Below are 230,686 nucleotides of genomic sequence, written 5' to 3' on the forward strand. Positions count from 1 at the left end.
GAACTACTTCCATTAGGATCCTTGATCTTAACCATTATATCCACACTAGATGGATACATATCCAATTTATAAGTCAAAAACCCAAAAACACCTGTATCATTACTCCTTGGTTCATTAATAGTAATTGTTAATTTATCTAAATTTTCAATCTTACTACCGGGAGATAAAGATTGAAAAATAACACTTCCAAAATCACTGCCACTTGACAAATTCACATCAAAATCAATCTCATCATTTAAAAGAGAAATAATCGCATCTTTATAATAAAGACCAATATAATTTTTTACATATTTAACAGGGGGTTCTCCTTGCCCCTTGCTTACTAAAAATTGAAGATCAACTAAGCTTGAAATCTTCGTACCTGGAGATGGTTCCTGGCGGATTATTGTCCCCTTTGGAAGAGTACTCTCAATTTCAATGGGTTTTAACAAATGATAAAACATCCTGTTATTATTAATTGAATTGGCTTTTAAATTAATAAGCACATCATCAATATTTTTTCCAATAAAACTATCAACTTTATTGATCACAGCTCCTTTACTAATAAAGATCTTAACTTTACTATCAAGTCTTAAAACAGTACCTGCCTTAGGATTTTGATCTATTACCTTTCCCTTATCAAGAGAAGTCGATGAAAATTTAAGTTCAACATAAGGAATAAGTTCTTTATTTTGAAGCTCAGTAATTGCATCTTCAAGATAAAGTTCACTAAGATTTGGAACAACAACAATATCATTGCTTTCTAAAAAAATAAAAAATATTGCACACGAAATAATTAAGGAACCAAAAATAGTAAGTATTAAACCCTTAGCTACATGTTTGGGCAAAATGAGAACTTTGCTATCGAAATTTTCATTATATTCACACAAATTATTACTACTATTTAAATTTTTATTATCTAAAAAATTTTTATTATGTGGTGGTCTGTTATCACTCAATACTATATCATCTCCTTATATCCTTATACTTAAGATTTAAGAAAAAATTTTACCTATTAAATCTCTATTTCCATTATAAAAAGACTTATAATCTACAACCTTTCTCCCGGATCTTTGAAGTTCTAATAACAATAAAATTCCATCTTCTGTCTTCACCAAAATACCTTTACTAGGATCAAATGAAACAATTTTTCCTATTGCCTGATCACTATAATCAGTAGTCTTTATAAAGTCAGCTCTATGAAAAATAATTTCATCTTTATCAAGCTTAGCTCTTGCAAGTGGCCAAGGATTACAAGCATTAATCTTATTCTTAATTTCAAAGGCACTCAAATTAAAATTAAGCATTCTATGTTGCTTATTAAAAAAAGAACAATATGTTGCCTGGTTTGAATCTTGAACAATGCCAATATGTCCTTTGTTTAGTTTACTTAAAGCTTCCAAAACAAGATTAAAACTATTTAAAGAAACATATTTAAAGATATCAGCACTTGTATTAAAGCTCTTTATTTCAAACTGACTCTGTGCTAAAATATTGCCACTATCCATCTCTAAAGCCATTTTTTGAACAGTAATCCCTCCAATAGTATCACCATTTAAAATAGCGGTTTGAATGGGGGAAGGACCTCTATATTTTGGTAAAAGAGAAGGATGAACATTAATACAACCCATTGGGAAAATATCTAAAAATTCTTGCCTAAATATCTTTCCATAAGAGAAAACTAACATAAGATCGGGTTTTAATTTCTTAACCATTCCTATTACATCAGAATTAAGTACAACGGGATCTAAAACAGTAATATTCCTATTAATAGCCTCAACTTTAATGTCATTAACTTTTAAAAAGAGACCACGACCACTAGGTTTATCAGGAGCAGTTAGCACACCAACTACATTATAATGATCTGAAACTTTCCTTAAAACCTCTAAAGCAATACTGTCAGAACTTGCAAAAAAAATCCTCAAGTTTTAACAAACCTCCTTTTTTTCATATAAGACCTCAACAAATTATTCCTAAGTTTATCCTCATAATAATCAATAAAAAGCACACCTTTTAAATGATCCATTTCATGCTGAACAATTCTGGCTAACAAACCTGAACTTTCAATCTTAAAAAACTCACCATTTTCATCATAAGCTTCAACTATAATAGATTTTGGCCTCAAGAGATCATAATAAACTCCCGGAATACTTAAACAACCTTCTTTATAAAGAACCAGTTCAAAAGAAGTTTCCGTTATCAAAGGATTAATAAAAATTAAAGGTTTTGACATTGCATTTTCTCTGACCACAAAAATAGACAAATCAAGACCTACTTGAGATGCCGCCAGCCCAACACCATTCTTAACATCCATCAAATTTACCATTTTAAAAGCAGTATTTCTAAGCTCATTATCAATATTTAAAACCGTCTTTGTCTTTATTCGCAATAGATCATTAGGATAACAAACTATTTTCATAAAACCCTCAAAAAAAATTCAAATTATAACTTTATTTGTCCAAAAAGCTTCCATTCTTCATTTTCTGCTTCTGAGAAATAAATACTACCTTTCCTAGACTTAGGAAAAGCATAAAGCTTACCCTCATTTTCATCCTTAAATACTAAAAACTCCTTAAGCTCTATTTTTGAAGGAAGGAGTTTTTTGTCTTGACCATTCATTCTTAATCTCCAATGCCCGTCCAATGTTTTATAAAAAAAAACTTTGTCATCAAGAGTATTAATTTCATAGTTATTCTTTTTATGAATAATATCATCTAATTTAGAAACTCCCAAAGCATAATTTAAAAACTCTTGATTACACTGAACAGTATCCCTAATAGAACCAACATACGCGGCTTTAATTTGCTCACTCTGTGAATCAACAAAAAACAAAGTGGGACTTTTTTTTAAATTAATCTCACCAAAAATTTCATTATTCACATCAATAATTAAAAAAACATTATTTTTAGCAATAGCCTTAAGAAGGTTATCATCTTCAAACGACTTTAAAAAATCTCTTATCAAATTACCTTTAATATCTTTTCCAACCAATATTAAAACATTTTTATGTAAACTTCGGGCCTCATCCATAGCATCCTTATAAGAATCGTGAAAAATAATATCCGATGACAGCGAAAATAAATGCACAAAACCAAAAACAATAAATATTACAAATAAGCTTACAAATCTCATATCTTATTAGTTAATATCTCTAAAAATTTCAGCTCATCACCACTAAGATATTCTTTCAAACTAGAATATATAAATTCATGATAACTATTAATATAGTCTAATTCATCCTTTGAAAGCATTTCAGTAACTATTAATTCTTTTTCAAAAGGTACAAGAGTTAGATTCTCAAACTCCAAAAAAGTCCCAAATTCATTTGAATAACTTTGCTTCACAAAAACTAAATTTTCAGTTCTAATTCCATATTCAGAATCTCGATAGAGCCCAGGCTCAATTGAAGCAATTTCAGAACCTTTAAAAGAATAAGTAGACAAAGGACTAATAGAAACAGGAAGTTCGTGAACATTAAGAAAAAAGCCTACCCCATGACCCGTTCCATGAGCAAAATTCAATCCTTGCTTTAGCAAAGGAAATCGAGCAACACCATCAAGAGAAGAACCCAAAGTCCCAAATGGAAATTTTAAAGACGCAAGAGCAATAAAAGACTTAAGAACTAAAGTATAATCTTCCCTCTCTTTACAAGATGCTTCTCCAATTAAAATAGTTCTTGTAACGTCTGTTGTACCAAGTTCAAGGTAAGAACCTCCAGAATCTATTAAAAGCAATCCATTACCATCAAGATTTTTAGCTCCTTTTGTGGGTCGATAATGAGGCAAAGCCGCATTTTCTTTAAATCCAACTATCGAATCAAAACTGGAACTAAAAAATTCATCTCTTGCTGTCCTAAAATTTAACAACATATTTGCAACATCAACCTCATCTAACTTAGAAAGCTCATCTTTGTTTAAACTCTTAAATTTATACAAAAATTTAATCAAACTCACAGCATCAATAATATGAGCCTCTTTCATCTTACTAATCTCATAATCTGATTTTATTGCCTTAAGTTCATTAACAATACTCTCTCCAAGTATTGCATTTGGGTTGCCAATAGATTCCAATATTTTAACATTACTTTCAACTGGTATAAAAAATTTTCCTTCATGATTAATCTCTGCTAAAAACGAATAAAAATTACTATAATCTTCAATCTCAAAACCTTCGGCCTCAAACCTCTCGCTTAACTCAGAATCAAGTTTATCAATATTAACAAAAAGAACATTCTTATATCTCTCACTTCTAGCAATAAACAAAAAAGCATAAAATAAAGCTGATGATTCAACATCCAAACCTCTTAAATTTAAAAGCCAAGCTATTTCATCCAAAGAGCTTATAATACAAAAATCAATTGCCTTTTCTTCTAATTTTGCATTAACTTTATCAAGTTTATCCGTTCTTTTATCGATTTTTTGAGCTCCACTCAATTCAAATATCTTATTGCTTTCTAAACCGGGTCTATCCTGCCAAATCTTAGAAACTAAATCTTCATGTAAGATCTCAATATCTGTATATCTACAATTTTGAACCAAATCATTATAAAATTTTATATTAACATCTTCAGAATAAATCCCAAGCCTTAAGCCCTTAAGATTTGCATTTATGTAACCAAAAATATCCGGATACCCTTTAACTCCAAGCTTCATCAATTTAAACTCGGTTCCTTTAAGTTCACTCGATGCTTGTAAAAAATACCTACCATCTGTAAAAAGCACTGCCTCTGTTTCTGTAACAATTACTGTCCCAGCACTTCCTGTAAATCCTGTAATAAATTCACGAACATTAAATCTAACATGAGAATATTCACTCATATGTGGATCATAACTTGCTATTAAATACGCATCGATTTCACTCTTCATCATCAAATTTCTCAAAGAAAATATTTTTGTACTAATTTCCATAAAAGCAAGCTCCTTAGACTTTAAAAAGTAACTTTTATTTAATTATAACAAATAATTCAATTTTAAAAAATTTCTTTATTTGTTATAATTAAATCCAACGGTAAAATCAAAGGACAAAAGTATGAAAGATATTAAGGCTGTTATTTCTGATCTTGATGGCACACTTCTACTCTCAAATAGCCAGATAGGGGCTTTTAGTGAGATTGTAATAAAAAAACTAACAAAAGAAAACAAAAAGTTTATTATTGCAACAGGAAGAAGTAAAAATGAAATAATTTCTCTTACAGAACACCTAAACTCACATGTTTCATTTTTTATAACATTAAATGGAGCAAGAGTCTATAATAATCAATGGCAATTAATAAGTAGTTATGATTTGTCCTCTGAAATTGTAAATGAGATTTTAAATCTCAGAGAGAACAAATACAAAGATATACCCCATTTTTTACAGAAATCTGAAGATATAGATGAAAAGCTTTACGCTGATAACACAACTAAAAATGCTATCAATAATATATTTAAAAAACATGAATTGTTAAGGAAACACAAATATATAGAACATGAACTAAAAGATATAAGTATAAAATATCATGAAGTCAACAGTTTTAGAGAAATTAAAAATTTTAACAATATAGCAAAAATATTATTACTGCATGATGAAGAACCACAATTAATAAAATACGAAGCAATAATTTTAGAAAAATACAGAAAAGAAATAAACGCTTATTTATCAACACCACACTCACTTGAAATTGTTAATAACAGAGTTTCAAAGGGAAGTGCATTAAAAGACGTCCTTAAAAGCATTCATATTAATTTAAATGAAGCAATTGCATTCGGAGATGGGTTTAATGATGTTGACATGCTAGAAAATGTAAATAAAGGATTATTAATGGGTAATGCAAATTATAGATTAAAGAAAATGTTATCGTATTTAGAAATAATAGGCACTAATGACAATGAAGCTGTTGCACATTACATTAATGACAACATTTTAGAAGAACCTGTATAGCATAGGACATAATATGAAAACAGACTTAATAAAATATGCAGAGCTCATTATCTTAAAAGGAATTAACTTACAAAAAAATCAATGCGTACTTATTACAGGTTCAATTGAAAATTATGAATTTTTAAAAATTCTAGCACAAAAAGCTTATGAGTATGGGGCAAAATACGTAGAATTAAATATTGAAGACACTGACATTTTAAAAACCAGATTAAAATCATCACCAGAAGATCTCTTAGAGTTTATTCCAGATTTCAAGCATAAATTTTTTGAAGAAATGATAAATGAAAAATGGGCAAAAATACGAATTGATAACACAGAAAATTTAGACACATTGAAAGATAATGATAGTAAAAAAATATCAAAATACTTTAAAGCACTAAATATAGCATCAAGAAAAGTTTCAAGTGCAATAATGAATAACGAATTAGCATGGTGCATAATTTGTGCTCCAGGTCCAAAATGGGCTGCAAAAGTTTTAAATAAACCTGAGAGTCAAAAAACATTAGAAGAATTTTTTAAAATTCAAAAAAAAATCATGTTACTTGACTCAAAAGATCCAATAAAAGCTTGGGAAGACCATGGGAAAAAACTTCATCAAAGATGCAAAATCTTAAATAAATTCAAATTAGAAAAAATAATTTTTAAAAACCAGAAAACAAATCTAGAAATATATCTTCTAGAAAGTTCTATTTGGACAGGTGGAAGTGAAAAAATAAGAGGAACTAACATTGAATTTAATGCAAACATGCCTACTGAAGAGGTTTATACAACCCCCAATTACAAAAAAACAAATGGAATCATGTATGTAACCCGTCCAGTAACGGTACTTGGAAACTTAATAACCGGAATATGGCTAGAATTCAGAGAAGGAAAAGTAATTAACTTTGGATGTGACAATGAAAAATCAAGAAACATATTAAAAAGACATATGGAAACTGACATGCAAGCACAATATATAGGAGAAGTTGCATTAGTAGACTGTAACTCTCCAATATATCAAAGTGGTTTAACGTTTTGCAATATACTATACGATGAAAATGCAAGTTGCCACATTGCACTGGGCAATGCATATTCCTCTTGCTTAAGCAACGGACAAGAACTAAAGACTGATGCTGAAAAATTAGATTATGGCTGTAATGTCTCTTTAATTCATACAGACTTTATGATTGGTAGTAATGACATAAACGTTATTGGCATTGACAAATCAAGAAAAGAACATACAATAATACAAAATGGACAATTCGTAATATAAAACGGAGTAATCAAATCATGATAAAAGAGTTATTCACAAATGACCTTTTCTTGTCTTGTTTTGTTTCAGGCATTGTTGCACAAATGATTAAATATATTATTCAAGCAATGAAGACAAAAAAATTCAAAACAAATCCAAAATACCTTTTAAAAAGCATTTTCTTAGAAACAGGAGGAATGCCCAGCAGTCACTCTTCAACAGTAACAGCTCTTGCCACATCAGTATTAATAACAGAAGGAATAGATACTAACTTTATTATTGCTCTGGCTTTTGCTTTAATAACAATAAGAGATTCATTCGGAGTCAGATACATGGCAGGGGTTCAAGCAGAATATCTAAACGCTTTGTCAGAACAACTAAAAATGAAAATCAAAATTGAACCTTTAAAAATCAAAGTGGTTAAGGGACACAAAAAAAAGGAAGTATTTACAGGAATACTTATTGGCATAATTTCTGCATGGGTAATATGTAACAGAATAATATAAATAACAGATTATAAAGGAAAAAATGAAACTACCAAAATTTTTAAATATACTGTTAATACTATTATTAATTTCTTGCAATATGGCAAAATTTGGAGATTATAAACCAATATATTTCAAAGGAGAAGAAGATTTAAAAACCGCAAATGACTACATAAACTCATTAGGATATAAAACAATATCTGAATACACAACAAAAGTAAATATATTAGACTTCCCCAATTTCAAAGAGATAACAATAAATAAATTAATTCACCTTAATGACTATGATCTTCGAAAAGATCTATTTTTAAAAAAATTATCTAACCTCTTCAATATAGAAAAGAAAAAAATACTCTATGTCGAATCAGCATTCACCAGTAGCGATCTTAGAAAATTAAAGCAAGATCAAAAGATTGAAGCAGAAATGCACTCACTTAACTACAAAACTAAAATTAAATATTTCTCAAGCGTAACATTCATAACAATTATAATACTTTTATTACTATTAAACATCAAATATGCACCCTTTATAATCCTTTTTCTAATAAGTTCATGTACTATATTCATATTTAGCGATGAAATACTATATTTTTATCCTTTAACTATACTCTCTTACCTATTATTTACATTAATTGATAATTTTAATAAAAATTACAATAAAATATACCTAAGGGATATTAACTTTACAGTATTAATTAAGAAAATTAAAATTCCAATATTTTTATTTTTATTTATAGTATTTTACTTTATTGTTATCATTAATTTTCTCACAACCAACCTCGAAGCACTTCTGATTATTTTTGTATCAATATCAACACTTTGTATTTTTTTAATATTCACTTGGATAAAAACTGAAAGCAACCTCAAACACACATTTTTATCCTTAATTGAAATCAAAGAACAAAAACGAGAAACAAAAATCCTAAAATTCAAAATCCTCATACATATAATGTTATTCATAGCATCATTAATGCCATTTTTTTATGCACAAAACATACTTAATGCTTATAATAATTTTAATTATCTTTACAGTAAAAAATTGAACTATTTTGACTATTTAAACCCCAACAACATTTACTTAATGGTGGGACACAATGAAGAAATTCCAAATATTGTGGGTTATATGTATCACATATTTTACCAAAATGAGCTTAAATATAAAATCACATCTCAATATGGCAAAGTAAACACACATGTAAAAGAGGACTATTTTGAAATAGAAAACAACAAAATAACTATCAACCAAAAAACTGTATACAAAGTAGACAAAGAATTTATATCCAAAAACCTTAATAAAGAACTCCCAAAATTATTCTTAGATAATGGAAATCCAATCTTAATATATAAAGAAACACCCGCTAATATTGCAATCAATAAAGATAATTTTACAATTTTGTTCTCTCTCTCATTACCATTTTTCTTATTGCTATTCCTATTTAAAGCAATAAGATTTACAATTCTTTTAAATATGAGTGAAAAAAGCTATAGAAAATATATTAGAGGAAATATTTGATGTCTAACTCAAAAACGCTAAAAATAAAAAAACAGTATAAAGTAAATATAGATGAAATTCAAATGCCTGAATGTGTCTTAATTCCACTAGAAACAGAAAATGCAAAATCTACAATATATATCATTGAAAATCAAAGAATCACAGAAGGTCAAATATTATCAAAAAATAAAAATGCAGAGCTATACACATATTCCCCAATATCTGGAACAATAGAAAAAATATATACAGCCAATCTTCCAGGTGAACACCAATTAAAATCAGCATTAATAAGATTTCACGGAAGAATCAAAAACGAACAAGAACTCTCAGTTGAGGAAGAATCAAGAGAAAAAACACTAGAAAAGTTAATTCGACTAGGAATTCCCTGGTTTAATGAACATTCACTATTTCAATATGTAAGTAAATGCAAAAAAATAGATAAAATGCTTTTCTTAATAAATGGTAAAGATCCATTCACAAATATCTCAGAAATATTAATAAAAGAAAAATTAGATGAAATTATTTATGGTTTTGAAACAATCGACAAAATATTTAAATTCAAAGAAATATTAATAGTACTTAGCAACTATAACTTAAAAAAAAAACTTGAAAACTTAAATATCTTTCAAGATAAAAGATTAACGATCAAATTAATTCCCAATACTTCATATCCATATTCAAATCATGAAGTAATCATGCACTTTTTATACAATGAAGAGAGCATAAAAAACAATATAAATCCAAATAAAAACATACTTCTAGCTAATGTCGAAGACCTTTATAATGTATATAGTACGCTCAAAACAAACTCCCCATATAAAGAAAAGTTTATAACCATAAACGGCAACAAAAAAATACAAAGTAAAATAATCAAAGTAAAAATTGGAACATCTATCCAACAAATAATAAATGAAGATATTGATACAAAAAAATATGACATATTTGTAAACAATCCCGCAAATAAGATAAAAATAAACAATCTAAATATACCTATAACAAGGGATATATATAGCATTACAATATTAAAAAAAGAATCAATATTGAGTAAAATAAAACTCTTAAAAACACCTAGTTTTTCACCACGATATATGGAAGAGATTATTTTATCAAAGATTAAGGGCAAAAATAACATCTCTAATACACAATTACAATATCTGCAATATACTGAAACTGAAACAGAAGATGAAATAAACAAAGTAAAAAAAGAAATAAAGGAAAAGATTTTAAATCTGAGCCTCAACAATGAACCAATATACACTGAGAATAACTTAAAAGATATCTATTTAACTATTATCTTAGCCTTAATACCTAGTTTAATATTCTCTTTTACAAACAACATAAAATTTTTAATTGATACTTTAATATTAACAATGATAAGCTTGTGCTCATACATTACAATAATGCTAAAATCCAAACATAAATATCTCTCGTTCTTTATATATACTTCATTAATTATCAATATAATCTTACCTTTAAATTTCTCTATAATATTAAAAATAATATCATTACTTTTTACATTTTTAGTATTTTTTTATTTCTCAAAGCTTTCCAAATTTCTTGTAAACCCCATATTAATATCGTTTATGTTTTTATTACTAAACTTTCCATCAAGTTTTAAGCATACATATTCTAAAAAACTCTCAGAGCAAGAAGATATAATTCCTACCTGGAATAAAATAATGCAGCAAAGTTCAAACATTCAAAATTTAGAAAGCCTAAAAGAATTTAAAAGGTATGAAAACAAGCACATTGATATGATTGAAAAATTCATAAATGACAATATATTGTCTAATATAAATATAATGATACCAAGATTTCACATTGAAAACTTGTTAGGATTACAAAACGAAAAATATCTATCCCCCATTCTGATTTATATTGGTTTCTCATTTATTCTTGGAAAATTTATCATCAATAAATTAATACCACTATCTTTTTATATAAGTCTGCTACTAATTGCTTATATCCTCAAAAATCTTGGTCTTTACAGTCATATAAGTTTTGATATGCTAACTCTAATAATGTCACCAATTCCAATGATTTTAGTATTTACAATGAGCACAGAATTGCAAATAGCCCCTCCCTTTAAATTTGAACAAATACTTTATGGAATTACATTATCTTTAGTATATTTTATAACATTAAGCTATATTCCACTTGAAACTTTAGCAGCTGTAATATCCATTTTTATCCTACAGATAAGTTCAACATTAATAAAAAGATATAGCTTAACATTTCAGATAAAAAAAATATTGCATCATTTAAGCATAAATCAAGCAAAAACAATAAAATATAAAAATGACAATGGAGAAGAAATTATATAAATTATGAAAAATAGTTTAATAATGTATTTACTAGTAAATAATCTATTACTAATACACTTTATCGGAATTGAAGACATAAAAATCAAAGATAATAAGACATTATCAAAAAAGTATTTGATTGTTATAATAACTTCTTTATTAATTTATTCAAGTCTTTTTTACCTTTATAAATTATTCTCAGAACATAACTTATTATTTATAATACCAATTATATATATAACATTGATCTACATACTAACGATAATACTAAAAACATTAAACAATATCTTAATTGTTTACAACAACAAATCAAAATATTCTAACGACTTTCTGCTATCCAATAGCAGTTTAATTGCAATAACATTCTTTTCCTTAGATAAAAGTCATAACTTTTTAGAAGGCATCAAAATACTCATTTTGTCTTCACTCAGCGTCCTAATAGCCCTTATATTAATAACCCTAACAAAGAAAAGTTTTGAAAAAAAATTAACATCAAAAATATTAGCCAATGAAACAATGTATTTTTTTATAATGTTCATTTTATCTTTAATTCCAAATATAATTATGTTAATAAATAATATCGAGGGTCTATAATGAGAGAAAAAATAAATGAACTTTTGGAACAAATTGAAAATGTCTGGAGGAAGCTTTGACAGCAATAAGATCAAGGTAAAACTTAAAGAATATGAAAAACAAATAAATGATGAAAATTTCTGGAATGATAATAAAAAAGCACAAAAGATTCTTAAAAATCAAAATATTTTAAAAGCCAAAATTGAACCTTGGGAAGACTTGATATGTAAACTCAAAGACTTAAGAGAACTCTGCGAAATTGCAGAAAGCGAAGAAGACACAGCGCTACTTGATCAAGATATTAATAAACTAAGAGAACAGTATAAGCATCTCCTAACATTATCTTATTTTAAAGAAGATATTGATATAAATAATGCATTCTTGACAATACACTCAGGAGCAGGTGGCACAGAAGCTTGTGATTGGGTTAGCATGTTATATAGAATATACCTAAGATATTCTGAGAGACATGGATACAAAACAGAACTCATAGACTTACTTGAAGCTGAGGGAGGCATTAAATCTGTTACAATTGAAATAAAAGGAGAATATGCTTACGGATTTTTAAAAAGTGAAGTAGGAATACATCGTCTTGTAAGAATTTCTCCTTTTGATGCTGCAAAAAAGAGACACACATCTTTTGCATCTGTTTTCATTGATCCTGTAATTGATGATAAAATTGAAATAACAATTAAACCAGAAGATATTAGAGTTGATACATATAGAGCCTCGGGATCAGGAGGGCAACATGTCAATAAAACATCATCTGCTGTTAGAATTACTCACCTTCAAACGGGCATAGTAACTCAATCTCAAACTGATAGAAGCCAACATAGAAATAAAGATCTAGCAATGAGAGTATTAAAATCAAAACTTTATGAACACTACAAAATACTAGAGCAACAAAAAAGTAAATCTAAACAAGAGGAGAAAAAAGATATATCTTGGGGCAATCAAATAAGGTCTTACATCTTTCAACCCTATACTTTAGTAAAAGATCACAGGACAAAATTTGAAAATCCAAATATCATCTCTGTTATGGATGGAAACATTGATAACTTTATAGAAGAATATCTTAAATGGAAAAATCTAAGTTAATCATAATATTATTTTTAATCTTAACATTAAAACTAGCATATCCTCAAAATAACATTGAGTATGGCTTTTCTTATATCATCAACACACAAGATGAAAATAAAAATCTTCAAGAAGGCATTGAACAAACACTAGATAAAATTTATAAGACAATCAATGAACATATTGTCAATAACAATGATAAAGATTTCATCAGACGCATTTACATAAATCAAAATATAGTAAATAAAGAACAAGAGATCAGCAAACTAAAAGAAGATATGGACAAAAAAAAGCTACAGAATGCAATAAGTTCCAGAGAAGAAAATAAAATAGAAATCAAGATAAATGAGCTTAAAAAAGACATTGAAAATATTAAAATTAAACAAAAAGAATTTGAAGAGTACCTTATAAATTTAAAAAAAATGAAAACAAAATACATAAAACATAAAGAAAAAATACATCCATCAAATTTAAACACAGAATTTTTAATAAGCCAAAAACTATTTTTTATCAATTACATACATCTTAAAAAGATAGAAAAATATTATCTAGTTGAAATTAGCAATATCACTCCTCAAGGAGTCAAGGTTAAAAAAGAAATTTTTCACCTATCATCATCCGTTGATGATATTGCAAAAAAAATAGCAGAGCTTAGTTTTGAAGAAATATTAGGAAGAGAATTTATTAAGATTAAGATCAATGTCATCAATAATTTAGATGCCAAAATATATATAAATGAACAATTTGTATCAAAAGGAATATATAACAATGATATATGGGATATTTCTAAACTCCCTAACAAAGAAATTATCATTAACATCATAAGCACAACTTACAAACCCCATACAGTAAAGCAAAAGGTAAAAAGCGGAGATACAATTAACTTAAATATTAACTTACAAAAAGCAAATTATAGAAAAATACCAATTACAAGTAATGTAACATCCAAAGTATTTAAAAAAGGAATATTCATAGGAGAAACTCCAATTGAAATTGAAGAACCTGAGGGCATAGAATCTATTTTATTACAAGCTAAAGGATACAAAAACATGTTCAAAATGATAAGCAAAGAAGATAAAGAAATTAATATTGAAATGTTAAAAGACAATAAAAGCGAGCTTATCATAAAAAGAGATCAATTCTATATAAACCTCGGAATCTTCACATTAAGCTTAATAGGTACTGCCTTTGCCATAACAAAATATAATGAATCATCAGAACTTTATAATATCGCTTTAAAGAATATTATTAAACGTAAAATAACACCTCAAGATCTATACAACGTAAAATCAGAACAAATGATTACAACATTTTTACTTGGTACAGGAATCACACTTTCTGTTGGCAGTTTTATACCGTTAATAATTCATCTGGTAAAATATATTCAAGAAGCAAGCAGAGGTGAATAAATTATTGTAAAATTACTTAGTAAACAATAAAAAATAGGAGAATGAGAATTTTGGGTATTTTTGACAAGATAAAAAATTTATTTAAGAACAAAGAAAAAACACAAATATTTGAAAAATTAGAAGATATTCTCTTAGAAGCAGATATTAAAAATGATATAGTAATTGAAATAATAGAAAATATAAAAAAACTTAAGGTCAAAGATGAAGAAGAAACATTCTTAAAACTAAAAGACTTTCTTAAAAGTTACATAAACCAACAATCCCTCAACCTAGAGAATAAAAGATTAAACATCTTATTGATAATTGGGGTAAACGGAGTTGGCAAGACCTCCAGCATCATAAAGCTTGCAAATAAATTTAAAAATGAAGGTAAAAACGTATTAATAGCTGCAGCAGACACATTCCGAGCAGCAGCAATTGAACAAATTAAAATACAGAGCGAAAAAATAGGAATTAAAGTCATATCTCAAAATCAAGGAAGCGACGCAGCAGCAGTAATATTTGACAGCATTTCAAGTGCAAAGACCAAAAATTATGATATATTAATAATTGACACAGCGGGAAGACTTCAAAACAAAGAAAATCTAATCAAAGAACTCCAAAAAATGGATAATGTAATCAAAAAGCAAATGATCAAAACAGATGTTAACTATAAAAAGATACTAGTAATAGACTCTATCGCTGGAAAGAATATAAACAATCAAACAGAAATATTTAACAAAGCAATAGAAATTGATGGAATAATAGCCACAAAATTTGACTCATCATCTAGAGCAGGTGGAATAATAAATATTTCAAAATTATTTAAGAAACCAATATACTTTTTTACATTTGGAGAACAAGTAGAACATATTAAAGAATTCAACACTGATGACTACTTGAATAAATTATTATGACACCAAAGATAGTAATATTATTCTTAATATTTATAATACCAAGTACATATGGGCAAAATTACTTTATATCCGACGTATTTTTCAATAAGTATCAAGAAATATATGAAATTCCACAAACAGGATTCTACATTGAATACATGAAAATTAATGAAATTGAAAAATTTAGTCTCTTTAAAGACCTACAACTGATAAAATATAAAACACAGAAAACAATAAAAGATGATAAAAAAAAACTAACATTCTATAATGAAAAAGATATCAAAACAAAAGAAGAAATTTATGATAATTTGAATAATAAAATACAAGAAATAAAATATAGTCCTAAAGGAATAATTCTTGAATCTGTAAATTATTTTTACAAAAACAATGATTTAATTTATAAAGAAATCAAAATTTTAAATCAAAAGCCAAAAACACTACACTACATGAAAGATTCTAATGGTAAGCTTTTAAAAATAACGGGTTCAGATTTTCAAGTTTGGAATTACGGAATCAATGGAGAGATCAAGTCCACATACTTTGACATAAAAAAATCCAAAACAAAAGTAATTCAATATGATGATCAAAAAAGACATTTAGAAAGCATAATATTAGACAATAACAAAATCAAATCTAGAGAAAAAAATCAATATTTAGATGATAATGAAGTAATCAATACAGAAGAAAAAGAAGAAGGCAACATAAAAATTATATCAAAATATAAAGGTCCTAACTTAATCAAAAAAGAAATATACAAAAACAATGAAATAACAGAGATCAGTGATTTTGAATATAATGAATCTGGAAACGTTATAGTTGAAAATGTAATTGTAAAAGAAAACAAAAAAGAACATAACACTAAAACAAAATATGAATATAATTCTGATAATAGACTAACGTCAAAAACAATTTATGAGAATAACTTAATATTATTAAAAACTGACTATTTTAATGATCATGAATACGAACAAGAAATATACTACGATGGAAATCCTATCTTTAAAGTAAGATATAAAAATGACGAAATTATTGAAGAAATAAAAAGATATTAAGAGAGATAAAAATGGGATTAAATAAATTTTTATTGAAAAGATTGATTTTAGATGAAAAAAATAGTTTATCACTCACAATTGTAATAATTTTAAGCATAGTACTTGGACAAATCATTATCATTATCACAATATCAATAATGAATGGTTTTCAAAATGACTTTTTCACAAGCATATCTACTTTAGAGAGCGGTAATTTAAAAATTGAAAGCCAATTAAATGATCAAGAACTTAATGCTCTTAAAGAGATTAAAGAAATAATTCAAATAAATAAAATCTATGAAACACAAGGTATTGGAATCGAAAACTATTACTATCCAAGTATCTTGAATATAATTGCACTTGACACAAAAGACATCATAGAAGATAAAAATTTTATCCTACTAACAGGCCTTACACAATCTGAGCTTCAACTTAACGATGATGAAATCATAATAGGAGATGTACTCTCATACAACTTAGGCCTACTTGAAGGCGACATAATAGGATTAATATTAAGTGATGAAATAAAAAATTTACAAACATTAAAAAACGAAATAAAATACTTCAAAATAAAAGCCATTTTTAAGAGCAATTATGCCAAAATAAATGAATCCACAATATTTATGAACATTAATTACTTTTACAAAAAACAAATTATAAAAGATTCAGACATTAAATATCAAATCAAAACACAAAATTTATATCCTAGCAAAAGCTTAATAAACAAAATAAAAAATATTAATCCCAATATCCAATTTAAACCATGGAACGAATATAATAAAGAATTCTATAAAGCACTAAAAATAGAGAGGAATACAATGTTAATCATTTTAACAAGCATATTTCTTGTCATTGCCGTTAACACATATTATTTACAAAAAAGAATAATAATCAATAAAAGCAAATCAATTTCAATAATCTTATCTTTAGGGCTTAAATCGCAAAAAATCAGGAAGATTTTCTTAATTCATTCAGTAATAATCTGCATACTCGGGGGCATTATTGGATTAATTACAGGCATTATAATATCTTCAAATATCAATGAAATTTTAAATGTAATTGATATTTTAATAAATAGCCTGATTAATACTATAAATTATATATTAAAATTAAAACTAGAAAATATAGAAATAAAAATAGTTAAAAATACAATTACACCTAAAATATTTTTAAGTGATTTAATGTTCACACTATTTTTTGCTTGCTTGTTTACCATATGCTCAAGTCTAAAGGTAACAAAAAAGATCAAATATGTTGATAAAATAAACGGAGCCTCATAAATGAAAAATATTATATGTATAACGGAAATACATAAAACATATACTAAAAACAAAACAAAAATAAAAGTATTAGAAAATTTAAATTTAAATGTAAAAGATGGTGACTTTATTTCAATTCAAGGCAAAAGCGGATGTGGAAAATCTACACTTTTTAACATCATATCAGGAATTGATAAAATGGATTCAGGCGATATAATTTCATGCGGAATATCTTTAAAAGATGCAAATGAGAAAACCCTAAGTTTATATAAAAACAAAAAAATAGGTCTTGTATTTCAAAATCACAATTTAATTGATGAGTTTAGTGTATTTGAAAATATTATTTTACCTAAAATAATTGAAGGGAAAGATAACTTAGAAACAATAAATAGAAAAGCTCTACGCTTAATGAAAATATTAGAAATAGATAAAAGAGGGGATCACTACCCTTCAGAGCTCTCAGGAGGAGAAGCACAAAGAGCAGCAATTGCAAGGGCTTTAATAAATGAACCGAATATAATCTTATGCGATGAACCTACTGGTAATCTGGATATTAACACCGCAAAAACGGTAGAATCTTTATTAATAAACACAGCTAAAACATTTCACAAAACACTAATTTTAGTCAGTCACAATCCAGAATTTTCAAACAAAGCAGATATTAAATATGAATTTAAAGAAAAAACATTAAAGAGAATATGATGCGTCCAAATATCAAAGAACTCACAAAAATAGCATACATAATATTTATAAATTCAAAAAATAAAAAAGCCTTGATTGGTTCTGGAATGTCTTTAAGTTTAGTCATGATTCCTTTAATCATTGTCTACTACATGTCAAACAATATAATGAATTCTACAATAGAAAAATACATTGAAAATGAAGGATTTTCCGTACAAATTGAATATAATGAAATTCAAAAAGATACATATCTTGGATCTAAGCTAGAAAAATTAAAAAAAGAATACCAACATGATGAACTAAGATATTTTTTTGAAAGAAGAACCTACGGAATAATCGGAAATAATAAAAAACAAGGTGTATTAATAAGAGCAGTAGAGAACAAATTTATTGATGAAAATAAGCATATAAAATTAATAGACGGCAAAAAAAGCTTCAACAAAAATGAAATATTGATATCAAAACAAATTAAAGACAGACTTAATTTAAACATCAACGAATCTATTTATATAGTAATACCAAATAATAAGCATCAAAAGATATTCCCCAAAGCAAAAAAGTTTAATATATCCGGAATCATTGAAACGGGTTTAAGAGAAATTGATAAAAACTTAGTTCTCATTTCACTACAAGATTCAAATATCATGTCGGAAGAATTTTCAAAAAGTATAATTGGAATTTCTATCAAACCCAATACCAAAGAAAAAACTGATAATTTAAAGAAAAACATTAAAAAAGAATTCCAAGAATACAAAATAAAAACATTTTATGAGCTTTATTTAAACAAATATACAAACTTAGATATCAGCAAAAAACTCTTAATATTTATTATGGCATTTATTGTAATATTTGCAAGTATTAATATATCCTCATCCCTTTGTATGTTAATACTTGAAAATAAAAAGAAAATTGCAATATTTAAATCAATTGGAATGAATAATTCAAGTCTCAAACTAATATTTATATTAATAGCACTTGTTCTAAGCTCAATATCTTGTATAATAGGAATAATTATTGGAAATTATATAACCATTAATATCGAACATTTAATTAATATAATAGATATTATTATTAATACAATTTTAAAAATATTTGGAACTGATAACACAGAACTTTTAAACTCTGATTATTATATCTCTGAATTTAATATCAAAATAAGTTACAAATTTAGCTTAATTATTCTTTTATCTTACACACTAATCAGTATTACAACAACGCTTATTCCTCTAAATATTATTTCAAAGTTTAAAGAAAAAGAAATTCTATAGATAAATCAATATTTTTATACATAAAAATACTATCTTACAAATACATTCACAATCTTAATAGAGGACAACTCTTCTTTAATATCTGGATAAATCTCTTTTGGGAAAATAGTCTTTAACGAAAAACTTTGCCTAGAATAAGGCTTAAGAAAAGAATTGGATTCAGAAATTAACTTTCGTTGCAGCGACCTAATAATCTGACTATCCTTAGAAACATAAATCACTTCAATTTCCAAATCTTTAATATTATCCTTTGAATCATTGTAAACCTCTATTAAAGAATTAGCCTCATAAATTCCAAAAGATTCATTAAAATAACTTCCAAGATATTTAAAATTTAATATTGAAGAACTTGTTTCTAAATTAACACTAGACAAATTATCAACTTCACTAAAAAATTCAACTAAACGTATATCAAGAACCATTTTTTTAGGATGCCCATTAATCTCTTTAGAAATACTGTATATAAAATCAATTGGGGCATACACACCTTTACTCCATTTATTAGGAAAATCACTTGTCTTTTCAAAAACCTTATTTAAAATAGGCCTTCCCAAATCATCATAAACAGTAACACCATAATAAATCCTTTTAATAGGATCTTTAGCTGAAACAACTCCTGCTTTTAGCTGATAAGCATGTGCATCTTCAAAAACTAACACCTTAGCATCTTCAACTTCAACATGATATAAAACATAAGGACCTGCAGCAAGATTAACAGATTCAACCACTAAATCAGATGCCCTTGTAACTGAGGGTAACCCTTGAAAAGTAGTCCTATGCACATCTTTTACTTCATCAAGCTTTTCATAGCCAACAATAAAGGAATGCATTATTGTATATGTAATAAATGCAATAATAGCTATTAATACAAAACTTAACAATAATATTAATACTCGATGTTTTAACCTCTCAGCTTCATCATAATCTTTTAAGTTAATCCCACTCACTATTCCAAATTCTCGAGCCTGTAAACTTACATGTATCAATTTTTTATTTAAATTTTTACTATCTATTCTTTTTATAAGTCTCTTATAAAAATTAAAAAATGAAGCAAAAATAGATTTATTATGAAGAGAATACAAATATATAGTCTCAAGTTCTCTTAAAGAATCGCTTAGTTCCCCCATTTCCTCTAATCGCCGAGCTCTATCATATATCTTAGAAAAACGCATTTCAATATTTTCAATATCAGCATCAGAGATATCTGCTCGTTCAATAATATCCTTTATACTGTTTTCTTTTAAAATCTTATTTTTATACTTAGACAGCTTAGATAAATAAATCTTAATTCTTTCCTCAGAAGTTTTACTCATTATCTTCTAATTCATCAACTTTTTTTAAGAGCCAATAAGCAATATTTTTAGCAGTATCTTTTGTAATAGAAATCCCAACAAAAGAATTTATTAAAATTATCTTCTCTTTAGAACCCTTAAACTCTCCAGAAATCTCTTCCAAGACACCCTCTTTAGTCTTAGTATAAACAATTTCTTCAGGAATTTCTGTGGATTCAAAGACAAGATCACAAAAAATCTCTCCAGTATTAGTTACACTGCCATAAATATTATTAATAGGTACTAATTTATAATCCTCTGCTTTTTCAAATCTATAAATTATTTCTTTCATAAAACGAATTATAACATAAACATATCTTTAAAAGATAAAAGCTTAAAATTAAACATAATGATAAAATATAGACATCAGAACACAAATTAACTTAACAAAAAAATATAAGAAATTTTATATGTCAAAATAAAATAAAAAATAATGGTATAATTTTTAAAATAAAAATTCTTACATAAAAATAAAGAGTACTAAACAAATGAATCTTAATCTTATAAAAGACACAAATGAAACAGTCAAAATCCTAAGGAAAGACTTCCCTATTCTAAATAAAACTATTAATGATAAAAAAATCATTTATTTTGACAATGCCGCAACTTCTCAAAAACCACAAAGTGTGATTTCATCTATAGTTGAATACTACACAAATTATAATGCAAATGTGTACAGAAGCGGACATGAACTTGCAATACAATCCAGCTTAAAAGTAGCAAAAATAAGGAAAATTGTCAAAAATTTTATCAATGCAGAATCTTGTAAAAACATAATATTTAATTCTGGTACTACAGATGGAATAAACACAGTAGTAAACTCATTACTTTTTTCAAAACTTTTAAAAAAAAATGACGAAATCATTACAACAACGCTCGAACACAATAGTAATTTGCTTCCTTGGATAAATATTGCCAAATTTTTAAAATTAAAAATTAAACTTGCAAAATTTAATGAAATGGGAATCATTCAACCAGAACAAATAAAAAACTTAATTACAAATAAAACAAGAATCATTGCTATATCTAGCATAAACAATATACTAGGAACTATACAAGATTTAGAAACAATTGGAAAGCTTGCTAAAGATAATAAAATTATTTTATTCATAGATGCAGCTCAAATGGCACCACATATGAATATAGATGTAAAAAAAATAGACTGTGATTTTTTAGTATTCTCAGGACACAAAATGCTTGCTCCAACAGGCATTGGGGTCTTATATATATCAGATAAAATTATAGATAAACTCAACAGTTCCAAATTAGGAGGTAACACCATAGAAGATATTTTCATGAAAAATGGAGAGCTTAACTTCAAAACCCTTGAACCTCCAAATAAATTTGAATCGGGGACACCAAACATTGCAGGAATTATTGGTCTTGGCAAAGCAATAGAATATATTAATAACGTCTCAATGGAATTTATTCAAGAACATGACAGAACACTGATTGAATATTGTGTTGCAAAATTAAAAGAAATTGATGAAGTTGAATTCATTCTAAATAAAAATATCAAACGGAAATCAATAATATCATTTACAGTAAAAGATATTCACTCACACGACATCGAGACATATCTTGATACAATGGGAATTGCAATTAGATCTGGGAAAACTTGCGCTTACCTTGCATTTTTTTCAGAAAATATCAAAAAAGACCATCTACTAAGAATAAGCTTTTACTTATACAATACAAAAGAAGAAATTGATATTTTCATATCCTGCTTAAAGAGCACAATAAAAGCATTTTATTAAATTTATCTTTAAAAAAGCTCACAAAAGCTATTAATCATATTACATAAAGATTACAACACTCAATAATATCAAAGATAATGTGTACAAATTTTACTCATTACATAAAACTTAAATTAAATCAATATAAAAATATTATTGATTTAATCAAGCAAACCTCTTAAAATTGAAATATGTTTTCAGAAGAAACAAAAAAAGAACTAATACGATTTAGCAAAATAAAAAAGTATTATTTTAAAACAGATAGAAATCAAAGTTCAGTATATCATCAATCTAAGTGCGGTGACCAAATAACTTTTAAAATCAATGAAAGCAACAAAAAAATTAGATTAAAATACAACGCATATGGATGCATAATTTTTCTCTCAAGTGCTTATATCTTAACTAAGCTATGTGATAATAAACCTAGAAAAGAAATACTAGAAATCATAACAAAAACAATCAATAAAAATTTTGAAAATTTAGAAGAAATTGATAAAAGTCTTAAAAATTTTGAAAATTTCTTATATACAAATAGAAAAGATTGCTTCATGCTACCATACAAAGCTCTAAAAAAGATCTTGAATACCATTAAATAACTTTTAATTTAAGGAGAATTATATGAAAATATACTCTCACTCATCAATAGGATATGAAGGTGAACTCATTGAAATTGAAGTAGATATTAGAAAAGGAATATCAGGAATTGACATTGTTGGACTAGCTGGAAGTGAAATCAAAGAATCAAGAGAAAGGGTAAAATCAGCTATCAAAAATTCAGAATTTACTTTTCCAAAAGACAGGATATTAATCAATCTAGCACCAGCCGGTATCAAAAAAATCGGTACAGCAATTGATCTTTCAATCGCAACAAGCATTATAACTATAAAAGAAAATCAAAACAATAACTTAGAAGTTTTAATATTAGGTGAATTACAATTAGACGGACAAATAAGAGCAATTAAAGGAGTATTGCCTGCCATTTCACTTGCAAAGAAAAGAGGAATCAAATGTATAATCATACCTTTTGACAATTTAGAAGAATCTCTTTTAATAGAAAATCTAAACATCTGGGGAGTAAAAACTTTAAAAGAAGCCCTAGAAATAATAAGCAATCTTAACAACAATATATTTCCAGCAAAACACACAATTAACTTTAAAACAGAATACAATGAAGAAAAATTTGAATACGATTTTAAAAACATAAAAGGACAACATAGAACAAAAAGAGCACTCGAAATCGCAGTCGCTGGAGGTCATAACATCATGTTATTTGGTCCTCCTGGAAGTGGAAAAACTCTCAGCATCAAATGTGTACAGTCAATCTTACCTCCACTTACAAATAAAGAAATCATTGAAACAAACAGAATCTGGTCAGTCGCGGGTAAATTAATAGATACAAAAATCATAAGACAAAGACCATTTAGACAACCCCATCAAACTGCGAGTAAAGAAGGAATAATTGGTGGAGGCTCCAATGCACTTCCCGGTGAAGTATCACTTGCTCATAATGGAATTTTATTCTTAGATGAGGCTTTGGAATTCCAAAAATCAATACTACAATCACTTCGCGAACCAATAGAAGATAAGATGATCTCAATAGTAAGAGCAAGTTCAAAATCATTTAAATATCCTGCAAATTTTCAGTTAATGATTGCTACAAACCCCTGTCCTTGTGGCAACCTTGGAAAAAATGATACAGAATGTTTTTGTTCACAACAAGAGGTTTCAAACTACTGGAAAAAACTTGGAGCAGCAATGCTTGATAGAATTGATATTAGGGTACCAGTTAAACCAGTAGACAATGCAAAATTATTCCAAGAAGATAATGAAAGCTCGTGTGAAATCAGACAGAAAATAATAAAAACAAGGAACATACAAAGTAAAAGATACGCAAATATTGAAAATATTCACAAGAATTCTGATCTTAAACCAGAACATATTGCTATATTTTGTGAATTAGATAAAATACTTAGAGAAGAAATGATTTATATATTAAATAAACTCAATATATCATCAAGAGCAACTCATTCAATCTTAAAACTAGCAAGAACAATTGCGGATTTAAAAGAAGAAAACCATATTTCAAGGGAATCATTACTAGAAGCTATTGAACATAGAAAACATGGAGAAAGATTACTAGAAGAGTAAAAAAGCCCCAATTGGGGCAAAATTAAAACTCTATTTTATCAATATAACTCTTCAATTGACTAGCAGAAATTTTAAATTTTTCAAGCTCTCTATCACTTATTTTAAAATCAAGAACCTCTTTTATACCATCTTTACAAACAACAGAAGGTGCTCCAATATAAATATCCTTAACAAAATTACCATACTGCCCATTAATATATGAAGATATCGGCAAAATAAGGTTTTGGTCACTAATTATTGCATTAACAATTTTTTTAATACCAAGTCCAATAGCATAATAAGTTGCACCTTTAAGTTTAATTACCTCATAAGCAGCATTAACAACATTCTTGTGCATCTCATCAAGTTCTGCATCACTTACTTTTCCTTCAGCAAGATATTCTGATAAAGACTTCATAGCTATTTTAGTCTCATCCCAAGTAGCAAAAGAACTATCTCCATGCTCACCCATAATATATGAATGTATATTTTGAGTATTAACATTAAAACGCTCAGCTAAAAAATATCTAAGTCTTGAAGTATCAAGCGTTGTCCCTGTACCAATAACCTTATGAGTTGGAAAATTGGAATATTTCATTGTTACATAAGTCATAATATCAACAGGATTACTTGCAATTACAAAAATACCACTAAATCCACTTGAAACAACACTTGCTACAATTTCTTTAAAGATTTTAGTATTTTTGCCAACCAAGTCAAGTCTTGTCTCACCTGGTTTTTGATTAAGACCTGCAGTAATTACAACAATATCAGCATCAGAACAATCATCATAATTGCCAAATTCTATTTTAATATTTTTTTCTAAGAACATCTGACCATGGTTTAAATCCATGACTTCACCCTTAGCTTTGTCTTGAGCTAAATCAATAATTATAAGCTCATGAACAAGTGAGTTATCTATTGTCAAAGCATAAGCAAAGCTTGAGCCAACACCACCAGCTCCAACAAGAACAACCTTATTACGTTTAAGCATAAACTATCTCCATATAAAATTATTTTATTGGTATAAAATAATTTTATAACAGTTTATAACACTTTAAAACAATTTAATAATATTTTATAAAAATGAAATATCTTATAACTTGGTTATTAAATTGTACCAAACATCAACAATGAATATCGCTGCACTAAAAATTTAACTGTTTAAACATAAAATTAATTATCATCTGATTTAAGAATAGCAAGAAATGCACTTTGTGGTATCTCAATATTCCCTATCATCTTCAGTCGCTTCTTCCCTTCCTTTTGCTTTTCTAAAAGCTTTCTTTTTCGAGTAATATCGCCTCCATAACATTTAGCAGTAACATCTTTCCTAACAGGTGAAATTGTTTCACGCGCAATAATGTTTGAACCAATAGCTCCTTGAATCGCTATTTTAAATTGTTGTCTTGCAATCTCATCTTTTAATTTTTTACAAATACTTAAAGCCTTTGCTCTCGCACCATCCTTAAAGACTAACTGAGACAATGCATCAACTCTATCCCCATTAACTAAAATATCCAACTTAACTAAATCTGTTTCCTCATATCCTAATAGTACATAGTCAAAAGAAGCATATCCACGACTTACAGATTTAACCTTATCGTAAAAATCAAAAAGTATCTCAGCAAGTGGCATTTTATAAATAACTTCAACACGTTTTGTATCAAGATAAATCAAATTTTCTTGCACGCCTCTTTTAAGCAAACAAACACTCATAACATTCCCCAAAAATTCAGTGGGAACAATAATATTTGCTCTAATATAAGGCTCAAGAGCAACTTCAATGTTTTCATTTCCAGGAAATTGTTCAGGACTCTCAATAAAATAGAAATTCCCTTTTTTGGGAATAATTTTATAACGCACTGATGGTGATGTTAATATCACATTAAGATCAAATTCACGTTCAATTCTTTCCTGGATTACCTCTAAATGTAAAAGTCCCAAAAATCCACATTTAAATCCATGTCCAAGAGCAGCTGAGGTATCTTTTTCAAAAGTAAGCGATGCATCATTTAATTTAAGTCTATCCATTGCCTTTAAAAGATCATCATACTGATTAGCATCAACTGGATAAATAGAAGAAAACACAACGGGTTTAACTTCCTTAAACCCTTCAAGAGGTGCACTTGCTGGATTATCAACAAGAGTTACAGTGTCTCCTATCTTAACATCTGATATATTCTTTATGCCCGCAATAAAATAACCAACATCACCTGCTTCCAAAATCTCTTTTCTTTCAAGAATTATTCTAAAAATTCCAATCTCTTCCACTAAATATTCCCTATTTGCATGCATCAATTTAATCTTGTTGCCAGTTTTGATTTGTCCTTCAAAAATTCTAAAATGAACAATAACACCACGATAAGAATCATAATGTGAATCAAAAATTAAAGCCTTTAATGAACTCTTAACACTACCTTTGGGAGATGGAACATATTTACAAATAGCCTCAAGCAACTCATCAATTCCTATTCCATTCTTAGCCGATATGGGAACAGCAATATTTGAATCTAATCCTAAATCATGTTCTATTTGCTCTTTTACAAAATCAATATTAGCACTTGGTAGATCTATTTTGTTAATAACAGGAATAATTTCAAGATTATGTTCAAATGCCATATAAAAGTTTGAAACAGTTTGAGCCTCTATTCCCTGACTCGCATCAACAAGTAAAAGTGCTCCCTCACAAGATGAAATTGCTCTTGAAACTTCATAAGAAAAATCAACATGACCTGGGGTATCTACAAAATTAAGTTCATAAGTATTGCCATCACTACACTTATAATCAATAGTAACTGCTTGACTCTTAATTGTAATACCCCGTTCTCTTTCAATATCCATACTATCAAGAATTTGACTTTTAAATTCACGATCTGAGACTATTTTGGCTTTTTGTATAAATCTATCCGCTAAAGTTGATTTACCATGATCAATATGTGCAATAATACAAAAATTTTTTTTATAAGAACTAATTTTCAAACCTCCCCTAAATTAAAATAAAATATTTAGGAATATTATACTAATACACACTTTTATTAAGTAAAAAATTCCTGATATGAATTTTTGATTTTAAAACATAAGGCGAAAATTTAGGAGCAAGATCAACAATCAACTTCCAAGTATCTATAGCTCTTAACGTGTGTTTATGATCATCATAACTATAAGTAGCATAAGCAATGGTATACACTATTTCCCAAAAATCTGTAGACTCAAAACTAGTTTTAACATCAGTATATTCATTTATTTTTTGAACAAAAGACCTTAAATTTTTAAATTCATAAAGCGGTTCATAATAACTAACACAGTCATACATTTTAGTCAAAATACCAATTGCAGCTACAAGTCCATGAGTAATTGCAAGTTCATAAGCACCAATCTTTAAATATACTTTTGATAATGACTGATGGGTATCGATAATATTATATTTATTAAATCTATAAAGATTAAAAGTAAAATCTAAACCAGAAGTTCCCCTTACCTGTTTTAAATAAGAATGTAAATAAAACGACATATTAAATTTATTACCTGTACTACCTGTAGTATTCTCATATTTTTGAACGACATAGTGATAATTATAATAATCATCACTACTTGAGAATTTACTTAAAATTTCATTCAAGTAATCAATCATATCAACATAATTATCTTCAATCTCAGCAATCTTTGCCAAAGAAAAAAGTATATTTTTTTCAAAAGATTTATCTAATAAATAATCTTTATCTTCCAAAGCCTTTTGAAGATGTAATTTTTCAAACACAACATTGCCAATCATGCTATAAGCAATGGATAAATAATAATTAGCTTCTGGATATATTCCTTTTCTAAGCAAAGCTTCCTGCAAATAATTAATTGCACTAGTAAGATTAGATTTAATAAATCCTTCTTTAGAATAAATAAATTGTCGTCCCTTTTCAAGTAAAATCCAATACGGAAATTCTTTCACACCTGATGAACTTAAATTGAAGATAAAGCTGAAAATAAAAAGGAGCAAAAAAGGTCTTAGCATATCTATAAATATATTAAATTTTCTCACAAATTGCGAGAAAATTTAATGCATAATCCTTCATATTTAAACAAATTTAAATATCATCAAGAATACCATCACAAAAAGAGCCACAGATTCTATGAGACCTAAAACCAAAAGATTTGTCGCAAATCCCTTGCCAGTTTCAGCAAAAGCATCACAAGCACCTGCAGCCGTCCTACCCTGCGCAAAAGCAGAAATAGAAATTGCAAGACCACCACCAAAACCAGCTCCAAACAATAACCAAGGATCCGCCTGTGTCATTATCCCTGCTAAAGTATTCATCAATATATAACCATATATTATTTGTGTCAAAGGTGCTGATACAAAAACAATTAATAAGAAAGGAGCTGGCTTACCTTGCATATAACATCTCTTCCATGCCCCAATAGCAGCACTTCCGGCAGCTCCCATACCCAAAGCTGAACCTATTGCAGCTATTGCTAAAGCCGAATTAACTCCTATTAAACCTATATTCATAATTCTCTCCTTATCTAATCTTTAATTTTTAATTTTTCTAAAAGGCCTATAAGAATACCCATTCCATTCTTGCCCCAAATGGTTTGAAAATTCAAGCATATTAAGTCTTACCCCATGAACAACAACAGATAACAAAGATAACGTTATATTTAAAATATGTCCAAAAAGCATCACAATAATGCCACTTATTATAAGACCAATATTAGATGATTTTAATAAAGCTGCTGACATACTATTAAAACTATCAGAAATTGCAAGTCCAGCAAGTCCAACAGCAAAAAGTCTAATATAAGATATTATGTCTGCAAATCCTGAAACAGTAGCTAAAAATTGCTCTATTATTCCCCCAAAGCTCTTTAATACGCACATAAAGAAGTTTGAACCATCTTGTTTCTCAAAAATAAAGACAAGTATTACTCCACTATATATCATATTAAGAATAATGCTATGCATAGGAAACCTATCTTTGCCAAGTATTAAATTGAGAACAAGATAATAAAGCCCAGGCATTATAATAAGCCAACCAATTTGAGCAATTGAATGTATATGTGGCTTTTCCTTCACTTTTTGAATAAAATTCCATATATGAGCTAATGATATTTGCAAAACACCTATTGTAAAACATATAAACATAATATTCTGCATACCATTCGTACCCGTCAAATACCCAAGCTTTAAAGACTTTAAAATAGGAAATAACTCAAGAATAAAAGGATTACTGCCAAACCAAGTACCAGTCATCGAACCATATATTATTGCTGATGTACTTAAATAAAATATTAAAGCATGAATAGATGTTAAAGGCTTACCTTTTATAAAATTGCCTAAACTAAGGAAAATGCCTACTAGTAAGAATATTATTCCATAAGCCGCATCACCAATTATCATTCCAAAAAACATAAAGAAAAATAACATAAAAACACAACTAACATCTCTCTCTTTATAGCCAGGAATTGTATCTAAAACATCAAAAATAGGCTTGGCAAGCTTAGCAATTCCCCTTCTCTTTATATAAGTAGGAACAACATCATCATCCGGCTCTGCAAATTGTACCACAAATTTACCCTTAAGATTTTTAAGATCCTCCCGCTTATCTTCCGGAACGAATCCTGTAATATATACAAAATTATCACACGCTACATCCATGTCAGCCATAACTTGCTCAAACTCAACAATTTGATCATACTCTTTTATTTCATCTCTTAAAACATCCCTATATTTATTTAAAATCGATAATTGGGTCAACTTTTGATCTAAAATTTCATCAACAAATCTTAACTTATTCTCAATAAAATCAAGGTCAAACTCAAACTCATATTTTTCAGCTGTATCTATTGTTTGTTTAGAATAATTAATAGCTACAAAATAAGCCGTACCTTTATAATTATTAATAAGAGCAACTTTGGTTTCAGAGCATGCCAACAATTTTTTATATTCAGCAATCCCAGACTTAAAAAATTGTACGTAAATATTACTTTCTCTCAATTTATTAACTAGTTCAAGAGAAAAATATCCCCAAAAAGATATAATATCTCTCTTATGAAGTAATGACTGCTGCATCTCCCTTAAATCTTTAATTTCAGAACCTAAACTAATTATACTCTTTGCAACATCTAAAAAATTCTCATTTGAAGAGCTTAAAAGTTTTACTTCAGAATCATCCCCAAGTAAAGATAAAGCCTGAACCAAAATTCCCCTTTCCTCAATAACTTTTTCTAAAGATTCTGAAACTCTATTGCAAAAATTAATATGAACAACCCCCAATTCTCTTAACATTTCGAGTGACTCTTTTTTATATTTCAATAAAGTCAAAATCAAAACTTTGCTCATTTTTACAATCATAAACGCATCCCTATCTATTTTTAATCAAACTAGCTTTAGCCATTTTACCTCTTACAACAGCTGCTGTTTGCTGATCACCAAGATAAATATTAATCTTTTTTATATTAATTTTTGCAGCAGGTATCATAACTTTTTCAAATAAATTTACCCTTTGAGAAGTAGTATTAAGTTCGGATTCCAATAACCTAATCTGCTCATCTAAAACCCCAAGCTCTGCATTTATCTGAATCATACTCTTAATAACCTCTATTCCTCTATCTACCCAATAAGGAGTCAATAAAAAGTCATGTTTAATATCTTCATATTCAACAAAGTCAAATACAGGAATATTGATGCCTGCAATATTTGCAAAACTCCTTACTACCCTTTTAATTTGAATCCAATCTTGGAAAGTAAATTTTTCACCAAATAAAGCAATCCAAGATTTAATATCTCTCTTAAGCCTATCTTGCTCAAGCTTCCGAGCTCTTTTAAGAGCTTCAACTTTTCTAATTTCTAAATAAAGTTGTTGTTTCTTAAGCTGCAGGGTAGGCAAATATCTACCAAGCATTTTAAGGCTATCTTTTTGTTTTTTAAGCTCATTCTTAGTTAATTTAACTTTAGGCATTGCTAATCCTTTTTTTGAGGCCAATATTTCTCTACAAGTTCTGTTCTAATTCCAGTTTCTTTAGGTTCAAAACAACTAAAGAGAATTTCCCATCCCAAATCCAAGGCCTCCTCCAAAGGAATATTAACAGATAAGTCCATCAGCTTACTTTCAAACATATCACTGTACTTAATAAGCTTCTCATCCCACTCTGTCATATTAAATCCCATAGCTTTTTTCTCTATAGATTCCTTTGAAGATGCATAAAGCTTAATCATTGCATCCATAATCGTTCTATGATCATCTCTTGTTTTCCCGTTAACCATTTGCTTAAGTCTTGAAAGAGAACCAAAAGGTTCGATTCTGCCTCCCTTTAAATAATATTGCCCTTCAGTAATATAACCCGTATTATCAGGAACTGGATGAGTAATATCATCTCCAGGCATTGTAGTAACTGCAAGTATAGTAATTGAACCTGCCCCTTCAAAATCAATAGCTTTCTCATATCTAGATGCAAGCTGAGAATATAAATCACCAGGATAACCTCTATTAGATGGAACTTGCTCCATAGTAATAGCAATTTCTTTCATAGCATCTGCAAAATTGGTCATATCAGTCAAAAGTACCAAAACCTTTTTTCCTTGCAATGCAAATTTCTCGGCAACAGCAAGAGAAATATCAGGGACTGTTAAAGACTCAACAACAGGATCATTAGCTGTATTTACAAAAAAAATTGTCCTACTTAAAGCACCACCCTTTTCAAGATAATCTTTAAATGTCAAATAATCATCATTCTTAAGTCCCATTCCCCCAAGAATAATTAAATCAACTTCCGCCTGAAGAGCTATTCTTATAAGAAGTTCATTATAAGGTTCACCGGATACAGAAAATATTGGTAATTTTTGAGACTCAACAAGAGTATTAAAAACATCTATCATTGGAATTCCTGTTCTGATCATGTTCCTTGGAACAATACGCTTTGCAGGATTAGCTGATGGCCCGCCAATTTCAATCAAATCATCCTCAAGACGCGGTCCTCCATCTTTTGGATTACCAGCTCCATCAAAGATTCTACCAAGCAAATTTTCAGAAAATGTCACTTGCATTGGATGACCTAAAAACTTAACTTCGTCTGCAGTTGAAATACCTATAGTTCCGTTATAAACCTGAAGAGAAACTTTATCTCTATCCAACTTAATAACCTCTGCTAACGAACTTGAATCTTTTGACCTAACAATGGCAAGTTCTCCATATTTAACATTTTGTGCCATCACAGTTATTACATTTCCAACAATAGATTCTATCTTGCTATATACTCTCTTCATTTATGCACCTCAAAAATCCAACTTCTTAGAACGTACTAAATCCTTTAAAGTATTTTCTAATTTATTAAATTTTTCTTCCTTAAAGGGATTAAGATTCATATCCAAAATATTTTGCCTTAGTTCATTTACAAAACTTCTTGCTTCCAATTTATTCTCAAATTTAAAATCCGATTGTAAAATATCGTAAAGTATATCAAACATATAATTTTGACGCTCAGGACTTACAGCAGTATCAACACTATCGAACGAATTTTGTTGCAAATAACATGCATCTAAAAGCTCAGATTTCAAATAAACTAAAAAGTCACCAATACTTATACCTTCCTCACCAACAACTTTCATCATCTGATTTATTTCATTCCCTTTTGCCAAAAAAGACCTCGCATATCCTGTCTTTTCAGATTCAACAACCCCTCTATACTTACTCCACGACTCAAGAGGATTAATGGCTGGAAACTTTCTAGCATCTGATCTCTCTCTTGTAAGACCATGAAAAGCTCCTACAACCTTTAAAGTTGCCTGAGTTACTGGTTCTTCAAAATTACCTCCTGCAGGACTTACAGAACCACCCACAGTTACAGAACCAACATTACCATCATTTAAAACAACAATACCTGCTCTTTCATAAAACGATGCAATAACAGATTCAAGATAAGCAGGAAATGCCTCTTCTCCTGGTATTTCCTCAAGACGCCCTGACATCTCTCTCATAGCCTGAGCCCATCTTGAAGTTGAATCTGCCAGTAAAAGTATATCAAGACCCATTTGCCTATAATATTCACCAATAGTAATAGCTGTATACACTGATGCTTCACGAGCAGCAACTGGCATAGAAGAGGTATTGCAAATAATACATGTTCTATCCATTAATGATTTACCTGTCCTTGGATCTATAAGCTCAGGAAATTCTTTAAGGGTTTCTACTACTTCACCTGCCCGCTCACCACAAGCAGCAATAATTACAACATCAACATCAGCATTACGACTTGTAACTTGTTGAAGGACTGTTTTTCCAGCACCAAAAGGCCCAGGAATACAAAATGTACCACCCTTTGCAACTGGGAAGAATGTATCTATTATTCTTGTTTGAGTTACCATAGGCTCACTAGGAATAAGTCTATCTTTATAACTGGTAATTGGAACTTTAACAGGCCAATGAAATGACATAGTGATGACATGCCTACCCCCAGCATCATTTTCAATAACAGCAATTTTATCATCTACAGTATAATTGCCATCACTAACGATCTCCACAATTTTGTAAGAATCTTTTCTATAAAATGGAACCATAATTTTATGCTTAATTGTACCTTCAACAACAAATCCAAGATAATCTCCTGCAACAACAATATCCCCAACCTTTGCAGTTGCATTAAAACTCCATTTCTTACTCCTATCAAGTGCACTTAAGTACAAGCCTCTCTCCAAAAAAAAACCACATTGAGCAGCAAGTTCTGACAATGGATTTTGAAGACCATCATACACCTGACTTAAAAGACCAGGACCAAGTTCAACAGTTAAAAGCTTATCCGTAAACTCAATATCATCTCCAACGGCAATTCCCTTAGTCATTTCAAACACTTGAGCATCAACTTCCCCATCTCTAATACGAATTATCTCAGCTTTTAAACTGCGTCCACCGGTTTTAATAAAAACAATCTCATTCATGGAAACTGTACCAACTATCTCAATAGTAACCAAATTTCCAATAACCCCCACTACTTTTCCTCTAGCTTCCATTCAAATTCCCTCTAAAAATTTTTACTCATTTGCATACTTAATTTTTGACAAATATCATCAAAATTCTTCTCGCCTATCTCTTCTATAAAGAGACTTCTTCTTGAAACTAACATTAACTTTAACAAATAAATTACCAATTTTTCAAAGTTAAAATCATTTCCCACTTCAAGTTCTGTTAAAAACTGCCACTTTAACATATCAAGTCCCAATTCTACCTCAAAAGGATTTTCCTTAAGACAAAGAGGTTTTAAAATTCCTAAATAATAACTAGAAAAATAAGAAGATTCTAAATACACATCCCTTGAAAATCCTAACTTCTCAGCTCTAATAGTTGCCAAAGTATATCTCATCATTTCTTCAAATTCAAGAAATTGATCAATTACCTTCAAATTCCCCCTAGCAAATCTAGATTCTGACAAATCCTTTAGACAAAGAAAATCTTCCCTGCTTAAAGCAATCTCAATGTTATCAAAAAAACCTGATATACTCCCCCCTTTACCAATTTTTAAATCAAGATAAGGTAATGATGACATAACATAGTAATATGGACTTAACATACTACATCTCCTAAATCAACTTTATAACTTCTTTAAACCTTGGATTTAAATATTCAAAAAGAATATCAGCAACGGTTTCTGATGTAAAATCATAATACAAATTTCCATCTCTTTGTTGAATTGTAAAACCTTTACTTATGCCTTTAAAAGGTTTAATCTCAATTGCATCATCAAGCCTATTTCCTATCTTTGCTCTTAAAACAGATAATAAATTAGAAAAATCAGATTCATTAAGCATTATATCTATCTTATCGTTCTTACTCCAAATATCTACAACCTTAATAATAAGGTCCCTCAAAAAATTATCATCATAAACTCTAGAAACAGAATCCTTCAAAGCAGTCTTAAAAAGAGATTTAATATTTTTTTCAGTACCAATAATCAAATCCCTGACTGCTTGGCGAGATGCCTCAAGAGAATATCTTTTATACTCATTAGCTTCCGCTTCAGCTTGCATTTTTAAGTCCTTAGCATCACTCTCAGCTTTTAAAACAATAGCCTCAGCATCCCTCTTTGCATTAAGAATAATCTCGTTTGCTAATTTTTCAGCTTCCTCAAGTCCATCTTTTTTAATTTTATTTATCAGATCTTTAACTTCAAACTGCACTAAAACTCCTTAATATACAAAAAAAATAACTCAAAATACTTAATAAACAAATCTTTCAATAAAAAGTATAACAATAAATTTTCAATTATTAAAAGCCAAATTATTGAGAATTATACACCACTAAAAAAATCTCCTATAATTTTATAAACATTAATATCCTGAACTATAAAAAGTTTTTTTCCTGGAAATCTTTCTTTAAGCTTTTCACCAAAAACCTTAATACCCCTTTCTATAACCCTGTTACTAAATTCTATATCAACCATATCAAGAGTTATTATTTCAATAATGACTAAATACCCTCTTCCAAATTTAGAACCATATCCAAGGGTAAAAGAAGTAGTAACACGAAAAAGCCCATCCAAAAGTCCATTAGCTGCCTTCCCTCTAGAGAGCCTACTTGGATGCACTTTATAAGAATTACCAAATTCATCTTCAAGAACACAATCAACATCAAGACAAATCTTAAACAATGCATTCTCAAATTCCTCAAACCTTGATATACCCATTTAAAATTCTACTATTGTTTTTCCAACTCCTCCATCACTTGGATGAGCAAAATAATATTTTTTAACAAATTTTACATCTCTTAAGAATGCATGTACTCCTTCCATAAGAAGACCTTCTCCTTTGCCATGAATAATCTCAAATTTACAAACATTTCTCAGTAACATATTATCTATTTTCCTGTTTAAAAAGTCTATAGCCTCAACCACTCTCATCCCCCTAATATCAACAGTTAGACTCAATTCATCATCTTGATTTTCAAAAGAAAAACTAAAATTTTTATCACGATCATTTTTGGACTTCTTATCATCCAATATTTTCTCTAAATTAGAAGATGAAACCGTAATCTTAAAAACACCAGTATTTACAATAAACCCTTTTTTAGTAACACCTATTATTTCTCCTGAAGCATTTAACCCAGCAACTCTAACCTTATCACCCACTCTAAATTCAATCTTAGTGGCAATCTCTTGATTAAGCAATCTAATTTTAGTAGTTTTGGTAATTATATTATCCGTAATATTAGATATAAATTCCTTATTTTTAGTAGTACAAACACTGCCCTCTTTTATCTCTCTAACTAAATTTTCTAAAATTTTCCTTGAATTTTTTAAAAATTCTTTCTGCTCATTTATCAATCTCTCTTCCAAATCTTTTTCTTTCAAGATAATATTATTCCGAATATTATTAATCTCGATTTCCTTAAGTTCAATAAGCTTAAGCTTATCTTTTAATTCCTCTTCAAGTAAATGAATTTCCTGCTCCTTTTTTGTAAGTCTTTCCAATATTTCATTAACTCCCGTCTTATTAGATAAATGAATCTCTCTCGCTCTAAGTACTATATTAGCATCAATAGAAGACTTACTTGCAACACTAAAAGCAAAGCTTTCACCTGGAACAGAAAACATTAAATTATAATTAGGTTCCATTTTGTCTAAATCCATCTGCATAGAAGCATTAACAACAAATTCATGGGTGTATGCAAAATATTTAAGAGCATTGTAATGAGTTGAAATAATAACACAAGAATTAATATCAATTAAATGCTCAAGAAGAGCTACAGCTAATGCTTGTCCTTGTTCAATATCAGTACCTGAACAAAATTCATCAAATATTAACAGGCTATCTCTTGTTGCATACTTTAAAATATAAGCAATATTATTCATATGACTTGAAAAAGTTGAGAGTGAATTTGCAATTGATTGATCATCTCCAATATCAACTAAAATATTATCAAAAATCTTAAAAGTACTAGACTCATCAACTGGAACAGGAATTCCAAATTGGAACATAGCGCTCAAAAGAGCAACGGTTTTCAAAGTTGCCGTTTTACCACCAGCATTAGGACCTGTAATAACTACAACTTTATTGTTTAAAGGACAAAAATTTATAGATTTTGCATGCTGTATTAAAGGATGACGGGCATTGATAATATTAATATTACTATCAAATCTAGGAAATACTCCTTGATTTCTTATTCCATAAATTGCTCTGGCCTTTAGAGAATCATAATATAAAAATTTATTATAAAGGGATTTTAAAAGAACAATATGTCTGCGAATCTCATTTGAGAGTTCTTGAAGAATTTTTAAAACTATACGCGTTTTTTCAAAACCTAAAAACCCTAATCTGTTATTCTCACTCACTATATCATTTGGTTCAATATAAAATGTTTCACCAGATGATGAAATAGATATAATATTACCCTTGATTTTATTTTTAAAACTAGATTTAAGTGCAATAGTATATTTGCCTGATTTATAATAAATAAGCGTAGAGGTTAAATATTGCGAATTTAAGCTTATTATCTGCTTGAGCTGTTTTTCAATTTTTTTATCTAAATTTCTAATTTCAAAATCAATCTCATCATAATTTTTGACAACACCTCGTTTGATTTTAAGTTCATCAAGATCAATATACTTACATAAAGTCTCTAATAAATGCTTTAAACTTGGATCTACAAATAATAATTCTTTTAAAATTTCAACTTCATCTTGAATCTTAAATTCATTTCTATCTAAAAAAAGCATTATCCTTAAAACTTCTCTTAGAAAAAAAATAATATTCTTAATCTCCTCAATAGAAATTCTTGATTTTTCTTTAAGAAGTAAAATAATAGAATCACTTATACTCTCAAGACAAGAATTTGGATATTCGTCATAAATTTCAATAAGATTTTTGATCAATTTAACAAAACAACATACTCGATTAACTTCTTCCTCGGTTTTCAATATTTGTTGATCACCTAAAAGGTTAAGCGTATCTGAAATAGCTACGTAAGAAGCAACTGAAGATAATATTTGATAAAAATCAATTTTTTCCAAATATTTCTCTTGCATAACTCTTATATCTCTTAAGCTCATTTACAATCTTTAGATAACTATTGTATCTAACTTCTGAAATTCTAAATCCAATTTGATTCATTATAAAACAATTTGGCTCATTTGCATGCAAACAAGAATTAAATCTACAAAAATCATTTAAATCTTTAAATTCTCTAAAATAATATCTAAGCTTAAGAGGTTCTAAGCTTTCAATTCCAAATTCCTTTATTCCAGGAGTATCAATTACCACTCCATTATCAGAATGAAAAGCCATAGCATAAACTGTAGTATGTCTACCTCGTGAATATTTATAAGATATTTCATTTATAGCCTGCGCTGCATTTAAATCCACCTCATTTATAAGTGAAGATTTTCCAACACCAGACTGCCCGACAAAAGAAGCTCTTGAATTCTTAATAATTTCCTTTATTTCTTCAATTCCCTGCAAAGTGATAGCAGAGGTTTTAATAACCCTATAACCTAAATTTTCATAAATTTTAATTAGAGTATCAACTTTAGTGCTTATGCCCTCATCAACCTTATTTATCAAAATAATAGGAGTAATCCCTTGTTCCTCAGCAACTACTAATGCCCTATCAATAAATGAATTTTTAATCTCAGGAAGATTAGCAGAACTAACAATTAAAACATTATCTATATTTGAAACAATAACTTGCCTAAGAGCAGCCTTTTTATTATAACGCCAAAGAACACTTTTTCGTTTAAGTCTTTCTTTAATATATACCTTGCCCTCATCATAAATATCTCCACAAACAAAATCGCCAGGAACCAAAGGACTATATTCTTTATCCTGGGTATTTAAAATTTTCCCCTTAATAACTCCTTCATAAATTTCATTGGTATTAACATTAACAATAGAATAAATATTATTCACACCCCAGAGAATCTCAAATCTAAAGTCATTCAATTGATTATTCCTTTAAAATGCAAACCATATTTTTTACAAAAATTCTTATAGAAATACAAATTTTCATCTTGTGTTAAATAAAAATAACGTGTAAAACAATCATCACGACTCTCAATACTCTTTAATTCTTTAATAAGCTCATTAGTCACAAGTTCACGATTCTCATAAACAGGAATTCCTAAAAAATTTTCAATCATATCTTTAATGTGCAAATAATGTGTACATCCTAAAAAAACCATATCCCGCCTACTAGCTTTAACCTCTAATTTTAAGAAATTTAAATATTTAAGTGCATCTTCCTTAAATCTATCTCCATATTCTACAAAATTCACAAGCTCACTTGCGGATTTTAAAATTAAATCCCAATGACAATCTTTTTCTCTTTGAATAAATTTACTATTAATGGTAGCATGTGTCGCAACTAAAATAACCCTTTTATATGCAAGCTCTTCTACTAAACAAACTGAAGGCAAAGTATATATTACAGGAAAACTAAAATTTAATTTGTCATATACACTAATAGAAGCTGTATTACAAGCAATAACAATTGCAGCAACATTATACATTTGTTCCAATTTCAAAATTAGTTCTAAAATCTCTTTTAAAAGAAAGTCTGAACTCTTCTCACCATAAGGAAAGTTCTTGTTATCTGCAACATAGACATAATTTCTCTTAACAAACCTTTTGCTTATATACTCAAAATAAGAAAGTCCACCAACACCCGAATCAAAAATAACTATAACATTCTTTAAATTGCTCATAAGTCTTACTTAAATCTAAGTATAAAAATTAATTTATTCTCTTTCAATGACAATTGATAATATTTACAACCTAACAAACTTTCAAACTTATCATAGTTTAAATTATAATTATCATTAATACCAAATTATAGAAGGGGCAAATATGCATAAGAGCATCAAAGAAATTTTAAATAATCCTATACTAGATAGTATAATCACAGTGAAAGGATGGATTCGTACAAAACGCAGTAATGGTAAAATCTCATTTGTAGACATTAATGACGGCTCAAATATTAAAGGAATTCAAGCGATCATAAATGAAGAAGATCATCAATTTGAAAAAAAAGAATTAAAAAAGCTCACAACAGGTGCCAGTATATCATTAACCGGAATTTTAATCTTAAGCCCAGCAAAAGGACAAACCTATGAAATCAAAACAACAAATTTTAATATAATTGGAGAAGCGGATCAAGAAACATATCTTTTACAAAAGAAAAGGCACACCTTTGAATTTTTAAGAGAAATCCCTCATTTAAGAATTCGTACTAACACATTTGGGGCTGTGGCCAGAATTAGAAATCAAATTTCTTATAAAATTCATGAATATTTTCAAAAAAATGGATTTTTATACATACATACCCCAATTATTACATCAAATGATGGCGAAGGGGCCGGTGAAATATTTCGTGTATCTACCTTAGATTTCAATAACATCACAAACGAAAAAGAAGTTGACTTTAAAGATGATTTCTTTGGCAAACAAGCATTCCTTACAGTAACTGGACAACTGCACGGCGAAGCTTATGCAATGGCTTTATCAAAAATATATACATTTGGACCGACATTTAGAGCAGAAAACTCTAACACAACACGCCATGCCTCAGAATTTTGGATGATTGAACCTGAAATGGCATTCTTTACACTTGAAGACAATATCAATTTAGCAGAAAATTTTCTTAAGTATATTTTAAAAGAGACTTTAAATAATTGTAATCAAGATATGGAATTTTTTGATAATTTCATTGAAAAAGGCTTAATCAAAAAAATTGAAGATGTAATAAACTCTAACTTTGAAGTTATTACATATACCCAAGCAATTAAACAACTTGAAAATGCAACAAAAACATTTGAAATAAAACCTTACTGGGGAATGGATTTACAAACAGAACATGAAAGGTATTTAACAGAAGAAATCATCAAAAAACCTGCCATAGTTATTGATTATCCAAAAGAATTTAAAGCATTTTATATGAAGATGAATGAAGACGGCAAAACTGTTAAAGGAATGGATATTTTAGTTCCACGCATCGGAGAAATAATTGGGGGCAGTGAAAGAGAAGATAATTTGGATAAGTTGAATAAAAGAATAAAAGAGCTAAATTTAGAAATAGAAACTCTTAATTGGTACTTAGACTTAAGGAGATTTGGATCAACTCCTCATTCTGGATTTGGACTTGGACTTGAGAGATTAATACAATATATAACAGGAATGGCCAATATTAGAGATGTCATACCATTTCCAAGGACTCCTAAAACTCTTTATTTCTAATAAAAAGTTTTAGGAGGAAACAATTGAAAATAAAAATTTTATGTCAAATAACATTAACATTATCAGCATTGATGTTATTTTCAAATGTAGAAAAAGAAATTACAGGTAAAAAATCAAATTATCAATACAGTAAAGAAAAGCCCAGGATTAACAAATCCAATAAAATAAACTATCCACACAAAAAAGAAGACTATCATCATAACATTATAAAAAAAAAAGATACAAATCTACAAATTGATAAAACTAATAAAAAGCAAGACGTACAAAAACCCATAAACAATATCGTAAAAATAAGAAAATCTAACAAAATATATTATCCTCAAGACAAAAACAACATACAAACATCCAAATCAAAGAAAAATATATGGTATAACATCAAAGTTTATTCAACTCATACGAAAGATAGATTTAAAAAAATAAAAGCACTAAATAAAATAAATACACAAATAGAAAATAATTTTGCTTTAATTGGTCCAATCTTAGAAGATTATTTAGGAGAAATAACAAAAGCATTACACGTCATAGGGTATAGTGAACTGGAATATATCAAAGTCGAGCAAAACTAAAGTTTGCTCGACAAAAATTTTAAAATATCATTCAGTTCATCATCTAAATTAAAAAAACTTAACTTATACTCATCTTCTGATAAGCCTATTAATTCATGATTACTGTAATGTATCCAAGTGTTTAACTCATCTTCACTTGAATACTTATTAACATAATAATCGGGCTTATAATCCACATATCCACGTTCCTTATAATCATAAACAGCAATTTTAACATTTTGACTATCTATTCCTCTCTTTAGAACTTCTTCTCGCAAATGAATAATTGTACGGCCAGTATCAAAAATATCATCAACAAATAAAACATTATCCCCTGCTCTTAAATATTTTGGATCATAAGTCCATCCATCTATCATTATTTTTTTTTGCTTATTCGAAATATCATATGATCTTGCAACAACAGCAGCATAAAGAAGGGGTTTTTCTAGCTTAATAAATTTAAAGAATTCACTAATAATATTACCAAGATAAGCTCCTCCTCTTAAAGAGACATACATAATATCAGGAATAAATCCATTTTTATAAATTTTATAAGCAAGCTTAAAACCATTTATTCTTATCTCTTCATAAGAAACAAATTTTTTCATTAATATAACACCCCAAAACGCATAAAAATTAAGATTTATCTAAAATTTGACCATTTTTATTAAAATCAATATATTTGCTACTCTTGCAAGCGATCAACATTACAAAATAATTCATATTACTCATATGTAATTAAAAACAAAACTCATTAATATAAACAATACATCTTTTCCTAAAACATTTAAACATAAATTCTTAGTTAGAATCACTTCCATTTAAAACACTAACCTCATCACATAGATTTTGTCTTATTAAAATTGAGAAATTTTAATAAGACAAAATTAACAACTCTAAGCTCTAAATAGGCTTAAAGATATCCATTCTTTAAGCCTAAACTAAAAATAAAGTGTATTACTAAAAAGAGACTTTAAAAGTTTGACCATCTCTTAAAACAGTATAAGTATTCTTCCCATGTTCAACAGCATCATAAAAATCCCTTAAGCTTTTAATACTTTTTGAATTAACAACCATAATGATATCTCCTGTTGAAATTTTAGGATTTGTACCTAAAGTTGGATCAACACTATCTACCACAACTCCATTAGTCCAATTTCTTAAACCAAGTTGAGTCCTAACTTCCTTAGTTAAAGGATAAACAGTAAAACCTGGCATCAATTTTAGCTCTGAGATATATTCCTTTTCATTACTGATTTTGGGCTTAACATCAAGTTCTATTTCAACATTCTTTTTCTCTTTTCCTCTTAAAATTTCAACTTTAATCTTCTCTTTTGCATAAAAATCATTAATATACTGCTTAACATCGTAGAAAAAATTCATTGAAACATCATTGATCTTGCTAATTACATCACCTGCTTTAAGCCCTGCTCTAAAAGCAGATGTACCATCATAAACACCCGCAATAATTGCTAATGATTCAAAATTATCCTCATAACCTAAGCTTTTAAGAAGTTCTGGGTCCTTACTTCTTAAACGATGCAAATCAACTCCCATCCAAGCCGATTCACTCTTCTTACCACTCATCAAAACATCGAAAATACTTTTAGCGTTATTAATAGGAACAGCAAAACCAAGTCCAAGATTACCCCCAGAAGGAGAAGCCGATATCCAAGTATTGATCCCAATAACTTCTCCCTTAATATTTACAAGGGGTCCCCCAGAATTACCACGATTAATAGCTGCATCTGTTTGAATAAATGAATTTCGTGCTTTCAAATTAGGATTAACTGAACGATGAAGACCACTTATAATACCTGCTGTAACTGAAAAACTAAAGTTATGGGGACTCCCAACAGCTATAACCCAATCCCCTATCTCAAGCATATCACTATCACCAAGCTCAGCTATTTCAATAGCTGCATCATTAGCCTCAAAACTAACGAGTGCAATATCTTTCTTATCATCCTTACCTACTAGTTTTGCTTTATAAGTTTTATTGTCATAAGTTCCAACTTCAAATTCAATCGCATTATCTACAACATGACTATTTGTAAGAGCATAAAATAAATTTGTTTTCTTAGAATCTCTTCCAATAATTACCCCAGAACCACCCCATTGCGCCTTTTTTTCAAGGTTCAAACCTGGAATATCAAAAAAGAAGAATAAATGGAAAAGATCGCGTGTTTTAACTATTCCAGTAGCATAAATTTCCACAGTGGATGGTAAAATCTTTTTAGATACCTTCCTAAAAGAATCCTGAAGAGACTCGCCAGCATCACCTTTCTCCTGTGCAAAAACAATAGTATTTTTATCAGATCCTAAATAATGTATTCCAACAAAAAATCCAATAGTTAAAGCTAAAAAGCTTGCTAAAAATACGGAAATAAAATTTTTCTTCATTTTATACACCTCCATAATATAAAACCAAATCTTTTAAATAACACTTAATTAATATCTATCAAATCTTACTCAAAATCAAAGGCAAACCATCAACAACAGCAACAGTATGTTCAAAATGAGCAGAACAACTAAAATCAGATGCAAACACTGTCCAATCATCATTCTTAACAGAAACTTTATGTCCCCCTAAATTTACCATCGGTTCAATTGCTAAAACCATACCTTCCTGAATTCTAACATTTTTAAAAAAAGGCTCATAATAATTTGGAACACTTGGTTCTTCATGCAAAGCAAAACCAACACCATGTCCTGTATAATCCCTAACAATTCCAAAACCAAATGGTTTAATATAATTTTCTATAGCTTTTGAGATATCTAAAACTCGATTACCAGCCTTCATTTCATCAATTCCTCTATAAAGAGCAGCCTCTGTAACTTCTAATAATTTATTGACACTAGGGCTTACTTTACCCACCTTAAAAGTCTTAGCCATATCACTATAAAACCCATCTAAAATAACTCCACAATCAATACTAATAACATCGCCATCTTTAAGTTCTCTTGTTCCAGGAATTCCATGAATAACTTCTTCATTTATAGAAGCACAAATAGTTCCCTTAAATCCAGCATATCCCTTAAAAGCAGATTTAGCCCCATTCTTAGTAATAAAATCACTAGCAATCAAATCAAGCGTCTTGGTGTTAATTCCAGGAACAATATTTTTCTCAATTTCTAAAAAAGTCTGGGCCAAAAGTCTTGCAGATGCCCTAATTTTCTCAATCTCTGCTCTAGATTTTAATCTTAATTTCAAATAATTAATTCCTCTCTTTAAGTATTTCTATCATATTCATATAAAGTTTACCTTCATTAGTTTCATAAAAAAAATTAGAAGTTAAAATAGCTTCTCGTCCCTTTTCAAATTCACCTAAATAAAGATAATTAATTCCACGCTTTAAATACACTTTTGCCACATCTTCACGTTCTCTTAAAGTAATTTTACTCTTATCATCAAGAGTGAAAGGCAAAAGAGAAACTGTCTTACTAAAATATTCTTCAGATTCTTTATAATTTTTTTGATACAATTTTAAAACCCCAAGATTATAATAAAAACCATATAAATATTTGCCCACCTGATTCTCAATAATTATCTTTTCCGCAACACTTAAGTCCTTTTTAAGAAAAAAATAATAAAATTTATAGAAATAATACCAATCTTGAACTTCATCAACAGAATCATAAATCTTAAAAAATAAATCTAAATCTTTTAGATCAGAATAAAGAAGCAAATTCCAAGCCAAAAGCTGAGCAATATCAGTACTATAATTTGATCTATAAAATAAACGCCATAAAAAAGACTTTTTAGCCTCATACTTTAAATTTGCATAATTCAACACAAAGTAAAGTTTAAAAAATAAAGGACTATCTCTATACTTTTTTGCAATCTCATTTGCATTAAAATAATCATTGGCTTCAAAATAAATATTAGCCAAATAATAATTCACCATTTCATTTTCTTTAAAATTTTCATTAGCCTTATTTAAATAAGCAATAGCACGCTTTAAATCATTCTCCTTCTTAGCAATAAATGCCAGACCAAGATATACCATCATACTATAATCAGGAAAATCGGTATAAAGTTTTAAATATTCAATCTTAGCATTGTTAATATCACCCTTCTTCAAATAGGCGTCTGCTAGCAAAAACATCAAACTTGGTTCATTACTATTATTAAGCTTAAGATTTGCAATAGTAAAATCCAAATTATCAAGACCGTAAGAAATATAGGCAAGCTCTTTGGAAAAATCCTTATCTTCCTTTATTTTCAAAAGTATTCTCTTAGCAGAATCTAAATCCTTTTTCTGTATATACAAAAGCATTGCATCAATTAAAAATGCATTATTCTGAAGATTGAAACCTATAGTCTCAAAAGCAAGAGCATCTCTTTCACGTTCCATTTTGATTAAAAAGCTTTTAATATCTTTTACATCATAGCTTAAAATTAAACTTTTAATAAAAGCCTCATCATACAAATGCTTATATTCCTTATATCCTAAAAGATACTGCTTTGCAATATCATAAGCCTCTAAAACAGCTCCTACCTTAAGTTTTGAATATACTTCAAGCGCCCTAAGCTTTAAATTTCCCGGCAAACTTTTAACACTTAAGTCCAAAATGTCCCTCATCAATAAATAATGTTTAATTTTAACAGAATAAAGCTTTGCCCTTTTAATAAGAGAAAGCCACTTGTATTCAGTATCAGCATAATAAGAATAAAATCTTATTGCATTCTCAGCACTCTCTAAATTTTCATTTAAAAGATAACCATCAACTTCTACAAGAATTTCATTAAAATCTAGTTCGCCCTTTAACATATATAAAACGTATGGATTCAAGCTCAAATAAACAAAAATTGATACAAAAAGGACTAAAAATAAAATAAAAAATAATAACACTTTATTTGCTTTCAAATGAGCTCTCCATATTTTTCAATAAAGCATCAAGTATCCCATTAACAAATTTATAAGAATTTTTACCACCATACTTTTTGGCAATTAAAATAGCCTCATCTATTATGACTCTCTTGGGAACATCTAAATTTTGAAACTTAAGTGAATATACACTCATTCTCAATATGGCAAGATCAACCTTATCCATACGGTCTAAACGCCAATTAAGAGAAATATTACTAATCAATTTGTCAATAAATTCTAAATTATCATAAGTACCATTAACCAAAACAGAATAAAATAATTTTAAATTTTCTTCTAACTCCAATCCATGATCTTCAAGATTAAAAATATCATAAATATTATCTTTTGCCTTACAATTAATATCAATACTGTAAATTTTTTGAAAAGCTAATACTCTAGCCTTGTGTCTCAAGTCCATAACCAAATATTATAATATCTTATTTTTATTTTAGACTAGAATCCAAAATTTGTATACTAGCAGACTTATTTAGTTTATCATAAATCTCTTGTTGTACTCTAGCAACAATTTGCTGCTGATGAATATTAACCATATTATTTTTTATGGCATCCTTTACAGTCATATCAACATTAGGAGATATCTTATCTTGAAGACCTAAAAATCTCTGAGAATACATTTCAGTAACTTTAACTATATGAAAACCCTCTTTTGATGATATTGGCTGAGAAATGTCTCCCTTCTTAAGCATAAATACTTCTTTAACAAAATCTAATCCAAGAACATTTTGTGCATTCTGATCACCCCTTGCCAAGAATCCAAGATCACCATTCTTAACCTTAGAACCCTCATCATTTGAATATTTTCTTACAGCTTCCTCAAAAGTAATCTTTTTCGATTTTATCTGATTTACAATATCCTTTGCATTTGCAAGAACCTCTGATCTCTTTTTATCTTTTGAAGAAAAGAAAACATGACTAATCCTTGCTATATCAGGATTAACAAACTTAGTTTTATTAGCCTCATAATATTCAACTACTTCTTTTTCTCCTGGGATTTTTATTTCTGAAAATTTAGGCTGAGCCATCTTTAGAATTAACTTTTGTGCAGAAAGAGACCTCTTCATTGAAGATAAAAGCTCATTCCAATTTGTACCCTGACTTTCTACCATTTGTTTAATTTGCTCATTTGTAAGATTTAAAAGTCCAAACTGAGTTCTAATTGTTTGCATAACTTCCGCATCTTCAACCTTAATCCCTTGCTTTAAAGCCTCTTGACCAAAAAGGACATCGGCTATTAAAATCTGCAAAACTTGCTTCCTCTCAGCATTACTTAAATCTCTACCTTGTGTCTTTTTCAATGTATTTACTTTAGAATCAAATTCTGTCTTAGTAATAATTTCGTTACTATGCAAATTGATAATTACAACAGGAGTATTTTGAGCAAAAGAAGTTATTCCTACAACAAAAAATAACAGAAAACACAAAACATTACCCATAAAAATCACCTTTATATCAATCATTGAACTAAATCACTGCATAAGATTTTAACAAAACATTAAATTTAAATCTAGTTTAAAATAAGAATATCATTCATCTATATAAAAAAGCCGCTATACCCTGTCCACCTCCAATACAAAGAGAGGCAATTCCTTTTGATTTATTATTTATTTTAATAAGACGTGCAAGAGTTAACAAAATCCTAGAGCCACTCACTGAAAACGGATGTCCTAAGGCAATAGCCCCTCCATTAACATTGATAATACTATCTCTCACATCATATTTTTGACGTAAAGCTTTCAAAACACTTAAAGATTGTGCTGCAAAAGCTTCATTTGTTTCAATAAAATCAATTTCACTTGGAGTTAAGTTAAATTTCTCTATAATCTCTTTAATAGCAAGAAAAGCTCCAAATCCCATATGAAGAGGGTTTAAGCCTACACTTTTAAAACCACCAACATAAGCTAAAGGTTGTAATCCCATTTTGCAAACAAAATCCTCACTTGCCAATATTAAAAAACAAGCCCCATCATCTAAACTAGAAGAATTACCGGCAGTAACAGTACCTCCCTCCTTAAAGACAGGTTTTAAAGACAACAGTTTTTCTAAACTTAAACTATCACGTATCTCCTCATCACTACATATAACACTTTTAAGTTTTGTCTTTTTATCAAAAACTGATAAAGGATATATTTCATCATCAAAATATCCACTATCTCTTGCTGCTGTTGCCTTCATATGAGAATTATATGCAAACTGATCTTGCATTTCTCTTGTAATTTCATACATTTCAGCCAAATTTTCCGCTGTAAGTCCCATCACAGTACTACTTGGAGTATCAACTAAGGCATCTTTATATATTGAATCCTCTATTTTAAAGTCGCCAAATTTTAAACCATCAAATCTAACACCTCTTGGCAAAAGATAAGGCGCATTACTCAAATCTTCTACACCACCAGCTAAAATAATTTCACTATTACCAAGAGCTATAGAATTAAACGCAAGTTCTAAAGACTTAAGTCCCGAGCCACAAACTTTATTTACAGTAAAAGCAGGAATAATTTCACCTAAACCAGCCTTCAAAGCAATTTGTCTGGCAATATTTTGACCAAGCCCTGCAGAAATTACATTTCCAACAATAACCTCATCCACTTTATCAATATTATTTCTCGCAAGCAAAGCCTTAACAATATCTGAGGACACATCAACAATATTCATTCCCTTTAAGACACCCCCAAATTTAGTAATCGGAGATCTAAGTCCGTCAATGATTGCTATTTTTCTCATACAAAACCCCACACAAAAAAACTAATCTTCAACTATATAATAACAAAACACAATTTGAAAAAACAGAATATAAAAGATATTATAAATGATTTGATAAAAATTATCATCAATATCAATTATTAAATACACAAAAAACACAATGATATATTCGAACAAAAATGTTATATTAATCATGCATGTATTTAGCAAAACTTAACCTCAAAATGATAATTATAATGTTGGCAATTAATTCTTATGCTTATAACCATTTAATCAAATATCAAAATGATAGGGTTGATAAATACCATTTTAACAATCTAAATGACGGCCTTGGATTTGCACTTTGTGATTTTTTTGATGATCTCAGAAGCGGTTCTTTGATATTTATTCATGAATCAAAATATAATTTCATGCTAAATGCAGAAGCACACATGTTAACTTTTAGAGGGAACAAAGACTCTCCTGAGCAATTAAGAACAAGAGTTGATCTTTTAGAAATTGGATTTATGTATTATTTTCCATTCTCAATAAAAACAAAAACACAATACTTTGGAAATATTGATATTGGTATTGGTATTAAAAATCTAATCTATGGAAACTGGGGTGGAGCTTTAATACAACAAGCAGTGCATTTTACCCTAAGACAATTAAGACCAATTCCTAAAAATTATGAAAATTACAATTACAGAGGTTTCTTAAGTACAGCAATCAATTATTCTTACATGAAGTTTTTTAATCTTGAAAATTATATAGACTTATCTTATTTTGCAGACTATTTTTTCAAAACAAGCATTGCAATGGACTTTAAAAATGAATCTATAGGGATTGAAACTAAACTTTTTTATCAAACTCAAAGTAAAATAAATAGCATAGAAACATATTCAAAAACACAAGAAGCAGAAACTGGCATTGGAATTCAATACAGACTTCATTCTAAAAACTTTTTTACAATAAATAACCTTAATTTAAACAATTTTTCAATTAAGGAAAAATTTTTCAGCGTAGGAGGATTTGGCATAATCTTTACTGAAGAATACGACAATACATTGGAAGATAACTTATATCTCCTCAACCAAAATTTTTCTTTTGGATTTGACATTATGATCCCATTCCAAACTAGAAATTTAATATATTACATAATAATACCCTCATTAAAATATTATTTTGCCATTGCAACAAATTATGATATTAATTTAGCTGAATTCAATAGCCGTACAAATAGATTTTCATCCGGATTAATGTATGAATTATTCACAAAAGATCGATTTATACTATACATATGTTCTGGAATATTCGTATCTTACAATAAAGATAAAAAAGATATAAAAGCAATTTATAGACCATTAAAAATAAAAGATACACTGCAAGCAGGACTTGAAATTGAACCTGGCATATTAATAGAAACACTTAAATATAATAAAGTAACATATAATGCAAAAATATTTACAAAAATTAATTATCACCCAATTGTTTATAACACAACAAATTATAATTTAGAAACACATAAATTAAATTTTAATTATCTTGGTATTGGTATAACAATAAACATCTAAATACATCAACTTAGTCAAGTTATATGAATGCAACAAATAATATCCTGTCCAAAATCAAAGATGATAAAAACTCAAACCCTCATAAACATCAACAAATAACATTAATAATCATTTTCATGTTCTTTATTCACAAATTTAACAACATGTGGTAAAAACAATATATCAGCTCTTCCTGTAGGCCCATTTCTATGTTTAGCAACAATAATTTTAGTATCGATAGCACTAATCACTCTCTCATCATCAGAGCCACTTTTTAAGTCCTTATCTCTATGAAGTAAAATAACAATATCTGCATCCTGCTCTAATGCACCTGATTCTCTTAAACTAGCAAGACTAGGTTCACGTCCCTCAGTATCTCTTGTAAGCTGTGAAAGGGCAACAATTGGAATCTTAAGTTCTCTTGCAAGCTCTTTGAGTGCTTTACTAATTGAGGCTACCTGCTCATGACGTGGAATATTCCTAGCTTCGAGGGAAATAAGGCTAATATAATCAACAAATAGTATATCTATATCCGAAAATCTTTTAAGCTTTCTAGCCTGAGTTGCAAGCGTTAACAAACTAATATTAGCAGTATCTTCAATATAAAATTCAGAATTACTAATATCATTCACAACATCATTGATTGCCTTAATTTCATGACCTGACAAAATACTATTTTGAATCTTAAAACTATCAATATTAGCTTGGGCTGCTATTATTCTTTTAATCAAAGCATCAGAAGTCATTTCAAGAGAAAAAAAACCTACTTTCCTCTTTTTATCATTCCTCAATGCAATACTTGATGCAATATTAAGTGCAAAGGCAGTTTTACCAACACTAGGACGAGCACCAATAATAATAAAATCACTCTCTCTAAAACCTCCAATAAGACTATCAACCTTCTTAAAACCACTTGGAATACCAAAATTAACTTCTCGTTTTTTCATGCTTCTCTCATATATCTCAGCATGAACTCTCTCAGCAATAATTTTTGCATGATTAAGATTTTTACTAGAACAATCTAATTCAATTGAAAGAATATGCCTTTGTGCTTCTTCCACAAATTGCTCAACTTTTTTTGTAGAATCATTAGCTAGATCATTCAGTTCCCTAGAAATTTTAGAAATATCTCTTCTAATGCGATGTTCTTTAACAATTTTCGCATAAACATTTATAGTCTTATCAGTTGGAAGATACCCTGAGAGAAAACTCAAATAATCCTGCAATCCTGTTAAAGCTTTAAAATTACTTAAAAGCTGTGATTTAGGTGTTAAAGAAGATACTTCCTCAAATACAGTTATTGGATCAATATTTTCTCTTTTTTCATAAAGAGAAATCATCGCTTTAAAAATCATCTCATGATTTTGACTATAAAAATCATCCGGTTTTAGATATAATAATGCCTCTTCCACCTTTCCTGGATTATAAAATATACTCGAAATAACTGCCTTTTCTGCGCCTTCGTTAAAAAGAAGTGTAGAGGCTGTACTTACTGAAGTAAAAGCCACAAACTATACCTCTTCTTTAAACTTCCTTTTCAACACTCTTAGACTTTTTAAGAGAATGTTTTTTCTCTTCCCTTTTTATCTCAACTTTAATTACAGAATTAATTCCCTCATAAAGCTTAATAGTTACATCATAAATTCCAAAAGTTTTTAATGGACCATGATGTATATCTATTTTTCTTCTCTCAATTTCAAACCCAAGCTTTAAAAGCTCATCGGCAATATTTAAGCTATTAATACTATGAAACAATTTTCCACTATCATTAGACTGCATTGCGAATTCTAAATTGATCTTATCAAGTTTTTCTTTAAGCTCAAGAGCTGCTTTTTTTCTTGTTTCTTGTCTCTTAAGTATTGATCTCCTTTTTTGATTGAAAATATCAATATTATGCTTATCCGAAAAAACAGCAAAACCTTTTGGTAATAAATAATTTCTAGCAAAACCATCCTTTACATCAACAATATCACCTTCTTTTCCAAGATTAATAAAATCTTCTTTCAAAATTACTCTCATCATCTCTCCTTAATATTTCTTTACAAAAGGAAGTAAAGCCATATATCTAGCTTTTTTAACCTCTAGTGCAAGACGCCTCTGATGCTTAGCAGAAGTGCCTGTAATTCTCCTAGGTAATATTTTCCCTTGCTCTGTAACAAACTTCTTAAGGAAATCAAATTCTTTATAATCAGGAACTCTGTCCATATCACAAAATCTGCATGTCTTTTTCTTAAAAAATCTAAAATTAGGGTTTTTTTTAAAACCATCTTGATGTCCATCAGTCCTTGAATCTCTCTGATGGGAATCTATATCTTTATACATAAATTCAAACTCCTAAAAAGGTATATCTTCATTAAAACCGTCATCAAAACCAATATCCGTAAACGAATCTGGCTTCTTATAACTTTCAAAACCAACATCATTAGCACCTTTAGTAGTAATAAGTGAGCCAAACATTTGAATATCATCTACTAAAACACTGCATCTGTTCTTCTTATCTCCAGTGTTTTTATCTTGCCAACTCTCATACCTTAAAGAACCACTAATCACAACTTGTTTTCCTTTCTTAAGAAAAGAAACAAGACTCTCAGCCCTCTTGCCAAAGAGAGTACAATCAAAAAATTGAGCATAATCCATCCATTCGTCATTTTTTTTCACCCTTCTGTTATTAGCTAAACCAAATTTAAGAATAGCCATACCTGCCTCAGTATAAGTAAGCTCAGAATCTCTAGTAAGCCTACCAGATAATACTAAGGAATTAATATCGGCCATCTACAACCTCCTCAATCTACTTTTACATCAACATTAGAATTAAACTCTGATGATTCTTTTTCTTTAATATCCCTATTATCCTTGAACTCTCTAAAATTTCTTCTCTTAACTTTTTTAACACTAACCTTTTTGTTAATCTTAACCAAGATCATATACCTTAACAAATTTTTAATAAGTTTTAATTGAATTTCAAGCTCTTTCAAATTCTCACTATCCATCTTAAATTCTATTATTTCATATCTACCACGCAACTGCTTCCTAATAGGATATTCTAATGCCCTCTCTCCAAGAGAATTTTCAGCAAAATCACTAGCATTAAAAACTGTTAACTGTTTTTTTACCTCTTCTAAAGCGGCTTTATATTCAAGTTCTTCACTCTTAAACAAAAAACAAGCTTCATACTTTTTTATCATTATAACTCCTCATGGTCTTAATCGTACCATAAACCTTTTAAATTTATGGCAAAGGTTATCTCAATACTATAACAGATTATTTAAGTAGTATATAAAAATACTCATTTTTTTTCAATATTGAGAAAAAATCTTTTCAAAATACTCCTCACAGAACAATTAAAATCCTACCACACTATCTTTAAACCATTCTATTAAAAGGTACCTTCTATATACCATAAACAACCCAGCTAAAAATATTAAGTTCTTAAAAAGTCTCTTTAAAACAAAGTAAAAAAACAACTTATATAACACAAATTCATAATTTTAAGTAACCTTCTAACCTAAATAAATTCTAATTATCCTCATCATCCTTATTAAGTTTGTAAACTTTTCCTGTCGAACCTTGTCTTTCAAGCTTATCATCTTCTTTCATTTCAATATATGCTTTAATACCATGTTTCACATTATCAGATGCAACAATAGCACTGGCCTTAAAAAGTCTTTCAGGAGAATAATTTTTAATCGCTTGTTTTATATAATAAACATTTGTTCCATAATCAATTTTAATTGTATTATCAATTGTAACAATATTTAAAGCACCTGTTTTTTTAAGAAAATCTTCTGATATAAGCTCAGGACTGAAAACTACAAACATTAAGTTTGTTGAAATAACATTAAACTCTTGAATATTGTCAAGACCTCCAAGACCTTGAGCTATAAGATGTGCAATTCCCATTCCTTCAACTTCCCCTTCACTACCAGCAAAAAATGGCTCATCAACACCAAAAATCTGAAAATCAAAATAATTATAAATCCATTTAAAAGTAAAATAATACAAAGCAAAAAATGCAAATCCTAATGGTAATAAATAAAGCCAATTTGTCTTAGCATGTCCCTGTAACACCCCAAACATTAGAAAATCAAAAAATCCAGCAGAAAAAGTAACACCAACTGCAATATCAAGTACATTAGCAATCAACAACGCAAACCCAGTATAAATGGCATGTATAAAATAAAGCAAAGGTGCAGTAAAAACAAATAAAAATTCTAAAGGCTCCGTAATTCCAGTCAAAAAAGCTGCAAAAGCACCTGAAAATAGCAAAGGCACGATCTTACTCTTATCATCATGAATGATTCCTCTATAAACCCCCAATGCTGCCCCAGGAAGTCCAAACATAATAGAGAGATAAAACCCACTATTGAACCTGGAAATACTTGGGGAAAACCTAACAAGATATGGATCTGCTAATTGAGCATAAAATATATTCTGAATACCACCAACAACTTGACCATCAATAACTTCTGTTCCTCCCAACGAAGTAAAATTAAAAGGAAATGTAAGAATGGAATGAAGCCCCAAAGGAATGAGAAGTCTATTTAAAAACCCATAAAGGAAACTATTAAGATAGTTAAATTTAGCAATAAAAAATCCAAAAGAAGTAATTAATTCATTAAAATACGGCCAAATTAAAACAAATATTATCCCCAATAAAATACAAAAAGGAAAAACTACTATGGGAACAAAACGAAAACCAGAAAAAAAGTTTAAAGGTCCAGGCAACTCGATACAATAAAACTTATTGTGCAAATAGCCAACTAATAGTCCAACTGATAAAGACCCCAAAATACCTGTATTTAAAGTTTGAATTCCCAAAATATTTACTTGACCAACAGAAGACATTAAATTAGGCTCAACAAGTCTTGCAAACACATCAAGAAAATAATTTTCAGTAATATTAAAAATCAAATATCCAACAAAACCTGAAAGTGCAGCAGGACCCTTTTGAGCTCTAGCGACCCCAACAGTAATCCCTATAACAAAAAGCAATGGAATATTCAAAATAATAATATTACTGGTACTCTTAATAAGTCCCAAAACAAGTTTAACAACAAAGTTATCAACGTAAAACAAATTAGAAGGATTTAACAGTGCAGATCCAATTCCAAGCATTAAACAAAAAATTGTCACAACAGAAATTGGTAATTTTACTGCACTAGAAAACTTTTGCAAATTAGCAAATCTAAAAACTTTTAAAAAATTTATCACTCTAGACCTCTCCATTCAAAAACTTAAGACAATATGCATTATATAGCTTTTTTACAAAAAGAGAGGTACTAATAGAAAAATTTAAGAAGAAAATTATGCAATAACATCAATTTATCCTTCGGTTTCATACTAAACTATTCTTGATCACTTGATTTATGTATTTTTTTGAACTAATATACCTAAAATAAATAAGAACAAATACATGTTCTAAAAATAAAAAGCATACAGAGAAGAGTAGGTTTATGTTTGAAAAAAATAAAAAATACACATCATATAATGAGCCAATACCTAAAAATGAATTGTTTAGCTCAATATCTCACTTATTTGGCATTATTTTATCAATAATAGGAACAACGATTCTCATTACTCTATCAACTCATTCAAAAAAGTATCTCCATGCAGTATTATTTCTTATCTATGGCTCATCAATGACATTATTATATACGATGAGTACTCTTTATCACATTTTTACAAAAGGAAGCAAAATAAAACAACTCTTTAGAAAATTTGATCATATTTCAATATTTATATTGATAGCAGGAACATACACTCCACCATGTCTAATTCTCATGCCAAATGCTTATGGAAAAATAATCCTCATAACCGTTTGGGGATTTGCTATTCTTGGAATTATTTTTAAATCAATATACGTAAACAGTCCTGGATGGCTCAACGGATGCATATTTATACTTATGGGATGGAGCATCATATTCGGAATCAGACTCATTTATAACATTCTCCCTATACAAGGATTCTTATGGCTAGCACTTGGGGGTATTCTCTACACACTAGGGGGAATAATTTACTCAACAAGCAAAAAACTTAATCCAATAGCAAATATGAGAATGCATGACTTTTTTCATATTTTAATCCTATTTGCATCTTTTGCTCATTTTTGGTTCATGTTCAAATATGTACTCCCTTATTGATAAACATCAGATAGGATCTGCTTGAACAAGCAGCATAAATTGACTAAAGATTACGTAAATCGTTAAAAAACCCTAATATAAAAAAACTTAACATCAACAAGACACCAAAAATATAAAAATAATAAATAACTTTTGCCCTAAGTCGTTTCCCACGCAAGATTTCAATTAAACTAATAAGAATTTGACCTCCATCAAGCATTGGAATTACAACAAAAAACAAATTCATACCAGCAATAAGTAAATTAAAAATAGCAATAGTATTAAACCAAGATAATATTCCAGCAGAAGAAGAATCAATAAAAATATTAATCATACCAACAGGCCCTGTGACATTTTTAGCATTATTCTTAAAATTAGTGAATAATGCAACAATGGAGTAAAGAATATGACCTAAAATATTTAAGACTTTATTAAAAGAATTTTTAATAGCAATTCCTAAATTATCTGACTTAACCACTCGCTCTAAACCAGGCAATAAATAAACTCCTAAACTTTTATTAGTATCTTGAAACACCAACCTGGAAGTTAAAATCTCTCCATTTCTCTCATACTTAATATCCACCACATTAGAATCAAGCTTCTCAATCAAATTGTTTAACTCCACATTATTATTTAAAATCACATCATTAATGCTTATTATCTTATCATTGGGTTTAAGACCGGCAACTTCAGCTGAAGAATTTGTTTTAACTTTAGAAATAATAAGATTTATCCAAGGACCAATTTCCTTTAAAAGCTTATCGAAACTTGTATAATCTTCAAAACTAATAGTCTTACTGTCCCTTAAAACTATGAAAGTCACTCTTGAATCTTTTAAAGGAACAACTTTATTTAAATCGGAAAAATATCTTATATCACTATTATTAACGCTTAAAATAACATCCCCATCTCTAAATTTACTCAAAACACTATTATTAATAACTACTATTTTATTAAAATAATCAGGATAAACAATACCTATCATTTCTATTGCAATAAAAACAATTAATGCAAAAATTAAATTAAAAAGAGGCCCTGCAAAATATATTAATATTTTCTTAAAATTAGAAATACCAAAAATAGAATCTTTATCCGCTTCAAGCTGTCTATTTAATCTAAGCTCATTTTCTAAATGTTCAGCTCCTTTAAGCTTACAATACCCCCCCAAAAAAATAGGAGAAAATCTATACTCTGTGTCTTTTATTTTAAATTTAAAAAGACTAGGGCCTATCCCTATAGAAAAAACTTCAACTTTAACTTTAAAAAGTTTTGCAAAGAATAAATGACCTAATTCATGAATGAATATTATAAAGGTAAACGCCAAAATACTAAGAAAAATATACATCAATTACTCCCAAAAATTACGACAAATACAAATAAAATATAGGACCTGTTAAAAGGTATGAATCAATTGAATCAAGAGCACCACCTCTACCAGGAATAATATTGCCAGAGTCTTTAACTCCTGCACTACGTTTAAGTCCAGATTCAAATAAATCACCAATAATAGTAAAAAATCCTATTAAGACACCAAAAATCATAGCTTCTCCATAAGTTAAATTTATCAAACCTAAACATACTACAACTATTGCAACAATAACAGAAAATAATATACCACCTAAAAATCCCATTATCGTTTTATTGGGACTAATAATTGTAGGTCTATAACTATTTTTTCCCAAAAAATATCCAACAAGATAAGCAAAAGTATCATTACCACTAACCATAGAGAAAAGTATTAACAAAAGAATAGGTGCTCTTGGCAAAGTAGTAATAGCAACAACAAATGACATCAAAACACCCGGATATATAAGTATGAAAATTATCGAAGTTGCCTGTGATAAAAAATTAACAATTTCATTTTCTTTAATGAAAACCAAATTAACAATCCAGTTACTAAACACTAAAGTTATAACCAAATAAAATATTATATTTATACCCAAATCAAAAACATTGCAATGTACATATGTCAAAATTGGAGGAGCTATCCCTAAAAAGAAAGATAAAGTACTAGAAATGGAAGAAGATTTAACCCTAAGCAAATCATTAACTTCCTTTGCAGCAACTCCACTAAACATAAAAATTAAAATATTAATAAATAAATAATTATTAAACTCTAAAAATATTAAAAACAAAACTAAAGGAACAAAAAACAAAAATGTCCCCAATCGTGCAACAAATGCTAATTTTTTAGACCTAAGATTAAATAAACTTTTATCTCCCAAAATTCCTCTTCCTATTTTTAAAACATTCCAAGTCTTTATCATAATGCGAAACGGAATACTCTGGCCACAAAACACTTGAAAAAACAAATTCACAATAAGCAATTCTCCATAAAAGAAAATTACTTATTCTCATGTCTCCACCAGTACGAATTAAAAGATCAAGATCACAAACTTCAGGATTGTCCAAAAATTTAGAAAATACAATCTCATCTAAAGTTTCACACTGTAAACCACTTCCCAGAATTTTCTTAGTAGCTCTAACTATTTCATTTCGACCACCATAATTAATTGCCAAATTTAACACAAGTCCATCAAAATTTTTTGTAAAATCAATAGCATCAATGATTGACTTTCTTACTTCCTTACTTAAAGCTTCAATCTCTCCTGATACTAGTATTTTTATATTATTTGTACTATAAAATTCAAACTCAGAACTTAAATAATCGGCAATCACAAACATCAAATGTTTTATTTCAGATTTTGTCCTATTCCAATTTTCTGTAGAAAAAACATAGAGAGATAAATATTTTATGCCTAATTTAAGAGAATATTTAACTATCTCCTTAGCTCTCTTTAAGCCTTCTTTGTGTCCTTCAAACAATGACAGACCTCTTTTTAAAGCCCATCTTCTATTTCCATCCATGATGATCCCAACATGCATTGGAAGGGAATTATTATTCATAAATTTAAACTTCCATTATTTCTTTTGTTTTTAAATCAAAAATCTCATCTATTTTCTTGATATAAGAATTAGTATCCCTTTGAATATCATCTAAAATCCGACGCAAATCATCTTCAGTAATCTGAGAATCTTTTTCTTGCTTCTTGGCCTTACTATTTAATTCCTGCCTTACATTTCTGGCCGCAACCTTATATTCTTCCGCAATTTTTTTTGCCTGCTTTACTATTTCTTTACGTCTCTCAACAGTCAATACAGGTACTTTAATTCTAAGTACTGCCCCATCACTTGAAGGATTCATAGAAAGATCTGAATTAAGTATAGCCTGTTCTATTTTAGATAATAAGCTTTTATCCCAAGGCTGAATTACAATAAGTCTTGCCTCAGGAATACTAACATTGGCAACCCTAGTTAAAGGGGTCTTTTCTCCATAATAATCAACTAACACTTTATCAAAAAGAGAGCTATTTATCCTGCCCGTTCTTAAAGATTTATATTCACTCTCAAGAGATAAAAGAACTTTACTCATCTTCTCGTCCAATAAAGCCTTATATTCCTCCATTCAAGCCTCCTTAAAAATTAAAAAGATCATAAATAATTACCCAACACTTAAATATTTAAAATCTACTATCTCTATCTTGGTTAAAATTGATTTAGAAATCTCTTCAATCTTTTCTTTAACGGTAAGTTTATCATCCTTTACAAATCCTTGTTCCAAGAGAACAATTTCTCCCAAATGCTTTTTAAGTTTCCCAGATACTATCCCTTTAATTACAGCTTCAGATTTTCCACTAGCTTCCATCTGCTTTGTAAACATTTCTTCCTGCTCTTTAATATAATTAGAACAAATATCAACAACGCTTAAATAAAGCGGAGCAAAAGCTGCTACATGTAAAGCTAAATCCATTGCAAGATTATTTAAACTCTCATCTTCCATTTTTAAAACATCATCTACCTTTAATTTAATAAAAACACCTATCTTAGATTGCTCTCCATGAAGATAATTTTTTACAAGTTCATTAGATGCAATATTTGAAATATAAATCTTACTTACATGAATATTTTCCTTGATTGTGGCTGCTAAATTTTTAATTTCAAGCTCTTGCTGCTTATCTAAAGAATCTTTACCACTCTCAACCAATTGTTTTATCAAAGAATTTCCAAAAGTCACAAAATCACTATTCATAGCAACAAAATCTGTTTCACACGAAATAAGTAAAAGACCCACTCTCTCTTTATTTACATAAGAAAATACTCGTCCCTCCTTAGCATCCCTACCACTTCTCTTATCAGCAGATGCAATACCCATCTCTCGAAGTTTTTTCTTTGCCAATTCAAAATCACCACCAACAGCATCTAATGCCTTCTTACAATCACCAAATCCAGCTCCAGTTACATCTCTAAGCTTTTTTACCTCTTGAGGACTAATACTCATATTATTCTCCTTAAATTTTATAATTCTTTTTTTTCATCCTTAACTGCAATTTCACTCATTAAGTCTTCTTCATTCAAATTTTCAACTATCTGAATTCCAACCTCTTTATCACTCTCCAAAATAGCATCAGATATTATCTTAGTAAATAAAGCAACAGAACGAATTGCATCATCATTTCCAGGAATTGGACAGTCAATCACATCCGGATTACAATTTGTATCAACAACTGAAATTATAGGAATACCAAGCTTTCTAGCCTCATTAATCACTATTTGTTCTCTTTTAGGATCAATAATGAAAACGGCACCAGGAAGCTCTTCCATATCTTTAATTCCTGTCAAATTTTTAGATAATTTTAACTTTTCACGATTAAGTTGAGAAACTTCCTTTTTACTAATCATCTCAAAAGTTCCATCAATTTCCATTTTTTCTAATTTCTTTAATTTCTGAACTGATTTTTTAATAGTATTAAAGTTTGAAAGCATTCCACCAAGCCATCTATTATTAACATAAGGCATATCACTTCTTCTAGCCTCTTGTTCAATTATCTCACTTGCCTGCTTTTTAGTACCAACAAACAAGACCTTTTTACCACTTTTTATAACACTTTGAACAAGTTCATAAGAATCTTTAATACCTTGCAAAGTTTTTTGCAAATCCAAAATATGGATTTCATTTCTCTCTGAAAAGATAAACCTTTTCATTCTTGGATCAAGCCTTTTTACCTGATGTCCAAAATGAACTCCGGCCTCTAAAAGACTTTTCATAGTAATAACTGCCAAAACGACCTCCTAAATCCCTCGCTTTTACTCACTACTTATATAGTGGAAATTACGTTTTCTCTAATAAGAATATCATAAAACAAACCAATTGGTAAGCCTATGATATTTGAATAACTACCATTAATATATTTAATCAAGATATCTGCAACACCATTTTTAAGACTTATACCTCCAGCTTTATCTTTCCAATGTCCAAGTGCAATATAATGATAAACAATATCTGGGGTTAATTCCCTAAATTTAATAAATGAAACCTCACAGGCTTTAATTATTTTTTCTTTCCCTGGAATAAATACACAAAAACTAGTTTCAACCTCAATAAGCTTATGACTATATCCCATTATCTTACTAAAAGCTTCCTTTTCATCACTTAGTTTTCCAACATAAATTGAATCATTCTTTAACAAAGTATCAACAGTAATTAAACATTTATCCTTGCCATACTTCTCAATAGCATTAGTAAGTTTAAGAACCGCTATCCTCTTTGTAACACCAATTTCACCTGATTTCATTATTGAACCTTCATCAATATCAACACTAAGGGATAAAAATTTAATTTTCAAAGCCTCTAAAAACTCGGCCCTAGCAAAAGAATTTGATACAAGTGCAATCTCAAAATTTTCTTTATAAATCATTCTTACTTCTCTCAGAAAATCCTAATAAAGATATCAAAACTATTGAACCAATAACTGGGAACAAATAAAATAAAACATCCACTTGTCTATTATAATAATCGGAATAAAAAAGAGGTATAAAAAATAAAAATAAAACACTTCCTAAAAAACTTATCAAATAAACCAGCAAAAACCCAAATCTCAATATACCAAAAAAGACAACAAAAAAACTTACCACAAAAGAAATAATAATATTAGTTAAAATTAAATGAAAAAAAAACGTTACCATGTCTCGGCCTTTAACTAACTCGACAACCCAAAACCATGTAGACTCCCTAAATTCACAATAACACTATATAAATCATCTTCAATAGCATTACCTACTGCCATAACAAAAATTACTAAATTATATTTAGGAGAAACATCTTTTGTAAAAAAGCTATCGCTAATATGCTTAAGATCAAATGGCCTATTTGTACTGTTAGTGACTTTAGATTTTTTCAAAGCTTCAGAAAACTCCCTATACAAATCATTAACAACATAAGATCTATATACAGTCTTGATACTCCTAATAAGAGGGGCTGAAGAACTATTACCTTTTCTTATATTAATAAAAACCGAACCAGGGGTACTTTTTCTCAAATTTTCAAAATTAAGTTCAAAATATAAAGGAAAATTTCCTTGAATCCAGCTTTTGTCTAATTTCAAAGTCGGTTTCCCTGAAAAACGATCACCATCCAAATTAATTTTATAAAATCCCCTTCTATTAAACTCATTAACATTATTAAAAACACTCTTTAAAGCATTAAAATCTTTTTGAACACTTTCTGCAAAACCCCTAAAATGGTAATTTGATCCTTCTGGATAAAATTTATAATATATATCAAAACCCCTAACCCTAGAATTATGGTTATTACCAAAATACCAAGAAGGCAACGCAAAAGCAAGAGTATCTCTGGAAGCTCTACTATCAATAACCAAAGGGGAATCGACTATGACAATATCCTCAAGACCACAACTAACTACTAATAAAAAAACAATTAATAATATAATGTTATTATCAAATTTTTTCATACTAAAACAAAAAAACAAACTAAATCATCTAAGCTGCAAAAGCTTATTCTTGGCAAGATTAACATATAAGTTATTTTCATAAGAAAAATTAGCAATCTCTGAATATATATCAATAGCCAATTTTTTATCTCTAGTTTCAATTAATACTGCCTTACCAAGCAGGGCTCTAATTTTAATAAAATCTAATTTAGTCTGCTTAATCAAATTATCATATATGATTAAAGCATTATCCACCTGTCCCATTTTTTCATAAATCACAGCTTTATTAAGATAGGCAAGCTCTCTTTCAATCCATTTTGAACCAATAACAATATCTAAATCCTCAAGAGCTTCTTTGTATAAACCTTTACTTTGAAAATAAGTAGATCTGGCAAGATAAAACCGTGAAAGAAATTCATAAGCAACATCGTCTCTCTTATTTATAGACTCCTCTATCTTAGACTCTAATTCAAGTTTCTCTTCAATATTTTTTGCTCTTAAATACAGATTTAAATCTCTCTCAAGATTTTCTACTACATCCCCTCCTGCCTTAACATAATCTACATCCATAGAACTATAAAAATAAACAACAATTCCCACAAAAACAATAACTGTAAAAATACCTATAAAAAATTTATTTTTAAACATCAGCATTCCTCTTTAACAGATTTGCAAAGGGTTTATAAGATTCTTCATCATCTTCCTTAAACAAATAAGAAGAAATTTCTTCGCTTGATTTTTGCTCTTTATAAGCCCTATAAGAAAGCAAAACTAATTTGTTTTTAAAATCAATATTGGTGATTATAACTTTAAGTTTGTCTCCAATATTCAAATTTTCAAAAGTCTCCAAACTGGACTCTTTTGTATCTCCAAGTTGTATTTTACTAATAAATCCCATTATTTTACCATAAACTCTTACCTGAACTCCCTTTGACTTCTTCTCTACAATTTCAACTTCAAGAGTATCACCTTTCTTATAGCTCTTAGAAAAATCATCCCAAGGATTCTCTTCCAACTGTTTAATTCCCAACTTAATATTTTGCTTCTTTGCATCAAGTTCAATTACTTTTCCACTAATTGAACTGCCTAATTTAAAGTATTCCTCAGGATTAACTTCGTCAATCCAAGAAATATCAAATTTACTAATATATGCGTCTATACCTTCTTCAATGCTCACAAAAGCACCCGTCTTTGTAATATTTTTAACAACACCCTGAACAACTTTACCAACAGCACACCTTTGAGCCAAATTATTCCATGGATTTTCATTAACTTGCTTAATACCTAAAGATATTTTTTGATTTTCCTTGTCTATCTCCAAAATCTTAACTTCTACGATTTGACCAACTTTAACTAATTCCTGAGGACTTTTTATAACCCTTACCCAAGAAAAATTACTTATATGAATAAATCCTGATATCTCACTATCAAGTTCAACTACAGCCCCAAAAGGTAATATTTTGACAACTTTGCCCTTTACAATACTCTCAACCTTATACTTAGCCTCAACAGAATCCCAAGGATTTGTCTTTAAAGCCTTAAGAGATAACTCCATCTTTACTGCATTTACATTTAATTTAATGATTTTCAATCTTAATTTATCACCAACACGAATAAAATCTTCAATATTCTCAACACGATTAAATGCAATATTCCTTTTATGCAATACTCCTAAAACAAGATTTTTAACCTTTATAATAGCACTATAATCTGTAATTCTTTCAACAACACCATCAACTATATCCCCCTCATTATAAGAACTAACAAGTTCTTTTTTCTTTACAAGCTCTCTCTCTCTCTCCAAAGTTCGTCTATCAAGAATAAGTCTAAGGCCATCGGTTTTATCTGCCTGAACAACATAAAACTCAACCACTAAACCTCTTTTTAATTTTTCATCTCTAAATTTAGAACTCAAATAAGATGGCATAAATCCAATAACATTCTCATTAATCTGAACTTTATAGCCACTTGAAAGTTCAGCTAAAATCTTGCCTTTAAGCACCTTTCTATTTGAAATATACTCATCAATCTTATCTTGCAAATTTAGAGAATCAAGCTTTGCAACACTAAGAACTAATCCTAATTCTCCCCCTACTTTTGTAACTATTGCATCAAGCTTATCTCCAATACTTGGAATGGTTTCAAATTCATCGATTTTAATAAAACCTTCAGATTTATAACCAATATCTACAAGCACATAATCTTTCATGACATTTATAACAACACCAGAAACACTACTACCTAGTTCTACTTTTTCAAGAACCTTTAGATAATTTTCTTGTAAATCTTCTTGATTTTCCATTCTCACCTCTCTATCACTTTTTTTTTCAAATTAAACGTCTTTATGATAATATTACATACATCATCTAAGCATTTATAGCTTGTATCAATATAAAACACTTCCTTATCCAATTTCAATTTACCATACTCTTTATTTTGATCAATCTCATCCCGTCTCTCTAGTGCTTGCTCTAACTCATTTAAAGTTACATTATCACTCCTTTGATTATACCGTCTTAAAGCTCGCACTTTAACAGAAGCATCAAGATAAATCTTGACCTCAGCTTCTGGAAATACTACAGTAGTAATATCTCTACCCTCTATTATATAATTATCATCCTTTAATTTAACTATTTCTCTTAATTTTTTATTAACAATATTTCTAACACCTATATAAGAAGAATAAAGAGAAACTTGAAAATCTATTCTTTCATTTAAAATATGGCTTATAACATTTGTACCATTAAGCAAAAAATCAAAACCATTAAATTTGATATCATTTTGTGATACAAGTTCCAAAATTTTACTCTCACTAAGCAAATCATATTCGTTTAGTGAAAACCTTTGAGCAATCAAAGTTATTATCCTATAAAAATAACCAGAGCTAATAAACTTAAACCCTAATTTCATCCCCAATGCTTTCGCAATCGAGCTTTTCCCCGAAGCTGACGGGCCATCAATTGCTATTACCATTTAATATTCTCCCAAAATTTGTGTCTTGAATTTATTAATCTTAGCTAAAGACAAAACCTTAATTTGCCCTTCTTTTAAATCATCCAATTTAATATTACCTATTCTAATTCTGTGAATTTTCTTTAAAAAAATATTCTTACTTAAAAAAACTTTTCGAATCTCCCTATTTTTACCTTCCGTTAAAACCAATTTAACAGAATTATTGCCAAGCATTACATAAGATTTTAACTTAAAAATTTCCCTTCCTATCTTTATTCCATGTTTAAAATTAATAAGCAAATTCTCATTAACAGCCCTTTTTGACTCAACAATATACTCTTTTTCAACCTTACTCCTTGGATGAACAATATTATTTGCAAACTGACCATCATTAGTAAAAAGTAAAAGCCCAGAACTTTTAAAATCAAGCCTACCAATTGAAAATAAACGTTCTTTAAACAAAGGCTGAACTAAAGATATTGCCAACTGTCTCCCCTCTGGATCAAAATTGGAACACAAATAATTTTTAGGTTTATGAAGGGCTATATAAATCTTACTTTCAACTTTACAATCCCTAAAAACAAATACCTGTTTTCTACACTCCACTCTATCACCTAAGAATACCTTATCTCCAAGTTTTGCAAGAGTATTGTTTATTCTAACAGAATTCTTTCTTACAAGATCTTCACAAAACCTCCTAGAGCCCACACCTTTCTCTGCTAAAAAAACATGAACTCTAAGCCCTTTGCTGTTTGTATTCGTCAATACTTTTTCCCTTTCTTAAAACCAACTTATCATTTACGTAAACTAAATCTATAATATTTGACATTTTATATTCAAGAACGATTAAAAAGTAACAAAATCTCTCAAAAAAGTAAAACTTATCATCAAAATTTAATAAAAATTCAAAAATAAAATTATCTTCCTTAGTTAAAAGAGCAATAATTTTTGTTTTTTTATCAAAAATTTTAGCGTCATATATACCTAAAATAACATTAGATCTAAATTTAATATTACGTAAAATATCATCATGCTTTTTACTTATCCTACTGACTTTACTCTTAACCTTATTAATACCTACCATATAATTTTGAACATTATCCACACTTTCAAAAAAAATACTATTTTCTCTCAAAAAAGAAGATTTAGATACATTTAAACACTTCTCATCTTTTAAATTTCGAGTTGAGGACTTGGACTTTACATATTTTTCACTGAAATTTATTAATTTTTTAACCATCTCCCTTTCAACTAACTTCTTATCTTTTAATTTTACTGGATAAAGAATTTGTGTCTTTAAATAAAGCAAACTGGTCGAAAAAGAATAAAACTTAATTAACTCTTTAACATCTATTTCAATACTCTCAGAAAATACTAAAAAATCTTCTATTATTTTATTTAAATTAAAAGTCTTTAAAATTTCTCTTTTATTTCTTATATAATCAAAGAAAATTTCTATTCCCCCTTTAAAATCATTACAAACAATTAAATAATCATCTAAATTTGTCATTCTATTCTTTATCTTTTTTAACATTAGGCGGACCAATTTCAATAGAATCTGGACTTAGACCTTCAAAAATTATCTTTCTAAGTTTAATCTCAAGTTCATTAGTAAGTTCTTTTTCTTTAATGAGATAAATAATAGCACTTTCTCTACCTTGTCCTAATTTATCATCTCCTATAGAATACCAAGAACCTATTTTTTGTATCAACTTATACTTAATCGAAGCATCTAATATACTAGCTTCACGTGAAATACCTTTCCCAAAATAAATCACAAGCTCGATTTTACGAAAAGGAGGTGCTACTTTATTTTTCACAACTTTAACTCTTACCTTATTCCCAACAACATCATCTGCAGAACTCCCCGTTACCTGTTCAATTTTCCTAACTTCAAGACGAAGAGAAGAATAAAATTTTAAAGCATTTCCTCCAGTAGTAGTTTCTGGATTGCCAAACATTACACCGATTTTCATTCTTAACTGATTGATAAACATAATACAAGTCTTAGACTTTGAAAGTATACCCGTAATCTTTCTTAAAGCCTTGCTCATTAATCTTGCTTGAAGCCCAATTTGACAATCGCCCATCTCTCCATCAATCTCTGCTTGTGGGGTTAAGGCGGCAACAGAATCAACAACAATCAAATCAACTCCACCACTTCTAATTAAATATTCAGCAATCTCAAGAGCTTGTTCTCCAGTATCAGGTTGACTAAGCCAAAGTTCATCAATATTAACACCCAAAGCTTTTGCATAAACAGGATCAAGAGCATGTTCAGCATCAATAAAAGCTGCTATTCCACCATTTTTTTGAACTTCAGAAATTGCTTGAAGAGTTAAAGTGGTTTTTCCAGAAGATTCAGGGCCAAAAATTTCTATTATTCTTCCCCTTGGATATCCTCCAACACCAATTGCCTCATCAAGCAAAATAGAACCACTTGATATGCTCTCTATGCCTTTACCCACAGGAGACTCTCCCATCTTAATAAGACTTCCTTTACCAAAATCCTTCTCTATTTGAATTCTAGCAAGCTCAATGGCCTTTTCTCTATTTAATCTATCATTTAAAGAATCATCTATTTTATCTTTTAATTTTGACATTTTACCTCTTCTAATTAATTTTGGCAGGTTCTATCTTTTTAACATAGTATTGAAAATGAGTATCATTTATTACAAAATCAAGATTATCACCTTCTTTGGCATCTAATAAATTTTCTCCAAAAGGAGATTTATACGATATAATACCTTCATCAGGATTTGACTCCCAAGGTCCAAATATCAAATAAGACTCTTCCCTTTTTGTATCTTTATTAATCATAGTAACTTTTGTTCCAAACCCAACAACAGAGCTTTGAAGTTCTTTAGTATCAATAACTTTTGCAACATCTATTTCTGACATAAGAGAATTTAATCTCTTTGTTAAAAACTGTTGTCTTTCCTTTGCAGAGTGATATTCTGCATTTTCTTTTAAATCACCAAGTTCACGGGCCTTGCCAATTTCTTTAGAATTTTCAGGTATTTCTACATCCTTTAAGTACTGCAATTCTTTTTGCTTCTTACTAAGAGAACTTAAAATAGTTAAAAATCCTATCTCGACTTTATCCCCTGAGGATTGCATTTTCTCATCTTCAAATTCAAGATCAATAAACACACTTCTTATTGCAGTTTTAATATGTAAAAGATCCTTTGGGGGAAAATCTCTTATATAAAAACAAGTCATATATATTCTTTTGGCAAGCTCCTCATCCATGACATTATTTAAAACAATACTAAGATATTTATCCTTAATTAAAAGATTCATTACCATTTTATAAATTCTCTTGTTAGCGACAGAATTATTTTTATTATTAATCTTAACAACACTATCTGTTAAAATTTTGATCAAATTTATCAATAACTCTGAATCAGAATAATCTAAATCAAGTGAATACGAAGTATAATGCTTTAAAAGCCAAATATAAGCATCTTTATAGACTTTATAATTTTTTATGATATAGTTAAAAAGATGTGCTGTTTCTTTTATATCTTCTTTATAAAGAGAATCTATCAATTTTTTATTAACATAACAAGGAAAAAGCTGCTTATAATAAACAACCCAATCAACTAATTCATCCTTGATTAAGGATACCAACTCCTTTTTAATCTCCGCATTCAAGATTGAATCAAAAAGATCAACTATATTCTTGGAATACTCCTTTAAGAGAACATCCAAATTAATATCTTTTTCAATATTAATCTTAAAAGCACCACCCCTCTCAGAATTTTTTAAAGACTTAAGTATTACATAAGAACTTATAACATAATGATCAACCTTTGCAAAATTATTAACATAAATCAAAAAGTAATTAAGCATTTCTTCTTCAACATGTAAATCCTTTACAACACCACTAGCGGTACAATAGTGCATAAAAATTTCATATCTTTTATAAAAATCCTTTTCTACTTTAAATTTATCATAAATCTTTTCATTAAAATTAGAAGCTCGCTCATTATATATATAACAATCGGCTTTTCCAGATGCCATAACAAAATGGGGATTATCTTTTAGAATTTGTTTAGCTTTTACACTCCAAGCATTCCACGCACTCTGAGTCATCAAACTTGGAACAAGTTCTCTTTTTATCCCTTTAAGATCAATTGACTTATAGCTTTTAATAATTATCCTTAAGGCCCATTCAACATCTCTCTTCAGATTCTCTACAAGCTCTTCTTTTGGCTTAATCGCCTTTAAAACCCGAATATCTTCTTTCTTAAGAGGAGATAGCGCAGACATAGCCATATCAAAACTAATAAAATGTCTTCGTTTAGAAACAAAATCAACTACAATGCCTTGTTCATTGACATCCTTAACTATTCCTACAAACCAGGTTTGATGATATACAAAATTACCCTTAGCAAAAAATAAATATTTCTCAAAATCAGAATAAACATCAATAAAATTTTTATCCAAATTTTCAAGATCAGACTTTTCAAGATATTCTTCAATATTTTTAACATCTTTATATTTTTCTCTTAAAAAGATAACTAAATTTTCTCTCGCTTTTTGATTTTTATTGTCAAGCTTCAAAATTCCCTTCAAAATTTCTATTGTTTCATCAATATTTTCACTTACAGAATAATGTTCATATAAATCTTCATAAAGAACAACAACCTTTTTAAATCCGAGCTCTTTCTCAACTTTCTGAAGTATAAGAAGAAAAGAATCAAAATCATCAGAAACATATCTGATCAATTTAGACCATACCTCTCTAATACCTGACATTTGTTTTTTATCGATAAAACGGTAAATAGCCTTTCTAAAAAAATATATTGATTTCTGCAAATCAATATTCTCATAATGCGTAGCAAGTTGCCTTACACATACAGTATCATCAACATCAGCTTCAACAATGCGCATCCAAATACCTGGAAGTTTATCATTCTCATTATTTTGCGAATATATCTTTGCAAGCGTATAGAGTGCATGCTTATTTTCAGAAGTTAAAAGCATCTTGTGACATATATGTTCAACAAGAGACCACTTCAAATTTTGTGAAAACAAGTCTACAACTGTAAGCAAACTCATATCATTAAGCGGTCTTCGACTATATATAAGCATGCCTGAAATATAAAGACCAGCAATACTTTTTTTGACATCCTTTAAATGTTTACCACAAATATCTAAAGCTTCTTCTGTTAAATTTTCAGAAATTATACTATCTATTAATTCATCCAATTCCCTTATCTTGGCAAGAGAATAATTATTAACAACTATCCTTGTCCATTTATCCTCCTGCAAGATATTATTTAATCTTTCTATAGTAATATTAGACATTCAACTCTCCTAATATCAATTTTATTAAAAACCAATCTAATTAACATATTGCTGATATATTCCTATATCTATTTCCTTAATATAAGATAAAATTTCATCAATCCGAACACGATCTTCTTTTATCCTTACATAATGATCAATAAGCCAAAAATATTTATTAATAAGCCTTGGAAGTAATATGCTCTCATTTATTGATCTATAAGACTTCTCCTTAAGCTCATTACGCAAACTATAAACAGACTGCTTTAAATGACCAAGTTCAATAGGTCTTAATTCTCTTTTTATATTAAAAACACCATTTAGTGCTCCATAAACAGGTATCCACTCCTTAACAAGAGTATCAGAAATATTTCTATCACTCTTAATAGCTTCTATTAATTTAAGTATCATCTCAGATTCAAGCGCATCTATATCTATCTTTTGGGGATTAATAAAAAAAGCCTCTCTAAATAATACCTTAGCCTCCTTAATTTCATCAATAAGGGCATAAGAATCAGCAAGTTCAGCAACTACATCTGCATTATCTTTTGTATCTCCTAAAATCTGCAAAAAAACAGTTATGGCTCTCTCATAATTACCCATTCCCTTGTAAGACTTAGCAATCTTTATTAAAATATCTAAATTCTCTGGCTGTAATTTATATATATTTTTATATATCTCCAAACATAATTGAAATACAAAATACTTAATTGAGTTACGACCTTGAATAAAATCAAAATTCATCTTTTTTAAATATCTTCTAGCAAAATTATTCCATTCTCTTATTAAAAACTCAGCCTTCTCATAGTCTTTATCTATACGATCAAGACTTTCGACTTGACCATTCCAATATACAGAACTTTTTAAAGCCGTTAAAATCTCAATATTATCAAAATCAAGAGAATGTGCTTCCTCTGATTTCATTAAAGCTGTCTTAAAATCACCTTTTCTGAAGCTTAAATAAATATCTTTGATTAATTCCGCGATTTTTTCTGATGACACATTCCTACCACTTTAAAATATGTATAAATCCCAAACGAGCTTATATAATTATAACATTAATAAATTTTTAGTCAAACCGGTCTTTTTAAAACAAAAAACAATATTCTATTTATTATTTTTTTAAGATAATATTTATATATAAAACATAAAAAATAATATCATGAGGGTAACTTCAACTTTATGGCAATGGAACCTAATAAACTTATTAATAAATCTATTAGTTATTATAACTCTCAAAAATATTCAGACGTAGTAAAACTTTTAGAAAAGGAAATTTTCCTTTATAAAAATTACTATTTTTATCATTATATTTTAGGAATGTCTTATCTTCGAATGGGGAATTTAGGAACTGCTCAAACATATCTAAAAAAAGCTTACACTTTAAATCCAACAGAACCAGATGTTAAGCAATCAATTGCAATATTATTAGCAGCTCAAGGCAAAGAAGACAAGGCTATACAAATATGGCTTAAAATGATAGAAGAGAATCAAGAAATACAACGATCAGAATTTTCCCTAGAAACCATTAGAAAAAATCCTATTCAAGGAGCACTATTCCTGAATAAAAACAAAATATATGCTAAGCTATTTCCAGAAATCAAAGTAGAAACGGGACAAAATTTATCTAAATTAATAAGAATATTACTAATAATAGCAAGCCTTGCATTTTTATTAATAGCAATATTCTTACTCATACATTCAAAAGAAACAATTAAACTGTCATTAAGTAACTCTAAAGTAAAAGAAAAAAAAGCTATTAACAATATTGCGGCATACATTGATGATATTAAAATAAATGACAAAGAAAAAATTGAAAACCATGAGGGACAATTTGTATTTATACTCACTGAAACTGAAATCAAAAATTCATTTCAAAAAATAAAAACTCACCTAAAGCAAGGCAAAGATAATTTTGCAAGAATTGAAATAAATAAAATATTAAATTCAAATGCCTCAGAATCAATTAAACTTAAAGCTAAAAATCTTGCAAGTTTTATCTCAAGACCTAATTTTATCACATTCGACGATTATTTAGTTTTAAAAGAAATCAAAAAAAATCCATTAATTTACTCAAATGTATATGTCAAATGGGAAGGAATTGCAAACAATATTGAAAAGAAAGACAACATAACCTACTTTGACTTTTATGTAGGATATAATAAAAATACTCTTGAAGGAATTATAACAACAAAAACAACTTTTGATATTGATATCAATTTTAAAGATTACGTTGAAATACTAGGACAAATAGACTATGACTACAACACAAACATATTAACTCTAAATGCAATTACGATACGCAAGATAGAAAAACAGAAGAACTAGTACTTAATAAGGAATCAAAGACACTAAAGCTTAAATACCTTTAAGTTAAAAAGGTGTGCATAAAAATTTGTCATTACCCTTAATAAATTTTATAGCTTCATCAAAAGACAATAACAATTCTTCCTTTTTAGTCAAGTCTCTCACTTTTAACTTATCTTCTCTATATTCATCTTGGCCTACAAAAATTAAAAACCTTATAGCCTTATTAAGAGCATATTCTATTTGCACCTTAATATTTTTACCCTCTTTACTCTTAGGATACACTTCACAAGCAATATTATTTATCTTAGAATAATCATGCCTTCTAAATTTATCCGCAAGTTTATAATAATAATCTTGTAAACTATCATCTATATTAACAATTAATACTCTAGAACTGGCCTTAACCACAAATAACTTGATATAATTAAATTTCTCAATTTCAATTATATCTTGAATTCTATCTACACCAAAAGATCCTCCAACTCCTGAAACTTTTTGCAAAGAGCTAGAAAATAAGGATAATAGATTATCATATCTTCCACCACTACAAATACTTCCCATATTAATACCTATCATCTCAGCTTCAAATACAATCCCGGTATAATAATCAAGCCCACGAACTATCTTAAGATTAAAATTAAAAGCATCTTGAATTCCCAATGCACTCAGATGTACAAAAACATCCTCAATCCTCTTAACAGCATCATTGTTCTCTAAAACACCTTTTAAAGTCTCCAGTTTATCCCAAAAAGCCCCTTCTAAATTTATAAACTCCAATATCAAATCAACATGCTCTTCGTTTATCTGTACAAGCAAATTTTCTCTAACACTTTCAATCCCCATTTTATCTAATTTATCTATATTCCTTAAAATAAAAGTGGCTTTATCCTTTAATCCCAACTTATCAATATAAGCATTCAATATACCAATGTGAGAAAAATGAATAACAAACTTTCTATTAATACCTTCTATGAAATTTAAAAAAATCTCTTCAAGCCCACAATAAACAATAGATAAAATTTCAGCATCACTACGAAAAGTATCCTCACCTACTATATCAAAATCAAATTGCATAAATTCTCTATACCTACCCCTCTGAGTATTCTCACCTCTAAATACCTTGCCTATCTGAGATCTCCTGAAAGGGAATTTAAGCTTAGATCTATTAGAAGCCATAAATCTTGCAAAAGGAACCGTTAAATCAAAACGCATAGAAACATCTCTATCTCCGTTATCTTTAAACCGATAAGTTTGTTTTTCTACCTCATCCCCGCTTTTTCTTAAAAGAAATTCAGAATACTCAAGAATAGGAGTATCTATTAAATCAAAATTATACGAAACAAGAACACTATATATTTGTTTTATAATATGAGTACGAATTAACGCTTCTTTTGGCAAGTAATCTCTAAACCCCTTTAAAGTTCTAACATCCACTATATTTAAACCTCTATTAATTTCAAATTTAATCTTTTCATAATATAATATTATAAATATGAAAAAAAATTAATCAAACACTAATACTAAAATCATCAACTGTCAAATATTTAATATAATATAAGGAGCATCTAAATATTTAATGCATAAAAAATTTGCTAGCAGCTTAAGATTAAATATCATCCTCATAATTTTCCTAATAATAACTCTGTTAACCATTTATAAATATTTTGTGCTAATGTCCTCAAAAGACATACAATATTTTTCTCAAAATATAAACCACATCTCAAGAAGAGGCAACATCTATGATAGAAATGGTAAAATCATAGCCTTCTCTTCAAAATCACATTCGGTCGGAACGGATCCAAACAAAATAAAAAATATTGTAAATACATCAGAAACTCTTGGTGCAATATTGAAAATTGATCCTCAAATACTTAAAAAAAAACTGTCTTTAAAAAAAGGATTCATATATATAAAAAGAAAAATAACAAGAGAAGAATCTGAACTAATTAAAAGAATTCAGTCAGAAGGAAGATTAAAAGACATCATACTTTATCCAGACTACACAAGAATTTATCCATTTAAAGAATTAACTAGCAATATTACAGGATTTGTAGGAACTGATAATATTGGACTTACAGGCATTGAACTTTCTCTAAACACCATATTGAATGAGGATCTCACAAAACAAAAATCTATAAATGAAAAATTAAGTACAAATAACATATATTTGACAATAGACATAGATCTTCAAAAGAGCATAAACCAAATAGCTCAAAAACACTTTAAAGAAAACAAACCTGAAAATATGATTGCCATAGTAATGAATGCTAAGAATGGAGAAATTTTATCAATGCTTCAATTTCCACAATATGATGCTAATTATTATGCAAAATATCCTAAAGAAATATGGAACAATTTTGCCACATCCCTAACCTATGAACCTGGAAGTATTAATAAAATTTTTACAGTAGCCATTCTATTAGACAGTGGATTATTAAAATCAAATGAAAAATTCTTAGATAACGGTATATACCAAAAAAAATTTAAATCGGGAGAAGTAGTTACAATTAAAACTCTAAATCCTCCTTATGGCTATATTGATCCCAGTGGAATTCTAATTTACTCATCAAATGTAGGAATAGCACACATTACAGACAAAGTAAGTAACGAATATTTCCATAATAAACTAATAGACTTTGGTTTTGGAAAAAGAGTAGGATTCCCCTTGCCCGGAGAAACAAAAGGTCTATTAACCCACCATTCAAAATGGTCCGGACGAAGCAAAGCCACAATTGGATTTGGACAAGAAATAGGAGTATCTGCCATTCAAATATTACAGGCTGCTAGTGCATTAAGTAATGAAGGAATTATGTTAAAACCCAAAATCATAAAAAGAATAAGCAATGAAATGGAAAATACAATTCAAGAATTTCAAAAAGAAGAAATTAAAAAAGTAATATCTAAGCATACAGCAAAAGAAGTTCTAAAAATGATGAGAGAAGTCGTAAATAAAGGAGGAATCCCAAAACTCAAGATGAAAAACTTAAGCATTTCAGCAAAAAGTGGAACTTCACAAGTAATTGATAAAAACACAGGTAAATATTCGGATGAAGATTACACGTCTTCAATACTAGTAATATATCCTACAGAAGATCCGCAATACATTATATATATTGTATACAGATATCCTAAAAAAATAATATATGGAACAAGAATTGCTGCACCAATGGCAAAAGAAATAATAGAATTGATTGAACATCGCAATAATAAAAATGAATACAATGAAATTAAAATTTCTTCAAAAATTAGCATACCAAAACCTATAATAAAATATGAAAAAACAGAAACCCTGCCAAACCTTACAGGAATCTCAAAAAGAGATTTAATGAAAATCTTAAAAAACTATACAAACATAAAAATCAAGATAAAAGGAAATGGTTTTGTATACAAACAATCTAAACCACCTAACACAAAATTAAAACATATAGACGAACTTGAAATAATCTTAAAATAATTTAAGAAAATAAATTCTTTATCTCATTTTTATAAAAACTTAAAATATAATTACGCTTAACATCCATCTTAATAGACATTTCTTTACCTACTTCAAATGGTTTTTCTAAAAGAACAAATCTCAATATTTGCTCAAAAGGCTTAAATCCATTGGCTCTATTAATAAGCTTTTTTATCTCATCATTAATAGCTTTAAGAACAATATTATTTGCAATAATCTGCCGCCTATTGTGAGCATCAAGAATTTTTTGCCCCATGCTTTCTAAATATTTATTTATCTCTTCAAAATTAGGAAGAATCAATGCACCTAAAAATTTTTGATCTTGACCCACAACAACAGCCTTTTCAATGAGTAAAGATTCTTCAAGCTTAATTTCAATTGGAGCAGGCTCAATATTCTCTCCATTATTTAAAACAATAGTATCTTTTTCTCGTCCTATGATCTGAACAACATTATCCTTTGATAACTTAACAATATCACCAGTCTTCAAAAATCCATCAGATCCAATAACCTGCCTTGTAGCATCTTCATCTTGATAATATCCAATCATAACTTGAGGACCTTTAATAAATAAAATTCCCTTGCCTGGTGTCTTAAGCTTATTGCCATTCTCATCCCTAATCTCAGCAACAGTTTCAGGCAATATCCTACCACAAGTACCAATCATTATCTTTTCATGTTCATTAGATGCAACACCAGGAGATGCTTCTGTTAATCCATAAGCATTCGCAAGCTCAATTCCAATTGAGTTAAAAAACCTAACAACAGATAAAGACATACTACCCCCACCAGTGATCCCAACAAGAAAATTATTGCCTAAAACTTTCTTTATCTTTTTAAAGATAATTAAATCTCCCAAAACTCTAAGAGGAAAGAAAAAAATCAGACCCAAAATCCCTAAGAGTTTTTTCATAGGAAATAACAAATCAAATCCATTATCGGGATATAATCCTAAAATTATTCTATAGCAGATATCATTTAAACATGCTGATTTAACAAAAATCTTAAATAACAATTTTGACAAAAATGGTTTCTTGGCAACCTCTTTAAAGATATTTTGCTTTATTGCAATCCAAAGCCTAGGCACAGCTGCAATATAATGAGGATTAACATTTTTCATATCATCAAGCATGTTTCTTGGAACAATACTTGAAAATAAACAAGTCATACCTTTAAGAAAAATATTATAAGAAAATGACCTTTGAAATGAATGCCAAATTGGCAAAATACACATAAATATTTGTCCCTCACTAGTATTAATCATTCGACTAAAACTAGAAACCTGATAAAGAAAATTAGCATGAGAAAGCATTACTCCTTTAGGATTCCCTGTAGTACCAGAAGTATATATTATTGTTGCCATATCATCAGGATTAATATTACTTAAAATTTCAATAATCTCTTCATCTTGCCTTGACTTATCTCCAATTGAAATGCACTCTTTATAAGTATAAATCTTAAAATTACCAAACTGTATTTTATCCTTTTCATCTAAGTCATCAATAATAACAATTATAGGGTCAACTTTAAAGTTAATCTGAACAACCGAATCAAGAAGATTGAAATTTTCCACTATTATTATATTGGGAAGCACATTATTAATAATTACTTCGGCTTCAAAAAGAGTAACATCAGCTCCTTTTGGAACGTCTACAGCACCTAAAGCCAAAATCGCAAAATCTATAACACTCCATTCAATTCTATTCTCAGAACAAATAAACACTTTATCCTGATATCCCAAACCCATCTTTTTTAAAAATGCTGCAAATTTTAACACATTATTTTTTAAATCTTCATAAGTAACATTGAAATAATCTTTGTTACTTCTATATATTTGTGCAACTCCATTGCCACGTTTTTTAGCAATTTCAAAAAAGTTTTTTACTATTGACATATGAACCTACTACACACTCATAATAACAACTATTATAAATAAATTATAACACCTTAAATAACAAAATCATAATCCAATTTTCATTAGCTTAAATTCGTCAATAGATAAAAAGTTTTATAAAAATAAAACATGCATTACCAAAAATCAATAAAGATTTAGTTGCCTATAACAAAAAATCTAATTCCTTCAGTAGGATACTCTTGATCTAACATCTCAACAGCATTTCTTAATTTTTCTATAATAAATAAATTATCAGTATAAACCACAAGAATAAAATTTTCTTCAGGCCAAATTTCATTACCTTGCTTCTCACCCGTTCTCCCTTTTCCTTGAACATTATATATCTTAGAATAATATATACATTCACCTAAATCTTTTTCTATCCTATGCATATGCTCATGAAGATCAAGCTCTAAAGACAGATTAGAAATTATTTCTGCTCTATACACATACCCTCCCAATCTTAATCCTCATCAATAAAAACATCATCCGAACTACCATCAATCTTAACATTCCCCTAGTATTAATTTTAGAAATATCAATAATATTTGCATTTATATTTTATCTGAAAAACCCCTACTTCCTCCCTGAAGATCAATTTTGTCAACAGGACCCCCTGACTTAAAAGAAATAAAAGCGTTTATAGAAAGTTTATAAAAAATTTCAAAAATCATAGGAATAAAAAGCAAAGTCAGAAATGTACTAGCAACCATTCCACCAATAAAGGTAAAAGCAATTGGCTTTATAAGATTACTTTCACTTGAACTTGAGAATGCAAGGGGAAAGAGTCCTATTATTGATGTTAAAGCAGACATCAAAATTGGCCTAAACCTGGAGCGACCTGCCTCAAGCACTGCATCTTTAAGATTAAAGCCCCTCTTAAGCAACAAATTAATATAATCTACCAATACAATACCCGTATTAACAACAACACCAATAAGCATAAGCATGCCAATAGCAGTAAAAACAGAAACCTTTTCTCCCGATATAAAATAAAACGGTACAACACCTATTAAGGTTAATGGTATTGTAAAGAGAATAACAAATGGCTTTAAGAAAGATTCAAATTGTGCTGCCATTACTCCAAACACAAGCAAGACAGCCATAAACATTATCACCCCAAATTGCTGCATACTACTTGTAAACTCACTGTATTCTCCTTCAAACTTAACCAACACCCCATCTCTCTGAGGTACCTTATTAGTTACAAAATCTACTACATTAGCTGTAATTAAAGCTAAATTTTCACCTGGAGCAATACCTGCTGTAAGCTTCACTACTAAAGACTGATCTTCTCTAGAAATTTCACCAATTCCTTTTGTCTTTTTAAGCCTAACAATTGAAGAAAAGGGCACTTGCACACCAGATGCACTTAAAATAGATATTTTATCTAAATCTTTAAAGCTAGCAATATTGTCTCTATCAAGCCTAAGCAAAATATCATAACTCACTCCATCTTCAATGTAATTTCCTGCTGAAATTCCACCAATATTAGCCCTAATCTCTCTTGAGAGAGTTTCCATATTAATTCCATAAAAATAGGCCTTTTCTCTATCTATTTCTATATCAATTTGCATCTCTTCTCGTATATTAAGTCTAGGATTGACAAGACTGGGAAATTTTTTCTTTAAAAGACTAACTAAAAATTCTCCATATTCTCTTGCATACTCAAAATCCGAAGCAATAATTTTAATCTCAATAGGAGAAGCACCAAAAAAACCTCCTCGTGAAGAAGCATTGGAATTAAAATCAGGATAAAGTTTCTCAACACGTTTATAAACTCTATATCTAATATCCTCTTCATCCTCAACGAATTCTCCATCGGCTTCCTCCTTTAAAGGTAATGTAACGTTAAAGATAAAACCATTTGAATTTATTTCAGAAACGATACTCTTATAAACCTTAATTTCATTTTTTACAATCTCTAAAATTTTATCTGAATAAAACTTCGCAATTTTCAAACTTGTCTTATGGGGAAATTTAAAATCAAAACGAATTAAAGAAGAACGTTCATAGGGAAGAAAAGATACATTTAAAAGAGGAAATAAAACTAAACTTAAAATAAAACTAAAGAGAATAATCAATGAACAAGCTAATTTCCAAGTTAAAACATAGTTTAGCAATTTAACATAAAATCTCTCTCCAACAAAATAAATACCATACAAAAAATCATCAATCCTTTTAATCAATTTATTTTTAATAGGTTTTTGAGAAGTAGTATAAAGCCCAACATAATAACTTGAAAGCACAGATACTAAAAAAACTGCAACAAACAAAGAAGCCACTAAAGATATTACAATAGTAAAAGCAAAATCCCTAACAAAATCACCAATAACACCCAACTCAGCCTTAAAAATAAGCATAGGAGCAAATACACAAATTGATGTCAAGGTTGCAGCCATAATTGGCAACATCATTTCCTGTGTTCCAAGAATAGCAGATGAAATGAGCTTGGCACCCTTCTGCCTATATTTATATATATTTTCTATTACAACAATAGAACAATCTACAAGCATACCAACACTCAAAGCAAGACCTGATAGACTCATAACATTTAGCGAAATATTTGCAAAATACATTAAACAAAAGGTAAGAACAATCGCTAATGGTATTGTAATACCAATAATAATTGTCGCTCTAAAGCTTCTTAAAAAGAAAAAAATAATACATAATGCAAGCACTGCTCCAGAATAAGCTGAATTAGCAACAGAAGAAATAGCCTTTTTAATATGTTCAGCATCATCATAAGAAATGTCTAAAAATATATCTTTTGGAAGTGCAAGCTTGATTTTTTCAACCTCTGCATTTACTGCATCTGAAACAAAAACAGAATTTGCATCGCTCTGTTTTTGTATAGATATCACAATAGAAGGCTTATCATTATAATATGCATAATCCTTTACATCTTGAGCAACACTCTTAACACTTGCAATATCTCTCAGTCTGACCTGAACAAATGAATTATCACCTAAAGAATAAATACTTGGCTTTCCATAAGCAATAACCACGTTTTCCAAATCCTTAATTGAATTAAATTTTCCAGATACTTGTACTTGATATTCCAAATCATTATCTAACATCTTACCAACCGAAAATTCAACATTTTGAGAAGAAATAAACGGTACTATTTCTGATAAAGTAAGTCCATATGCCTCTAACCTATTTTGCGACACTTCAATTAAAATATGCTTACCTCCACCTCCAATAACTTGCACACGTCCAACCCCATTAAGTCTCTCCAACCTAGGCTTAAGAATATTATCTGCATACCTTTTAAGTTCTAAAACCGGTCTATCTGCATACATAACAAACGATATTATTGGCGAAGAGCCTAAACTTCCTCTATAAATCCTAGGTAAGCTTGCTTCTTTTGGTAAAATTCTTTTTGAAATCTCAAGCGCATCTCTTATTTCATTCAAAGCCAAGTCTAAATTAGTTCCATGATAAAACTGAAGATTAATACTGCTATGGCCCTTAAAAGAACTACTAGTTATTGTCTTTATGTTCTTAACTAAGGATAGATTACCTTCTAAAAGACTTGTCACTTTTTCTTCTACTTCTTTTGCGGAACTTCCTGAATACTGAGTAGAAATAGTGATATAACTGTCTCCAATGTTGGGGAGCAAATCTATCTTTAATCTTGAAAAAGTATAAATACTAAGCATCATCAATAATGAAAACAATATTAACATTGTTATTGGTTTACCAACAATTTTTTTTACTAACATAATTAACCTCAAAAATCAAACATTGTCTTCAACATCAAGCCCATCTCGAATATCCACTATATCTACATAAGCTCCATCAGAAAGAGAAGAAATACCTTCAATCACAACTAAATCACCCTCATTAATACCATCCCGAATAGACATAATATTATCTATTTCAAAATCTATTAAAGGAAACACCCTTTCAACTGTTTTTGTATCTGGATTTAATCTAAATACACAAAGTTTACCTTCCCTTTCAACAAAAGCATGGCTTGGAATTTTGATCACATTTTCTAAATGCTTAGTAATAAGTTTAATCTTGGCAAACATACCAATAATCATTTTTCTTGCGTTATCCCCTATAGGTTCAAGATATATTGCAACAGAACGACTTTTAAAATCTAAAACAGGAGATATTTCTGAAATCTTAGCTTTAAATTTTTCATTAGGATAAGATTCAAGCTCAATAATTGCATCATTGCCAACTTTAATATCTAAAATATATTTCTCAGAAACATAAGTTTTAATCTGAATTAAATCAATTCTACCTATTAACGCAATACTTGTTTGAGTCCCAACTGTTTCTCCAATTTTGTAATTAATAGCTAAAACATATCCAGAAATCGGGGATCTTACTGGACTTTTTAAATAAAGAAAACCTGGTTTTGAAGGATCAAGTGTCGCGATAATTTGTCCCTTTTTTACATAAGCTCCAAGCTTCATATTAAGAGACACTATTTCACCTGTAATATTGGGAAATACCTCAACTTTAACTTTGGTATCTACATCACCATTTAAAGAAATATAATTACTCAAAGCACCCTGTCGAACTCTCATCGCAACAACTGGAAATCTATAAGGCTCATTAGTAAAATCACTGGTAGTATTATTGGTATTAATCTCTCCTTGTACTTCACTTTCAGTCCCCTCATTACATGAAAGGACAAACAATAAAACTAAAAGCAACAAATAATACTTAAAGCAACCTCTCATATTAAAAATCGAATTCATAAAATACCCTTATCAATCCAACTTATTTATTAAATCTTTATATTCAAGTATTGCATTGGCATAATTTAGCTTATCTTGTATAAATTGTAAATCACTCTGCTTATAGGAAGCTTCAATGTCATTTAATTTAATAAGATCTATAGTACCCACATTAAAGGAATCAAAAGCTACTTGATAATTCTTCTTAGACATTTCCAAATTTATCTTGGAGTTATCTAAAATCGACTTATATAGTCTTACACTTTTGCGCTTTTGAATAATATTAGATTTAAATTCACGAATCTTATTTTCAATTTGATTCTCTAAGAATTTTAACCGATAATCTCGTTCCCATATCTCTGTAAAACTTTTTGAAAATGGCAAAACCTCGGTAAAGCTATAAGTTAATCCCAAAGAAAAATGCAACCCTTGTTTAAATGAACCACTCAAACCATCACTAAAAGAAATGCTTCCGGGATTATAAGAAGCTGAGAACGAAAACCTCGGCAAAAAGGCATCTAGCCAAAGACTCTCAAGAGTAGTTTGCATAATTTTAGTCAAATTATTTAATTCTCTCACTTCTAAATAACCGTCAATATTTATGACTTCATCAAACAATGAAATGTCTAAGATTTCATCTGATAATTCTCCTGTAGTCTCAAAATCTTGCAAGACATCCAATCCTAATAATAATTTAAATCTTTCTTTTGTTTCTTCAAACTTAATAATTTGTTCATCTAAACTAGGCTGAAATTTAATATGCTTAAGCTTAGCATCAAGATAATCTATCTCAGAAATAAGCCCATTATGATAAGAAATTTTTACTTGCTCAAATTTAAGTTTGCTATTTTCAAACTGACTTTCCAATACTTCTAAAATACTTTTGAAAGCTAAAAGTTCATTATACATTTTAAGAACATTTAACCTAATATTTTTAATGACTTTTTCTCTGTCTATCTTAGCAGCCTCATAATTAAAAACAGTAAGTCTAATGTTATTAACAATAGATGGGGATACTGAAAGATCAGCAGCAACACCAAAATTCAAGTTCCACTCTCCCCTCCCTTCTACATTAGGCATAAAAGAGTTTTGCCTTGAAAAATTTGAAGAAAACCCCAAATTTGGGATCAAAAGATTCCAAGAATTATCTTTATATAATTTTTTTATCTTTTCTCTATACTCAGCATCTCTAGATTCCAAACTATTCTCTAAAGCCATACGAATAGCATCTTCAACAGATATTTTAATAACTTCTGCATAAGAAGAAAAAGATAAAATAAAAATTAATATTAACCTCTTAATATTTACTCCCATAAATAAATATAGTAAAATATCTATTTCTTAATATAAGAAAATTTAACAATACTAATAATAATAATTTTTAACATAACATGATAATAGTATTATATTGTAATATTATTACATTCATGCATATTTTTAAAAAACTTTTTATAATATTCAACTTGATACTCATTTTATTAATCAAAATATATCAAAACACTCTTTCCAAAATCGTTGGTTTTCACTGCATATATGAACCTAGCTGTTCAAATTACGCACTAGAATGTCTCAAAAAATATAACATCATAACAGCTCTTATTTTAATTACATTAAGACTGCTTAGATGCAATGCTCTATTTAAAGGGGGGAGTGAATCATTGACAACTGAAAAGCCAATATTAAATTCATTAAAAATTTTTAAAACAAGATTAATTAAATAAATCTTTGTATTTATCTGGAACCCAATTTTTGACATATTCTTTATGAAGATCAACGAATTCAACAGCATTCCCATACTCATGTCCAGGCTCCTTATAATTTTTCTCTATTAAAGGCAACAACAAATCATCACCCCAATAAAAATTATCAAACAAATAATAAGCATCGGGATCAGCATCCTCAAGTCCAATTCTAACAAGAGAATGAATACTCTCAGGGCCTCCCATTGACAACAAAGGATCATCTAAAAATTTAATATTATATTTGGTAAATGCCCAATGGGGCTTCCATAAAGGAACTAAAATCCACTCATGCTTTTTAATGGCAGATTCTAAACTTGCAAGCATTACGCTCTCACTTGAAGAGATGAGTTCATATTCTTTATCCAATCCATAACGCTTGAGGGTTTCTTCTACAGAAAGCTGCGTACCCGCTCCAGCATCTATTCCTATCATTTTATTTTTAAATTCAGCTCCTCTACCCTTAAGTTCAGAAATGCTTGAAATTGTAACATAACTTGGCACCACAAATCCTTGTAATGTTCCTTCATAATTAGCACCAAGATCAACAAACTTATCTTTAAATTTTTCATAATAAAATTTATCGGCCGTAGGTACCCATGCAGATACCATACCATCCACCTGCCCCGATGCTAAATACTGATACATTATAGATGTTGTAACAGGCAATATCTCCACATTATATCCTATTTTTTCAAAAACAACTTTCATAATATTGGTAGCAACCGTTTCTCCTATCCAATTAACATATGCAATCTTGACTGATCTTACACTTTTAAAGCCACTATCCTTAGAATTATCATTCTTATCACAAGAAAACAAAATTAAAATAAAACTTACAAAAACAGATATCAATAAACCTTTCATAGATCAATTCTCCTACTACTACATAAAAATAAAACATTATTTATTATACATTTCCAAAAATCTTTTAAACTTATTTTCTTTTTTCACCCCATAATTATCAGTATTTAAGTAACTAAACTTGATAAAAATAGCCTGCATAATTCTATCCAAAATAATAGCTATTACTACAACAGCTAATCCAGATATTAAGCCTTCACCAAAATGTAATCTCTCAACAGAATATATTACACTTCTACCAAGCCCTGATGAACCAACCATTGCCGCTATTACTATCATAGATATTGCCATCATTATTGACTGATTAATTCCCTCTATTATGCTTTGCAGAGCCAATGGCAACTGGATCTGAAAAAGAATACGAATATTACTACTTCCAAAAGACTTTGCAGCCTCAATGACCTCCCCTGGAACTTGAATAATCCCTAGTCTTGTATATCTAATGACTGGGGGCATTGCAAAAATTATTGTAGCAAAAATAGCTGAAGATGTACCCATACCAAAAAAAGGTATAGCTGGTATTAAATAAATAAACGGGGGCATTGCTTGCATTAAATCAAGCAATGGTTTTAAAAATACATAAAATTTTGAATAATATCCACCTAAAATACCTATTAAAATTCCCCAAATTACCGAAAAGAAAACAGACACAAAAATAATTGATATCGTATCCATTGAAACTTCCCAAAGATTAAAATATAAAATAAAGCAAAATCCTAACATAATCAAAAGAGCTAATCTTTTCTTTAAAAATAAAAAGCTTAAAACACAAATTAGAATAATAAAAAAAACAGGATTAATCAAAAGAAACAACTTTTTCAAATTGTCATAAAAAAAAATTACGATTTTCGCAAACCCTATACCGTTAGAATCCGAAAAATTGTCAACTAAAAAATTAAAAGCCTTATCTATATTAGCAACTATAAAATCTCTATTCATACATAACTATCTCGCCAATAAACCAGCAATCTCCCCTAAATCAATGTATCCAATAATATCATCTTGCTCACCTTTTATAATCAAATAATCCAACTTATTTAAATACTTAACAACACTTTTGATCTCATCATCCAAACCTAAATTTAAAGAAACAAGATTATTACATTTTTTATTAACAGACAAATCATACAAATTAAAATTATTATTCTCTTTTTCAAGAATAACATTACATTTATCAGTATCACCATTAAGAGTAAAATCCATTTTAATAATATCCTTAATTTTTAAAATATTTAAAACGGGAAGATTTTTAATAAAATTAGCTATAAAATCGGTTTTGGGATCTCTTAATATTTCTAAGGGTCTACCCACCTGAACAATCTCACCATCCTTCATAAAAGCAATTCTATTTCCCAATTTAAAAGCTTCAATCAAATCATGAGTAATAAATACAACCGTCTTTTTTAATTTGTCTACCAACCTTAAAAGCTCACATTGCATTTCTCCTCTAATTAAAGGATCAAGAGCTGAAAAAGCCTCATCCATTAAAAGTATATCGGGGTTAACCACTAAAGCTCGTGCTATGCCTACTCTCTGTTTCATTCCACCTGAAAGCTCATTTATATATTTATATTCAGAATCTTCAAGCCCCACAAGTTTTAAAATATCAAGAGCTCTTTGAATCCTAATTTTTTTAGGAACATTCTTAACTTCAAGTCCATAAGTCACATTCCTTAAAACATTCATATGTGGAAAAAGCCCAAAATTCTGAAAAACCATGGCAAATTTATCTTTTCTTAAAGCAGATAGTGCTTTTTGATTAATATCATTCATTTCAATATTATCCACCAAAATAGACCCGGAATCGATTTTGTGTATACCATTCAAACATCTAACAAAAGTAGATTTACCACAACCTGACATACCCATAATAACTAAAATTTCATTCTCATAAACATCAAGACTGATATTTGCATTTGCAATAAAAACAGAAGATTCTTTGTAAATGTCAGATCTATCTTTACCACTCTCATAACTCTTTATAGCCTTAACTATTTGTTTTTTATTTTTATTATAAGAAAATGTTTTATAAAGGTTCCTGACTTTAACACTAGCCTTAGACAAAGCAAACTCCTAATGTAAAAACATTATAATTCCATATAAATCAATATTAATTATACTAAAATATCAGAATTTTGATTGACACAAATAAAAATAAGGGTCTTTTAAGAGACCCTTATTGAAAAATCAAATTTATCTAAGCAATGATAATACATACTGAGGCACTTGATTTGCTTGTGCAATCATAGCCATTGCGGATTGTGTCAAAATACTGTTAGTTGTAGATGCCACAATTTCATCTGTCATTGTTGCATCTTGAATTTGAGCATAAGATGATTTTAAGTTTTCAATAGCATATTCTGTGCTAGCCTTAATAGACTCAAGTCTATTTTGGAAAGCACCAAGATTTGCTCTTTGATCACTTACCATTCTAATAGCATTTTCTATCTTTGAAAGTGACATATTAGCATCAATAGTAGTTGTAACATTAACTGGAGAATTAACTCCACCTTGAGCTGGAGCTGCTGCTGGTGCTGGAGCAGCTTGAACTCCCTCTTGTTGTGCACCTTCCTGAGCTGGAGAAACCTGCACACCTTCACCTGCAAAAAGGTTTGCAACATTAGCTGCATAAATATTAACAGCAATTGCTTCATCCTGATTTGCACCCACATGTACTCTTAATGTCCATGAAGCTTGTGATCCAGCTAATGATGCTGGTGTGTTAATTTTTGCAGGTTGCATTCCAAGCTCTTCAGCTGTTTTTATATTTTGAGCAGCTGACTTGTTGGACAACATATGCATTTGGTTGTATTGAGCTTGATCAGCAATTCTGTTGATTTCATCTGTAAGTTGCTCAATTTCAATTTGAATAGAACCTCTGTCTGCATCTGAATATGTACCATTACCAGACTGAACAGCAAGTTCTTTCATTCTTACTAATACTTTCTCTACTTCATTTAAATTCCCTTCTGTTGTTTGAATAAAATTTATAGCCTTTGAAGTATTTCTAGAAGCCTGAGATAATCCTCTAATTTGAGCATTAATCTTTCCTGCAACACCCATTCCAGCAGCATCATCAGATGCACGATTAATTCTATGCCCACTAGAAAGTTTTTCTTGAGTTTTGCTAAGATTAGCAGCATTAATGCTATTATTCCTTGAAGCATTTATAGCTGACGTATTATGATTTATGATCATATATCATTTCCTCCGTGATAAATTAATATAATTTTTTGATATTTTAGACAAATCCATTCGTCTTTTTAAAAGGATATCACAAAAACAAGAAAAAAATAAATACAATATTAATTTAAATTTGTTATCTGTTTTGCCTCTGAAGATTCAAAGACTTAAGGATTTCCTCTTGCTCCTTCATACGCTTCACAGTGAAATCCAAAGTATTAAGTTCTCCTTCAACCTTTTGCTCTCTTTCCTCATACTTCTTTTTATAATCTTCAACCACATTTTTCTGATTGGGAATTTTAAGATCATAATTTCTGATCTTATTATAAATAAATCCTCCAGAACTTATCAAAGGAGATAGATAATCACCCAGCATCTTAGCAAGTCCATCATCATAAATGCGGTCATCATTAAAATCAACTGCAAAAAGTTCCTTGACTGAATTAATATTGCTTTGTATTATCTCATTAAATTTTTTCTCGTCAAGCCCTAAATAACGAGAAAGCCCTCCTGATGAAGACATAGAATTAGTAAACACCCCTATTTGATTGATAATCGAAAAATTAGGATCATTAGTCCTATAAGAATTAAACATGATTAATTCTAATCTTGATCTAAGATTTTTCAATGCAAACTCCGCCCTAAGGATTCCCAAATTCTTATAAGCTTCTTCCCTCTCTTCATCACTGAAATAGGACCATTCTTCAAGTACATCTGATTTTTGACCTTCCAAATTACTCTCATTTGAACTTACAATATTAATTTCAGCAAGAACCTGATTATAAGCTACCAAAAAATCTAATAAAAGTTTTTTAATTCCCTCATAATCAGGCTCAACTCGAACAACGATAGTATCATCTGATGCTTGTTTTAAATTCAATGTAACATTAGGAATTAAATCATTAACAGTATTCGAATCACGCTCAACATCAACTCCATCAAACTTCACCTTTGCATTTTCTGCAAAGCTCTTGGCATTTATTGGCAAGAAACCATCTCTATTCTTTGGATCAAAGATCTCAATATTGCGAATAACAAAAACCTTATTATTAACTTTATTTTCGATATTGATCTCTTTTAAATCCAAAAGTGAACCTATTTCAACCTCGACTTTTTCAAAATCACTTGCAACATTTATTGGGGGCAATTCCAAGGAATTTGTACCACTATGAATTTTAATCATATTCATCTGAATATACTTTCTCTCTTTCAAAGGAAGTTTATGATCAGATTCAAGATTAATTATACTATCTTCACCCTCAACCTTAGCATCCTCAAATGTAGCCTCGCCAGGATTAAAAACAATCTCGTTTAAAATGCCTTTATCATCTGAATCATAATATTTAATTTCAAATTTAATTTTACTTCTACTACTAACCTCAATATTTTCTGGAATACTTATTGAAATCTCTGAGAGAGGCTCTAATACAATATCATCCTTATCAAGAAAAATTTTATTACTACTACTTTGTTGACTATTAATAATTTCTGTTAAATTAGGACTAAAATTTGTTGTAAGCTCACTTAAAATACCTATCTGTTTAGCAAGATTTAAAGCCTCACCTTTCATGATAAGTTTATTGTTTGCACCTTCCTTTAAAGACCGCAAAATCAACCTACTATTTCCAGCACTATCACTTCTCACAACTTTAGCAGATAAAAACCCCTTGCCTCGATTATTAATATCCTTTACAAGAGACTCAATATCTCCATTATTCCTAATCTTAATCTCTTTATTACCAACTAAAAATATATAGTCTCCTGAAGGAATACTAATCTCCTTTTGTTTAAAATTCGCAGATAAAAAAATATCGGAACTTGCTATTTGATTAACATCAATTTTATAAGTTTCATTTTTAGCTCCATAACGAGCGGATAAAGAGAGAACATCATTATTACTAGAATTACCTGACATGTAATTAAAAGGACTATTAAGAGAGGTGATTTGCCTTGCAAGTGAATTTAAAGTAGAAATCTTTTTATTAATCATTTGCCAAGCTCGTTTCTCTTGCTCTAAGTTTTCAAGCTTTTTTACAGATGAATCTATCTTGGCCTTATCAGGTTTAAGCATCGATTCACGGATTTCTTTAGTATTATATTTATTATCCACACCTGGAACAAAAAATCCAGAAGACATTACAACACCCCTTAATTAGAAATTTTAACATAAAAAATATAAATTTTTACACACAAAATCATATCTTACTTCAAAACTAACAACAGAGCTCCCATTAAAAGACAAATAAAAAAACAAGCATCTTTAAAAAAGATATTTGCTTATAGTAAAATTTAAGTCTATAGGAGAGTAAATATGCCAAATTTTTGTTTATTCAATTCAAAATCTGTTCTGACAGGAAATGATAAAATAGACAATTCAGCAGTCCTTATTAAAGACAGTAAAATCTTTGATATCGTAACAGCTGATCGACTTGAAAAAATTGATCTACAAAACTATGAAATGATTGATGTTAAGGGAAACTATATCACACCTGGTCTTTATGACAATCACATACATGGATTTCACGGATACGGAACCGACCAATGCTCAACAAACTCAATAATTAAAATGTCACAATATTTAGCAGAGTATGGAGTAGTAGGATTTTTACCAACACTATATCCACGTCCAACTGAAGAAATGATTGAAACAATCAAAGCATGTACCGCAGCAATAGGCAAAGAAAAGGGTGCAAAAATTTTAGGACTTCATCTTGAAGGACCATTTTTCTCTCCTGAAAAAAAAGGCGCCCATCCTACCTCCTATCTTCAACAACCAAGCATTGAAGTTATGAAAAAATTTATAGACGCTGCGGGGGGTACCTTTACGGATTCGTTCGGAAGAAAAAGAACAAATATTGCAACAATGACCGTTGCACCTGAACTTAAAGGCATGAGAGAGCTTGCAATGTTTTGCATGGAAAACAACATCACACTTCAAGCAGGACATACCAATGCAAAATATGAAAATATGATTGAGGGCTTTCAAGTAGGCATACTTCACACAACACACTTTTTCAACGCAATGTCAAAACTTGATCACAGAAATCCAAATGCAATAGGAGCAACTTTAATCCACGGAGATGTATCTTGTGAAATTATTGCTGATGGACATCATATTCATCCAAAACTTGTTTTAATGCTTAGGAAACTTAAAGACATAAGCAAATTAGTGCTTGTAACTGATGGATTAACCCCAACACTACAACCATCTGGAAAATTAATAGCTAATGGAGAAGAAGTATACCTTAACGATGACGGATTATTTCATATTGTAGAAAGCGACACAATTGCAGGATCGGCTCTCACAATGATACAAGGCATTAAAAATTTAGTAGAATTTGGATATAGCTTAAGCGATGCCATTCAAGCAAGTTCATACAATCCAATAAGGATAATTAATCTTGAAAAAAAAGGATTAATATGTCATGGTTATGATGCAAATATAAATGTCCTTGACAAAGACTTAGATTTAAAATTAACAATGATAGAATCAAAAATCATTTTCAACAAACTTTGATTTTATTCATTTATAAATATAAGGAGCAATAAATGAGATTAATCATTAGATCTAACTATAATGAGATTTCAAAATGGGCTGCTAATCATGTAGCTATGAGAATAAAAAAGTTTTCACCAACAAAAGAAAAACCATTCATTTTAGGACTTCCAACGGGTAGCTCACCAATTGGAATGTATAAACATTTAATTGAAATGAATAAACTTGGAAAAATTTCATTTGCAAATGTAGTCACATTCAATATGGATGAATACATAAAATTAGATAAAAATCATCCTGAAAGTTATCACTCATTTATGTGGAGCAACTTTTTTTCACATATAGATATCAAAAAAGAAAATATACACATGTTAAATGGTAATGCTACTAATCTTATAAATGAATGTGAAGAATATGAAAACAAAATTAAATCTTACGGTGGTATTATGCTTTTTGTAGGAGGAATTGGACCTGATGGTCATATTGCCTTTAATGAACCCGGATCATCACTGAACTCAAGAACAAGAATTAAAACTTTGACTCAAGACACAATTATCGCAAACTCAAGGTTTTTTGAAAATGATATTAATAAAATTCCCAAAAGTGCCTTAACAGTAGGAGTAGGAACGATTATGGATTCAAAAGAAATTATGATTATAGTAAATGGACATAACAAAGCAAGAGCATTAAAACATGCTATTGAAAAAGGAGTAAATCATATGTGGACAATTAGTGCTCTACAGTTACATAAAAACGCAATCATAGTATCAGACGAAGCTGCAACATATGAACTAAAAGTCGGCACAGTAAAGTATTTCAATGATATCGAAAGAGATAATTTTAATAACGACATATAACATTATTGATTTCTAAAGATAGTAAATACAACATAAACTAAGCACAAGACATAAATTCTTTAAGCTTAGTTTACGAAACGCTTAAAATAACATTATTCTACGATTTCATTATATACTCTTGAAACCTCTTCCCAATTTAAAACCTTAAAGAACGCATCAATATATTCAACTCTTCTATTTTGATATTTAAGATAATAAGCATGTTCCCAAACATCAATACCTAAAATAGGTTTATAGTCTTCCATCAAAGGACTGTCCTGATTTGGTCTTGATATTATTTGCAATTCTTTACTTGCATGAAGAACTAGCCAAGCCCAACCACTTCCAAAAACACTAATAGCTGAATCTCTTAAGGCCATCTTAAGATTATCAAGACTGCCAAAAGTAGCATTTACATGCTCTTCAAAATTTTCTAAAATATTATCTTTGTTACCAGGTCTCAAAATCCTAAAATACAAAGTATGATTAGAATACCCACCAGCATTATTCCTAATAGCTGCTTGGAACTCTTTGGGAAATCGCTGAATATTTTTTAATATACTTTCAATATCCTGAGAATAATTTATTTCTGTCTTCTCAAGAACAGAATTTAAATTTACTGTATATGCATTATGATGTTTACTATGATGAATTTCCATTGTCTTAGCATCAATATATGGCTCTAAAACATCATAAGCATAACCAAGTTCTGGTAATTTAAACATAAAATCCTCCTTTTTAGCTTTTTCCATGACAATTTTTATATTTCTTTTCACTGCCACAATAACAGGGTTCATTCCTCCCAATTTTAGGAGTACTTCTAATTATTTGAACTCCTACTGTATTACCTTTATCTGCCGAAGCAATGCCCGAAAATTCTTTATGAGTAGCACGAACATTTTTAGGCTTTTTATTTTTATAACCACTAGAATCAACATCAACTCTCACCTGCAAAGTTCGCCTTAAAGTTTCAACCTTAATATCTTTAACAAGCTCACTAAAAATCGCAAAACCTTCTTCCTTATACTCAGTAATTGGATTTTTATTAGCATAAGATCTCAGATAAACCGATTCTCTTAAAGAATCAAGATTTGCAAGATGATCTTGAAACTTAGAGTCAATATTCCTTAAATATTCATGTTTTAAAAATTCATTAAAAAATTCAACTCCAATTAATTCTTCCTTTGCATCTAAATTAGCCCTTGCAATTTCCATTAACTTATTTTTCAAATCCACAATATTCATGGTTTCAATAGAACCAACACTTTCCATCATATAAGCAAAAATTGAATTTATCTCATTTAGTACAGAACTCGTAACTACTTCTCCCTTAACTTGATCAAATAAAAAATCAAGATATTCCCTTAAAGAGAGAAGAATACGTTCCTTAATATTATTATCAACAAGAATTAAATTTCTTTGAGAATAAATAAACTCCCTATGCTTTGTTATAACATCATCGTACTCTAAGAGATGCTTTCTAATCTCAAAATTTCTATCTTCCACACGCTTTTGTGCATTAACTAAGGATTTCGTTAACAAAGAATGCGCAATAGGCTCACCTGTTGCCATGCCAAGTTTTCCCATCAAAGCTCTCAAATTATCGCCTGCAAAAAGCCGCATCAGATCATCTTCAAGAGATACATAAAACCTTGACCGACCAGGATCTCCCTGTCTTCCTCCTCGTCCCCTAAGCTGATTATCTATTCTTCTTGACTCATGGCGTTCACTACCAATAACATAAAGCCCACCAAGAGCTTTTACTTCTTCATAATCTTCAAGATACTGTTCTCTCTCACTTTGCATAGCCTTCTGAAACTCTTCAAGACTCATGCCCGTTCCAAACTTTTTACGAACCCGATGCTCAAGATTACCCCCAAGCTTAATGTCAGTACCACGTCCAGCCATATTAGTTGCAATTGTAACAGAATGTTTTGCTCCTGCTTCAGCAATAATTAACGCTTCACGAAAATGATTTTTTGCATTTAAAACTTCATGTTTAATACCTTTATTTTTAAACATATTTGAGAGAATTTCAGATTTTTCAATAGACACTGTCCCAACAAGCACAGGTTGTCCTTTCTTATAAGCCTCATAAACTTCATCCGTAATTGCTTTAAATTTAAATTCCTCAGTGTAATAAATAATATCATCCTCATCTATTCTTGCTACCAATTTATTAGTTGGAACAACTATAACATCAAGATTATATATTCTATGAAATTCTTTTGCCTCTGTATCAGCCGTACCAGTCATGCCAGAAATTTTTTTAAACATTCTAAACAAATTTTGAAATGTAATCGTCGCCATAGTTTTATTTTCACTTGCAACTTTAACACCTTCCTTAGCCTCAATAGCCTGATGCAATCCATCAGAATATCTGCGCCCTTTCAAAATACGACCTGTAAACTCATCAACAATTTCAACTCCAGAATCCCCAACAATATATTCTCTGTCCTTTAAAAAAAGTAAATGAGCTTTTAATGCCTGAGTCATATAATGAACATAATTAAAATTAGAATCAACATACATAGATCCCTTAATTATGCCTTTTGAAACCAAAATTTGTTCGAGATTATTTAAACCATTTGCCGTAAAAGATACTCTCTTACCCTTTTCATCAATCGTATAATCCCCATCAAGCTCATCGATCTCTAAAGGATAATCTCCAGTTTTTGGATCTTTAGAGCATTCTTTTAAAAGCGAAACAAGAGAATTGACCTCAAGATAAGCACTAGTATCTCCTTCTGTAGAACCTGAAATAATTAAAGGGGTTCTAGCCTCATCTATCAAAATAGAATCAATCTCATCGATAATACAATAATTAAAATTTCTTAAAGATTTTTGAGACAAATCAAAGCACATGTTATCTCTTAAATAATCAAATCCAAGCTCATTATTTGTAACATAAGTAATATCTTTATCGTACTCTACCTTACGTCTAGCAGAATCCATATTAGACAACACAACACCAACACTAACTCCTAAAAGCTCAAAAACCGGTTTCATCCAATTTGAATCACGCTCCGCAAGATAATCATTAACTGTAACGATAATAACACCATCACCCGTTAAACTATTAAGGTAAGCAGCTTGCACTGAAGATAAAGTCTTACCTTCCCCCGTTTTCATCTCTATTATTTTACCCTGATGGAGCGCAAGTCCAGCAATAAGTTGAACATCATAAGGTCTCTCCTTAAGTCGCCTTCTGGCAGCTTCTCGCGAAAGTGCAAAGGCTCTCTCTAAAATATCTTCTAAAGTTTTACCTTCCTTAAGTTCATCTCTAAATTTTTCTGTTTCCATAGCAAAATCTTCATCTGACAAAGACAATGCCCAAGACTCAAGCTTATTAATAGTTCTCAAAACAGGAAAATAACTTTTTAGATCCCTTTTACTTTTTGAACCAATAGTTGCTTCAAATATCGCTCTTAACATATCAGGTATCAATTCTCCTAAAATAATTGACTTTCAACCATTTAAAATAATAACATCTAAAACATGAAAAAGTTTTATAAAATTCATTTAAATTTACTTTTTATGATTATATCATGTAATATCAAAACTTTAAACGAACTTGGGGAACAACAATTTAAAATACCATTTGGAACGTTACCTGGAGAAATAACACCACTTGTAAACAAATTTACCAATTCAAGCTTTGATATCAAAACATACAATGGACTTGTATACATTGTAGAGGCAAAAGCAAATAAACTCATGATTTTTAATTCTTATGGAAAATTAATTCAAACTTACCAAAATGACATATTCAAAACAAATTCTGACCTTAAAATCAAAAAAGTAGATTTTGAAAATATTAAGGCAATTTATCCATCAAAAGACTTTATTGTAGTATCAGATAAGCTAAATAATAAGAAATCTAAATTTGATGAGAAAGAAAATATAGCATACTCTACACGAATATTTATTTTAAATAAAGATTCATCTGTAGAAGTATTGGGACAAGAAGGACGGAATGGAACAATATTTCCACAAGTTTACGATATCAATATTGACGATAAAAACAACATAGCAATAATAACTATATCTAATGAAGGATATATAATATACTCCTATGATAAAGAGCTCTCACCCCTCTACAAAATTTATGTTAATACAAATATATTACAAATACCGGAAGAAGAGAAAAAAAAATATAACATATCAATAGATAAAGTATTTTTTGAAGTAAACAAAAAAATCATTTATATAAAGACAACTCACTATGAAAACATTAGAACCAATGAAAACATTAACGACCTTGGAGTGAGGATCAAAAATCAATATTTTTATACAATGCTCTTAAACAAAAATAAGGAATTTGAAATAAAAAATAAAATTACACTACCCCAAAACTTATTAGACGATCAACAAGAAAGTTTTATAAATATCATTGGAATTCAAAAAGATAAAATAATAGCATCCACTAACATGAAGAACCTGTATAATACTTTAATATGGAAACTGGACAATAAGGGCAAAATAAAAGAACAAATGGTCCTAATCGAACCACCGAACCTTAAATTTCTTGCTGAAAGCCTATCTAAGGATGGAATACTTAGTATACTTTATGGAGAAAAAAGTGGAGTCAGTGTCTATTGGTGGAATTTAAATACTTTACTTAAACTATGAGATAATTAAAAAGCCAACCTTTATGAGAAATAAGAATTGCAAAAGTAAAATACAAAATAATCATAAACAAAGACTAAAAAAAAATCTAACTCTGGGAATAATCTTTGTCACTATGCTAATTATTATCAAAATTGTATTAATTCCCAAATTACAAAAATTGGAAAGCAAATACAAACCTACCATCACAATAGAACATAAAATAAAAAATGAAAACCTATATATCAAAATCAATATTAAAAGTCAAAACATAAAAAACTTAGGAAAAGCCAATATAGAAGTATACTTAGATAATAAACTTATTGAAAATAATATGATTTACATAGACAAGATTAACTATACATTATATACTAATGTTGCATACAGGAAAGAGGGTTTATTAAACATAGTGCTAATAAATCAGAAAGGCGATAAGGCATATTTTAGTAAAAGATTAGATCTTGGAGGATAATAGATGTTGCAAATATATTTTATATCTGTTTTACTTAATATCTTGGGGGGAATAGTACTAGCATTCCCAATTCTGGGAGAAAGATTTAAATGTTTAATCATCTTTGAAGAATTTATAAATTTAATTAACAATAACAAAAATGTAAGAAGCATTTTTGGCACAACATTTTTAATAGCTAGCATCTTTGAAATAATCATACCTTATGATTTGCCAATAATTGGAAATTTATTTCCTGCTATCAGTTTATTTTTTATTGGTTTCATCCTCTTCTTAAGTCAAAAAATACCTACAAGCCTTCAAAATAATAAAGAATATGGAAAATTCAAATCTTTCATTGAAAGCAATAAAAAAGTAATAGGAATCTTAGCATTAATTATTGGAATAATCCATTTTTTTGCACCAAGAGTACCTTTTCTTTAAAATTAGCTTCTGACATACAATTTTAATTACAATTCCAAAAAATAAGACAATGAAATAAATCAAAAGGATATTTTAGATAAATACAAAAAAACTAAAATTTTACTGTTAAACTCACCTACATATAAATGTAGTATAATATACAAAAATGATTAAAAATAAAGAAATCATAATAAATCTTAAAAATTTAGAATATAACTTAACCGCAATTAAAAATCACATTCAAAAAAGAGAATTAGTAGCAACACTAAAAGCTGATGCATACGGACATGGACTTATTCAGACATTTAAATTTTTAAAAGAAAAAGGGATAAATTATTTTGGTATTTTTTGGATAGATGAGGCTTTAAAGATTAAAAAAATAGACAAAAGAGCAAATGTATTACTCTACATCAACACAGATAAAAGTGCAATAAAAAATCTAGTTAAATTTGATATTACACCCTTTGTTGCTGACTCTCAATATTTATCACTAATAGAACAAGAATGTAGAAAACAAAATAAAAAAATCAAGGTTCATTTAAAAGTTGATGTTGGAATGAATAGATATGGAATCAAAATAGAAAATGCTCTTAATCTAGCAATGCAAATTCAAAATTCAAAATTAGTAGAATTTGAAGGAGTTTGCACACACTTACCAACAACAGAAAATAGAAAAATTACTCAAGCACAAATCGAAAAATTTGTTCATTTTATAAACGAACTTAAGACCAAGAATATAAAACCAAAATTCATTCATGCTTCTAACTCAGAACACATAACAAACTATCCAATAAGTGAAAAATTTAATATGGTACGACCAGGACTTATTTTATATGGATATCATCCAAATTCAAATAGCTTAAACAATAATTTACAACTTAAACCCGTACTAAGCTTATATTCAAAAATCATATTTCTTAAAAAGATAAAAAAGGATGAACAAATATCATACTCTGGTCTATTCACAGCAAAAGAAGATATGCAAATCGGACTTTTACCAGTTGGATACTTCGATGGAATTCCACAAAATACATCTAACAATTTTTATTGTATAATAAGAGATAAAAAATGCTTCATTAGAGGAAAAATATGTATGAATATTTCAATAATAGAAATCCCTAAAGATCTAAAAATTAACATAGGAGAAAAAGTAGAAATTACTTCTGAAAGATTAAGCTTAGATATACTTAGCAAAGAATCTGGCATGAGTAAATATGAAATACTTTGCTCTATTGGAAAACATGAGAAAAAGAAATATTTATATTAAATTCCCTAAAGAATCAAACTTTTGAAAATCAACTAAATTTCCTTTACTATCATAAATCCATTTATAAACCGAAATCCCACCAATATCATCTCTTAGCCTTAAATCTGGACCATGATTTGTCTTTTTTGAAATCTTGCCAAATTTATTATACTCATATTTATACACACTAACACCGTAAACATCATCTTGTAACTGGCCTAGATTGCCAAAATTTTTCTGACTAATAAGTCTATTTTGTTTATCATATTCATAAGCATACTCAAAAATAGCACTCCGATCTGCAACCAAAACCCCACTCTTAGAATAATTACTCTTCAAGATCAAATTGCCATTAACATCATATGCAAATTTATATCTAAAAACACCTGCAAAATCATCTATAGGATTATCAAAATCTCCATAATGCTCTTGGGATTTAAGAAGGCCATCATCATTATAAGCATACTTATAAATCATCACCCCATTGGAATCACTAATTAAATTAAAATTTTTATCAAAAAAAAGATTTTCAATTAAATAAAACTTATTATCATACTTATAACTATAAACTGCAATACCCTTAAAGTTATTCATTATCTCATATTTTTCCTCATAACTAGCGGGAATATCACTATTATAATTTTTATTTATTCTATTACTATGATTTATTACCCTTTTTTCATTATTTTGCATATAAAAAATGGTTTTTCTCATAGCATAACCATTCTGACTAACGGTTAAATTATTGTTAGCATCATAATTATACTCTTTATAAAAATAGTCCTTTTCTTTTAAATTATATTCATATCTATATATTGCCACATTATTTTCATCGGGGGTCAAATTATTTTTAATATCATAATTTAAAATTTCAATGAGTTTGCCATCAAAATCATAACGATACGTCTTTATTGCAACAGAAAAAGGGTTTGCATACAAAGAAGCTACCGGATCTAAATATTCTTCCCTTATAATATTATGTGAACTGTCATAAGTTAATCTAAAACCATATATTCCATTCTTAGCCTTAATGTTATAATTGTTATCATCGTAATATAAAACTGTCTTCCTCCGATCAGAATCATCATAAATAATTTTAGTATAATAAACATTATTTAAATCTTTAATTTGAAAACCAACCTCACTAAACCTATAAACATAAAAACTACTATCATCATTGTAAATAAAATGATAATAAGCAATTCCATACTTATCCCTTATAATCTCATTAGATTTATTATAATTAAAAATACTCTTCGGTCTGCCATTTGGAAAATATTCTACTTGCTCAACATAAACATCTTTCAAATTCTTAGCAGCAAAACCTCCATTTAAAAATAATCTCCTTTCTATATCATCAGAATATTCTATTTTGATCTGATTTGCACCAAAAAAAGAAGGAATTAAAATACTAAGTTTGCCAACATAATCAATAAATACAAGCCTGCCATCATCATATGTAAATTTATACCCACACTCTTCTTCCGCATTTTCTTTACTGATCTCATATTTCCCGATTATCCTATAATTAACATCATAATCAGCAAACCTATAATAAATTTCTTCTGAAAAAAGAACACAAGACACAAAAAATATCACCAAAAACATAGTCATTCCTTGATCAATCAACCTTATTTTGATAAATTTATTATACAATAAATTAGTTTAACTAGGAGTTTAAAATGGCAAAAATTTCTAAAAATGCTCAAAGAAGTGGTTTTAAAGAGTTGTTAAGCAGGTGGGGCGGAAAAATTATAATGAAGTCTAAATTTGAAAATGGTAAAATAAAACACTATGCTGAATGTCAAACCTCAAAAAATACAGCAAGAAGACCTAAAGATTTATTTTAAAATTTATTTTTTATTCAATTTATCTTCAAATTTCAACCAAGCTTCATCTTGTTCACTTTTAGTATAGGCCCTATTAAAGGTTGCTTCCTTAGGGGTTTTGCCTTTTCTAACATAAGAACTCCTAATTTGCTCTCTTAGCTCTTCCCTTTGTTTTCGTCTTTTGTCCAGTTGTCTTTTCACTCTTTCATTTGGATCAAAAAGCTCAGCATGATCTTTAACCACAATCTTAGAATTTAATCTAGATAAAGCCTCTTTATAACTCTGCTGCCTCCCTGTTAAGAATAACACAAGCCTCTTTAACAAAGGCAAATCTCTATAAGCAGAATCTAAAAGATTAGATAGGTCAACTTTATAAATCTTATAAAGTGGTAAAAATGTATTACTATTTTTAAAATATTTAGCAGCTTCGGTTTTGATTATATCCTTAAGATGCGTCTGAATATTCTGTGTTTTAGAAACTCGTTTATAATGCGAAACAATAAAATCAAGAAATGCGACCTTATTTTTTAAACAATAATCATTTATATCATAATTAGCAATAAATTCAATCAATGTCTTTTCAAGACCTTCTTCTGTTAAAATAGTAGAAGAATTCTTCCCACTATTAAATACTTTCACAAAGTCATTTCTCAACTTATCCCTAATATCAACTAAAATTTGATCGAATTCCTTTAAAAACATAGAATAGGCACATGGCTTATATAAATACATTCCGGATTTAATACTAAATATTTTAGGTAACGAACCCTTAATGCTAGACTCAAAAAAGTATTCATTAGCCGTCTTTAAAAAATATTCAGAATCAGATAATACCTCAGCATGCTCTTGAAGAATATTTTTAAATTCTTCTATATTAATAAATCTCGGTTTAAACTCTATTGTTTTTTCAATTGATTTCAAAGTTTCATCAATCTTAATGCTTTCTAAATTTTTAAGTTCTTCTAAGTTTTTCTCATTAGTAATATAAATATTCAATACTTCTAAAAAAGTAAAGTAATGTTTAGAAATATTAACGCCTTTCTTATTTAAAATTTCTTCCTTATTTTCTAAAATTCCTAAAAGCAAATTATAAGCAACTCCCACACCATTAATACCCTCATCTAACATTCGATCATACTCACTAAGCTTTACATTTTTAGCTCTCATAAAAACATCTTTAACTATTCTGTTAGAAGCAATCCCGAATAAAATTCTCTTCATAAATTCAATAAAATATAAGGCTTTTCCTGATGGAATTATTAAAGAATCCAACACAAATATCTTTTTTGATGAAGAATTTTCTTGAAAATATTTAAGATTAATGTCTGAATTTGAAAGAATGACAAACTCTTTTTCGAAAACCAATAAATTTTTATCTATATTCTTAATTGTAAGTAAAGTACTAAAGACTTCTATTCCCACATAATGCTTTAAAAACAAATCCTCGATAGCATAATAATAAAAATCATAACTATTTTCATCTGTTATTATTATTTTATAAGGTATCATTTCTCCATTGGACGTTGACTGATTAATAATAATTCCTCTCCTAACCTCATAAAGCTTGCGAAATAAAAAATCCAATTCTCCTTTAAGAGCACGAATTTTAACAGAATAATCTTCGATAAAACTAGCATAATCTATAATATTGTGCTTATGTTCCAAAATAATCCTTAAAATCATTTTTTGAGTATCTGAAGAAATCCCTATTTGAGAAATTAAAATATCCACTTTTTTATCATTGAGATAGAAAATTTCGGGTAATTTTTTCATCTTATATTTCCAAGCTCCTCATATACAAAACAATAATAACATATAATAACATATTGACAAATTCAATAGAATTAAAAAACACCAAATAAAAATGAATTATATAAAATATACAAACATAAAAATAGAATAGCGGGTCCTCTGCTAAAAGCTCCTCTAAATCTCACTATGAATAATAACATTAAAGATACAACAAACATGATACTAAAATCAGCTAAATAAATATCACTCATGAGTACTGGATTTACAAAACTACTACTAGATAAAATAAACCCAATATTAAATATATTACTTCCAATGATATTACCAAGGGCAATATCTGACTCCTTTTTAATTACTGCAAAAAGAGAAACGACGATCTCTGGGATGCTGGTCCCAAAAGCTACAAAAATAATTCCAATTACTTTCTCACTAATATTAAAAACATTGTGTGCAATGTATATTGAACTATCTATTAACAACTTTGAACCGAAATATAAAAAATATATACTTAATAATAAGAGCAAAGTATTTAAAAATAAAAAATTAAACCCATAATTACAATTAAAATTTCCTAAATTTTTTGGAACAGAATTATATTTTTTCTCTTCTTTGTAAAATAAAAATAGATATGATAAAAATAAAATTAAAATCACCAATGAACTGGTTCTATGATAAGGTACCTTAAAAAAAGACAAAGTACCAAAATCAAAAGAAAACAATAAAAGAAGAAACATTAATAAAAATAAAATTATAAAAGAAAATTTGAGTCTCTTAAAATCAGTTTTAATCCTTAAAAAAATCCCTGTTAAGGGAAGTGCAAGCAACATATTAATGATATTACTCCCAATGATATTAGAAACAATAATTTCATTTTTACCCTTAAGAGATGCTATTAAACTTGTAAAAAGCTCTGGAGAACTTGTTGATAAGGATACTATTACAACACCGATTAAAAGATTAGGAACTTGAAAATAAGTAGCAATGTTAACAGAACTATTTAAAAGATAATTCCCACCAAGATACAACAAAAATATACCAAATATTACACAAAAAAGATGAATATGTGCCAAAAAATCTCCTCCCACAAACATATTAAGAAAAATTTAAAAATTCGCTTAAATCACTCTTAACCATATAGTAAATATTAGATGCATTCCATAAACTAAAGCCATTACCTAAAGATTCCTTAACGCCTCTTAATTGATGAGAAAAATATTTTAAATAAACTTCTTTACTCACGCGGCGTTCAGAACCAAGCAAAAAAGCTTGAACATAAGGTCTAATTATAACCTTACCTGAAGAAAATACAGCCGCTCTATTACTTCCTTCCCTATAAATTTTATAAGCTCTCGTAGTATAGTATAACTCATTCTTTAAAAAATCATTAGTATAATGAGAAGGATAGAACATTGGAGAAATAACATCAACATAATCCGCAATCATAGAAATATTTTGACCAATACTATTTGTAATAAACCATCCATTATTTCCGTAAATGTCAACAGAAATAGGAATAGAAATATTTTTTCTAGCCATAATTAAAAAAGATTCAAGAGCATCAATCGCGCGCATCTTATATTTATTAAATCTTGAAGTTATAAGAGACACAGGGCCATCTGTTGGAAATCTAATATAATCAAACTGAATCTCATCAACTCCAAGAGACTGAATTTCTTTTGCAATAGATAAATTATAATCCCACGTACCTTGCAAGAAGAGATCTACCCAATGTTCCTTTTGAACAAATTTAAAAGAATCACCATGCTCAACCTTTACAAGGTTTGCCCAAGGCTGATTGGTCTTCTTATTCCAAAGAGCATACTCATAATTATTATAAAAATAAAGTTTAGCGTCTTTAAACACAACAACTCGTGCAATAACATATATTCCAAGTTCCCTTGCTTTATTTAAAATATAAGGAACATCTATCAAATTCTTAACAGCCTTTATCTTGTTTGGCAAAGCTAATTTACTTGCATAAGTTAAAATACCACTATCATCTTTAAAGTCAATAATAACAGCATTCATGCCTAATCTTTTTATAAACTCAAATCTCTCATCAATAGCTGTTTTGCTTCGAAGAGTGTAAGCCGTTAAATAAATTGACCCCTTATTAGAAGCAAGATGCATTCTTTCTAATTTTTCAATAGAATTTTCTCCATACACAGAAAATTGACCATCAAAAGTCCATTTGCCATCAACATAGGAATAAAAATGATTATCATAAGTTCTAACTAAAAGTTTTTCTATTTTTGCATCCGATAAATCAATAATACGCACTATCTGTTTTTTAAAAGGAAAGTCCAACTTCCTAACAACCCCTAGAGTTGTATTAATTAAAATAATATCCCCATAAATTCCACAGGAAAAGTACAACTCATTTGCATTGTTTCTTGAAAACTCTATTGCACTAACCATATCATAATAACCAGCACCCAGATATGTCTTAGAAATTAAAGAATTTAGGCTCTTAAAATCCAAATTATCATTAACACTTAAATAAATTCCACTATTAGAAGTACCAACAGCAATACGCTTATATTCTCCTCGAGATAATGCACTTGATGTAATGTAAGAATTTTTATTAAACTTCTCATTGTCAACTAATTTTATAAAACTTTTAAAATAATTATGAGAAACATAAACAGAGTCATTAGTTGTCAAAAGGGAATTTGAAGAATAAAAATCTTCATAAATAGAAGTTATTCTCTTAGACACAGGTCTTGCAAACGGATATATCCATCTGGTCTCTAGCCCCTTAGGTTCAACCTTAAATATCACATCATTATGTTTTTTATATAAAGCACCTTTATTAATAAAAAATAAATCACTATTCTTAAAATATTTAATCTCATCTAATGAATGCAAATGAAAACACAAGAAAAAATAAGAAAACAACAAGCAAATTATATACAAAAGCATTATACATGTATTAAGTTTCATATAAATAACATCCAGCCTTTTTTAAAATAAACTTAAAAATAAATATTAAAAAACAAATATCATTTTAACAAATTATTGAAGTTCCTATTAAGTTCTTCCATAAAGTTTTGTAATGTCACTTATCTTTTTGCTTAAATCGTCACTCAAATCACCACTTAATATTCTAAAATTGTTAAGCATTGCATCAGATATATTCATACTAAAATCAGCTACCAAATCAAGATAATCTTTCATTGGAATTATTACACTATTTGCAACACTAGCCATCGCCCCCCTTATCATATCCCAAACAATAGCATTTTCACTAGTATTGAAATAATCAAAAATATATTTTTTATGCTCATTATCAACAGAGTTAATAAATCCACGAATAGTATTACTCTCATGAGTACCTGTATAAACAACACAATTTCTTATATAATTATGGGGAAGATATATATTTGCGGAATCAAAATCAAATGCACATTGCATCATTTTAGTTCCAGGGAAACCAAAATAATCTCTTAACCTAAATGTATCCCCACGATCTTTTACAAGGTCTTCAACCCAAATTTCTAAGTCATTAATCTCATTTAGAACCTGTTTAAAAAAATCTTTCCCAGGACATTTTACCCATTGTCCACCAAATAACAAAGATTCTTCTGCAGAAACCTCCCAAGTTGATACAAATCCCCTAAAATAGTCGATTCTAACAATATCCACATATTTACGCAAAAAATCAATACGATTAATCCACCATACATAATCATCTTTTCTTAAAGCTTTCCAATTATAAGCTGCATTACCCCAAAGATATTTTTTGCTAAACAAGCAATCAGGGGGTACACCCGTTACCTTATCTTTACTTGCATCAAACCTTAATTTAAAATATTTTTGATGCGCCCAAACATCAGCAGAATCATAAGACACAAAAATAGGAATATCACTTACTATTTTAATTCCAGCATTATTAGCATATTTTTTTAAAGCCTTAAATTGTGAAAAAAAGAAATATTGTAAAACTTGTTGAATATTGATCTCAACCTCAAGTGTCTCTCTAAGCTTAGCTAAAGCCTTAGCATCCCTTTTTAAAATTTCTCTACTAAATAAAAGATTAAAAGCCTGTGAAGATTGAAATTTAGAATAGTACTCTTTAAAAGCAACAAAACTTGAAAAATCTAAAAGCCAATAAGCAGCTGATTTTTTAAACTTTTCAAATGCATGAATCTCATCAATTGTTGCCCTGTGCAAAAAATTCAAAGCAGCATTTCTTAAAATAACTTCCTTAGCTTTTAACTTATCATAATCAACATATCTATCTTCCAAGCATTCAAAAGTGCCTAAGTCTATATCAATAAACCTATCAATAGCATTCAAATCAATATAATTGATATTACCAGCAAATGCAGAATAACTTGAATAAGGAAACTCCAAAAAACTAGGAGGCGAATAAGGCAATATCTGCCAATAACCTTGTGATGAATCGGCAAGAAAATCTATAAATTTATATGCCCCTCTTCCTAAATCACCAATACCGTATTTAGATGGCAGAGAACTAATATTTAGCAAAATTCCACTTTTTCTTTTCATTTTTTATACCTCAAAACAATTGACTATTTAATTAATATCTTAAAACAAACGTTCACATACAATCATTATAACTAAAATGTAAAACTCACAAAGCATTATTCAAAAGATTTAATGAAATATTTTCAAAAAACATAATCTCAATTATGATATAATTCGTTAAATGAATATTAAAATTGTTATATTACTATTTTTAGCAAATACTCTAGCATTTTCATCTGAAATATTAGAATTTAAATACACTAAAGGGGCTAAATTCAGAATAGAAACTACAGATAATCAAGAAATTTACCTAAACGGAAGATTTAACTCAAAAACCAAAACTAATATCCAAGTCTCAAGCGAAGTAAAAGACGTAAAAAACAATTTTGCAGATATCAAATCTTACTTTAGAGTGTTAAAAAGAGATAATGAGAGCGACGTTTACTTACTTAAAGAAGAATTTGAAGGAAATTTTAGCATAAACAAACAAGGCGAATATAAAATTAATAATGCTCAAAAAAGACCTTCTGTTAGAGGCATCCCAAGATTCCCAAAAACACCCATCAAAGTAAATGAAACTTGGACATATCCAGCAGAAGAATATATTCAAGCATCTGAGATTTCACAAGAAATAAAAGATTTTGTTACAAAATTTGATGTAAATTATGTGTACAAAGGCAAAGAAAAAATAAATGGCAAATACTACGACATAATTCTCTCAAATTATAAATCTAAATATAACGTAAAAAACATATTATTCTCTCAAAAGGTTAACCAAATAATTTATTTTGACTCAAAATTAGGAAACATATATAAATATAACGATACATATGAATTTCAAATGCAAAATGACAACAATAATATCAAAATGACTGGAAACTCATTTGGGAAAATAATCTCTATTGAACTACCAAATGACAACATAATAGAGCATGAAGTTAAAGAATATATTAGCACAAAACAGATAGACTCTATTAACATAGAGAAAAACGAAAATGGTATCAAATTAAGCTTAGATATTGAATTTTACCCTGATTCTTTCCAAATCATTAAAAAAGAATACAACAAACTAAAACACATAGCCAATTTATTAGAAAAGTTTAAAGACAACAATATTCTAATAGAAGGACATACAGCAAAGTTTGGAACAGAACAAGAAATGCAAGAATTGTCTGAAAAAAGAGCTCATTCAATTGGAAACTATTTATTAAAAATGAAAGTAAAGAACAAAAACCAAATATTTTTTAAAGGATGGGGTGCCAAAAAACCTAAGTATGCAAACTCATCTCCTTTAGCATCAAAAAATCGAAGAGTAGAAATTACAATCCTAAACAATTAAATATTAAATTGATCGCTTGCCCTTTTTTTCTTTTTTAGTCTGACAACTTATACATAAAAATGCATAAGGAATAGCCACAAGTCTTTCTCTTGTAATACTCTTATCACATGCCAAACAATTACCATAAGTATTTTGGGAAATTCGATAAAGCGCCTGATTTATTAAATGCAGTTTTTTTTTCTCAACTGAACTTAAAGCTTCAAGATTATTTCCATCCATATTGTCAAATGCAATATCAATTATGTCCTTTAAATGCATATCATTATTAATGATCTCTCTTTTACTATCCTCAACAGATCTTATAGAATTTAATATTTCTTTTTTTGATTCTAAAAGAAAATTTCGCATCTTTTCAACAAATTCATGCTCAAAATTACTTTTCTGCATGATATTACCTCCCTATAATAAATTACAATTTTTAAAAAACTCCGTGTAATTATATAAACAATCTCATATAATGTAAACTAGTACATTAATTTTTAATAAAAAATAATTGCAATGATATTCCTAATTGTGTACAATTTATTCTGTTACATAAATAACAAGGGGGCATTTTGAACACTAAAGAAGAAGCTATTGAAACTGAAGGTATTGTTAAAGAATCTCTACCTAACACAATGTTTAGGGTAGAACTTAAAAATGGGCATTTAGTTTTAGCTCATCTATCTGGAAAGATGAGAAAACATTTTATAAAAATAGTTCCTGGAGATAGAGTGAAAGTTGAGCTATCACCTTATGATCTTACAAAAGGGAGAATAGTATATAGAGAAAAATAACTACTTATATCAAAATAATTTAAATCAATTAATAGATCGGTCTTACTTTATATTAAACTATCTTTAACAGATACAATAAAGTTTTTATAAATCCATCCCTGAAGTCCATGGCTTGTTTGAATAAGAACAAAGTCATCTTTTCTATTAAGTACATAAACACTTATATTCCCGTTTAAGAATCGCCAGCTTCTTGAAAAATTATCAGGAACTTTATAAAGAGAAACTAGATCACCTTTAATAATTCCAATCTCAGACTGCTGGTCAACATAAAAGTAATATGTTTGAAATAAAGTAAAACACGTTACAGATAAAAGCAAGAATAAAATAATTCTCTTTAAATTTTTTGCATAAAATTTATAAGAAATAACCACTATTAAACTATTTATTAAAATTAAACTAATAATAAAAAAAATATTAGACCAAACAAAACTATTGTTTCGAATATTTTCATTAACTCCATTCTTAGCCTCAATAAAATCAATCACCTTGTAAAAGGTATCATTACTTGGTGAAGTAAAAAATGCCTTATAAGCCGAATAAATTGCATCAAAATATCTATCCATTTTATTCAAAATGAGAGCTCTGTTTAACCACAGTCCTGAATAACTTGGATTCTTTTTTAGAATATTATCAACTCTATTAAGAGCATTATCATAATTTTTTGATTTATAATCTTCAATTAAATCATTTATATTATCTTCTGACAAAGAACCATCGTTCATAGCATTAAGACTAACAGCAAGAGTTAATATTAAAATAACTAATCCACAACCTGATGCAATAAAGAACTTTTTATATCTAATAAAAACAGCTAAAGAAAATAAGATTCCTGGTATCAAAATTAAGTAATAAACGGGAACAAAGAATAAAAAAGTTTTATTTCTATGTTTTAAAATATCATGGTATGAAAGCAAACTAAAATCTGACAATAACTCTTGACCAGAATCATTATTATTTTTAAATTCCCCATAATATTCATATTTTAGTCGTTTACCATCAAGTTTATAAACCTTTCCATCATCAGGATTTAAATAAGTAAAATCACCAATATTTAAGAATAAATTACCCTTATTATCTGGTTTAAGAGTATATATCTTAGATATACTGCCCTTATACCCATCTTTTGAGGGTTCAAAATTATAATTTTTTTTATTATAAATAACTTTAGAGTTATAAGTTTCAATTTCTGGAAAACGAATATGTGGAAGATTACCTTGCCCTGTAATTTTTATTAAAACAGTAAAAGTATCTTGATTAATTAAAGTTGAATTAGGAAATTCATAGTCAATTTTAAAAGTTCCAACGGCTAAAGACTTAACCTCATCAGGTATTGGTTTTATTTTTAAAGAAATACCAGGACTCATACGGGCAACATTTTCACCTATATTAAAAAAAACACTAGGAATAACAATACCTTTTGAACCTCTAAGAGGAGTTAAGATAAAGTTATAAAGGGGTACATCCAATATTTCTTTACTATTAAAAGTCCTATACTTAATATTTTCAAATATAGGGGTTCTATCAATCATTGCATCTTTAACAGCGTTAAAAGAACTGGCAATAGACTTCAAATTGTTATTCACAAGCCAATTGACACGCAAAACAAACCCAATACTCTGATACTCATAAATTTCTTCTTTATCAAAATCCCAATACAATCTAACTGGCAAACCAAAAAACTGGGACTCATCTTCTTTTAAAACAACCACTTCAAACTCTGAACTTAAATAAACTTCACCAAGATAAACAATTTTTAATGAAGGAATCTTAACAAATCCCAATTTATCAAAACCATATTCAATTTTTATTTCTGTAACAATATTATTTCCATCTGGTACTTTTGATATCGAAGCAATTTCGGTGTTATCATTTATATCTTTACTTATTTCAAACTTTAATGACGACTCATCAATATCTTGGGATAGATTTAATCTAATCACATGAACAACCTTAGATCCTTGAAGGACCTTAGTTGATACTAAATAATCGGTACCAGATAAAGAGTAAATTTCAAAATTTATAAAAAATAAAACTAAAGATATCACCAATCTTCTCGTAAAAACACAGTTTGTTCTTCTGATCTTGTTACCCATAAAACCCTCTCAAGATTTTCAATATACCTTAAAAAATTTTCATTGTTCTCAATAAAATTTTGACTTCTCTTAACACTTAAACTATCTAAATCATCTGGAATACTTCTTTTTTTAATTATTGCAAGTTCAAGATTATATTTAGCATTATAACTTGCAGGATTGATCCTTAAAGCTTCCTTAAATGCCACCTCTGCTTTTCGGTAAAGTCCTTGATTATAGTATATTATACCCTCATTATAGTTTATATTAAAATTCAAAAAGGAATCATTATCTCTTTTTGCGTAAGAAAACATCCGAAGAGAGCTTTCATACTCTCCTAAAGAATAATATACAATCCCAAGATTATAATAACCCCAAGACGTACCTTGCTTATCATCTATAAGATCATAATAAGTGGAAATTGCACCCTGATAGTCGCCTCTAATATATTCATAATTACCAATGGCCATAAGAGACATAGCTCTAATATTAGAACAAGATAAAAAGGATGCAAATATCAAACTCATTAAAAAACAAATTAAAAAGTTTCGTCCCATTTAATGACCTTAACAAATAGATACAATACTATAAATAAAAAAGAGATAGCTAAAAAAAGCTTATATCTTAGAATACCAATAAGCAAAATATCACTTGAACTTTTTTTCATTATATCATTCCTTATCTCATTAATAACATAATTAGTACCTTTTAAATATAAATTATAATAAGAACCCTTAAGAGAAGACGTTAAAAGATACAAATTATCCTCATCAAGCACAGCTTTCACTACATTGCCATCTTTATCCTTAACACTTAAATTATTATCAATCAAAGGCGATGGCTTATCACTTCCAATACCAACTACAAAGCTTGTAACATTAAGTGCATCAATCAACTTAGGAAAAGTATAATAATTATTCTCACCCCATTCATCTCCATCTGTTAAAATTATCAAAAAATTATAATAAGAATCATCTTTTATTCCCTGTATGGCACTAAAAACTCCTTCACCTAAAAAACTACCAGGAGAACTTATTAAGTTAGGCTCAATATAATTTAATATCTTATGCAAGCTAGCTTTATCCTTAGAAAATGGCAACACTAACAAGGATTTACCTTTAAAAATAGTAAGCGAATACTCAACATTCTCAAAATTATTTAAAATCAAACTAATAAAATTCTTAGCACTCTCAAGTCTGTTAATCGATTTTTCTTCATCAAAGGTTAACATACTACGAGAAATATCAACAACAAAAGATATCCTTAAATTTGATCTTTTATCCTCAGTAGCTTTTTGCCCCCAAGAAATATCCAAGATAGAAACAATTAAAGAACCCAGACTCAATACAAAAAAGAACATCATAAGAATTTTTTTTATATAATAATTTTTAATGTAAGCATTATTAACATACATAAGACTTAAAGTCTTAAACAATGGAAGCGCTTTTCTAAAATTATAGATATATAAAAAAAGAACTAAAAATAAAATTATAAACAAGTAAAAAGCATAATAATTGCCTATACTCATAACACCTCTTTTAAAAAGACCTTAGACAAAATGAAGTAAAGGATTAATAAGAAAAATATTACCAATAAAAATTCATTGTAAATATCATCATTATCAACCGCAATTTTAACCTTTCTCTCCACATTTTCCTTTTTCGAAAAATCCTGTATTGCAAGTTTAAATGAAAAATCATCACCTACAGAATAAAAAAGTCCTCCTGTTTTACCTGAAATCTCAAAAAGCATACTAGGATCATAAATCTCTCTTAAAGTACCTTGATAAAACCTGCCAGATCTCAATTTAAAACCAACACTAAGCTCTTCACTACTACCAATTCCAATAGAGTAAATTTTAACATTTAATCCTTGAGCAAGATTTATTACCTGATCCTTATAAACTTCATCTGAATTAACTACCCCATCTGTTAAAACAATCACTGATCTCTTAGGCGCTTCCGAATGCTTTAAATGAGAAAGGGCAATGGAAATACCAAGTCCCAAAGCAGAACCATTTCCAAGATCCATAATATAAATATCGTCTAATTTTTTAGAAAAAAAATCTCTATCAATTGTAAGTGGAACTATTAAAGAAGCTTCCTTAGCAAAAGCTACCAATCCAATATTGTCATTTTCTCTCTGATAAACAAAATATTTAATCAATTCTTTTGCAAATTCAAGTCTATTTTTAGATGAAAATTCAATAGCACCCATGCTAGGAGATATATCCAAAACAATAACAATATCAGCTCCACTACTAAGATAAGTCGTTTTCTTCTTCGAAATAGAAGGACCTGCTAAAGTTAAGATCATAACTGTCATTGCTAAATAAAAGAAAGCATAAGTTATAAAATATAACAAATTCAATCCATAATCCCTTAATTTTATAGAACCAAGGTTTCCATAAATAGATATTGGAAATTTAACTTTTCCTCCTCTACGCTTAAAAAAATGACCAAAATAAATTATGAATGGAAGAATTATAAGTAAAAATAAATATAAAGGCTCATTAAATGTTAACATTATCACCTCTATTAAATTCTTCAAAATTAAAAGCTGCTTCCCTTAAATCATCTAAAACAAGTGATAGATTTCCACCTGATAAATTCATCCCACTAAATTTACTAAAATCAGAAAGCCTAAGCATATTAACAAAAGTTGAACGAATTTCATAAGGAACGTTAAAATTTTGCAAAATTTCAGAAATTTCCGTCGTAGTAATTGCATTAAAATCAAAACCTGTTTTTTTAGATAAATAAACCCTTAAAGATGAATTCAATAAATTATAAAAAACAACCTGTTCTTCGTCACTCTTAATATAATTAGACAAAATAATCATTTGTTTCTGAAACACTTTATAAGGTTTTCTTAAATTATGCTTCATTATTAAAAACACTAATAAATGCTTGACAAGCTTCAAAAATTTAATAAAAAAGTAAGGAACTACTACAAGGGCTAAAATAAAAATAACAAGATACGTACTTGTTCCTGGAAGAAAAAGCACTCCCTCTATATCTTGAATTTTAAGAACATCATCATCTGCAATTAACTTACTAGTATTTATTTTGACATTATTGAGAATTAATTTAAAAGATTTATCATTGCTGATAATATCTCCAACATAAATACGCGGAAGAGTATTGCTTCCGACATAAAACGAAACAAAATATATTATTACCTCACCGCTCTCAGGCCTGTAAAGAAGTGAATTAACCTCAACGAACTCATTTTTAATTTCCTCAAATTCAGCAGGGATAAATTTTTCATTTTCACCAAGAATTAATGAAAATTTAAGCTCAACAGTATCTCCCACATAATAACGAGTTGGAATAAATATCTCATTTTTTATCTCATAAGAAAATAAATAAAAAGACAAAAAAGACATGATAAAGACAATTATGTTTTTCAAATATCATTCTCCTTTTTTAAAAGAGCTTTTAGCTTTCTAAAAACATCATCTTTCGTACTAATTTCTATAAAATTAATACCTCTTTTTATGCATTCTTTTCTCCATTTGATTTTATCTAATGTCCAATAATTTTTATAACTATTCAATATCGTTTTACTAAATCCAGAAGTCAAAAAATCTTCACAAGTTTCAATATCTTCATAAGTTAAAACTCCATATTGAGGAAGATTTTCATCAAAAAAATCTGTAAGCCTTATTGCAATAATATTATGACGTTTACTAAGAACAGTTAAAGATTTAAAATAATCACTGGCTTTAAAATCTGAAATAATGATAATTAAAGATCTTTTCTTATAATATTCAGCTGTATTTTTAAATACATAAGTTAAATTACTTCCCCTCTTAAGCCGCCTATTTATTGTCTCATTTAAAATTCGTCCTAAATGTGAATGCCCCTTTCGAGATGAAATAAACTTATCCGTTTCACTTGAGAAAAAAGTTATACCTATCTTATCATTATTAAAAAATGCCATATGAGCAAAAATAGAAACTAATAAATCTTGAATTTCTTTTTTACTAGTCAAGCTTCCCAGACTCATTGAAAGAGAATTATCAACAAGCAAATGAAGATTCATTCCCTTATCTTCTCTAAAAACCTTAGAGAAGATACTATCTGTTTTCGAACTAACATTCCAATCAATCAATCTAGCATCATCCATCTCCTCATAAGGTCTAAACTCATGAAATTCAAGACCAAGACCCTTAAAAATAGAACGATATCCACCAAAATTAAGCTCCAAAAGCATTTTTCTGGAGAAAAATTTTAAAGCTTTTATCTTATTTTTAGTGCTAGCATTTGATTCATTATCATATTGCATATGAAATTTAAACCCTTAAGGAAGCGCCACAGCTGAGAGAAGTATCTTAATAATATCATCAGTATTCATCTCCTCAACCTCTGCCTCATAAGATGGAGTAATTCTATGTCTTAACACATTATAAGCTACCGCCTTAACATCTTCAGGAAGAACAAACAATCGCCCCTCATACAGGGCATTCACACGAGCACATTTGAGCAAACTAAGTGATGCCCTAGGAGATGCTCCAAATTCAATATATTTAGTAAATGGATAAGTTTTTTTATCATTTTCACGAGAAGCTGCTATTAAAGTAACGATATAAAGCATTATCTTATCATCTACCTTAACCTTACCAATTGTACGCTTAAGATCTGCTAAAGAATAAGCATTCATTATTTTTGCAACTTTAATATTCTCAAGTCCGCCATCAACCGAGAATATTTTAAGAAGCTTAATTTCATCTTGAATAGAAGGATATTTCACATTAACTTTTAACAAAAATCTATCAAGTTGAGCTTCTGGCAAATTATAAGTCCCCTCTTGTTCAATTGGATTTTGTGTTGCAAGAACAAAGAATGGATCGGGCAGCTTATGTGTTTCATCACCAAGAGTTACTTGACGCTCACTCATTGCCTCAAGAAGTGCTGATTGAACCTTTGCAGGTGCTCTATTAATTTCATCTGCTAAAATAATATTTGAAAATACAGGCCCTTTTCTAACCTTAAAAGTCCCTGTCGTACTCTTATATACCATATTACCTGTAAGATCAGAAGGCAAAAGGTCCGGGGTAAATTGCACTCTCTTAAACCCAAGATCAAGAACATCTGAAACTGTTTGAATCGTCAATGTTTTAGCAAGTCCTGGTACACCTTCAAGCAAAACATGTCCTTCAGTCAAAATTCCCATCAAAATAGCATCTATCATTTCTCTTTGACCAAGGATTCTACTTGCGACTTCTCTTCTAAACTTATTTATTAAACCTAATGCATTCTCTACTTCAGAATCTATTTGAAAACTACTTTTCATACCACCCCTATCGTACTAAAATTTTTCATCAAAAATAAAATATAAACGATAAAACGAAAAAATAAAATCACTACTTATAAAGCAAAAGAAAATTTCTCTCTTTACCATCATTCATTGTTGATGATTTTATTTCTATTTTGTTAAACAAGCTTTCAATATGACTAACTTCAAACTTAATCTTATTTAATTTACCCTTATAAGCCACAATCAAACCTCCATCTTTTAAAATCAATTTCAAAATTCTTGCATATTCTCTTATATCTCTAAAAGCCCTGATTGTAATAAATTCGTATTTATTTTGCTCTTTATCAACATCATGTTCTAATACCTCAATATTATCTAAACCAAGTTCCAAACTAATCATCCTTAAAAAAGTAGCCTTCTTATTGCTACGTTCAAGAAGAATATACTTTCTAAAGTTATCAAAAAGAGCCAAAACAATCCCTGGAAATCCAGCTCCACTACCTACATCAAGTACTTGCCGTGGATTCTTATCTTTGATAATAGGTAATCCAGCTACAGAATCTAGAACATGTAAAAGCACTGCATCAAAATTTCGATCATTATTTGACACTAAGTTAAACCTAGTACCAAATAACAAAACTTTTTCTATATAAAATCTTAATTTATCAATGCTTTTTGAAGTAAAAGACACTCCTAAACTTTTCAAAGAAAGTTCAAAATCATTCATCATAAAGCCAAATTAAGCACTACCTTATTTTTAGGACTTGAAAAATATATAAGTAAAACTTGAATATCCGTATTTCTAACACCAGAAATCCTACTTGCCTGAGCAAGATTAGCTGGCTGAATTTTAACAAACTTTTCCCTAGCCTCTCTGGATAAACCATCGATTTCATAATCGAAATCAAGGGGTAATTTAATAAGCTCAAGGTTATTCATTTTCCTAATTAAATCTTTTTGTCTATTAATGTAGCCTTCATACTTAATATCTAATTCAACCTGTTCAAGAATCACTTTTGAAGCATTCAACTTAGGATCTATATCAATAAGATCACTTAAATGGATATACGGATCTTTTATAATATGATAAAAATCTTTACTAATATGTTTCTTTAACTGTAAAGTACTAGCTTCCCTTTCCTTAAGACGCCTCTGCCTCAAAAGTTCCTTAATTTCTTCTACTTGCTTCTCCTTGAAAAAATATCTAGAATATTTTTCCTCACTAACCAGCCCAACTTCATATCCCCACTTAATCAACCTCTTATCACTAGTATCATGTCTTAAATTAAGCCTATGTTCAGCCCTTGAGGTAAACATTCTATAAGGTTCCTTAGTACCCTTAGTAACAAGATCATCAATAAGCACCCCAATATAAGAACTTGTTCTTGGCAGTATCATTGGATCTTTCCCCTGCAACTTAAGTGCTGCATTAATTCCAGCCATCAATCCTTGAGCCGCGGCTTCCTCATATCCTGAGGATCCATTAGTTTGTCCTGCAACAAAAAGTCCCTTAACTCTTTTAGTCTCAAGGCTCGCATATAATTCAATAGGATTAATATAATCATACTCAACAGCATATCCAGGTCTTGTAATAACGGCATTTTCAAGTCCATCAATACTATTGATCAATCTTTTTTGAACATCCTCGGGTAAAGATGAACTTAGACCATTAAGATACATCTCTTCAGTACTTAAGCCTTCAGGTTCAATAAATATTTGATGTTTATCTTTATCTTTGAATTTTACTATCTTATCTTCAATTGAAGGACAATATCTTGGACCATTCCCAATAATTTCACCGGAATAAAGCGGAGAGAGATGCATATTGTCACTAATTATTGCATGAGTTTTTTTATTTGTATAAGTAATGTAACAAGAAAGTTGAACCTTATCTATCTTAGTATTTGAAAAAGAAAAAGGAATGATATCAGAATCTCCAAATTGAATTTCTGTTTTTGCAAAATTTATACTCTTTCTATGAACCCTAGCAGGAGTACCTGTCTTAAGTCTACCCATCTCAAATCCAAGTTCAAGTAAAATTTTTTCAAGACCATAAGCAGCAGGCTCAGAAATTCTCCCCATACAAGCTCTATATTCACCAATAAATATTTTACCTCTAAGAAAAGTTCCGGTTGTAAGAACAACAACACGAGATGTAAATTTATTACCCCTCTCTGTAACAACACCTTCGATTCTATTCCTCATAGAATTAAGCAAAAAGTCACTAACGGTATCTTGAAAAAGATCAAGATTGATTTGCCTTTCCAATGTTTCTTTTGCCTTAACCTGATACACTAATTTATCAGCCTGAGCACGTGGGGCCTGAACAGCAGGCCCTCTACTTTTATTTAAAATTCTAAATTGAATCATACTAAAGTCAACAAGGCATCCCATCTCTCCTCCAAGAGCATCAATTTCACGCACCATATTTCCCTTAGCAAGTCCACCAATAGCAGGATTACAAGAAAGTTTACCAATCGTATCTAAATTTTGAGTAATTAGAAGCGTCTTAAAATTTAATCTTGAAAGAGCTAAGGATGCTTCAATACCAGCATGTCCACCTCCAATTACAATAGCATCGAAATCCATATCTATATCTATTTTCCTAAACAAAAATTCTTAAACATATTGTTAAGTACATCTTCACTAGTAACCTCACCCGTTATTTCGCCTAAAAAATTAAGAACTTCATAAACATCAAATGCCAACATATCATAGCTTATATCTTTTTCTATCTTATTTAACAACTCAATAATTAAAATATAAGCTTTTTTTAAAAGTTCTGCTTGGCGACTTGATGATACGATAACATCATAAGCATCAATATCAATGTAATCAAAGCATGTCAATGACCTTATCTTATCATAAAGAGAATCTATGCCAAATAAAGTCTTAGTACTAATCTTTACTAAATTTGATGAATTTATATTACCTGAATTAAAAAATTCAACTGTTTGTCTATTTGGTTCTAAATCCATCTTATTTAAAACAAAAATCACTTTAGAATGTCCCTTATAAGAATCAATAAATTTTAAATCGTCATTTGTTAATCTTGCACTCAAATCAATAACATAAAGAACTAAAGATGCTTCCTTAATTAAAGAATTACTTTTAACAATACCCAACTGTTCAACAAAATCAGTAGTCTCCCTAAGTCCTGCTGTATCAAAAACGTTAAATAAAATACCATCAAATTCAAAACTTGCTTGAATGTAATCTCTTGTAGTGCCAGCATAAGAGGAAACTATAGCCCTATCTTCCTTTAGTAACAAATTAAAAAGAGAAGATTTGCCAACATTAACAGAACCAGCCAAAACCAATGCAATTCCATAATCCAGTTTCCTTGCAGTATTATAAGAATCAACCAATCTCTTAAGTTCATCTCTGCTTTTTGAAATAATCTCAAAAGGAATGGCAACCTCATATTCACTTGTTTCATAATCAAGATGAACACTAAGTGCTGAGAGAAAATTTAAAATATCTTTCTTGATCAAATCTATTTTAGCAAACAAAGAACCTGAAAGCTTGTTAACAGCAAGAGAATGGATCTTATTAGTTTTAGCAGAAATTAGCTCATTTACTGCCTCTGCTTTAGTAAGATCAAGTTTTCCAGCCAAAAAAGCACGAAGAGTAAATTCACCAGGCTCAGCCATTCTAAATCCCACTTTCAAAAAACAGCCTATAATTCTCTTTATACCAATAGGGGAGCCATGGGCCATAACCTCTATTGAATTTTGACCTGTAAAACTCTTTGGGGCTCTATAAATACAAACAACAACTTCGTCCAATTTTTCGCAAGTTCCTTTATCTATTAAATATCCATAATGAATGGTATGGCCAGACGCCTCAAGCAGTTGCTTAGGATCTGAGAACATTTTAGAAAATTTTTCAATTGAAGAAATCCCACTACTACGAATCACACACAAAGCACTACTAAGTAAAGGGGTAGCAAGTGCAACAATATCATCCTCTCTTTGAAAAAGCTTGCTCATAGACTGTAAAAATTATAACATAGAATAAATGGCAAAGACCAAAAATAAAAGAAAAAATTCAAAAATACAATACACAAGATAAATGACCTAAATTTGTAAATATTATGAATTTCACTTATAATTTATTTCATAAAGATGAAAACCAAATTAGAAACCGAACTGAAAAATACTTTACAAGAAGAAGTTCTTTTAGTAGAAGATATATATAATATGTACCTAAATATAAAAAGATATCTTGATGAAAAAAACGAAAAGATGTTTAAAGAAGCAATAAACAAAACAAACATTTATCTTCACAAATTTAAAGATATAGAGCACAAGAGAGATGAACTTTGGAAAAATTTTACAGATCTTGAAAAATTTGAATCAACTTACATGGCTATAGAAAAACTATGTTTGGTTTATAAAAAAGAGATATATAATTATTTTCATCGATTAAGAATAGGGATATTGAATATCCAAAACTTAAATTACTTAATATCAAGCTACACAGAAACATCTCTTGGTATTTTAGATCTAATATTTAAAGATGCTCAAGAAAGTGTAGACAATATAACTTATAAAAATCCTTATGGACCAAGAAGCGGAAACTTAAATGAAACATCCGTTTTAATAAACAAAAAACTTTAACTACTTAAGGAGTTTTAAATGGATTCAACATTTTCAGGAATAGAAATTGGGAAGAAAAGTTTATTTGCACACAAAGATGCTATGAACACAATTGGACATAATCTAACTAACACGTCAAAACCCGGTTATTCAAGACAAAGAGTTATAATGAAAACTGAAATACCAATTTATGCTCCTCAATTAAATAGAGCAAACAAAGTTGGTCAACTAGGTCAAGGAATAATGGTTCAATCTATAGAGCGAGTAAGAGACGACTTGCTTGATATAAAAATAGCTGAAGAATCACATCGACTTGGCTATTGGAGTTCAAAAGACAAATTTATCTCTCTGCTTGAGAATGTATATAATGAACCGGAAGAACAATCAATCAGAAAAAGATTAAATGATTTTTGGGATAGCTGGCAAGATTTATCAAAACAGCCCCAAGGACTAGCTGAAAGAAATATTATACTAGAACGCGGACAATCTTTTGCAGAAGTAGTAAGCAACAGATTTCATTCTCTTAAGCGAATATACACAATGGCAAATGATGAAGTAAAAATCACTACTGAAGAGATAAATAACTACCTTAGGAATATCAGTGATCTTAATAGGCAAATTGCAAAAGCAATCGCCATGAAAGATCAGCCAAATGATTTAATGGATGAACGAGATTTAATAGTTGATAAACTAAGCAATTTAATTAGTATCTCCATAGAAAATAAGCGAGACCCTAATGAATTTTTAATTTATGTAGAGGGGAAACATCTCATTCAAGGTGCAATTGCAAATGAATTTATATTGGAAGCAGCCAATAGCCCTACAGGAACTAAATGGAATGTTTTATGGAATAATGGAGAACCGGCTAATATTAATACGGGAAAATTAGGGGCTCTTATTAATGTAAGAGATAACGAAATTAAAAACGAAATTAATGAAATAGATAACATGGCAATTAATATCACAGAGCTTGTAAATGAAGTTCATGTGTCAGGACACGGTCTTGATCAAAAAAACGGAAGAATTTTCTTCGACCAAGAATACAAGCTAACCGATGAGCGTGGACGATATGACAGCAATGGAGACGGTCAATTTGATTCTGTTCATATATTTAAAATAAATAGTACAAATGAAATTTTTCCAGAAGAAAATCTAGGATTTTCAGGAATACTCAAATTTCAAGCAATCAATAAAAATGATTTTATAGAAATACCCTACAATACAACAGATACCGTTCAAGATGTAATAAATAAAATAAATAACTCCAACTCACAAGTCACTGCAAGAATTAATGCAGAAGGAAAATTTGAAATTAAGGCAATCAAAGAAGAAGAAAACGACAGTGCTATTTTTAGAATTAGATATATTGAAGATTCTGGACTATTTTTAACAACTTACACAGGCATTTTAAATACATCGGGAACTGAGGGTGCTTATAACTATCAAGACGTTAATACTACTAACCAACTAATAAATACAGTTAGCTACTCAATAGCTCCTCTCAAAAATCCAGCTGCATGGCTTAAAGTATCTAGAGAAATTGCAGAAGATCCATCAAAGATTGCATCGGGAATTAAAACTCCAACAAACAACACTCCTATTGGAGATAATAAGGCAGCATTACGTATTGCATCTTTTGTAAACTCACAAATCATGATTGGAAAGAATGCAACACTAAATGACTACTTCGCAAACACGGCTTCCAATATTGCAATCAAAGGACAAACAGCAGAAATTACAAAAAATAGTCAAGAACAAATACTTAAAAATTTAACTGATTTAAGACTATCAATATCTGGTGTAAATAAAGATGAAGAATTAGCAAACATGATAGAATTTCAACAATCATTTATTGCCGCAAGCAAATTCATCACCGTTTCTGCAGAATTAATAGATACAATCATAAATAAAATGGGAGTATAATATATGATAAACAGAGTAAGTCATCCTTTGACATATGATAACTTAAAAACATCTTCAACAGACAAAGAAGTAAAAATAACAAAACTTTTAGGAAGCCTATACCAAGGTGGCAAAAGAATTACGAATTTGCGAGATGATCCAACAGGTGTCACTCATGCAATAAGATTAGACAGTGATATATTTAAGCTTAATACCTATGTTAAAAATATCAACAGCGCCAAAGGAAAATTAAGATATATGGAAGGGTATTTACAATCGCTTGCAAATATTCTAACTCGTGCAAAAGAAATAACTGTCCAAGGTGCAAGCGGTACATACAAAACTGATGATAAAAAGATAATAGCAAAAGAAATAAATGCAATACTTGAAGATGTCCTTGCAATAGCAAATGTAAAAGGAGCAGATGGATACAGCATATTTGCAGGCACTAAAATTGATAATGAAGCATTCAAAGTAATTAGAGAAAACAGGATAAACAAACTAACTCAAGACAAAGCAGAAACTCAAATAGTAAGAATAGACTACAATGGAAATCAAGCAGAACAAACAACTGAAATATATAATGGAATTTATATCCCAACTAACTATCCTGGAAGCGAAATATTTTTTTCTCACAATCATTACATAACATCATCAAAAAATGTTAATGGATTTATTGTCAAGGAAAACACAAAAATTTATATTGATAACATTGAAATAGCATTAACAGCAGGAGATACCGCTGCCGACATTATTGCCAAAATAAATGAATCATCTGCTCCTGTTGAAGCTACTCTTGATCGTATTTTAAATTCAATGGTCATACAAACAACAATACCTCACCAAATATGGATCACAGAAGAGGAAGGTTCAACGGTACTACAAGAGCTAGGTATTCTGACCCAAAATAATGAGACCAAAGAACCTCCTTATAATATTGCAAACAATACTGAGGTTAGAAATAGAACAATTTTTGATAGCTTAATTGAGTTAAGAGATAATCTAGAAGAAAATAGAGAAGAAATCATTGGAAGCAGAAGCTTAGCAGAAATTGATGCAAGTTTAAATAAAATTTTTGCAACATTAGCTGATCTTGGCACTAAAGAAAATAGGCTTGATCGAAGTTATGAAAGGATAAGTAAAGAAATAATGGATATGAAAGATGATATGGTTAAATATACCGATCTTGATGTCACAAAAGCAATAACGGAGCTTAACATGACAAGTTTAGCTTATCAAGTATCTTTAGGGGTTTCCGCAAGGATCATGCAAACAACATTATTAGATTTTCTAAAATAAAATGAAAAACGAAATTAGTATAAAATTTAACTTTCCTGAAGGGATACTGGGATTCGAAGAGATTAAAGAATTTATCATCAAAGATTCTGAACACAAACCTTTCTCTATAATGCAATCAATAAACGGAGAAATAAATTTTTTAGTAACATCGCCCTTTAATTTTTTAGAAAAATATTTACCAAATATAGAGGAAGAAGATTGGTTAGATATCCAAACAGAAAATGAAGATGATAAAGTCATACTATGTATAATTAACATGCATGTAAAAAACTATAAAGAAATAACGGCTAATTTAAAAGCCCCAATCATATTAAACAAAAAGAAATTAATTGGAAAACAAGCCATATCTACAAATGAAGAGCATTATCTTAGATATAGAGTCTTTAAGGAATAAATATGCTAGTATTATCAAGAAAAGCAAACGAAAGCATAAAAATAGACTCTAACATTGAAATTTCAATATTAGAAATAAAAAAAGATAGTGTTAAAATAGCTATAAAAGCCCCTGCAAATATCAAAATACTTAGATCTGAAATCTATGACATCATCAAAGAAGAAAACAAAAAATCAATCCTACAAGACAAGAATAATATACATAAAATTAAAAATTTATTTGATTATCTTAGTAAATAAGATTTAATTTCTGCATCACTCAGTCTTACATAAAAAGGTCCTGACAAAATATCATCTCCCTGCCTGTTTTCTACATACTTAAACTTGCCAATCTCTGTCAGAACTGAACCAAAAGAATTCATATCATTGATAATCTCAAACTTATTTTTAAGTTTTTCATAAATAAATTCAATACCATTACCCACAATAACAAATTTTAAGTCAAGACTATCTAAATATTCAAATAACTCTGATTCAGAAAAACAAAAAATTTTCCCGCAGAATTTAGAATTCTTATAACACCCAAGGAAATATTTACCCGCTGTAAAACTTAAAGTTAGCGTATCTGCGCTTGTATTAACCAATTTCGCAAAAACATCAAAAGTAGGTACATTAACAAAAGGAATTGAAAGACCTAAAGAAAGCCCCTTAATAAAACTTAAACTAATTCTCAAACCTGTAAAAGAACCAGGACCAGAAGAATTAATAAGTAAATCAAGTTTCTTTAGATCAATACCATACTCTAATACAAAATCATTAAATAATTTTGGAATACTAAGAGTATAATTAATATTATCTTTACTCTCAATTATAGAGAAGACCTCACCATTAATTTCAAAATGAATCAATAAAGTTTTATGTGAATATTCAATTGCAAGGGTATTCATCGCTAAATTCTAAAATCCTACTAGTATTTTTTATTTTAAATGTTAAAAACATTAATCTATTCTTTGGCAAAACATCAATAATTATCTCCGGCCACTCAATAGCTATTATAGCTGACATATCTAAGAGAAGCTCCATTCCACCAATAAGTTGAAACTCATCTAAAATATTTAAACGATACAAATCAATATGATAAAATTTAAAATCTACAAACTCATAAACATTAACAATATTATAAGTTGGACTTGTAAAGTAAGAAATGCCAAGATTTAAAGCCAAACCTTTTAAAAAGGTTGTCTTCCCAGTTCCCATATCACCACAAAGACCAAATATCTTACCAATAGGCAAGGGATTAAAAAAAGATTTAGAAAAGTTTATCATTTCCTTTTCTGTTTCAAAAGATAATGTCAAGGAAGTTCACCTTTTATATCAAGATCAATAACATGCCTCTTGATTGCAACCATTAAACTAAGAACAGGATAATTTAAAGGGTTTACAAAATCAATAGTGATATGTTTCTCACCTAAAGGAGTTACTTCTATTGTAAACTTCACTTGCTTAGTCTCACTAGAGCCCTTATATTCATAAAAAGCGTCAGCAAAATATACTCTCCTATAATATATATGACTATCTTGCTTGCTGATATTATCAAGAGAAATAAATTTCACAAATAGTATTCCTTTAAATAAAATCCCGAGAAGCCAACATAGGAACATTTTCATTTAGCGCTATTTTCAAAGATGGGACTTTCATTTTTAACTTTTAATCCGCCTATGCAACTATCCGTTAAAAAAATACTTAAATCCCCAAATTTAGTGAGATGTCGCAAAAAATAACTCTAATCCCTATAATTAAACTTCCCAGGAAGTTTTTAATTTTTTATTTCATAAACAATTTTTTTAAAAGTTTCAATATCCTCAATTGCTAAATTAGATAAGATTTTTCTATTAAGCTTAATATTAGACTTTTTCAAACTTTCAAAAAATTTTGAATAGTTAATTCCCATACCCGTTAAAGCAGCAGAAATTCTTACAATCCATAAACTTCTAAAATCCCTCTTACGAGTCTTTCTATCTCTTGTAGCATACATCATGCCTTTACGAAGAGTATCTTTGGCTTTCTTATAATTACTTTTCTTAGTACCCCAAAAACCCTTAGTTTTCTTTAAGATCTTCTTTCGTCTTGCAACGTGAACTATCCCGTTCTTAACTCTAGCCATATAATCTCCTTAAATCAATATTTAAGCATAAGGCAATAAGGTTTTGATTCTCTTAACCTCAAAACTTGAAACCAAACCTGACTTACCCAACTTCCTTCTTCTCTTTGAAGACTTTTTTGTCAAAATATGTCTTAAATTTTGCTTCTTATATTTAATTTTACCTTTTGAAGTAAAAGCATATCTTTTTTTTGCACTTTTACATGTTTTCATTTTTGACATTTACATCTCCTTATCACTATTTCTTAGACTTAGGTGCAATAATTAAAAACATTGTTTTCCCCTCCATCTTAGCTGGGGACTCTAAAACATAATTAGACTCACCTACCCTTTCAAGAATACTCTCTAAAATTCCATAGCCCAAATGAGTATGAGCGAGTTCACGTCCTCTAAATCTTATAGTAACTTTTACCTTATTACCCTCTTTGAGAAATCCTAAAATATTTCTATACTTAAAATCAAGATCATGAGTATCTATCTTTGGCTGCATCCTAACTTCTTTAAGCTTAATTATTTTTTGATTTCTTTTTTGCTCTTTTTGACGCTTTTCCTGATGAAATTTATATTTCCCATAATCAATTATCTTGCAAACAGGAGGCACTGAATTTGGAGAAATCTCAACCAAATCAAGCTCAGCATCCCTAGCACATTTAATAGCATCTTCAATTGGCAAAACAGATTGAGTTCCATTATCAAAAATAACCCTAACCTCACGGGCCTTAATCTTATGATTAATTCTCAATTCTTTATCACCGAATCTTGACCTATCCCTATCCTTACCGGAACTTCTATTTATCATTTAAAAATACTCACTCCTCAAACAGCATTAATCAATAACTAATTTTAATATACCTTCTCTAAAAAGTAAATTCGAACACATATCTCTTAAACACAATAATAAAAAGAATTTTGAAAAATTCTAAAAAGTAAAAATTTAATTGATTAATAAGTCATTTAAAAGTAAAATTTACTTATTATGAACGTATTTTTACTAATAAGCCTACCTTTAGTTTTTAAAATATACATGATAATAAACCATCCTCAATTAAAGTTAATTAAACAAAATTATATCCATGCAACATCAATATTATTCGCAATGACCATTTTTTCTTTACTATATCTGATAGAAGAATTCATATTATATAAAAGCTTGCTCATAAATTACCAAACAAAATTCAGTTTAGCATATTCAATATTTATTAAAGAACAAATATATTACTATGTTTTTCCATTATTTATATTCACATTTTTTTTTACATTCAATCCAAACTCATTGCTTAAAAAAAATCCAATATTTTTAATATATTTTGCATTTGGATTAATACTCTCTAAAAATTTAGCACTCATCATAACAAACAGTAAAGCTTTTGGCACATATGAATATATTAAAATACCGCTTTTACATATATTAGAACTAATATTCACAGCAATTATATGCGAAAAAGGAATACGTCTTCATATAACACAAAATATAAATGGATATCAATTAATTTTTGTTCCTATCTTGATCTTAGAAGTAATTATAACATTTTTAAAAGTATTAATTTTAACTAATGCACAAATTTACGCTCTAATAACATTAATAATACTACTAGGAATCACAATCGTAAACAAGAAAGCCATTGGAACTGTAAAATAATGATACATACAATAAAGACTTTTATTATTACAATTATTTTAATTCTATGTTTTAGTTGTAAAAACAATAAAATCACAGATAAAAATTTTAGTTATATCATAATTTTTTCAGACGCCACAGAGTATTTTTTCAAAATTAAAAATTCTCCATTCATACAAGATAAAACACTCTTTATCAATGAAAAAGATATCGAAATTATTAAAGACAAACTAAATAATGTAAAAAAGATACTTTTAACACATAAATCAAATAATGAAATATTTAATATTAATAAAATTAAAAAAAAAACTTTTTATCTATCCAAAGTAAAATTTTCATTAAAAAAAGCAATAGATTTTATATTCAGTGACCCCTCAATAGATTTAACAACCTCATTAATAATGAAAGACAATACACTAAATCAAACAGATTCAGAACACTTGGAAAAAAGTGCAAAAGAACAAAATATAAACATTACTACAATAAATGACAAAAATATTCTGTATTTAAAAAATTTGATTACTCCAAAAATAACAAAAGTGATCTTATTCTCAATGAGAAATAATCATGTTTTTTTAAAAAAATTATCAGAATCATCCTTTTTTAAAAAAATAGAATTCATATTGATTGGAAGTAATAAAAAAGATTTAAAAGAAATTAACACAAAATACATAATCAGTATGAATGAACTCGATTTGATTGAAATAACAAAAAAAATTAATAAAGATTTTCAATACGAATTCAACATCTATGAAAAAACAATATAAATCTGATTACAAATCAACATACATTTAACTGAATTGATAAGCAATAATTGACAAACAAAAAATACTATTATTAATGAGAGAAAATAATTGTTAAATCAAATCATTAAATAAATCCTTAAAATTATCATACAACGCAATTATAACGCTATTCACATCACAATTTTTAATTTTTGCAATCTCAAGACATGTATATCCTAAAAAACATGGAGCATTAATCTTACCCCTTAAAGGAACTGGGGCTAAAAATGGACTGTCTGTTTCAATTAAAATATCTTCAATATTTAATTTCTTTAAAACTCCTCTTAAAGGCTCTGAATTTTTAAAAGTTAAATTACCTGCAAAAGATATCTTAAATCCAAAATCAATAAATTTTTTAGCATACTCATAATTACCTGAATAACAATGCAATATGCCTCTACTTATAAAATTGGAAGATTTAATAATATTGTAAATATCATCATAAGCCTCTCTTACATGCAAAATGACGGGCTTCTTATATTTACTAGCTAAATCTAACTGAATATTTAAAGCTTCAATCTGCTCGCTTTTATTATCTCCCTTAAGGTAATCAAGTCCAATTTCACCAACAGCAACAACGTTTTCATTTTCTAAAATACTCTCAATCAATTCAAAATCATCTCTTAAAGCCTTATTTAAAGGATGTATGCCAACTGTTAGTGAAATATTAGGATAAGTATCTAAAAGTTGCTTTCTCTCATAAAAATCACTAGGATGCAACCCAATATCAAGAAAATAAGAAAATCCATTTTTCAAACATTCATTAATAAGATAATGAATATCAATAGAATTTTTCTTAAGTTCATTAAAATGAACGTGGGTATCTATTAACTTTTTAAAAAAAATAGATCTCTCAAAATTAAGATTCATGCATCCATCTTTTTTTTAAGGTTATTAATGTAGTCAATAATGGTAACATTCTTCATTCCAAGTTGCAAGAAACTTGACAAAATATCTACAGCACTTTCAATTTGCCCTAATGCCTCATAACATTCAGCAGCATTTACATACAATATTGAGTTCTTAGGATTGGTTTTTATCAGATTTTTAATAGCTGACAATGCCTCTTCATACTGCCCCTGCTCCTTTTGAAGTAGTGCAAGACCAAGTATAGCAAACATGTCAAAATCAACATCAAGAGCTTTTTTATAATAAATCTGTGAATTCTCATACTCTTTCAAGTATCGGTAAGTATCACCTACTCTTGTTAAAACCAGATTATTCTTTGGATCCTTATCTATTATTGTAAGCCAATATTTTAAGGCTTCATGATACTCTTTACTTCCTCTATAGCAATCAGCAAGTCCAAAAATAGCATAAAAATTATTCGGAGAAATTTCCAAAGCTCTTTTGAAAAAATAAATTCCCTTACTAAATTCCTTTAATTTCCTATAACAATTTCCAATTGAAGTTAAAACACGAACATCAATCTTAATCTGATTTATTTCATACATTCTAAGCCAATATTTCAACGCTTCTTTATATTCCTTAAAGTCATAATATAAATGTCCAATACCAACAAGAGCATAATCATTATCAGGTACAAATTCTAATACTCTTAAGTACGATTGCCTAGATTTTTGAAAATTTTTTAATTTCCTATAAGAAGAAGCAACTCTTGTAAGAACCGTAATATTTTCAGGATCATATTTCAAATATTCTTCCCATACATCTGTAGCCTTCTTATAATCACCTAAACTTCTATAACAATCTCCCAATCCAAAAAGTGCATAATTATTATTTGAATGTTTAGCAAGGCATTTTTGATAATAAATTATAGCTTTATCAAAATTTCGCTTCTTCCTTTCAATGTCTCCAAGTCCAACAAGAGCATAATTATTATCATAATCCTTTTGTAAGATATCATTAAACAATGCCTCTGCTTCAGGAAGTCTCTCTTCCTTTATCAACTGATATCCCCTTTTGGATTTTTCAGTAACATCAAGAAGCTCATTATCAGAAATTTGCGAGATATCCCCAAACTCACCTAAAAGTTTCTTGTCTAACATAAATACCCCTTCTTAACTGGTTTATTAAAGACATAACATTCACTTTATATATGCTATTTAAAAAAACATATAAGTCATAATTTATATATAAACATATCAAGATATTAATAAATCTTTAATATCCAATCTCAATAAACATATTATATAAAAAATTAAAAAAATATACTTAAATTCGTAAACTTAAACTTATTTATTTAAATTGTATATAAAGCCTATAAAATAAAATTCATGACCAATTATAACAAAAAAATTCAAAAGTAGGATAAAATAATACTACTTTATTAGGAGAAAATTAAGATGTTTTTAGAAAGATTAAGTCCCATCGAAAGCAAAATAAAAATACTTGAAGAAAAATTACAAGATACAAATTTAATTAAAAACCAAAAAGAATATGCAAAAGTAATAAAAGAATATAACCATTTAGAAAAAATCAAAGAAAAAAAAGATGAATATGAAAACATAATAAGCCAAATCGATAAGAATCAAAAAATTTTGTCCGAAGAAGAAAATTTAGAAATGAAAGAATTAATAAAACAAGAATTAACTCATTTAAATCTCAAAAAAGATGAAATTGAACACACAATCAAAATATTACTCTTGCACCAAGATGAAAATGACAATAAAAATATAATTATTGAAATTAGAGCTGGCACAGGGGGAGAAGAAGCTGCACTTTTTGCACATAATCTTTACGAAATGTACACAAAATATTCTGAGAAAAAAAAATGGAAAACAGAGCTTATTAACTTTAATGAAACGGAACTTGGTGGATTTAAAGAAGTAAGCTTTGAAATAAAAGGTAAAGAGGTATTTAAAAAATTAAAACATGAAAGCGGGGTGCATAGAGTTCAAAGAGTTCCTATAACAGAATCCAATGAAAGACTTCAAACCTCAGCAGCAACCGTTGCTGTACTGCCTGAAGTTGAAGAAACCGACATTGAAATCAACGAAAAAGATTTAAGAATAGATGTTTACAGATCTTCTGGTGCTGGGGGCCAACATGTAAACACAACAGACTCTGCCGTTAGAATTACACATCTGCCTACAGGAATTGTGGTACAATGTCAAAATGAAAGAAGTCAGCACAAAAACAAAGATCAGGCTATGAAAATATTAAGAGCAAGGCTTTATAAATTTGAAGACCTCAAAAAACAAGAACAACGCTCAAATGACAGAAAGCAACAAGTAGGTTCAGGTGATAGGTCTGAAAGAATTAGAACATACAATTTTCCACAAAATAGAGTAACAGAACATAGAGCAAACATTAGTCTTTATAAACTAGAAGAAATTATGCAGGGAGAACTTGACTTTCTTCTCGACACACTAGCCCTAAAATTACAAGAACAAGCACTAAAAGACAACCCAATATAATTTATTTTAATGACAATAAACGAAGCAATAAAAAATTCAAAACAACATAATTTAAATACTCTTGAGATTTTATTACTACTTGAAAAAATCTTAAAGAGTCGAAAAGAATTAATTCTTGCAAATATAAATAAAAATTTAACAAAACAAGAAGAACATAAATTATCGTGTCAAATAAACAGAATAAGATCAGGAACACCCATAAACTATATACTTAAAACAAAAGAATTTATGGGTATTGAGTTCTATATAAACAAACATGTACTAATTCCTAGAGAAGATACAGAATGTTTAGTAGAAGAAGCTTTAATTCAAATTAAAAAGCACAATTTAAATAAAATTTTAGACTTATGTTGCGGAAGTGGATGCATTGGCTTAACAATTGCACATTATCTTAAGTGCAAAGTAACACTATCGGATATTTCAAATAAAGCCTTAAAAGTATCATTAAAAAACACACAAAAACTAAAATTAGAAAATTATATAGAAATACAATATTCAGATCTGTTAAAATACATAAATAAAGAGTTTGAGCTAATAATCACAAATCCTCCTTATTTAAATAAAGATGAACTAAAAATAAAGGAAAAATTAATAAAAGAACCAAGAATAGCTCTTTTAGGGTTTGGAAAAGACGGACTTGAAATTCCAAAAAAAATAATAAGACAGGCAAAACATAAGCTTGCCAAAAATGGACTTTTAATAATAGAAATGGCTCCTTGGCAAACAAAATCTTTAAAAGATTTTGCAATCCAGGAAGGGTTTGACTATTTAAAAACTATATATGACATTGAAAGCAGAGAAAGAGCATTGGTCTTAAGGATAAAGAATGATACAAGTTTATGAAATTGCATACTTACTTAAAATAAATGATATCGATAAACTAAAAAACATTTTCAGAAAGACTGTCAATAATATTTATCAAGATGATATTCAAAAAAAATTAATATTTAAAGCTCTTGAAATATCAGAACAATTACACTACGGACAATATAGAGAAAGTAAAGAGCCATATGTCATCCATCCAATCATGGTTTCACTATTTCTTATAAAATTTCAACTAGACTTTAAAACAATAATAGCTGGGCTACTACACGATGTTCTTGAAGACACAAGTGTCAAAAAGGAAGAAATAATCAAAGAATTTGATCAAGAAATTTTAAGTCTAATTGATGGGGTAACCAAAATTCACGACCTACACAATAAAACAAGAGCAATAAAAGAAGCAAATACCATTTCAAAAATGTTTTTTGCAATGACTCATGATATTAGAATAATAATCATCAAACTTGCAGATAAATTACATAATATGGCAACCCTTTCTCACTTACCTAAAAACAGGAAAGAAAGGATTGCAAGAGATTGTCTTGCCACTTATGTACCAATTGCAGAAAGACTAGGTATTTCATCTCTTAAAATATATCTTGAAGATTTATCATTAAAATATCTTTATCCAAAAGAATATAAAGAAATCAAAAATTTTTTATCCGCAACAAAAATAGAAAGGGAAAAAAAATTATATAAGGGAAAATTGATAATAGAAAAAGAACTTAAAAAAATTGGCATCGATGTCACAATCACAGTACGTTCAAAACACTTTTACTCAATATTTAGAAAAATGAAAACAAGAAATAATAATATTTCTCAAATCTTTGATACCCTGGGAATAAGAATAATTTGTAAACAACAAAAAGAATGCTACGAAATACTAGAAATTGTACATAAAGTTTGGAAACCAATACCTGGAAGACTAAAAGATTACATAGCAATCCCTAAAGAAAACAAATACCAATCCCTACATACCACTGTCAGAATACCTGAGGATAATCAATTGATAGAAATACAAATTAGAACAGAAGAAATGGATAAAATTGCCAAATATGGTGTTGCTGCTCACTGGCTTTACAAAGAACAAGTCGAATTAAAAGCTGATGATATATCATTTATCAACCGAATCAAAAAATGGCAACAAGAATCTGTTAACAAAAATCAATACTCAATGCATGACATACACAAAGAACTCTTAAACACATTTATATATGTCTATACACCAGAAGGAGAAATAGTAGAACTTCCATTTGGCTCAAACTCAATTGACTTCGCATACACAATACATACAGATATTGGGGATCAAGCACTTTATGCAAAAATTAATGGTAAAATTAGCTCACTAACCAAACCATTAAAAAATGAACAAATTGTTGAAATATTTACCTCTCCAGAGGCAAAACCTGATGTAATTTGGCTTAACAGTGTTAGAACAAAAAAAGCACGCTCAAAAATTAGATCTTGGCTTAACAAAAATGACAATACAATATTTGTAGATAATAACATAATTGCATATCTTATTGGAGAAAATAAGGAACAAAAAAGACTCTTCAGTTTGTTTAAATCTTTAACAAAATCCAAAATAAAAAGTATTACAATAGCCCCTGACTGTAATCCATTAACAGGTGAAGATATCATTGGGATAATACAAAAAGATACAATAGTAGTTCACAAAGAACATTGTAGAGAAATTGCACATCAGAAAAAAAGTCATCTTGTAGAAGTAGAATGGGAAGCAACACCAACAAGGAAAGTATATCATATCATAATATTCTTAAAAAATTTAAAAGGCCTTTTTAACTATTTAGATAATCTTTTTACAACTTTTGACGTAAGACTTATTAGTGAGAAAATAGAAGACTGCGGAAATGGACATGGAATAATTAACATAATTATCTCATCAAATGCAAAAAACGTATCAATGATTTTTACTTCACTTAAAGAAAATCCTAACGTACTCCAAATAATGCAAGTAGAAGAAGACATAAAAAATTATGATAATTAAGACATTACTCTTAATCCTAATACAAACATTAATTTCACATAAAATAATAAAAGCAGACGAAATAGAACAATGTGGCAAACAAATAAGAAAACATATCACAAAAATTAATGAACTAAACAGATCTTTAGAAAAGATAAAACGAATAGAAAATACTTATGATTACATAAAAAAATATTTTCTAGAAAATAAGATTCAACACAAAGAACACTCACTCCAAGAAATTGGATTTATTGGATACTCGCAAAAAACAATTCACGTAAAAATAAAAGGCACAGAAAAAACTAATTATAATATCATTGTCCCAATAGAAGCACAACATGATCTAAAAAACAACCTAGCAATTGCCATTGTAATAACACTAATAAATAATTTCAAGAACAAAGAGATAAAGAATAACCTAAACATTTATTTTATAGAAGACGACTCACATAAACAAATATCAACAATAAGCAGTAGATTGTTATTAAACAATAATGCACTTGACAAAAACATAAATACAATATATTTAATGCTAAATGAAGACAAAGAAAATAACTTAATAGAGTTTAAAAATCAATCAAACATAATAAATTCAAAAACAAGTTTAAGCTTTTTAGAAAATTTTATAAAAACATTTGAAAATCATAAAGTAAACTTTAACGTATCAAAAATAAATGACAAACATATCAATGGAATATACAATTTGTATTTAAAAGAAGAAATTCCAATTTTAATAATAAGCAACAATAAAGAATGCTCACTCTTAAAACATGTAAAAAATAATAATCTTTGTGACATTTACAAATCAATTGAAGAGACAGTCAAAGCTAAAAAAAATAATCAAAGTGAAAATGAACTACACTATATCATTATAAATATGCCATTTAAAAAATGGATAATAAATGAAAATACACTTATCATAATAATATATGCTATTTGCAATTTCATTATATTAGTGTTCATCACAAAATTTAAAAAAACTAGTATCATACTTAGAAAAACAAAAGAAAATTACCATAAAATCATAAAACTATTTTTCATATTATTCCTAAGCACATATATTTCTACTCTAATCACAAATAAAATGTTAACAGCATATGAAAATTTCATAGACTATAAGATTATAAATCCAATATATCTAGTAAATTTTTTTCTAACATTATTTAACTTCAATATTATATCTTATTTCACATATAACTTTAAAATACATTTGAGCCTTAAAGAACTTAAATATTTAGCAATATCAATCTCTATAATTGAACTTATTATAATGTTATATATCAAAATAGAATTTATTTTAATCATAATTTTAAAAAATATACTAATATTAATCATTCCTAACAAGACAAAAATTCTAAAAAAGATAGTAATAATGCTTATTTGGATAACAAATCTCATGCTAATAACGTCAATACAAACAACCTTAATGACGACAAGACCGATTGCACTAAGCTATTTCATATCAATTTCACTTTTCTCAGCAATACTTACAAACATCGTAGAACATTTAAAACATAAAACTGAGACAATAAGACAAGAATTTACAAAATTTGAAAAGATTGAATCTATCATTCTTTTTCTAATAATCGCCATTACCATAATATCACACGACATAGAAAAAATTTCAACAATAAAAATAGATCAAATAATAAGCTTTCCAGAAAAAACCAACAAAATTAGCGTAGAATACCTACAAGACAACAGAAATACAATTCAAATTTCAACAAAAGATTTTAATTTAAGTTTAGAAAAAAATAAAAAATACACAGAAAAGGAAATTCAAACACAAGAAAACTTAATAGATTTATTTTTTCAAAAAATAGATGTAGCTGAGAGAACTATCTATGACATTAAGATTACCACAAATAAGATTACAAAACAAATTAATCTATTTTTAAAAAATGCATCTGAGCTTATCATATATCAAAGCAATACACCATATAAAATAGCATCCAACAATGTAATATTTACAATAAATAATATTAAATTAAATACAACAAATATAACTTTTACGGTTAAATCTCAAGAAAAAATTCAATATGATGTTTTTGCTTACTCTGATATCAATACAAACTACGTAAAAATATATGATCAAAAAACAAAAAAAGAAGTTAAAAACATTAATATAGACTATTCATACGCAATAAAGTATTCTGGAATACTTCCAAAATCTGCAAAATACAATCAAAATCCCTTTTTTAAACTTCAAAATGACAAGGAAATTGAAAATTTAAAAAATTTGAAACTAAATTAGTTTTCCAGCCGGTGAAAATCAATCCTCTCCTTTCTCTTTGCATAACTTTGAAAAGCTAAAGCTATCAATTTATCAACCAAAGATCCATAATCAAGACCATCATGTTCACACATCTTAGAAAACATAGAAATATCTGTAAATCCTGGAATTGTATTTATTTCATTAATATAAACTAAGTCAGTATCTTTTTCGATCAAAAAATCAATCCTTGCCATACCCCTAAGCTCCAAACATTTATAAGTAAAAAATGCATATTCTTTAATGTCTAACAAATGTTTGGTATCAAGGTGAGCAGGAATATTAAAGACAACCGAATTTCCAGGAGCAGTGGAATATTTAGCATCATAGTCATAAAATACAAAATCCTGTATAACAATTTCACCAGGAGTAAATATTTTAATCTGCTCATTTCCAATAACAGCACATTCAATCTCCCTTGCCCTCATAAATTTCTCTATAACAACTGTCAAATCATATGCAAACGCTTCTTCAATACATTTTTCAATCTGAGTCTCATTATATGCAATACTTATTCCAATTGAAGAACCTAGTATAGCCGGTTTAACAATGACAGGATAATCTAAACTTTGCTTTATGTCTTTTTTGATGCCCTCTTTATCTAAAAGATAATCATATTTTTTAAACCCAATAAAGGGTACTAAAGGAATATTAAAACTTTTAAGCAAAAGCTTACAGAAATACTTATTAATAGAAATAGCACTTCCTAAAATTCCAGAACCAACACAAGGAATATCCATAATTTTTAAAAATCCCTGAATAGCACCATCCTCACCTGTTCTCCCATGAACAATAGGAAACACAACATCAATTTTAAGATCCTTATTATTTACAAATATTCCATAACCAGGAATTAAACTAATAATAGCAGAACTATCTTTTTTAATTAATTTAGGATCATCAGGAACAGAATCTAATAGGTACCAAACCCCAGTAATTTTATCAATAAAACTTGAAAACACATTATATTTATCAAGCTTCATAAGAGCTGAATAAATTCCACAAGCAGATCTAAGAGAAATTTCATGCTCAAAAGAAACTCCTCCAAATATTAACATAAGATTTTTTTTCATCAAATCAACTCCTATTTCTCGAAATTATATCTTTAACAACAGCTTGCTCATCCCAAAATATACTTCGATCTTTATATATTATTGAGTTTTCATGCCCCTTTCCAAGAGTAACCACCAAATCGTCAGTATGTGCAATATTTATTGCCTTTTCAATTGCACTTTTTCGATCAGGAATGAAAAATAAATCTCTATTTAAAGTTTTTCCTGAAATTCCTTCCGCAATATCTCTAATTATTTGCATACTATCTTCACCTCTTGGATCTTCATCACAAAGTATTATTATATCTGAATATCTATCTGCAATTTCTCCTTGCAACTTTCTCTTAAGAACATCTCTCTCTCCAGCAGAACCAAAAACAGAAATCAATCTATTTTTTGAAAGTCTTTTAAAGATAGGAAAAATTTTAAGAAAAGCTCCGGGTGTATGCGCATAATCAATAATTAAAGAAAAATCCTGTCCAAAATCAACACCTTGCATTCGTCCAAAAAGACCCTCAATATTTACAAGCTTACCAATAAGTTCTGAAACATCAACGTTCATAACTTGACTAACAACAATCAAAGCCGCCATAACATTTTCGACATTGAAACTGCCAGTCAAATTAACTTTAGCATCATATTTAACATTCTTATGATAAAACTCAAATTCAGTAAAACCCATTTGTTCATTAATCTTACTTACAAAAAAATCAGCATTTTTATTCTCTAAACTATACGTATAAGCCCTATTAATAGTATTTAAAAAGGTAGAAAAATTTTTATCATCCATATTGATAATACCAAAACCACCATTAGCATCTGCAGAAGAGAAAAGATTAAGCTTAGCATTTAAATAATGCTGCATAGTACCATGAAATTCAAGATGTTCATGACTAACATTAGTTAAAACAGCAACAAAGTACGCAATATCAATGAGTCTTGATGTTCTAATATCAAGGCCATGCGAAGTCGATTCAACAATAGCATATTCAACATTGTTTTCTACCATTTTACTAAGAACTAAATGAATTTCTGTTGACTCTGGAGTCGACTGCCTATAAGGATTCTTAACTAGCGTTCCACTTCCATCTTCAAAGAATACCGTTGAAATAAAACCAACTTTAACACCCATAGATTTTAATAGAGTATAGATATAAAAACAAACAGAACTTTTACCATCAGTTCCTGTAACGCCAATAATCTTAAGATTTTTTGAAGGCTCATTATAAAAAATATGAGCAAAATTTGACATAAATTTTTTTATATTACAAGAATCAATTTTAATATATGTCACATTGGGATCATAAAAATTAATATCATTAGTATGAACAATAACATTACTACCCTGCTCAATTGCCGAATTGATAAATTCTTGACCATCAAAATGAAGTCCTGGAAGAGCAAAAAATACAAAATGAGATAAAACACATCTTGAATCATATGTAAGTCCCAAGATTTCTACTTCACAAGACCCTTTAATTTCCTTTACAAAATTCTTATCTAACTTAGATAAAACATTATTAAGCATTTTTTTATTCATATTCATAAATATTACAAAAATAAAAATTATTTTTATAGAAAAACATATAAAGAAAATACTTAAAAAAGTTCAATCACAATCATTCAATCATAAAAGATACTGTTTACAATTTAAATATTTTTTAATAAACTAACTAATGTTTAGAATGGCGCTGTACCCAAGTGGCTAAGGGAGAAGTCTGCAAAACTTTGATTCGCCGGTTCGATTCCGGTCAGCGCCTTGTAATCCTTAAGTAAAAAGCCAATGCAATTTTTTTTTACAAAGACAAATAAAACTAAAGAAAATGCTTTAAAGATAAATTAAAATAATACTTATGTTAGAATTAACAATTATATTAATATTCATAATACTATCAGCAATTTTTTCAGCATCAGAGACAGCCTACACATCATTAAGCCTAATTCAACTTCAAGACATAAAGAAAAAAGGCAAATTAGGAACAGTAGTATACAATTTAGCCCAAAATCCATCAAAGCTTGTAACGACAATTCTAATCGGGAATAATATTGCTAACATAACAGCAAGCGCTCTTACAACAAAATTTGTCCTCGACAAATATGGAAACAATGCACTTGCTTTATCAACTGGAATCATAACAATAATAGTGCTTATATGCTCAGAAATATTTCCTAAACAAATTGCAATTTTAAATAATGAGAGCATAGTTTTATCAACCTCAATCTTACTCAAAATATTAACAATCATATTCACACCAGCAATATATGTAATTAATGGAATAGTTAAAATTTTACTAAGCCTATGTAAAATAAAAGCAAGTCAAAAAATGACTAAAGATAGCATTAAAAACATGTTATTTTTGGCCGAAAAATTAGGAATTTTAGAAAATGATGACAGAATATTCATGCAAAAAATGTTAAACATAGGAGAAGTTAGGGCTTCTGAGGTTATGACACACCGAACAGAAGTATTCTCACTCTCAAGCACATCGCAATTAAAAGATAAGATCAAACTAATTAAAAAAGAAGGATATTCCAGAATTCCTGTATACAAAGGTCAAAATAGAGAACAAATAATAGGAATTTTAATAACTAAAGACCTAATCGAAATAAGTAAAAAAAAACTTGAACAAAACATTATTAAATTTGTCAAACCTGCTGTTTTTGTACAACAAAACAAAAGGATAAAAGATATACTAGATATCATGAGACAAAAACAAAAAATAATGGCCATCGTTATCGACGAGTATGGAGGATTTGCAGGAATACTTACAATAGAAGACATAGTAGAGAAAATCTTTGGTGCAATATTTGATGAATATGATTTTGAAGAACAAAAACAACTCATTACTAAAAAAGATGAAAATATCTACTTAATATCAGGCGAGACCACATTTGATGAGATTGAAGAAACAGTTGGAATAAAGATTCAACACAAAGATTACATAAACACAATTGGAGGATATATAATGGATTTACTTGATAAAATACCCACGGGCGGAGAACAGGTTAGCACAGAACATGGAGAATATTTAATAGAAGAAATCCAGAATCATAAAATAAAAAAAATAACATTTACAAAACTTGACAAGGAGTAAAAATGTATAACAAAAAGGAGACAAAATGTTAAATGATATCTTAAAATTTTTCAACAAAACATATGAATATATGATAATTCTAATTGTATTAGTAATAATATTACTAATAACCATTGCAAATATTTTTGTGGTAGGACCATCTGATGAAGCTATAGTTCTTCGTCTTGGTAAGTTAAATAGAATACTTGAACCAGGCATACATATAAAAATTCCATTAATTGAAGAAAAATTAATTGTACCAGTAAAGATCGTACAAGAAGTTAAATTTGGTTTTAATACAAATAATAACACAGGACCTAACTTGAACGAAGATGACGGGATAATTATTACTGGTGACTTAAATATAATTAAGGTTGAATGGTTAGTACAATATAAAATCAGTGACCCATATTCTTTTATGTTTAAAGTAGAAGATCCTGCAAAAACCATAACAGACATTGCAAAATCATCAATGAACAGATTAATTGGGGACAATACTATTTTTGAAATAATTAATGATAATAGAGTTGGTGTCACAGAAGGAGTAAAAGCCTCTATGAATGAAATCATAAAAACATATGATTTAGGAATTGATATTGTTCAAGTACAAATCAGAAATGCTATGCCACCAAAGGGAAAAGTTTATGAGGCATTTGAAGATGTTAATATCGCAATCCAGGATAAAAATAAATTCATTAACGAGGGAAGAAAAAAATTTAATCAAATAATTCCAAAAATTAGAGGAGAAGCCCTTAAACTGATAGAAGAAGCCAAGGGATATAAGGAAAACAGAATAAATACTGCATTAGCTGAGACCGCCATTTTTAATGCAATCCTAAATGCATACATCAAAGATCCAGAAATTACAAGAGAGAGAATCTATAACGAAGCAATGAAGGAAATCCTTGAGAGTAAAGACAATATTGAAATAATTGATAAAAATTTAAATAATTTCCTTCCATTTAAGGAGGTTAAATAAAATGAAATACATATTAAAATTTTTATTCTCTATTGCTAAGATTTTAGCTTTTACATTAATATTTGGATTAATATCGTTAGCTATAATGCAACCACTCTATATTTTAAAAGAAAATGAAATCTCAATCACCACAAGACTTGGTAAAATCGAAAGAACTGAAAACACAGCGGGACTTAAATATAAAATCCCATTTATTGAAAATGTACAAATATTTCCCAAAAACATACTTAGATGGGATGGAGAACCTCAAAGGATTCCAACAGGAGGAGAAGAAAAACAATTAATCTGGATAGATACAACTGCTAGGTGGAAAATTGTAGACATTAATCAATTTTATACAGCAATTAAAACAATGAATAGAGCTTCTACAATAATTAATGCAGCTATTGAACCTGCGGTCAGAGGTGTTATTGCCAAGTATCCTTTGCTTGAAATCATCAGAAGTTCAAATGATCCAATTCAACGTCTATCTGATGGAATTTTAACACCACAAGAAATTACAGATAACACAACTTACAAAATCACAAAGGGTCGAAAAATAATTGAAAATGAAATAATTGAGGTTTCCAACAAAAACACAAAAGACATTGGTATTGAAATTGTCGACGTTCTTATTAGAAAAATTGGTTATGATCCAAGTTTAATTGACTCTGTACATAACAGAATGATTTCAGAAAGACAACAAATTGCAGAAGAACAAAGAAGTACAGGAATTGCTGAGCAAACAGAAATACTTGGTAGCATTGAGAAAGAAAAGCTAAAGTTATTAAGTGAGGCAAAAGCTGAAGCAGCTAAAATTAAAGCTGAAGGGGATCATGAGGCTGCAAAAATTTATGCAAATGCTTATGGCAAAAACGTTGAATTTTACAAATTTTGGCAAGCACTAGAAAGTTACAAAACAACACTCAAAGACAAACGAAAAATATTCTCAACAAATATGGATTTTTTTAGATACTTGCATAATAAAAAATAAATTATAAGCGGGGCAAATACTTAATTGTATTGTACCCCATTTCAGCAAATACTAAAAAGTAAAGATAATTTCACAAATAACAAATTTTAGTAAAAACATTGTAAAAGTTAAGACAATAATTATAACCATAAAAATGTACAATTATCTTTATCATATACTTCATTATAATGTTCCAAAGACTGAAAATAGTATTTACTATGTTTTATAATAACTAAAATTGACAAAAAAATTACTCACTCAAAAAATTACAAATAATTTTTTATTGACAAAAAACTTTGTTTATGAAAAAATTACTTCTGTTAATAAAAAATTACAATGTCAAAAAAATTTAGCCGCTGTAGCTCAGTTGGTAGAGCAGAGGACTGAAAATCCTTGTGTCAGGAGTTCGATTCTCCTCGGTGGCAATATAAGTTAAAAGATTTTGTCTATACAATGCAGCCCACTTAAAAAAAGTAAGAATAAACTTTAGGTCTCAGCTATTAAGAGGCTATATAAAATTATATGATAAGTATAGCTGCATCCCAATTGATAAAGCATAGGATAAAATTCCTGACTCGTGCATTCAATTGTATTAGACAACAATACTTAAAGCTTTTAAGAGGGCTCTCAATGATTTTCAAAGAAATAAAAAAAGTAGAAGATTTAACAGAAAAGGATATAATTTTTTCAAATATTGGAAATATGGCCAAATTAAGTACAAGAGTAAATGAAAAAATAATCACATTTTTAAATAAAGGTAACGTTTTACACATACCAGTAATCAATAATTACGAAAATATTCCACATGACAAACTAATAAATACAATTAATGAAGAAATTCTAAACAATGAAATAAATTCCTTAAAGGAAGAGCTAATAGAAGCATTAAAAGACATATATAAACCATTTTCAGAAAAAGATAAAATGTTTACAATTTCTGGAAGAAAAACATTAATTAATTTAAATACACTAATGGAAAAAGAACCCGATCCTATTTACCTTAAGGAAATAATTGAGGGCAGTTTTAAAATTCTACCAAAACACAAAATAATATCTATTCAAAAGATATTACTAAAAATCTATGATTATTTTGATTTCCAAAAAATCATAGACAAAGACAATCTTAATAATACAAAAACAATTAAAAAATTATATCTACATTCAATCAGAAGAGATTATGAATTTTGCAGAGAACAAGTAAAAACAGAAGGCGACTCCATATTGATACATGCAATTGATACTACAATCTATTTTTTAACAACCATTGCACAATTAAATAAAGAAAGGGCTGCCAAAGATGCTCCACGCTCAACATCAAAATTCTTTATCGACAAATCGCACTACACAGAATTTACAGAATTTTTCTATGATAATGACATTATACTGCAAGCTGCACTTGGAGTACTATTACACCCTATTGGACTCATGCATATCACAATATTACAAAAATTAAGAGAAAAGATCAGTCTTAAAAACAAAGACACAAAAGAAAAATATATGTCTAAAATAGAAATTTTAGAAAAAAGTATTAATATCTCTAAAAATCTATTCAGAATGAGAGAAGATATTTCTGCCATTACAAAGATGATAATAAATGGACAAAAAAGCTATCTTAACATCAAAAATCGTGCAGAAACAACAACAAAAAAATTTACCCATGAACTTATTAGAATTTTTTGCATAATAGATACTTATGATGAAATGGTTAATCCAATTATAATCAAAGAACCTGTGAATCCTTTAGAAGCTATTAAATTTTTAGCTGAAAACAGTGAACAATACTATTGGACAAAAGATAACCCAGAAGAATACTTAAAAAACAAAAAATTTGACGTAGAAATGCTAAAAAATTTTCTAAAAGTCCTTGCACCATTCGATTATGGAACAATAGTAGATGTATATATAAAAGATTGCAATGAACCTTTATTTAAAGCAGTTGTTTTGAAGTATACAATAGGTATTTTGCCCATTATGTCCATTATCAAACACAAGGACAAATCTTACAAAATTGGAGATATACTACTAAACCTTGAATCTAGAGAAATCATCATAAAGGGACAAAATGGAGAAATTAAGACAAGTCCATTCAAAAATACAGATCAATTTGAATTAAGGCACAACATTGAAGAACTTAAAAGTGATGAATTTCAACTTTTGACTTCTATGCAAGATTAATAAGCTTAAACATAAGACTTAACTTTAAAAAAATCAAGTTTTGACCCCCCATACTTTCTAAAATCATATTTAGAGAGTCTTAAAATATTGTTGTCTAAATTTTCTCTCGAAGGATAATGAATAATAATTTTTGCATCTTTATTTAAACTTTCATTTTCTGATATTATTCTAAGTAAATTCTCTTTAAAAGAATATCCAAAAGGCGGATCAAGATAAATAAAGTCATAAAAAAGATCACTCTTTTTAAGAAATAATTCAGCCTTCCTGAAAAAAAATTTGTAAGGTTCACTCACAACTTCAAAATTCTTAATCAAAACATTTTTAGAAAATTTATTACAATCAACAAGATGAGCAAGATTAGCTCCCCTACTTAGAGCTTCAAGAGACATTATTCCCGTACCTGCAAACACATCAAGAAAATTCGATCCTAAAATCTGATTTAAAAAAATGGAAAAAAACGCTTCTCTAACAATAGCCATCACAGGACGCACACCACCTATTTTAGGAAAAGCAACCTTCCATCCCTTATACTTACCTGCACTTACATGCATAAAAATAGATTTTAAATCATTTTCAAAAATAATTAAATATTTATAATTTAAATTTTGATATAATTTTAATTAAGAGAGACAAAACATGAAAGGTATTATCTTAGCTGCGGGATACGGAACAAGGTTCTTACCCATAACAAAAACTATTCCAAAGGAAATGCTACCAATCTTAAACAAACCATCAATTGATTACATTATTGAAGAATTTACTAGTTCTGAAATCAAAGAAATACTAATAATAACTTCAAGAAGAAAGGGTGTTTTGGATAATTATTTTGATAGAGAAATTGAACTCGAAACTGTATTTACCAAAGAATGTAAAAAAGACTTGCTAGAAAAAATCAAACTTAAAGATATTAATATTAGCTTTATAAGGCAAAATGAAATGATGGGCACAGGTCACGCTCTACTGCATGCAAAACCCTGGATAGGTACTGACAATGTAATAGTCGCATACCCTGACGATTTACATGTTGGATCACCATCCTTAACAACACAATTAATAGAATTGCATAAAAAAACTGGAAAAAACATATTATCTGTTATTGAAAATCCTAAAGACATTAACAGATATGGAGTAATAAAATTAAATAAAGACAATATTCATGTCAAAGACATAGTAGAGAAGCCAGAAATTGGCAAAGAACCAAGCAATAAAGCATCTATTGGAAGATTCTTATATACCCATGAATTTTTCAAATTTTTAGAAGAAGGATTTAAAATTCACCAAAAAGGAGAATATCATCATATTTATGCCTTAAAAAAACTCATGTCTGAGAACAAAGTATTATACAAAGAAATAGAAGGCGAAAGACTTGACATAGGTGATATTGGGGGATATTTAGAAGCGATAATCAAAATTGCAAAACGTGATGATAAATTATTACAAATCATTAAAGATTCACTAAGGAACTAAATGAAGATAGCACCAAAATATCAAGAGTTTTATAATTCTCTTAGCATATTAAAAAAATATATAAATATAAACATAGAAGAAAAAATTTTAAGATATAGCATCTTATCAAAACTTTACAAGCTCAATGAAGAAGAAATTCAAAATCTTATAAAGATAAGTCAAGATTACGAACTTAAAAAAAACAAAATCAATATCACACTTGAAGAATATTATTATGAGAAAATACAAGACAAAAAAATAAAAAATTGGATACTAGAAATAATTAGAGAAAAAAATTCATTACAAATAAAAAAAGAAACAAATCTTATCAGCAAAAGATCTGGGATAACATATAAATTACATTCCACCAACTTTTTAAAAATAATTGAAATACAAAATAATAGCAAATACACACAAGAAAAAAAAGAATTATATAAACAATTAATATTAAATTTCTCTAGTAACTTGAAAATAGAAAATCTAGAACCAACAATAGATATATTAATAGCTGTAAAACATAGAAATAAGGAAAAAATTAAACGCATACTAAAATATAATCAATCATTTCAAAGATTATTTAAATCAAGTTTAGGAAAAAAACAAAGTAGAGTAATAAAACTAAAAAAATTACTCATCTTAACCTACTGGCCAGTAGGATGTTTATCCAAATCACTTTTCAACAAAATTTTAACAAAAAATTACAGATACATAATAGATGAAGTTTTAACTCTAAAGTATGATGAAATTCTAAAATACCTAAAAACAATTAAAACTTTCAGTCTTAATGAAATTTTTTACAAAGGATCAAATAAAAATTCTAATTTTAACTACTTTTTTAGTGAATTTATGAAATATACTCCTAACGATTTTCAAAACACTTTAAAAACTTATTTATTTTCACTTGAAAAAACTGCAATAAAACAATACCTAGAATGGTTTTTTAAAGACAAAGTACCAAATGAATGGGAAGATTTCATCTTTGCAATTGAATATCTTGAAACACATAAACTGCTCAACCTAAGTTCCAATATCAAAGATATCATCATAGCAAAATTTAAAGCAGAAGAATTTTTTGTATCTTTCGAAAAAATGAATTTCAATCCATACAAAAGTTCAAAAATATTTCAAAATAAAAATATAAAAAGAATATTTTTACAAAATGTAATAAATTATATAAAAGACAACTCAACAAAAATAGATACATACGGATGGATTGCATTTTACATTTATGCAGATAAAAATGATAAGGCAAAATTCTCAAAAGATATAAAAAACTTTTTTGAAAACAAAAACCTTGAAATTCAAAATCAAATATTTGTATATTTTTTATCCTTTTATCCAAATATTGACAAAAAACATTTTGAATTCATATCAGAAATAATGATACACCTAGATAAAGATAAAATTTCAATACCTCAAGAAATAATAAAAATGCAAGAAATAAGTCCTTACAGATTAAATTATCGTAAATCATACATTTTTGTCAAATCATTAATCCTAAGAACAAGGGTGTTTAAAATATTACATAAAAATATTAAACTAGAACTGCTATTTAAAATAGAAGAATTTAAAACTGAAACATTACTACCTGCCATATGCTATATTACTTGTTATTCCAAACCAAATGCATTAAAAGAAGAACAAACAATGTCATCCGAAAAAAAAGAAGAAATAATGAAATTTGTTACATTTTTAACTAAAGAATAAAATAAATTTGATTTTAAGACACTATGAAATATAGAAATATTTACTTTAAAGTAATAAAATAGTACTTATAAAAGATATGAATAAATGTTTATTATTGCTTAAAAATCTGATTATCTTGCTTATTTTATTACTTAATTCAAATTTGGCATACTCTCAAAGATTAATTAGAATTGGACAAGAAGAGATAAAAAATAAAAATTATTCACAAGCAATAAAAATCCTAAGTGAAGCCATTCAGAAATACCCAAAAGTACAAAACGGCTATTACTTTCTAGCAATAGCCTATAGAGAAAACAATCAACTAACAGAAGCAGAAGGGGCTCTGCTTGATGGAATTGCAATAGGAGGAGACATTGATTATAAATTATATTTTGAACTGGGTAACATAATGTTTAAACGAGGCGAGGGTTATTATAACCTAGCAATCAAATATTATTCCAATTCAGTTAAAAATATGCCCAATTATGACAAAGCACTTCTTAATAGAGCAAATTCTTATGTTGAACAAGGAAAAATTAATTTTAAGGAAAAAAATTACAAAAATGCATGGGATTCATACACTATGGCAATCCATGATTATTCACAATTTATTACATTAAGATATGAAAGTGAAAAAAAAAATGCTATTCTCCACATGATAGCTCTGTTAAGAAATAAAAAAGCCGCTCTTGAAGAACTTGACAAAAGTCTTAAAAATAGAAGTGAATACATTGCCACAGAACACCAAAAAGATAAAGAGAACATACAAGAACATATGAACAAAAAAGATAAAGAGAACACACAAGAGCATATGAGCAAAAAAGATAAAGAGAACACACAAGAACATATGAACAAAAAAGATAAAGAGAACACACAAGAGCATATGAGCAAAAAAGATAAAGAGAACACACAAGAACATATGAACAAAAAAGATAAAGAGAACACACAAGAGCATATGAGCAAAAAAGATAAAGAGAACACACAAGAGCATATGAGCAAAAAAGATAAAGAGAACACACAAGAACATATGAACAAAAAAGATAAAGAGAACACACAAGAGCATATGAGCAAAAAAGATAAAGAGAACACACAAGAACATATGAACAAAAAAGATAAAGAGAACACACAAGAGCATATGAGCAAAAAAGATAAAGAGAACACACAAGAGCATATGAGCAAAAAAGATAAAGAGAACACACAAGAACATATGAACAAAAAAGATAAAGAGAACACACAAGAGCATATGAGCAAAAAAGATAAAGAGAACACACAAGAGCATATGAGCAAAAAAGATAAAGAGAACACACAAGAACATATGAGCAAAAAAGATAAAGAGAACACACAAGAGCATATGAGCAAAAAAGATAAAGAGAACACACAAGAACATATGAACAAAAAAGATAAAGAGAACACACAAGAACATATGAGCAAAAAAGATAAAGAGAACACACAAGAACATATGAACAAAAAAGATAACACAAACACACAAGAACATGAAAAGAAAAAAACAATGTTAAAAGACAAATTTGAAGATAATTTAAAAACAGATTCTTTAATTGAACTAGACAAAATTAATTGGCAAGAGGAGTTGAACATAGATGAATAAAAGAAAAAATTTACCCACACTAATAATTTTAATAATATTACTTATTGCTTCATTTGGAGGACTTGGTTATTACATATATAAAGAACGCCTAAATAAAAACAATCAAGCAATCATGCTGAATGAAGTAAAAAACAGCGTTATGGATAGAAATTATAAAAAAGCACACTCAATAACAAAAATGCTAAAAGATAAATACCCACAAAATACAGATATTGCAATGCTTGAGAACACTCTTTCCGAACTTGCAAATAACAGTCCTTTTGAATCAAAAGATTTACAAAGAGATACGGCTAATCAAATATTAGATAAAATACAAGGAAAACAACAATCAATACCCATCAACAATGAAAATTCTGAAATTGCTTTTAACAATAGATATATAAAAGATACTACAAAAATAGAAAATTATGCTGATAGAAAAGATGATACTGGAATTGAAAACGAAGACATTTTAGAATTTAATCAAAACACAATACCTGAGAACTTAAGAAAAAACATAAATAAAATAGCAAAACAACAAGAATCAACTCCAAACAACGATAAATCTATTGAGAATAAAAAAAATCTATTTAACTTAAAAAAACTAAAAGAAAATCTTAACAAAGAATTAAATCAAACCAAGACCACTCAGTTCAACACTATAAAACAAGTCATCAAAACACACGAACAAAATGAAGATAAACTTATAAAAAAGAATACAGATGACTCTAGAGAAAATAAAACAAAACAAATTGACAAAGTTATCGAAATTTCTCCCTCTCTCAAACCAAAAACTAAAAAAGAGACCCCAACCACAAAAGATGCTCATAAAAATCAAATAATCGAAAAAATAGAGAGACCTTATAGTTATGTAATAAAAAAAGTACTCTATGAAATATTAGATAACATTAATACCGGGAATCCCTCACTTGCAAAAGAAAGACTTAATGAACTCATTAAAAAAGGATTGAGTAACAAATTCAATAAAATTAATGACTTAATTGATAAACTACAAACCCAAGAAGCAGCCAATCTCTTAATTAGATTAATAAAACAAGATATAGAGCCAAATTCAATAAGCATAGAAAAAGCTCCTTTCAAAAAGGAGCTTTTAAAGCAAAAACAACCCAAAGAAAAAAATTTTCCTACAAAAGATCAGTTAACAAATAATCAAATAAAAATGCAAGAAAAACCTAAAACACATGCAAATCATCTTAGTCAAACCTCAATAGATTTACAATCTCTTAAAATGCTAGCATCAACAAATGAAGAACAAAAAGATTTCAAAAAAGCCGAAGCAATTTATGAAAAAATTGCAAATATTACAAACGAAGCAGAAGATCACTACAAAGTCGGAATAATGAAATTTAAACTTAAAAAATATGAAGAATCAATAAAAGCATTTGATAAAACAATATCATTAAATCCAAAGCACAAAAAAGCATATACAAATAAAGGAACAAGCTTAATATTGTTACATAAACCAAAACAAGCAATTGAAGCTTTCAAAAAGGCAATTACAATCGACCAAAATTATGATACTGCCTACTATAAAAAAGGAATAGCAGAAGAACAAAACAATGACAAACAAAATGCTTTTTTAAGTTTCAAAAAAGCTTATGAGATTACAAAAAATCCTCATTATGCTTTAAAAACAGGAATTATTGCAAACTATATAGGAGATTTTAAAAACAGCGAAAAATATCTAGACAAAGCAAGTACTTCGATAAAAGAAAAAAACGATATTATGTTTTATAATCTAGCAATAGCAAAATTTGAAAATGATAATCTTAATGAATCATTAATAAACATCAATAAAGCCCTTGACATAAATCCAGAAAAATCTGAATATTTATATTTAAAAGCATCTATTTATTTAACTAAAGAAAATTATAACGAAGCAATACCACTCTATAATAGTGTAATTTTAAAAAATCCTGAAAACATTACGGCTCATATCAATCTAGCAAGAGCATATGAAAAGTCAGGCAATGAACCAAAAGCAATTGAAATCCTTGAGAAAATTAGCAATAAAAATCATTTATTAGCACTAAACAATCTTGGAATACTTTATAAAAATCAAGGAAACTATCAAAAAGCAATAGAAATTTTTCAAAAAGCAGAAGCTCACTCAAGTCTTGAAGCAAAATACAATCTTGCAACTGCCTTGATTGCTATTAAAGATAATAAAAGGGCTATGGAAAAATTAAAAGAATACATTAAAATAAATCCAAACAACCCAGAAGCTCTACATACATTAGGCATAATAGAATATAATGATAATGGGAATGATAAAATACTTAAAGAAGTTATCAACAAATTTCCCAATTACAAACAAAATAAAACAATAATAAAAATTATAGGCAAATGAATAAAATAAAATTTTTAGATAGAAGTCTAGTACAAAAAATAGCAGCAGGAGAAGCAATAGATAGACCTTGTTCAATTTTAAGAGAATTACTTGACAATTCAATAGATTCCGGAGCAGATAAAATTGAAGTTTTTCTCGAAGAAGGTGGGATTCGAAGAATACTAATAACAGACAATGGTAGCGGAATAAGCAAAGAAGATTTAAAGATATGTTACCTACCCCATACCACTTCAAAAATAAATGAAGAGAAAGACCTTGAAAAAATCCAAACACTAGGATTTAGAGGGGAAGCTCTCTCAAGTATTGCAATCTGTTCAAATCTCACAATCACAAGTTCAACTACAGGAGAAGACAGCTACCAAATTGAAGTTGAAAATGGAACTGAAAAATATTTTAAAAAACAATCCGCAATAAATGGAACAATAGTAGATGTTACAAATCTATTCCACAATTTCCCAGCAAGAAAAAGATTCTTAAAAAAAGACTCTATCGAGACAAAAATGTGTTTAAAAGTTTTTGAAGAAAAGGCTGTTACTCATCCTGGTATTGACTTTAAATTAAGTCTAAATAATGCACTAAGAAAAGTTTACTTTAAAGAAAGCCTAATAAATAGAGTTCAGAGTGTATATGGAGAAATAATAGAAAACAATAAATTTGGAAAAATAGAAACAGAATACGAAAATGTACAAATGAAAATCTTTTTTGCTCCTCCCAATTTTTCAAGAAAAGACAGACGAAACATAAAAATATTCCTCAATAGGAGACCTGTTGAAGAGCACAATCTATCTGAAGCAATAATCGATGGACATAGCAGAATACTCACTAATAGAAATTTCCCAATATGTTATTTATTTCTAGAAATAGATCCCAGATACGTCGATTTTAATATACATCCTCAAAAAAAAGAAGTAAGATTTTTTAACTTACCATTTCTTCCTAAGCAAGTTTCAAGCAATATTAACGAATTTTTTGACAGAGAACGAAAAGAGATTTTACAAGACTACCATAACATAATAATCAAAAGGCAAATAACAAATGATGCTCATCTATTACACCCTGAAGATGATCCAACAAATTCAGATTTTCAAACTTATGCAATCATACAAAACGAATCATTGATTCTAGATAAACCTCAAAACAATAAAATAACAAATATAATAGAAGACAAAGTAAAATTTGAAAGTCAAAACCCAATTCAAAAAGATAAACCATCATTCAAAAGCTACATCCAAAATATTCTCCTAGAAACTTCTACAATGCCAAATGATTTTCAAAAACCAATAGCAAAACATGAATTTAAATATAGGGGACAACTATTTTCAGAATTTTTAATAGTAGAAAAAGATAATGAGGTTTTCTTCATAGATCAGCATGCACTTCATGAAAAAATTATATATCAAACTTTAATAAATTCAGAAAAAATTACCCAAAAACTTTTAATACCAATTGAATTTCAAGTAGACTGTGAAGATACAGATAAAATATTAGCAAGTGAATTGGAAGAATATAAAAAATTAGATATTATAGTTACCAAAATAAAAGAACAAACCTACCAACTCGAATCAATTCCCAATATCTGCAACAAATATGAAAATGTTATCATCCAATTTTTTAAGACAAGAAAAAGTAAAACAATTGATTCTCTGGAAACTGATTTATATGCAACGATTGCATGTAGACAAGCTGTTAAATGCAATGATACAATAAGTTCTGAATTTAGTCAATTTTTAATAAATGAATTTTTCAATCTCAAACTAAAATACTGCCCACATGGAAGAAAAATTTACCATAAAATTTCCAAATTTGAGCTTGAAAAAAGTGTTAACAGAAAATAAAATGAACATGGAAGCCGCTTATGATAAAAGATATTAAATCCAAAATTCAAGAACTGAGCCCACAAAGAGATAAAAAATTAGTTGAACTTGGCAAGGCTCTCAAAAACAGTAACGTAATAGAGCTTAAAAAATTAAAATCTTACACATCTTTAAAATTAATTGAAAAAGAAATATCTCAGCTTAAAGCAAGCCTAAATAAAATAGAAGATAATGAGAGTAAACTAAAAGAATTATATAAAAAGATCAAAGACTATAAAGAAAGCAAAAAACATATCCTAAAAGCATACGAAAAAAAACTTAAAAAAATTACTGAAATAATAATAAACAAATATCCAAATAATCTTTCAACAATTTTAGAATACAAAATGAATTTTATCAAATCAACACTTGAAAAACATAAATACAAAACAACAGAAATAATAAAACTCAATGAAAAAATTAATTTCTTCAAAAGACTTATCATAAACATTAAACTAATGCTAAAAGACATCATAAATAAAATAAACATAGAAAAAATGTCAAAAGAATTCGAGAAAAAAATATTAAAAGAACATTTATTTTCAGACAATTTAGAAAATTTAATTGATGAATTTGTAGAAAATAAAGACTTAAGCAAAGCAATCGTTGAAGAATATAGGTTAATGAATGAAATTCAAACAGAAATCGTAAAAATAAACAATGAAATAAAACATAAAAGTATAAAAGATAACATTAATAGTAAGAATAAAATAGAATGTGCTATTAATGCTGTTCAAACAAATAGAGAATTAATTTTAAAAAAAATTGCCGAAGAATTTGTTGAAATGTCAAAGACAGAAAAGGGATTAAATAAAACCGGAACAATTAATTCATTGTTAGAAACAATAAAAAATCTAAATCAACAGATATCCAAATTGAACGCAGATTTAATAAAAGCAATAAAAATAGATGAAATTGTAAAAGTGAAATCAAAAATGCAACAACTCATCAAAAATAAAGAATCAATTGAGGTCAAATTAAACGAATTAAATTCAAAAATAGAAATCATACAAAATGAAATTAACGAACTTGACAATCAATAAAAAATCAATATAATGGTCTAAGGTATTTCTAAGCTTTAATTGGCATAAAAGTATTTAATCACTTTTAAGAACTTTTTTAGCTTGTCTTTACTTATATGGGGCCTATAGCTCAGTTGGTTAGAGCACCCGACTCATAATCGGGTGGTCCCAGGTTCAAGTCCTGGTAGGCCCAAACTAGTTTAATCTAAAAAATAAATTAGAATGCTTGCCCACATAATAAAATCCTAAATAAACATCCAAGTTATCATCATCCAGCTGAATATTCATTAAATCTTCGATCTTAACAATTGAATAGAAAAAATCAATTTCATCCTTAGGGGTCTTAATTAAATATAAATTATTACCACTAATTTCATTTAACTTAAGCTTATCTTTCGAGTTATATATATAATAATGAATTAAAGTCAATTCTTCTTCTGACAAGCTTAAATTTATGACAATCTCTCTACTATATACCCTCATTCCAGAATCAATAAGATGAACTTGTGCCATAAAATTTTCAAAAGTCTTATCAAAAAGATTAAACCTTAAATCTTTACAATAAAGAACATTTTTCCCAAGAACAGAATTTATAAAAGAAGAAGTATATTTATCCTTAGCTACTTCAATAAACTCCTTACTATCTATGTTTTCAACAAAAAATTTGATCATATCATTCGAATTTAAAACTTTAACGGCAAAATCAAAAGTCATAAAATAATCGAATTTATCTTTAGCGAAATAATAATTAATTACATAATCAACTTCCCTTATATCAGGATAGCTCATCTCACAAGAACAAAAAAAAATAAAAAATAATAACAATATGTTACTCTTTAACTCTCTCAGCATACTCTTTAGTTTCAGAATTAACTAAAATTTTATCTCCAACATTAATAAAAAGAGGTGCTTTTACCACCAATCCCGTATGAAGGGTAACATTCTTCATTGCATTAGTTACAGTATCCCCTTTCACAGCAATCTCAGCATCTACAACCTCAAATGCAACCTTTGGGGGCAATCTAAGATCAATAACTTCGTTATCCCATTTAACAAGAGAATAAATCCCAGCCTCTTGCAAAAACATAACCTTGTCCTCAATGTTTGAAATCTCTCTTAAGTTCACATCAAATTGCTCATAAGTTTCTAGATCCATAAAAATAAGATTTTCATTCTCTCTATAAAGATACTGAGAAGCAACTTCTAACACTTCAATTTCTTCTACTGTATCAGCACCCTTTAAAGTTTCCTTAACAACAGACTTGTTTTTAAGATTTTTAAGCTTCAATCTTACAATAGAGCCTCCCCTACCCATTTTTGAAAACTCTCTCTCAAGAACAATATGTGGCATGCCTTTAAAAAGCAAAAAAGTACCTTTTTCAATATCTCCCGATTTAATTGTACCCATCTACTACCCTCAAATTCTTAATGTATATAATAACTTATATCAAAAAATCAAAATATTTACTATTCATTGACTTATCTAAGATTAATGATATTATATATAGTTGTAAAAGGAGTTAATTTAATGCAAGCTATCAAAGTGCTCTTTACTATTTCAATAGCTTTTTTATTTAGCAATTGTACAAACAAAGACAAAGAAAATGTCATTGCAATTGGTGGATCTACATCGACAACCTCTATTATGGATGAAATGATCCTACGATATCAAAAAATAAATAATCAACTTAAAGTCACTTATGATGCACAAGGCAGTAGTGTTGGCATTAAAGGATTATTTGATGGTATTTATAAAATGGCAATTTCTTCAAGAGACGCAACTGAAGAAGAAATAGCTCAAGGAGCAAAAATCACAATCATTGCTTATGACGCTTTAATATTCATTACAAGTCCTGATGTCAAAATCACAAATATTACAGAAGAAGATTTAGTAAAAATACTTAATGGAAATATTAGAAACTGGCAACAAGTCGGTGGACATGATGCTAAAATTAACTTCATAAATCGAGATTCATCATCAGGCTCTCATTCATCTATAAAAGAACTGGTTCTTGATAAGATATTAAAAAATCCTGAAGAAGCTCAATTCAGACAAGATAGTATTATGGTCAAATCCAATGGTGAAGTAATTGAAAAAATAAGTCTCACACCCCACTCAATTGGTTACATTAGTTTTGGATATGCAAGAGGTGCAATAGAAAAAGGTCTACATACACTCTCAATAAACAGCATATATCCTACAAAAGAAACAATAACAAAGGACAAATATAATATAAAGAGAAGGCTAATAGCGATCACAAACAGTATTTCTGAGGATCAGAACATACTTGATTTTATTAACTTTATGCTAAATCCAAATGGACAAGATATTGTTGAAGAACAAGGGTTCATAAAGGTTCATACAACTGAAAATATCTAAAACCATGACAAAATTGTCTTAAGAATTTAAGTTAAATATAAATTTAACAAAATTCGATTTCTATAGGGGAACTCTTTTAAAGCATGAAATTAACTTTAAAGACAAAAAGAAATATTGTTAGATTGGCTTTCAACTGTTTCATTTTTACATCCGCAATAATTAGTACCTTGACAATATTATTACTAGTCTTATTCATCATTAAAAATGGACTAGCACCCTTGCTTAATAATAAAATTAAAATTTTTAATTTTCTATTCAGCACAAACTGGGATCCTACTAACAAATTACAAAAATCGTACGGAATTTTATCTTTTATTATAAACTCAACCTTAACAACATTTTTTTCTGTCCTAATTGCACTACCAATTGGACTTGGTTTTGCAATTTACCTGTCTGAGAAAACCAAAGGTATTTACCAAAAGACATTACAAACCATAATAGAACTCTTAGCAGGAATCCCAAGCGTAGTATATGGATTTTTTGGAAGCACATTTATAGCCACCCTTATAAAAAACACTTTTAGCAGAGAAGATAACTTAGGATATAATTTAATAACCTCAGTAATAGTTCTAAGCATAATGATACTCCCAACAATAATTAGTGTCTCATACACATCACTTAAAGCTGTTCCAAAATCATATAAACTAGCATCTCTTGCACTAGCTGCAACAGACTGGCAAACAATATATAAAGTGATGATCCCTTCAGCTGGAAAAGGAATTTTAGCAGGAGTAATACTAGCAATTGGAAGAGCTATTGGTGAGACAATAGCAGTTTTAATGGTTGGTGGGGGATCACCTCTATTTATACAAAATATATTCTCACCTATTAGAACATTAACGGTAAACATTGCAATAGATATGGGATATGCATCTGGAACACACAAAGAAGCCTTATTTTCTACAGCTTTGGTCTTGCTATTATTAGTCATAATAATAAATTCAATTAAACACTTTATTTTATCTTCATCGAAAAGGCTAAAAATCAAGTGAATACAATTCAAACAAATAAATTATTCAATAAAATTTCATTTTGCATAATCAGATTCATTGCTTATTTTTTAATAACACTATTATTCTTTCTAATATCGTATATAGTATACAATTCACTATTCTTTACAAGCAAAAAACAAACATTATTTTTAGATGAAACAAAACACTTTTTACCATTCACATTGAAAAACAAAATAATCAAAATCGCATTTATTATTAACAAAAGCATAAAAGCGGAAGAAATTACTACGCAAGATATCTACAATATATACAATAATAAAATTTCACATTGGGGAAGCATATCAGATCAAAGTATTGACATAGTTCCAATTGCAAGTTCACAGTCAAATCTTGCAAGTACAGTCGTACTACAAACTTTTACCAAAGACAATAAATTTAATAACAGGTATATAAAGCTTGTAGAATCAAATGAAAAGATAATAGAAACTGTCAATAAAACAACAGGGGCTATTGGTTACTTAACAAAAGAAGAACTTGAAAAATTAGATTTTAAAAAATTTTCAGAAATTAAATCCCTGAAAATCAAATCCATGTCTATTTTAGTAGGCAAAAAAACACTACAAAAAAGTGAAAATGAAATTATTAACATACTAAGCCTTAATCAGATTAAAAAATTACTCATAGAAAAGACAAACTGGAATAACTTAATATCTAAAAATATTAAATTAAATATCATAAAATACTCAAATTATGATCAAAATGCAATAAAAACAGTAGAAGAACATGAAGGCACAATTGCGGTTGTGCCTTGGCATTCTTTCTATAAAAGTGATGCTCCTTTTCTCAAATTATACTATATAAAAAAAGACATGCCTTTAAACTTAAATTTCATATTATCTACTCCAAGAAATTCTGGAAAATACGGGGGTATTTCTTATTTAATCTTCAACACATTTTACGTCATACTATTAACAGCAGTAATATCAATTTCAATAGGAATTGGTACGGGAATAATGCTTGCAGAATATACATCAAATAAAATATTTTACAAAACAGTATCTATGAGTGTTGATATCTTATCATCCATCCCTGCTATCATTTTTGGACTCTTTGGACTTATCTTTTTTGTTCCAATCTTTGGTATGGGAATACTCTCAGGAGCAATAACAAGTTCTTTAATGATATTACCAATGATTATTAAAACAACTGAGGAAGCACTAAAATCAATTCCTAAATCATACAAATATGCTTCAGTTGCTTTAGGTGCCAATAAAACAGAAACTATAATCAAAATTTTACTGCCCGCTTCTAGTCCAGGCATATTGACAGGAATAGTGCTTGCAATAGGACGTGCTCTTGGAGAAACTGCTGTACTCCTTTTTACAATGGGAACAAATTTAGGACTTGCAAGTTCTCTAAATGAACCTTCAAGAAGTTTAACTGTACATCTACTATTATTATTTCAAGAAGGATATTTAGACAAAGGTTTTGCAACAGCATCAATACTTATAATAATGATACTTTCAATAAATTTAACATCAAAATTTCTAATCAATAAATTATATAGGATTAAGTAAATGAGCCAAGACAAAGCAATTATTAAAACAGAAAATCTAAACTTATTTTATACAGATTTTAAAGCATTAAATAATATTAACATATCAATACTAAGAAACAGCATCACAGCTTTAATAGGTCCATCAGGTTGTGGAAAATCAACATTTCTTAGAACACTTAACAGAATGAATGATCTTGTGGAAGGCGTTAAAATAGAAGGAAAAGTTATGTATGAAGGTAAAAGTATTTACTCAAACAACTTTGATGTACTGGAACTTAGGAGAAAAATTGGAATGGTTTTTCAAACTCCTAATCCATTTTTAATGTCAGTTTATGACAACATAAGTTATGGACCTAAAATTCATGGAATTAAAGATAAAAAAAAACTTGATGAGATAGTTGAAAAATCCCTAATAAAATCTGCACTATGGAATGAAGTAAAAGATAAACTTAATAGAAATGCCTTAAGCCTTTCAGGGGGACAACAACAAAGACTTTGCATCGCAAGAACTCTTGCAATCGAACCAAATGTAATATTAATGGACGAGCCTACTTCTGCTCTTGATCCAATCTCAACAGGCAAAATTGAAGAGCTAATAATAAATTTAAAAGAAAGCTACACGATCATAATAGTAACTCATAATATGCAACAAGCCGGACGGATATCTGATCGAACTGCATTCTTTCTAAATGGCTACATTGAAGAAGAAAGCCAAACAGATGAATTATTTTTCAATCCTAAAAATATTAAGACAGAAGAATATATTACTGGCAAGTTTGGCTAATTACCCCAAAGACACATCAAGGAACATCATTAAAGCAAATCCAATAACTCCAAATATGGTTGGAATCTTATTGTCAATATCTTTTCTCTTAGCTTCAGGTATTAATTGTTCAATTGAAACATAAATCATTGCCCCTGCAGAAAAAGATAAAGCAAAGGGTAGAATCCTAGTAAAAGTATAAACTGCATAAGATCCTAAAAATCCTCCAACAATTTCTACCAAACCTGACATCTGACCATAATTAAAACACTTCCATAAAGGAACATTACCTCGTCTTAAAGGCAAAGAAATTGCTGCACCTTCTGGCATATTTTGAATACCAATTCCTAATGTAAGAATCATAGCCCCAACTAAAGTATGAATGTCAGGAGAAGAAGCTAAAGCTCCAAAAGCAACACCAACAGCAAGTCCTTCCGGAAAATTATGCAACGTAACAGCCGTAAAAAGCAAAAAATCCTTTTTACCATGTCTCGTTAAATCTTCATCAATAAATGCTAGTTTATCAAGATCTGGCACAAATACATCCACAATATATATAAAAAATGCTCCTAAGAGAAAACCAAAAACTGCTGGCATCCATGCAATATAACCAAGCTCTTCCGCCATCTCTATTGCTGGTTTAATAAGTGAAAAAAAACTAGCAGCAATCATAATTCCTGCTGAAAAGCCAAGCATGGCATCCATTATTTTATTGTTTACTTTTCTGAAACAAAAAACAGCAGCCGCTCCAAAGGCTGTAGTAAACCAAGTAAAAGTAGAACCTAAAAATCCTAAAAAAATAGGATGTAAAGTTAATAAATAATCGCCTAAATGTTTAAACATAAAGTATCCTCCAATATTAATCGATCAAAATGCCTTTTATTCTCCTTACACCTGATGATGAAGCCTGTTCCTTTTGTATCTTAAAAATCCCAAGTTCACTAGTGTTCTTAACATGCGGTCCACCACAAACTTCAATTGAAAAACCATCAATTTCATACACACTGACAATCTCTTCATATTTCTCACCAAATAGAGCCATAGCACCCTTAGCCAAGGCATCATCCAGACTCATTACAGTTCGATTTACAGATAATTTATTTTTTATCTGTAAATTAACCATCTCTTCAACTCTTTTTATCTCATCATCCGTCATTTTATAAGGATGACTAAAATCAAACCTTAGTCTCTCAGCAGTAATATTACTACCTTTTTGCCTTACATGATCACCTAAGACTAATTGAAGTGCCTTATGAAGCAAATGAGTAGCTGTATGTAGCTTGGTAGTCTCATATGTACAATCCGCAAGTCCCCCTTTAAAGACTTTATCACCTCCTTTCTTAGAAACCTTTCGATGCTTCCTAAAATGCTCTTCAAAACCTGTCTTATCTATACTAAATCCATGTTCAGTTGCAAGTTCTTCCGTTATTTCATAAGGGAAACCATAAGTATCATAAAGTTTAAAAGCAATCTCACCAGGAATTAATTTCGATGATAAATGCTGAATTAATTTAATAAATTCTTGTTCACCATGACGCAAAGTTTTAAAAAATTTTTTTTCCTCTGTATTTAACTCAGCCTTAATAAAATCTTTATTTTTTGTTAATTCTTTATAAAAAGATTTATAAATCTCTTCAACAGGATCAACAAGATCTGCTAAAACATGAGATTCCATCCCAAGTTTTTTTGCATATCTAATAGCTCTCCTAATGATTCTCCTTAAAACATATCCCTGTCCTATATTAGACGGAAGAACTGCAAAATTATCAGCCAAAATAAAACAACTGGCCTTAATATGATCAGCAATTATTCGAATAGATTTATCATCATCTAAATTCTGCCCATAAATTTTGCCAGAAATTTTTTCGATCTTATCAATTATCGGTTTAAATGCATCCGTGTCATAAACTGAAGACTTTCCCTGCAAAAATGTAATTGTTCTCTCAATACCCATTCCTGTATCCACACATTTCCGATTCAACTCTTCATAATTTCCATTCTCATCCCTTTTATATTGCACAAAAACATTATTCCAAATCTCAAAATACTTACCACAAGAACATGTAATATCACATTCATTAGAACACTTCTCTTTGCCTGTATCTACAAAGATTTCAGTATCCGGCCCACAAGGCCCTACATTTCCAACAGGACCCCAAAAATTATGCTCTCTTGAGAGATAAAATATCCTATCTTTAGGAATTCCAAGACTTTCCCAAACACTAGCTGTCTTTGTATCCCGTGGAATATTCTCATCACCTTCAAAAACACTAACATAAAGCCTATCTTTTGAAATATTTAAGTAATCAGGTGAAGTTAAAAACTCAAAACTATACTTTACTGAAAGTTCTTTAAAATAAGCTCCAAGGGACCAATTTCCAAGCATTTCAAAAAAAGTTAAATGACTCAGATCTCCCACCTCATCAATATCTCCTGTTCTTAAACATTTTTGAACGTCAACTAACATATCTCCAGATGGATGTATTTCTCCAAGAAGATAAGGTACAAGCGGTTGCATGCCAGCTGTATTAAAAAGAACTGTAGAATCATTATCAGGAATTAAAGACTTGCCTGCAATCTCACAATGTCCCTTACTCTTAAAAAATTCTATATACTTTTTACGTAGTTCATCAAGTTTCACTAAATAAACTCCTCATTTTTTCTATATATCATTAATTCACCCTTTAAAGTTAACTCCTTAATATAATTAACAAAGGACGTAGTCATTGCTTTTATATCTCTCTTTTTTACCTCTTTCAAAAAAGACTCTTCTTCTAAAATAAGAGTTTTACGTCTTCTTGAAACATTGAAAAGAATTTTATCTCTAATTTCATCACTTTTATCTTTAATAATAATTGCAATATCGTTATCTGTAAATTCTCTTAAAATATTATGCATATCATTATCTGTAATTCTAAGTATTACATTAATATCAAATATTCTTTCTTTAATCTCATTATCTTTAACAGGATTTAAAACTTTCATATCAATATTACTCAAAAGATTTTTTTCATCCTCAGAATCCATATAACTCAAAATATCAACAAGTATCTTAGAACCATCAAGTTTTTCTGTCTTAAGTTTACCCTGCATTGCAAATCTACTCTTAAGTCTATCAGAGATAATCTCAATCATATCCATATTTAATTGTCTCGGCTTAGCAAGCTCCTTAACAAACTGTTTCTTAATATCTTTTTCCAACATAGAAAAAACATATTTTTTCTGTTCTTTGGTTAAATAATTATATATTATCAAAAGTGTTTGAATATTTTCATCTTTAATTAAAGCCCAAAGTTGTTCATCCTCAACACCAGATAAGTAATCAAAAGGCAAAAACGGATCAATTCCTGTAACTTTTATATAAATCTCTTTCGCTTTTGCCTTACTTAAAGATTTATTTAATAACTCATAAGTAAATTTATCATCAATTTTTAAATATTTTCTCTCACTTTTTACTAAATCTTCAAATTCTTGAATAATCCGCTTTTTATCATCAGGGGTAATGTACTTAATTTTTGTAATTTCTCTAGTAATTGCAATTATATCAGCATCATCAAGTTCAGCCATAATTTTTGATGATTTTTCAAGACCAATAGCTAAGAAATATTTTGCTATTTTTGATACTTTACTCTCTTTACGAATAAATCCTGGCTTCCCAACTCCTTTGCTAAGAGACTTTGAATTGCTGAAATCCTCTCTTTTGCCCCTCTTAATCAGATTGACCCATGACTTAAGCAGAGAACCTTGTATTTCAGGCAAATCATTATGTAACTCTTTTTTTTCAGATTCTTTAAAGGTTTTTACTCCCAAATTTTTTGCATCCTGATATTTAGAAATCCTAGGATCCTGCATAGACTCCCTCAATATTTGTAAGAACCAATAAACGAGCATGATCCTTGAAAATTTTAGCTGGACATTCTCTTAGAGAAATTTCTGAACTTAAAAAATTTTCTAAAGCACCCTTTTTTTCATGACCAATAAAGAGTAACACAGAAGCCTTAGACAAAAGTAAAGACTTAGGTGTTAAGCTCATTCGCTTACTTGGAAGCTTTGGTGCATCATACTCATATTGATATCCTTCCATCTCAGAAAATAAAAGTTTCCTTGAAGGAAAAAGAGAAGCAACATGCCCATCTTCACCAACAGACAAAATGCTAAGATCCAATCTTGTAAATCTAGAATTAAATTCAACATTATAATTATAAATAGACGATGTTTCATCAAACTCACTGTAAATAAATGGATGAAAATTAGAACCACAGATTAAATTTTTCTTCATCATTTTAGAAAAAAATCCTTCACTTAAAAGCCTAAAATTACTGTACTCGCTATTTAAATCAACACAACGCTCATCTACTAAAAAAAAATGAGATTTTTTAATAGGATAATTTTGTTCATCAAAGACATTGAGAAAAGAAATAATATTTCGACCACCACAAACTCCAATACTAGTAAAATCATCTCGACTAATATTTTTTAAAAAAAAATCAAAAAACCTTCCCTTTAAATCATTCTCTTTATTAGAACACAAAAATTCCATCACCATTCCTTGCAACAAATTTAATCTAAATAATAAGAAACTGTAGTAACAACCCTTAATATCTTTTTTGAATAACGCTCATGATTTTCGGAACTTCTATCAACTGGAAGAAATTCAAAGTATCCTTGATTTGCGGTCTTAATTTTTCCTAAAACAGCACCAGAATTACGTGAGAACTCTAAAGCCGCATCCAAGGCATTTTTAATAGAATCTGCTAACATTGCAGGTTTAACATCATTGATTTTATCAAAATAATAACTTGGTCCACCATTACCAGTAAAGAGTACTCCTTTATTGTAAAGTTTAATAATATTTTTGCTTACCTGCTCCATTTTATCAATATCTTTAGTATAAATACCTAAAGATATATACGCATTGTACTTATAAAGAGCATCACTATAGTTTGCAATATGAAAATCCATATTTTTCATGCTTATCTCATCTTCATGAAACCCATAGCTAACAAAAAAATCTCTTATCGCCAAAAAATTTGCATTATTTAACTTATTAATCTCATCTATAGTATTTCCACCTAATTCATACCGTAAATTCCAACTTGAAGAAGTTGAGAGTACCTCTTTTTCACTTAAGCCCTTAACAGTAATGTAATTTCCATTTTTTATCCCAATATTCTTTATACCAATAGACATGATAACTGAGGCTATCAAAAAAACTAAAGATGACAATAAAAATAATAACTTTTTTGCCAACATAATTTTCACCTCCTAATTTTTTATAAACCCATAAACAAATATATTGTCAAATTAAACAATTTATTTTAACATATTATGCCATGTTAATAAACCAAAAAATCGCAATAACACCAATGGTAGCAATTACTGACGAACACTTTAGATATATAATAAGATTATTATCAAAAAAAGTTACTCTATATACCCCAATGATTTCTGCAAAATCAATTATTATGGGCAAGTTAAACACAATTGTAAAACAAACTCCCACTGATTCACCCATTGCAATTCAAATAGCAACAGACTGTGAAAACGACGCCGCAAAAGCCATAGAAATCCTTGAAAACAAATTTAACTTTGATGAATATAATCTTAACGTTGACTGCCCATCATCTCGTGTCCAAGATGCAAACTATGGGGCATGTTTAATGCAAACTCCAACTCAGGTAGGCAAAATCCTGCAAGCCATGAAAAAAAAACACAAATAAACCTGTCTCAATCAAACACAGAATAGGCATAAGACATAATAAAAGAGAATATCATGAAACAAACTATAGAGAACTCAAACAATTTGTAGAAAAAATTATAAAATATGAAATAAAAAATTTTACCGTTCATGCAAGAGTAGCCATACTAAATGGATATTCTCCTAAAGATAATCAAAATATTCCAAAACTCAAACATGAACTTGTATATCAATTGAAGCAAGATCATAAAAATATATTTATTGAAATAAATGGAGGAATTATCAGTAGTAACCACATAAAAACACATCTATCTTATGTGGATTCTGTTATGATTGGAAGAGCTGCGGCAAAAGATCCTTATTTCATTGCCAAAATTTCAAGAGAATTCTTAGAAGAAAAAGAAAAAATTCCAACAAGAGAAGAAGTATTATTAAAAATGGTAGAATATATCAAAGAATATAACGAACACCTTTCAATTAATACCATACTAAAACACATAATGAGAATAGTATTTGCAAAAGACAATGCTCGCAAATTTAGACAAATCTTAAGTGCACCTTTTCCTAAAAATCTTAAAAATCATGAAATACTCTTAAGCGCAATTGAACACTTAAGAGAAGATACTTTAAAATCTAATTCTTAGGAGATATATAATCAAAACCTGTATATTTGACCAAATTCTTAGGTATTCGTATACCGCCTCTTGCATCCTGAAAGTTCTCAAGTATAGCAATGATTGTTCTTGTTGAGGCTAAGGCTGTACCATTTATCATATGTACAAACTTACTCTGACCATCATCCTTATATCTAATTTTAAGGCGCCTTGACTGATAATCTGTACAGTTTGAAGTTGAAGTAACCTCTCCATACTCGCCCTTATCTCCTCTACCCGGCATCCAAGCTTCAATATCGTACTTCTTATAAGCTGGTGCACCAAGATCAAAAGAACAAACATTTAAGACTCTATACGGGATCTCAAGTTCAGTAAAAATTTCTTCTTCTAATGCCAAAAACTCATTATGAATACGATCAGAATCTTCACTCTTACAAAGACAAAACATTTCCACTTTACTAAATTGATGCACCCTATAAAGGCCCTTAGAAAATTGTCCAGCTGCTCCTGCCTCTTTACGAAAACAATGAGAAAGTCCTGCCATCTTTAGTGGAGACTTAAGATCTAATATAGTATTATAATAATATCCACCAAGAGTAATCTCAGCTGTACCAATAAGATATTTATCTGTATCTTCAATTTTATAAATATTACTTTCAGTGCCACGCGGATTAAAGCCAATTCCATCAACTATAAATTCTCTTGCAATATCAGGTGTGATAAATAAATCAAAACCCTTGAGTTTAAGTTTATTTAAAGCAAAATTAATAAGTGCAAGCTCTAAAAAAACAGCTTCATTTTTAAGATAATAAAACTTATTACCGCTAACCTCACGTGCCCTTTCAAAATCAAAAAGATCCAAATCAATTCCAATTTCCAAATGATCCTTTGGTTTAAAATCAAAATTTGGAATACTTCCTGACACTTTTAACACAATATTTCCATCCTCACCCTCACCAACAGGAACATCAGGAGCAGAAATGTTTGGAATCCGCTTGTGCTCAATCAACAGTTTAGATGTTATATGACTCAATTTTTCTTCCAATATCGCAATTTCAGACTTTAAAACCTTTCCAGTCTCTATGAAAGAATGCCTACGGGAATCATCCATTTTTCCTTTCATAGCGTTAGCATTTTCATTCCTTATAGCATTCAACTCCCCTATCTTAGTAACAAGTTTTTTGCGCTCATCATCAAGAGAAATTAACAGATCGATATCTAACTCAAGCCCTCTATCTTTAATATTTTTCTGAATAAGCTCTAAATTATCTCTTATAAACTTCAAGTCAAGCATCACAGAACTCCCACATAGATTTAACTAAAAATAATTGAGGTCAAATAAAATAAAATGAAAAACAAATAACATCAATTATTATCATAAATATTATATAATAATTATAATAATAGTAGAATAAACTTATATACGGAGAAAAATGTCTTTATGATAAAAGTGTCAACAGCTCAAAAACTATTCATTTTAACATCATTACTAATGATTTTTATAGGGTGTACAAAAAAAACAAAGAAAATAAACTTTAATGAAATTGACACACTCTATAACGAAAAAGATGAAATAATAATTCAATCAATTCTAGCAGAAGAAGAAAACGAATTTTTTGAATATAAAATTAGAATACCCAAAGTAATAGATGCCAGAACAAAAAACAATAAAATAAAAACATTCAATGATGAAGTTGAAAATTATTCAAATGAAATAATTAACAACCTAGAAAGTGCTGCTCAAAATATTAAACAAGAGTCTAAAAGACCAAGCTTAAACATAGATTATGAGATCTACCATGGATATGGTATTTATACAATAATAGTAAGTGCCACTCAAACAATTAATGATACATCTATCACAAACCATAGAAGCTATTATATTAGCGATAATGGGGATTATATTTATAATATAGATGAAATCATTAACGTAGAAGAAGCATTTCCCTACTTTACTCAAAGGATTAAAGAAAAAATTGAAAAAACATACCCAAATAAACTACTATTTGATTTACAGCAAGCAGTAATTTACTTTGAAAATAAAAAAATCATAATAAAATTCCCATTTTATGTATTTAATTTAGACGACATAAAGGATACCGAAAACATATTCGAATTTAATGAAGAAGAAGCACAAAAATATATAAAACAAGGATAAAATAAATCATAAATGAAAAGAAAAAAAATTTTCAACTTAATTTCAAAAACTTACCTAGAAGAATATGACACTGAAGGATGTTATTTTAAACATGAAAGTGGACTAGAAATATTTGAACTAAAAAATACCACATTTAAAGAACATGCTTTTGGAATAGCATTCAAGACTATTCCCCTAAATAATACGGGGGTTGCTCATATCCTAGAGCACACGATTTTTTGCGGATCAAATAAATATAGAATAAAAGATCCTTTTCTTTATTTAATGAAAGGAAGCCTAAACACTTTCTTAAATGCAATGACATTTCCAGATAAGACTCTCTATCCAGCAGCATCTACAATCCAAAAAGATTATTTTAACTTATTCAAAATATATGCCGATGCTGTTTTTAACCCATTACTTAAAAAAGAAGCCTTTATGCAGGAAGGTTATAATATAAACCCAAATAACTTTAAACTATCTGGTATTGTCTTAAATGAAATGAAAGGCAATTATTCCAACAAAAATTCTTTAATTAACGAAATTGCTACCAATTCTCTTTTTTCTGAAGGTACCTATCAATACGATTCTGGGGGCAATCCTATCAATATCATTGACCTTACATACGAAGAATTTATCGAATTTTATAGAAAACACTATACACTAGAAAATTGTAAAATATTTTTATTTGGCAATATTGACACTAATAAAAATCTTAATTTTATTGAAAAATATATAATTAGACCTTATACAAAGGAAAAATTAAATATTAATTACAATATAAAAAAAACCACAAGATGGAATAAAGGCAAAACACTAAATTTTGATATCCCAAAAGAAACTGAAAATACACTAGGAATATATGCAATAAACTGGTTATGTACTGATATTAAAAATATCAAAGAAAATATCGGACTTGAAATTCTATCAGAAATTCTCCTAGACAGCTCCTGTCAATTCACTATAAACATGCTAAAGAGTAATATTGGTGACGTAATAGCTGATGTTAGTGGCATCAACACAGACATAAAAGAATGCGTATTTTCATTCGGATTACAAAACGTAGTCCCAGGAAAAATGGAAGAATTTAAAAATATGGTTTTTAATGAACTTAAAAATCTTGTTAAAGTAAAAATTTCAGAAGAACTAATACAAGGTATTCTCTTTGGTTATGAATTTGCATTAAAAGAAGAAAAAGGACAAGGATGGCCTATTTCTTTAATGATCAAAAGTTTTAAAGGTTGGTTACATGGAATGCATCCAACTGAAACTTTAAAAATCAATTGTCATCTAGATGAGATTAAAAACAAACTAGAGAAAGGGGAACCTTACTTTGAAAATCTAATAGAAAAATATTTACTCAATAATAATCATTACACATTGATCCAATTTAATCCATCAGATACAGTCCTTAAAGAAATGGAAGAAAAAATAGAAAAAAAATTAATGGATAGAGAAATTGACATTAAGAAAAATCCAGAAAAATTTGCAGAATTTACTAAAGATTATAATCAATTTAAAGACTATCAAAAAAAGGAAGATCTTAAATCCGACATTACTAAGCTTCCCATGCTAAAAATAGAGGATTTACCAAAAGAAGTTGAAAAAAGTTTAATTCTTAATGAAACTCCTGAACTTAAAACACATACGTTTGAATTAAAGAAAAACAATAATATCTTCAATGTGCATCTATTTTTTAAATTAAATTTTCTACAAAAAGAAGATTTTATGCATCTTTCTTTATTAAAAAGAGCCATTCAAGATCTATCTACCCAAAATTATTCCTATGTAGATTTAAATAATAAAATCCAAAATACTTTGGGACAATTAAACATACATGAAAGTTATGAAGAAGATATACAAGGAAACATGATAAATTTATTTAACATAAATTTCAAATCATTTAACAATAAAATTCAAGAATCATTTATATTAATTAAAGAAATTTTAATCAACATAAATTTTCATGATTACGATAGATTAAAAGAAATAGTCTTAAGCCTAAAAAATGATTTTAAATCGATATTAATACCCAAAGGACATATCTTTGCAACAATAAGATCAGAATCAAAATTAAGTCAAAGCAAATATCTAAAAGAACTTCAAGTTGGCCTTACAGGAAGAGAATACTGGCAAAAAGTAAAGACAGACATAGAATCTTTAAGAGAACTTGCATCTAATTTAGAAAGGCTAAGGGACAAAATAATTTTTAAAGACAATCTCTCATCACTGCTTATAGGTAGTACTAACGATGTCATTAAAAGATTAGAAAGTGAATTATTCACATTAAGAAAAAGTTTAAGTAAAAAGACTTATATCAATAACCCAATTACAATACAACCATCAGGCAATATCTTAACAGAAATAATCATTATTCCATCAAAAATATCTTTTAACTCCATAAGCTTTGCAAGCTATAAAATAACGGATGAAAATTATCCAAAAATAAATTTCTTAACACATATATTAAAAAGTGGGATCTTATGGGAAAAAATAAGGGTCATGGGAGGAGCATACGGTGCATTTGCATCAATTACAAACGGAATATTTTCTTTTGCATCATATAGAGATCCTAACTTTGTAAAGACATATCAAGCATTTGAAACATCATTAGAAGAATTGGCTAATAACGAAATTAAAAACGAAGAACTCTATACATATTTAGTAGGAGTAATTGGTTTAAGTACAAATGTAAAAACCAAATCCATAGAAATATTAGAAAGCTATAAAAGAAAAATGCTAAACATTAGTGATCAGCTAAGACAAGATATAAGAAACTCTTACTTCAAAATAACAAGCACAGACATTAAAAATATATCTGAACAAGTATTAAACCAATTAAAACAAAAAAATAGCATTACATCTCTTGTTAACCATGCAACTTATGAAGATGAAAAAGAAAAACTAGAAGCATTTATTGGAACAAACTACAAGGTAAAAAAAATATATTAATATATAAAGAAAAAAAATTACTTAAGCTTTTTATATTTTTTGTTAAATTTGTCAATTCTACCTGCTGCATCAACAAACTTTTGTTGACCTGTATAAAAAGGATGCGATTTGCTTGTAATTTCAACAGTAATTAATGGATACTCTTTATTATCACTATATTTAATTGTCTCTTTTGAAGTTAAAGTAGATCTAGTTAAAAACATCGTACCATTGGAACTATCTTTAAATATTACTAAATTACTAACAGGATGTATATCTTTTTTCATAATGCCTCTCTTAATTTGATAAAAGTTTAGTCTAAATTTCAAATAAAGTCAATTTTACTAATCCCCATTACTCATGGTCTTTAGGAAAATTTCATTGTTCTTACTCTTTTTCATCTTTTCAACTAAAGCTTCAACACCTTCATAATCATCAACACCACCTAAAATTTTTCTAATAAGCAAAATTTTAGAACGCTCCTCTTCACTTAAAAGCAATTCTTCTTTTCTTGTCCCTGATTTCTTAATATTAATAGCAGGAAAAAGCCTTCTATCTGCCAAACTCCTATCAAGAATTAACTCCATATTACCAGTACTTTTAAATTCCTCAAATATGACTTCATCCATCTTACTTCCAGTATCAACTAAAGCTGTAGCTATAATAGTAAGACTTCCACCTTCCTCAATATTTCTAGCAGAACCAAAAAATCTTTTTGGTTTATGCAAAGCATTAGAATCAACTCCACCTGAGAGTATCTTACCAGAAGTTGGCATAGTCTGATTATAAGCCCTTGCAAGTCTTGTAATAGAATCTAAAAGAATAACAACATCCTTTTTATTCTCAACAAGTCTTTTTGCCTTCTCAATAACCATCTCTGCAACCTGCACGTGTCTACTAGCCTGCTCATCAAAATTAGATGCAATGACCTCACCCTTAACACCCCGAATCATGTCAGTCACTTCTTCAGGTCTCTCATCAATAAGTAAAATCATTAAAACAATGTCTGGATAATTAGTAGTAATTGCATTTGCTATTTTTTGAAGCAAAGTAGTCTTCCCAGCCTTTGGAGGTGATACTATTAATGCTCTTTGTCCTTTTCCAATAGGAGAAAAAAGATTAATAAGCCTAGTGGAAATATTACAATTTTCATATTCAAGATCCAACTTTGAACTAGGATATAAAGGTGTTAAATTATCAAAAGGTATTCTATTTTGTGCAAATGTAGGGTCCTGGTCATTAATGCTTTTAATTTTAATCATTGCAAAAAATCTCTCACCATCCCTTGGAGACCTAATCTGCCCATATAAAATATCACCTGTCCTTAAATTAAAAAGTCTAATCTGAGACGGTGAAACATAAACATCATTACCTCCTGAAAGATAAGAATTAGATGCTGTACGCAAAAACCCGTACCCATCACTTAAAACATCAAGAACTCCAGTAAATAAAACATTAATATTATGTTCAGTTAATATCTTAACAAGTAAAAATATTAATTCTGTCTTCTTCATTGTTACCGCAATAGTATGATTAGTCCCAAGACCCTCAACAACTTTCCTGATTTCGGTAATGGGCTTATCATAAAGACTATCAATAACGATAAAATCTTTACCACCTAAAAAATTAATAATGTTGCTTTGCTCAAGAGTCTTAATACTATTTTCTAAATCTGGATCAGATATATCATAATCAAAACCTGACGAGACTCCATTAGATTCTCTCAATTTATCAATATTAGAGTTTTTAAGTCCACTAGCAACAGATTCTTTTTTAGTAACAACTTTAACTATTTTTTTCTTAGAATTATCCTCAATCTTTAATTCTTTAGAAGAATTTAAACGCTTCATTTCATCCTCTAAATCAAATTCCGCACATTTTTTATCCATAATCTCCTCTATGAGATAAATTTTTAAGAAGGGTATTTTATCAAAAATAATACTTAACCATTAAATAATCAATAAATATAACACTCATTCATTGAAAAGTATCTTTTAATTGTGAAACTGTAAAAGAAAATAAATCTATACTCTCATTAGATTTAATCATTTCACACTTACCATCAAAGACTATATTATCATTAATAAATATCTTTTTTGTCTTAACATCACCATATATCTTACAACCACTATTTAAATAAACCTTATTGCTAGCATTAATATTTCCCTTTAAAATTCCTTCAATTATTAACGTATCGCAAATTACCACATCTGTAATAACTTTACTATTTTTACCTATAAAAAGTATTCCACTTTTTGAAAATATCTCCCCCTCAAAAGACGAATCAAGATATAAAGCACCCTCAAACTTTAACTTCCCTCTGAAAATTAAGCTTGAATCTAACTTACAGTCCCATTTGTAAGAATCCTTAATATTAACAGGCATTAACTATCCCTTAATGCCCCATACTCGTTCTTTTAAATCTTTTCCTGGACGAAAATAAGCAACATGATGATCATCAACATTAACATACTCACCTGTTTGAGGATTACGAGCATTCTGGCGACCTTTCCTTTTTCTAAGCTCAAATGTACCAAAAGATCTAAACTCTATGACATTATTAAGACAAAGACTATTTTTAAGCTCTTCAAAAAAAGCATCAACTACAAGCCTTATATATTTTTTTTCTAATTTTTCATTACTATTTTTAATATTTAAAGATATTTGGTTAACAATATCTGATTTAGTAACTTTGGGTCTTCTTGAAAAAGACATAAACTAGTTCCTTATCGTAATAACAAAATACTCAAATTTGATTTTTTACGTGCAGCTTTATTTCTATGAATTATTCTTTTTCTAGCAGCAGTATCTAATTTTTTTGAAACAAATTTAAAAAACTCCAAAGCTTCTTCTTTTTTACCTTCCCTTATAAGGTTCATACAACGCTTTTCTATTGTTTTCAACTCACTCTTAACACTTACATTTCTCAAATTCCGCTTCAAATTTTGCCGAGCTCGTTTTAATGCTGATGGATTATTGCCCAAATTAAACTCCTTAATGCAGCAAACATGATAATAAATAAATATACCAACTAATTACAATATAGTCAATCATACATTAAACACACTGCCTACAATATTTATCAATATAAGCAAATACCTTTTGCATAGAATAAGACATTCCCTCATTATTAATGTATACCTTTTTAAGAGTACCTCTATGATTATACACAAAAGACAAATAACCATCCCTACTCAGCTCAGAAACATGAACAAATATACTGTTAAAAAATTTATAAAAGTATTCTTTATGAGAAAAGATTTTTTTCTCATAAACAGAATCCTTTCTAAATTCATAAAAAATAACCAAATCTTTAATAACTAAAATATCATCTATTAAAACCTTAATACCGATAAGAAAAATAAAAAAAAATACTATTATGCTACCAAATGCAATATAACAAACAGACATGTTAATTAAAATTCGACACAAAAACATTAACAAATAAATACCTGAAATATAATACCTTATCGGCAACTCTTCATTCTTTGCAATAAATAGATCACTTCTCATAATTTTAAGCTTCCTGAAAAAATTGCTTAAATATTTTTTTCTTAAAAAACAAATTTTTATTTTCCGTTTATTATTTAATCCTAGAATTAATATACTACCTGATAATCTCTTTTCAAACCATAGAATATCATTAAAAGTAAAATTAACCTTGGAATAAAATTTTTTATAAAAAATTTTATTCCCTTTACAATCAAGCTCATAAAAATATCTTAAATAAAAAATTATTAAAAAAAGATTTATCAATATTAAAAAAAGAATAAAAATACCAAAGATATTTTTATATAACAACATATAAAATACAGAAAAGCTCAAATTAAGAAGAAAAATAAAAATTAACCTGATTTTATAAAAAAAAAACTCATTCATATTAATAAATATTATATTTAAACATTAAATTTAAAGAAAATTATATCACCATCTCTTACTAAGTAATCTTTCCCTTCAAGCCTAAAACGCCCTTTCTCCTTGACGCCTTGAACACTCTGATATTCAATTAAATCATTAAATGAATATACTTCGGCTTTAATAAAACCTCTCTGAAAATCACTGTGAATGATACCTGCAGCTTCTGGGGCCTTCATTCCATCCATAAAAGTCCAAGCTCTAACTTCTTGCTCTCCAGCAGTAAAATAGGTTCTCAAACCTAAAGCATAATAAGTTGTTCGTATTAAATTGCTAAGACCACTATCATTAATTCCCATAGACTCAAGCATTTCCCTTCGCTCACGCAAGTCTTTAATCTCAATAAGTTCTGCCTCAACCTTAGCACACAAAATTAAATAATCATTACCCTCACCTAAAGCTATATTCTTTACGGTATCTGTATATTTATTGCCACAAAGAGAATTTTCATCAACATTACAAACATATATAACTTTTTTAATAGTTAAAAGATTTAAAGATTTGATAAAATCATATCCAAATTCATCAAACTCAAATTCAATTACCGGTCTAACATCCATTAAATGCTTCTCAAGGCTCTTAAGCATTGAAACAATCTTCTTTGCATTCTCACTAATCTTTTTATCAACGCTCTTTACATTTTTTTCATTCTTTAAAATGCTTTTCTGCACAGTATCAAGATCTGCAAGACATAACTCTATATTAATTGTGCTTATATCTCTTTGTGGATTTACATCCCCATCAACATGAATAACCTCTCTATCTTCAAAACATCTAACAACATGCACAATAATAGAAACCTCACGAATATTTGCCAAAAATTTATTACCAAGTCCCTCACCCCTAGAAGCCCCCTTCACAAGACCTGCAATATCAACGAATTCTATTACAGCAGGAACAGTTTTTTTTGACACAACCAAACTAGCAATTCTTGAAAGCCTCTCATCAGGAATTTCCACTATACCTATATTTGGATCAATAGTACAAAAAGGATAGTTAGCAATCTCTGATTTTGATGCTGTCAAAGATGAAAATAAAGTAGATTTACCAACATTGGGCAAACCCACTATTCCCACATTAAGCGCCATAACTAAAACTCCATAAAATTAAAATCTAATTAACCAAATACGCAAATTCGCCTCTACCTATTTGTTGATTAAAATTCACCTCAACAGATAGATTGTAATAGCCATCAGGTTCTTGAAGTCCTGGATAATCATACTCAAGCAAATAAGTACCTGTTTTTTGTTTCATCATTAAATCATAAACCCTAGACACTCCCTCATAAGATGAAAAAGGAATAATTGCACCACCAGTTTCATTTACTAAATACTGTAATTTAGAATCAACAGGATTATTGCCAAATAATATCAAATAAAATCTAATATCATTATTCTTATAATAACTTAAAATAGTATCTATAGAATATCTATTAAAAGCAGAACGACTTAAATTTCCATTACTAAAATAAAGCACAGCTCTTCTTGCACTCTTTGACATAAGCTCAGAACCTGCAAGTTTAAGACTAACATCAGTCTTTACATAATTTGAATCATAAGCTCCAAGAGAATTTGTCTTATGAATAGTACTTAATAAACTTTCAATATTATCTACTAAAGGCACACTTGTTGCATTTATAAAACTAAATTTTTTATTCGCTCTAGACTTTATAAGAGTATTTACACCCATAATCTGTTCTGACTCATAATTTTTCATAGCAAAAGACTTATCAAAAACAATTGCAATATTCATATCATTAGAAGTATTAATATCATAAGCAATTTTAGGATTAACAATATAATATTCTTCATTAGCAATCGCAAAATTTTCGCTCTTTAGACCTATAACTGGCAAGCCATTTCTATTACTAACATTAAGTTCAACATAAATTTTAGGACCTCCGACCCTAATTACTCGACGTACATCAACATTTAAACTATCATAAACACTAACATCACTTTTATAAACCGAAATCTGAGCATTATCAAAATCTGAAACAATTACTTGATTATTAACATCAATAATTGAAGATGAAATTTTAGAATCAATCTTATCTGCTTTTAAAAGCTTAACAAATGTCTTTCTTAAAACACTGTACTTATAAACACCATACTTTGAAGATATAATAATATTATTGCCTGTAAAATCACTACTAAGACCTTCTATTCCCTCAAGAGAAGTTGCAATAGAATATAAATGATTACCACTAGTATCAAAAACCTCAATGGAATTTTTAGAAGTATCAGCAACATAAACATTTCCATTTAAATATGTAACACCTGTTGGACCTAAAAGCCCCATATATCCAACCGTTTTAACACCAAAATGCAAAATAAAATTTCCCTTAGCATCAAATTTACTTACCCGCTTATTGCCCCATTCACTAACATAAATATAACCTCTCTCATCAACTGTCATATACTGAGGAGCAAGCAATTCACCAGGATCAGTGCCTTTTTTCCCAATCGAACCCCTTTTAATACCAAAAGTTTTATCATATATGCCAATCTCATCATTTGAACAAAGTGTCACATACAATAGGTCACCAAGTTCAATTACGTCATAAGGCGACTTTAAAGAAGTGATTCCATCTTTAATCAAAACACTAACATTATTGTTAGCATCAAAATGTAATATTTCATTTCCTACAAAATTAACAGCATAATACCCACCATATTGATCAGCTTTTAAAGAGGTAATCTGATATCCATTTGGCCGTCTATAAATAGAATTATTAAGAAAAGCAACTTGAATAAATCTCTCAACATCAAGTTCATTACTTAATGATATACCTCTTCTTTGTTCAATTATAGATATTAACTGTCTAAGATAAGCTGCCTTATACCCTTGGGATTGCAGATTGCGCCATTCCCTCAAAGCTTCTTCAACATATCCCAACCTATAATAAACATTACCTATCCAAAAACGATAATCTAGATTACTTGGATCAAAACTTAAAACTCTTTTAAAAGATAATAAAGCATCATCATAAAGCCCATTATTATAAGAATTAAGTGCCAATTTAAATTCTTCCTGAGCATCTTTGTTGGTAACTATGCCTTGAGAATTTAAAACAAATGTACTCAAAAAAAATAAAACAAATAAATTAAATATTAAAATCATTCTCTTTATACTTAAACAAATACTATATAAATTTGATATTGTTATACAAAACATACTATATATATTATACTATGCAATATGGCATATTAATATCTGTACCACTTAATATGCCATATATTTTTATAGATAAATATCAGTAAAAAAAGAGGGAAAATGAAAACAAGATATTTCTTACTAGCCACATTTTCTGGAATGCTTACCACTCTGGCAATTCCAAATGAAATAAAAAATATGGGATATTCAAATATTGGTCTAGTTGCATATATACCACTTTTCATTGCATTAATTAAAGTAAAAGATAAAAAAACTCTCATCAATTTAACAATTTTTTACTTTTTAGTAGCTAATAGTCTACAAAATTTTTGGCTTGCATTTTTTCATTCATTTGGGCTAATTACATTCTTAGGAGCAGTATCTGGATATATTCCCTACGCTTTCGTTTTAGGATATTTTCTATACTATGCATTAAAAACTTTTAAGAATAAAACATTGACTTTAGCTATACTTTTCACATTTTATGATTATTCAAAATCAATTGGATTCGCAGCATATCCTTGGGGATTCTCAGCCTTTATGGTAAACAACTTCAATGATCTTATACAAGTAGCTGATATTTTTGGGGTCTTTTTTGTATGCTTCATCGTTTACTTTTTTAATGCAGGAATTGCAAATTTTTTAATAAGACAAAACAAAATAAACACATTAAACGTATTATTCTCCGTTCTATTAGTAAGTACATCTTTTGCTTACGGAATCATGAAAAAAATAGAATTAAATCCAATCTTAAACAAAGAAATAGACACTCTAAATATCGCAGCAATCCAACTTAACATTGACCCATGGCTACCTGGAAATCATAAAAAAGGAATTCAAACATCTATAAAGCTTACAAAACAAGCCTTAAGGAAACATCCTGATACAGAACTTGTACTTTGGAGCGAAGGGGCATTAGCCTTGCCATTCAATTCTTACAAAGATTACATTTATTATGATGAAGAATTGATTGAATTATATGATTCAGTAAATGAACTAATAAGCAACAGCAAAGCCCATTTTGTCATTGGTTCACCTTCAAAACCAGATAAAAGATCATTAACACATCAAAATTCAGTTTACGCAATAAAACCTAACCTTAAGATAGAAAATATATACTCTAAAATATTTTTAGTTCCATTCTCAGAAAAAATACCATTTTATGAATATAAATTTGTAAGAAAATTCTTCCGTCAAAACTTTAACATTACAGGACAAATCAACGGCAATAAACTTGAAATCTTTAAACTCAAAAAATTCAATTTGGGACTCTTAATATGCTATGATGATGCATTCCCAGACCTTGCAAGAAATTACAAAAAACAAAACGCAAATCTACTATTAAATTTTTCAAATGATTCTTGGTCACATACAGATTCATCAGAATGGCAACATTTTGTAGTAGCAAAATTTAGAAGCATAGAAAATGGAATCAAAACCATTAGAGCTACAAATTCCGGAATCACTGCTATAATAAATGAATATGGGGAAAATGTTAAAAGTTTAGCAACATTCAAAAAAGGATATCTAATATCAAGAATAAAATTGCCTCCAAGATTCACAACAATCTATGAACACATTGGAGACCTATTTATATATGTTTTGGCAATAGTAATTGTAATCATGACACTAAGATTCTATTTTATTGAAAAGAGTACCCATTTATCATCCTGATTTTCAAAACATAAAGTTTGAACATCTCTCCAAAATGGAATATTTTTAGTAACATCATTTTTATTAGCTTTAACTCTAACACTATAAGAAACATCTGTATTTTTTATAATATTTAAAGATTTGAGGTCATAAAAATCATCAACTGCAAGATAACTTACATCGTCCTTACTAATATCATTTGAAACCAGCTCTAAACTTGAAATAAAATCAGTTTTAGGCTCAATTCTACCCAACACTTTCACTTCATCGGCCACAACAGAATCAAGTAAATTTAAATCCTGCAAGAGAATAGCTCTTACAAATTTACTAAACTGAAATTTAACTGCTTGTTCTTTATATTTCTCTCTCTCTCTATTTACAATATATTCTATTTTAGGAGCATTTGTTATTTCGCTAATTTCAATTTTACTATGAATTATCCCTGGAATATCATCAAGTTTAACATCATCAAATGCAAGGAAGTTGGTCTCACCCTCCAATTTAATCTTAGAATCAATTTCCTCTATAGCGACTTTAAGATTAACTTCTTCTTTCAGTCTCGGATAAATCTCCAAAGCCTTTTTTTGAAAAATTTTCCCCTTTCTAACTTTACCAACATCAATGTATCGCTGCCCAACCTCATAATAAAAAATAGCAAGTTCCTTTTGTTGCTCATCAACTACAGAACCATTTTTTGCAAATAAACTTATAAAAGCAAAAGAAAAAAACAATAACACCAATTTTTTCATACTAACCTCCAATAAAATCTAGTCATCCTCAAAAAAACAAAAATACAACCATAAATCATCTATAAATAATTATATTACAAGTTTATCTTTAATGAAAGCAATAAGCTTGCTTTTGTGTTTATCATCAAAAATATTTATGCTATTGTAATCAAAGCTCAATTTAGGCGATAAATCATAACTATCATACCAACTTAAATATTTCTCATTAAGACCTTCAAGATACTCTCTAGGAATGCCTGTCTCAAAACTCCTATTTCTATTTTTAATGCGATGCTCAGCTTCATCAACGCTACAATCAAGATAAATCATCAATACAGGTTTCTGAGAATGTTCAAGCATATTATCAAGCAAATCAAGATATATCTTATATTCATCATTGGAAATATATCCACTATCATTTAAAAGAGAAGCAAATACACGATCGCCATAAATAGATCTATCAAGTATCCCTCCCTTAGTCTTAAATATACTCTTTATAAGCTTAAATCTTTCATTTAAAAAATTAATCTGAACTAAAAAAGCCCACCTAGACTTATCCTTATAAAATTTATCTAACATAGACAATGTAAATTCATTATTTAATTCACTGTAAAAAGGAATATTAAACTCCTTAGACAAAACATGTCCAAGCGTAGTTTTTCCTACTCCAATTAAACCCTCAATTACAATCACCAAACCTGCCTCCAAAATTTCTAACTAATATTTTCTAACTAACATTAATAATAATTAAAAACAACATCATTTAAACAAATAAAAACATAAATTATTAAAAAAACATAAAGTAATAAAATGTTTAAAAACATAAACCAAGTATTGGTAAATTCATATTTTTAAATTATTGACATTAACAACAATAAAAAATAAAATCTCTAATATACAAAACAATTTCATATACTTTAATGCTTAAATTCAGGAGAATATTCAATGAATAGCAAATACAATCTAAATAGTCAAATAACACTGTTTAAAGCAATAATTAAAAAATCCATAAAGGAAAGATGTAAAAAATTTTTCATCTCAAAAAGATTCACAAATAAAATCAAAGAATTAATCAAAAGTTTTAATTTATACAGCACAAATCATATAATCTTAAACGACCAAAAAGGCAATGGTCACAATTGGCACAAATTTATAACTCATAATCTCATCCCCTTGATAACAAAAAATTTATTAATGAATAAGAACCTATGCTACAAAAATAAATATAAAGAGCATATCAATGGTCTTATATCAAGTTTCACAAATTCTAAGATAATGAATATTGAAATATCAAATGAAAAAAGAGCAATTAGTCAGCATAAAAAGACTTCACTAAAGTTTTCATATTTGGCAATAATTTAACAAATTCAACATAACTAGTACATATTAAAAAAATATTATGAGAGAAAATGAAAATAAAAAATTATAAAAAAACACCATGTAAATTGAAAAAATATAAAAAGTTAATTTCAAATTAGATTTTAAGTAATATAAGGGAGTTAAAGTATGATTTATATACGATTTAAAGAATTTATTGCAGAATTTTTAGGTACATTTATTTTACTGGCACTTGGAACAGGTTCTGTAGCAATGACAACCTTATTCCCATCAAACCCTTCTGTAACTGGAGAAATAATAAAAGAAGGCTATACAAATATAGTACTTGGCTGGGGACTTGGTGTAACATTTGGGGTTTATACAGCAGCAAGAATTAGTGGTGCACACTTAAATCCTGCCATTAGCATTGGATTAGCTACTATTGGCAGATTTCCAACGGCAAAACTTTTTCACTACATTTCAGCACAAATACTTGGAGCATTTTCTGGGGCTCTAATGACATTAATTGTATTTTACCCAAAATGGATAGAAATAGATCCTGCATTTGAAAATACCCAAGGAATCATGTCAACTTTTCCCGCTGTCCCTGGTTTTTGGCCTGGATTTATTGACCAAATATTTGGAACATTTTTACTAATGTTTTTAGTTCTAGTTGTTGGAAAATTTATAAAAGGAGACACTCAAAATCCATTTTTTCCTTTCATTATTGGATCAATAGTTTTAGCCATTGGAATAAGCTTTGGGGGAATGAATGGTTACGCTATTAATCCAGCAAGGGATTTGGGACCAAGAATATTACTACTACTAGCCGGTTTTAAAAATCACGGTTTTGACGAAATGAACGTATTCATTATCCCTATATTAGGTCCAATAATTGGTACTATCCTAGGTGCTACAGTTTACGAATTTACCTTAGAAGACAAGGAATGATCCTAAATACAATTCAAGCTAACATTGGTTATGACAATAATGCTAAGGAGGAACAATGAATATGAAATATATTCTATCTATTGATCAAGGTACAACTAGTTCAAGAGCAATAATATTTGACAAAAAAGCAAACATAAAAGGATTTGCACAAAAAGAATTTAAACAAATTTATCCATATCCAAGTTGGGTTGAACATAATCCAAACGAAATATGGAGCTCAATATTAGGAGTCATGGCAGAAGCTTTAGCAAATGCAAGAACTTTTCCCAATGAAATTGAAGCAATTGGAATTACGAATCAAAGAGAAACGACAATTATTTGGGATAGGCAAACAGGACATCCAATTTATAACGCAATAGTCTGGCAAGATAGAAGAACAGCACAACTTTGCGATGAATTAAAAGCAAGAGGACAAGATAAAAATTTTTTAAAAAAAACAGGTCTTGTATTAGATGCTTATTTTAGCGGTACAAAAATAAAATGGATATTGGATAATGTTGCAGGAGCAAGAAAACGAGCAGAAAAGGGGAAATTATGTTTTGGAACAATAGATACTTGGATAGTCTGGAACCTTACTAAAGGAAAAATACATATTACAGATTATTCTAATGCATCAAGAACCCTACTCTTAAACATTAAATCACTTGAATGGGACGAAGAACTACTGCAAATATTAAACATCCCAAAATCAATTTTACCTGAACTTAAACAAAGTTCCGAAGTGTATGGAAAAACCGACTCTTCCATACTGGGAACAGAAATCACTATTTCAGGAATTGCGGGTGATCAGTTTGCAGCAACATTTGGACAAGCATGTCTTCAAAAAGGAATGGCTAAAAATACCTATGGAACTGGTTGCTTTGTTACCGTTAATATAGGAAAAAACCCTATTATTAATGAACAACAAACACTTTTAACGTCAATTGCATGGGGAAGAAAAAATTCAATAACTTATGTTCTTGAGGGAAGTGTTTTCATTGGAGGAGCTGTAATTCAATGGTTAAAAGATAATCTAGAATTATTTAGAAAAAATAGTGATGCAGAAGCACTGGCAGCCTCAGTAAATAATAATGGGGGTGTTTATTTTGTACCAGCATTTGTAGGACTTGGAACACCTCATTGGGATTCTTATGCCAGAGGAACAATTATTGGACTTACAAGAAGCTCAACAAAAGAACACATTACAAGAGCCGCTCTTGAGAGCATTGCATTGCAAAGCTTTGATGTACTAACCGAAACGCAAAACTCAATTCAAGGTTTTGCAATAAAAGAACTAAGAGTTGATGGAAAAGCCAGTCAAAATAATCTACTTATGCAATTTCAAGCTGATATTTTACAGTGCAATGTTGTCAGACCAAAAATTACAGAAACTACTGCTCTTGGTTCTGCTTATCTGGCAGGACTTGCTGTGGGATATTGGGAAAGTACGGAAGAGATTACAAGTCTTTGGAAATCAGATAAAATATTTGAACCTTCAATGGAAAATAGCAAAAGAGAAGATTTAATCTATAATTGGCATAAAGCTATTAAGAGAGCAAAGGATTGGATCCAATAACATTTATATTACTAATTTGTTAAAATCCAAAGACTAGTATTTCTTAAGTTATAAACGTAATATATAAAATTAATATTTGATAAATACAACGGAGATGTTAAATTATGAAGAAGTTATTTGATTTTTTAAAACCAGCACCTCACATAAAGAGAGTACACAAAGAAATAGAAGATTCACTATATAAAAAGTTAAGATTGCAAATCTTTATTTCAATATTCATTGGATATGCTGGTTTTTATTTAACTAGAAAAATTTTTTCATTTGCTATACCAGAGCTCGAAAAAGAAGGTTTCAATAAAGGCCAATTAGGAATAGCTTTATCTGGAGTTTCAATTGCATATGGATTTTCTAAATTTATTATGGGAAATATCTCAGATCGGAGCAATCCTAGATATTTTCTAGCACTAGGACTACTGCTTACAGCAATAATTACCTTGTTATTTGGATTATTTTCATGGCAATTACTCGACCCCACAACTGCGATAATGTTAATGTTTATTTTGATGTTTGCAAATGGATGGGTTCAAGGCATGGGATGGCCTGCGTGCGGGAGAACTATGGTTCACTGGTGGGCAAAAAAAGAAAGGGGAATAACTGTAGCTACTTGGAATTTAGCTCACAATATAGGGGGAGGAGCAGCTGGAATAATATCCGCTTGGGCTTTAATTTACTTTAAAGAATGGCAAGCCATATTTTATGTACCAGCAATATTAGTATTAGGAATTGCAATATTTATTCTCATTACACTACGAGATACACCTCAATCTGTAGGATTACCACCAATTGAAGAATATAAAAATGATTATCCTGACGACTATACAGAAGAGGCAGAAAAAGAACTTAATGCAAAAGATATATTTATAAAATATGTCCTTAACAATAAACTGCTATGGTACATAGCTACTGCTAACGCATTTATATACTTTGTCAGATACGGAGTCCTAGACTGGGCACCATCATATCTCTCGCAAGTAAAAAACTTTTCCATCAAAAATTCAGGATGGGCATATTCCCTTTATGAATTTTCAGCTATCCCTGGAACAATAATTTGTGGATGGATATCTGATAAAATTTTTAAAGGAAGAAGATCTGAGACTGGAATAATTTTTATGACCGCTGCTCTTATTACAATAATTATATATTGGCAACTACCAGAAAATAATCCAACACTTACAACTATTCTCTTAGCAATAATAGGATTTTTAATCTACGGCCCTGTTATGCTTATTGGTCTTCACGCTCTTGATCTTGCACCCAAAAAAGCTGCGGGCACTGCTGCAGGATTTACAGGATTATTTGGATATATAGGAGGTTCTGTTACTGCTAGCGCTATTACAGGTCTTGTACTGCAACACTTTAATTGGAATGTTTATTTTTATCTATTAATAACTGCTTGCATATTTTCAATACTATTTATAAGTTTAACACTCAAGCAAGAAAAAAAAATTAATAATACCAATAAACAATAATTATATAAATATGGAAGCTTAATAAGTAAATATATTATAATAAGGTAATCATCACAATATAAGGGGTTAAATAATGAAATTAATTAAACCAAAATTATTAATGCTTACAATGAATATTTTTCTCATCATTGCCTGTCAGAATGAAAAAATGAGTATGACAAACAAAAAACCACCATTAATTATAGCTCACAGAGGTGCTAGCGGGTATTTACCAGAACATACCTTAGAAGCTAAAGCATTCGCTTATGCTTTAGGAGCTGACTACCTAGAACAAGATATCGTTTTGACAAAAGATAATGTTCCTATTATAATGCATGACCCAGAACTTGATACAACAACAAATGTTGCAAAACTATTTCCTGAAAGAGCTAGAGAAAACGGAAGATACTATTCTGTTGATTTTACACTAGATGAGCTTAAATCACTAAGTCTTAGCGAAAGATTTGATCTAGAAACCAGAAAACCAATATATCCCAACCGTTTTCCCTTAAACGAATATAATTTTAAAATCCCAACTTTAGAGGAAGAAATACAATTTATACAAGGATTAAACAAAAGTACAGGAAGAAACGTTGGAATTTACCCTGAAATTAAAAAACCCTTATGGCATAAACAACAAGGTAAAGATATCTCTAAAATTGTAATAGAAATTTTAAATAAATATGGATATAAGTCAAAAGAAGACAAAATTTATCTTCAAACATTCGACTTTGACGAATTAAAGAGAATAAGGGAAGAACTTGGATATCAAGGAAAATTAATAATGCTTGTTGGCGAAAATGACTGGGATGAAGCACCAACAGACTATGAATACATAAAATCACAAGAAGGTATGACAGAGGTTGCAAAATATGCCGATGGAATTGGACCTTGGATACCCCAAATTATAATTGATGGAAAAATAACAGATCTAACAAGTTTAGCTCACAAATATAACATGGAGGTTCATGCTTATACATTTAGAATTGACTCATTACCTTCATATGTAAAAGATGCAAATGAGCTATTAGATCTATTATTTAACAAAGCTAAAATAGATGGCCTATTTACAGATTTTACTGATACAGTAGTGAAGTTTGTAAAACAATAAAACGATAACTATAATTTTAATAAGGAGAATATCTGATTTTTATGGGTAAAAATAAAAAAAAAGAATTAAGAGATATTGATAATCAAGATTTTGACTTAATAATAGTTGGAGGAGGAGCAACTGGCCTTGGCATTGGAATAGACTCAATTACAAGAGGATACAAAACTTTACTCATTGAAAAATTTGATTATGCAAAAGGTACTTCCTCTAGATCAACTAAACTAATACACGGAGGCGTAAGGTATTTAGCACAATTAAATGTGCCTTTAGTCAAAGAGGCCTTATATGAGAAAGCTTTACTTGAAACAAATGCACCCCACTTAGTTAGTAAATGTGAATTTGTTACGCCCATATATAACATTTTAAATATTCCTTACTACTATTTCGGATTAAGTTGGTATCACAACCTTCTTGGCAAGCATAAAAAATCTCAGTATAAAACAAAGCTATTATCAAAATCCAAAACAATAGAAAAAATGCCAAATATTAAAACCAAAGGTCTTAAATGCTCTGTTTTATACTACGATGCTTCATTTGATGATGCCAGAATGGCAATAAGTATGCTTAGAACTTTCACTGAAAAAGGAGGAATTGCGTTTAATTATACAGAACCCACAAATTTTATCAAAAAAAATGGCAAAATATCTGGTGCTATTATTAAAGATAGAATGACTGAAGAACAAGTTATCATTAATAGCAAATGCATAATAAATGCAACAGGAATCTTTGCAGACGAGATCAGAAAATTAGATGATACTAATGCAGCTAACATTATAAAACCTTCCCAAGGAACACATTTAGTAATTAACAAAGATAAACTACATACCGAATACGCAATGCTAATGCCTAAGACAAGTGATAAGAGAATCTTATTTGCTGTACCTTGGTATGATGTCATTGTTTGCGGAACTACAGATATTGCAATAAACAAAATTGAGGAAGAGCCTAAAAGACTAGAAAGTGAAATTGAATTCATAATAAAAAATATAAATAATTACTTAGATATTAAAATAACAAAAAATGATATTCTAAGTGTTTACTCAGGAATTAGACCCTTAATAGTAGCTCCCAAAGAGAAAAAAAATACCTCAAAAATATCAAGAAACGATAAAATATTTGTATCAGACTCAAATCTCATTACAATTGCCGGGGGAAAATATACTACTTACAGAAAGATGGCTGAAAAAGTTCTAAAAAGAGCAATAGAAGAAAATTTAATACCTGATTCAAAGTCTATAACAGAAAACCTCAAGCTGCATGGGTATATAGAAAGAGAAGAAGCACTTAAAATTCCTGAATATTTTAGAGCTTATGGAAGTGATTTCGAACATTTAAGTCAAATGAAAGACTTTAACAAAAAGATTCACACAGACTTGCCATTAAATGAAGCCCAAATAACCTTTGCCATTGAATTTGAACAAGCAAAAACTGTTGAAGACATTTTATCAAGAAGAACAAGATCGTTACTTTTTAATGCAAAAGCCACAATTGAATCCACACCAAAGGTCGCTGAAATTATGATGCATAAACTTGGCAAATCTAAAGAATGGAAAACAGAGCAAATAAAAAACTTTAAAGAGGTAGCAACAAAATATTTAGTTTAAAATATAAAGGATTATATCATATCCTTTATATTTTAAAATTTTCATGTATCATAAGCTTATATTATTTTATAAAGAAAAGAGTATCTCACTTAAGCAAATTTATAAGCAATCCTTGAATTTCCTCAATACTGCTTAAAAGTTTAATCTGAGAAACTTGATTTTGCAAAACAGAATAAGCAAGCCTATCAAGCTTTTCATTAATAATCCTAATAATGCGATATTTGGGTCTTTTAAGCTCTCCATTATTACCTCCCTTTTGTTCTTTAAGCGAAATAGAAAATGATAAAACAATAGATAAAAATTCTCCTATAGTTTTTTTATAAAAAATTACATTTTGACGAGAAGGTTCACTTAACAGCTTTTCACCAACATCATTAATCTTGTCTAACATATCTTTAATTAATTCAAGATTAAATTCACCATTTTCAAAAACAATAAAATGCTTATCTTCTCTTACAAGTTCAGCTTTAAATATCGAAGAAAAAATATTTGCTCTATTGACATTAACTTTCTTATTTGCGGCCTTATAATCTTTTGAATCAAGATTTAAAACTCCTGCAACCAAATTATTAATCTTCATCTATCTTGCTCGTCATCAAATAAGTACTTATCACACTCATCTATGCAAGCATCCTTAGTTGATTCTTCCCGACTCATTTCCTTATTTACTTCAATTAAAACATCTTCATCAACCTTATAAGAACCCGTATAAATCAACACATCTTTTTCAGAAAAACTAAGACTTCCAATACCAATATTCATATACCCATCAATAATTGCTCCTTCTTCAACCTCAATTGACTTACATGAAATATTGCCAATAATGCATCCTGACTGAAAAATCTTAATTTTATTGCTAGCCTGCACATTTCCAAGAACTATTCCAGAAACAACAACCTCATTTGCATTAATATTTGACTTAACTCGTCCTGCCTCTCCAATTATAACTCTTTTAGTAGAATTAATAGTGCCTAAAAAATCACCATCAATTCGAATAAAATTATTTGAAATTAGTTCTCCTTTAAAAAAATCACCTTTTCCAACAATTGTTTTTACATCAGCAAAAATAAAAGATGACGAAATTTTCTTATCCTTTTTAATACTCAATAGATTCAACATTTATTTTGAAGCCCCCGTTGCTAAATTTAAATACATATCAGGATTTACAACTTGAGATCCTATGCGAACCTCATAGTGAAGATGCGGACCTGTTGAATACCCTGTTTGACCAAGAAAACCAATTACTTGGCCCTTCCTAACATAAGAACCCTTAGAAATATTTAAACGAGACATATGCGCATAAAGAGTCGAGAGTCCATACTTATGCTTAATTTGAACAAAGTTACCATAACCTGTTACCTGATAACTAGCTCTAATAACTTCACCATCAGCAGCTGCCACAATAGCTGTTCCAATTCTCACACCTGCAAGATCTATACCCTTATGAATATACCATTGTCTGGTAAAAGGCTCAATAGCCGGACCAAAATGAAGAGAAACAATACCATCTCCTTTAACAATCGGCCAAAGCGAAGGAATATCATTTAATAATTTATTTTGAGAATGAAGTAATTTAACAATACTCTTAAGGGGAGAAATTGACCCTTCTATTGTATTCTTAACATTCTTAAGATCATTTAATTCTTTAAGTGCATTAGCTTCTAACATTTGCAAATCAAGAAAATCCGCAAGGTCCCCATCTAATTTACTTCGATTTAGATCAATATTACTCTCTTTTATTTTTAAGGAAACGTTAAGTTCATCCAAAACTTTAGAAAAATTACTAGCAACAGAATTAATTTCTACAACTGTGTTTCTAAAATCCTCAATCTCAGATTCAGCAAGTGCATAACTTTTCTCAGTAGACTTAACAATAGATTTAAGAGTAACATAATTAATAGAAAGCAAAACAAACCCTATAAAAATAAAAAGAAAAAATAAAAAAAATAAAAATAGAGTTAAGAAAGAAATCTTTATATTCTTAACATCCCCTTTAACATGAGGAATAATCATAAAGCTAATATTTTGCCTAAAAATTGAATAAACATTACTTAAAAGTTTAAGAAAGGAACTAAAAATCGTAAAAAAGATATTATCTAATTTTTTAAAAAAAGATAAAATTCTAAAACCTTTTCTGTCTCTCATTACAAACCCCTCACCACTTATTCACTAATCAATAGAGATTTCAACATTTAAAACCTATTTGAAAGCCACAAATTCTGATTTAATGATTTTAATGTTTAATACCAAGTAACACCACCAAATTCTAAAATTTATCTTCCATATAATCACTATCTCCATTAAATCATAAATTATCTCTATAAGTACAATAGAAATACCAAAAATATACATAAATGATTTACTATTATATACAATGAAAACATTATTCTTTGCAACTACTAATATAAATAAAATAAACGAAGTAAAACAAATTTTAGATATACCTAACATAAAAATCAAAATTCCCAAAAACTTCGATGTAAAAGAGACAGGTAAAACTTTTAAAGCAAACTCTTTGCTCAAAGCAAAAACTCTATTTGAATCTTTAGATAAAAAAAAACCTGTTTTTAGTGAGGATTCTGGATTATGCATAAAAGCTTTAAATTTGGAACCTGGAATTTATTCTAAAAGATATGATCAATACAAATTAGGAAAAAAACTAGGAACAAATGAAAAAAACCATCTTATTATAGACTTAATGAAAGACAAAGAAAATAGAACAGCATATTTTATATGTATAGTTAGTCATATCTCTATAGACGGAACAATAACCAATTTTGAAGGCATCCTCAATGGAACAATTGCTTTGGATATTGATTGTTACAAAAAAAACGGATTTGGATATGATCCAATATTTTTAACTGCAAATAATAAAAGACTCAGTGAATTAACTCTTACAGAAAAAAACAAAATATCCCATAGAGGAATTGCATTTGCTAAATTTAAAAAATTTTTAATGCAATCTTTGAATTGATACCAAAAAAAACAGATTTTAAAAAACAACATAAATCAAGTATTCAACTCAATTGTAAAATTACAAGTAAAGATTTAAAATGGTTATTATTTATAAATCACAATTAGTGTCATATTAACAAGGAGCAAGTCTGATGATAGAGAGAAGTAAAATTAATGAAGATGACAAGTGGGACTTATCTTCTCTATTTAAAAACAATGAAGAATACAAGGAAACAGTCGAAAAAATAAAACTAAAACTTCAAGACTTCAAGGAATACGAAAAATTAGAATTCAACCTAAACATCTTTAAACAAGCATTAAATGATTACTATGAAATCGAAGAAGAACTGGAAAGAACAGTATATTACACACAAATTCAATTAGAAACAGATGTAAGCAATCAGACCTCAAACGAACTTCGCGCAATCAATATCAACTTAGAAACATACGCATCAAATTCCACTTCATTTTTTATACCAAAAATTTTAAAAACAGATACAAACCAAATAAGAGAATGGCTGCAAGATATAGAACTCAAAGATAAAAAAATAGCTATTGAAAAAATCTTAAGAGAAAAAGAACACATCTTAAGCAAAGACGAAGAGAGAATACTAGCTAACTATACATCTCTTTATTCATCTTACAATGATATATTCTCTGTATTAACAAATGCGGACATGGAATTTGGAGAAATTGATGGTCAACCATTAAGTAATACCACTTACAGTCTATTTCTTCAAAATGAAAATCAAGAAATAAGAAGAGAAGCTTTTTTGAAATTTTATCAAGAATATAAAAAACATGAAAATACATTATCCAACCTCTTAATTGCCGATATCAATAAAAATAAATTTTTAGCCAAAACAAGAAAATTTAAAGATACTATTTCAATGAAACTTTTTCAAAACAATATTGATAAGAAAGTTTATATGAACTTAATTGAAACAGTTAACGAAAATTTATCTGTACTTCATGAATATTACGAATTTAGAAAAAATATACTTAACCAAGAATATCTTAATCATTACGATGTCTATGTTCCTCTAACAAAAAATATCAAATTCAAAAACTCCTTTAAAGAAGCCTGTGATAAAATTTTAAAATCGCTAGAAATACTAGGAAGCGAATATACCGAAGTACTAAGAAAAGGACTCTTAGAAGAACGTTGGGTTGACAAATATGAAAATAAAGGAAAAAGAGCAGGGGCATTTAGTGCAGGATCATATAATGGAAAACCTTATATATTAATGAATTACAAAGATGAATCAATAAGAGATATGTTTACCCTGACCCATGAAGCAGGACACTCCATGCATTCCTATTTCAGTATCAAAAATAATCCATTTCCTCAATATCAATATTCTATTTTTGAAGCAGAAATAGCATCCACAGTGAATGAGCAAATACTTACAGACTACTTACTAAAAAATGAAAATGATATCGAAAAAATAAAATACATTAAATTAAACCAAATCGATGACCTACTTGCAACATTTTTCAGGCAAACAATGTTTGCCGAATTTGAATATATCATTCATGAAATGATCAATAAAGATGAGCCAGTGGTAAAAGAAACAATTAAGCAAACCTATTTAAACTTACTAAAAAAATACTTTGGTCCAAATTTTAAACTCGATGAAAACAGTTCACTCGAATGTCTTAGAATTCCTCATTTCTACTCACCATTTTACGTATATCAATACGCAACAGGCATCACAGCTGCTCTTTTGATATATAAAAACATAAAAAATAACAAAAAAGATGCTACTAAAAATTACATAAAATTTTTGAAAATAGGGGGTTCAAAATATCCCTTAGAATCCTTAAAAGTTACCGGTGTTGATTTAAGCTTAAAATCAACAATAAAAAATACAATTAATATATTCAAAGAACGTCTTGAAGATGTAAAAAAATTATTTGAATAAAGGAGTAAGCTTTGAAAAAATTATTAAATCTTATTTTAGCCTGGTCAGTACATATTTTAACAGCTTCCGGATTAATAGTCAGTCTTTACTCAATAATATCCATAATAAACACAGATTATAATCTTTTATTAAAACTTACCATCCTTGGACTTTTAATTGATGGGATTGATGGTACACTGGCAAGAAAATTAAAAATAAAAGAAATAATTCCAACAATAAATGGAGAACTCCTTGACAATATAGTAGACTACATAAACTATACGTTCATTCCCACAATATTTTTTTATTACGGCAACTTCATAAACAATGAATACAAAATAATAACTTGCATTGGAATTTTATTGGCATCAGCATACCAATTCGCAAGATTAGACGCAAAAACTAGCGACGATTACTTTAGAGGTTTTCCATCTTTATGGAATTTTTTAATAATCTTTAACATAATTTTCAAATTAGACCAAACCACAAATCTTAGTATAATATTATTATGTATCATATTCAGTTTTGTACCAATTAAAGTCATCTACCCTTCAAAAACAAAAGAATTCAAATATATAACACTTCCTGTAACAGTAATAACAGCCCTATCAGTAATACTTATAACATTCGCGAAGCTGCCAGACACTTACTTAAAGATAGGTAAAACACTAATAATTTTTTATTGTCTATATCTAATCTTAATGAGCATATATTTAACTTACAAGACAAAAAAAAAATAACGAGGTATTATGCATATCATACTAGAATTTATAGATCTCAATATAGCTTATTCACCAATTGTATTTTTCGGACTACTTATTCTTGCAGGTTTTAACATTCCCATTTCTGAAGATGCAATAGTAATAATGGGTGGCATACTTTCTAGTCGAAAAAATGAGTATACAATCTTAATTTTCCTAGGAATTTTCTGGGGTGCTTATATTGGCGATATAATTTCATTTTATATAGGCAAATTATTAGCTAACAAATTCTTAAAACAAAAAAAACAAACAAATAAATTGATCGATAAAATGAATTATTACTATAAACGCTACGGAAGCTTAACTTTACTATTTGGAAGATTTATTCCATTTGGATTTAGAAACGCAATATTTATATCAGCAGGAATGGGAAACATGAGTACCAGTAACTTTCTTATAACTGACTTTTTTGCAGCCATGATATCAATTACAACTTACTTTACACTAAGCTTTAAGATAGGTGAATCGTTTAAATTAATCTTTCCTAAAATTAGGATCATATTACTAATAGCACTTATCCTCATCACAATAATAATTTTAATAATTTACATTATAAGAAAGAAAAAAATTAAAAAAGTTGACAAACTTTTCAAATAGCAAATATAATATGTATGCGCTGTGGTGGTGGAAGTGGTATACACGCTAGCTTGAGGGGCTAGTGGGCGTAAGCCCATGCTGGTTCAAGTCCAGTCCACAGCATGCTTTAAGAGCAAATCTAACGTTACAAACTGTTAAGTTAATAAAAGGATTAAATATTTAATTTGCTTTTCAATGAAGTGACTATGAATATAAAAATACTATATAAACCTTAAATAAAATATTACTATTTACTGAGGGGCAGATGTCTGAATACAATTTTACCAAAATAGAAAAAAAATGGCAGGATTATTGGGATAAACATAAAACATATAAAGTTAATGAAGATCCAAATATTCCTAAAGAGAAAAGAATCTATATTCTTGATATGTTCCCCTACCCTTCAGCTAATGGACTCCATGTCGGTCATCCTGAAGGTTACACAGCAACTGACATATTAACAAGATATAAACTCTTAAATGGGTTTAATGTACTTCACCCAATGGGATTTGACAGTTTTGGATTACCCGCAGAAAATTACGCAATACAAACAGGGGAGCATCCCAAAAAAATAACAGAAAAAAATATTGAAAAATTTAAAGAACAAATTAAAGCATTAGGATTTGCCTATGATTGGGATAGAGAAATCAGAACCCACGATGAAAATTACTACAAATGGACACAATGGATTTTTCTAAAACTATACAAAAAAGGTCTAGCTTACATAAAAGAAATGCCCGTATGGTACTGTCCTGATCTTGGGACAGTATTATCGAACGAAGAAGTTATCCAAACACCTGATGGGCCCAGATCTGAGAGGGGTTTCCATAAAGTACAAAGAAAACCTTTAAGACAATGGGTTCTTAAGATCACAGAATATGCAGAGAAGCTAATTAAAGATCTTGAAGAGATAGACTGGCCTGAATCTGTTAAAGAAATGCAAAAAAATTGGATTGGAAAATCAATAGGAGCCGAGATTGAATTCTCAATAAAGGCAAGCAAAGAAAAGATAAAAGTATTTACAACAAGACCAGACACAATTTTTGGAGTAACATATTTAGTACTGGCACCAGAGCATAACATAGTAGATAAAATCACAAAAGATGAACTTAAAACTATAATTGCAGAATATAAAGACAAAGAAATCCTTAAAAACGATCTTGAAAGAACTTCTCTTGAAAAAGATAAAACAGGAGTATTTACAGGCGCATATGCTATTAATCCAATAACTGAAGAAGAAATCCCAATCTGGATAGGCAGCTATGTACTTGGAACTTATGGTACTGGAGCTGTGATGAGTGTCCCAGCACATGACGAGAGAGATTTTGAATTTGCAAAAAAATACAACCTGCCAATCAAACAAGTAGTGTCTCAAACAGGAAACAATGAAATACTAACAAAACCATTTACTGAGAATGGCATTTCAATTAACACACCAGAAGAATTTAACAACCTCAAAACTGAAAAGGTAAAAACGAAAGTAATAGAATGGCTTACAAAAAACAAAAAGGGTCAAAAAAAAGTCAATTATAAACTTAGGGATTGGATTTTTTCAAGACAAAGATACTGGGGTGAGCCCATTCCTATTATAATTGATGATGATTTAAATGAAATACCATTAGAAGAAGATGAATTACCTTTAAGACTCCCAGAAATAGAAAATTATAAACCATCAGGTACAGGCGAATCTCCTCTCTCAAAAGTCCAAAATTGGGTAAATGTTAAACGTAATGGCAAAACATACAAAAGAGAAACAAATACAATGCCTCAATGGGCAGGTTCCTGCTGGTATTACATACGTTACCTTGATCCAAATAACGAAAAAGAATTTGCAAGTAAAGAAAAAATTAATTACTGGATGCCCGTTGATCTTTATATTGGGGGTGCTGAACACTCAGTATTACACTTGCTATACGCAAGATTTTGGCACAAAGTTCTCTATGATCTAGGATATGTCAATACAAAAGAACCCTTTAAAAAACTCATAAACCAAGGAATGATAACATCATTTGCATATCAAGATGAAAATGGCATTTTAATTCCCAATGATGAGGTTAAAAAGAGAGATAATAAGTTTTTTTCCAAAACAAATAATAAGGAACTAAAACAAATAATTGCCAAAATGTCAAAATCACTCAAAAATATAATAAATCCAGATGATATTATTAAAGAATACGGCGCAGATTCAATGAGAATCTACGAAATGTTCATGGGACCTTTAACTGATTCAAAACCTTGGAATACACAAGGACTAATTGGAATTTTTAGATTCTTAAACAAAATATGGACTATTAAAAACAAAGAACTAACAAAAGAATCAGCATCAAAAGAAATAATATCCGGACTTCACAAAACAATAAAAAAAGTAACAGAAGATATAGAAAATTTAAATTTTAATACCGCGATTTCATCATTGATGATATTTATAAATGAACTTTTAAAACATGATAAAAATTATTTAGAAATCTTCAAACCCCTAACCATTATCCTAGCACCATTTGCGCCTCATTTAGGAGAAGAACTATGGGAGTATATGGGAGAACAACCTAGTATATTCAAAAACGCAAAGTGGCCAAAATACGATCCAAATCTCATTATTGATAATACAAGAGAGATTGTACTACAAGTTAACGGAAAAATTAAAGACAAAATTATATTAAACAAAGGCATAAATGAGGACACTCTTAAAGATATTGCACTTAAAAATCATAAAATCATGCAAAATATACAAAATAAGCAAATAATAAAGATCATTACGGTCAAAGATAAACTTATAAATATAGTAACAAGATAACGAGGCAAAAATGGATTTGGAAACCCTAAGCATTAAATACAGAGTTTTTATATTAATAATATTTACATTAATAACAATTTTTTTAGGATTTTTCCTAAAAAACATAAAATTCGATTCCAATATTTTGAAACTTATCCCAAAAAACAAAAAAACCGAAAAAATAATAGACATAGACAAAAGTAATTCTCTATTATCAACAATAGTAATGTTTAAAGACAAAAAAAGTATTTTTAATAAAGAAACCTTTGGAAAAATTAATAAAGTAGCAAATGATATAACCAAAATACTCAAAGTAACACCCAACTCTGTTACAAGTATATTTACTTACTTTCCACAATTTAAAAAAGATGTATACACAGATGAAGACATAACTGAAATAAGAAACAAAGTAAATTCATCATCATTCATAAAAAACATATTCTTAAATGATGATGCGACTTTAATATACTTTATAGTCATATCAACAACAGACGACAAAACAAATTTTAGCCGAAGTTTAAAGAATGAACTTGAAGCAATGGAAGCGGCAATTAAAAGATATGAGACTGATGATCTTAAACTTTACTTAACAGGAGATCTTATAGTAAGGGAAAAAATACTTAACTACATGGCTGACGATTTTAAATTGTTAGGTCCACTTGCTACCCTTGTAGTAATTTTATCACTCTATTTTATTGTAAAAAATGTATTGGGAGCAATACTTCCTGTACTTATTGCAACATTTGCACTAATTTGGACATTTGGAATCAAAAGCATTGTTATGTCCCCCATTACTGTTCCAGAAACCACAATGGTCGTTCTCCTTATTTCGATTGGATGTGCTAATGCTGTACATATAATAAATGGAATATTAAAGAGAATAAAAAACGAACCTTTCACTGAAAAAACAATAATAACTACAATTAAAACTCTAAGAACACCAATAATTTTAACTTCTCTTACAACAGCTTTCGGATTTTTATCATTAATAAGTTCTTCAATTCAAGCATACAAAACAATGGGAATTTTTATGTCAACAGGAGTCATTATTGCAATGCTTATGTCCTTATTAGTGCTTCCTGGAATACTAACCTACATACCATTTAAATACAAAAACAAAGAGAAAAAAAATGCAAAAAACGATTTTCTTGAAAAACTTTCACTGATAAACCAAACAGTTACACAATGGATATTAAATAACAAATATCTCTCATCTATCATAACTCTAATTATTTTATTAACCTCAATTATAGGTCTTTTTAAAATAGAAATTAACTTTGACGAGAAAGATTATTTTAAAGAAAATACAAGTGTCAAACAAACACTTAATTTAATGCAAAAAGAAATAGGGGGAACATCTATCATCAAAATTGAAATTAATGGAACTACTGGTGAATTCAAAAATGAAAAAAATATGAAAAATTTGGATTTAATTACAGACAATCTTGATAAATTTACTGAAAAAACACAATCCAGTTCAATAAATGGAATTATAAGACTGATGAATTTCAAATTCAAAAAAGAAAATCCAAAAGAATATAGACTTCCTGAAAATCAAGCTATTTTAAACAAGTTAATACTCTTAATTAGTAGAAGCAATTCTATTAAGAACATGACTAAGATGTACATTAATGATGATTGGTCTCAGATATCAATTATTGTGAGAACTGACCAAAATTCAACTGAAGAAATCAAAAATTTTGCCAACTATGCAAGCAATTTGATTGAAGAATACATGCCAGGACATGAATATAACTTCTCAGGAGCGTATGACAAAATATTAATATCTAAAACCATGGTGGTAGAACAAGTCACAAATATTATTACAACACTCAGTGCAATAACAATATTGCTAATGTTATTCTTCAAATCCATTAAAACCGGAATAATAATTGTGATTCCAGTAGCCTGGTCAGTATTTTTAAATTTTGCTGTAATGAAACTTTTCGGAATAACACTCAATCCTGCAACAGCAACAATTGCATCCGTTAGTATGGGTATAGGGGTAGATTACTCCATTCATTTCTTTAATGCATTTATATTAAATTATCAAACAACTAAAGATTATAAAAAAGCTTTAATTAAATCAATTCCCAATGTATTTAATGGAATATTTGCAAATTCAATATCAGTAGGAATAGGATTTTTAACATTAATATTTTCTACTTATAAAATAATCGCAACACTGGGCGCAATCATAGCCTTTACAATGTTAACAACATCTCTTGCATCATTAACACTACTTCCATTACTAATTTACCTATTTAAACCCACAGTTAAAACACTAAAGACAACAAATGAAATAATTCTGCTCAAAAAATAGTAAAAGTCAAAATAAAACTTAAAGTCTTTTAAAATTCTAAAATAATAATTTAATAACTTCTCTCATATTATCTACAAGATGAAAATTTATGCCATTCTTGATGTTAATAGGAATATCATCAAGATCCACTTTATTTGATTTAGGAATAATAATATGCTCAAGTCCACTTCGTTTAGCAGCTATTATTTTCGCTCTCAATCCCCCAATAGCCATTACATTACCTGTTAATGATAACTCTCCAGTCATAGCCAAATGAGGTCTCACCACTTTATTAAGAGCTAAAGATATAAAAGCACTAGCAATAGTAATACCAGCCGAAGGTCCATCCTTTGGTATAGCCCCTTCTGGAATATGCAAATGAATCATATATTTTTCAAAAAAAGACTTATTTAACTTAAGCTCATTACTAATGCTATTTACATAAGTAAACGCGATATTTGCAGATTCCTTCATCACATCTCCAAGTCTACCTGTCAACTTAATACCAGGGGACTTAGACTCAGTTTTTACAGTTTCAATTACCAAAGTTGATCCACCATAATTAGTCCAAGCAAGACCCATTACCATCCCTGGAGACATGACTTTATGCAAAAATTCTTCTTTTCTAAATACAGGAATACCAATATATTCTTCTAAATTTTCCTTAGAAATCTGGTATGCTTTAACAGACTTATCTTCAATAAGCTTTCTTGCAACTTTTCTAACAATTTGTTTTAAATACTTTTCAAAATTCCTAAGCCCATTATCTCTTGCATATTCCCTAGCAATTTGAACAAGAGCTGAACCTTGAAATTTTAAGGAATCTTTATTAACACCATTTTCATTTAAGACCTTTGGTATTAAATACTTTCTTGCTATCTCTATTTTTTCATCATCAACATATCCTGAAAGCTGAATTATTTCCATTCTATTTAATAAAGGTGTAGGTATTGTCTCAAGAGAATTGGCTGTTAAAATAAAAAACACATTAGAAATATCAAAAGGCAAATCAAGATAATGATCTCTAAAATTAATATTTTGCTCAGGATCTAAAACCTCAAGAAGAGCTGAGAATGGATCTCCATAATTAGATGCTGAAACCTTATCAATTTCATCTATTAAAAAAACAGGAGAGTTGGTCTTTGTAATTCTTAGCCCTTGGATAATTTTCCCAGGTAATGCTCCAACATAAGTTCTTCTATGCCCTTTAATCTCTGACTCATCTTTCATACCACCTACAGAAAATCTAAAAAATTTTGTTTTTAGAACTTCAGCAATAGCTGTTCCTATCGAAGTTTTACCAACTCCAGGAGGTCCAACTAAAAGCATAATAGCTCCTTTTTGAGATTTTCTTAATTTAAGAACAGAAATATATTCAATAATTCTATCTTTAACTTCTCTCATTCCATAATGCGTCTTATCTAAAATCTTTTCTGCCCTTTGCAAATTAAATTTATCAAAATTAACTTTAGATTCTCCCCAAGGAAGGTTAGTAATAAGTTCAAGATAATTTCTAACCACAATATACTCAGATGAATGCTTTTCAAGGAATGAAAATTTTTCAAGTTCCCTCTCAACTGCTTCTAAAGCTTCTCCTTTTAAAGCTAAAGAATCGATCTTGGCTTTAAGTTTTAAAAATTCATTACTTTTTTCATCTCCTACACCAAGTTCAGCCTTAATAGCTTTAAGTTGTTCCTTTAAAAAAAATTCTTTTTGTTGTTTTTCTAACTTTTCCTGAATGCCCTTAGCAATTTTATTTTGAATCTCAATTAAATTTAATTCTTCATAAATCAATTCCAAGACCTTTTTTAGCCTGTCCTTAACACTTAAAGTTTCAAGCACTTCTTGATGAGCATCTTTTGAAGATGAAATCATTCCTGCAACAACATCACACAATCTACCTTTATCTTCAATGTTAACCATATTTAACTGAAATTCGGGCATCTTTCTATGTGAGAATATTTCTTTAGTTCTAAGCAAAATACTACTATAAATTGCCTTTGACTGAACATCATCTTTTTTAATCGGAATTTGCTTTAAATAATCAACTTCAATTATCGGAAAATCTTCATTAAGAACAACCTTGACAAACTTCACTCTATCAATAGTTGAAACAAAAATATTATATCCGCCATCAGGAAGATTAATTTTCTTAACTATTTTAGCAGTAATACCAACAGAATAAATATCCTTTTTATAATTGATAATCAATTTATCATTTTTAGTTCTGGATTTTTCTAAAAATTTATCACGTAATACGAATAAGGAGATAATGCCGTTACCTTTAATCACATAATCAACAGCCTTCATATCAGTATCAGAGACTATAACAATTGGAATAAACATACCTGGAAACACAGGATGTGATGGCACAGCAATTAAAGGTACTCTCACAGGCTTATCAAAATGCGGCAGAATGCCCCCAGAGTTTTTGGAACGCTTTTTTCCCTTAGAAACAGTATTTTTTACTTCTTCCATAGAATATTTAATCTCCTTAAGCTTCATTATAACAAAAGAAAATTTTTCTGAGAATTCATTTAATAATGAATTCTTTTATTATACAATAGTTATAATGCAGTTTAATAAAGTTAATGCTATCATAACAAATTTATATCATAAAAAAAGTTATTCTCTGTTAAACCTATTTCATTCAAAAGGAATTATTCACACAATAATTTATAATTCTACTATAAAAAAATTTAAATCAAATATCAATAACCTAGTAAAAGCCAATTTCGAGATAGTGAAAGAAAAGAATTTATGCAAAATAATAGAAATTAATGATGAAGAATTTATAATGCAAGATTTAATCTATGAAAAACTAATAATTATTTATCTTTGGATCAAGCTTATTAATTTAAGCTTTGATGATGGGGAATGCTTTAAGTTATTTATCGAAGCAACAGAGATACTAAATACCACAAGCTTAGAAAAAGCACAATTAATTGACTTACAATACAAGACAAGATTTTTAATAATAAAGGGATTTTTATACTTATCAAAATTATGTTTTCAATGTAATAAACAAATAGACAAGCATTACTACTATGATATCCACATTAACGGATTTAATTGCATAAAATGCACCAACAATCAAAATAACTATATTAATACAGGTAGTTTTAAATACTTAGAATATACAACTCAAAAAAACATCAAAGAAACCTTAAATGTAAATTTAATCAGTAAGTCAAAAGAACTTATCAAAATTATGATCAAAAATAAGATCAATACAGAATTTGAACAAACGCTACTTTAAATAAAGCAAACTGGAATAAGACATGAAAATTTGGGAAAAAAAAGAAATTGACATCAAAAAAGAAAATATAATCAATATTGCAAAAAAATATAATATTAGCATTCTTGAAGCAACACTGCTACTTAGAAGAGAAATTAAAGAAGAAGACTTTTTATTTTTTATTGAAAGTAGTGTAAATTTAATGCACAATCCATTCTTATTAAAAAATATAAACAAATTCATTTATAGAATGAATGAAGCCATTGCAGAAAAGGAAAATGTATTAATCTTTGGAGACAAAGATGCCGACGGAATCACAGCTACAATAATAATGTATGAAACCCTTAAAGATTTTGGAATCAACGTAACCTATAAAATACCCTCTAATGGAGAATTTTATGGCCTTACAAAAGAGATCATTGATAAGGCATTGGAAGATAAAATATCAATAATAATTACCGTTGATTGTGGAATTTCTAACATTGAAGAAGCAAATTATGCAAGATCAAAAAACATAGAAGTAATAATTACAGATCATCATCTTCCAAACAAAGAAATTGACATAGAAAATATAATTATTGACCCTCATTTAAAAGGTGATCTCTCTCCATTTAAAGAAATAGCTGGATGTTATGTCAGTTTTAAAGCATGTCTTGCGCTCTACCTCTCCACTACCAATCTTTATAATAAAAACATGGTATTTTTATTCCTAGAAAGATTAAATAATAATATTACACTTCATGCAATAGAAATAAACAACTACATTTTAAAAAAGTATATAACTCTAGAAAGCAATAATGACTTACAAATCAATATTAATAAACTAGAAGAATTCTCACAAAGTAAATACATAATTGTATTTAATAAAGATGAACAGAATCAACTTCTAAATGAATTCTTTAATCACAAAATAGATATTGAAACAATTGATATTAGTGAAAATTTTGTCAAAAAATATCCTAAATTTGCTAAAAAAACACTAAAAGAACTCATGCAAATTACCAAATATTTTAAATATAGAGAAATTAATATTAAAGAAAAACTATATTACATATTTTACAACATAATATTTGCAATAAATAAAGATTTACTAAAAAACTGCCTTAAGAGACTTAAATTTGTCGCAATAGGAACTATTGCTGATAATATGCCAATTATTAATGAAAATCGAATAGTTGTAAGAGAAGGACTTAAAGAAATCGCACTAAGAGAAAACATATCCATTAATTATCTATTAAAAGAGGCCAATATACTAACAAAACCAATGATCACTGCAACAGATATTGCGTTTAAAATTGCTCCAATATTAAATTCAACAGGAAGACTTGAAAAAGCAGATATTACAATTCAATTTTTATTAACCGAAGATATTAATCAAATAGAAAATAAGTTTAAAGAAATTAAAAACATAAATATTTTAAGAAAACGCAAAGAAGATATATCTTGGAATACACATAATGAGAATATTATTTTTAAAAATGATAAATTCATAGTATGTTATGACAAACATACTCCAAAAGGAATTAGTTCTAGAATGGCAACAAGACTTTCTACTTATTATCAAAAAGTTGCTGTTTTCTTAACAAGACAAGAAAATATAATTAAAGGATCCATAAGATCAAACAATAAAGTAAATTCAAAAGAATTAATTTCGATGATACCAAACCATTTAATAATAAATTCTGGTGGACACAAAGCCGCTGCCGGATTTACTCTATATGAGAGTGTATTAAATGAATTTATAAAAGAACTTGAAAACGCTCTTGAAAAAATAGAATACAAAGAATTATATGAGGATTCAATACTCATAGATGCGATTATACCTAAAGACTTTAATAAAAAAGAACTTTTAAAAATAATAAACTTATTTGAACCTTACGGACATGGTTTTAGAGAATTTGTTTTTATGATGGAAAACGTATACATTCAAAACCTCAGAACAATTGATAAAAATGGAAATTCAAAACATATAAGCATGAAAATCAAAAACAATAAAGATTATTATAAAGCTATCTACTTTAATGGAACTCAAAATATCCAAAAACTCGGTATCAAAGATGGCCAAAATATAAACATAATATGCACAATTAGTGAAGATCTTTACAATCAAAACGATAAAATTTTAAAAATTATTGATATCAAAAAGAGACAAAATTAGTGATTAACATCAAAAGCCTTTTATTTACATTCATAACAGGATTACTTAACATCAATGCAGTAAGTAATGATACCATAAAAAGTTACTATAAAAAAGAAACTTTCCAGGGAGATAATATTTACTTTGCAAGCAACAAAAATTTCAAAAAACTATCTCTTTTAGGTACAAATCAAAAACCTATTTTAAGTGCATCTCCTTTCAAATTCAACGTAGGAAACAGAGAATACCACATAGCACTAATAGGAATTACACCAATGATTAAAGAAGGAAAAAGGAAAATTAAAATAGAATTTGAACATAAAACATACATAAAAGAAATAGAGATAAAAAAACTCAAATTTAAAAAAACAACAGTAAAGCTTAATAAAAACAAATCCAAGCTTATTAAAAGTCAACAATCACCTAAAGAAAAAAAACAAGCTCTCACATTATGGAATATAATTGGAAATATAGGAGATACAACAATTTACCACTATGATACATTGGTTTATCCAATCAAAGATCAATACAAAATAACCAGTCCTTACGGAGACCAAAGAATTTATATGCAAGACAAAAAAAAAATATCAAGCCATAAAATGCATAATGGAAAAGATTATGCCCCACTTAAAAGAGAAAAAACACCTATTTTCGCAGCTGGTAGAGGCAAAGTAGTATTCGCAAGAGATAGAGAAATTACTGGTAAAACCGTAATAATTCAACATTTACCAGGAGTATTTACAATTTATTTACATCTCTCAAAATTTGGAGTTAAAGAGAATACAATAGTAAATACAGGTGAATACATTGGTCATGTTGGCAACACAGGAATTTCAACAGGACCTCATCTACATTTTGAAGTTAGAATTAATGGAGTTGCAGTAAACCCAGATTTTTTCTTAGAACAAATGCTTATTGACAAAAATCAAATAATCAATAACACTAAAAGGATAGAGTAAAAACAAGGAGGTGATTTTTTTGATAACTGTCAATGTTGACAAAAATGAAGGCTTAGAAAAAGCACTAAAACGTTTCAAAAGAATGATTGAAAAAGAAGCAATAATTAGAGAATGGAAAAGAAGAGAATATTATGAAAAACCATCCACCATTCGCGTCAAAAAAGAAAAAGCATTCAAAAGAAAACAAGCAAAAAAAGTAAGAAAGTTAAAACAAAAAATCGGGAAATAATAAAATAGGGATATTCATATTGAATGTCCTTTTTAATATCTAAATAAACACATCCCGTGGTTTTGAGCCATTTACAGGACCTATATATCCCATCTCTTCCATAAGCTCAATAATTCGTGCAGCTCTATTATATCCTATCTTTAATCGCCTCTGTAAATAAGACGTAGATGCTTTTTTAGTAGAACGAATAATTTCAAGAGCTTCCTCAAACATGGGCTCATCTGAAGGATTTAGAACCACAGTATCAGCTCCCACAATACTATCAATAAATATTTCATCATCAATATAATTTGGGGTACCAAATTTTTTCACTTCTTCAACTAATCTATAAACTTCTTTTTCATTCAAAAATCCACCTTGAATTCTTTGAGGAAAAGGTGTAGTAGGATTAACATAAAGCATATCACCCTTTCCTAAAAGTTTCTCAGCACCTGATGCTCCAAGAATTATTCTTGAGTCCATAGAACTAGCAACCATAAAAGAAATCCTTGAGGGAAAATTAGCCTTTATTACTCCCGTAATAACATCAACAGATGGTCTCTGAGTAGCAAGAACTAAATGCATTCCAACAGCCCGAGCCATAGCTGCAAGCCTAGAAATCAAATTTTCTAAATCCTTTTTTGCAGAAAGGATTAAATCTGCAAATTCATCAATAATGATTACTAAATAAGGTAATGGGGCTTCATTTAATCCCTCTTCCAGTATTTTTTTATTATAAGCATTAATATCCCTCACAAGAAAATTATCAAGAAGAACATATCTTCTCTCCATCTCATCAAGACACCAACGAAGGGCTTCTAAGGCTCTATTTACATCAGTAATAACTGGAGTTAACAAATGTGGAATATCATTAAAAAGCTTAAGCTCAACCACTTTAGGATCTATTAGTACAAGCTTAACATCATCTGGGGATTTTGAAAAAATAATTGAAGCAATCAGTGAATTTACACAAACCGATTTTCCAGCCCCAGTAGCACCTGCTATTAAAAGATGGGGAGCATTGATAAGATCAAAAACAACATTACTTCCATTAATTTCTTTACCAAGTGCAAAAGGCACTTTAAAATCACTTTGAAACTCTTTACTATTTATTATTTCTGAGATCAAAATAAATTCTCGTCTTTTATTAGGAATTTCAATCCCAACAGCTTCTTTACCAGGTATTGGTGCAATAATTCTAACCCGAACTGCTGCAAGCCTTAAGGCAATATTATCAGATATAGAAGTTATTCTTGAAAGCTTAATACCTTTATCAGGACGAACAGCATACATTGTAACAACGGGTCCTTTAATAACATCAATAAGCTTAGCATTAATATTAAATTCTTTAAAAGTTTCCTGTAAAATCATCGATTGTTTTTGAATTTCTCGATCATATTCAATATCTTCAGTTTCACTTTTAGGTTCTCTTTGATCAAAAACAGAAATATCTATTAAATAATTATCACTACCCTCACCTACTAATAAATTTCCATAATTGATCTTAACAAGATTACTTATGATGCCCTTATGCCGTATATCACCAACCTTAATTTTTCCACTAGACACTAACTTATTATCCTCAAATTCTGTTAATGCTTTATACTTAGAATCATCTGTAACATTTAGATCACACTGAGAATCTTGAAACGATTGCTCTTCCGATAAGTTATCATCGCTCACCTCTGATTGACAAAAAATGGTCTTATCTAAATTAACATCTAAGGGTTTATTGGGTTTCCTTAAAAAGGCTTTAAAAGACCATAAAGCCTGATACTCTTCATCATTAATGATATTATCTCCCTTATCAGAAGTCTTAGCTGCATCCAAATTACCATCACAATCTTTATACACTTTAATATTTTTTTTAATTTTTAGAGTATTTAAAAACGGTAAAAAAGCAAACATACTTTCAAACAAAATTTTCAATTTAAATACTATAAAATGAAAAGTATTTAAAATAAAGCTAGCATCCTTAAAAAGGACATAATTCAAGTAAATCCAAATAACAAGTTCCAAAATTAAAATAAGAAAAACAAAAAAATTGCCAAACATAATCCCAAAATTACTCAAAAACCAATTAATAAAATTAGAACCCTCAAGATCAAAATTAATTCTTAACCAAAATGTCAGCGTAAAAAATAAAATAACCGTATAATTCCAATTAAATACAAATTTCTTGCTAAACATATTGTTGCGATAAGCATACCAATTTACAAGCGGATAAAGTATTAGATAAAATGATAAAAATGAAAAAGTATTTAGAAGCATATGACCTATTAGATTAAAAACAAAAAATATGAATATATTTCCTATAGGGGTTAAAGCAACAAAAAGCGAGAATGATATAACAGCCAACATAAAAAAAAACAAAAAATGAAAATAATGATAAAAATTTTTCATAACTCTATTAAAATAAAAAAAGGAAATAAACTAAACTTACAAGTATAATTAAATAAACCGAAAAATAATAAAGTTTACTATCCTTAAGCATTTTAACAAACAAACTAATTGAAAATAATCCAACCATAAAAGCAATAATTGCCCCCAGGTTTATCTCAAAAACACTAAAAAGCATATCTGATTCAAATAACTCCTTATACTTTAAAAGTAAACTTCCAAAAACAATAGGAATCAAAGATAAGAACGAAATCTCAAATGACTCTGACCTGCTAAACCCAAGCAAAACTGAAGCAAAAATTGTAATTCCTGAACGAGAAATACCCGGCATAGCTCCAATTCCTTGCATGATCCCAATTAAACATCCTGCAAACAAGATATTTTTTTTAAAATCAAAAATTAAAATCTTAAATTCAAGCAAAAACAATAAAATACTTGTCAAAATAAAATTAACTAAAACCAAATCAAGAGTAAATAACTCCTTAAAATTTTCTATAAAAATTCCAACAAATGCTGTAATAAGAGTGATTATTGATATGAGTAATATTAATCTCAACTTTACAAAATCCAACTTGGTAGTCTTTCTTAAAACAAATTTTACCAAGACTACCACAAGTTCTAATATTCGTTTGCGATAATAAATCATTACAACCAAAACAGTTGCAAAGTGCAAATAAATATCAAATACCATCGGAAGATCAATATGCATAAACTTTTTTAAAAGCAACAAATGCCCTGAACTAGATATAGGCAAAAATTCAGAAATTCCTTGAACAAAGCCTAAAATCATAACTCTTAAAACATTTTCCATCAAGTTCGCGACAACCTAAAAACTTTTGGGAAATTTACCCATAATATATTCTATAATAAAATCCATTCCCTTACTCTCATATAAAGCATCATACAACACACAATAAACCAATATCTTCTTAACGTAATTTCTAGTTTGCCCAAAAGGAATTGCTTCTATAAAAAACTCCTTAGGTAAATGCCCATAATCCCTCTCCCATTTACGCACATTTCCAATGCCACCATTATAGGATGCAAGAGCTTTATATACCTCTCCGATCATTTTTATTCTTTTACTTAAATAATAAGTTCCTATGATAACATTATCTTTTGGTTGTTTCAAATCATAATCATAATATTTAATTTCTCTAGAAACATCAACTGATGTTAAAGGCATAATCTGCATAAGCCCAATAGCACCAGGCTTAGACACAGCATTTCCTTTAAAACTACTCTCAGCTTTTATTAAAGAAAACACAAGACTAGGCTCAAGTTTCCGTCTCTTTGACCAATACCTAATTAAATCATTATACAAACACGGATAGAGACGCTTATAATCATCTCTACTTAAAGCCGAGTTATCTTGTTTGACAAGATAGTTAATAGCAAGTGTAGATTCATAATAATATTCATGCCTTACAAGTTCATCATAAAGGTTACGGTAAAAATTAGGAGAAAACCTATAACCATTATTAAAATCACTAGCAACAAAAGCACTAACATAAGAATGCAGATTAAATTTTAAAAACCCTTCTAAAAAACTTTCATAATCAGACTGATCATAATGAATATTTAAATCATTTTCAAAAAAATCATTAATACTTTGATTCAGCAAATATTTGCTCATAAATGAGGCATAAGATATCCGATTATACTTAATAGAAGAACGCAAAAGTTCGTCATACTCATTTCTTGACTTAGAAGCAATAAATTTATGATATATAAGCCTTGCATTAATAAAGGCAAGTCTAGATAAAACAGCACCATCAATAATATTTTGACCATTATGATAAAGTACATATAAATTATCATAATCCTTAAATTGCACAGCTTCTAGAATATATTCATCTAATATCTTAATAAAGCCAAGATTATTCCTATCCTTACCCGTATAAAATCTAGCTACATTTTGAGCAAAATAATTTCTTGTATTCTGCAGAAATATCAAATTGCCAAAAATTTCATTAAGTATTTCTAACCTATAAGGTTCATTTTCAAGAGAAGCATTTTCTAAATATTTAACTATGGTAAAAAACCCTACGTCCTTTTTTAATCTTAAATTAATAAGCCCTAAATAATAATCCTTATAAACACTATTTAAACTACTAAAAAAAGACAACGCCTTACTAATATAACCTGAACCTAGAAAAGCTTTATAAACATCATTTAAAAATACAAAATTATTATAATATTTCTTAAAATCATCATTTAATATACTGATTGCGCCCTTTAAATCTCCATTAGCTACCAAGGATTTAAACTTAACAAGATTAAAAAAAACTGAACTTAAAAGATTGGCTCTCTCTTCAAGAACAAGATAATCATGGGCCCTTACGTGTAAATATTCTGCTGGCAAATCTTCAAATAATTTACTGAAATAAATCAATGATGAATTAATATCAGAAGCATTAAAATAAAGAACTGCCTTAAATAAAAGATTTTCATTCTCTTGAGATTGTGCAAAATTCATCTTTTCAAGCTTATTTAAAACCAAAAGAGCTTCATCATTCTTTTTTTGCCAATAAAGACTTTTGAAATATCCTAATATAATAAATTTATTATTATCATATCTTTTGTAAAGTTTGCGTCCAACAAGTTCAGCCTCAAAATATTCCCTTCTAGCATTATAATATTCAAGAAGCTTAATTCCAGCAAATTGAGATGCAATATCATTGCTACTCTTTATTGCCTTATACATATATTCCTTAAACTTTTCATCATATCCTATTTTTTTAAAAAGATAGGCAATATACACATAAGAATTTGAATCTATGCCAAAATATTCATCGAAATTTTTTCCCGCATAGTCAAAATTCCATAACCAATTCAGATGACTTAAATCAAAATTATCAACATTCCTTTTAACTATATTGCTATTTAAAGACCCTTTCCCAAAAGAACAAGAAAATAAACTTAATAAGAACAAACAAATAATTTGCTTAAACATAATTACTGTTTTCACATTTAGTAATTTTTTCTTCTTTATAAAAAGGACAATCATAAATTGCAAAATTTCTAGGATTTAATACTTTAGAAAAAATCAAAAACAATGAAAAAAATATCAAAAGAAATAAAGAAATAAGACTTAAATAAAGCATAGAAGTTTGAATCAAACCTTCTTCCGAATCTAAATCCAATCGACTCTCTTCAATATCTGTAGCAAAATCTTCCTTACTAAAATCCAAAGCAACATCATCAAATTCACTCTCACCCAACCCATTATCAAGGTCGGTAATAATGTCCTCAACGTCCCAATTATCAGAATAAGAATCTTGAAGAGTATAAACATTAACACTCTTAAAATCAGTGTCCTTATCTTCAACTAATTTCACAGCATTAGCAGCAGAATTATCAGAAGCAGCACTCGAATCACTAATATCAACAGAAATGTTATCTAAATCGAAATCATCTCGGCTGACAGTATCTTTATCATTAAGGACGTGTTCTTCAAGATCATTCCCTTCATCAATATTATTCTCAAAACCATCTCCTGTAAGCCCAAAATCAAAATTTTCTAAATTAAGATCAGAGTCAGAACCCAAATTTTCACTTACCAATGTACCATTATCTGAATTTAAAGAATCCGATAATAAATTAAAATTATTCTCATTACTAAAAAGCTTTTCGTCTGCAGACAAATTTTGGGAATTAGGTAAATCATTAAAATTATCTAAATCACCATCTAAAGAATCATACTGCCCAGCAACACTGCCAAATTCTTTAACAAATTCCTCTTCACGCTCTACACCAATAAAACCAACGGGCAAATCACTCGACTTAGCACTCTCTAAATCATTAATTTCTTCTGAATCTACAGCAAGATTAATTAAGCTTAAATCAAACTTAGACTTATTTGCAATTCCATCACACTCACCATAAACATAAAGCATCATAGAATCTATTTTGAAATAAACATTTATATTAGCACTCTCTTTCCTAAGATTATCTAAGAAAAAAGACCCAATAATAACAGAATTAGAAAAGTCATCATGTTCACTAATATAAAAATCCAATTTTACATTAGTTTCATCTGCAATCTTACCTAATACCACTCTCTTTACAGCAGTATCATCCAAACTTAAAATTGAAAAATATTCATCATTAGACAGCCTTATGGCTAAAAACCCTTTCAAGAATTCCAACCTTTTTGTTCTTTTGTAAAAAACAAATTTATATATAATCAAACTATAACAATAATATAATATAATTAATACTATGTTCAACTTACAAGTAATCTTTTATTTAACAGAAAAAACATTCAAAGGCTATAAACTACTATTTTATATGATATTACTAAATATGACTTTTTAGGAGAAGTTAGGGTGTTACCGTTATTCATAATACTTTCCTCAGCTGCAATATCTCTTTTGATATTTTTATTCTTCAAAATTGCAATATCAAACACAAAAATAAGAAAAAAAGGTAAACATAATAAAACAAAAAAACTAACAGACAAAGCTGCAAACATATTAAAAACAAATCCAAACGAAATAAGTGCTTTACAAACTCTAAACGATTATTATTATTCCAATAAAGACTTTGAAAATGGTATTAAATATGCCAAAAAATTATGCCAACTTATAGAAGAAAATCCTACAAATCAAAGAATAGATTCTTTTAAGGCTTTCTTAAGTTACGGTTTTTATAATCTTGAGAGAAATTTTAATTCAGAAGCATTGACATTTCTTAAAAAAGCATACATCATGAAAAAAACCGATGTAGATGCAAATTACTACCTTGGAATAGCCTTCTTAAGAAATGCACATTATAAAGAAGCACTACATTATCTCACAAAAATATATAAATTTGATAAAAACAATAAGGATGTCTTAAAATACATAGGAATAACGCTCTTTCATATGGAAAACTATACTAAAGCTATCGGGATATTTAACAGCATAAGCAAATATATACAAAATGACGTAAATGCTCTATTAGCATATGCCCAATCTCTATCTCAATTAAATCAGGACCGGCTTGCATTTTCAATTGCAAACAAAATAAGAAACAAAGATGGAAGGATATATGAAGCTCTTTTAATTGAATCTGAAATTAATTCAAAAAATAACAACTTAACAAAATTAGAAGATAACATTAGAGAAATGATGAAGATCAAACCTGATTTACCAACAAAAACATTCCTTAAACTATTTTACAAACTAGGAGAGCTGTATATAGAACATGAAAACTACAAAAAAGCAACTGAAGCGTTTACTCGAGTTGAAAGAATTGATCCACACTATCAAAAAATTACTGAAAAATTAGAATTTAGTAAAAGACTGAATGAAAATTTAGCATTAAGAATATATCTTAGAAGTCCAAAAGAAAAGTTTGATAATTTAGCTAATGCAATTATCCTTAAACTCTATAAAAACAAGTTTCAAGTAAGAGATAAAAAGATAAATGAAATAACCTCACAATTTATAGACATAAATTTCCAACTATCAAATAATCAATGGGAAGAAAATTTAATAGTTCGATTTGTCAGAACAGATCAAAAAAATTTTGGAGAATTATTCCTAAAAGACCTTATTGCAAAAACCAAAGAAAGCAAATTAAAAGGACTCTGTATTGCACCAGCTACATTTTCTGATAAAGCCAAACAAATCATTGAAGGGAGGTTAATTGACCTCATAGAAGGAAAGAAACTAATACAAATATTAAAAACACTGGATATATCAAAATACGTATAGCCTATCTGAGATATTTCATAGGATTCCCCGTTTTTCCATCTTTAAAAATAGTAAAATGTAAATGATTGCCCGTGCTATACCCTGTACTTCCCATACGTCCTATTATTTGTCCTCTTGAAACCCTCTGTCCAACTTTCACTGCAAAAGAACCTAAATGAGCATAAAGAGTTTGAAAACCATTATTATGAGAAATAATAATATATTTTCCATATCCTCCAACACTAAATCCAGCTGTTACCACAATACCTTCTTTTGTTGCAAAAATAGGTGTATTAGCTACATTTGCAATATCAATCCCATTATGAAAACTAATAATTTTGGTAAAAGGATCAGGACGATAGCCATAACCTGAAGTAATAACGCCTTGAGTTGGAAATAAAAAAGTCTCTCCTAAAGCATTTCTAAGTAATTCTTTAGCCATTTTTCCCCCAGGAATAAACAATTTTTGCCCTAAATACAAAACTTCATTATCAAGGTTATTAGCATCAAGAATATCTACTTTGGGAATCTTATATTTTTTTGCAATTGATGAGAGAGAATCACTTTTCTCAACAGTATAAAGAACGCCTTTCATATTAGGCACATTAATAACAAAATTAGGCCTAATGCTCCTTACATCTTTAATATCATTATAAGAAATTAAAGTCTCACTCGTTATGCTATATCTGGCTGCAATATGAGAAAGTGTCTCTCCAGGATTAATTTTATGTTTAACTACCTTTAAAACAAAAGGCCTCCTTACAGTTGCTTCATAACTATTTGTATCCACTCCAAATAGATGATTATTGATCTGACTTAAATCTTGATCGCTATAATATAAAAAAGTATCAATAAAATAATCCTTGGGAAAACTCAGCCTACTTAAAAAAATGTACGAACCATAATACGAAAAAATATTTAAGTAAAAGACTAATACTAAAACAAAAATTATCGCATTAAATCTAAAAATAAAAATATAAGTTAGATTGATATCATAATCATTAATCATTTTAAGTCGAATCTTATTATAAGAAGATCGATACTTATAATTATCAATGATTACCATCCTACCAAATAAAGTCAAAAATAATAACTTAATTACATCTAAAAGTTTGTTTGGAATATTCATAAAACGAAAAAATTTTTTCCGTTTTTTTCTATGAAAGTTACGAATATTACCAAAATCTCTCAATTCAAAATCACCTTTAATAGCCCTATCAAATAAAAAATTTCTATTTCTTTTTAATACATTCTGATCCTTTTTTGGTATAATCATAATATGACTCATTATACACTAGAAATTTCAATTTGCTAAAAGATATCAATTGGAAATTTAAAAAATGATCAAAACTCATAAACAAGTACTAATACCCATTATACTGGCTTTATTATTAATGATAGCAATCATAAAAATATCTCTGTCTTTTCATTTAGTCAAAGGTTCTTCAATGTCACCAAAAATTTTAGAAAAACATTGGATAATCAATAACAAACTAGCTTATGGAATAAGACTAAAGAACAGCAAAACATATATTATATTATGGGGCTTGCCTAAAAAAAACGAAATGGTACTTATTAAAGACCCTATAACAAAAAAAATATCCATTAAAAAAATTTTTGCCATACCAGGCGAAAAATTTATAAAGCTAAAACAAAATGTAATATCCATACATAATTTAAACTTTAACATAGATAAGGAACATCTAAAAATTTTAGAAAATATATATATCCCAAAGGATTATTACCTGGTAGTAGGAGAAAACAAAAAAGTTTCCCTTGATTCAAGAGAATATGGGTTTATAAACATCAATGATATCATTGGAAAAATAATATACTGCCTGTAAAAAAACTTATAATAACAAAATTAATATCTCAATTCAAATAAATGTTTAAGTCAATTCAATACTGTCTTCTAACACCCTACTAGATCTCATGTCTTCTAATGAAGCAAGAACACCTTCGTTTTCAAAACCACTATCAAAAGAAGAACTTGTCATTCTTATTTGAATTGACTTAGAAGCATGCGTATCTAAATCTTTTGCAGAAATGCTTAAGATACCACTTTCATCCAAACTAAAAAGTATCTCTATCTTTGGCATACCTCTTAAAGCCTTTTGTATATTACTAAAAAAGAATCTGCCTATAGAATAATTCAAAGATGCTTTCTTATATTCACCTTGAAGGACATGTATCTCAATCTCTTCCTGATAATCATTAGTTGTTGTAAAGATTTTTCGCTCACAAACCGGTAATAAAGTATTTCTCTTAATTAACGTAAAAAATCCATCATTACAAGTCTCAATGCCAAGAGAATAAGGGGTTACATCTTTAAAATCAATAAGAGTACTATTATTTGACAGACTACAAGCATGAATGCCCGCACCATTTGCAACAACTTCATCTTGATTTAAAGAATCCAATACTTCAATTTTAGGAAAAATTTCCTTCAATCTCTCTTTAACTAAAGGAATTCTTGTTGAACCTCCTGAAAGTATTATTTTTGAAATACGTTCAAGATCAACACCTGAATCGACAATACATTCATTTGTAAGACTAATAGTTTTCTCTATAAATTCCTTAATCATAGAATTAAAATCATTTCTCTTAAGTTTATAATTCAAATGCTTGCCATCAAGAAAAGGTAATACAATACTAACCTCATCCATAATAGATAAACTTTTTTTAGCTTCTTCAATTTTGTCTCTTATCTGTTCAAGAATAACAATATCATCTAAATTAATATCAGGATATTCTTCCTCAAAACTGGTTAAGACATGCCTTTCTATGACTTCATTAAAATTATTTCCGCCAAGTTTATTCTCGCCCTTAATTGCAAGAACAGTATAAGTATCATTTTGTTTTTCTAAAAGAGTAACATCAAAAGTTCCACCACCAAGGTCATAAACAAGAAATAATCCATCTATTTGTTTTTCAAAAGCATAAGACAAAGCGGCTGCTGTTGGTTCATTAAGTATTGCACGACATTTCAATCCCGCAAGACTTGCAGCTTCTACAACACCTCTTCTTTGAATTTCAGAAAAATAAGCAGGAACAGTTATTACAACATCACAAATCTCTGTACCTAAAAATTTCTCAGCATTCATCTTCACATTTAAAAGTAAATAAGAAGCAATATCCTCAGCTCTATATGTATTATTACCCACTTTATAAGAGACTTCGGTACCTATATCAACTTTAAAATTATAAAAAGTCTTATCTGGGTTTACCAATATTTGATGTCTAGCAATACTACCAACAATAATACCAGAATCTGTAAAAGACACAATAGAAGGTGTCATTCTCTCACCCCTATCATTTAATATAACCCTAGAATTAGCATCAAAATAAGACGCTACAATATTTGTAGTCCCAAGATCTATGCCTATCCATTTTTCCATCAAGTACCCCTATGAATTGAAACAATTAATTCAATTTCACCCAAATCCAATTTCAACTTTTTAGCAATAACTTCTAAAGACATTCCTTGCTCATAAAGCGAAATAACTTGCTGGCGAATATTATATCCTTCCTTGATTATATTTTTCTCAATAGTAGGTATTGAATAATCTAAATTACTCTTATAAACACTACTATCCCCTTTCATGCTAAAATTATTACTTCCCATTGAAATCGAATGAGCATTAAATCCCAATAGTCTTTGATCAAGTATTTCTATCCTCTCATCAACTTCCTTAATAATTCTATTTAAGCTTTCAATCTTTATCTCAATAATATTTATATTTCTATCAGTTGCTTGATTAATTTCAATAATAGTTTTATCTACCTCACTCCTAAATTTCCTAAGTATACTATTAGATTTGATTTTCAAACTAATATAAATATGAAAATATATAAAAATAAATATAATCAAAATAAAACAAAAAACAACAAACATACAGAATGTCCTATACTTAAACTATCGCTCAATATCAATGTTTCTTCCAATTTTTGGATCATGAAAATTAATATCATATATGCCAGGTGAATTTCTCTTAGCAGTCTTAATTTTTGACATTGTAATAAAATTGACATTACCATCCATGCTTTCATCAGCTGGATATATGCTATTTATTTCAGAGTCAACATGATAACTCTTGCTTTGATTTAAACTCAGATTTTTATTTTCTCTTATCTTTTTTTTCCTTAAATCTTCATTTGAAATTTCACTAGCCTTAAAAACACCTTGTGTAATTATCTTTACAACTTCAGATGAACCATTAATATCCATAAAGCTCCTCCTACAATTTGCAACCTATTTAGATTTAAAAGGAACATAAGCTAACATTTTAATAATATTGTCATCCTCTACAAAAGTAATATTATTATAATCTCTTGGAAGTTCATAATAAGCATCTTTAATATGTAACTTAACGCCAGTATAAGCTATGTACTCAACAAAAATTTTGCCATCAATCTTACTATCTTCAAGTGCATCTTGCAAACTTTCTTGCTTATCTTTTACCATCTTTATTTCCAAAATTAAAATATCTCGCTCATTAATAAGCTCATTACAACTGTCAATTTTTAAAGATTTCTCAGCTTTATCAACAGTAAGTTGAATGTTCTTCTTTAAAGCAGAAATATCTTTTGTTAAAACTTCCAACCGTTTCTCAATCTTCACAAGATATTCAGTAAATCTAGATAGCAAAACTTTTATTTCAGGATCACACCCAACACAAATAGAAGTCTCAGCATTACCCTCAGATCCAATAGAATATGCTCGAACCTCTTCTCTTGCACGAACATCAGAACCAACTATCTTAGATTTTTTTCCAATGCAAAGCACCTTCTTTGTACAAGAAACAAAAGAATTGACAATTCCTCTTACAACTTCAATATTGCCTTCACATCGTACATTAACATTTTCTAAAAATTTAGACTTAATAGACTTCTTTGCATAAATCTCTGAACCACCCTTTCCATTAGCCCCACTTCGAAGAACAATAGAACCATCAGTTCTCAAATTACACCTACCAACAAGTCCATTGACTTCTATTCCACTCTTAGCCATAACATTATATCCATCTAAAACACTTCCCTTAACAAGCACCATACCATTATTTACTATATTTCCAGTACCAGGTCCAACATCACCCTCAACAACATAAACATCATGCACAGAAATAATACCATTTGAAATAGATATATATCCATCACACCCTGCAATAATCTTATTTCCTTCCATGAAAGTATTATCTCCCAAAATCAAATCCAGCTCTCGACCATGCTCTGCTCTTAATATTTTTCCAAAAACAGTATACCCTTCAATACCCTCTGATAAGGGAATAATTTCTGCCAATTCATCTCCTCTATTAACATTTCTAAACTCATTACCTACAGCACCATACTCACCTGAAGACTTACTCTTAGCAATAAAATTAATATAAGCATCTCTTCCCTTAACAGGATTTACTCCCCTTGCCATCTCAACTGGTTCACCATAAAAAGGATAATCTACAAATTCTTTTATTTTATTCTTAAGCAATGCTCGATCTGATACTCCATATTTCTTAAGAATACTATAAATATCTTTTTCCAAAACTTCAGCACCATTAGGTCCAGGAACAGTAAATTCAACAGTTACTGACATTGAATCTTCTGATATATGAACCATCATAGTTACACTCTCAACAAGATCGGCCTCAAAAACAGATACTTGTTCATACTTACCATTAGCATCCTCAATAACCGATCTAACAAAATTTTCATCCAAATCTTTGATATTACTATATGAAGCAAATTTATCCATTACATCTTTAAACTTAACAACACTCCCATCTCCTTGAGCAGGCGTAACCTTCAAAAATACCCCCTTGGCAGTTCTCCTGATAAAAAATTTCCCATCCAGAGACGCAACTTCTTCAAATTCACTTTGTGAACTTAAAACATCAGTAACACCAAACTTTGAATAAGAATTCTTATAAGCAACTATTTTCCAGTTTTTCTTACCATATCCAAATAGTCCATTATTTCCACGTACCAAGACCTCATAATTCAAGTCTTTATAAGGAACTGAAAGTTCTAAAGAAGCATCATTTAAAGCCTCTTCAAGCGTATCTGACTCCACCTCTATTAAATTAATACGATTTTCTCTTTCTAAATAATTCTTAATTCTATTCCTAAAATCCGCAAAATCGCTAATCGTAGCCATAATTATTCCTTTTTATTAATCAAACTCTTAATAGTCTCAGCAACAATTTTTGGATCAGTATTCTCAACATGTGAAATTTGATCTAATAACTTACTATTTAATTTACTCTCTTTAGCAACTGTGTCATATTTACTCAATTTGTCTGAAAGACTATAATTGTCATTATCACCACTTTTATTATTATCAAGATGAATATTTTTAGAAAAAGAATTCTTATCATCTGTTTCAGGCTTACAGTTACTATTCTCATCAATATCCTTCTTCCTTGTATCATTACTCAAACTATCATCTTTAAAAAGATCATACAAATATTTCTTGTATATAAATTCAAGTAAAAGTCCAATACAAAAAAAAACTATAAACTGAAAAACCGCTCTAAACAATACTGTAATAAAAGGCACGCGAGCAAAAATGCCAAGAATCACCGCAAGAACAAATGCAAACGCACTAAATAATAAAACATACTTGCGTCTTTTAGTAAATAACATATTACCTATTCCATCCCAAAAAATTTAGATATAAAACCTATGACACCTCTTCTTTTTTTATTATCAAGAGTAATTTCTTCAAGAGCAGCCACAATAGAATCAAGACAATAACTAGCCTTACTATTGGGATTTAATAAAATAAAAGGTCTTTGTTTAAAAACAGAATTCCTAATATTTTGATCTTCATAAACATATCCTAAATAATCAATATTTAAATTCAAAAACTGACTTGATATATCAATAACTTTTTTAGCCACTCCTTTTCCCTCACTTACATTAGCCACTCTATTGACAACCAGTCTTAAATTTTTTAAATTTTCCATTTTATGAGATAAAACCTTGATTATACCATAAGCATCCGTTATAGAAGTAGGTTCTGGTGTTGTAACAATAACTACATCATCACTAGAAAACAAAAACGAAATAACCTGTCTTGAAATTCCAGCACTGGTATCTATTATCACTATATCATATTCATAAACTTTTAATAACTCCTTTATAAACTGATTCATCTCGGTCTCTGATAAATCTAAAAGTTCTGTTGTCCCAGAAGCACCAGCTAAAAGATCAATATTATATTCTGTCTTTGTTATTACGTCCTTAATACCTCGCCCTTGCATAATCATGTGATAAATACTGTACTTTGGAATGACTCCAAGCAAAATATTAATATTAGCCATACCAATATCTGCATCAAAAACTAAAACTTTTTTACCAAGATTTGCATATTTAAGAGCAAGACCCACAGCAATATTACTTTTGCCAACACCACCTTTACCACTAGTAACAGCAATAAATCTTGTTCTATTATTTTGAATTTTATCATCAACAACAAAACTAGCCCTATTATTCAATCTCATAATATCACGTAAACTTTGAGCCTGATCTTCTATCATATATTATCCTTAATAATAAGATTTACCTTTTAGCTTTCGAATAAATTCAATATCATCACTTATTCTATATCCATTTATTTTTTTGATAAAGGTAAGCGGTTCTGCAATACTAATATTATGAGGAACAATTTGCCCATCAGTAACATAAGAAACTTCCTTTCTCATTTCATGAATTAAACTTATTAAATTACCAACACATGTTGTCTCATCTAACTTCGTAAAAATCACGGTCTTGTAGCTAAAGGGAGAAAATTGATGAAATATTTCTTTAATATCTGCCGTCTTTGTAGTAGAGCTGACAGCCAAATGAAATTCAGCATCACGACCACAAGCATTAAGAAGTTCCTTCATCTCAGCAAGTTTCATAAAATCTTTAGGACTCTTACCAATTGTATCAATAAGAACAAGATCAAAATCCTTTGACTGTGTAATTTCTTCTTTTAAATCTTTAAAAGATTCAATCGCCTTAACAGGAATCCCCATAATATCACCATATGTTTGAATTTGTTTCTTAGCTCCTATACGATAGTTATCAATGGTAATAATCTTAATATTCAAACTCTTATCATCACTATTAATTCCATAGATCGCTGCAAGTTTTGCAATAGTAGTGGTCTTCCCAACACCCGTTGGTCCAACTAAAATAAAAATTCTTTTCTTAAGATTATCAATAATAGAACCTGAACATTTAATAGTTTTAGCAATGTATATTATAACACTATCTCTAACTTTATCATAATCATCAAGATCTGATAAACTAAACTCTCTCTTAATAAAATTATTAATATCTCTAATGTAACTTTCAGAAAAATCATTACTACGTAAAATATCTTCTATTTTTAAAATTGTTGGATGATTAATTTCTTCCTTTTTATGTGCAAGTTCATTTTTTAGAGATTTAACTTCCTTAATTACATCCTCAATTGAAGAACTCTCTTCTTTTTTAATGCTTTGAAGAATTTTACGCTTCTCCTCTTCGACATTTATTTGTTGTTGTCCAATGTCATATCTAACATAACCTGAAACTTCAATCCAATCTCTACTAAACAAGCCAAATATTCCTCCATGAGCTATTGTCTTATAAGTCATAACTCTAGCATTCTTTCCATATTTCTTCTTAACAGTTTCTATGACCTCATTATAGGTCGGACCTCTTTCTGTAAAATACTGAACCATAATACTACTCTTCAACCTCTACTGTTTTAAGCACATTAACTTTAACATTTTTAGGAACCTCTAAAACAGATATAACAACAATATCTGGAAGTTCTCTACTGGTCAAGACCCTTATTACAGGTCGTGCGGATTCACTCGATAGTACAACAGGATAATATCCTTGTGATTGAACCTCATTTACAAGTCTAAAAAGTTCATAAATAAATTTAGTTTTTAAATTTGGATCAAGAGAACTTATAAGATCGTTATTCGTCTCAAATCGTGAATCAATTATTTTTTGCTCAAATTCTGGATTTATTGTTATCACATTAAGTTCTAAATTAGAATTTAAATATCCACTAACTATCTGTCTTCCAATTGCTTGTCTACATTTTTCAATTAAAAAAAATGTATCTTTAGTAATACTCGTAAAGTCTGCTATTGTTTCAAAAATTGTCACTAAATTACGTATTGAGACTTGTTCTTTTAAAAGACCTTGTAACACTCTTTGAATTTCTCCCACTGAAAAATCCTTTAAAACTTCTTCAACAATAGCTCCATAATCTTTTTTAAAAAGATCAAGAATATTTTGAACATCCTGACGTGTCAAAATCTCACAAGCATGCCTCTTAATAAGTTCAGTCATATGAGTAGCAATAATTGAAGGAGGATCAACTACAGTATAACCTAATTTTTCAGCAATTTCCCTCCCATTGTCATTTACCCAAAGAGATGGAAGTCCAAATGAAGGATCTTTTGTCAGATCTCCTTCAATACCAGAATCAGATCCCACATTTATAACCAAAAACTTACCTAACTTAATTTCCCCATGTCCAATCTCTACTCCCCTAAGCTTAAATGAATACTCATTTGGTTCAAGTCGCATATTATCCACTATTCTAATCTTAGGCACAACTATTCCCAATTCAAGAGCAATTTCACGACGTATTTTCACAATACGATCAAGAAGTTCTGAGGTCTTTGAATCATCAACTATTGGAACAAGATTATACCCAATCTCTAAAGCCAATGGATCTAGTGGTACTACAGGAGCAATCTCCTTATCAGCATAACTTAATATTTGCTCTTCGGCTTTTTGTTTTTCACGAAGTTCTCTATTCCTATCTAAGTTAGACAGTGAATAAGCTAAAAAGGCTATCAACATACCTAAAAGAATGAGTATTAATGTAGGGAACCCTGGAAGAAATGCCAAAAATAATAAAAACCCAGATACAATCCAATAAATTCCTGAATAGGAAGTAAATTGTTCAATAATCTCAACTCCAAAACTATTTTTTGATATCGATCTAGTAACAATAAGCCCTGTTGCTGTTGAAATTAACAACGCTGGAAGCTGAGAAACAAGTCCATCCCCAACAGTCAAAGACACATAATTATTGACCGCATCGCTAAAACTAAGTCCTTGAAGAGTAACCCCTATTATAAGTCCTCCAAGAATATTTATAAGCGTTATTAAAAATCCAACCTTCACATTGCCTGACACAAATTTAGAAGCACCATCCATAGCACCATAAAAATTTACTTCAGCTTGCAAATCATTTTTCTGCCTTGTAGCTTCCTCTTCTGTTAAATTTCCAGAACTATAGGCAGAATCAATAGCCATCTGTTTTCCAGGAAGAGCATCAAGAGCAAAACGAGCGGCCACTTCAGCAACTCTTGTAGAACCCTTAGTGATAACAATAAATTGAACTGCAATTATAATAAGAAATATTATAAAACCAACAAAGAGACCTTGAGTTCCAGAACTTCCAACAACAAATGTTCCAAAGGCCCTTATCATTTGACCATCAAAACTTATTCCTTTTATCAAAATTAATCTAGTAGAAGAAATATTTAAAACAAGACCAAAAATGGTCATCACAAGTAAAAGCGTTGGAAAAACTGAAAAATCAAGTGAACGTTTAGAATAAAGAACAATAAGCATAACTAAAAGACTTATTACCAAATTAACTGCAATCAAAGCATCTAAAATAAATGCAGGAAGTGGCAAAATAAAACTAGCAACAACAAGTATTAAACCAACTGAAACTACCAAGTCAGCTTTATTATTAAGTCCAAAATATACTAATACAGAGTTTTTTCTTGCATCCAACAACTTAACCTCTAATTAAATTTTTTAGCGATAGAATACACTTTCACAAGAATTTTAGAAACAATTTCCCAATATTCTCTTGGAATTTCTTCATTAACATCAACATTAGCATAAAGATCCCTTGCAAGAGGCTTATTTTCCATCACAGGAATATTATTTTCCCTGGCAATTTGCTTAATTACAAATGCAATTTCATCTTGCCCCTTTGCAAGCACCCTTGGTGCTAACATAGTATTACTATCCCACTTAATAGCAACAGCAAAATGTTCCGGATTCGTAATTACTACATCCGCTTGAGGAACCGTTACTTTTAAATTAGCATTCAAAATTTCTCTCATTCGCTCCCGCATTCTAGAACGAAGCAGAGGATCTCCTTCCATTTCTTTTCTCTCTTGCTTCACTTCTTCTTTTGTCATTTTCAAAATTTCAATATAACGAGTTCTTTGAAAAAGATAATCCAATATACTAATACCTATCAATACTATTACTGAAAAAAAACATATTCTGTAAGCAAGACTTAATATAACAGAAATACCATCTTCAAGACTATATTCAAACATTCTTGAGATTTTACCTATATTGCTTCTTAGCATTATATAATATATAAAAGATATTATAGCAATTTTTGA

General features: G+C 28.8%; 203 protein-coding genes, 4 tRNA genes and 3 pseudogenes (2 of these 210 only partly in view). 83 read left to right on the top strand and 127 right to left on the bottom strand.

The window, feature by feature from the left end; all coding sequences use genetic code 11:
• The 5 genes in view from bvRMA01_RS00310 to bvRMA01_RS00330 are tightly spaced (at most 36 nt apart) and all read right to left on the bottom strand, a layout consistent with a single transcriptional unit that may run on beyond the window.
• Positions 1-938: the 5' portion of a PASTA domain-containing protein gene (locus bvRMA01_RS00310; RefSeq protein WP_433996704.1), read on the bottom strand. The gene continues 121 nt to the left of window position 1, outside the view; the window shows 938 of its 1,059 coding nt (coding positions 1-938); its start codon is at positions 936-938; its stop codon lies beyond the left edge, outside the window.
• A gap of 36 nt (positions 939-974) precedes the next feature.
• A complete protein-coding gene (fmt, locus tag bvRMA01_RS00315) occupies positions 975-1,904 on the bottom strand; it encodes a methionyl-tRNA formyltransferase (protein ID WP_247031367.1) in 930 nt (309 codons plus the stop codon).
• Positions 1,901-2,398, bottom strand: coding sequence for a peptide deformylase (gene def, locus bvRMA01_RS00320; RefSeq protein WP_247031369.1), 498 nt, complete (start codon positions 2,396-2,398; stop codon positions 1,901-1,903). Before def ends, fmt begins: the two co-directional genes overlap by 4 nt.
• Positions 2,399-2,421: 23 nt before the next feature.
• A complete protein-coding gene (locus bvRMA01_RS00325) occupies positions 2,422-3,111 on the bottom strand; it encodes a hypothetical protein (RefSeq protein WP_119024024.1) in 690 nt (229 codons plus the stop codon).
• The gene (locus tag bvRMA01_RS00330; protein ID WP_247031371.1) at positions 3,108-4,886 is read right to left on the bottom strand and encodes an aminopeptidase P family protein; all 1,779 of its coding nucleotides are present in this window, start codon (positions 4,884-4,886) and stop codon (positions 3,108-3,110) included. The genes bvRMA01_RS00325 and bvRMA01_RS00330 overlap by 4 nt, the downstream gene beginning before the upstream one ends.
• Positions 4,887-5,007: 121 nt before the next feature.
• Between bvRMA01_RS00330 and bvRMA01_RS00335 the strand changes: the two genes are divergently transcribed.
• From bvRMA01_RS00335 to bvRMA01_RS00395, 13 genes are all read left to right on the top strand, one after another.
• Positions 5,008-5,898, top strand: a complete 891-nt coding sequence (locus bvRMA01_RS00335) for an HAD family hydrolase (protein ID WP_247031373.1) — start codon at positions 5,008-5,010, stop codon at positions 5,896-5,898.
• 13 nt (positions 5,899-5,911) lie between these two features.
• Positions 5,912-7,150 carry an aminopeptidase gene (locus tag bvRMA01_RS00340; RefSeq protein WP_247031376.1) on the top strand — a complete coding sequence of 413 codons (1,239 nt, stop codon included), beginning with the start codon at positions 5,912-5,914 and terminating at the stop codon, positions 7,148-7,150.
• A 17-nt stretch (positions 7,151-7,167) separates the two neighbouring features.
• On the top strand, positions 7,168-7,635 hold the full coding sequence (locus tag bvRMA01_RS00345; protein WP_247031378.1) for a divergent PAP2 family protein: 468 nt from the start codon (positions 7,168-7,170) through the stop codon (positions 7,633-7,635).
• 22 nt (positions 7,636-7,657) lie between these two features.
• On the top strand, positions 7,658-9,127 hold the full coding sequence (locus bvRMA01_RS00350) for a hypothetical protein (RefSeq protein WP_247031380.1): 1,470 nt from the start codon (positions 7,658-7,660) through the stop codon (positions 9,125-9,127).
• Complete coding sequence (locus bvRMA01_RS00355; protein ID WP_247031382.1) at positions 9,127-11,430, top strand: RnfABCDGE type electron transport complex subunit D; 2,304 nt, start codon at positions 9,127-9,129, stop codon at positions 11,428-11,430. Before bvRMA01_RS00350 ends, bvRMA01_RS00355 begins: the two co-directional genes overlap by 1 nt.
• A 3-nt stretch (positions 11,431-11,433) precedes the next feature.
• On the top strand, positions 11,434-12,003 hold the full coding sequence (locus bvRMA01_RS00360) for a hypothetical protein (RefSeq protein WP_247031384.1): 570 nt from the start codon (positions 11,434-11,436) through the stop codon (positions 12,001-12,003).
• A protein-coding gene (prfB, locus tag bvRMA01_RS00365; RefSeq protein WP_247031386.1) for a peptide chain release factor 2 occupies positions 12,003-13,080 on the top strand; the annotation gives its coding sequence in 2 pieces (ribosomal slippage) (positions 12,003-12,058 and positions 12,057-13,080; 1,080 coding nt in all). Before bvRMA01_RS00360 ends, prfB begins: the two co-directional genes overlap by 1 nt.
• The gene (locus bvRMA01_RS00370; RefSeq protein ID WP_247031388.1) at positions 13,062-14,468 is read left to right on the top strand and encodes a hypothetical protein; all 1,407 of its coding nucleotides are present in this window, start codon (positions 13,062-13,064) and stop codon (positions 14,466-14,468) included. Before prfB ends, bvRMA01_RS00370 begins: the two co-directional genes overlap by 19 nt.
• 50 nt (positions 14,469-14,518) lie before the next feature.
• Entirely contained in the window at positions 14,519-15,364 is an 846-nt protein-coding gene (gene ftsY / locus bvRMA01_RS00375) for a signal recognition particle-docking protein FtsY (protein ID WP_041178550.1), read from the top strand.
• Entirely contained in the window at positions 15,361-16,395 is a 1,035-nt protein-coding gene (locus bvRMA01_RS00380; protein WP_247031390.1) for a hypothetical protein, read from the top strand. Before ftsY ends, bvRMA01_RS00380 begins: the two co-directional genes overlap by 4 nt.
• Before the next feature lie 11 nt (positions 16,396-16,406).
• Positions 16,407-17,654, top strand: coding sequence for an ABC transporter permease (locus bvRMA01_RS00385; RefSeq protein WP_247031392.1), 1,248 nt, complete (start codon positions 16,407-16,409; stop codon positions 17,652-17,654).
• Positions 17,655-18,335, top strand: a complete 681-nt coding sequence (locus bvRMA01_RS00390; RefSeq protein WP_011772040.1) for an ABC transporter ATP-binding protein — start codon at positions 17,655-17,657, stop codon at positions 18,333-18,335.
• Positions 18,332-19,582: an ABC transporter permease gene (locus bvRMA01_RS00395; RefSeq protein WP_433996705.1), complete on the top strand. Its 1,251-nt coding sequence runs from the start codon at positions 18,332-18,334 to the stop codon at positions 19,580-19,582. The genes bvRMA01_RS00390 and bvRMA01_RS00395 overlap by 4 nt, the downstream gene beginning before the upstream one ends.
• A 29-nt stretch (positions 19,583-19,611) precedes the next feature.
• Here the strand turns inward: bvRMA01_RS00395 and bvRMA01_RS00400 are convergent, their stop codons facing one another.
• A complete protein-coding gene (locus tag bvRMA01_RS00400) occupies positions 19,612-20,895 on the bottom strand; it encodes a hypothetical protein (protein WP_247031394.1) in 1,284 nt (427 codons plus the stop codon).
• Complete coding sequence (locus bvRMA01_RS00405; protein ID WP_011772043.1) at positions 20,888-21,205, bottom strand: hypothetical protein; 318 nt, start codon at positions 21,203-21,205, stop codon at positions 20,888-20,890. The genes bvRMA01_RS00400 and bvRMA01_RS00405 overlap by 8 nt, the downstream gene beginning before the upstream one ends.
• Positions 21,206-21,401: 196 nt before the next feature.
• On the opposite strand from bvRMA01_RS00405, the gene bvRMA01_RS00410 reads away from it, so the two are divergent.
• From bvRMA01_RS00410 to bvRMA01_RS00420, 3 genes are all read left to right on the top strand, one after another.
• Positions 21,402-22,670: a cysteine desulfurase gene (locus bvRMA01_RS00410; protein WP_247031396.1), complete on the top strand. Its 1,269-nt coding sequence runs from the start codon at positions 21,402-21,404 to the stop codon at positions 22,668-22,670.
• A 170-nt stretch (positions 22,671-22,840) separates the two neighbouring features.
• Positions 22,841-23,245 carry an iron-sulfur cluster assembly scaffold protein gene (locus tag bvRMA01_RS00415; RefSeq protein ID WP_247031398.1) on the top strand — a complete coding sequence of 135 codons (405 nt, stop codon included), beginning with the start codon at positions 22,841-22,843 and terminating at the stop codon, positions 23,243-23,245.
• A 22-nt stretch (positions 23,246-23,267) separates the two neighbouring features.
• Complete coding sequence (locus bvRMA01_RS00420) at positions 23,268-24,797, top strand: YifB family Mg chelatase-like AAA ATPase (RefSeq protein ID WP_011772046.1); 1,530 nt, start codon at positions 23,268-23,270, stop codon at positions 24,795-24,797.
• Positions 24,798-24,819: 22 nt separating this feature from the next.
• On the opposite strand, the gene bvRMA01_RS00425 is transcribed toward bvRMA01_RS00420, so the two are convergent.
• The 14 genes from bvRMA01_RS00425 to murI all read right to left on the bottom strand — a co-directional run bounded on the left by bvRMA01_RS00425 (position 24,820) and on the right by murI (position 40,457).
• Entirely contained in the window at positions 24,820-25,770 is a 951-nt protein-coding gene (locus bvRMA01_RS00425) for an L-lactate dehydrogenase (protein ID WP_247031400.1), read from the bottom strand.
• 182 nt (positions 25,771-25,952) lie between these two features.
• Entirely contained in the window at positions 25,953-27,758 is a 1,806-nt protein-coding gene (gene lepA / locus bvRMA01_RS00430; protein WP_247031402.1) for a translation elongation factor 4, read from the bottom strand.
• A 40-nt stretch (positions 27,759-27,798) separates the two neighbouring features.
• On the bottom strand, positions 27,799-28,785 hold the full coding sequence (locus bvRMA01_RS00435; protein WP_247032384.1) for a hypothetical protein: 987 nt from the start codon (positions 28,783-28,785) through the stop codon (positions 27,799-27,801).
• Positions 28,786-28,848: 63 nt separating this feature from the next.
• On the bottom strand, positions 28,849-29,283 hold the full coding sequence (locus tag bvRMA01_RS00440) for an ATP synthase subunit K (protein WP_011772050.1): 435 nt from the start codon (positions 29,281-29,283) through the stop codon (positions 28,849-28,851).
• A gap of 21 nt (positions 29,284-29,304) precedes the next feature.
• A complete protein-coding gene (locus bvRMA01_RS00445; protein WP_247031404.1) occupies positions 29,305-31,125 on the bottom strand; it encodes a V-type ATP synthase subunit I in 1,821 nt (606 codons plus the stop codon).
• A gap of 10 nt (positions 31,126-31,135) precedes the next feature.
• On the bottom strand, positions 31,136-31,732 hold the full coding sequence (locus bvRMA01_RS00450) for a V-type ATP synthase subunit D (protein ID WP_247031406.1): 597 nt from the start codon (positions 31,730-31,732) through the stop codon (positions 31,136-31,138).
• A gap of 2 nt (positions 31,733-31,734) precedes the next feature.
• Complete coding sequence (locus bvRMA01_RS00455) at positions 31,735-33,036, bottom strand: V-type ATP synthase subunit B (protein WP_247031408.1); 1,302 nt, start codon at positions 33,034-33,036, stop codon at positions 31,735-31,737.
• 9 nt (positions 33,037-33,045) lie between these two features.
• Positions 33,046-34,776 carry a V-type ATP synthase subunit A gene (locus bvRMA01_RS00460; protein WP_011772054.1) on the bottom strand — a complete coding sequence of 577 codons (1,731 nt, stop codon included), beginning with the start codon at positions 34,774-34,776 and terminating at the stop codon, positions 33,046-33,048.
• Positions 34,777-34,787: 11 nt separating this feature from the next.
• A complete protein-coding gene (locus bvRMA01_RS00465; protein ID WP_011772055.1) occupies positions 34,788-35,333 on the bottom strand; it encodes a DUF2764 family protein in 546 nt (181 codons plus the stop codon).
• A 10-nt stretch (positions 35,334-35,343) separates the two neighbouring features.
• A complete protein-coding gene (locus tag bvRMA01_RS00470) occupies positions 35,344-35,940 on the bottom strand; it encodes a V-type ATP synthase subunit E (protein WP_011772056.1) in 597 nt (198 codons plus the stop codon).
• A 110-nt stretch (positions 35,941-36,050) separates the two neighbouring features.
• Positions 36,051-36,446 carry a hypothetical protein gene (locus bvRMA01_RS00475; RefSeq protein WP_247031410.1) on the bottom strand — a complete coding sequence of 132 codons (396 nt, stop codon included), beginning with the start codon at positions 36,444-36,446 and terminating at the stop codon, positions 36,051-36,053.
• A complete protein-coding gene (locus tag bvRMA01_RS00480) occupies positions 36,447-38,783 on the bottom strand; it encodes an endonuclease MutS2 (protein ID WP_247032385.1) in 2,337 nt (778 codons plus the stop codon).
• On the bottom strand, positions 38,755-39,696 hold the full coding sequence (gene rsgA / locus bvRMA01_RS00485) for a ribosome small subunit-dependent GTPase A (protein ID WP_247031412.1): 942 nt from the start codon (positions 39,694-39,696) through the stop codon (positions 38,755-38,757). The genes bvRMA01_RS00480 and rsgA overlap by 29 nt, the downstream gene beginning before the upstream one ends.
• Positions 39,693-40,457, bottom strand: coding sequence for a glutamate racemase (gene murI / locus bvRMA01_RS00490; protein WP_247031414.1), 765 nt, complete (start codon positions 40,455-40,457; stop codon positions 39,693-39,695). The genes rsgA and murI overlap by 4 nt, the downstream gene beginning before the upstream one ends.
• Positions 40,458-40,599: 142 nt before the next feature.
• Between murI and asnS the strand changes: the two genes are divergently transcribed.
• Together asnS and bvRMA01_RS00500 are read left to right on the top strand one after the other, a co-directional pair.
• A complete protein-coding gene (gene asnS / locus bvRMA01_RS00495) occupies positions 40,600-41,985 on the top strand; it encodes an asparagine--tRNA ligase (protein ID WP_247031416.1) in 1,386 nt (461 codons plus the stop codon).
• Between the two features lie 23 nt (positions 41,986-42,008).
• The gene (locus tag bvRMA01_RS00500; protein WP_247031418.1) at positions 42,009-42,551 is read left to right on the top strand and encodes a hypothetical protein; all 543 of its coding nucleotides are present in this window, start codon (positions 42,009-42,011) and stop codon (positions 42,549-42,551) included.
• Here bvRMA01_RS00500 and bvRMA01_RS00505 read toward each other — a convergent pair.
• The 7 genes from bvRMA01_RS00505 to bvRMA01_RS00535 all read right to left on the bottom strand — a co-directional run bounded on the left by bvRMA01_RS00505 (position 42,548) and on the right by bvRMA01_RS00535 (position 50,146).
• The gene (locus bvRMA01_RS00505) at positions 42,548-43,138 is read right to left on the bottom strand and encodes a phosphoribosyltransferase (RefSeq protein ID WP_247031420.1); all 591 of its coding nucleotides are present in this window, start codon (positions 43,136-43,138) and stop codon (positions 42,548-42,550) included. The genes bvRMA01_RS00500 and bvRMA01_RS00505 overlap by 4 nt on opposite strands.
• A gap of 352 nt (positions 43,139-43,490) precedes the next feature.
• Positions 43,491-44,933 carry a trypsin-like peptidase domain-containing protein gene (locus bvRMA01_RS00510; protein ID WP_041178408.1) on the bottom strand — a complete coding sequence of 481 codons (1,443 nt, stop codon included), beginning with the start codon at positions 44,931-44,933 and terminating at the stop codon, positions 43,491-43,493.
• A 58-nt stretch (positions 44,934-44,991) separates the two neighbouring features.
• The gene (gene map, locus bvRMA01_RS00515) at positions 44,992-45,744 is read right to left on the bottom strand and encodes a type I methionyl aminopeptidase (RefSeq protein WP_247031422.1); all 753 of its coding nucleotides are present in this window, start codon (positions 45,742-45,744) and stop codon (positions 44,992-44,994) included.
• 4 nt (positions 45,745-45,748) lie between these two features.
• Positions 45,749-47,401 carry a tetratricopeptide repeat protein gene (locus bvRMA01_RS00520; protein WP_247031424.1) on the bottom strand — a complete coding sequence of 551 codons (1,653 nt, stop codon included), beginning with the start codon at positions 47,399-47,401 and terminating at the stop codon, positions 45,749-45,751.
• Complete coding sequence (nusB, locus tag bvRMA01_RS00525; protein WP_247031426.1) at positions 47,388-47,822, bottom strand: transcription antitermination factor NusB; 435 nt, start codon at positions 47,820-47,822, stop codon at positions 47,388-47,390. Before nusB ends, bvRMA01_RS00520 begins: the two co-directional genes overlap by 14 nt.
• A gap of 25 nt (positions 47,823-47,847) precedes the next feature.
• Positions 47,848-48,882, bottom strand: coding sequence for a peptidylprolyl isomerase (locus bvRMA01_RS00530; RefSeq protein WP_433996706.1), 1,035 nt, complete (start codon positions 48,880-48,882; stop codon positions 47,848-47,850).
• Positions 48,883-48,952: 70 nt separating this feature from the next.
• Positions 48,953-50,146 carry a thiolase family protein gene (locus bvRMA01_RS00535; protein ID WP_247031430.1) on the bottom strand — a complete coding sequence of 398 codons (1,194 nt, stop codon included), beginning with the start codon at positions 50,144-50,146 and terminating at the stop codon, positions 48,953-48,955.
• 176 nt (positions 50,147-50,322) lie between these two features.
• Here bvRMA01_RS00535 and bvRMA01_RS00540 point away from each other — a divergent pair, with 176 nt between their 5' ends.
• The gene (locus tag bvRMA01_RS00540) at positions 50,323-51,678 is read left to right on the top strand and encodes a hypothetical protein (RefSeq protein ID WP_247031432.1); all 1,356 of its coding nucleotides are present in this window, start codon (positions 50,323-50,325) and stop codon (positions 51,676-51,678) included.
• Between the two features lie 101 nt (positions 51,679-51,779).
• Here the strand turns inward: bvRMA01_RS00540 and dnaB are convergent, their stop codons facing one another.
• The 6 genes from dnaB to bvRMA01_RS00570 form a co-directional block, all read right to left on the bottom strand.
• Positions 51,780-53,165, bottom strand: coding sequence for a replicative DNA helicase (gene dnaB, locus bvRMA01_RS00545; RefSeq protein ID WP_247031434.1), 1,386 nt, complete (start codon positions 53,163-53,165; stop codon positions 51,780-51,782).
• A gap of 16 nt (positions 53,166-53,181) precedes the next feature.
• Positions 53,182-53,676: a 50S ribosomal protein L9 gene (gene rplI, locus bvRMA01_RS00550; RefSeq protein WP_247031436.1), complete on the bottom strand. Its 495-nt coding sequence runs from the start codon at positions 53,674-53,676 to the stop codon at positions 53,182-53,184.
• Between the two features lie 9 nt (positions 53,677-53,685).
• On the bottom strand, positions 53,686-53,979 hold the full coding sequence (rpsR, locus tag bvRMA01_RS00555; protein WP_011772073.1) for a 30S ribosomal protein S18: 294 nt from the start codon (positions 53,977-53,979) through the stop codon (positions 53,686-53,688).
• Positions 53,980-53,991: 12 nt separating this feature from the next.
• Complete coding sequence (locus tag bvRMA01_RS00560) at positions 53,992-54,429, bottom strand: single-stranded DNA-binding protein (protein ID WP_247031438.1); 438 nt, start codon at positions 54,427-54,429, stop codon at positions 53,992-53,994.
• A gap of 11 nt (positions 54,430-54,440) precedes the next feature.
• Complete coding sequence (gene rpsF, locus bvRMA01_RS00565) at positions 54,441-54,842, bottom strand: 30S ribosomal protein S6 (protein WP_247031440.1); 402 nt, start codon at positions 54,840-54,842, stop codon at positions 54,441-54,443.
• Between the two features lie 331 nt (positions 54,843-55,173).
• Positions 55,174-56,868, bottom strand: a complete 1,695-nt coding sequence (locus bvRMA01_RS00570; RefSeq protein ID WP_247031442.1) for a PTS transporter subunit EIIC — start codon at positions 56,866-56,868, stop codon at positions 55,174-55,176.
• A 242-nt stretch (positions 56,869-57,110) separates the two neighbouring features.
• Here bvRMA01_RS00570 and trhA point away from each other — a divergent pair, with 242 nt between their 5' ends.
• On the top strand, positions 57,111-57,797 hold the full coding sequence (gene trhA, locus bvRMA01_RS00575; protein ID WP_247031444.1) for a PAQR family membrane homeostasis protein TrhA: 687 nt from the start codon (positions 57,111-57,113) through the stop codon (positions 57,795-57,797).
• Positions 57,798-57,840: 43 nt separating this feature from the next.
• Here trhA and rseP read toward each other — a convergent pair whose 3' ends face one another.
• The 17 genes from rseP to bvRMA01_RS00660 are packed head-to-tail and all read right to left on the bottom strand — an operon-like array spanning position 57,841 to position 73,813.
• Positions 57,841-59,121 carry an RIP metalloprotease RseP gene (gene rseP / locus bvRMA01_RS00580; RefSeq protein ID WP_247031446.1) on the bottom strand — a complete coding sequence of 427 codons (1,281 nt, stop codon included), beginning with the start codon at positions 59,119-59,121 and terminating at the stop codon, positions 57,841-57,843.
• Positions 59,122-59,137: 16 nt separating this feature from the next.
• Positions 59,138-60,043 (bottom strand): phosphatidate cytidylyltransferase, encoded by a 906-nt coding sequence (locus bvRMA01_RS00585; RefSeq protein ID WP_247032386.1) that lies wholly within the window; start codon positions 60,041-60,043, stop codon positions 59,138-59,140.
• Positions 59,991-60,683: a polyprenyl diphosphate synthase gene (gene uppS / locus bvRMA01_RS00590; RefSeq protein ID WP_247031448.1), complete on the bottom strand. Its 693-nt coding sequence runs from the start codon at positions 60,681-60,683 to the stop codon at positions 59,991-59,993. Before uppS ends, bvRMA01_RS00585 begins: the two co-directional genes overlap by 53 nt.
• A 4-nt stretch (positions 60,684-60,687) precedes the next feature.
• Positions 60,688-61,242, bottom strand: a complete 555-nt coding sequence (gene frr / locus bvRMA01_RS00595) for a ribosome recycling factor (protein WP_247031450.1) — start codon at positions 61,240-61,242, stop codon at positions 60,688-60,690.
• 36 nt (positions 61,243-61,278) lie between these two features.
• Positions 61,279-62,115, bottom strand: coding sequence for a translation elongation factor Ts (tsf, locus tag bvRMA01_RS00600; protein WP_247031452.1), 837 nt, complete (start codon positions 62,113-62,115; stop codon positions 61,279-61,281).
• 17 nt (positions 62,116-62,132) lie between these two features.
• The gene (gene rpsB, locus bvRMA01_RS00605; protein ID WP_011772083.1) at positions 62,133-62,897 is read right to left on the bottom strand and encodes a 30S ribosomal protein S2; all 765 of its coding nucleotides are present in this window, start codon (positions 62,895-62,897) and stop codon (positions 62,133-62,135) included.
• A gap of 35 nt (positions 62,898-62,932) precedes the next feature.
• The gene (locus bvRMA01_RS00610; protein ID WP_247031454.1) at positions 62,933-63,532 is read right to left on the bottom strand and encodes a Maf family protein; all 600 of its coding nucleotides are present in this window, start codon (positions 63,530-63,532) and stop codon (positions 62,933-62,935) included.
• Positions 63,522-63,800, bottom strand: coding sequence for a hypothetical protein (locus tag bvRMA01_RS00615; RefSeq protein WP_011772085.1), 279 nt, complete (start codon positions 63,798-63,800; stop codon positions 63,522-63,524). Before bvRMA01_RS00615 ends, bvRMA01_RS00610 begins: the two co-directional genes overlap by 11 nt.
• 14 nt (positions 63,801-63,814) lie before the next feature.
• Complete coding sequence (locus bvRMA01_RS00620) at positions 63,815-64,585, bottom strand: hypothetical protein (protein WP_247031457.1); 771 nt, start codon at positions 64,583-64,585, stop codon at positions 63,815-63,817.
• A gap of 24 nt (positions 64,586-64,609) precedes the next feature.
• A complete protein-coding gene (locus bvRMA01_RS00625; RefSeq protein ID WP_247031459.1) occupies positions 64,610-65,212 on the bottom strand; it encodes a hypothetical protein in 603 nt (200 codons plus the stop codon).
• Entirely contained in the window at positions 65,205-66,866 is a 1,662-nt protein-coding gene (locus bvRMA01_RS00630; RefSeq protein WP_041178416.1) for a 30S ribosomal protein S1, read from the bottom strand. The genes bvRMA01_RS00625 and bvRMA01_RS00630 overlap by 8 nt, the downstream gene beginning before the upstream one ends.
• A 2-nt stretch (positions 66,867-66,868) precedes the next feature.
• Complete coding sequence (gene cmk / locus bvRMA01_RS00635) at positions 66,869-67,537, bottom strand: (d)CMP kinase (protein WP_247031461.1); 669 nt, start codon at positions 67,535-67,537, stop codon at positions 66,869-66,871.
• On the bottom strand, positions 67,538-68,281 hold the full coding sequence (locus tag bvRMA01_RS00640) for a pseudouridine synthase (protein WP_433996707.1): 744 nt from the start codon (positions 68,279-68,281) through the stop codon (positions 67,538-67,540). It lies immediately after the preceding gene.
• Positions 68,253-69,050, bottom strand: coding sequence for a hypothetical protein (locus tag bvRMA01_RS00645; protein ID WP_240390430.1), 798 nt, complete (start codon positions 69,048-69,050; stop codon positions 68,253-68,255). Before bvRMA01_RS00645 ends, bvRMA01_RS00640 begins: the two co-directional genes overlap by 29 nt.
• Positions 69,028-70,119 (bottom strand): recombinase RecA, encoded by a 1,092-nt coding sequence (gene recA, locus bvRMA01_RS00650; protein WP_011772092.1) that lies wholly within the window; start codon positions 70,117-70,119, stop codon positions 69,028-69,030. The genes bvRMA01_RS00645 and recA overlap by 23 nt, the downstream gene beginning before the upstream one ends.
• 10 nt (positions 70,120-70,129) lie before the next feature.
• Complete coding sequence (greA, locus tag bvRMA01_RS00655; RefSeq protein ID WP_247031463.1) at positions 70,130-72,832, bottom strand: transcription elongation factor GreA; 2,703 nt, start codon at positions 72,830-72,832, stop codon at positions 70,130-70,132.
• Positions 72,833-72,868: 36 nt separating this feature from the next.
• Entirely contained in the window at positions 72,869-73,813 is a 945-nt protein-coding gene (locus tag bvRMA01_RS00660; RefSeq protein ID WP_011772094.1) for a tetratricopeptide repeat protein, read from the bottom strand.
• A gap of 186 nt (positions 73,814-73,999) precedes the next feature.
• On the opposite strand from bvRMA01_RS00660, the gene bvRMA01_RS00665 reads away from it, so the two are divergent.
• Entirely contained in the window at positions 74,000-75,139 is a 1,140-nt protein-coding gene (locus bvRMA01_RS00665; protein ID WP_247032388.1) for a tetratricopeptide repeat protein, read from the top strand.
• Positions 75,140-75,184: 45 nt separating this feature from the next.
• Here bvRMA01_RS00665 and hisS read toward each other — a convergent pair whose 3' ends face one another.
• The gene (gene hisS / locus bvRMA01_RS00670) at positions 75,185-76,555 is read right to left on the bottom strand and encodes a histidine--tRNA ligase (RefSeq protein WP_247031465.1); all 1,371 of its coding nucleotides are present in this window, start codon (positions 76,553-76,555) and stop codon (positions 75,185-75,187) included.
• Between the two features lie 142 nt (positions 76,556-76,697).
• On the opposite strand from hisS, the gene bvRMA01_RS00675 reads away from it, so the two are divergent.
• The gene (locus tag bvRMA01_RS00675) at positions 76,698-78,575 is read left to right on the top strand and encodes a penicillin-binding protein (RefSeq protein WP_011772097.1); all 1,878 of its coding nucleotides are present in this window, start codon (positions 76,698-76,700) and stop codon (positions 78,573-78,575) included.
• Position 78,576: 1 nt separating this feature from the next.
• Here bvRMA01_RS00675 and bvRMA01_RS00680 read toward each other — a convergent pair whose 3' ends face one another.
• The 5 genes from bvRMA01_RS00680 to bvRMA01_RS00700 form a co-directional block, all read right to left on the bottom strand.
• Entirely contained in the window at positions 78,577-80,469 is a 1,893-nt protein-coding gene (locus bvRMA01_RS00680) for an AMP-binding protein (RefSeq protein WP_247031467.1), read from the bottom strand.
• Positions 80,470-80,624: 155 nt separating this feature from the next.
• Positions 80,625-80,930 (bottom strand): PG0541 family transporter-associated protein, encoded by a 306-nt coding sequence (locus bvRMA01_RS00685; RefSeq protein WP_011772099.1) that lies wholly within the window; start codon positions 80,928-80,930, stop codon positions 80,625-80,627.
• A 93-nt stretch (positions 80,931-81,023) separates the two neighbouring features.
• On the bottom strand, positions 81,024-84,197 hold the full coding sequence (locus tag bvRMA01_RS00690) for an efflux RND transporter permease subunit (protein WP_247031468.1): 3,174 nt from the start codon (positions 84,195-84,197) through the stop codon (positions 81,024-81,026).
• 15 nt (positions 84,198-84,212) lie between these two features.
• Positions 84,213-85,190 (bottom strand): efflux RND transporter periplasmic adaptor subunit, encoded by a 978-nt coding sequence (locus bvRMA01_RS00695; RefSeq protein WP_247031470.1) that lies wholly within the window; start codon positions 85,188-85,190, stop codon positions 84,213-84,215.
• Between the two features lie 12 nt (positions 85,191-85,202).
• Complete coding sequence (locus bvRMA01_RS00700; RefSeq protein WP_247031472.1) at positions 85,203-86,483, bottom strand: TolC family protein; 1,281 nt, start codon at positions 86,481-86,483, stop codon at positions 85,203-85,205.
• A 113-nt stretch (positions 86,484-86,596) separates the two neighbouring features.
• Between bvRMA01_RS00700 and yidD the strand changes: the two genes are divergently transcribed.
• The gene (gene yidD, locus bvRMA01_RS00705; protein WP_247031474.1) at positions 86,597-86,890 is read left to right on the top strand and encodes a membrane protein insertion efficiency factor YidD; all 294 of its coding nucleotides are present in this window, start codon (positions 86,597-86,599) and stop codon (positions 86,888-86,890) included.
• On the opposite strand, the gene bvRMA01_RS00710 is transcribed toward yidD, so the two are convergent.
• The 5 genes from bvRMA01_RS00710 to fliD all read right to left on the bottom strand — a co-directional run bounded on the left by bvRMA01_RS00710 (position 86,879) and on the right by fliD (position 93,092).
• The gene (locus bvRMA01_RS00710) at positions 86,879-87,775 is read right to left on the bottom strand and encodes a glycine betaine ABC transporter substrate-binding protein (RefSeq protein ID WP_247031476.1); all 897 of its coding nucleotides are present in this window, start codon (positions 87,773-87,775) and stop codon (positions 86,879-86,881) included. The two genes, yidD and bvRMA01_RS00710, sit on opposite strands and share 12 nt — an antisense overlap.
• A 36-nt stretch (positions 87,776-87,811) precedes the next feature.
• Entirely contained in the window at positions 87,812-88,711 is a 900-nt protein-coding gene (locus bvRMA01_RS00715; protein ID WP_011772105.1) for an ABC transporter permease, read from the bottom strand.
• A gap of 6 nt (positions 88,712-88,717) precedes the next feature.
• On the bottom strand, positions 88,718-89,836 hold the full coding sequence (locus tag bvRMA01_RS00720) for an ATP-binding cassette domain-containing protein (protein ID WP_011772106.1): 1,119 nt from the start codon (positions 89,834-89,836) through the stop codon (positions 88,718-88,720).
• Positions 89,837-89,965: 129 nt separating this feature from the next.
• Positions 89,966-90,970, bottom strand: coding sequence for a flagellin (locus bvRMA01_RS00725; RefSeq protein WP_247031478.1), 1,005 nt, complete (start codon positions 90,968-90,970; stop codon positions 89,966-89,968).
• 121 nt (positions 90,971-91,091) lie between these two features.
• Positions 91,092-93,092 (bottom strand): flagellar filament capping protein FliD, encoded by a 2,001-nt coding sequence (gene fliD, locus bvRMA01_RS00730; protein ID WP_247031480.1) that lies wholly within the window; start codon positions 93,090-93,092, stop codon positions 91,092-91,094.
• Positions 93,093-93,266: 174 nt separating this feature from the next.
• Between fliD and nagA the strand changes: the two genes are divergently transcribed.
• Positions 93,267-94,472 carry an N-acetylglucosamine-6-phosphate deacetylase gene (gene nagA, locus bvRMA01_RS00735; RefSeq protein WP_011772109.1) on the top strand — a complete coding sequence of 402 codons (1,206 nt, stop codon included), beginning with the start codon at positions 93,267-93,269 and terminating at the stop codon, positions 94,470-94,472.
• A gap of 32 nt (positions 94,473-94,504) precedes the next feature.
• Positions 94,505-95,308, top strand: a complete 804-nt coding sequence (gene nagB / locus bvRMA01_RS00740; protein WP_247031482.1) for a glucosamine-6-phosphate deaminase — start codon at positions 94,505-94,507, stop codon at positions 95,306-95,308.
• Between the two features lie 92 nt (positions 95,309-95,400).
• Here the strand turns inward: nagB and bvRMA01_RS00745 are convergent, their stop codons facing one another.
• Positions 95,401-96,012 carry a superoxide dismutase gene (locus bvRMA01_RS00745; protein ID WP_247031484.1) on the bottom strand — a complete coding sequence of 204 codons (612 nt, stop codon included), beginning with the start codon at positions 96,010-96,012 and terminating at the stop codon, positions 95,401-95,403.
• A 13-nt stretch (positions 96,013-96,025) separates the two neighbouring features.
• Positions 96,026-98,722 (bottom strand): preprotein translocase subunit SecA, encoded by a 2,697-nt coding sequence (gene secA, locus bvRMA01_RS00750; protein ID WP_247031486.1) that lies wholly within the window; start codon positions 98,720-98,722, stop codon positions 96,026-96,028.
• Positions 98,723-98,785: 63 nt separating this feature from the next.
• Here secA and bvRMA01_RS00755 point away from each other — a divergent pair, with 63 nt between their 5' ends.
• The 4 genes from bvRMA01_RS00755 (at position 98,786) to alr (ending at position 102,033) form a co-directional block, all read left to right on the top strand.
• Positions 98,786-99,919 carry an LIC_12708 family protein gene (locus bvRMA01_RS00755; RefSeq protein WP_247031488.1) on the top strand — a complete coding sequence of 378 codons (1,134 nt, stop codon included), beginning with the start codon at positions 98,786-98,788 and terminating at the stop codon, positions 99,917-99,919.
• A 112-nt stretch (positions 99,920-100,031) separates the two neighbouring features.
• A complete protein-coding gene (locus tag bvRMA01_RS00760) occupies positions 100,032-100,367 on the top strand; it encodes a hypothetical protein (RefSeq protein ID WP_247031490.1) in 336 nt (111 codons plus the stop codon).
• Positions 100,368-100,370: 3 nt separating this feature from the next.
• Positions 100,371-100,787, top strand: coding sequence for a hypothetical protein (locus tag bvRMA01_RS00765; protein ID WP_119024053.1), 417 nt, complete (start codon positions 100,371-100,373; stop codon positions 100,785-100,787).
• Between the two features lie 145 nt (positions 100,788-100,932).
• On the top strand, positions 100,933-102,033 hold the full coding sequence (alr, locus tag bvRMA01_RS00770) for an alanine racemase (protein ID WP_011772116.1): 1,101 nt from the start codon (positions 100,933-100,935) through the stop codon (positions 102,031-102,033).
• Here alr and bvRMA01_RS00775 read toward each other — a convergent pair.
• The gene (locus tag bvRMA01_RS00775; RefSeq protein ID WP_247031492.1) at positions 102,025-103,620 is read right to left on the bottom strand and encodes a hypothetical protein; all 1,596 of its coding nucleotides are present in this window, start codon (positions 103,618-103,620) and stop codon (positions 102,025-102,027) included. The two genes, alr and bvRMA01_RS00775, sit on opposite strands and share 9 nt — an antisense overlap.
• A 74-nt stretch (positions 103,621-103,694) precedes the next feature.
• Between bvRMA01_RS00775 and bvRMA01_RS00780 the strand changes: the two genes are divergently transcribed.
• On the top strand, positions 103,695-103,862 hold the full coding sequence (locus tag bvRMA01_RS00780) for a hypothetical protein (protein ID WP_247031494.1): 168 nt from the start codon (positions 103,695-103,697) through the stop codon (positions 103,860-103,862).
• A 3-nt stretch (positions 103,863-103,865) separates the two neighbouring features.
• Here the strand turns inward: bvRMA01_RS00780 and bvRMA01_RS00785 are convergent, their stop codons facing one another.
• From bvRMA01_RS00785 to malQ, 4 genes are all read right to left on the bottom strand, one after another.
• A complete protein-coding gene (locus bvRMA01_RS00785; protein WP_247031497.1) occupies positions 103,866-105,614 on the bottom strand; it encodes a hypothetical protein in 1,749 nt (582 codons plus the stop codon).
• Positions 105,615-105,685: 71 nt separating this feature from the next.
• The gene (locus bvRMA01_RS00790; RefSeq protein WP_247031499.1) at positions 105,686-106,684 is read right to left on the bottom strand and encodes a calcium/sodium antiporter; all 999 of its coding nucleotides are present in this window, start codon (positions 106,682-106,684) and stop codon (positions 105,686-105,688) included.
• A 1-nt stretch (position 106,685) separates the two neighbouring features.
• On the bottom strand, positions 106,686-108,536 hold the full coding sequence (locus tag bvRMA01_RS00795; RefSeq protein WP_433996708.1) for a putative glycoside hydrolase: 1,851 nt from the start codon (positions 108,534-108,536) through the stop codon (positions 106,686-106,688).
• Between the two features lie 87 nt (positions 108,537-108,623).
• Complete coding sequence (malQ, locus tag bvRMA01_RS00800) at positions 108,624-110,105, bottom strand: 4-alpha-glucanotransferase (RefSeq protein WP_247031502.1); 1,482 nt, start codon at positions 110,103-110,105, stop codon at positions 108,624-108,626.
• 160 nt (positions 110,106-110,265) lie between these two features.
• Here malQ and bvRMA01_RS00805 point away from each other — a divergent pair, with 160 nt between their 5' ends.
• Positions 110,266-111,423, top strand: a complete 1,158-nt coding sequence (locus bvRMA01_RS00805; protein WP_247031504.1) for an OmpA family protein — start codon at positions 110,266-110,268, stop codon at positions 111,421-111,423.
• A gap of 3 nt (positions 111,424-111,426) precedes the next feature.
• Here the strand turns inward: bvRMA01_RS00805 and bvRMA01_RS00810 are convergent, their stop codons facing one another.
• On the bottom strand, positions 111,427-111,810 hold the full coding sequence (locus bvRMA01_RS00810; protein WP_011772124.1) for a TraR/DksA family transcriptional regulator: 384 nt from the start codon (positions 111,808-111,810) through the stop codon (positions 111,427-111,429).
• A gap of 167 nt (positions 111,811-111,977) precedes the next feature.
• Here bvRMA01_RS00810 and infA point away from each other — a divergent pair, with 167 nt between their 5' ends.
• On the top strand, positions 111,978-112,199 hold the full coding sequence (gene infA, locus bvRMA01_RS00815) for a translation initiation factor IF-1 (protein ID WP_011772125.1): 222 nt from the start codon (positions 111,978-111,980) through the stop codon (positions 112,197-112,199).
• A gap of 47 nt (positions 112,200-112,246) precedes the next feature.
• Here the strand turns inward: infA and bvRMA01_RS00820 are convergent, their stop codons facing one another.
• From bvRMA01_RS00820 to mnmE, 10 genes are all read right to left on the bottom strand, one after another.
• The gene (locus bvRMA01_RS00820; RefSeq protein WP_247031506.1) at positions 112,247-114,292 is read right to left on the bottom strand and encodes a hypothetical protein; all 2,046 of its coding nucleotides are present in this window, start codon (positions 114,290-114,292) and stop codon (positions 112,247-112,249) included.
• Complete coding sequence (locus bvRMA01_RS00825) at positions 114,241-114,828, bottom strand: tetratricopeptide repeat protein (protein WP_247031508.1); 588 nt, start codon at positions 114,826-114,828, stop codon at positions 114,241-114,243. Before bvRMA01_RS00825 ends, bvRMA01_RS00820 begins: the two co-directional genes overlap by 52 nt.
• Positions 114,810-115,799, bottom strand: a complete 990-nt coding sequence (locus tag bvRMA01_RS00830; RefSeq protein WP_011772128.1) for a vWA domain-containing protein — start codon at positions 115,797-115,799, stop codon at positions 114,810-114,812. The genes bvRMA01_RS00825 and bvRMA01_RS00830 overlap by 19 nt, the downstream gene beginning before the upstream one ends.
• The gene (locus tag bvRMA01_RS00835; RefSeq protein WP_041178422.1) at positions 115,796-116,797 is read right to left on the bottom strand and encodes a vWA domain-containing protein; all 1,002 of its coding nucleotides are present in this window, start codon (positions 116,795-116,797) and stop codon (positions 115,796-115,798) included. Before bvRMA01_RS00835 ends, bvRMA01_RS00830 begins: the two co-directional genes overlap by 4 nt.
• A complete protein-coding gene (locus bvRMA01_RS00840; protein ID WP_247031510.1) occupies positions 116,784-117,683 on the bottom strand; it encodes a hypothetical protein in 900 nt (299 codons plus the stop codon). The genes bvRMA01_RS00835 and bvRMA01_RS00840 overlap by 14 nt, the downstream gene beginning before the upstream one ends.
• A complete protein-coding gene (locus tag bvRMA01_RS00845) occupies positions 117,680-118,561 on the bottom strand; it encodes a DUF58 domain-containing protein (RefSeq protein ID WP_247031512.1) in 882 nt (293 codons plus the stop codon). The genes bvRMA01_RS00840 and bvRMA01_RS00845 overlap by 4 nt, the downstream gene beginning before the upstream one ends.
• A gap of 15 nt (positions 118,562-118,576) precedes the next feature.
• The gene (locus tag bvRMA01_RS00850; protein WP_011772132.1) at positions 118,577-119,569 is read right to left on the bottom strand and encodes an AAA family ATPase; all 993 of its coding nucleotides are present in this window, start codon (positions 119,567-119,569) and stop codon (positions 118,577-118,579) included.
• A 70-nt stretch (positions 119,570-119,639) separates the two neighbouring features.
• The gene (gene rsmG, locus bvRMA01_RS00855) at positions 119,640-120,263 is read right to left on the bottom strand and encodes a 16S rRNA (guanine(527)-N(7))-methyltransferase RsmG (protein WP_247031515.1); all 624 of its coding nucleotides are present in this window, start codon (positions 120,261-120,263) and stop codon (positions 119,640-119,642) included.
• Complete coding sequence (mnmG, locus tag bvRMA01_RS00860) at positions 120,260-122,122, bottom strand: tRNA uridine-5-carboxymethylaminomethyl(34) synthesis enzyme MnmG (RefSeq protein WP_247032390.1); 1,863 nt, start codon at positions 122,120-122,122, stop codon at positions 120,260-120,262. Before mnmG ends, rsmG begins: the two co-directional genes overlap by 4 nt.
• Positions 122,123-122,130: 8 nt before the next feature.
• On the bottom strand, positions 122,131-123,525 hold the full coding sequence (mnmE, locus tag bvRMA01_RS00865; protein ID WP_247031517.1) for a tRNA uridine-5-carboxymethylaminomethyl(34) synthesis GTPase MnmE: 1,395 nt from the start codon (positions 123,523-123,525) through the stop codon (positions 122,131-122,133).
• A 135-nt stretch (positions 123,526-123,660) separates the two neighbouring features.
• Between mnmE and bvRMA01_RS00870 the strand changes: the two genes are divergently transcribed.
• Genes bvRMA01_RS00870 through csrA form a run of 5 tightly spaced genes read left to right on the top strand, consistent with a single transcriptional unit; the run spans position 123,661 to position 127,968 of the window.
• Positions 123,661-124,155: a flagellar protein FlbF gene (locus bvRMA01_RS00870; RefSeq protein ID WP_247031520.1), complete on the top strand. Its 495-nt coding sequence runs from the start codon at positions 123,661-123,663 to the stop codon at positions 124,153-124,155.
• Positions 124,156-124,173: 18 nt separating this feature from the next.
• Entirely contained in the window at positions 124,174-126,057 is a 1,884-nt protein-coding gene (flgK, locus tag bvRMA01_RS00875; protein ID WP_247031522.1) for a flagellar hook-associated protein FlgK, read from the top strand.
• Positions 126,058-126,060: 3 nt separating this feature from the next.
• Positions 126,061-127,335 (top strand): flagellar hook-associated protein 3, encoded by a 1,275-nt coding sequence (locus bvRMA01_RS00880; RefSeq protein ID WP_247031524.1) that lies wholly within the window; start codon positions 126,061-126,063, stop codon positions 127,333-127,335.
• Position 127,336: 1 nt separating this feature from the next.
• Positions 127,337-127,729, top strand: coding sequence for a flagellar assembly protein FliW (fliW, locus tag bvRMA01_RS00885; protein WP_247031526.1), 393 nt, complete (start codon positions 127,337-127,339; stop codon positions 127,727-127,729).
• Positions 127,730-127,731: 2 nt separating this feature from the next.
• Complete coding sequence (csrA, locus tag bvRMA01_RS00890) at positions 127,732-127,968, top strand: carbon storage regulator CsrA (RefSeq protein ID WP_011772140.1); 237 nt, start codon at positions 127,732-127,734, stop codon at positions 127,966-127,968.
• On the opposite strand, the gene tsaB is transcribed toward csrA, so the two are convergent.
• From tsaB to infC, 6 genes are all read right to left on the bottom strand, one after another.
• A complete protein-coding gene (gene tsaB / locus bvRMA01_RS00895) occupies positions 127,953-128,615 on the bottom strand; it encodes a tRNA (adenosine(37)-N6)-threonylcarbamoyltransferase complex dimerization subunit type 1 TsaB (protein ID WP_247031528.1) in 663 nt (220 codons plus the stop codon). The two genes, csrA and tsaB, sit on opposite strands and share 16 nt — an antisense overlap.
• Positions 128,596-129,024: a tRNA (adenosine(37)-N6)-threonylcarbamoyltransferase complex ATPase subunit type 1 TsaE gene (gene tsaE, locus bvRMA01_RS00900; RefSeq protein WP_119024062.1), complete on the bottom strand. Its 429-nt coding sequence runs from the start codon at positions 129,022-129,024 to the stop codon at positions 128,596-128,598. The genes tsaB and tsaE overlap by 20 nt, the downstream gene beginning before the upstream one ends.
• Positions 129,021-129,281, bottom strand: coding sequence for a hypothetical protein (locus bvRMA01_RS00905; protein ID WP_247031530.1), 261 nt, complete (start codon positions 129,279-129,281; stop codon positions 129,021-129,023). Before bvRMA01_RS00905 ends, tsaE begins: the two co-directional genes overlap by 4 nt.
• Positions 129,282-129,484: 203 nt before the next feature.
• The gene (gene rplT / locus bvRMA01_RS00910; RefSeq protein WP_011772144.1) at positions 129,485-129,832 is read right to left on the bottom strand and encodes a 50S ribosomal protein L20; all 348 of its coding nucleotides are present in this window, start codon (positions 129,830-129,832) and stop codon (positions 129,485-129,487) included.
• Between the two features lie 21 nt (positions 129,833-129,853).
• On the bottom strand, positions 129,854-130,051 hold the full coding sequence (gene rpmI / locus bvRMA01_RS00915) for a 50S ribosomal protein L35 (protein ID WP_011772145.1): 198 nt from the start codon (positions 130,049-130,051) through the stop codon (positions 129,854-129,856).
• Positions 130,052-130,067: 16 nt separating this feature from the next.
• A complete protein-coding gene (gene infC / locus bvRMA01_RS00920) occupies positions 130,068-130,628 on the bottom strand; it encodes a translation initiation factor IF-3 (protein WP_247031532.1) in 561 nt (186 codons plus the stop codon).
• Positions 130,629-130,805: 177 nt separating this feature from the next.
• On the opposite strand from infC, the gene bvRMA01_RS00925 reads away from it, so the two are divergent.
• A complete protein-coding gene (locus bvRMA01_RS00925) occupies positions 130,806-131,468 on the top strand; it encodes a hypothetical protein (protein ID WP_247031534.1) in 663 nt (220 codons plus the stop codon).
• Positions 131,468-132,214 (top strand): hypothetical protein, encoded by a 747-nt coding sequence (locus bvRMA01_RS00930; protein ID WP_119024065.1) that lies wholly within the window; start codon positions 131,468-131,470, stop codon positions 132,212-132,214. The genes bvRMA01_RS00925 and bvRMA01_RS00930 overlap by 1 nt, the downstream gene beginning before the upstream one ends.
• A gap of 90 nt (positions 132,215-132,304) precedes the next feature.
• Here bvRMA01_RS00930 and bvRMA01_RS00935 read toward each other — a convergent pair whose 3' ends face one another.
• Both bvRMA01_RS00935 and bvRMA01_RS00940 read right to left on the bottom strand, forming a co-directional pair.
• Positions 132,305-133,102, bottom strand: coding sequence for a TatD family hydrolase (locus tag bvRMA01_RS00935; protein ID WP_247031536.1), 798 nt, complete (start codon positions 133,100-133,102; stop codon positions 132,305-132,307).
• Complete coding sequence (locus bvRMA01_RS00940; protein WP_247031538.1) at positions 133,099-134,241, bottom strand: tetratricopeptide repeat protein; 1,143 nt, start codon at positions 134,239-134,241, stop codon at positions 133,099-133,101. Before bvRMA01_RS00940 ends, bvRMA01_RS00935 begins: the two co-directional genes overlap by 4 nt.
• A 297-nt stretch (positions 134,242-134,538) precedes the next feature.
• On the opposite strand from bvRMA01_RS00940, the gene prfA reads away from it, so the two are divergent.
• Genes prfA through bvRMA01_RS00960 form a run of 4 tightly spaced genes read left to right on the top strand, consistent with a single transcriptional unit; the run spans position 134,539 to position 140,675 of the window.
• The gene (gene prfA, locus bvRMA01_RS00945) at positions 134,539-135,612 is read left to right on the top strand and encodes a peptide chain release factor 1 (RefSeq protein ID WP_247031540.1); all 1,074 of its coding nucleotides are present in this window, start codon (positions 134,539-134,541) and stop codon (positions 135,610-135,612) included.
• 9 nt (positions 135,613-135,621) lie between these two features.
• Positions 135,622-136,455: a peptide chain release factor N(5)-glutamine methyltransferase gene (prmC, locus tag bvRMA01_RS00950; RefSeq protein WP_247031542.1), complete on the top strand. Its 834-nt coding sequence runs from the start codon at positions 135,622-135,624 to the stop codon at positions 136,453-136,455.
• Positions 136,439-138,442, top strand: coding sequence for a RelA/SpoT family protein (locus tag bvRMA01_RS00955; protein ID WP_247031544.1), 2,004 nt, complete (start codon positions 136,439-136,441; stop codon positions 138,440-138,442). Before prmC ends, bvRMA01_RS00955 begins: the two co-directional genes overlap by 17 nt.
• Positions 138,432-140,675, top strand: coding sequence for a hypothetical protein (locus bvRMA01_RS00960; protein WP_247031546.1), 2,244 nt, complete (start codon positions 138,432-138,434; stop codon positions 140,673-140,675). The genes bvRMA01_RS00955 and bvRMA01_RS00960 overlap by 11 nt, the downstream gene beginning before the upstream one ends.
• Here bvRMA01_RS00960 and bvRMA01_RS00965 read toward each other — a convergent pair.
• The gene (locus bvRMA01_RS00965) at positions 140,672-141,766 is read right to left on the bottom strand and encodes a D-alanine--D-alanine ligase (RefSeq protein WP_247031548.1); all 1,095 of its coding nucleotides are present in this window, start codon (positions 141,764-141,766) and stop codon (positions 140,672-140,674) included. The two genes, bvRMA01_RS00960 and bvRMA01_RS00965, sit on opposite strands and share 4 nt — an antisense overlap.
• A 4-nt stretch (positions 141,767-141,770) precedes the next feature.
• Positions 141,771-143,285, bottom strand: a complete 1,515-nt coding sequence (locus tag bvRMA01_RS00970; RefSeq protein ID WP_247032391.1) for a UDP-N-acetylmuramoyl-L-alanyl-D-glutamate--2,6-diaminopimelate ligase — start codon at positions 143,283-143,285, stop codon at positions 141,771-141,773.
• A 147-nt stretch (positions 143,286-143,432) separates the two neighbouring features.
• On the opposite strand from bvRMA01_RS00970, the gene bvRMA01_RS00975 reads away from it, so the two are divergent.
• From bvRMA01_RS00975 to bvRMA01_RS01000, 6 genes are all read left to right on the top strand, one after another.
• Positions 143,433-143,505: transfer RNA gene (locus bvRMA01_RS00975), tRNA-Cys, on the top strand.
• Between the two features lie 93 nt (positions 143,506-143,598).
• On the top strand, positions 143,599-144,840 hold the full coding sequence (locus tag bvRMA01_RS00980) for a hemolysin family protein (RefSeq protein WP_011772157.1): 1,242 nt from the start codon (positions 143,599-143,601) through the stop codon (positions 144,838-144,840).
• A gap of 25 nt (positions 144,841-144,865) precedes the next feature.
• Positions 144,866-145,798 carry an FtsH protease activity modulator HflK gene (gene hflK, locus bvRMA01_RS00985; RefSeq protein ID WP_011772158.1) on the top strand — a complete coding sequence of 311 codons (933 nt, stop codon included), beginning with the start codon at positions 144,866-144,868 and terminating at the stop codon, positions 145,796-145,798.
• Position 145,799: 1 nt separating this feature from the next.
• The gene (gene hflC / locus bvRMA01_RS00990) at positions 145,800-146,771 is read left to right on the top strand and encodes a protease modulator HflC (protein WP_247031550.1); all 972 of its coding nucleotides are present in this window, start codon (positions 145,800-145,802) and stop codon (positions 146,769-146,771) included.
• Positions 146,772-147,102: 331 nt separating this feature from the next.
• Positions 147,103-147,175, top strand: a tRNA-Phe gene (locus tag bvRMA01_RS00995).
• A 205-nt stretch (positions 147,176-147,380) separates the two neighbouring features.
• Complete coding sequence (locus bvRMA01_RS01000; RefSeq protein WP_247031552.1) at positions 147,381-148,925, top strand: hypothetical protein; 1,545 nt, start codon at positions 147,381-147,383, stop codon at positions 148,923-148,925.
• A gap of 5 nt (positions 148,926-148,930) precedes the next feature.
• Here bvRMA01_RS01000 and rsmD read toward each other — a convergent pair whose 3' ends face one another.
• On the bottom strand, positions 148,931-149,476 hold the full coding sequence (gene rsmD, locus bvRMA01_RS01005) for a 16S rRNA (guanine(966)-N(2))-methyltransferase RsmD (RefSeq protein WP_011772161.1): 546 nt from the start codon (positions 149,474-149,476) through the stop codon (positions 148,931-148,933).
• A gap of 85 nt (positions 149,477-149,561) precedes the next feature.
• On the opposite strand from rsmD, the gene bvRMA01_RS01010 reads away from it, so the two are divergent.
• The 7 genes and pseudogenes from bvRMA01_RS01010 (at position 149,562) to bvRMA01_RS01040 (ending at position 159,081) form a co-directional block, all read left to right on the top strand.
• Complete coding sequence (locus bvRMA01_RS01010) at positions 149,562-150,392, top strand: UTP--glucose-1-phosphate uridylyltransferase (protein ID WP_247031554.1); 831 nt, start codon at positions 149,562-149,564, stop codon at positions 150,390-150,392.
• Complete coding sequence (locus tag bvRMA01_RS01015) at positions 150,393-152,078, top strand: BB_0208 family protein (RefSeq protein ID WP_011772163.1); 1,686 nt, start codon at positions 150,393-150,395, stop codon at positions 152,076-152,078.
• A 76-nt stretch (positions 152,079-152,154) separates the two neighbouring features.
• Positions 152,155-152,791, top strand: a pseudogene (locus bvRMA01_RS06245) (tetratricopeptide repeat protein); the annotation flags it as partial.
• Positions 152,792-153,655: 864 nt separating this feature from the next.
• Positions 153,656-156,013, top strand: a complete 2,358-nt coding sequence (locus tag bvRMA01_RS01025) for a tetratricopeptide repeat protein (protein ID WP_247031558.1) — start codon at positions 153,656-153,658, stop codon at positions 156,011-156,013.
• Positions 156,010-157,848 (top strand): DNA mismatch repair endonuclease MutL, encoded by a 1,839-nt coding sequence (gene mutL / locus bvRMA01_RS01030; protein ID WP_247031560.1) that lies wholly within the window; start codon positions 156,010-156,012, stop codon positions 157,846-157,848. The genes bvRMA01_RS01025 and mutL overlap by 4 nt, the downstream gene beginning before the upstream one ends.
• Positions 157,849-157,868: 20 nt before the next feature.
• Positions 157,869-158,909 carry a hypothetical protein gene (locus tag bvRMA01_RS01035; protein WP_247031562.1) on the top strand — a complete coding sequence of 347 codons (1,041 nt, stop codon included), beginning with the start codon at positions 157,869-157,871 and terminating at the stop codon, positions 158,907-158,909.
• 98 nt (positions 158,910-159,007) lie between these two features.
• A tRNA-Ile gene (locus tag bvRMA01_RS01040) sits at positions 159,008-159,081 on the top strand.
• A 2-nt stretch (positions 159,082-159,083) separates the two neighbouring features.
• Here the strand turns inward: bvRMA01_RS01040 and bvRMA01_RS01045 are convergent.
• A complete protein-coding gene (locus tag bvRMA01_RS01045; protein WP_247031564.1) occupies positions 159,084-159,740 on the bottom strand; it encodes a hypothetical protein in 657 nt (218 codons plus the stop codon).
• On the bottom strand, positions 159,718-160,296 hold the full coding sequence (gene efp / locus bvRMA01_RS01050; RefSeq protein WP_247031566.1) for an elongation factor P: 579 nt from the start codon (positions 160,294-160,296) through the stop codon (positions 159,718-159,720). The genes bvRMA01_RS01045 and efp overlap by 23 nt, the downstream gene beginning before the upstream one ends.
• Positions 160,297-160,416: 120 nt before the next feature.
• On the opposite strand from efp, the gene bvRMA01_RS01055 reads away from it, so the two are divergent.
• The 4 genes from bvRMA01_RS01055 (at position 160,417) to pstB (ending at position 164,563) form a co-directional block, all read left to right on the top strand.
• Positions 160,417-161,268, top strand: a complete 852-nt coding sequence (locus bvRMA01_RS01055; protein ID WP_247031568.1) for a substrate-binding domain-containing protein — start codon at positions 160,417-160,419, stop codon at positions 161,266-161,268.
• Positions 161,269-161,351: 83 nt separating this feature from the next.
• Positions 161,352-162,260 (top strand): phosphate ABC transporter permease subunit PstC, encoded by a 909-nt coding sequence (gene pstC, locus bvRMA01_RS01060; RefSeq protein ID WP_247031570.1) that lies wholly within the window; start codon positions 161,352-161,354, stop codon positions 162,258-162,260.
• On the top strand, positions 162,257-163,798 hold the full coding sequence (pstA, locus tag bvRMA01_RS01065; RefSeq protein ID WP_247031572.1) for a phosphate ABC transporter permease PstA: 1,542 nt from the start codon (positions 162,257-162,259) through the stop codon (positions 163,796-163,798). The genes pstC and pstA overlap by 4 nt, the downstream gene beginning before the upstream one ends.
• Positions 163,799-164,563 carry a phosphate ABC transporter ATP-binding protein PstB gene (gene pstB, locus bvRMA01_RS01070; RefSeq protein ID WP_011772173.1) on the top strand — a complete coding sequence of 255 codons (765 nt, stop codon included), beginning with the start codon at positions 163,799-163,801 and terminating at the stop codon, positions 164,561-164,563.
• Here pstB and bvRMA01_RS01075 read toward each other — a convergent pair whose 3' ends face one another.
• The 5 genes from bvRMA01_RS01075 to bvRMA01_RS01095 are packed head-to-tail and all read right to left on the bottom strand — an operon-like array spanning position 164,564 to position 169,798.
• Complete coding sequence (locus bvRMA01_RS01075) at positions 164,564-165,385, bottom strand: ZIP family metal transporter (RefSeq protein ID WP_011772174.1); 822 nt, start codon at positions 165,383-165,385, stop codon at positions 164,564-164,566.
• Between the two features lie 16 nt (positions 165,386-165,401).
• Entirely contained in the window at positions 165,402-167,183 is a 1,782-nt protein-coding gene (locus bvRMA01_RS01080; RefSeq protein ID WP_247031574.1) for an alanine--tRNA ligase, read from the bottom strand.
• A complete protein-coding gene (locus bvRMA01_RS01085) occupies positions 167,183-168,394 on the bottom strand; it encodes a flagellar motor switch protein FliG (RefSeq protein WP_247031576.1) in 1,212 nt (403 codons plus the stop codon). The genes bvRMA01_RS01080 and bvRMA01_RS01085 overlap by 1 nt, the downstream gene beginning before the upstream one ends.
• On the bottom strand, positions 168,381-169,082 hold the full coding sequence (locus bvRMA01_RS01090; protein ID WP_247031578.1) for a 6-phosphogluconolactonase: 702 nt from the start codon (positions 169,080-169,082) through the stop codon (positions 168,381-168,383). Before bvRMA01_RS01090 ends, bvRMA01_RS01085 begins: the two co-directional genes overlap by 14 nt.
• Positions 169,083-169,102: 20 nt before the next feature.
• A complete protein-coding gene (locus bvRMA01_RS01095) occupies positions 169,103-169,798 on the bottom strand; it encodes an SIMPL domain-containing protein (protein WP_433996716.1) in 696 nt (231 codons plus the stop codon).
• 77 nt (positions 169,799-169,875) lie between these two features.
• On the opposite strand from bvRMA01_RS01095, the pseudogene dusA reads away from it, so the two are divergent.
• Positions 169,876-170,884 (top strand): annotated as a pseudogene (gene dusA / locus bvRMA01_RS01100) (tRNA dihydrouridine(20/20a) synthase DusA).
• Here the strand turns inward: dusA and serS are convergent.
• Entirely contained in the window at positions 170,874-172,148 is a 1,275-nt protein-coding gene (gene serS, locus bvRMA01_RS01105) for a serine--tRNA ligase (protein ID WP_247031582.1), read from the bottom strand. The pseudogene dusA and the gene serS overlap by 11 nt on opposite strands.
• 147 nt (positions 172,149-172,295) lie before the next feature.
• Here serS and bvRMA01_RS01110 point away from each other — a divergent pair, with 147 nt between their 5' ends.
• Positions 172,296-173,012, top strand: a complete 717-nt coding sequence (locus bvRMA01_RS01110; RefSeq protein WP_247031584.1) for a hypothetical protein — start codon at positions 172,296-172,298, stop codon at positions 173,010-173,012.
• Positions 173,013-173,024: 12 nt separating this feature from the next.
• The gene (locus bvRMA01_RS01115; protein WP_247031587.1) at positions 173,025-175,943 is read left to right on the top strand and encodes an insulinase family protein; all 2,919 of its coding nucleotides are present in this window, start codon (positions 173,025-173,027) and stop codon (positions 175,941-175,943) included.
• 17 nt (positions 175,944-175,960) lie between these two features.
• On the opposite strand, the gene bvRMA01_RS01120 is transcribed toward bvRMA01_RS01115, so the two are convergent.
• The 8 genes from bvRMA01_RS01120 to bvRMA01_RS01155 form a co-directional block, all read right to left on the bottom strand.
• Complete coding sequence (locus bvRMA01_RS01120; protein ID WP_025375264.1) at positions 175,961-176,209, bottom strand: type B 50S ribosomal protein L31; 249 nt, start codon at positions 176,207-176,209, stop codon at positions 175,961-175,963.
• Positions 176,210-176,266: 57 nt separating this feature from the next.
• The gene (gene rho, locus bvRMA01_RS01125) at positions 176,267-177,811 is read right to left on the bottom strand and encodes a transcription termination factor Rho (protein ID WP_011772184.1); all 1,545 of its coding nucleotides are present in this window, start codon (positions 177,809-177,811) and stop codon (positions 176,267-176,269) included.
• Between the two features lie 88 nt (positions 177,812-177,899).
• Positions 177,900-178,307, bottom strand: a complete 408-nt coding sequence (locus bvRMA01_RS01130; RefSeq protein ID WP_011772185.1) for a bactofilin family protein — start codon at positions 178,305-178,307, stop codon at positions 177,900-177,902.
• 3 nt (positions 178,308-178,310) lie between these two features.
• Positions 178,311-178,637, bottom strand: coding sequence for an HU family DNA-binding protein (locus bvRMA01_RS01135; RefSeq protein ID WP_011772186.1), 327 nt, complete (start codon positions 178,635-178,637; stop codon positions 178,311-178,313).
• 11 nt (positions 178,638-178,648) lie between these two features.
• A complete protein-coding gene (rpsT, locus tag bvRMA01_RS01140) occupies positions 178,649-178,906 on the bottom strand; it encodes a 30S ribosomal protein S20 (RefSeq protein ID WP_011772187.1) in 258 nt (85 codons plus the stop codon).
• Between the two features lie 73 nt (positions 178,907-178,979).
• Positions 178,980-179,801, bottom strand: a complete 822-nt coding sequence (locus tag bvRMA01_RS06280) for a hypothetical protein (protein ID WP_433996709.1) — start codon at positions 179,799-179,801, stop codon at positions 178,980-178,982.
• Between the two features lie 17 nt (positions 179,802-179,818).
• A complete protein-coding gene (gene ychF / locus bvRMA01_RS01150) occupies positions 179,819-180,925 on the bottom strand; it encodes a redox-regulated ATPase YchF (protein WP_247031591.1) in 1,107 nt (368 codons plus the stop codon).
• A gap of 25 nt (positions 180,926-180,950) precedes the next feature.
• Positions 180,951-182,957: a hypothetical protein gene (locus tag bvRMA01_RS01155; protein WP_247032392.1), complete on the bottom strand. Its 2,007-nt coding sequence runs from the start codon at positions 182,955-182,957 to the stop codon at positions 180,951-180,953.
• Positions 182,958-183,113: 156 nt separating this feature from the next.
• On the opposite strand from bvRMA01_RS01155, the gene lnt reads away from it, so the two are divergent.
• Positions 183,114-184,667, top strand: a complete 1,554-nt coding sequence (lnt, locus tag bvRMA01_RS01160) for an apolipoprotein N-acyltransferase (RefSeq protein WP_247031592.1) — start codon at positions 183,114-183,116, stop codon at positions 184,665-184,667.
• Here the strand turns inward: lnt and bvRMA01_RS01165 are convergent.
• On the bottom strand, positions 184,631-185,395 hold the full coding sequence (locus bvRMA01_RS01165) for a hypothetical protein (RefSeq protein WP_247031594.1): 765 nt from the start codon (positions 185,393-185,395) through the stop codon (positions 184,631-184,633). The two genes, lnt and bvRMA01_RS01165, sit on opposite strands and share 37 nt — an antisense overlap.
• A gap of 69 nt (positions 185,396-185,464) precedes the next feature.
• Positions 185,465-186,067, bottom strand: a complete 603-nt coding sequence (locus bvRMA01_RS01170) for a deoxynucleoside kinase (RefSeq protein WP_247032393.1) — start codon at positions 186,065-186,067, stop codon at positions 185,465-185,467.
• Positions 186,068-186,568: 501 nt separating this feature from the next.
• Here bvRMA01_RS01170 and bvRMA01_RS01175 point away from each other — a divergent pair.
• The 6 genes from bvRMA01_RS01175 (at position 186,569) to bvRMA01_RS01200 (ending at position 193,360) form a co-directional block, all read left to right on the top strand.
• Entirely contained in the window at positions 186,569-186,736 is a 168-nt protein-coding gene (locus bvRMA01_RS01175; RefSeq protein WP_205528910.1) for a hypothetical protein, read from the top strand.
• Between the two features lie 144 nt (positions 186,737-186,880).
• Complete coding sequence (locus tag bvRMA01_RS01180; RefSeq protein WP_247031596.1) at positions 186,881-187,642, top strand: MIP/aquaporin family protein; 762 nt, start codon at positions 186,881-186,883, stop codon at positions 187,640-187,642.
• Between the two features lie 61 nt (positions 187,643-187,703).
• A complete protein-coding gene (glpK, locus tag bvRMA01_RS01185; protein ID WP_247031598.1) occupies positions 187,704-189,197 on the top strand; it encodes a glycerol kinase GlpK in 1,494 nt (497 codons plus the stop codon).
• Positions 189,198-189,301: 104 nt separating this feature from the next.
• Positions 189,302-190,666: a glycerol-3-phosphate transporter gene (gene glpT, locus bvRMA01_RS01190; protein WP_247031600.1), complete on the top strand. Its 1,365-nt coding sequence runs from the start codon at positions 189,302-189,304 to the stop codon at positions 190,664-190,666.
• A gap of 109 nt (positions 190,667-190,775) precedes the next feature.
• Entirely contained in the window at positions 190,776-191,756 is a 981-nt protein-coding gene (gene glpQ / locus bvRMA01_RS01195) for a glycerophosphodiester phosphodiesterase (RefSeq protein ID WP_283847306.1), read from the top strand.
• Positions 191,757-191,797: 41 nt separating this feature from the next.
• On the top strand, positions 191,798-193,360 hold the full coding sequence (locus bvRMA01_RS01200; protein ID WP_119024085.1) for a glycerol-3-phosphate dehydrogenase/oxidase: 1,563 nt from the start codon (positions 191,798-191,800) through the stop codon (positions 193,358-193,360).
• Positions 193,361-193,445: 85 nt separating this feature from the next.
• Here the strand turns inward: bvRMA01_RS01200 and bvRMA01_RS01205 are convergent, their stop codons facing one another.
• Genes bvRMA01_RS01205 through bvRMA01_RS01215 form a run of 3 tightly spaced genes read right to left on the bottom strand, consistent with a single transcriptional unit; the run spans position 193,446 to position 195,505 of the window.
• A complete protein-coding gene (locus bvRMA01_RS01205; protein ID WP_247031604.1) occupies positions 193,446-193,940 on the bottom strand; it encodes a YaaR family protein in 495 nt (164 codons plus the stop codon).
• On the bottom strand, positions 193,937-194,479 hold the full coding sequence (locus bvRMA01_RS01210; protein ID WP_011772201.1) for a bactofilin family protein: 543 nt from the start codon (positions 194,477-194,479) through the stop codon (positions 193,937-193,939). Before bvRMA01_RS01210 ends, bvRMA01_RS01205 begins: the two co-directional genes overlap by 4 nt.
• The gene (locus bvRMA01_RS01215) at positions 194,480-195,505 is read right to left on the bottom strand and encodes a M23 family metallopeptidase (RefSeq protein ID WP_247031606.1); all 1,026 of its coding nucleotides are present in this window, start codon (positions 195,503-195,505) and stop codon (positions 194,480-194,482) included.
• Positions 195,506-195,734: 229 nt separating this feature from the next.
• Here bvRMA01_RS01215 and rdgB point away from each other — a divergent pair, with 229 nt between their 5' ends.
• From rdgB to bvRMA01_RS01250, 7 genes are all read left to right on the top strand, one after another.
• Positions 195,735-196,334, top strand: a complete 600-nt coding sequence (rdgB, locus tag bvRMA01_RS01220; RefSeq protein ID WP_247031608.1) for an RdgB/HAM1 family non-canonical purine NTP pyrophosphatase — start codon at positions 195,735-195,737, stop codon at positions 196,332-196,334.
• A 133-nt stretch (positions 196,335-196,467) separates the two neighbouring features.
• Entirely contained in the window at positions 196,468-198,240 is a 1,773-nt protein-coding gene (gene pepF / locus bvRMA01_RS01225) for an oligoendopeptidase F (RefSeq protein WP_247031610.1), read from the top strand.
• An 11-nt stretch (positions 198,241-198,251) separates the two neighbouring features.
• Positions 198,252-198,959, top strand: coding sequence for a phosphatidylcholine synthase (pcsA, locus tag bvRMA01_RS01230; RefSeq protein WP_247031612.1), 708 nt, complete (start codon positions 198,252-198,254; stop codon positions 198,957-198,959).
• Between the two features lie 9 nt (positions 198,960-198,968).
• Positions 198,969-199,577 carry a DedA family protein gene (locus bvRMA01_RS01235; protein ID WP_247031614.1) on the top strand — a complete coding sequence of 203 codons (609 nt, stop codon included), beginning with the start codon at positions 198,969-198,971 and terminating at the stop codon, positions 199,575-199,577.
• A gap of 18 nt (positions 199,578-199,595) precedes the next feature.
• Positions 199,596-199,679 (top strand) — tRNA-Leu (locus bvRMA01_RS01240).
• Between the two features lie 142 nt (positions 199,680-199,821).
• Positions 199,822-202,350, top strand: coding sequence for a leucine--tRNA ligase (gene leuS, locus bvRMA01_RS01245; RefSeq protein ID WP_247031616.1), 2,529 nt, complete (start codon positions 199,822-199,824; stop codon positions 202,348-202,350).
• Between the two features lie 10 nt (positions 202,351-202,360).
• The gene (locus bvRMA01_RS01250) at positions 202,361-204,652 is read left to right on the top strand and encodes an efflux RND transporter permease subunit (RefSeq protein WP_247031618.1); all 2,292 of its coding nucleotides are present in this window, start codon (positions 202,361-202,363) and stop codon (positions 204,650-204,652) included.
• 36 nt (positions 204,653-204,688) lie between these two features.
• On the opposite strand, the gene lon is transcribed toward bvRMA01_RS01250, so the two are convergent.
• The gene (gene lon, locus bvRMA01_RS01255; RefSeq protein WP_011772209.1) at positions 204,689-207,136 is read right to left on the bottom strand and encodes an endopeptidase La; all 2,448 of its coding nucleotides are present in this window, start codon (positions 207,134-207,136) and stop codon (positions 204,689-204,691) included.
• Between the two features lie 67 nt (positions 207,137-207,203).
• Here lon and bvRMA01_RS01260 point away from each other — a divergent pair, with 67 nt between their 5' ends.
• From bvRMA01_RS01260 to rpsU, 4 genes are read left to right on the top strand one after another with little or no spacing between them, the layout of a single operon-like run.
• Positions 207,204-207,890, top strand: a complete 687-nt coding sequence (locus bvRMA01_RS01260; protein WP_247031620.1) for a hypothetical protein — start codon at positions 207,204-207,206, stop codon at positions 207,888-207,890.
• A gap of 22 nt (positions 207,891-207,912) precedes the next feature.
• The gene (gene recJ / locus bvRMA01_RS01265) at positions 207,913-210,027 is read left to right on the top strand and encodes a single-stranded-DNA-specific exonuclease RecJ (RefSeq protein WP_247031622.1); all 2,115 of its coding nucleotides are present in this window, start codon (positions 207,913-207,915) and stop codon (positions 210,025-210,027) included.
• Entirely contained in the window at positions 210,027-210,965 is a 939-nt protein-coding gene (locus tag bvRMA01_RS01270; protein WP_119024090.1) for a M23 family metallopeptidase, read from the top strand. The genes recJ and bvRMA01_RS01270 overlap by 1 nt, the downstream gene beginning before the upstream one ends.
• A gap of 19 nt (positions 210,966-210,984) precedes the next feature.
• Positions 210,985-211,194, top strand: a complete 210-nt coding sequence (rpsU, locus tag bvRMA01_RS01275) for a 30S ribosomal protein S21 (RefSeq protein ID WP_025375292.1) — start codon at positions 210,985-210,987, stop codon at positions 211,192-211,194.
• Positions 211,195-211,233: 39 nt separating this feature from the next.
• Here rpsU and bvRMA01_RS01280 read toward each other — a convergent pair whose 3' ends face one another.
• The 4 genes from bvRMA01_RS01280 to bvRMA01_RS01295 are packed head-to-tail and all read right to left on the bottom strand — an operon-like array spanning position 211,234 to position 217,715.
• A complete protein-coding gene (locus bvRMA01_RS01280; protein ID WP_247031624.1) occupies positions 211,234-213,576 on the bottom strand; it encodes a DNA translocase FtsK in 2,343 nt (780 codons plus the stop codon).
• A 7-nt stretch (positions 213,577-213,583) separates the two neighbouring features.
• Positions 213,584-214,384, bottom strand: a complete 801-nt coding sequence (locus bvRMA01_RS01285; RefSeq protein ID WP_247031626.1) for an undecaprenyl-diphosphate phosphatase — start codon at positions 214,382-214,384, stop codon at positions 213,584-213,586.
• 15 nt (positions 214,385-214,399) lie between these two features.
• Entirely contained in the window at positions 214,400-216,583 is a 2,184-nt protein-coding gene (locus bvRMA01_RS01290) for a flagellar assembly lytic transglycosylase (RefSeq protein WP_433996710.1), read from the bottom strand.
• Positions 216,522-217,715, bottom strand: coding sequence for a hypothetical protein (locus bvRMA01_RS01295; protein ID WP_247031628.1), 1,194 nt, complete (start codon positions 217,713-217,715; stop codon positions 216,522-216,524). The genes bvRMA01_RS01290 and bvRMA01_RS01295 overlap by 62 nt, the downstream gene beginning before the upstream one ends.
• Positions 217,716-217,904: 189 nt before the next feature.
• Here bvRMA01_RS01295 and bvRMA01_RS01300 point away from each other — a divergent pair, with 189 nt between their 5' ends.
• Positions 217,905-219,275, top strand: coding sequence for a tetratricopeptide repeat protein (locus bvRMA01_RS01300; protein ID WP_247031630.1), 1,371 nt, complete (start codon positions 217,905-217,907; stop codon positions 219,273-219,275).
• 1 nt (position 219,276) lies between these two features.
• On the opposite strand, the gene bvRMA01_RS01305 is transcribed toward bvRMA01_RS01300, so the two are convergent.
• Entirely contained in the window at positions 219,277-220,530 is a 1,254-nt protein-coding gene (locus bvRMA01_RS01305; RefSeq protein WP_247031632.1) for a peptidoglycan DD-metalloendopeptidase family protein, read from the bottom strand.
• A gap of 64 nt (positions 220,531-220,594) precedes the next feature.
• On the opposite strand from bvRMA01_RS01305, the gene lepB reads away from it, so the two are divergent.
• On the top strand, positions 220,595-221,098 hold the full coding sequence (lepB, locus tag bvRMA01_RS01310; RefSeq protein WP_011772220.1) for a signal peptidase I: 504 nt from the start codon (positions 220,595-220,597) through the stop codon (positions 221,096-221,098).
• 45 nt (positions 221,099-221,143) lie between these two features.
• On the opposite strand, the gene bvRMA01_RS01315 is transcribed toward lepB, so the two are convergent.
• From bvRMA01_RS01315 to flhB, 9 genes and pseudogenes are all read right to left on the bottom strand, one after another.
• Complete coding sequence (locus bvRMA01_RS01315) at positions 221,144-222,652, bottom strand: Hsp70 family protein (RefSeq protein WP_247031636.1); 1,509 nt, start codon at positions 222,650-222,652, stop codon at positions 221,144-221,146.
• Positions 222,594-223,149, bottom strand: a pseudogene (locus bvRMA01_RS01320) (DUF6115 domain-containing protein). The gene bvRMA01_RS01315 and the pseudogene bvRMA01_RS01320 overlap by 59 nt, the downstream one beginning before the upstream one ends.
• Positions 223,150-223,170: 21 nt before the next feature.
• The gene (locus bvRMA01_RS01325) at positions 223,171-223,482 is read right to left on the bottom strand and encodes a hypothetical protein (protein ID WP_247031638.1); all 312 of its coding nucleotides are present in this window, start codon (positions 223,480-223,482) and stop codon (positions 223,171-223,173) included.
• Between the two features lie 24 nt (positions 223,483-223,506).
• Positions 223,507-225,405, bottom strand: coding sequence for a FapA family protein (locus tag bvRMA01_RS01330; RefSeq protein ID WP_011772224.1), 1,899 nt, complete (start codon positions 225,403-225,405; stop codon positions 223,507-223,509).
• A 2-nt stretch (positions 225,406-225,407) separates the two neighbouring features.
• On the bottom strand, positions 225,408-225,893 hold the full coding sequence (locus bvRMA01_RS01335; RefSeq protein WP_247031640.1) for a hypothetical protein: 486 nt from the start codon (positions 225,891-225,893) through the stop codon (positions 225,408-225,410).
• Between the two features lie 5 nt (positions 225,894-225,898).
• On the bottom strand, positions 225,899-226,786 hold the full coding sequence (locus bvRMA01_RS01340; protein ID WP_041178566.1) for a MinD/ParA family protein: 888 nt from the start codon (positions 226,784-226,786) through the stop codon (positions 225,899-225,901).
• Positions 226,787-226,798: 12 nt separating this feature from the next.
• The gene (gene flhF, locus bvRMA01_RS01345) at positions 226,799-227,965 is read right to left on the bottom strand and encodes a flagellar biosynthesis protein FlhF (protein WP_247031642.1); all 1,167 of its coding nucleotides are present in this window, start codon (positions 227,963-227,965) and stop codon (positions 226,799-226,801) included.
• Positions 227,966-227,969: 4 nt separating this feature from the next.
• Positions 227,970-230,060 carry a flagellar biosynthesis protein FlhA gene (gene flhA / locus bvRMA01_RS01350; protein ID WP_247031644.1) on the bottom strand — a complete coding sequence of 697 codons (2,091 nt, stop codon included), beginning with the start codon at positions 230,058-230,060 and terminating at the stop codon, positions 227,970-227,972.
• A gap of 8 nt (positions 230,061-230,068) precedes the next feature.
• Positions 230,069-230,686, bottom strand: partial view of a flagellar biosynthesis protein FlhB gene (gene flhB / locus bvRMA01_RS01355; RefSeq protein WP_247031646.1) — the 3' portion only. Its footprint extends 504 nt past the window's final position; the window shows 618 of its 1,122 coding nt (coding positions 505-1,122); its start codon lies off the right edge, out of view; its stop codon occupies positions 230,069-230,071.

This window comes from Borrelia venezuelensis (assembly GCF_023035835.1).
GTDB classification, from domain to species: Bacteria; Spirochaetota; Spirochaetia; order Borreliales; family Borreliaceae; genus Borrelia; species Borrelia turicatae.

Coding starts and splice junctions, on each gene's coding strand:
- def (WP_247031369.1), bottom strand. CDS start 2,398: ATGAAAATAGTTTGTTATCCTAATGATCTATTGCGAATAAAGACAAAG.
- bvRMA01_RS00325 (WP_119024024.1), bottom strand. CDS start 3,111: ATGAGATTTGTAAGCTTATTTGTAATATTTATTGTTTTTGGTTTTGTG.
- bvRMA01_RS00330 (WP_247031371.1), bottom strand. CDS start 4,886: ATGGAAATTAGTACAAAAATATTTTCTTTGAGAAATTTGATGATGAAG.
- bvRMA01_RS00335 (WP_247031373.1), top strand. CDS start 5,008: ATGAAAGATATTAAGGCTGTTATTTCTGATCTTGATGGCACACTTCTA.
- bvRMA01_RS00340 (WP_247031376.1), top strand. CDS start 5,912: ATGAAAACAGACTTAATAAAATATGCAGAGCTCATTATCTTAAAAGGA.
- bvRMA01_RS00345 (WP_247031378.1), top strand. CDS start 7,168: ATGATAAAAGAGTTATTCACAAATGACCTTTTCTTGTCTTGTTTTGTT.
- bvRMA01_RS00350 (WP_247031380.1), top strand. CDS start 7,658: ATGAAACTACCAAAATTTTTAAATATACTGTTAATACTATTATTAATT.
- bvRMA01_RS00355 (WP_247031382.1), top strand. CDS start 9,127: ATGTCTAACTCAAAAACGCTAAAAATAAAAAAACAGTATAAAGTAAAT.
- bvRMA01_RS00360 (WP_247031384.1), top strand. CDS start 11,434: ATGAAAAATAGTTTAATAATGTATTTACTAGTAAATAATCTATTACTA.
- bvRMA01_RS00370 (WP_247031388.1), top strand. CDS start 13,062: ATGGAAAAATCTAAGTTAATCATAATATTATTTTTAATCTTAACATTA.
- bvRMA01_RS00380 (WP_247031390.1), top strand. CDS start 15,361: ATGACACCAAAGATAGTAATATTATTCTTAATATTTATAATACCAAGT.
- bvRMA01_RS00385 (WP_247031392.1), top strand. CDS start 16,407: ATGGGATTAAATAAATTTTTATTGAAAAGATTGATTTTAGATGAAAAA.
- bvRMA01_RS00390 (WP_011772040.1), top strand. CDS start 17,655: ATGAAAAATATTATATGTATAACGGAAATACATAAAACATATACTAAA.
- bvRMA01_RS00395 (WP_433996705.1), top strand. CDS start 18,332: ATGATGCGTCCAAATATCAAAGAACTCACAAAAATAGCATACATAATA.
- bvRMA01_RS00400 (WP_247031394.1), bottom strand. CDS start 20,895: ATGAGTAAAACTTCTGAGGAAAGAATTAAGATTTATTTATCTAAGCTG.
- bvRMA01_RS00405 (WP_011772043.1), bottom strand. CDS start 21,205: ATGAAAGAAATAATTTATAGATTTGAAAAAGCAGAGGATTATAAATTA.
- bvRMA01_RS00410 (WP_247031396.1), top strand. CDS start 21,402: ATGAATCTTAATCTTATAAAAGACACAAATGAAACAGTCAAAATCCTA.
- bvRMA01_RS00415 (WP_247031398.1), top strand. CDS start 22,841: ATGTTTTCAGAAGAAACAAAAAAAGAACTAATACGATTTAGCAAAATA.
- bvRMA01_RS00420 (WP_011772046.1), top strand. CDS start 23,268: ATGAAAATATACTCTCACTCATCAATAGGATATGAAGGTGAACTCATT.
- bvRMA01_RS00425 (WP_247031400.1), bottom strand. CDS start 25,770: ATGCTTAAACGTAATAAGGTTGTTCTTGTTGGAGCTGGTGGTGTTGGC.
- bvRMA01_RS00435 (WP_247032384.1), bottom strand. CDS start 28,785: ATGCTAAGACCTTTTTTGCTCCTTTTTATTTTCAGCTTTATCTTCAAT.
- bvRMA01_RS00440 (WP_011772050.1), bottom strand. CDS start 29,283: ATGAATATAGGTTTAATAGGAGTTAATTCGGCTTTAGCAATAGCTGCA.
- bvRMA01_RS00445 (WP_247031404.1), bottom strand. CDS start 31,125: ATGATTGTAAAAATGAGCAAAGTTTTGATTTTGACTTTATTGAAATAT.
- bvRMA01_RS00450 (WP_247031406.1), bottom strand. CDS start 31,732: ATGCCTAAAGTTAAATTAACTAAGAATGAGCTTAAAAAACAAAAAGAT.
- bvRMA01_RS00455 (WP_247031408.1), bottom strand. CDS start 33,036: ATGAAGAGAGTATATAGCAAGATAGAATCTATTGTTGGAAATGTAATA.
- bvRMA01_RS00460 (WP_011772054.1), bottom strand. CDS start 34,776: ATGGAAGCTAGAGGAAAAGTAGTGGGGGTTATTGGAAATTTGGTTACT.
- bvRMA01_RS00465 (WP_011772055.1), bottom strand. CDS start 35,333: ATGTTAAGTCCATATTACTATGTTATGTCATCATTACCTTATCTTGAT.
- bvRMA01_RS00475 (WP_247031410.1), bottom strand. CDS start 36,446: ATGGGTATATCAAGGTTTGAGGAATTTGAGAATGCATTGTTTAAGATT.
- bvRMA01_RS00480 (WP_247032385.1), bottom strand. CDS start 38,783: ATGCAAGAGAAATATTTGGAAAAAATTGATTTTTATCAAATATTATCT.
- murI (WP_247031414.1), bottom strand. CDS start 40,457: ATGAGCAATTTAAAGAATGTTATAGTTATTTTTGATTCGGGTGTTGGT.
- asnS (WP_247031416.1), top strand. CDS start 40,600: ATGCATAAGAGCATCAAAGAAATTTTAAATAATCCTATACTAGATAGT.
- bvRMA01_RS00505 (WP_247031420.1), bottom strand. CDS start 43,138: ATGAAAAAATTTGTTTCTTATGAAGAGATAAGAATAAATGGTTTTAAG.
- bvRMA01_RS00510 (WP_041178408.1), bottom strand. CDS start 44,933: ATGAAGAAAAATTTTATTTCCGTATTTTTAGCAAGCTTTTTAGCTTTA.
- nusB (WP_247031426.1), bottom strand. CDS start 47,822: ATGGACTTGAGACACAAGGCTAGAGTATTAGCTTTTCAAAAAATTTAC.
- bvRMA01_RS00530 (WP_433996706.1), bottom strand. CDS start 48,882: ATGATTGATATAAAGGTGATTTTTATGGGTAATGTTTTGTGTTTTCTG.
- bvRMA01_RS00535 (WP_247031430.1), bottom strand. CDS start 50,146: ATGAGAAAAATAGCAATCATTGACGGACTTAGATCTCCGATTACTAAA.
- bvRMA01_RS00540 (WP_247031432.1), top strand. CDS start 50,323: ATGTATTTAGCAAAACTTAACCTCAAAATGATAATTATAATGTTGGCA.
- rplI (WP_247031436.1), bottom strand. CDS start 53,676: ATGAGAGTAATTTTGAAAGAAGATTTTATTAATCTTGGAAAAGAAGGT.
- rpsR (WP_011772073.1), bottom strand. CDS start 53,979: ATGTATAAAGATATAGATTCCCATCAGAGAGATTCAAGGACTGATGGA.
- bvRMA01_RS00560 (WP_247031438.1), bottom strand. CDS start 54,429: ATGGCCGATATTAATTCCTTAGTATTATCTGGTAGGCTTACTAGAGAT.
- rpsF (WP_247031440.1), bottom strand. CDS start 54,842: ATGATAAAAAAGTATGAAGCTTGTTTTTTGTTTAAGAGTGAAGAACTT.
- trhA (WP_247031444.1), top strand. CDS start 57,111: ATGTTTGAAAAAAATAAAAAATACACATCATATAATGAGCCAATACCT.
- rseP (WP_247031446.1), bottom strand. CDS start 59,121: ATGTATATTTTTCTTAGTATTTTGGCGTTTACCTTTATAATATTCATT.
- bvRMA01_RS00585 (WP_247032386.1), bottom strand. CDS start 60,043: ATGATAAAGACTTGGAATGTTTTAAAAATAGGAAGAGGAATTTTGGGA.
- uppS (WP_247031448.1), bottom strand. CDS start 60,683: ATGAATAATAATTCCCTTCCAATGCATGTTGGGATCATCATGGATGGA.
- frr (WP_247031450.1), bottom strand. CDS start 61,242: ATGGAGGAATATAAGGCTTTATTGGACGAGAAGATGAGTAAAGTTCTT.
- tsf (WP_247031452.1), bottom strand. CDS start 62,115: ATGAGTATTAGTCCTCAAGAGGTAAAAAAGCTTAGAGATGTAACTGGA.
- bvRMA01_RS00610 (WP_247031454.1), bottom strand. CDS start 63,532: ATGATTTATAAAGAAAATTTTGAGATTGCACTTGTATCAAATTCTTTT.
- bvRMA01_RS00615 (WP_011772085.1), bottom strand. CDS start 63,800: ATGGTAACGTTTTTTTTTCATTTAATTTTAACTAATATTATTATTTCT.
- bvRMA01_RS00620 (WP_247031457.1), bottom strand. CDS start 64,585: ATGAAAAAATTTGATAATAACATTATATTATTAATTGTTTTTTTATTA.
- bvRMA01_RS00625 (WP_247031459.1), bottom strand. CDS start 65,212: ATGTTTAAAAATAAATTTTTTATAGGTATTTTTACAGTTATTGTTTTT.
- bvRMA01_RS00630 (WP_041178416.1), bottom strand. CDS start 66,866: ATGGAAAATCAAGAAGATTTACAAGAAAATTATCTAAAGGTTCTTGAA.
- cmk (WP_247031461.1), bottom strand. CDS start 67,537: ATGGTAATAGCAATTGATGGCCCGTCAGCTTCGGGGAAAAGCTCGATT.
- bvRMA01_RS00645 (WP_240390430.1), bottom strand. CDS start 69,050: ATGTTAAAAAAGATAAAGAATAGAATGACAAATTTAGATGATTATTTA.
- recA (WP_011772092.1), bottom strand. CDS start 70,119: ATGTCAAAATTAAAAGATAAAATAGATGATTCTTTAAATGATAGATTA.
- greA (WP_247031463.1), bottom strand. CDS start 72,832: ATGTCTAATATTACTATAGAAAGATTAAATAATATCTTGCAGGAGGAT.
- bvRMA01_RS00665 (WP_247032388.1), top strand. CDS start 74,000: ATGGAACCTAATAAACTTATTAATAAATCTATTAGTTATTATAACTCT.
- bvRMA01_RS00675 (WP_011772097.1), top strand. CDS start 76,698: ATGCATAAAAAATTTGCTAGCAGCTTAAGATTAAATATCATCCTCATA.
- bvRMA01_RS00680 (WP_247031467.1), bottom strand. CDS start 80,469: ATGTCAATAGTAAAAAACTTTTTTGAAATTGCTAAAAAACGTGGCAAT.
- bvRMA01_RS00690 (WP_247031468.1), bottom strand. CDS start 84,197: ATGTTAGTAAAAAAAATTGTTGGTAAACCAATAACAATGTTAATATTG.
- bvRMA01_RS00695 (WP_247031470.1), bottom strand. CDS start 85,190: ATGAATTCGATTTTTAATATGAGAGGTTGCTTTAAGTATTATTTGTTG.
- bvRMA01_RS00700 (WP_247031472.1), bottom strand. CDS start 86,483: ATGGGAGTAAATATTAAGAGGTTAATATTAATTTTTATTTTATCTTTT.
- yidD (WP_247031474.1), top strand. CDS start 86,597: ATGCATATTTTTAAAAAACTTTTTATAATATTCAACTTGATACTCATT.
- bvRMA01_RS00710 (WP_247031476.1), bottom strand. CDS start 87,775: ATGAAAGGTTTATTGATATCTGTTTTTGTAAGTTTTATTTTAATTTTG.
- bvRMA01_RS00715 (WP_011772105.1), bottom strand. CDS start 88,711: ATGAATAGAGATTTTATAGTTGCTAATATAGATAAGGCTTTTAATTTT.
- bvRMA01_RS00725 (WP_247031478.1), bottom strand. CDS start 90,970: ATGATCATAAATCATAATACGTCAGCTATAAATGCTTCAAGGAATAAT.
- fliD (WP_247031480.1), bottom strand. CDS start 93,092: ATGTCTTCTGGATTTTTTGTTCCAGGTGTGGATAATAAATATAATACT.
- nagA (WP_011772109.1), top strand. CDS start 93,267: ATGCCAAATTTTTGTTTATTCAATTCAAAATCTGTTCTGACAGGAAAT.
- nagB (WP_247031482.1), top strand. CDS start 94,505: ATGAGATTAATCATTAGATCTAACTATAATGAGATTTCAAAATGGGCT.
- bvRMA01_RS00745 (WP_247031484.1), bottom strand. CDS start 96,012: ATGTTTAAATTACCAGAACTTGGTTATGCTTATGATGTTTTAGAGCCA.
- secA (WP_247031486.1), bottom strand. CDS start 98,722: ATGTTAAGAGCGATATTTGAAGCAACTATTGGTTCAAAAAGTAAAAGG.
- bvRMA01_RS00755 (WP_247031488.1), top strand. CDS start 98,786: ATGAAAAAGTTTTATAAAATTCATTTAAATTTACTTTTTATGATTATA.
- bvRMA01_RS00760 (WP_247031490.1), top strand. CDS start 100,032: ATGCTAATTATTATCAAAATTGTATTAATTCCCAAATTACAAAAATTG.
- bvRMA01_RS00765 (WP_119024053.1), top strand. CDS start 100,371: ATGTTGCAAATATATTTTATATCTGTTTTACTTAATATCTTGGGGGGA.
- alr (WP_011772116.1), top strand. CDS start 100,933: ATGATTAAAAATAAAGAAATCATAATAAATCTTAAAAATTTAGAATAT.
- bvRMA01_RS00775 (WP_247031492.1), bottom strand. CDS start 103,620: ATGTTTTTGGTGATATTTTTTGTGTCTTGTGTTCTTTTTTCAGAAGAA.
- bvRMA01_RS00780 (WP_247031494.1), top strand. CDS start 103,695: ATGGCAAAAATTTCTAAAAATGCTCAAAGAAGTGGTTTTAAAGAGTTG.
- bvRMA01_RS00785 (WP_247031497.1), bottom strand. CDS start 105,614: ATGAAAAAATTACCCGAAATTTTCTATCTCAATGATAAAAAAGTGGAT.
- bvRMA01_RS00790 (WP_247031499.1), bottom strand. CDS start 106,684: ATGTTTGTGGGAGGAGATTTTTTGGCACATATTCATCTTTTTTGTGTA.
- bvRMA01_RS00795 (WP_433996708.1), bottom strand. CDS start 108,536: ATGAAACTTAATACATGTATAATGCTTTTGTATATAATTTGCTTGTTG.
- malQ (WP_247031502.1), bottom strand. CDS start 110,105: ATGAAAAGAAAAAGTGGAATTTTGCTAAATATTAGTTCTCTGCCATCT.
- bvRMA01_RS00805 (WP_247031504.1), top strand. CDS start 110,266: ATGAATATTAAAATTGTTATATTACTATTTTTAGCAAATACTCTAGCA.
- bvRMA01_RS00810 (WP_011772124.1), bottom strand. CDS start 111,810: ATGCAGAAAAGTAATTTTGAGCATGAATTTGTTGAAAAGATGCGAAAT.
- bvRMA01_RS00820 (WP_247031506.1), bottom strand. CDS start 114,292: ATGGGTAACAAGATCAGAAGAACAAACTGTGTTTTTACGAGAAGATTG.
- bvRMA01_RS00825 (WP_247031508.1), bottom strand. CDS start 114,828: ATGGGACGAAACTTTTTAATTTGTTTTTTAATGAGTTTGATATTTGCA.
- bvRMA01_RS00830 (WP_011772128.1), bottom strand. CDS start 115,799: ATGAGTATAGGCAATTATTATGCTTTTTACTTGTTTATAATTTTATTT.
- bvRMA01_RS00835 (WP_041178422.1), bottom strand. CDS start 116,797: ATGTTAACATTTAATGAGCCTTTATATTTATTTTTACTTATAATTCTT.
- bvRMA01_RS00845 (WP_247031512.1), bottom strand. CDS start 118,561: ATGCAATATGATAATGAATCAAATGCTAGCACTAAAAATAAGATAAAA.
- bvRMA01_RS00850 (WP_011772132.1), bottom strand. CDS start 119,569: ATGAAAAGTAGTTTTCAAATAGATTCTGAAGTAGAGAATGCATTAGGT.
- rsmG (WP_247031515.1), bottom strand. CDS start 120,263: ATGATGAATGATTTTGAACTTTCTTTGAAAAGTTTAGGAGTGTCTTTT.
- mnmG (WP_247032390.1), bottom strand. CDS start 122,122: ATGGATTTCGATGCTATTGTAATTGGAGGTGGACATGCTGGTATTGAA.
- mnmE (WP_247031517.1), bottom strand. CDS start 123,525: ATGAGCAAGCTTTTTCAAAGAGAGGATGATATTGTTGCACTTGCTACC.
- bvRMA01_RS00870 (WP_247031520.1), top strand. CDS start 123,661: ATGAAAACCAAATTAGAAACCGAACTGAAAAATACTTTACAAGAAGAA.
- flgK (WP_247031522.1), top strand. CDS start 124,174: ATGGATTCAACATTTTCAGGAATAGAAATTGGGAAGAAAAGTTTATTT.
- bvRMA01_RS00880 (WP_247031524.1), top strand. CDS start 126,061: ATGATAAACAGAGTAAGTCATCCTTTGACATATGATAACTTAAAAACA.
- fliW (WP_247031526.1), top strand. CDS start 127,337: ATGAAAAACGAAATTAGTATAAAATTTAACTTTCCTGAAGGGATACTG.
- csrA (WP_011772140.1), top strand. CDS start 127,732: ATGCTAGTATTATCAAGAAAAGCAAACGAAAGCATAAAAATAGACTCT.
- tsaB (WP_247031528.1), bottom strand. CDS start 128,615: ATGAATACCCTTGCAATTGAATATTCACATAAAACTTTATTGATTCAT.
- rplT (WP_011772144.1), bottom strand. CDS start 129,832: ATGGCTAGAGTTAAGAACGGGATAGTTCACGTTGCAAGACGAAAGAAG.
- rpmI (WP_011772145.1), bottom strand. CDS start 130,051: ATGTCAAAAATGAAAACATGTAAAAGTGCAAAAAAAAGATATGCTTTT.
- infC (WP_247031532.1), bottom strand. CDS start 130,628: ATGATAAATAGAAGTTCCGGTAAGGATAGGGATAGGTCAAGATTCGGT.
- bvRMA01_RS00925 (WP_247031534.1), top strand. CDS start 130,806: ATGAACGTATTTTTACTAATAAGCCTACCTTTAGTTTTTAAAATATAC.
- bvRMA01_RS00930 (WP_119024065.1), top strand. CDS start 131,468: ATGATACATACAATAAAGACTTTTATTATTACAATTATTTTAATTCTA.
- bvRMA01_RS00935 (WP_247031536.1), bottom strand. CDS start 133,102: ATGAATCTTAATTTTGAGAGATCTATTTTTTTTAAAAAGTTAATAGAT.
- bvRMA01_RS00940 (WP_247031538.1), bottom strand. CDS start 134,241: ATGTTAGACAAGAAACTTTTAGGTGAGTTTGGGGATATCTCGCAAATT.
- prfA (WP_247031540.1), top strand. CDS start 134,539: ATGTTTTTAGAAAGATTAAGTCCCATCGAAAGCAAAATAAAAATACTT.
- prmC (WP_247031542.1), top strand. CDS start 135,622: ATGACAATAAACGAAGCAATAAAAAATTCAAAACAACATAATTTAAAT.
- bvRMA01_RS00955 (WP_247031544.1), top strand. CDS start 136,439: ATGATACAAGTTTATGAAATTGCATACTTACTTAAAATAAATGATATC.
- bvRMA01_RS00960 (WP_247031546.1), top strand. CDS start 138,432: ATGATAATTAAGACATTACTCTTAATCCTAATACAAACATTAATTTCA.
- bvRMA01_RS00965 (WP_247031548.1), bottom strand. CDS start 141,766: ATGAAAAAAAATCTTATGTTAATATTTGGAGGAGTTTCTTTTGAGCAT.
- bvRMA01_RS00970 (WP_247032391.1), bottom strand. CDS start 143,285: ATGAATAAAAAAATGCTTAATAATGTTTTATCTAAGTTAGATAAGAAT.
- bvRMA01_RS00980 (WP_011772157.1), top strand. CDS start 143,599: ATGTTAGAATTAACAATTATATTAATATTCATAATACTATCAGCAATT.
- hflK (WP_011772158.1), top strand. CDS start 144,866: ATGTTAAATGATATCTTAAAATTTTTCAACAAAACATATGAATATATG.
- hflC (WP_247031550.1), top strand. CDS start 145,800: ATGAAATACATATTAAAATTTTTATTCTCTATTGCTAAGATTTTAGCT.
- bvRMA01_RS01000 (WP_247031552.1), top strand. CDS start 147,381: ATGATTTTCAAAGAAATAAAAAAAGTAGAAGATTTAACAGAAAAGGAT.
- rsmD (WP_011772161.1), bottom strand. CDS start 149,476: ATGCATGTAAGTGCAGGTAAGTATAAGGGATGGAAGGTTGCTTTTCCT.
- bvRMA01_RS01010 (WP_247031554.1), top strand. CDS start 149,562: ATGAAAGGTATTATCTTAGCTGCGGGATACGGAACAAGGTTCTTACCC.
- bvRMA01_RS01015 (WP_011772163.1), top strand. CDS start 150,393: ATGAAGATAGCACCAAAATATCAAGAGTTTTATAATTCTCTTAGCATA.
- bvRMA01_RS01025 (WP_247031558.1), top strand. CDS start 153,656: ATGAATAAAAGAAAAAATTTACCCACACTAATAATTTTAATAATATTA.
- mutL (WP_247031560.1), top strand. CDS start 156,010: ATGAATAAAATAAAATTTTTAGATAGAAGTCTAGTACAAAAAATAGCA.
- bvRMA01_RS01035 (WP_247031562.1), top strand. CDS start 157,869: ATGATAAAAGATATTAAATCCAAAATTCAAGAACTGAGCCCACAAAGA.
- bvRMA01_RS01045 (WP_247031564.1), bottom strand. CDS start 159,740: ATGCTGAGAGAGTTAAAGAGTAACATATTGTTATTATTTTTTATTTTT.
- efp (WP_247031566.1), bottom strand. CDS start 160,296: ATGGGTACAATTAAATCGGGAGATATTGAAAAAGGTACTTTTTTGCTT.
- bvRMA01_RS01055 (WP_247031568.1), top strand. CDS start 160,417: ATGCAAGCTATCAAAGTGCTCTTTACTATTTCAATAGCTTTTTTATTT.
- pstC (WP_247031570.1), top strand. CDS start 161,352: ATGAAATTAACTTTAAAGACAAAAAGAAATATTGTTAGATTGGCTTTC.
- pstB (WP_011772173.1), top strand. CDS start 163,799: ATGAGCCAAGACAAAGCAATTATTAAAACAGAAAATCTAAACTTATTT.
- bvRMA01_RS01075 (WP_011772174.1), bottom strand. CDS start 165,385: ATGTTTAAACATTTAGGCGATTATTTATTAACTTTACATCCTATTTTT.
- bvRMA01_RS01085 (WP_247031576.1), bottom strand. CDS start 168,394: ATGCAGGATCCTAGGATTTCTAAATATCAGGATGCAAAAAATTTGGGA.
- bvRMA01_RS01090 (WP_247031578.1), bottom strand. CDS start 169,082: ATGGAATTTTTGTGTTCTAATAAAGAGAATGATTTAAAGGGAAGGTTT.
- serS (WP_247031582.1), bottom strand. CDS start 172,148: ATGCTTGACTTGAAGTTTATAAGAGATAATTTAGAGCTTATTCAGAAA.
- bvRMA01_RS01110 (WP_247031584.1), top strand. CDS start 172,296: ATGATAAAAGTGTCAACAGCTCAAAAACTATTCATTTTAACATCATTA.
- bvRMA01_RS01115 (WP_247031587.1), top strand. CDS start 173,025: ATGAAAAGAAAAAAAATTTTCAACTTAATTTCAAAAACTTACCTAGAA.
- bvRMA01_RS01120 (WP_025375264.1), bottom strand. CDS start 176,209: ATGAAAAAAGATATACATCCTGTTAGTAATTTAGTAATATTTAAAGAT.
- rho (WP_011772184.1), bottom strand. CDS start 177,811: ATGGATAAAAAATGTGCGGAATTTGATTTAGAGGATGAAATGAAGCGT.
- bvRMA01_RS01130 (WP_011772185.1), bottom strand. CDS start 178,307: ATGCCTGTTAATATTAAGGATTCTTACAAATGGGACTGTAAGTTAGAT.
- bvRMA01_RS01135 (WP_011772186.1), bottom strand. CDS start 178,637: ATGTCTTTTTCAAGAAGACCCAAAGTTACTAAATCAGATATTGTTAAC.
- bvRMA01_RS06280 (WP_433996709.1), bottom strand. CDS start 179,801: ATGAATGAGTTTTTTTTTTATAAAATCAGGTTAATTTTTATTTTTCTT.
- ychF (WP_247031591.1), bottom strand. CDS start 180,925: ATGGCGCTTAATGTGGGAATAGTGGGTTTGCCCAATGTTGGTAAATCT.
- lnt (WP_247031592.1), top strand. CDS start 183,114: ATGAAAACAAGATATTTCTTACTAGCCACATTTTCTGGAATGCTTACC.
- bvRMA01_RS01165 (WP_247031594.1), bottom strand. CDS start 185,395: ATGAAAAAATTGGTGTTATTGTTTTTTTCTTTTGCTTTTATAAGTTTA.
- bvRMA01_RS01175 (WP_205528910.1), top strand. CDS start 186,569: ATGAATAAGAACCTATGCTACAAAAATAAATATAAAGAGCATATCAAT.
- bvRMA01_RS01180 (WP_247031596.1), top strand. CDS start 186,881: ATGATTTATATACGATTTAAAGAATTTATTGCAGAATTTTTAGGTACA.
- glpK (WP_247031598.1), top strand. CDS start 187,704: ATGAAATATATTCTATCTATTGATCAAGGTACAACTAGTTCAAGAGCA.
- glpT (WP_247031600.1), top strand. CDS start 189,302: ATGAAGAAGTTATTTGATTTTTTAAAACCAGCACCTCACATAAAGAGA.
- glpQ (WP_283847306.1), top strand. CDS start 190,776: ATGAATATTTTTCTCATCATTGCCTGTCAGAATGAAAAAATGAGTATG.
- bvRMA01_RS01200 (WP_119024085.1), top strand. CDS start 191,798: ATGGGTAAAAATAAAAAAAAAGAATTAAGAGATATTGATAATCAAGAT.
- bvRMA01_RS01205 (WP_247031604.1), bottom strand. CDS start 193,940: ATGAAGATTAATAATTTGGTTGCAGGAGTTTTAAATCTTGATTCAAAA.
- bvRMA01_RS01210 (WP_011772201.1), bottom strand. CDS start 194,479: ATGTTGAATCTATTGAGTATTAAAAAGGATAAGAAAATTTCGTCATCT.
- bvRMA01_RS01215 (WP_247031606.1), bottom strand. CDS start 195,505: ATGAGAGACAGAAAAGGTTTTAGAATTTTATCTTTTTTTAAAAAATTA.
- rdgB (WP_247031608.1), top strand. CDS start 195,735: ATGAAAACATTATTCTTTGCAACTACTAATATAAATAAAATAAACGAA.
- pepF (WP_247031610.1), top strand. CDS start 196,468: ATGATAGAGAGAAGTAAAATTAATGAAGATGACAAGTGGGACTTATCT.
- bvRMA01_RS01235 (WP_247031614.1), top strand. CDS start 198,969: ATGCATATCATACTAGAATTTATAGATCTCAATATAGCTTATTCACCA.
- leuS (WP_247031616.1), top strand. CDS start 199,822: ATGTCTGAATACAATTTTACCAAAATAGAAAAAAAATGGCAGGATTAT.
- bvRMA01_RS01250 (WP_247031618.1), top strand. CDS start 202,361: ATGGATTTGGAAACCCTAAGCATTAAATACAGAGTTTTTATATTAATA.
- lon (WP_011772209.1), bottom strand. CDS start 207,136: ATGAAGCTTAAGGAGATTAAATATTCTATGGAAGAAGTAAAAAATACT.
- bvRMA01_RS01260 (WP_247031620.1), top strand. CDS start 207,204: ATGCAGTTTAATAAAGTTAATGCTATCATAACAAATTTATATCATAAA.
- recJ (WP_247031622.1), top strand. CDS start 207,913: ATGAAAATTTGGGAAAAAAAAGAAATTGACATCAAAAAAGAAAATATA.
- bvRMA01_RS01280 (WP_247031624.1), bottom strand. CDS start 213,576: ATGAAAAATTTTTATCATTATTTTCATTTTTTGTTTTTTTTTATGTTG.
- bvRMA01_RS01285 (WP_247031626.1), bottom strand. CDS start 214,384: ATGGAAAATGTTTTAAGAGTTATGATTTTAGGCTTTGTTCAAGGAATT.
- bvRMA01_RS01290 (WP_433996710.1), bottom strand. CDS start 216,583: ATGATTGTCCTTTTTATAAAGAAGAAAAAATTACTAAATGTGAAAACA.
- bvRMA01_RS01305 (WP_247031632.1), bottom strand. CDS start 220,530: ATGATTATACCAAAAAAGGATCAGAATGTATTAAAAAGAAATAGAAAT.
- lepB (WP_011772220.1), top strand. CDS start 220,595: ATGATCAAAACTCATAAACAAGTACTAATACCCATTATACTGGCTTTA.
- bvRMA01_RS01315 (WP_247031636.1), bottom strand. CDS start 222,652: ATGGAAAAATGGATAGGCATAGATCTTGGGACTACAAATATTGTAGCG.
- bvRMA01_RS01325 (WP_247031638.1), bottom strand. CDS start 223,482: ATGGATATTAATGGTTCATCTGAAGTTGTAAAGATAATTACACAAGGT.
- bvRMA01_RS01330 (WP_011772224.1), bottom strand. CDS start 225,405: ATGGCTACGATTAGCGATTTTGCGGATTTTAGGAATAGAATTAAGAAT.
- bvRMA01_RS01335 (WP_247031640.1), bottom strand. CDS start 225,893: ATGTTATTTACTAAAAGACGCAAGTATGTTTTATTATTTAGTGCGTTT.
- flhF (WP_247031642.1), bottom strand. CDS start 227,965: ATGGTTCAGTATTTTACAGAAAGAGGTCCGACCTATAATGAGGTCATA.